This window comes from Gemmatimonadaceae bacterium (assembly GCA_035606695.1).
In the GTDB taxonomy this organism is placed as follows: Bacteria; Gemmatimonadota; Gemmatimonadetes; order Gemmatimonadales; family Gemmatimonadaceae; genus JAQBQB01.
The window spans coordinates 1-225,458 of the sequence record DATNEW010000019.1 but is presented as its reverse complement, the minus strand read 5'-3'; the positions used below and the strand labels follow the sequence as shown (position 1 = coordinate 225,458).

208 protein-coding genes and 5 tRNA genes are annotated in these 225,458 nt (G+C 65.3%); 25 read left to right on the top strand and 188 right to left on the bottom strand.

Translation table 11 applies throughout. The features are described 5' to 3' along the window. The 14 genes from VN706_08355 to rplM form a co-directional block, all read right to left on the bottom strand. On the bottom strand, window positions 1–846 hold an 846-nt coding region (locus VN706_08355), incomplete at its 3' end, for a rod shape-determining protein (GenBank protein ID HXT15627.1). 28 nt (window positions 847–874) lie between these two features. After that, window positions 875–1,990: an alanine dehydrogenase gene (gene ald / locus VN706_08350; GenBank protein ID HXT15626.1), complete on the bottom strand. Its 1,116-nt coding sequence runs from the start codon at window positions 1,988–1,990 to the stop codon at window positions 875–877. A gap of 202 nt (window positions 1,991–2,192) precedes the next feature. Next, window positions 2,193–3,452 carry a pitrilysin family protein gene (locus tag VN706_08345; protein ID HXT15625.1) on the bottom strand — a complete coding sequence of 420 codons (1,260 nt, stop codon included), beginning with the start codon at window positions 3,450–3,452 and terminating at the stop codon, window positions 2,193–2,195. Between the two features lie 111 nt (window positions 3,453–3,563). Next, on the bottom strand, window positions 3,564–5,822 hold the full coding sequence (locus VN706_08340) for a polyribonucleotide nucleotidyltransferase (GenBank protein HXT15624.1): 2,259 nt from the start codon (window positions 5,820–5,822) through the stop codon (window positions 3,564–3,566). 120 nt (window positions 5,823–5,942) lie between these two features. Next, on the bottom strand, window positions 5,943–6,203 hold the full coding sequence (gene rpsO, locus VN706_08335; GenBank protein ID HXT15623.1) for a 30S ribosomal protein S15: 261 nt from the start codon (window positions 6,201–6,203) through the stop codon (window positions 5,943–5,945). Window positions 6,204–6,330: 127 nt separating this feature from the next. After that, window positions 6,331–7,767: an RIP metalloprotease RseP gene (rseP, locus tag VN706_08330; protein ID HXT15622.1), complete on the bottom strand. Its 1,437-nt coding sequence runs from the start codon at window positions 7,765–7,767 to the stop codon at window positions 6,331–6,333. Between the two features lie 15 nt (window positions 7,768–7,782). Next, window positions 7,783–8,910: a 1-deoxy-D-xylulose-5-phosphate reductoisomerase gene (gene dxr / locus VN706_08325; protein ID HXT15621.1), complete on the bottom strand. Its 1,128-nt coding sequence runs from the start codon at window positions 8,908–8,910 to the stop codon at window positions 7,783–7,785. A 20-nt stretch (window positions 8,911–8,930) separates the two neighbouring features. Then, window positions 8,931–9,851: a phosphatidate cytidylyltransferase gene (locus VN706_08320; GenBank protein HXT15620.1), complete on the bottom strand. Its 921-nt coding sequence runs from the start codon at window positions 9,849–9,851 to the stop codon at window positions 8,931–8,933. 73 nt (window positions 9,852–9,924) lie between these two features. After that, window positions 9,925–10,479: a ribosome recycling factor gene (frr, locus tag VN706_08315; protein HXT15619.1), complete on the bottom strand. Its 555-nt coding sequence runs from the start codon at window positions 10,477–10,479 to the stop codon at window positions 9,925–9,927. Next, window positions 10,476–11,189 carry a UMP kinase gene (pyrH, locus tag VN706_08310; protein HXT15618.1) on the bottom strand — a complete coding sequence of 238 codons (714 nt, stop codon included), beginning with the start codon at window positions 11,187–11,189 and terminating at the stop codon, window positions 10,476–10,478. The genes frr and pyrH overlap by 4 nt, the downstream gene beginning before the upstream one ends. A 107-nt stretch (window positions 11,190–11,296) precedes the next feature. After that, window positions 11,297–11,893: a translation elongation factor Ts gene (tsf, locus tag VN706_08305; GenBank protein HXT15617.1), complete on the bottom strand. Its 597-nt coding sequence runs from the start codon at window positions 11,891–11,893 to the stop codon at window positions 11,297–11,299. Between the two features lie 122 nt (window positions 11,894–12,015). Then, window positions 12,016–12,933 (bottom strand): 30S ribosomal protein S2, encoded by a 918-nt coding sequence (gene rpsB / locus VN706_08300; protein ID HXT15616.1) that lies wholly within the window; start codon window positions 12,931–12,933, stop codon window positions 12,016–12,018. A gap of 214 nt (window positions 12,934–13,147) precedes the next feature. After that, on the bottom strand, window positions 13,148–13,540 hold the full coding sequence (gene rpsI, locus VN706_08295) for a 30S ribosomal protein S9 (protein HXT15615.1): 393 nt from the start codon (window positions 13,538–13,540) through the stop codon (window positions 13,148–13,150). A gap of 3 nt (window positions 13,541–13,543) precedes the next feature. Next, window positions 13,544–13,990 carry a 50S ribosomal protein L13 gene (rplM, locus tag VN706_08290; protein ID HXT15614.1) on the bottom strand — a complete coding sequence of 149 codons (447 nt, stop codon included), beginning with the start codon at window positions 13,988–13,990 and terminating at the stop codon, window positions 13,544–13,546. A gap of 112 nt (window positions 13,991–14,102) precedes the next feature. Here rplM and VN706_08285 point away from each other — a divergent pair, with 112 nt between their 5' ends. Beyond that, window positions 14,103–15,548 (top strand): peptidylprolyl isomerase, encoded by a 1,446-nt coding sequence (locus VN706_08285; protein HXT15613.1) that lies wholly within the window; start codon window positions 14,103–14,105, stop codon window positions 15,546–15,548. On the opposite strand, the gene VN706_08280 is transcribed toward VN706_08285, so the two are convergent. The 9 genes from VN706_08280 to VN706_08240 form a co-directional block, all read right to left on the bottom strand. Continuing rightward, entirely contained in the window at window positions 15,523–16,416 is an 894-nt protein-coding gene (locus VN706_08280; protein HXT15612.1) for a hypothetical protein, read from the bottom strand. The two genes, VN706_08285 and VN706_08280, sit on opposite strands and share 26 nt — an antisense overlap. Before the next feature lie 21 nt (window positions 16,417–16,437). Further along, window positions 16,438–16,968 carry a biotin/lipoyl-containing protein gene (locus VN706_08275; GenBank protein HXT15611.1) on the bottom strand — a complete coding sequence of 177 codons (531 nt, stop codon included), beginning with the start codon at window positions 16,966–16,968 and terminating at the stop codon, window positions 16,438–16,440. Next, window positions 16,935–18,173, bottom strand: a complete 1,239-nt coding sequence (locus VN706_08270; protein ID HXT15610.1) for a TRAM domain-containing protein — start codon at window positions 18,171–18,173, stop codon at window positions 16,935–16,937. The genes VN706_08275 and VN706_08270 overlap by 34 nt, the downstream gene beginning before the upstream one ends. Then, the gene (locus VN706_08265) at window positions 18,170–19,699 is read right to left on the bottom strand and encodes an acetyl-CoA carboxylase biotin carboxylase subunit (GenBank protein HXT15609.1); all 1,530 of its coding nucleotides are present in this window, start codon (window positions 19,697–19,699) and stop codon (window positions 18,170–18,172) included. The genes VN706_08270 and VN706_08265 overlap by 4 nt, the downstream gene beginning before the upstream one ends. Window positions 19,700–19,776: 77 nt before the next feature. Next, window positions 19,777–21,321, bottom strand: coding sequence for an acyl-CoA carboxylase subunit beta (locus VN706_08260; protein HXT15608.1), 1,545 nt, complete (start codon window positions 21,319–21,321; stop codon window positions 19,777–19,779). 115 nt (window positions 21,322–21,436) lie between these two features. Beyond that, window positions 21,437–22,762: a RagB/SusD family nutrient uptake outer membrane protein gene (locus tag VN706_08255; GenBank protein ID HXT15607.1), complete on the bottom strand. Its 1,326-nt coding sequence runs from the start codon at window positions 22,760–22,762 to the stop codon at window positions 21,437–21,439. A gap of 18 nt (window positions 22,763–22,780) precedes the next feature. Then, window positions 22,781–25,837 (bottom strand): SusC/RagA family TonB-linked outer membrane protein, encoded by a 3,057-nt coding sequence (locus VN706_08250; protein ID HXT15606.1) that lies wholly within the window; start codon window positions 25,835–25,837, stop codon window positions 22,781–22,783. 144 nt (window positions 25,838–25,981) lie between these two features. Next, window positions 25,982–27,451, bottom strand: a complete 1,470-nt coding sequence (locus VN706_08245) for a hypothetical protein (GenBank protein ID HXT15605.1) — start codon at window positions 27,449–27,451, stop codon at window positions 25,982–25,984. Window positions 27,452–27,455: 4 nt separating this feature from the next. Further along, window positions 27,456–28,448, bottom strand: coding sequence for a hypothetical protein (locus VN706_08240; protein ID HXT15604.1), 993 nt, complete (start codon window positions 28,446–28,448; stop codon window positions 27,456–27,458). 119 nt (window positions 28,449–28,567) lie between these two features. Between VN706_08240 and VN706_08235 the strand changes: the two genes are divergently transcribed. Beyond that, complete coding sequence (locus VN706_08235; protein ID HXT15603.1) at window positions 28,568–29,488, top strand: hypothetical protein; 921 nt, start codon at window positions 28,568–28,570, stop codon at window positions 29,486–29,488. Between the two features lie 4 nt (window positions 29,489–29,492). Here VN706_08235 and VN706_08230 read toward each other — a convergent pair whose 3' ends face one another. The 12 genes from VN706_08230 to VN706_08175 all read right to left on the bottom strand — a co-directional run bounded on the left by VN706_08230 (window position 29,493) and on the right by VN706_08175 (window position 42,399). Continuing rightward, a complete protein-coding gene (locus tag VN706_08230) occupies window positions 29,493–30,161 on the bottom strand; it encodes a TetR/AcrR family transcriptional regulator (protein HXT15602.1) in 669 nt (222 codons plus the stop codon). An 8-nt stretch (window positions 30,162–30,169) separates the two neighbouring features. Beyond that, window positions 30,170–31,816: an FAD-dependent monooxygenase gene (locus VN706_08225; protein HXT15601.1), complete on the bottom strand. Its 1,647-nt coding sequence runs from the start codon at window positions 31,814–31,816 to the stop codon at window positions 30,170–30,172. Between the two features lie 133 nt (window positions 31,817–31,949). After that, entirely contained in the window at window positions 31,950–33,755 is a 1,806-nt protein-coding gene (locus tag VN706_08220; protein ID HXT15600.1) for a 30S ribosomal protein S1, read from the bottom strand. A 201-nt stretch (window positions 33,756–33,956) separates the two neighbouring features. After that, window positions 33,957–34,661 (bottom strand): (d)CMP kinase, encoded by a 705-nt coding sequence (gene cmk, locus VN706_08215; protein HXT15599.1) that lies wholly within the window; start codon window positions 34,659–34,661, stop codon window positions 33,957–33,959. After that, window positions 34,658–35,917, bottom strand: coding sequence for a 3-phosphoshikimate 1-carboxyvinyltransferase (gene aroA / locus VN706_08210; protein ID HXT15598.1), 1,260 nt, complete (start codon window positions 35,915–35,917; stop codon window positions 34,658–34,660). The genes cmk and aroA overlap by 4 nt, the downstream gene beginning before the upstream one ends. Continuing rightward, the gene (locus VN706_08205) at window positions 35,917–36,759 is read right to left on the bottom strand and encodes a 2,3,4,5-tetrahydropyridine-2,6-dicarboxylate N-succinyltransferase (protein ID HXT15597.1); all 843 of its coding nucleotides are present in this window, start codon (window positions 36,757–36,759) and stop codon (window positions 35,917–35,919) included. Before VN706_08205 ends, aroA begins: the two co-directional genes overlap by 1 nt. Continuing rightward, on the bottom strand, window positions 36,756–37,694 hold the full coding sequence (gene dapA / locus VN706_08200) for a 4-hydroxy-tetrahydrodipicolinate synthase (GenBank protein ID HXT15596.1): 939 nt from the start codon (window positions 37,692–37,694) through the stop codon (window positions 36,756–36,758). Before dapA ends, VN706_08205 begins: the two co-directional genes overlap by 4 nt. Beyond that, the gene (locus VN706_08195; GenBank protein ID HXT15595.1) at window positions 37,691–38,383 is read right to left on the bottom strand and encodes a dihydrodipicolinate reductase C-terminal domain-containing protein; all 693 of its coding nucleotides are present in this window, start codon (window positions 38,381–38,383) and stop codon (window positions 37,691–37,693) included. Before VN706_08195 ends, dapA begins: the two co-directional genes overlap by 4 nt. After that, window positions 38,380–39,741, bottom strand: a complete 1,362-nt coding sequence (lysC, locus tag VN706_08190) for a lysine-sensitive aspartokinase 3 (protein ID HXT15594.1) — start codon at window positions 39,739–39,741, stop codon at window positions 38,380–38,382. The genes VN706_08195 and lysC overlap by 4 nt, the downstream gene beginning before the upstream one ends. Then, window positions 39,738–40,853 carry an aspartate-semialdehyde dehydrogenase gene (asd, locus tag VN706_08185; GenBank protein ID HXT15593.1) on the bottom strand — a complete coding sequence of 372 codons (1,116 nt, stop codon included), beginning with the start codon at window positions 40,851–40,853 and terminating at the stop codon, window positions 39,738–39,740. Before asd ends, lysC begins: the two co-directional genes overlap by 4 nt. After that, window positions 40,850–41,845 carry a M20/M25/M40 family metallo-hydrolase gene (locus VN706_08180; GenBank protein HXT15592.1) on the bottom strand — a complete coding sequence of 332 codons (996 nt, stop codon included), beginning with the start codon at window positions 41,843–41,845 and terminating at the stop codon, window positions 40,850–40,852. The genes asd and VN706_08180 overlap by 4 nt, the downstream gene beginning before the upstream one ends. A gap of 77 nt (window positions 41,846–41,922) precedes the next feature. After that, on the bottom strand, window positions 41,923–42,399 hold the full coding sequence (locus VN706_08175) for a helix-turn-helix transcriptional regulator (protein HXT15591.1): 477 nt from the start codon (window positions 42,397–42,399) through the stop codon (window positions 41,923–41,925). A gap of 470 nt (window positions 42,400–42,869) precedes the next feature. On the opposite strand from VN706_08175, the gene VN706_08170 reads away from it, so the two are divergent. From VN706_08170 to VN706_08160, 3 genes are all read left to right on the top strand, one after another. Beyond that, entirely contained in the window at window positions 42,870–43,640 is a 771-nt protein-coding gene (locus VN706_08170; protein ID HXT15590.1) for a Rad52/Rad22 family DNA repair protein, read from the top strand. Between the two features lie 356 nt (window positions 43,641–43,996). After that, window positions 43,997–44,893 carry a hypothetical protein gene (locus VN706_08165; GenBank protein HXT15589.1) on the top strand — a complete coding sequence of 299 codons (897 nt, stop codon included), beginning with the start codon at window positions 43,997–43,999 and terminating at the stop codon, window positions 44,891–44,893. Between the two features lie 158 nt (window positions 44,894–45,051). Continuing rightward, entirely contained in the window at window positions 45,052–45,357 is a 306-nt protein-coding gene (locus VN706_08160; protein HXT15588.1) for a hypothetical protein, read from the top strand. Between the two features lie 50 nt (window positions 45,358–45,407). Here the strand turns inward: VN706_08160 and VN706_08155 are convergent, their stop codons facing one another. From VN706_08155 to VN706_08135, 5 genes are all read right to left on the bottom strand, one after another. After that, the gene (locus tag VN706_08155; protein ID HXT15587.1) at window positions 45,408–47,129 is read right to left on the bottom strand and encodes a methyl-accepting chemotaxis protein; all 1,722 of its coding nucleotides are present in this window, start codon (window positions 47,127–47,129) and stop codon (window positions 45,408–45,410) included. Then, window positions 47,126–48,283 (bottom strand): ABC transporter substrate-binding protein, encoded by a 1,158-nt coding sequence (locus VN706_08150; protein ID HXT15586.1) that lies wholly within the window; start codon window positions 48,281–48,283, stop codon window positions 47,126–47,128. The genes VN706_08155 and VN706_08150 overlap by 4 nt, the downstream gene beginning before the upstream one ends. Before the next feature lie 175 nt (window positions 48,284–48,458). After that, window positions 48,459–48,542, bottom strand: a tRNA-Leu gene (locus tag VN706_08145). A gap of 111 nt (window positions 48,543–48,653) precedes the next feature. After that, window positions 48,654–48,726 (bottom strand) — tRNA-Gly (locus tag VN706_08140). A gap of 70 nt (window positions 48,727–48,796) precedes the next feature. Continuing rightward, the gene (locus tag VN706_08135; protein HXT15585.1) at window positions 48,797–50,572 is read right to left on the bottom strand and encodes a hypothetical protein; all 1,776 of its coding nucleotides are present in this window, start codon (window positions 50,570–50,572) and stop codon (window positions 48,797–48,799) included. A gap of 70 nt (window positions 50,573–50,642) precedes the next feature. Here VN706_08135 and VN706_08130 point away from each other — a divergent pair, with 70 nt between their 5' ends. Continuing rightward, on the top strand, window positions 50,643–52,289 hold the full coding sequence (locus VN706_08130) for a hypothetical protein (GenBank protein ID HXT15584.1): 1,647 nt from the start codon (window positions 50,643–50,645) through the stop codon (window positions 52,287–52,289). 25 nt (window positions 52,290–52,314) lie between these two features. Here the strand turns inward: VN706_08130 and recN are convergent, their stop codons facing one another. From recN to VN706_08050, 16 genes are all read right to left on the bottom strand, one after another. Beyond that, the gene (gene recN / locus VN706_08125; GenBank protein ID HXT15583.1) at window positions 52,315–54,018 is read right to left on the bottom strand and encodes a DNA repair protein RecN; all 1,704 of its coding nucleotides are present in this window, start codon (window positions 54,016–54,018) and stop codon (window positions 52,315–52,317) included. 99 nt (window positions 54,019–54,117) lie between these two features. Next, the gene (locus VN706_08120; protein ID HXT15582.1) at window positions 54,118–54,987 is read right to left on the bottom strand and encodes an NAD(+)/NADH kinase; all 870 of its coding nucleotides are present in this window, start codon (window positions 54,985–54,987) and stop codon (window positions 54,118–54,120) included. After that, on the bottom strand, window positions 54,984–56,867 hold the full coding sequence (gene dxs / locus VN706_08115) for a 1-deoxy-D-xylulose-5-phosphate synthase (GenBank protein HXT15581.1): 1,884 nt from the start codon (window positions 56,865–56,867) through the stop codon (window positions 54,984–54,986). Before dxs ends, VN706_08120 begins: the two co-directional genes overlap by 4 nt. Before the next feature lie 48 nt (window positions 56,868–56,915). Further along, window positions 56,916–57,818: a farnesyl diphosphate synthase gene (locus VN706_08110; GenBank protein ID HXT15580.1), complete on the bottom strand. Its 903-nt coding sequence runs from the start codon at window positions 57,816–57,818 to the stop codon at window positions 56,916–56,918. 7 nt (window positions 57,819–57,825) lie between these two features. After that, window positions 57,826–58,035: an exodeoxyribonuclease VII small subunit gene (xseB, locus tag VN706_08105; GenBank protein HXT15579.1), complete on the bottom strand. Its 210-nt coding sequence runs from the start codon at window positions 58,033–58,035 to the stop codon at window positions 57,826–57,828. Next, entirely contained in the window at window positions 58,032–59,309 is a 1,278-nt protein-coding gene (xseA, locus tag VN706_08100; protein ID HXT15578.1) for an exodeoxyribonuclease VII large subunit, read from the bottom strand. The genes xseB and xseA overlap by 4 nt, the downstream gene beginning before the upstream one ends. After that, on the bottom strand, window positions 59,306–60,241 hold the full coding sequence (locus VN706_08095) for a tetrahydrofolate dehydrogenase/cyclohydrolase catalytic domain-containing protein (GenBank protein ID HXT15577.1): 936 nt from the start codon (window positions 60,239–60,241) through the stop codon (window positions 59,306–59,308). Before VN706_08095 ends, xseA begins: the two co-directional genes overlap by 4 nt. Before the next feature lie 95 nt (window positions 60,242–60,336). Further along, window positions 60,337–61,923, bottom strand: coding sequence for a ribonuclease Y (gene rny, locus VN706_08090; GenBank protein ID HXT15576.1), 1,587 nt, complete (start codon window positions 61,921–61,923; stop codon window positions 60,337–60,339). Window positions 61,924–62,126: 203 nt separating this feature from the next. Beyond that, window positions 62,127–62,438 (bottom strand): cell division protein ZapA, encoded by a 312-nt coding sequence (locus VN706_08085; protein HXT15575.1) that lies wholly within the window; start codon window positions 62,436–62,438, stop codon window positions 62,127–62,129. Then, window positions 62,435–62,689: a hypothetical protein gene (locus tag VN706_08080; protein HXT15574.1), complete on the bottom strand. Its 255-nt coding sequence runs from the start codon at window positions 62,687–62,689 to the stop codon at window positions 62,435–62,437. Before VN706_08080 ends, VN706_08085 begins: the two co-directional genes overlap by 4 nt. 49 nt (window positions 62,690–62,738) lie before the next feature. Next, window positions 62,739–65,186 carry a phenylalanine--tRNA ligase subunit beta gene (gene pheT, locus VN706_08075; GenBank protein HXT15573.1) on the bottom strand — a complete coding sequence of 816 codons (2,448 nt, stop codon included), beginning with the start codon at window positions 65,184–65,186 and terminating at the stop codon, window positions 62,739–62,741. After that, window positions 65,183–66,247, bottom strand: coding sequence for a phenylalanine--tRNA ligase subunit alpha (locus VN706_08070; protein HXT15572.1), 1,065 nt, complete (start codon window positions 66,245–66,247; stop codon window positions 65,183–65,185). Before VN706_08070 ends, pheT begins: the two co-directional genes overlap by 4 nt. Before the next feature lie 332 nt (window positions 66,248–66,579). Then, window positions 66,580–66,942, bottom strand: a complete 363-nt coding sequence (rplT, locus tag VN706_08065) for a 50S ribosomal protein L20 (protein HXT15571.1) — start codon at window positions 66,940–66,942, stop codon at window positions 66,580–66,582. Between the two features lie 12 nt (window positions 66,943–66,954). After that, a complete protein-coding gene (gene rpmI / locus VN706_08060) occupies window positions 66,955–67,152 on the bottom strand; it encodes a 50S ribosomal protein L35 (protein HXT15570.1) in 198 nt (65 codons plus the stop codon). Between the two features lie 55 nt (window positions 67,153–67,207). Beyond that, window positions 67,208–67,702 (bottom strand): translation initiation factor IF-3, encoded by a 495-nt coding sequence (gene infC / locus VN706_08055; protein HXT15569.1) that lies wholly within the window; start codon window positions 67,700–67,702, stop codon window positions 67,208–67,210. A gap of 298 nt (window positions 67,703–68,000) precedes the next feature. Continuing rightward, window positions 68,001–69,155, bottom strand: coding sequence for a class I SAM-dependent methyltransferase (locus tag VN706_08050; GenBank protein HXT15568.1), 1,155 nt, complete (start codon window positions 69,153–69,155; stop codon window positions 68,001–68,003). A gap of 4 nt (window positions 69,156–69,159) precedes the next feature. On the opposite strand from VN706_08050, the gene VN706_08045 reads away from it, so the two are divergent. Beyond that, window positions 69,160–69,879, top strand: a complete 720-nt coding sequence (locus VN706_08045; protein HXT15567.1) for a hypothetical protein — start codon at window positions 69,160–69,162, stop codon at window positions 69,877–69,879. Between the two features lie 3 nt (window positions 69,880–69,882). Here VN706_08045 and VN706_08040 read toward each other — a convergent pair whose 3' ends face one another. The 3 genes from VN706_08040 to VN706_08030 form a co-directional block, all read right to left on the bottom strand. After that, window positions 69,883–70,773, bottom strand: coding sequence for an MBL fold metallo-hydrolase (locus tag VN706_08040; protein ID HXT15566.1), 891 nt, complete (start codon window positions 70,771–70,773; stop codon window positions 69,883–69,885). A gap of 36 nt (window positions 70,774–70,809) precedes the next feature. Beyond that, window positions 70,810–71,769, bottom strand: coding sequence for a 3'-5' exonuclease (locus VN706_08035; protein ID HXT15565.1), 960 nt, complete (start codon window positions 71,767–71,769; stop codon window positions 70,810–70,812). A 118-nt stretch (window positions 71,770–71,887) separates the two neighbouring features. After that, window positions 71,888–73,141, bottom strand: coding sequence for an arginine deiminase family protein (locus tag VN706_08030; protein HXT15564.1), 1,254 nt, complete (start codon window positions 73,139–73,141; stop codon window positions 71,888–71,890). Between the two features lie 79 nt (window positions 73,142–73,220). Here VN706_08030 and VN706_08025 point away from each other — a divergent pair, with 79 nt between their 5' ends. Further along, on the top strand, window positions 73,221–73,844 hold the full coding sequence (locus VN706_08025; protein ID HXT15563.1) for a redox-sensing transcriptional repressor Rex: 624 nt from the start codon (window positions 73,221–73,223) through the stop codon (window positions 73,842–73,844). A gap of 4 nt (window positions 73,845–73,848) precedes the next feature. Here VN706_08025 and VN706_08020 read toward each other — a convergent pair whose 3' ends face one another. Beyond that, window positions 73,849–76,254: an ADOP family duplicated permease gene (locus VN706_08020; protein ID HXT15562.1), complete on the bottom strand. Its 2,406-nt coding sequence runs from the start codon at window positions 76,252–76,254 to the stop codon at window positions 73,849–73,851. A 202-nt stretch (window positions 76,255–76,456) separates the two neighbouring features. On the opposite strand from VN706_08020, the gene VN706_08015 reads away from it, so the two are divergent. From VN706_08015 to VN706_07985, 7 genes are all read left to right on the top strand, one after another. Further along, window positions 76,457–77,992, top strand: coding sequence for a radical SAM protein (locus VN706_08015; protein ID HXT15561.1), 1,536 nt, complete (start codon window positions 76,457–76,459; stop codon window positions 77,990–77,992). Between the two features lie 318 nt (window positions 77,993–78,310). Then, the gene (locus VN706_08010) at window positions 78,311–79,675 is read left to right on the top strand and encodes a hypothetical protein (protein ID HXT15560.1); all 1,365 of its coding nucleotides are present in this window, start codon (window positions 78,311–78,313) and stop codon (window positions 79,673–79,675) included. 25 nt (window positions 79,676–79,700) lie between these two features. Continuing rightward, entirely contained in the window at window positions 79,701–80,999 is a 1,299-nt protein-coding gene (locus VN706_08005; GenBank protein HXT15559.1) for a hypothetical protein, read from the top strand. Next, the gene (locus VN706_08000) at window positions 80,990–81,802 is read left to right on the top strand and encodes a DUF6065 family protein (protein ID HXT15558.1); all 813 of its coding nucleotides are present in this window, start codon (window positions 80,990–80,992) and stop codon (window positions 81,800–81,802) included. Before VN706_08005 ends, VN706_08000 begins: the two co-directional genes overlap by 10 nt. Further along, window positions 81,799–82,197: a hypothetical protein gene (locus tag VN706_07995; protein ID HXT15557.1), complete on the top strand. Its 399-nt coding sequence runs from the start codon at window positions 81,799–81,801 to the stop codon at window positions 82,195–82,197. The genes VN706_08000 and VN706_07995 overlap by 4 nt, the downstream gene beginning before the upstream one ends. 241 nt (window positions 82,198–82,438) lie before the next feature. Continuing rightward, a complete protein-coding gene (locus VN706_07990) occupies window positions 82,439–83,359 on the top strand; it encodes a hypothetical protein (protein HXT15556.1) in 921 nt (306 codons plus the stop codon). 77 nt (window positions 83,360–83,436) lie between these two features. Continuing rightward, a complete protein-coding gene (locus VN706_07985) occupies window positions 83,437–85,731 on the top strand; it encodes a ShlB/FhaC/HecB family hemolysin secretion/activation protein (protein HXT15555.1) in 2,295 nt (764 codons plus the stop codon). Window positions 85,732–85,744: 13 nt separating this feature from the next. On the opposite strand, the gene rsmA is transcribed toward VN706_07985, so the two are convergent. From rsmA to VN706_07850, 27 genes are all read right to left on the bottom strand, one after another. Beyond that, on the bottom strand, window positions 85,745–86,566 hold the full coding sequence (rsmA, locus tag VN706_07980; GenBank protein ID HXT15554.1) for a 16S rRNA (adenine(1518)-N(6)/adenine(1519)-N(6))-dimethyltransferase RsmA: 822 nt from the start codon (window positions 86,564–86,566) through the stop codon (window positions 85,745–85,747). Between the two features lie 19 nt (window positions 86,567–86,585). After that, window positions 86,586–88,190, bottom strand: coding sequence for a GAF domain-containing SpoIIE family protein phosphatase (locus tag VN706_07975; protein ID HXT15553.1), 1,605 nt, complete (start codon window positions 88,188–88,190; stop codon window positions 86,586–86,588). Continuing rightward, window positions 88,187–88,645 carry an ATP-binding protein gene (locus VN706_07970; GenBank protein ID HXT15552.1) on the bottom strand — a complete coding sequence of 153 codons (459 nt, stop codon included), beginning with the start codon at window positions 88,643–88,645 and terminating at the stop codon, window positions 88,187–88,189. The genes VN706_07975 and VN706_07970 overlap by 4 nt, the downstream gene beginning before the upstream one ends. A 123-nt stretch (window positions 88,646–88,768) precedes the next feature. Beyond that, the gene (locus VN706_07965; GenBank protein ID HXT15551.1) at window positions 88,769–89,101 is read right to left on the bottom strand and encodes an STAS domain-containing protein; all 333 of its coding nucleotides are present in this window, start codon (window positions 89,099–89,101) and stop codon (window positions 88,769–88,771) included. Window positions 89,102–89,134: 33 nt separating this feature from the next. Beyond that, a complete protein-coding gene (gene pta, locus VN706_07960) occupies window positions 89,135–90,172 on the bottom strand; it encodes a phosphate acetyltransferase (protein HXT15550.1) in 1,038 nt (345 codons plus the stop codon). Continuing rightward, complete coding sequence (gene coaD / locus VN706_07955; GenBank protein HXT15549.1) at window positions 90,169–90,651, bottom strand: pantetheine-phosphate adenylyltransferase; 483 nt, start codon at window positions 90,649–90,651, stop codon at window positions 90,169–90,171. The genes pta and coaD overlap by 4 nt, the downstream gene beginning before the upstream one ends. 32 nt (window positions 90,652–90,683) lie before the next feature. Further along, window positions 90,684–91,199, bottom strand: a complete 516-nt coding sequence (gene rsmD / locus VN706_07950; GenBank protein ID HXT15548.1) for a 16S rRNA (guanine(966)-N(2))-methyltransferase RsmD — start codon at window positions 91,197–91,199, stop codon at window positions 90,684–90,686. Between the two features lie 15 nt (window positions 91,200–91,214). Further along, entirely contained in the window at window positions 91,215–92,936 is a 1,722-nt protein-coding gene (gene recJ, locus VN706_07945; GenBank protein ID HXT15547.1) for a single-stranded-DNA-specific exonuclease RecJ, read from the bottom strand. A gap of 38 nt (window positions 92,937–92,974) precedes the next feature. Further along, the gene (locus VN706_07940) at window positions 92,975–93,679 is read right to left on the bottom strand and encodes a hypothetical protein (protein HXT15546.1); all 705 of its coding nucleotides are present in this window, start codon (window positions 93,677–93,679) and stop codon (window positions 92,975–92,977) included. A 48-nt stretch (window positions 93,680–93,727) separates the two neighbouring features. Then, window positions 93,728–95,542: a DNA primase gene (gene dnaG, locus VN706_07935; GenBank protein ID HXT15545.1), complete on the bottom strand. Its 1,815-nt coding sequence runs from the start codon at window positions 95,540–95,542 to the stop codon at window positions 93,728–93,730. Next, window positions 95,539–97,932, bottom strand: coding sequence for an endonuclease MutS2 (locus VN706_07930; GenBank protein HXT15544.1), 2,394 nt, complete (start codon window positions 97,930–97,932; stop codon window positions 95,539–95,541). The genes dnaG and VN706_07930 overlap by 4 nt, the downstream gene beginning before the upstream one ends. A gap of 161 nt (window positions 97,933–98,093) precedes the next feature. Further along, entirely contained in the window at window positions 98,094–98,534 is a 441-nt protein-coding gene (locus VN706_07925) for a GatB/YqeY domain-containing protein (GenBank protein ID HXT15543.1), read from the bottom strand. A gap of 12 nt (window positions 98,535–98,546) precedes the next feature. Beyond that, window positions 98,547–98,735, bottom strand: coding sequence for a 30S ribosomal protein S21 (rpsU, locus tag VN706_07920; protein HXT15542.1), 189 nt, complete (start codon window positions 98,733–98,735; stop codon window positions 98,547–98,549). Between the two features lie 109 nt (window positions 98,736–98,844). Continuing rightward, on the bottom strand, window positions 98,845–99,186 hold the full coding sequence (locus VN706_07915; protein ID HXT15541.1) for a histidine triad nucleotide-binding protein: 342 nt from the start codon (window positions 99,184–99,186) through the stop codon (window positions 98,845–98,847). 3 nt (window positions 99,187–99,189) lie between these two features. After that, complete coding sequence (locus VN706_07910) at window positions 99,190–99,954, bottom strand: RsmE family RNA methyltransferase (protein HXT15540.1); 765 nt, start codon at window positions 99,952–99,954, stop codon at window positions 99,190–99,192. Continuing rightward, entirely contained in the window at window positions 99,927–100,760 is an 834-nt protein-coding gene (locus VN706_07905; GenBank protein ID HXT15539.1) for a 50S ribosomal protein L11 methyltransferase, read from the bottom strand. The genes VN706_07910 and VN706_07905 overlap by 28 nt, the downstream gene beginning before the upstream one ends. Continuing rightward, window positions 100,757–101,902 (bottom strand): molecular chaperone DnaJ, encoded by a 1,146-nt coding sequence (gene dnaJ, locus VN706_07900; GenBank protein HXT15538.1) that lies wholly within the window; start codon window positions 101,900–101,902, stop codon window positions 100,757–100,759. Before dnaJ ends, VN706_07905 begins: the two co-directional genes overlap by 4 nt. A 6-nt stretch (window positions 101,903–101,908) precedes the next feature. Beyond that, window positions 101,909–102,961 (bottom strand): heat-inducible transcriptional repressor HrcA, encoded by a 1,053-nt coding sequence (gene hrcA / locus VN706_07895; protein ID HXT15537.1) that lies wholly within the window; start codon window positions 102,959–102,961, stop codon window positions 101,909–101,911. Between the two features lie 10 nt (window positions 102,962–102,971). Further along, complete coding sequence (gene hemW / locus VN706_07890) at window positions 102,972–104,093, bottom strand: radical SAM family heme chaperone HemW (GenBank protein ID HXT15536.1); 1,122 nt, start codon at window positions 104,091–104,093, stop codon at window positions 102,972–102,974. A gap of 38 nt (window positions 104,094–104,131) precedes the next feature. Further along, window positions 104,132–104,980, bottom strand: coding sequence for a DNA-processing protein DprA (gene dprA / locus VN706_07885; protein ID HXT15535.1), 849 nt, complete (start codon window positions 104,978–104,980; stop codon window positions 104,132–104,134). Further along, complete coding sequence (obgE, locus tag VN706_07880; protein ID HXT15534.1) at window positions 104,946–105,965, bottom strand: GTPase ObgE; 1,020 nt, start codon at window positions 105,963–105,965, stop codon at window positions 104,946–104,948. The genes dprA and obgE overlap by 35 nt, the downstream gene beginning before the upstream one ends. Before the next feature lie 4 nt (window positions 105,966–105,969). Next, window positions 105,970–106,605, bottom strand: coding sequence for a carboxymuconolactone decarboxylase family protein (locus VN706_07875; GenBank protein HXT15533.1), 636 nt, complete (start codon window positions 106,603–106,605; stop codon window positions 105,970–105,972). A gap of 43 nt (window positions 106,606–106,648) precedes the next feature. After that, window positions 106,649–107,638: an asparaginase gene (locus tag VN706_07870; protein ID HXT15532.1), complete on the bottom strand. Its 990-nt coding sequence runs from the start codon at window positions 107,636–107,638 to the stop codon at window positions 106,649–106,651. A gap of 62 nt (window positions 107,639–107,700) precedes the next feature. After that, window positions 107,701–108,567, bottom strand: a complete 867-nt coding sequence (locus VN706_07865; GenBank protein HXT15531.1) for a DMT family transporter — start codon at window positions 108,565–108,567, stop codon at window positions 107,701–107,703. A gap of 126 nt (window positions 108,568–108,693) precedes the next feature. Further along, complete coding sequence (locus tag VN706_07860; GenBank protein HXT15530.1) at window positions 108,694–109,680, bottom strand: MlaD family protein; 987 nt, start codon at window positions 109,678–109,680, stop codon at window positions 108,694–108,696. Window positions 109,681–109,750: 70 nt separating this feature from the next. After that, window positions 109,751–110,665, bottom strand: coding sequence for an ATP-binding cassette domain-containing protein (locus VN706_07855; GenBank protein ID HXT15529.1), 915 nt, complete (start codon window positions 110,663–110,665; stop codon window positions 109,751–109,753). Then, entirely contained in the window at window positions 110,658–111,473 is an 816-nt protein-coding gene (locus VN706_07850; GenBank protein ID HXT15528.1) for an ABC transporter permease, read from the bottom strand. Before VN706_07850 ends, VN706_07855 begins: the two co-directional genes overlap by 8 nt. A gap of 118 nt (window positions 111,474–111,591) precedes the next feature. On the opposite strand from VN706_07850, the gene rfaE1 reads away from it, so the two are divergent. From rfaE1 to VN706_07835, 3 genes are all read left to right on the top strand, one after another. Further along, window positions 111,592–112,584: a D-glycero-beta-D-manno-heptose-7-phosphate kinase gene (gene rfaE1, locus VN706_07845; GenBank protein ID HXT15527.1), complete on the top strand. Its 993-nt coding sequence runs from the start codon at window positions 111,592–111,594 to the stop codon at window positions 112,582–112,584. 47 nt (window positions 112,585–112,631) lie between these two features. Further along, window positions 112,632–112,705 (top strand) — tRNA-Ile (locus VN706_07840). 19 nt (window positions 112,706–112,724) lie between these two features. Further along, a tRNA-Val gene (locus VN706_07835) sits at window positions 112,725–112,798 on the top strand. A gap of 199 nt (window positions 112,799–112,997) precedes the next feature. Here the strand turns inward: VN706_07835 and hflX are convergent. From hflX to VN706_07800, 7 genes are all read right to left on the bottom strand, one after another. Next, window positions 112,998–114,278 carry a GTPase HflX gene (hflX, locus tag VN706_07830; GenBank protein ID HXT15526.1) on the bottom strand — a complete coding sequence of 427 codons (1,281 nt, stop codon included), beginning with the start codon at window positions 114,276–114,278 and terminating at the stop codon, window positions 112,998–113,000. Between the two features lie 56 nt (window positions 114,279–114,334). After that, window positions 114,335–114,811 carry an LEA type 2 family protein gene (locus tag VN706_07825; GenBank protein HXT15525.1) on the bottom strand — a complete coding sequence of 159 codons (477 nt, stop codon included), beginning with the start codon at window positions 114,809–114,811 and terminating at the stop codon, window positions 114,335–114,337. A gap of 61 nt (window positions 114,812–114,872) precedes the next feature. Further along, window positions 114,873–115,379, bottom strand: a complete 507-nt coding sequence (locus VN706_07820) for a hypothetical protein (protein HXT15524.1) — start codon at window positions 115,377–115,379, stop codon at window positions 114,873–114,875. Beyond that, complete coding sequence (locus VN706_07815) at window positions 115,367–116,227, bottom strand: AAA family ATPase (protein HXT15523.1); 861 nt, start codon at window positions 116,225–116,227, stop codon at window positions 115,367–115,369. The genes VN706_07820 and VN706_07815 overlap by 13 nt, the downstream gene beginning before the upstream one ends. Window positions 116,228–116,473: 246 nt before the next feature. Next, window positions 116,474–117,196, bottom strand: a complete 723-nt coding sequence (locus VN706_07810) for a ZIP family metal transporter (GenBank protein HXT15522.1) — start codon at window positions 117,194–117,196, stop codon at window positions 116,474–116,476. After that, a complete protein-coding gene (locus tag VN706_07805) occupies window positions 117,193–117,738 on the bottom strand; it encodes a hypothetical protein (protein HXT15521.1) in 546 nt (181 codons plus the stop codon). Before VN706_07805 ends, VN706_07810 begins: the two co-directional genes overlap by 4 nt. Continuing rightward, complete coding sequence (locus tag VN706_07800; GenBank protein HXT15520.1) at window positions 117,738–119,054, bottom strand: CCA tRNA nucleotidyltransferase; 1,317 nt, start codon at window positions 119,052–119,054, stop codon at window positions 117,738–117,740. The genes VN706_07805 and VN706_07800 overlap by 1 nt, the downstream gene beginning before the upstream one ends. A 153-nt stretch (window positions 119,055–119,207) precedes the next feature. Between VN706_07800 and VN706_07795 the strand changes: the two genes are divergently transcribed. After that, window positions 119,208–119,630 carry a hypothetical protein gene (locus VN706_07795; GenBank protein ID HXT15519.1) on the top strand — a complete coding sequence of 141 codons (423 nt, stop codon included), beginning with the start codon at window positions 119,208–119,210 and terminating at the stop codon, window positions 119,628–119,630. Here VN706_07795 and VN706_07790 read toward each other — a convergent pair. From VN706_07790 to VN706_07705, 18 genes are all read right to left on the bottom strand, one after another. After that, window positions 119,627–120,598, bottom strand: a complete 972-nt coding sequence (locus VN706_07790) for an asparaginase (protein HXT15518.1) — start codon at window positions 120,596–120,598, stop codon at window positions 119,627–119,629. The genes VN706_07795 and VN706_07790 overlap by 4 nt on opposite strands. After that, window positions 120,595–121,353 carry an SDR family oxidoreductase gene (locus VN706_07785; GenBank protein HXT15517.1) on the bottom strand — a complete coding sequence of 253 codons (759 nt, stop codon included), beginning with the start codon at window positions 121,351–121,353 and terminating at the stop codon, window positions 120,595–120,597. The genes VN706_07790 and VN706_07785 overlap by 4 nt, the downstream gene beginning before the upstream one ends. Next, the gene (locus VN706_07780) at window positions 121,350–121,922 is read right to left on the bottom strand and encodes an SIS domain-containing protein (protein ID HXT15516.1); all 573 of its coding nucleotides are present in this window, start codon (window positions 121,920–121,922) and stop codon (window positions 121,350–121,352) included. The genes VN706_07785 and VN706_07780 overlap by 4 nt, the downstream gene beginning before the upstream one ends. Before the next feature lie 13 nt (window positions 121,923–121,935). Further along, window positions 121,936–122,688, bottom strand: coding sequence for a CpsB/CapC family capsule biosynthesis tyrosine phosphatase (locus VN706_07775; GenBank protein HXT15515.1), 753 nt, complete (start codon window positions 122,686–122,688; stop codon window positions 121,936–121,938). After that, window positions 122,685–122,999, bottom strand: a complete 315-nt coding sequence (locus VN706_07770; protein ID HXT15514.1) for a hypothetical protein — start codon at window positions 122,997–122,999, stop codon at window positions 122,685–122,687. Before VN706_07770 ends, VN706_07775 begins: the two co-directional genes overlap by 4 nt. Beyond that, entirely contained in the window at window positions 122,996–125,710 is a 2,715-nt protein-coding gene (gene alaS / locus VN706_07765) for an alanine--tRNA ligase (GenBank protein HXT15513.1), read from the bottom strand. The genes VN706_07770 and alaS overlap by 4 nt, the downstream gene beginning before the upstream one ends. A 154-nt stretch (window positions 125,711–125,864) precedes the next feature. After that, the gene (locus VN706_07760; protein HXT15512.1) at window positions 125,865–126,374 is read right to left on the bottom strand and encodes a regulatory protein RecX; all 510 of its coding nucleotides are present in this window, start codon (window positions 126,372–126,374) and stop codon (window positions 125,865–125,867) included. Between the two features lie 306 nt (window positions 126,375–126,680). After that, window positions 126,681–127,727, bottom strand: a complete 1,047-nt coding sequence (gene recA, locus VN706_07755) for a recombinase RecA (GenBank protein ID HXT15511.1) — start codon at window positions 127,725–127,727, stop codon at window positions 126,681–126,683. A 111-nt stretch (window positions 127,728–127,838) separates the two neighbouring features. Further along, window positions 127,839–128,213: a YraN family protein gene (locus VN706_07750; GenBank protein HXT15510.1), complete on the bottom strand. Its 375-nt coding sequence runs from the start codon at window positions 128,211–128,213 to the stop codon at window positions 127,839–127,841. Window positions 128,214–128,566: 353 nt separating this feature from the next. Continuing rightward, the gene (locus VN706_07745) at window positions 128,567–129,352 is read right to left on the bottom strand and encodes a hypothetical protein (protein HXT15509.1); all 786 of its coding nucleotides are present in this window, start codon (window positions 129,350–129,352) and stop codon (window positions 128,567–128,569) included. Next, on the bottom strand, window positions 129,345–131,822 hold the full coding sequence (locus VN706_07740; GenBank protein HXT15508.1) for a DNA translocase FtsK 4TM domain-containing protein: 2,478 nt from the start codon (window positions 131,820–131,822) through the stop codon (window positions 129,345–129,347). The genes VN706_07745 and VN706_07740 overlap by 8 nt, the downstream gene beginning before the upstream one ends. Window positions 131,823–131,951: 129 nt before the next feature. Further along, entirely contained in the window at window positions 131,952–132,698 is a 747-nt protein-coding gene (locus tag VN706_07735) for a 2-phosphosulfolactate phosphatase (protein HXT15507.1), read from the bottom strand. Next, window positions 132,699–134,054 carry an acetyl-CoA carboxylase biotin carboxylase subunit gene (gene accC, locus VN706_07730; GenBank protein ID HXT15506.1) on the bottom strand — a complete coding sequence of 452 codons (1,356 nt, stop codon included), beginning with the start codon at window positions 134,052–134,054 and terminating at the stop codon, window positions 132,699–132,701. It lies immediately after the preceding gene. 153 nt (window positions 134,055–134,207) lie between these two features. Then, window positions 134,208–135,389 (bottom strand): type IV pilus twitching motility protein PilT, encoded by a 1,182-nt coding sequence (locus VN706_07725; GenBank protein ID HXT15505.1) that lies wholly within the window; start codon window positions 135,387–135,389, stop codon window positions 134,208–134,210. Next, the gene (gene accB / locus VN706_07720; GenBank protein ID HXT15504.1) at window positions 135,382–135,885 is read right to left on the bottom strand and encodes an acetyl-CoA carboxylase biotin carboxyl carrier protein; all 504 of its coding nucleotides are present in this window, start codon (window positions 135,883–135,885) and stop codon (window positions 135,382–135,384) included. The genes VN706_07725 and accB overlap by 8 nt, the downstream gene beginning before the upstream one ends. Window positions 135,886–135,931: 46 nt before the next feature. Continuing rightward, window positions 135,932–137,029, bottom strand: coding sequence for an aminopeptidase P family protein (locus tag VN706_07715; protein ID HXT15503.1), 1,098 nt, complete (start codon window positions 137,027–137,029; stop codon window positions 135,932–135,934). Continuing rightward, on the bottom strand, window positions 137,022–137,462 hold the full coding sequence (gene aroQ, locus VN706_07710) for a type II 3-dehydroquinate dehydratase (protein ID HXT15502.1): 441 nt from the start codon (window positions 137,460–137,462) through the stop codon (window positions 137,022–137,024). The genes VN706_07715 and aroQ overlap by 8 nt, the downstream gene beginning before the upstream one ends. Window positions 137,463–137,480: 18 nt before the next feature. Further along, window positions 137,481–139,640, bottom strand: coding sequence for a tetratricopeptide repeat protein (locus VN706_07705; GenBank protein ID HXT15501.1), 2,160 nt, complete (start codon window positions 139,638–139,640; stop codon window positions 137,481–137,483). A 196-nt stretch (window positions 139,641–139,836) separates the two neighbouring features. Here VN706_07705 and VN706_07700 point away from each other — a divergent pair, with 196 nt between their 5' ends. Continuing rightward, window positions 139,837–141,669, top strand: a complete 1,833-nt coding sequence (locus VN706_07700; GenBank protein HXT15500.1) for a peptidyl-prolyl cis-trans isomerase — start codon at window positions 139,837–139,839, stop codon at window positions 141,667–141,669. Window positions 141,670–141,980: 311 nt separating this feature from the next. Here the strand turns inward: VN706_07700 and VN706_07695 are convergent, their stop codons facing one another. From VN706_07695 to uvrB, 27 genes are all read right to left on the bottom strand, one after another. After that, entirely contained in the window at window positions 141,981–142,262 is a 282-nt protein-coding gene (locus VN706_07695) for a twin-arginine translocase TatA/TatE family subunit (GenBank protein HXT15499.1), read from the bottom strand. Window positions 142,263–142,270: 8 nt separating this feature from the next. Beyond that, the gene (locus VN706_07690) at window positions 142,271–142,519 is read right to left on the bottom strand and encodes a DUF4321 domain-containing protein (GenBank protein HXT15498.1); all 249 of its coding nucleotides are present in this window, start codon (window positions 142,517–142,519) and stop codon (window positions 142,271–142,273) included. A 32-nt stretch (window positions 142,520–142,551) separates the two neighbouring features. Continuing rightward, entirely contained in the window at window positions 142,552–143,568 is a 1,017-nt protein-coding gene (locus VN706_07685) for a polyprenyl synthetase family protein (GenBank protein HXT15497.1), read from the bottom strand. Then, window positions 143,565–146,207, bottom strand: a complete 2,643-nt coding sequence (locus VN706_07680; GenBank protein ID HXT15496.1) for a tetratricopeptide repeat protein — start codon at window positions 146,205–146,207, stop codon at window positions 143,565–143,567. The genes VN706_07685 and VN706_07680 overlap by 4 nt, the downstream gene beginning before the upstream one ends. 63 nt (window positions 146,208–146,270) lie before the next feature. Continuing rightward, window positions 146,271–147,554 carry an imidazolonepropionase gene (gene hutI / locus VN706_07675; protein ID HXT15495.1) on the bottom strand — a complete coding sequence of 428 codons (1,284 nt, stop codon included), beginning with the start codon at window positions 147,552–147,554 and terminating at the stop codon, window positions 146,271–146,273. Then, entirely contained in the window at window positions 147,551–148,522 is a 972-nt protein-coding gene (locus VN706_07670) for a radical SAM protein (protein HXT15494.1), read from the bottom strand. Before VN706_07670 ends, hutI begins: the two co-directional genes overlap by 4 nt. Window positions 148,523–148,659: 137 nt before the next feature. Further along, a complete protein-coding gene (gene hutU / locus VN706_07665; protein ID HXT15493.1) occupies window positions 148,660–150,348 on the bottom strand; it encodes a urocanate hydratase in 1,689 nt (562 codons plus the stop codon). 16 nt (window positions 150,349–150,364) lie between these two features. Further along, on the bottom strand, window positions 150,365–151,879 hold the full coding sequence (gene hutH / locus VN706_07660) for a histidine ammonia-lyase (protein ID HXT15492.1): 1,515 nt from the start codon (window positions 151,877–151,879) through the stop codon (window positions 150,365–150,367). A gap of 260 nt (window positions 151,880–152,139) precedes the next feature. Continuing rightward, window positions 152,140–153,249 (bottom strand): hypothetical protein, encoded by a 1,110-nt coding sequence (locus VN706_07655; GenBank protein ID HXT15491.1) that lies wholly within the window; start codon window positions 153,247–153,249, stop codon window positions 152,140–152,142. A 167-nt stretch (window positions 153,250–153,416) separates the two neighbouring features. Continuing rightward, complete coding sequence (locus tag VN706_07650; GenBank protein ID HXT15490.1) at window positions 153,417–156,446, bottom strand: putative LPS assembly protein LptD; 3,030 nt, start codon at window positions 156,444–156,446, stop codon at window positions 153,417–153,419. Then, window positions 156,443–157,264: a twin-arginine translocase subunit TatC gene (tatC, locus tag VN706_07645; protein HXT15489.1), complete on the bottom strand. Its 822-nt coding sequence runs from the start codon at window positions 157,262–157,264 to the stop codon at window positions 156,443–156,445. The genes VN706_07650 and tatC overlap by 4 nt, the downstream gene beginning before the upstream one ends. A gap of 12 nt (window positions 157,265–157,276) precedes the next feature. Beyond that, complete coding sequence (locus VN706_07640) at window positions 157,277–158,101, bottom strand: tetratricopeptide repeat protein (GenBank protein ID HXT15488.1); 825 nt, start codon at window positions 158,099–158,101, stop codon at window positions 157,277–157,279. Further along, on the bottom strand, window positions 158,098–158,718 hold the full coding sequence (gene pal / locus VN706_07635; protein HXT15487.1) for a peptidoglycan-associated lipoprotein Pal: 621 nt from the start codon (window positions 158,716–158,718) through the stop codon (window positions 158,098–158,100). The genes VN706_07640 and pal overlap by 4 nt, the downstream gene beginning before the upstream one ends. Window positions 158,719–158,820: 102 nt before the next feature. After that, on the bottom strand, window positions 158,821–160,134 hold the full coding sequence (locus VN706_07630; GenBank protein HXT15486.1) for a hypothetical protein: 1,314 nt from the start codon (window positions 160,132–160,134) through the stop codon (window positions 158,821–158,823). Further along, window positions 160,131–160,820 (bottom strand): TonB C-terminal domain-containing protein, encoded by a 690-nt coding sequence (locus VN706_07625; protein HXT15485.1) that lies wholly within the window; start codon window positions 160,818–160,820, stop codon window positions 160,131–160,133. The genes VN706_07630 and VN706_07625 overlap by 4 nt, the downstream gene beginning before the upstream one ends. Before the next feature lie 5 nt (window positions 160,821–160,825). Next, window positions 160,826–161,242 carry a biopolymer transporter ExbD gene (locus VN706_07620; protein ID HXT15484.1) on the bottom strand — a complete coding sequence of 139 codons (417 nt, stop codon included), beginning with the start codon at window positions 161,240–161,242 and terminating at the stop codon, window positions 160,826–160,828. Window position 161,243: 1 nt separating this feature from the next. Then, window positions 161,244–162,008 carry a MotA/TolQ/ExbB proton channel family protein gene (locus VN706_07615; protein ID HXT15483.1) on the bottom strand — a complete coding sequence of 255 codons (765 nt, stop codon included), beginning with the start codon at window positions 162,006–162,008 and terminating at the stop codon, window positions 161,244–161,246. Between the two features lie 28 nt (window positions 162,009–162,036). Next, window positions 162,037–163,017, bottom strand: a complete 981-nt coding sequence (locus tag VN706_07610) for an NAD-dependent epimerase/dehydratase family protein (protein ID HXT15482.1) — start codon at window positions 163,015–163,017, stop codon at window positions 162,037–162,039. After that, window positions 163,014–164,327 (bottom strand): glutamyl-tRNA reductase, encoded by a 1,314-nt coding sequence (gene hemA, locus VN706_07605; protein HXT15481.1) that lies wholly within the window; start codon window positions 164,325–164,327, stop codon window positions 163,014–163,016. Before hemA ends, VN706_07610 begins: the two co-directional genes overlap by 4 nt. Then, a complete protein-coding gene (locus VN706_07600) occupies window positions 164,318–164,914 on the bottom strand; it encodes a bifunctional precorrin-2 dehydrogenase/sirohydrochlorin ferrochelatase (protein ID HXT15480.1) in 597 nt (198 codons plus the stop codon). Before VN706_07600 ends, hemA begins: the two co-directional genes overlap by 10 nt. Then, a complete protein-coding gene (gene ccsA, locus VN706_07595; protein ID HXT15479.1) occupies window positions 164,911–165,717 on the bottom strand; it encodes a cytochrome c biogenesis protein CcsA in 807 nt (268 codons plus the stop codon). Before ccsA ends, VN706_07600 begins: the two co-directional genes overlap by 4 nt. A gap of 34 nt (window positions 165,718–165,751) precedes the next feature. Next, window positions 165,752–166,894: a LysM peptidoglycan-binding domain-containing protein gene (locus VN706_07590; GenBank protein ID HXT15478.1), complete on the bottom strand. Its 1,143-nt coding sequence runs from the start codon at window positions 166,892–166,894 to the stop codon at window positions 165,752–165,754. A gap of 157 nt (window positions 166,895–167,051) precedes the next feature. Further along, window positions 167,052–167,555, bottom strand: coding sequence for a single-stranded DNA-binding protein (gene ssb, locus VN706_07585; GenBank protein HXT15477.1), 504 nt, complete (start codon window positions 167,553–167,555; stop codon window positions 167,052–167,054). Between the two features lie 128 nt (window positions 167,556–167,683). Further along, window positions 167,684–168,166: a ribosomal protein S18-alanine N-acetyltransferase gene (gene rimI, locus VN706_07580; protein HXT15476.1), complete on the bottom strand. Its 483-nt coding sequence runs from the start codon at window positions 168,164–168,166 to the stop codon at window positions 167,684–167,686. Then, entirely contained in the window at window positions 168,127–168,801 is a 675-nt protein-coding gene (gene tsaB, locus VN706_07575; protein ID HXT15475.1) for a tRNA (adenosine(37)-N6)-threonylcarbamoyltransferase complex dimerization subunit type 1 TsaB, read from the bottom strand. The genes rimI and tsaB overlap by 40 nt, the downstream gene beginning before the upstream one ends. Window positions 168,802–169,000: 199 nt before the next feature. Further along, on the bottom strand, window positions 169,001–169,462 hold the full coding sequence (gene tsaE / locus VN706_07570) for a tRNA (adenosine(37)-N6)-threonylcarbamoyltransferase complex ATPase subunit type 1 TsaE (protein ID HXT15474.1): 462 nt from the start codon (window positions 169,460–169,462) through the stop codon (window positions 169,001–169,003). After that, window positions 169,463–171,505, bottom strand: coding sequence for an excinuclease ABC subunit UvrB (gene uvrB / locus VN706_07565; GenBank protein HXT15473.1), 2,043 nt, complete (start codon window positions 171,503–171,505; stop codon window positions 169,463–169,465). A gap of 180 nt (window positions 171,506–171,685) precedes the next feature. On the opposite strand from uvrB, the gene VN706_07560 reads away from it, so the two are divergent. Genes VN706_07560 through VN706_07550 form a run of 3 tightly spaced genes read left to right on the top strand, consistent with a single transcriptional unit; the run spans window position 171,686 to window position 176,693 of the window. Continuing rightward, on the top strand, window positions 171,686–173,713 hold the full coding sequence (locus tag VN706_07560; GenBank protein HXT15472.1) for a glycosyltransferase family 87 protein: 2,028 nt from the start codon (window positions 171,686–171,688) through the stop codon (window positions 173,711–173,713). Window positions 173,714–173,772: 59 nt separating this feature from the next. Next, window positions 173,773–174,951, top strand: a complete 1,179-nt coding sequence (locus VN706_07555) for a glycosyltransferase family 9 protein (GenBank protein ID HXT15471.1) — start codon at window positions 173,773–173,775, stop codon at window positions 174,949–174,951. Window positions 174,952–174,962: 11 nt separating this feature from the next. Then, a complete protein-coding gene (locus tag VN706_07550; protein ID HXT15470.1) occupies window positions 174,963–176,693 on the top strand; it encodes a hypothetical protein in 1,731 nt (576 codons plus the stop codon). Here VN706_07550 and VN706_07545 read toward each other — a convergent pair. The 26 genes from VN706_07545 to VN706_07420 all read right to left on the bottom strand — a co-directional run bounded on the left by VN706_07545 (window position 176,620) and on the right by VN706_07420 (window position 206,555). Next, window positions 176,620–177,435: a methyltransferase domain-containing protein gene (locus tag VN706_07545; GenBank protein HXT15469.1), complete on the bottom strand. Its 816-nt coding sequence runs from the start codon at window positions 177,433–177,435 to the stop codon at window positions 176,620–176,622. The two genes, VN706_07550 and VN706_07545, sit on opposite strands and share 74 nt — an antisense overlap. A gap of 8 nt (window positions 177,436–177,443) precedes the next feature. After that, the gene (locus tag VN706_07540; protein HXT15468.1) at window positions 177,444–179,615 is read right to left on the bottom strand and encodes a bifunctional (p)ppGpp synthetase/guanosine-3',5'-bis(diphosphate) 3'-pyrophosphohydrolase; all 2,172 of its coding nucleotides are present in this window, start codon (window positions 179,613–179,615) and stop codon (window positions 177,444–177,446) included. Window positions 179,616–179,697: 82 nt separating this feature from the next. After that, entirely contained in the window at window positions 179,698–181,449 is a 1,752-nt protein-coding gene (locus tag VN706_07535; GenBank protein HXT15467.1) for a thiamine pyrophosphate-binding protein, read from the bottom strand. Beyond that, window positions 181,446–183,245, bottom strand: coding sequence for an NAD(P)/FAD-dependent oxidoreductase (locus tag VN706_07530; GenBank protein ID HXT15466.1), 1,800 nt, complete (start codon window positions 183,243–183,245; stop codon window positions 181,446–181,448). The genes VN706_07535 and VN706_07530 overlap by 4 nt, the downstream gene beginning before the upstream one ends. A 108-nt stretch (window positions 183,246–183,353) precedes the next feature. Continuing rightward, window positions 183,354–184,061, bottom strand: a complete 708-nt coding sequence (radC, locus tag VN706_07525) for a DNA repair protein RadC (protein ID HXT15465.1) — start codon at window positions 184,059–184,061, stop codon at window positions 183,354–183,356. A 190-nt stretch (window positions 184,062–184,251) separates the two neighbouring features. After that, the gene (gene secA, locus VN706_07520) at window positions 184,252–187,539 is read right to left on the bottom strand and encodes a preprotein translocase subunit SecA (GenBank protein ID HXT15464.1); all 3,288 of its coding nucleotides are present in this window, start codon (window positions 187,537–187,539) and stop codon (window positions 184,252–184,254) included. Between the two features lie 72 nt (window positions 187,540–187,611). Continuing rightward, window positions 187,612–188,190 (bottom strand): nicotinate-nucleotide adenylyltransferase, encoded by a 579-nt coding sequence (gene nadD / locus VN706_07515; GenBank protein HXT15463.1) that lies wholly within the window; start codon window positions 188,188–188,190, stop codon window positions 187,612–187,614. 3 nt (window positions 188,191–188,193) lie between these two features. Continuing rightward, entirely contained in the window at window positions 188,194–189,015 is an 822-nt protein-coding gene (gene bamD, locus VN706_07510) for an outer membrane protein assembly factor BamD (GenBank protein ID HXT15462.1), read from the bottom strand. Between the two features lie 83 nt (window positions 189,016–189,098). Further along, the gene (locus VN706_07505; protein ID HXT15461.1) at window positions 189,099–190,031 is read right to left on the bottom strand and encodes a UDP-glucuronic acid decarboxylase family protein; all 933 of its coding nucleotides are present in this window, start codon (window positions 190,029–190,031) and stop codon (window positions 189,099–189,101) included. A 6-nt stretch (window positions 190,032–190,037) separates the two neighbouring features. Then, window positions 190,038–191,348, bottom strand: a complete 1,311-nt coding sequence (locus VN706_07500; protein HXT15460.1) for a UDP-glucose/GDP-mannose dehydrogenase family protein — start codon at window positions 191,346–191,348, stop codon at window positions 190,038–190,040. A 27-nt stretch (window positions 191,349–191,375) separates the two neighbouring features. Continuing rightward, window positions 191,376–192,740 (bottom strand): nucleotide sugar dehydrogenase, encoded by a 1,365-nt coding sequence (locus tag VN706_07495; protein ID HXT15459.1) that lies wholly within the window; start codon window positions 192,738–192,740, stop codon window positions 191,376–191,378. Beyond that, entirely contained in the window at window positions 192,730–193,842 is a 1,113-nt protein-coding gene (locus VN706_07490) for a DegT/DnrJ/EryC1/StrS family aminotransferase (GenBank protein HXT15458.1), read from the bottom strand. The genes VN706_07495 and VN706_07490 overlap by 11 nt, the downstream gene beginning before the upstream one ends. Before the next feature lie 416 nt (window positions 193,843–194,258). Further along, window positions 194,259–195,329, bottom strand: a complete 1,071-nt coding sequence (locus VN706_07485; GenBank protein HXT15457.1) for a Gfo/Idh/MocA family oxidoreductase — start codon at window positions 195,327–195,329, stop codon at window positions 194,259–194,261. Next, entirely contained in the window at window positions 195,326–195,931 is a 606-nt protein-coding gene (locus VN706_07480) for a DapH/DapD/GlmU-related protein (GenBank protein ID HXT15456.1), read from the bottom strand. Before VN706_07480 ends, VN706_07485 begins: the two co-directional genes overlap by 4 nt. Continuing rightward, a complete protein-coding gene (gene carB / locus VN706_07475) occupies window positions 195,928–199,191 on the bottom strand; it encodes a carbamoyl-phosphate synthase large subunit (GenBank protein HXT15455.1) in 3,264 nt (1,087 codons plus the stop codon). The genes VN706_07480 and carB overlap by 4 nt, the downstream gene beginning before the upstream one ends. Then, a complete protein-coding gene (locus VN706_07470) occupies window positions 199,175–200,134 on the bottom strand; it encodes a GDP-mannose 4,6-dehydratase (protein ID HXT15454.1) in 960 nt (319 codons plus the stop codon). The genes carB and VN706_07470 overlap by 17 nt, the downstream gene beginning before the upstream one ends. A gap of 12 nt (window positions 200,135–200,146) precedes the next feature. Beyond that, window positions 200,147–201,112: a GDP-mannose 4,6-dehydratase gene (gmd, locus tag VN706_07465; GenBank protein ID HXT15453.1), complete on the bottom strand. Its 966-nt coding sequence runs from the start codon at window positions 201,110–201,112 to the stop codon at window positions 200,147–200,149. A 279-nt stretch (window positions 201,113–201,391) separates the two neighbouring features. Next, on the bottom strand, window positions 201,392–201,610 hold the full coding sequence (gene rpmB, locus VN706_07460; GenBank protein HXT15452.1) for a 50S ribosomal protein L28: 219 nt from the start codon (window positions 201,608–201,610) through the stop codon (window positions 201,392–201,394). Between the two features lie 8 nt (window positions 201,611–201,618). Further along, window positions 201,619–201,975, bottom strand: coding sequence for a 50S ribosomal protein L17 (gene rplQ, locus VN706_07455; GenBank protein ID HXT15451.1), 357 nt, complete (start codon window positions 201,973–201,975; stop codon window positions 201,619–201,621). Between the two features lie 5 nt (window positions 201,976–201,980). Next, a complete protein-coding gene (locus VN706_07450; GenBank protein HXT15450.1) occupies window positions 201,981–203,054 on the bottom strand; it encodes a DNA-directed RNA polymerase subunit alpha in 1,074 nt (357 codons plus the stop codon). A gap of 221 nt (window positions 203,055–203,275) precedes the next feature. Next, window positions 203,276–203,911: a 30S ribosomal protein S4 gene (rpsD, locus tag VN706_07445; protein HXT15449.1), complete on the bottom strand. Its 636-nt coding sequence runs from the start codon at window positions 203,909–203,911 to the stop codon at window positions 203,276–203,278. Window positions 203,912–203,914: 3 nt separating this feature from the next. Next, window positions 203,915–204,292 carry a 30S ribosomal protein S11 gene (gene rpsK / locus VN706_07440; protein ID HXT15448.1) on the bottom strand — a complete coding sequence of 126 codons (378 nt, stop codon included), beginning with the start codon at window positions 204,290–204,292 and terminating at the stop codon, window positions 203,915–203,917. 108 nt (window positions 204,293–204,400) lie between these two features. Beyond that, window positions 204,401–204,778, bottom strand: coding sequence for a 30S ribosomal protein S13 (rpsM, locus tag VN706_07435; GenBank protein HXT15447.1), 378 nt, complete (start codon window positions 204,776–204,778; stop codon window positions 204,401–204,403). Between the two features lie 6 nt (window positions 204,779–204,784). Next, window positions 204,785–204,901, bottom strand: coding sequence for a 50S ribosomal protein L36 (rpmJ, locus tag VN706_07430; protein HXT15446.1), 117 nt, complete (start codon window positions 204,899–204,901; stop codon window positions 204,785–204,787). A 399-nt stretch (window positions 204,902–205,300) separates the two neighbouring features. Next, the gene (locus VN706_07425; GenBank protein ID HXT15445.1) at window positions 205,301–205,816 is read right to left on the bottom strand and encodes a PIN domain-containing protein; all 516 of its coding nucleotides are present in this window, start codon (window positions 205,814–205,816) and stop codon (window positions 205,301–205,303) included. Then, complete coding sequence (locus VN706_07420) at window positions 205,806–206,555, bottom strand: hypothetical protein (protein HXT15444.1); 750 nt, start codon at window positions 206,553–206,555, stop codon at window positions 205,806–205,808. The genes VN706_07425 and VN706_07420 overlap by 11 nt, the downstream gene beginning before the upstream one ends. A 105-nt stretch (window positions 206,556–206,660) precedes the next feature. On the opposite strand from VN706_07420, the gene VN706_07415 reads away from it, so the two are divergent. Continuing rightward, the gene (locus VN706_07415; GenBank protein ID HXT15443.1) at window positions 206,661–207,515 is read left to right on the top strand and encodes an IS1 family transposase; all 855 of its coding nucleotides are present in this window, start codon (window positions 206,661–206,663) and stop codon (window positions 207,513–207,515) included. 340 nt (window positions 207,516–207,855) lie between these two features. Here the strand turns inward: VN706_07415 and VN706_07410 are convergent, their stop codons facing one another. From VN706_07410 to smpB, 5 genes are all read right to left on the bottom strand, one after another. After that, window positions 207,856–208,227 carry a hypothetical protein gene (locus tag VN706_07410; protein ID HXT15442.1) on the bottom strand — a complete coding sequence of 124 codons (372 nt, stop codon included), beginning with the start codon at window positions 208,225–208,227 and terminating at the stop codon, window positions 207,856–207,858. Window positions 208,228–208,371: 144 nt separating this feature from the next. Next, window positions 208,372–209,127: an orotidine-5'-phosphate decarboxylase gene (pyrF, locus tag VN706_07405; protein ID HXT15441.1), complete on the bottom strand. Its 756-nt coding sequence runs from the start codon at window positions 209,125–209,127 to the stop codon at window positions 208,372–208,374. Beyond that, on the bottom strand, window positions 209,115–210,068 hold the full coding sequence (locus tag VN706_07400) for a dihydroorotate dehydrogenase (GenBank protein HXT15440.1): 954 nt from the start codon (window positions 210,066–210,068) through the stop codon (window positions 209,115–209,117). Before VN706_07400 ends, pyrF begins: the two co-directional genes overlap by 13 nt. After that, on the bottom strand, window positions 210,065–211,429 hold the full coding sequence (locus tag VN706_07395; protein ID HXT15439.1) for an N-acetylmuramoyl-L-alanine amidase: 1,365 nt from the start codon (window positions 211,427–211,429) through the stop codon (window positions 210,065–210,067). The genes VN706_07400 and VN706_07395 overlap by 4 nt, the downstream gene beginning before the upstream one ends. An 8-nt stretch (window positions 211,430–211,437) precedes the next feature. Next, window positions 211,438–211,881 carry an SsrA-binding protein SmpB gene (smpB, locus tag VN706_07390; GenBank protein ID HXT15438.1) on the bottom strand — a complete coding sequence of 148 codons (444 nt, stop codon included), beginning with the start codon at window positions 211,879–211,881 and terminating at the stop codon, window positions 211,438–211,440. Between the two features lie 172 nt (window positions 211,882–212,053). Here smpB and VN706_07385 point away from each other — a divergent pair. Beyond that, window positions 212,054–212,137: transfer RNA gene (locus VN706_07385), tRNA-Leu, on the top strand. A gap of 41 nt (window positions 212,138–212,178) precedes the next feature. Here the strand turns inward: VN706_07385 and VN706_07380 are convergent. The 18 genes from VN706_07380 to VN706_07295 all read right to left on the bottom strand — a co-directional run. Beyond that, a complete protein-coding gene (locus tag VN706_07380; protein ID HXT15437.1) occupies window positions 212,179–212,739 on the bottom strand; it encodes a hypothetical protein in 561 nt (186 codons plus the stop codon). A gap of 3 nt (window positions 212,740–212,742) precedes the next feature. Continuing rightward, window positions 212,743–213,207 (bottom strand): Rrf2 family transcriptional regulator, encoded by a 465-nt coding sequence (locus VN706_07375; protein HXT15436.1) that lies wholly within the window; start codon window positions 213,205–213,207, stop codon window positions 212,743–212,745. Window positions 213,208–213,253: 46 nt separating this feature from the next. Then, window positions 213,254–214,678, bottom strand: coding sequence for an aspartate ammonia-lyase (locus VN706_07370; GenBank protein ID HXT15435.1), 1,425 nt, complete (start codon window positions 214,676–214,678; stop codon window positions 213,254–213,256). Between the two features lie 45 nt (window positions 214,679–214,723). Continuing rightward, the gene (locus VN706_07365) at window positions 214,724–215,194 is read right to left on the bottom strand and encodes a DUF4149 domain-containing protein (GenBank protein HXT15434.1); all 471 of its coding nucleotides are present in this window, start codon (window positions 215,192–215,194) and stop codon (window positions 214,724–214,726) included. 16 nt (window positions 215,195–215,210) lie between these two features. Beyond that, window positions 215,211–215,861, bottom strand: coding sequence for an MBL fold metallo-hydrolase (locus VN706_07360; GenBank protein HXT15433.1), 651 nt, complete (start codon window positions 215,859–215,861; stop codon window positions 215,211–215,213). Then, window positions 215,858–216,847 (bottom strand): thioredoxin-disulfide reductase, encoded by a 990-nt coding sequence (trxB, locus tag VN706_07355; GenBank protein HXT15432.1) that lies wholly within the window; start codon window positions 216,845–216,847, stop codon window positions 215,858–215,860. The genes VN706_07360 and trxB overlap by 4 nt, the downstream gene beginning before the upstream one ends. A gap of 39 nt (window positions 216,848–216,886) precedes the next feature. Then, a complete protein-coding gene (locus tag VN706_07350; GenBank protein HXT15431.1) occupies window positions 216,887–217,654 on the bottom strand; it encodes a hypothetical protein in 768 nt (255 codons plus the stop codon). Next, window positions 217,641–218,372, bottom strand: a complete 732-nt coding sequence (locus VN706_07345) for an SDR family oxidoreductase (GenBank protein ID HXT15430.1) — start codon at window positions 218,370–218,372, stop codon at window positions 217,641–217,643. The genes VN706_07350 and VN706_07345 overlap by 14 nt, the downstream gene beginning before the upstream one ends. A 209-nt stretch (window positions 218,373–218,581) precedes the next feature. Continuing rightward, window positions 218,582–219,457 (bottom strand): PHP domain-containing protein, encoded by an 876-nt coding sequence (locus VN706_07340; protein ID HXT15429.1) that lies wholly within the window; start codon window positions 219,455–219,457, stop codon window positions 218,582–218,584. Continuing rightward, a complete protein-coding gene (locus tag VN706_07335; GenBank protein HXT15428.1) occupies window positions 219,454–219,717 on the bottom strand; it encodes a hypothetical protein in 264 nt (87 codons plus the stop codon). Before VN706_07335 ends, VN706_07340 begins: the two co-directional genes overlap by 4 nt. Next, complete coding sequence (locus VN706_07330) at window positions 219,718–219,978, bottom strand: hypothetical protein (GenBank protein HXT15427.1); 261 nt, start codon at window positions 219,976–219,978, stop codon at window positions 219,718–219,720. Between the two features lie 2 nt (window positions 219,979–219,980). Next, entirely contained in the window at window positions 219,981–221,345 is a 1,365-nt protein-coding gene (sucB, locus tag VN706_07325; GenBank protein HXT15426.1) for a 2-oxoglutarate dehydrogenase, E2 component, dihydrolipoamide succinyltransferase, read from the bottom strand. 4 nt (window positions 221,346–221,349) lie between these two features. After that, window positions 221,350–221,652 carry a hypothetical protein gene (locus VN706_07320; GenBank protein HXT15425.1) on the bottom strand — a complete coding sequence of 101 codons (303 nt, stop codon included), beginning with the start codon at window positions 221,650–221,652 and terminating at the stop codon, window positions 221,350–221,352. Beyond that, window positions 221,652–222,629 carry an alpha-ketoacid dehydrogenase subunit beta gene (locus VN706_07315; protein ID HXT15424.1) on the bottom strand — a complete coding sequence of 326 codons (978 nt, stop codon included), beginning with the start codon at window positions 222,627–222,629 and terminating at the stop codon, window positions 221,652–221,654. Before VN706_07315 ends, VN706_07320 begins: the two co-directional genes overlap by 1 nt. Before the next feature lie 99 nt (window positions 222,630–222,728). Continuing rightward, on the bottom strand, window positions 222,729–223,853 hold the full coding sequence (locus VN706_07310; protein ID HXT15423.1) for a thiamine pyrophosphate-dependent dehydrogenase E1 component subunit alpha: 1,125 nt from the start codon (window positions 223,851–223,853) through the stop codon (window positions 222,729–222,731). Window positions 223,854–223,923: 70 nt separating this feature from the next. Further along, complete coding sequence (locus VN706_07305) at window positions 223,924–224,193, bottom strand: hypothetical protein (protein ID HXT15422.1); 270 nt, start codon at window positions 224,191–224,193, stop codon at window positions 223,924–223,926. Between the two features lie 50 nt (window positions 224,194–224,243). Continuing rightward, window positions 224,244–224,702 carry a hypothetical protein gene (locus VN706_07300; protein ID HXT15421.1) on the bottom strand — a complete coding sequence of 153 codons (459 nt, stop codon included), beginning with the start codon at window positions 224,700–224,702 and terminating at the stop codon, window positions 224,244–224,246. Window positions 224,703–224,761: 59 nt separating this feature from the next. Next, on the bottom strand, window positions 224,762–225,458 hold a 697-nt coding region (locus VN706_07295), incomplete at its 5' end, for an inositol-3-phosphate synthase (protein ID HXT15420.1).

Here is a 225,458-nt window from a genome sequence, read left to right as displayed (position 1 = left end):
CGGCGGCGTGATCTCGAGCGCGCGCCGCACCGCGTCGACGATCTGCTGGATCGGCTCCTGGATCGCTTCGCGGATCTCGCTCGAATGGACGCGCACGGTCTTCGGGATGCCGGAGACGAGGTCACGTCCCTTGACTTCCATCTCGCGCTCCTCGCCAACCGGTGCCGCACTTCCAATCTGGATCTTGATCTGCTCCGCCGTCGGCTCGCCGATCAGCAGATTGTAGTTCTTGCGCATGAATTGCACGATCGACATGTCGAGCTCGTCGCCGCCGGTGCGAATGGACGTGTCGCTCACGATGCCCGACAGCGCGATGACGGCGATCTCCGTCGTGCCGCCGCCGATGTCGATCACCATGTTGCCGGTCGGCGTCTCGACCGGCAGCCCGACGCCGATCGCCGCGGCCATCGGCTCCGCCACCATGAACACTTCCTTCGCGCCCGCGCCCAGGGCCGAGTCGCGCACCGCGCGCTTTTCTACTTCTGTAATACCAGAAGGCACACAGACGATGACGCGCGGCTTCACCTTGAAGACGTGATTCTCGATGATGAGCGTCAGGAAGTAACGCAGCATCTTCTCGGTCACGTCGAAGTCGGCGATGACGCCGTCCTTCATCGGGCGCACGGCGATGACACCATCCGGCGTGCGGCCCAGCATGCGCTTGGCCTCGAGTCCCACGCCCTTGATCTTCTTGGTTTCGCGGTCGATGGCGACCACCGACGGCTCGTTGAGCACGATGCCCTCACCCTTGACGTAAATCAGGGTGTTGGCCGTGCCCAGGTCGACGCCGATGGCGTTTGCCGGGAAAAGCGATCCGGATTTTGAGAGGAACGAAGGCCAGCGCATTCAGTACAAGATATTGGGGCTTCAGCAGTTAGGCAATGAACTGTCGCGGATCTTCATAAGTCAGGCCAAAGGCCTCGGCAACCCCCGGATACGTCACACGACCTTCGGTCATGTTCAGTCCCTTGAGCAGCGCCGGATTGTCGCGAAGCGCCTGCTTCCAGCCCTTGTTGGCCAGTTGGAGCGCATACGGGAGCGTCGCGTTGGTCAGCGCCAGCGTCGACGTCCGGGGCACCCCGCCCGGCATGTTGGCTACGCCGTAATGGATGATCCCATCGACGACGTAGGTCGGATTCTCATGCGTCGTCGCATGAATGGTCTCAACGCATCCACCCTGGTCGATCGCCACGTCCACGATCACCGCCCCGGGCTGCATGAGCTTGAGATCTTCCTTGCGGACGAGTTTCGGCGCCTTGGCGCCCGGAATTAACACCGCGCCCACGACGAGGTCCGCCGTCTCGATCTGCTCGAGCACGTTGTGGCGGTTCGAGTGGATCATCACGCAGTTGGCCGGCATGACGTCCGAGAGGTAGCGCAGGCGCTCGAGGGAGAGATCGAGAATCGTGACCTTGGCACCGAGGCCGGCCGCCATCTTCGCCGCGTTGATGCCCACGATGCCGCCGCCCAGGATGACGACCTTGGCGGGGGCGACACCCGGCACACCACCCAGCAGCACGCCGCGCCCCCCGTACAGCTTCTCGAGATACTTGGCGCCTTCCTGCACGGCCATGCGGCCGGCCACCTCGGACATCGGCGTCAAGAGCGGCAATTCGCGCGTCGGCAGCTCGACGGTCTCGTAGGCCACGCAGGTCGCGCCGCTCTTCATGTGCGCGCGCGTCAGCTTCTCGTCGGCCGCGAAATGGAAATAGGTGAACACGAGCTGACCGTGCCGCATGTGCGGCCATTCCTTCTCGATCGGCTCCTTCACCTTCATGATCATGTCGCTGTCCTTCCACACGGTCGCGGCATCGGGAGCGATCTTGGCGCCCACGCCCGTGTACGCTTCGTCGGGAAAGCCGCTGCCGACGCCCGCGCCGGTCTCGACGAGCACCGCGTGTCCCGCCGCCACGAGCGCTTCAGCGCCGGCCGGCACGAGCGCGATGCGGTTCTCGTTCGTCTTGATTTCCTTGGGTACGCCGATCTTCATATTAGTATCTTTGAATTGTTGTCATTCAAATCAACGTGTCATCCCGAGCGGAGGCGCGGAGCGCCGGAGTCGAGGGATCCCCCTCTCAGCGGAGCGCTGTCTATGGCTCCTCCGTCGGGACCGGGGTCCCTCGACTCGCTCCGCTCGCTCGGGATGACGTGCTCCACACCCCGTTCCGCGTCGGAAACTAATTAGCCCCTGCTCAATCCGCGCCTTTCGGACCCAGGCTCAACACCGTCATCCGATCGGGCTCGAAAAACTCGGCGGCCGATCGCGCGACGTCCTCGTCCGAAATGCCGTCGATCAGCGCCAGCAACTCGTCCAGCGTGCGATACGGTTCGCCGTACAACTCCACCGACGCCGCGCGATACATGCGCGACGAGACGCTCTCGAGCGACAGCGTGATCTGTCCCTTGAGCTGCTGGCGGCCCATCGCAATCTCATCCGCCGGCAACCCCTGCTCGGTCACGGAGCGCAGCTCGTGGCGAATGGCGTCGAGTGCCGCGCTCGCCGTATCCGGCGCCGTCGCCACGTACACGCCGTGCATGCCGGTATCGGCGTGAAACGACTGATACGTGTACACCGAGTAGGCCAGCCCGAGCTCTTCGCGCACACGTTGAAACAGCCGCGAGCTCATGCCGCCGCCCAACAGCATGCTCAGAAGCAGCATCGGAAACCGGCGAGGATCGCCGTGCGCGATCGCCTGCGACCCCGCTACGATGTGCGTCTGCGCTCCCTCGCGCGTCACGTGTCGCACGCTCGGCGGCTGGGCCGTCGCCACAGGTGATACGAGCCGAGTCGCGTCGCCTGACGCGACGTCGGCCCAGCCGGCTCTCGCGAGAACGTCGATCAAACGCTCGTGCTCCACGTTCCCGGACGCCGCGACGATCAGCTGGCCGGGATGATAGGCGCGCCGGTGCAGCGCGCGCAGATCGCGCACGCCGAGCGCACTCACCGTCTCGCGTGTGCCGAGGATGGAGTAGCCGTACGGGTGATCGCCCCAGAGGAGCTCGTTGTGCAGCTCGAAAACGAGATCGTCCGGTGTATCCTCGACCATGCCGATCTCTTCGAGGATTACCTTGCGTTCGAGCGCCAGGTCCGTGTCGCGTAGTGTCGGCCGGAAGACGATGTCGCCGATCACGTCCGCCGCGTCGAACAGGTGCTCATCGAGGACGCGGCCCTGATAGACGGTGTGCTCGCGCGAGGTATACGCGTCGAGCGAACCGCCGAGCGCCTCGAGCGAGAGCGCGATCTGGTGCGCGGTGCGGCGCTCGGTGCCCTTGAACACCATGTGCTCGAGCAGATGCGACACACCCATCTTCGCGCGCGTCTCGTGCAGCGACGCGGCGCGTACCCATGCACCAAACGAAACCGACCGTACTCCCGGCATGTGCTCGGAGAGAACGGTCAGTCCGTTGGGCAGAACAGTGCGTTGAAGATCCGTACGGGAGAAGATTGTCATTCCGAGCGCAGCGAGGAATCTGGCATCATGGTCGAGTGGCCGGCCACTCCGAAGGGAAGGCAGATTCCTCGCCTGCGGCTCGGAATGACGAGCGGTATCGCACGGCGCGAGCTAGTCGCGGCGCGAACGCTCCCCGCCGCCGCGACCGCCACGGCCACCGCGCGAACCGCCGCGACCGCCGCCTTCGCTTCGCTCGCGACGCGGACGGTCACCGCCTTCACCACCTTCGCCGCCCTCACCGCCGCTCCGCTCACGCGGCTCGGGCTCGGGCATGCCCTCGGGCCTCGGCACGAGGGCTTTCATAGAAAGGCGCAGACGGCCGCGCTCGTCCCTGTCGATCAGCTTGACCTTCACGCGATCGCCCTTCTTCACGACGTCTTCGGTCTTCTCGGTGCGCTCGTGGCGCATCTCGGAGATGTGGACCAACCCTTCGGTGCCCGGCATGATCTCGACGAACGCGCCGAACGGCGTCGTCGTCTTCACCATGCCTTCGTACGTCTCGCCAACGACCGGCTCGGCGGTGAGTGCGGCGACCATCTGCCGCGCGCGCTCCATCGACTCGCCGCCAACCGCGGCGATCGTGACCAGGCCCGTATCGTCGACGGTGAGCTCCGCGCCCGTTTCGTCTTGAATGCCGCGAATCGTCTTGCCCTTGGGACCGATGAGATCGCCGATCTTCTCGGGACTGATGTTCATCGTCACGATGCGCGGCGCCCACGGCGACAGATCGCCGCGCTTCTCGGGCAGCGCCTTGTCCATCTCGCCGAGGATGTGCAGGCGGCCTTCCTTCGCCTGCGCGAGCGCTTCCTTCATGATCTTGAGGTCGAGCCCCTCGATCTTGATGTCCATCTGAATGGAGGTGATGCCCGTGCGCGTGCCGGCGACCTTGAAGTCCATGTCGCCCAAGTGATCCTCGGTTCCGAGAATGTCGGTGAGGATCGCGTACTTGCTGCCTTCCTTGATCAAGCCCATCGCCACGCCGGCGACCGCCGCGTGAATCGGCACGCCCGCATCGAAGCACGCGAGCGACGCGCCGCAGACCGACGCCATGGACGACGATCCGTTCGACTCGAGAATGTCGGACACGATGCGAATCGTGTACGGGAATTCCTCGAACGCCGGCAACACGCCCTGAATTGCGCGCTCGGCGAGATTGCCGTGGCCGATCTCGCGGCGCGAGGTGCCGCGCATCGGCCGCACTTCGCCGGTGGAGAACGGCGGGAAGTTGTAGTGCAGCATGAACGACTTCGTCGATTCCTTCGGCTCGTTCACACTTTCATAACGCTGCACGTCGTTGGCAGTGCCGAGTGTGGCAGTGACCAGCGCCTGCGTCTGTCCGCGCGTGAACAACGCGGAACCGTGCGCGCGGGGAATCAGGCCGGTGTCGATCGTGATCGGACGCACTTCGTTCGACTTGCGGCCGTCGACGCGGAAGCCGGTGTCGAGCACCTGCGAGCGAAGCTGCGTGTACTCGACGTCGCCGAGCAGCGTCTTGATGTCCTTGCTGTTGTCGGGGAAGTCGGTCATCAGCCCTTCGGCGATTTCCTTCTTCACCTTCTCGACCGCTTCGATGCGCGTGTGCTTGTCCTTCTGATTGAGCGCATCCTTGATCTTGCCGTTCGCGAGGTCGTTGACCTTGGCGCTGAGCGTCTTGTCGATCTCGGCCTTTTTCCACTCCATCTTCTTCGGGCGATCGCTGCCCATCTGCTTGAGCAGTTCTTCCTGCGCGGCGATGAGCTCGCGAATGCCCTTCTGTCCGACGGTGAGCGCCTCGACCACGTCTTCTTCCGAGACTTCGAGCGCACCGCCTTCGACCATGTTGATGAAGTCCGTGCCGCCGGCGACGACGATTTCCATGTCGCTGTACGCGAGCTGCTGGAACGTCGGGTTCAGGACCCACTTGTCCTGAATGCGGCCGACGCGCGTGGCGGCGACGGGCGTGGTGAACGGAATCTTCGACGCGTTCAGCGCGAACGACGCGGCGACGAGGGCGAGCACGTCGGCGGCGTTTTCCTGATCGGCGGAGATGACGTAGATGAAGACCTGGACTTCGTTCTTGAAGCCTTCAGGGAAGAGCGGCCGGATGGACCGATCGATAATGCGCGCCGAGAGAATTTCGGCATCGCTGGGGCGTCCTTCGCGCTTGATGTAGCCGCCGGGAATCTTTCCCGCGGCGTAGGTCTTCTCGCGATACTCGACGAGAAGCGGGAAGAAGTCGAGGGGGCTCTGGGTGTCGCTGACGGTAACGGCGGCGAGCACCATGGTATCGCCAAACTGGACGAGCGCGGAGCCGGCGGCCTGCTTGGCCATGCGGCCGGTCTCGATGACGAGCTTACGTCCGGCAAAGGTCTTTTCGACGCGTTGCATCATTGCTCAAAAGCCTGGAAAAAGGCGTGGGACAGCGCGTGACTGCCTGGAAATGTTGTTCGGGGAGATACAAAACGCGCGGGCCGCAATAGGTGCGCCCGCGCGATCGTTCATGCCGTCGATTTAGTACCGGAGGCCCAGTTCCTGGACGATCTTGCGGTAACCGTCGACATCGGTCCGCTTGAGGTAGTTCAGGAGGCGACGGCGTCTTCCGACCATTTTGAGGAGACCACGACGGCTGTGGTGGTCCTTCTGGTGGGCGCGGAAATGGTCGTTCAGATAATTGATGCGGTCGGTGAGAATCGCGACCTGGACGCGGGTCGAGCCGGCGTCGGTTTCGTGCGTGCGGTACTTCGTGACGGTGGGTGCTTTGTCGAAAGCCATGGATCGATGACTGAATGAACGCCGCCACGTTGGCGGCCTGCTGTAGTTAGCGGGTAGCTATGAATGGTAAACAGGGCCTAAGCCGAAGTAAAGCGGGAGCTTGCGGCTCGGCCACAAGCCGAGCCGGTCAGGCTCCGAAGAGGTGTCCGATCCACCCGAACATCTTCGCGAACCCGGCGCGGGTGTCGTTGTACATCACGATCACGAACAACAAGGCAATGGCGAACAGTCCAAACCGCAGGATGTACTCCCGCGTGCGCATGCTGAACGGACTGCCCTTCGCCGATTCCAACACGTTGATCAGAATCTGGCCGCCGTCGAGAATCGGAATCGGAAGGAGATTGAGCACGGCGACGTTGATGCTGAGCAGCGCGATCAGCCGGAACAACACGTCGAAGCCGCTCTGCGCCGCGCTGACCGCCGCGCGCGTGATCGCGATCGGCCCGCCGAGCTGTTTCACGGACTGCTGACCCGTCCCGATCTGGTGGAGCACGCGGAACACCGCGCCCGCATCGGCAAGCGTCACGCGCCAGCCGTAGCCGATCGAAGCAAAAAACGAGACGTCCTCGTGCACGACAGGGTTCCGCGCCGCCGCGCCGATCTTGCCGACCGTGTGCACCGCGCCCGTCTCCGGATCGGGCTCCTCGACCGCTTTCGGCGTGATCGTGAGCGAATCGCGCGCACCGCCGCGCATGAACACGAAGCTCAGCGGCTTGCCCGCCGACGGGCTGACCTCATCCACCATGTCGGTCCACACGCGTACCGAATGGCCGTTGACGCTCACGATCGAATCGCCACGCTGCAATCCCGCGTGCGACGCGGGATCGCCCGGCACGATCGAATCGATCACCGGCGCGAGGAAGTACAATACCGCGTCGGCGATGGTTTCCGGCGTGGCCCCGCGCGCCGCATCGAGCCCGATGCGCATGCTGCTGCGCTGCGTCGTGAATTCCACGACGTCGCCGCTCTCCAGGATGTGCCGCTCGACGTCGTTCCAGCTCGCGACGGGCGAGCCGTTCACGGACTTGATCGTGTCGCCGGTCTGGAGCTGCGCAAGGAGCGGCGCGCCCGGAACGGCTTTGACGCTCCCCACAACTGTTGAGGGGACCACGTCCCGGCCCTGGCGCGCGACCAGCGCCGTGGCGACGACGATCGCGAGCAGCGCGTTCATCACGACGCCCGCGAGCATGATGATGATCCGCCCCCACAGCGGTTTGCTCTCGAACCAGCGATTCTCGGGAACGGGCTTGGGACCGAACGGCACCATCGCGTTCGGATCGAAGTCGGGATCGGTCTCCTTCTTGGCGCCCTGCTCTTCGTTGCCGCCCTCGAGGAACGCCGTCTCCGCGTCGTGGCGCGACGCCATGCGCACGTAGCCGCCGAGGGGCAGCCACGCGAGGATGTATTCCGTCTCGCCGCGCCGAAACTTGAAAATCGACGGCCCGAAGCCGATCGAGAATCGCGGCGCGTAGACGCCCAGCGCCTTGGCGGCGAGGAAATGGCCGAACTCGTGAACGAAGATCACGAGCCCGAAGACGAGAATCGGAGCGAGCCACGCTAGCATGCGATTTGAGCGGTTTTAGCTGGCGAATCGTTCATGAACGTTCCGGCGCGCCGCGGCGTCCGCCGCGAGAACGGCCTCACGGCTGTCGGCGGGCAAACCTGCCAATGCATCGAGCGCGCCCGCGATGGCCGTGCCAATCTCTCCAAAGCGAATGCGCCCGTCGAGAAACAGCGCCACCGCGGCTTCGTTGGCCGCATTGAACACAGCCGGCGCCGCACCGCCACGCCGGCCGGCGGCCACGCCCAGCGCGAACGCGGGAAACTGCTCGGCTCGCACGGACTCGAAGGTCAGCGGCGAACACTTCACCGGGTCGAATACCGGTACACCGGCGTCGGCGACGCGATCCGGATGCGTCAGCGCATACAGCACGGGCAGCTCCATACTTGGCACGCCCAGCTGGGCGAGCACGCTGCCATCCACAAATTCGACGAACGAATGCACGATACTCTGCGGGTGCACCACCACCTCGATGCGATCGTACGGCAGCCCGAAGAGATAGTGCGCCTCGATGACCTCGAGTGCCTTGTTCGCGAGCGTCGCACTGTCCACCGTAATCTTTCGGCCCATCTGCCACGTCGGGTGCCGCAGCGCGTCCTCGAGCGTCGCACGCTCGAGCTGCTCCGGCGTCCACTGCCGAAAGGGACCGCCGGACGCGGTGATGATCACGCGCCGCACATCGACGTCTGGGCGGCCCGTGATGCACTGCAGAATTGCGCTATGCTCGCTGTCGACGGGAATGAGCTCGCCCCTGCCCTGCGCGCAGGCGGCGGTCACGAGCGAACCGGCCATCACGAGTGTTTCCTTGTTCGCGAGCGCGACGCGCTTGCCGCACGCGAGTGCCGCGAGCGTCGCATCGAGACCCGCCGCGCCGACGACGGCGTTCAGGACGATGTCGACGTCGTCGCGTTGCGCGGCTTCGACGAGGCACTCCGGGCCGACGCGCCAACCCGCGTGCGGAGTGACGCCGTTCTTGACGATGCCCACGTATTGCGGATCGAAGCGCGCCGCCTGGTCGCCCAGCAATTCCGCGTTGTTGTACGCGGTCAACGCGGCGACGCGAAACCGGTCGCTTTGCCGCTCGAGCACGCGCAGCGCGGTCGTGCCGATCGACCCCGTCGACCCGAGAATCGCGACTCCGCGCATCACAGAATTCTTATCGCCGCTCACGACGGCGCCCACGTGAGCAGCCACCCGAGCACGACGTACGACACGGGAAGCACGAAAAGCAGACTGTCGACGCGATCGAGCACGCCGCCGTGGCCCGGAATGATGTTCGACGCGTCCTTCACGCCCGCTTCACGCTTGATGAGAGATTCAGCAAGATCGCCGATCTGCGCCGCGATGCTCACGAGCGCACCGAACGCGATGATCCCCACCGGCGGCCACTTGAATCCGAGGTGCGCCGCCGGCCGGAGCGGCCAGGCGGTCCATGCCCACGCGACGATCACGCTCGCCACGAGCCCGCCGAGCGCCCCTTCGACCGTCTTGCCGGGACTCACCGCCGGGATGAGCTTGTGCCGTCCGAACGTGCGCCCGAACGCATATGCGCCGATGTCCGACGCCCACGTGACGAGTAGCGGCAGCAACAGCAGCAAGCCACCGGACGGCACGTCGAACGAGCGAGCGCCGATGCGCATCGCCGCGGGCGCGAACGCGTAGTCCTGATACCGGATGGCGTACGCGTAGCTCAGCGCGCCGCCGGTGTACGCAATGCCGAACGCGGTCACGGCAACGCCGCCGAGCGGTTTGCCTTGCACGCCGCGCATCCAGATCGCGAGGCCGAGCAGCATGAGCATCGCAAGCATGGCGACCGAGGCAACGCCGATCGTCGCGTCCGGGTTGTAGAGATGCAAATAGCGAGCATGCACGACGAGCGGCACGATGCCGGCGACGGCGACGCCGACGTCGTCGAGTGGCGCGAGTCCGCCCGCGCGCGCGATGCGGAAGAACTCCCACGCCGCAAGCGCCGACGCCACCGCGAGCAGCGCGGCAAGCGGCCACCCGCCGAAGAGCACGATGGCGATGGCGACCGGAGCGGCGACGATGCCGAAGAGAATGCGCTTGGTTAGCTCACCGCTCGCCAATTTATCGTTCCTCGCTTCGGCGCCGCGCGCCTACGCTCGGACTGCGCATGGTAAACTTCGTTGAATGCGCATATTAAACTTCCATAATCTCGGCTTCTTTCGCCTTGATCAGCTCGTCGATTTTGTGAATGAAGTCGTCGTGGACTTTCTGCAGCTCCTTCTCGGCGTGCTTGACGTCGTCTTCGGAGACGCCGCTCAGTTTCTTGAGGCCTTCGCGTCCCTGCGTGCGCGCGTGACGGATCGCGACTCGGCCGTCTTCGGCGTACTTGTGCACGACTTTCACCAGGTCCTTGCGGCGCTGCTCGTTCATCTGCGGCAGCGGCACGCGAATGATCGCGCCCTGCGCCGACGGCTCGAGACCGAGCCCCGCCTCGCGAATGGCCTTCTCGATCACCTTGATCTGGCCTTTGTCGAAGGGCGTCACGATGAGCACGCGCGGTTCGGGCGCGTTGACGGTCGCCACCTGATTGAGCTGCATGAGCTGGCCGTACGCCTCGACACGCACGGTGTCGAGCATGTTGGGCGACGCCTTGCCCGAGCGCACGGACGAGAACTCGTGCTTGACGTGGGCGATGTCCTTGTCCATCGCCGTGCGGGCATCCTTGAGAATTTGTTGAATTGAGCTCATCGAACGAGGGTGCCGACGCGCTCGCCGCGAATCGCCGCGACGATGGCGCCAGGACGGTGGATGTTGAGAACGATCAGCGGCAGCGCGTTCTCGCGGCAGAGCGTGATCGCGGTCTGATCGATCACCTTGAGCTCCTCCATGATCACGTCGCGAAAGCTGATCTCGTCGTACAACTTGGCGTTCGGTTCGCGCTTGGGATCGGCCGAGTAGACGCCCTCGACGCTGGTCGCCTTGATGATCACGTTCGCCTTGATCTGAATGGCGCGCAATACCGCGGCGGTGTCCGTCGAGAAGTACGGATTGCCGGTGCCGGCGGCAAAGATGGTCACGCGCCCCTTCTCGAGATGACGGATCGCTCGGCGACGGATGTATGGCTCCGCAATCTCTTCCATGCGAATGGCCGTCATCACGCGCGTGTCGATGCCTTTTCGCTCGAGCACGTCCTGAACGGCCATCGCATTGATGACCGTGCCGAGCATGCCCATGTAGTCGGCGGCGACGCGGTCCATGCCGGTCTTGGAGAGGAGCGACCCGCGCACGATGTTGCCGCCGCCGATCACCATGCCGAGCAGCGCGCCGGTCTCCTTAACAGAAACGACTTCGTCGGCGAGTCGATTCACCGTGTCGAAGTCGTATCCGAAGCCTTTGTCGCCGGCAAGTGCTTCGCCGGACAGCTTCAGCAGAACGCGCGGGTATTTGAGAGAGGTCATGCGGGTTGTCATTCCGAGGAGCGAAGCGACGAGGAATCTAACATCCCGGTCGAGTGGCTTGCCCCTCTAACATGACGCAAGATCCCTCGCTTCGCTCGGGATGACGACTAGGCCTCGCCCAACTGATACCGCACAAACCGCCGAACCTGCACGTTCTCGCCGGTCTTCGCGGACGTCTCCTTCACGAGATCGCCGATCGTCTTCTTGGGCTCGCGCACCCACGCCTGATGCATGAGCGCGACGTCCTTGTAGAACGCCTGCACCTTGCCCTCGACGATCTTGTCGATCATGTGCTCCGGCTTGCCTTCGGCCTTCACCTGCTCGATGAAGATGCGGCGCTCCGACTCGACCTTCTCGGCCGGCACCTGATCCTTGTCGACGGCGAGCGGCGCCGCCGCGGCCACGTGCTCCGCGATCCACTTGCCGAGCTGTTGGAAATCGTCCGTGCGCGCGACGAAATCGGTCTCGCAATTCAGCTCGACGAGTACGGCGATCTTGCCGTTGTGGTGGATGTAGTTGGCGATCATGCCTTCTTTGACCTGCCGACCGGCGCGCTTTTCGGCCTTCGCCGCTCCAGAGGTGCGGAGTAGCTCGACGGCCTTGTCGACGTTTCCGCCCGTCTCTTCCAGCGCCTTCTTGCAATCCATCATGCCGGCGCCCGTGCGCTCACGCAGGGCGGCGACGTCCTTTGCCGTGATAGCCATTTTGATTTCCTTGAGTTGTCATTCCGAGCGAGCGCAGCGAGCGAGGAATCTTCTTTCCCGTCGGATTGGCTGGTCACTCTACCGTGACGCCAGATCCCTCGCTGCGCTCGGGATGACGGTTGTTACTCGGCAGCGCCTTCGTCCGCCGGTGCCTCACCGCCCTCAGCCCCACCCTCTTCACCTGGTCCCTTGAGGCGCGCGGCAATCGCTTCGGGCTTGGCGCGACGGCGGCGCGGGCGACGGCGGCGCTTCTTGTCTTCTTCACCGGCCGGTTCAGCGCCGCGGTCGGAGCTGTAGGTGTAGCTCTCGCCCTCTTCCTCTTCGACGCGCGCCGGCGCTTCGCGGCGCGCTTCGACGACGGCATCGGCGATCGACTTGGTGATCAGCTCGACCGAGCGGATGGCGTCGTCGTTGCCGGCGATCGGCACCGTGATGAGATCCGGATCCGCGTTCGTGTCGACGATCGCGACGATCGGAATGCCGAGCTTGTTCGCCTCGCTGACGCCGATGCGCTCCTTCTTGGAGTCGACGACGAACATCAAGCCGGGCAGACGGCCCATGTTGCGGATGCCGTTCAGATACTTCGAGAGCTTCTCGCGCTCGCGCCGGAGCATGAGCTGCTCCTTCTTCGTGTAGTTCTCGAAGTCGCCGCCCTCTTCACCGCCCGCCTCGAGCTCCTTCATGCGGCGGACCTGCTTCTTCACCGTCTGATAGTTGGTGAGCAGGCCGCCCAGCCAACGTTCGGTGATGAACAGCGCGCCCGCCCGCTCGGCCTCGGCGCGGACGATGCCCGCGAGCTGCGGCTTCGTGCAGACGAAGAGCACGTTCTCGCCGCGCAGGACGACGTCGCGCGCCAGCTTCTGCGCGAGCTCGATCTGCCGCAGCGTCTTCTGCAGATCGATGATGTGGATGCCGTTCCGCTCCGCGAAAATGAAGCGGCGCATCTTGGGATTCCAGCGACGGGTCTGATGCCCGAAGTGGACGCCGGCGGCGAGAAGCGCCTCGAGCGTCGGCGTGTTGGTCTGCTGCTGATCAGCCATGGATGGTACGAACCTCGGTTTGGTTGTGACGTCGGAGTCTCGTCATCGCATTGCTCCACCGTCGAAACGGCACCGAAGCAACACTCGGAGATCCTGTGAGATGACCTGCGGAACGACCGTCATTCCGAGCCGACGGCGAGGAATCTGGCATCTCGATAGAGGGATGTCCCTCTGACCCCGACGGCAGATCCCTCGCTTCGCTCGGGATGACGCACTAACGCTTGCTGAACTGGAACCGCTTGCGGGCCTTCGGACGGCCCGGCTTCTTGCGCTCGACCGCGCGCGCATCGCGCGTCAGGAGCCCGAGCGAACGCAGCTTGGGCCGGTGACCCTCATCGATCTTCACGAGCGCGCGCGCGACCGCCAAACGCAGCGCACCGGCCTGGCCGGTGTTGCCGCCGCCGTCGACGTTCGCCTTGACGTCATAGCGGCCGAGTGTATCGGTCGCCACGAACGCCTGCTGGATGGACGTGACGTGCGAGGGACGCGGGAAATAGTCGCCCAGCGTGCGGCCGTTCACGTCCCACTTGCCCGATCCCGGCTTGAGGAAAACCCGGCACACCGCTTCCTTGCGGCGGCCGATCGCGTGGATGTTCTGCTCGGCCATGGATTACTTCTCGCTCTTGTTGAAGGTCAACGTGGTCGGCTGCTGCGCGACGTGCGGATGATCGGCATTCGCGTACACGCGAAGCTTGCGGCGCAGGACCTGGCGCCCGAGCGCCGTCTTCGGCAACATGCCGTAGACGGCCTTTTCGATCACCCGTTCGGGGTGCTTCGCGATCATCGTCGAGAGCGGCGTGAACCGCTCGTGACCCATGTAACCGGTGTGGCGGAAGTATTCCTTCTGCTCGCCCTTGCGGCCGGTGACCTTGACCTTCGACGCATTGATGACGATGACGTTGTCACCGGTATCCATGTGCGGCGTGAAGATCGGCTTGTGCTTGCCGCGAATGATGCGCGCGACTTCGGTCGCCAAGCGACCGAGGATCATGTCCTCGGCGTCGACGATGTACCAACGCTGCTCGATGTCCGAGGGCGTGGCGGAGAACGTTTTCATCGGGAGAAACGAACGAAAGTGGGTCCCACGCCTCACCGGTGCGGCACGCAACCCGGGTCTCGGCAGCCATTGAAGGCATTTTTTGACAGACTCTCAAAATAGATAAAGACTTATGCGGTGTCAACTTACGGGTTTCATCCTCCTCGCCGCATCCGCCCTTCCTGCACAAACAAAGGCGGACTCGGCGCTCGTCGCACGGCTCCTTACGGCGGAGGATCGGCGCGATTCGGCCGCGGCCGCCTTCCGGGAGGGCTTGGCGAGCCCGAATCCGCAGGTCCGGCTCATCGCCGCGCGTGGTTGGGCTCGCGTCAAGGATTCAGCATTCGCGAAGCGCGATTCGCTTCCCGCTCCGAGCGCTGCGCCGGCCTACTTGGATCCGGACTGGCGCCTCCGTTTCCGCGCCCTGGCAAGAAAGCCTCTCGATTGTTCGCTGCTGCGCGCCGGTCCGGGCGACGACGACCCGCATGTCGTGCTCCGAGCGATCGATCTCATGTCAGCGGAGTGCAGCAACGCGACGGTGCTCACCGAGTTGACGCGTTTGGTCAGCGCGCCAAGCCGGACGTCCGCACGCAAGCGCGGCCACGCGTCCTGGCAGTTGCCCGCGCATTCGCTGGTCACGCTCGCGCGACTATCGCCCGGAACGAGCCGAACGCCCCTATCACGCCTTGCGAAGTCGAGCATTCCGTGGGTGCGGGTGTACGCGGCCCGCGCCGCGCGGGAGTTGGACGACACGACGACACTTCGCGCGCTCGCCGCCGACCCGGACGACAATGTCAAGGAGGCCGCCGTCGACGGATTGGCGAAAGTCGCGGGTCATTCCGCCGACGACACGTATCTTCGCGCGCTCGACGCGAGGGGATATCAGGCCATCCGCGCCGCCGCGGTAGCGCTCGAGGGAACGCCGCGCAGTGAGGACGTGATCAGAGCGGGACAACGCGTCCTCGCGCGGTTGCGCGCTGATTCGAGCGAAACCTCCCGCGACGCCCGTGTCGCGGTCGCCGACCGGCTACGAGAAGCCGGCGTCGCGAATGTGTCCGCCGAGTTGCTGAAGGCTCCGGCGCCTGTGCCGCTCGCCCCCGAGGCGGCAGCGCTCGCGTTCGGAAAGCAGGTCGTGCTTCGCGTCACGCTCGCCGACTCGAGCGGCGGTGGACACTTCGACGTTCGCCTGCGTGGCGACGTGGCGCCTATTACCACGGCGCGCGTCCTTCAGCTCGTCCGATCAGGATTCTATAACAATCGCGCCTGGTTTCGTGTCGAGCCGGATTTCGTGATCGAAGGCGGTGGCCCGGGCAACAACGAGTATGTCGGCTACCCGCGGTTCTTCCGCGACGAGCTGTCCGCGCTCCCACAAGTACGTGGCACCGTCGGCATGAGCACGCGCGGCCACGATACCGGCGACGCACAATGGTTCGTCAACTTGCGCGACAACCTGCGCCTGACGCGCGACTACACGAGCTTCGGCGAAGTGATCGACGGCATCGACGTCGTCGACGGCATTCTCGAGGGCGACGTGATCGCGCGGATCGAGGTCGTCAGTTCTTCGGCACCGCGACGATAGCCAGCCACCTATGATCGGGACTCACGGCGAGCCGCGTGATCGCCGTCAGTCCCGGCGCGGCAAGATCCGCGATCTCGCGCCAGTCGCCGCCGCCAGCGCGACGCGTCAGGAGCTTCGTCCCATCGCCGGCGATGACTGCGTCGCGCGCGACCCACGCGATGTCCTGCGACTTCCCGGGCAGCGTCATCAAGTCTCTGGACGCGCGGCTCGGCCAGCTCATCGCGCGGAGCGTCGAACCCGAATCGCCAGTTTGCACGAACGAGAATTCGCCGTGGCCCATCGGCGCCAGCGATCGGCCAATGTCGCGAGCGAGCGTGTCCGCGTGGCCGTCATGCACGGTCGACATCACGAGCGCGTTGGGCGACTGCCGCGAGCCGAGGACGAACGAGACGACGTGGTCCGCATCGATCCACGCGTGATAGCCGACGGGCTTGAGTGTTTTCAAAACAAGGCGCGGGTCGCTGCCGTTCATCGCGAAGCTCCACAGCCGCTGCGTCGAATCGTGCTCGACGCGAATGACGGAGAATCGTTTGCCGCCGGGCATCACGGTAGGCGAGTATTCGCTCTCCGGTGTCGTGGTGATGCGTGAAATCGCTTTCGACTTCAGGTCGTAGCGATAGATGTCGGCCTGTCCGTCGTCGTGAATCGACGTGAACAGGATGGCGCGTCCGTCCGGCGTGAACGACGGCTGATTGTCATAGCCGGCGCGATGCGTGATGTTGACGGGCGCGCCGACGGTGATCGTTCCACTCGTGATGGTGAGCGGCGCAAGAAAAATGTCAGTGGCGGGCGGCGCGGCTTGCGCGCGTGCGGAGCGAGATGTGACTCCGACGCACAGGGCGACGGCAACCAACGTGGCTCGACGCATCGATTCTCCAGGTGAGTTCCGCTATTCGAGCTCGATGAGCAGCGCGCCTTTCTCCACCGCCGCCCCCGGCGTCGCCAACACCGACTTCACGCGGCCCGCCGCCGTCGCGCGCAGCTCGTTCTCCATCTTCATCGCTTCCATCACGACCATACCTTGTCCCGCCTGCACCTGATCGCCGACCGTGACGTTCACGCGCACGATCAATCCCGGCATCGGCGCTTTCAGCGGCGCCGGACCAACCGGACCCGCGCTCGCGCCCGACAACTCGCGGATGGCACGCGTGCGTTCGTCGATCGCCTCGACCTCGAACCGATAGCCGTCGAGCCACAGCGTATACTCCCCGCGCGACCCGCCCGGGCGTACGACGACGCGATGCACGTCGTTGCCGATCGTCACCATGCGCACCGGGGTGCCGTCGCCATCGGCGACCGTCGCGGCGACGTCTTCACCGTTCGTGTGAACACCTTCGCTGTCGATGACGACTTCGTGTTCTTCCCCATTCACCCGAACGAAATACTTCATGCGGCCGCCGTTGCGGGAACGAGCTCGCACACCGTTTCGACGTGCGCGGTTTGTGGAAACATGTCGAACGCGCGGAGCGATTCGATGCGGTAGCGCGGCATGCGGGTGAGATCTCGCGCCAGCGTCGCGGGATCGCAACTCACGTAGATCAGCGCGCGCGGCGGCGTGTCGAGCGATTCCATGACGTGCGCTACCGTTTCGTGCACGCCGGTCCGCGGTGGATTGATCAACACGACGTCGGCGGGGAGCACCCGTGCGATGACGTCTTCGACCCGTGCCGCGATCGCCTCCGAGCCTTCGGGCAAGAGCGCCGCGCACCGCGCGACTGCGTCCCGATCGAGCTCGATCGCCGTGACGTGCGCGCCGTCGGCGGCGAGTGGAATCGCCGTCGCGCCAGCGCCGGCATACGCGTCGACCACGCGGGATGGCCGATGATGGCGCGCGCGTTCGAGCACGTACTCGTGCAGGCGTGCGCCGACGGCCGCGTTCACCTGCGCAAAGGACGCCTCGCCGAACGTTCGGCCACGTTCGGCGACCAGCATCCGTGCCCGATGCGCCGGCCGCCACCACACCGACGTCGCCAGCGGCACGGCATCAAAGAACTCTGATCGCGCGGGCCACGCGTTGGCGCCTTCCATGACGACGGACGCGCCATCCTCGAGCAACTGCACGGCGGCGCGCAGCTCGTCGCCCGGCGGAAAGTGCTGGCGCGCTTCCATGATCTGTCGCCACACGCGCAACACGCGCTCGTCGGTGATCGGGCAGTCGGCCAGCTGAAAGATGCCCACCGGATCGTCGTATCGATGCAAACCGATCACCCAGTCGCCGGCGCGGCGGGCGCGGCGAATGGCCAGCGTGAGCTTTCGGCGGTAGCGCCATTGAATGGGGCTGCCTTCGACGCTCGGGAGATCGACCGAGCGCTTTCCGATCCGCGTCAGCGAATCACGGATGATCACCTGCTTCGCGCGAACCTGCGCGTCGTAATTCAAGTGCTGTAACTGACACCCACCGCACTTGTCCATGCGATAGTGGTAGCACAGCGGATCCACACGATCGGGCGACGGGGTGAGGATCGTCTCGATCGTTCCACGCGCGAATCGCTTCCGCTCGTCTATGGCAACGCGCACGACGTCGCCCGGTGCGCCGCGCGGCACGAACACCACGACGCCGTTCGCGCGCGCGATGCCGTCGCCGCCCGCCGCAATGCTCTCGATCGACACGTCGGCGGAATTCACCGCAGCGATTCCAGGCGGGCGATGCGCGTCCATGCATCCGCCGTCGCACCCGGCGTCGCGCTTGCATTCGGCGCCGCCGCGCCATGGACCGGGCGCCGCGCCACATGACGATCGCGATCGGCGATCAGCGCCGCGACGAGCGCCGCGGTCTTCGCGGTGTCCGCCGGCGGCTTCGCATTGACGAGCGACTCGAGCCGCCGCTCCAACCACTGAATCTCGATCGCACCCGCGCGAAACTCCGCGTCTTCCATCACGCGCAAATGGAAATCGCGCGACGATTCCACGCCTTCGATCGTGAGCTCCAGGAGCGCGCGATGCATTCGGTCGATCGCCGCCTCGCGCGTCGGCGCGTGCACGATCAGCTTGGCGAGCATCGGATCGTAGTAGAGACCGACGTCGCTGCCGACTTCGATACCGCCGTCCCAGCGCACCCCGGGTCCCGCCGGCAGGTGCAGATACGAGATGCGCCCCGTCGACGGCACGAATCCGTTCGCGGGATCCTCGCTCGTGATGCGGCACTCGATGGCCCAGCCGCGCGGCACGATCTCGTCCTGCGAGAACGGCAGCCGCTCGCCGGCGGCGATGCGAATTTGCCACTGCACCAGATCGAGGCCGGTCACCAGTTCCGTGACCGGATGTTCGACCTGGAGCCGCGTGTTCATCTCCAGGAAATAGAAATTGCCGTCGCGATCGAGCAGGAACTCGCACGTGCCGGCGTTGACGTAGCCCGCGGACTTCGCGGCGCGCACCGCGGTCTCTCCCATGCGCCGCCGCAGTTCGGGACTCACCGCCACACTCGGCGCCTCTTCGATCATCTTCTGATGCCGCCGTTGCACGGAGCATTCACGCTCGTTGAGCGAGAGCATGGTGCCGTGCTGATCGCCCAACACCTGGATCTCGACATGCCGCGGGCCGACGATGTACTTCTCGACGTAGACCGCGTCATCGCCGAAGGCATTCTTCGCTTCGCGCCGAGCGGTGTCGAGCGCATTCGCCATTTCTGATGGCTCGCGCACGACGCGCATGCCCTTGCCGCCACCGCCCGCGGCCGCTTTTAGTAACACTGGGTAACTAACTCGCTCGGCGATCTGCTTTGCTTCGTCGGCGTCGCGAAGCGCTTCCGTCGTGCCGGGAACCACGGGCACGTTGGCGGCGATGGCGAGCTGCCGCGCGGCGGTCTTGCTGCCCATGGCGGCAATCGCTTCCGGCGGCGGCCCGATGAACACCAGCCCCGCGTCGCGCACCGCGCGCGAGAACCACTCGCGCTCCGACAGAAAGCCGTATCCGGGATGAATCGCCTCGGCGCCGACGCGCTGCGCCGCCTCGATGATGCGGTCGCCCTTGAGATAACTCTCGCCCGGCGGCGAGGCGCCGATGTGCACCGCCTCGTCGGCCTCGCGCACGTGAGGCGCGCGCGCGTCGGCGTCGCTGTACACGGCGACGGACGTGATGCCCATCTCGCGGCACGCGCGAATGACGCGCAGCGCGATCTCGCCGCGGTTGGCGATGAGGATTTTCTTAAACATGCGATGGGCGGTGGGCGATGGGCGCCGGGCGGCCGTGGGGTTTGAGCGCCCATCGCTCAACCGCCATCGCCCATCGCTCAGAGCGGAATATTCCCATGCTTTTTCGGCGGGTTGCGATCGCGCTTCGCCTTGAGCGTGTCGAGCGCGTCGATCAACCGCGGGCGCGTGTCGCGCGGATCGATGATGTCGTCCAGGTAGCCGCGTCCCGCCGCGATGTACGGATTCGCAAACTTCGACGTGTACTCGGCCACCCGCTCGTCCGTCGCCTTTTGCGGATCGTCGCTGTCGTTGATCTCCTTGCGGAACAGAATCTCGACCGCGCCCTTCGGCCCCATGACCGCGATCTCCGCCGTCGGCCACGCGACGTTGTAGTCGCCGCGAATGTGCTTCGACGACATGACGTCGTACGCGCCGCCGTACGCCTTGCGCGTGATCACCGTGAGCTTGGGCACCGTGGCTTCGCAGTACGCGAACAGCAGCTTGGCGCCGTGCTTGATGATGCCGCCGTGCTCCTGCGTCACGCCCGGAAGAAATCCCGGCACGTCCTCGAACGTCACGATCGGAATGTTGAACGCATCGCAGAAGCGAATGAATCGCGCCGCCTTGAGCGATGCATTGATGTCCAACACGCCCGCCAGCACCGCCGGCTGATTCGCGACGATCCCCACACTATGCCCGCCGAGGTGCGCGAAACCGCAGATGATGTTCTGTGCGTACTCCCGCTGTACTTCATAAAACTCACCGTCGTCCACGACACGCCGGATGACCTCGTGCATGTCGTACGGCTTGTTCGGATTCTCGGGGACCGCGGTGAGCAGCGATTCATCGCGCCGGTCGCGCGGATCCGTACCGCGGCCGCGCGGCGGATCGTCGACGTTGTTTTGCGGGATGTACCGGAACAGCTCGCGAATCGCCGCGATCGTCGCCGGCTCGGAATCATGAATGAAGTGCGCGACACCCGACGTGCCCGCGTGCGTCTCGGCGCCGCCGAGCGCTTCCATCGTCACGTCTTCGTGCGTCACCGTCTTCACGACGTTCGGACCCGTAACGAACATGTACGACGTGCCGCGCGCCATGTAAATGAAGTCCGTGATCGCCGGCGAATAGACGGCGCCGCCCGCGCATGGACCGAGAATCGCGGAGATCTGCGGCACCACACCAGACGCGAGCGTGTTGCGCAGAAAGATGTCCGCGTACCCGCCGAGGGACACCACGCCTTCCTGAATGCGCGCGCCGCCCGAGTCGTTGAGCCCGATCACCGGAGCGCCGTTGCGCACCGCCAGGTCCATCACCTTGCAGATCTTCTCGGCAAAGGATTCCGATAGCGATCCGCCGAACACCGTGAAATCCTGCGAAAAAACGTACACGAGCCGCCCGTCGATGCGGCCGTAGCCCGTGACGACGCCGTCGCCGTAGTACTTCTCGTTCTCGAGACCGAAATCCGAGGAGCGATGCACCACGAATCGGTCGAACTCCACGAAGCTGCCGTCGTCCAGCAACAGGTCCAGGCGTTCACGCGCCGAGAGTTTTCCTTTCGCATGCTGCGCCTTGACGCGCTTCTCGCCGCCGCCCTGCTCCGACTCGGCGATCCGGCGCTCGAGCAGCTCGAGCTGTTCTCGCATGGTCATGATCGTGGAAGCTATCGGACACGGTGCGCCGCGCAAAGAGAACGAACGAGAAACGGGCGAGCCATTTCGGCTCGCCCGCTCTCTTCGTTCGTCCATCGTCACGCAACGATCAGCTCTTGAAGTTCGGATTGTTGAACGTTTCCACGTCCGGCAACGGGACACAGGTGAGGTTGCTGTAGGTCTGCCCCTTGCGATTCACCCCTGATGTGAACGGCAGGTTGTAGCGCAGCATGTCGCCGTAGCGCTGGCCTTCACTGAAGAGCTGGCGCCGCCGTTCCTCGAGCACGAGATCGGTGTACGCCTGGCCCGTCGGCACCGCACCAGCCAGCGCGGGCACCTTGTTCGCGGCACGCACGCGATTGATCGCGTCGAAGCCCGCCTGCCCGCCGACTGCTTCGGCGTAAATGAGCTGTGCTTCGTTCCACGACGCGATTGGGATCGGTGAGCCGCCCGCGGTGAATTTCTGCTGCTGGAATTGCGGCGTCACACCGTCGTTGCCGAGACCCGCACTCTTCGTGACCACGCGCGGGTCGGCGACGTTGCCGCTGACGCCGTTCACCGTCATGTTGCGATACGCATCGGCCACTGAGAGGAACGCATTCCGAATCGTCAGGTTGAAGATACGATTCGTGCGCGCCGGCGCGCCGCCTTCGGTGAATTCGGCATTGCGAACGAAGCCGGTCGGCACCGCGTTCGCATCAGCCGCCGCCTCGGGCAAGTGCTTCAGGTCGAGACGCGCGCGCGCTCTGCCAACGAGCGCCATGTTCAGCACGCTCGCGGCCGTCGTCGTACTGTCCGTGACCTTCGCCGCGAGCGCGATCGCATCGGTAAATCGACTTTCCGCGAGCGCGAAGACCTGCTCGCGGGTCATCGCCGGGCCGTCGTCGATCGTCATCTGGCACATGCCTTCGCCGAGCAGCAAGTCGGCGTAGCCGGCATACGCGCGCATTTCTTCCATCAGCAGTGTGCGCGACACGACGTCCGCATCGGTCAGTTTCTCCAGGCGGTTGAACGCGTCGTCCAACTGGAAGCGCGCTTGCTGCAACGGCGTATAGAAGCCCATCGCCGTAGTGTTCAGACCAAAGTTGCATGACCCGGGTGCGGCCTTGATCTCGACGATGCCACGCCACTCCCACGGATGGTTGTCGACAAACCCGTTCGAGGACAGGTATTCGCCGGCCAGCATCGCCGTGCTGGCGTCGTATTGCTCGACGCCGCATTGCAATGTTTGAATGGCGGCATTGGTGAGCGGACGAATGAGCGTCGGATCGGACAGCGCTTCGACGGGCACACTGGCCGGATTGTCCACGGAGAGCAAACTGTTACAGGCGCCGAGGCCGGCGAACGCCAGCCCGGCAATGACGCGAGTGACCGCACGAGCGGAATTTCGCGTCCGAGTGAAAAGCGTCGATCGACGCATGATTCGCGATGACATGTCTCTCGATCTCCTCACTCAGTAGGTAAGACGGAAAGTGGCGACGAAGCTGGCGGTCGGCGGCAGAACCGTCTGGAACCCGTTCGACAAGGCGCCCACGGCGCGCGTTTCCGGGTCCCACACGTGCTGGTTCGCGATGTCGACGTAGATCTCGTTGTCGCGCGACGTGTTCCAGCCTTGCTGCGCGGTCCACAGCATCGAGACGTTGCGCGCGGCGAGCGTGACCGTGCCGGCCGACGCGCCGAACCGCTGCAACAGCTGCGGGCGCAGCGTGTACGACGCCGAGAGTTCGCGGAGCTTGAGGAAGCCCGCGCGGTAGGTGCTCGGACCGTCCGCTTCGATCGCGCGGTAGGTCTGGAGCAACGGATCGTTGTGAAGAATCACGGCCTTCTGCGAACCCTGGTTCGCCAGCGCGCGAATCTCGGTGTCTTCCTGCCAGTTGCCGCCGTTGCCGTCGGCGCGCGCGTAGAAGCGCAGGTTCTGCCACAGTGTGACCGACGTATTCAATCCCGCCTGCCACGTCGGCTGCGAGTGACCCCAGAAGACGCGCGGCGCGGGCGTGCCGGTGAAGCTGCCGATCGGGCACGGCTTGTCCGGTCCACCCTGCTCCAGGCCGGACGCGCCAGTGCCCCCGTCGCAGATCGCCGACAACACGTTGCCCTTCGCATCGAGCACGGCCGAGCGCACCTTGTACATGAACAGATCCGCGATGCCGTAGCCGACGCGATTCTGCCCCTGCCCACCACCGCCGACGGTCAGGAACTGCTGCCCGCCCATGTCCTGAATGAGGTTGCCGTTGTTGGCGAGCTGCGTGCCGATGTCCCAACCGACGCGGCGTCCCCTGAGGATCTGATACGAAGCGGCGAGCTCGTTGCCCCACGCCTTCACTCGGCCGATGTTCACGACCTGATTGCCGGGGAAACCAGTCGACGGCGGCAACGGCACGTTGACGATCGCGTCGGTCACCTGACGCGAGAAGTGCGTGTACGACACGTTCGCACGCCCGCTAAGGCCCGTCGCCTCGAAGCCCGTCTCGAGCTCCATGCTGCGTTCCGGTTTGAGCTGCGGATTACCGAACGACTGCGGAACGAGACCCGGCTGGTTCGTGAAGCCCGTGCTCGACGTGTAGAGCTGTTGCGCGTCGAAGGTTCCGGGCTGCGTGCCCGCGGCGCCGTACGCGGTGCGGAATCGCAGATCGCTGACGATGTTGCTCAAGCGCGAGAGCTTCTCTTTCCAGAACGGCTCTTCGCTGATGACCCACGAGCCGCTGACCTTCGGATAGTACGCCGCCTTATATGACTTTCCGAAGGCGCTGTTGTCGTCGCCACGGAGCGCCGCGGTCAGGAACAGGCGATTCTGCCACCCGAGCTCCTGCTGCGCATACAGGCCAACGGTCGCGTTCGCGGTGTACGCTTCCGCCGCGTTCTTCGTCGTCGTACCGGAGACCGTGGTGATCGGCGACGCCGGGAACGTCGTTCCACTCGCCGTGATGTCGTTGACCTCCGAGCGATAGTGCTGGAAGCCGAACGACGTCGTGAAGTCGAACATGCGGAGCGCGTACTTCAGATTGCCCGTATAGTCGAGCGTGAGCACGTTGCGCGCCTGGCGATCCACGCTTTTTTCGCCGAGCCCATTCGAGCCGTAGAAATTGACGTTCTCCGGCGTCTCGCGCGGATACAGCGTCCAGTTGTTCTCCGAGTTCACGTCGTAGCCGGCCACGAACCGCTGGGTGAACCAGCTCACCGGCTCGTAGTTCGCGGTGATGCTGGTGGTCGTGCGATCCGCGTCGGCGTGATCCTCAACGTCGTCCCACAGCGAGCGCGGCGCGAAGCCAAACCCGCCCGTCGAAGGAATGAGACTCGGACGCCCCCATACGAGATTGCTGAACGGGTCCGGATTGATCTCGCCCGGCTGCGCCAGACGAATGCGATCGCGAATGTAGCCCAGGCTTCCCTGCAGCCGCAGCTTGCTGTTCGGCTCGACGTCGATGTTCGCGCGCGTCGAGATCTTCCGGTCCCAGTTCCACGAGACGACGCCGACGTCGTTGTCGTAGTTGGACGACAGGTAGTATCGCGTGGCGTCCGTGCCGCCGTGCAGGTTCAGCGCGTACCCTTGATTCCGGCCATTGTTGAAGATGGGACCCTTGCCGGAATCCAGCTGCATCTTGTACAGGTTGATGCTGATGAGATTCCCGCTCTTGTCGGTTCCGTAAAGCAGTCCGGCGCGGCCTTCGGGATTCGCCAACCAGTTCGTGCCTTGGCGCATGTTGAAATCCCAGTGCGATTCACCGGTCTTGCCGCGCTTCGTGATGATCTGGACGACGCCGTTCGACGCTTCGGTACCGTAGAGCGTCGCCGCCGCGGGACCCTTGATGATCTCGATGGACTCGATGTCGTCCGGGTTGATGTCGTTCAAACGACTTGCGCCGGCGCCGCCGCGCTGCGACGGCCCCTGTGCTGGATTGGCATCCATGCGCACGCCATCGATGTACACGATCGGGTCGGTGCCGAGGGAGAGGCTGCCCACCGCGCGGATGCGAATCTGCGCGCCGGTACCAACCTGGCCCGTGGACGGCAGCATGATGACGCCCGGCGTGCGCGCGCCGATCAGCTGATCGACCGTTCGCGGGGCCGCCGTCGCCAGGACGGAATCCGCGTTGATGCTCTCGATCACGTTGCCCACCGCTCGGCGTTCGACCGCGCCGCCCGTGCCCGTGACGACGACTTCATCGAGTTGCGTGGTCCGCGTCGAGAGCGCGAAGTCGAACGTCGCGGTCTGCGATGCGGTGAGCGTGACGCCGCGCTCCTTCGGCGCGTAGCCGAGTGCGCGCACGCGCAACGTCACGGTGCCCGCGGGGGCGCCGGTGATGGTGTATCGTCCATTCGCGGCCGTCCGTGCGCCGCGTCCACCACCGCCAGGCGCCGCGATGAACACTTCGGCGCCCGAGAGCGGAGTTTGTGTGAGGGAGTCGGTGATTTGGCCGGTAACGGTGGCCGTGGGTGCTTGCGCGGCGAGGACGCCGGCAGCGAATAGCGGAACGATCGACAGCAACAAACTTCGCCTGGCGTCTCGCATCGTCGTGCCTCAAGGTGGGGAGGGTCCGAACGCGACGGCTTCGTCGACGGCCGCATATTGTATCCAGGAACAGGAAGCGGCAAGATGGCCGGAACCATCCAGACAAGACGCTTTCGGCCCCATCGGACCGATGCGAACGGTTCATCAGACGATGTAGCGCCGCTTGATGCGCGGATCCTGGCCGGACATCGGGCTGGCGCCCGGACGGAATAGCCGGACCGTCGGCCGACATTCCGCCGGCACCATCTTGATGGATTCCCGGAAATCCTGATTCACCGCCGCAAGCTCGCGCCACACCGTTCGGCCAACGGCGTCGGCGCAAATGCCATCGAGATCCCGCGTCAGCTCGACGTATAACTCGAGTCGCTTGTTCGCCCTGGCATCCTCGTACGGATGCAGCGCGAACGCCCCGAGCGACGCCGCCAGTTCCGGCACGCACAGCAGCGCGTGCTGCACGTGTTCGGGAGTCACCTTGCAGCCGTAGAAGGCGACGGAGCTGTCCTGCCGTCCCCAGTGGAACAGCAACGGAAGATCGACCGTCGGCGCCGCCGCCAACCTCACGCCGTGCGCGCGAAGCACCGCTTGCACCTGCGACATCGGCCGCACGACGCCGCGATCGTGGATGTTGTAGCGAATGCGCGGCGAGACGTTCTCGAGCCGGTTGATGGTCACGAGCAGGCTACGGTCATCGGTGCTCTCGAACAGACTGTTCAGCGGATCGTATTGAAAGATCATCGGCAGCGACTCGCTGCCGTACAGATCGCGGCCCAGGCTTTCGTCCTCCGCGATCGCCTGCCGCAGCGCGATGCTGAACTCCGTTTCGACCGCGAGATTGATCTCGAGGTCCGACGCGCCGAAGCTCGAGATCGTTTTGCGAAAGCAGCGATTGAGCGCGGCACGCAACGGCTCCGACATGCCTTCGCCGCCGACGACCGCGCACACGTCGTACCGCGACCAGTCGATCGTCGCGGTGTCGATGAGATTCTTGAGAAACGGAGGATACCCGGCAATGACGTATCGGTAGGAAGGCCCGAGCAGCTCGAGCGACGCGATGACCTTGCCGACGTCCGGCCCGATCGACTTGAGGAGGCAGCGGTCGACGAGCGACATGGACACGTTCATCCCGGTCGCCCACGGCCCGAGCGCGAAGCAGTTGAGCAGCACGAAGCTTTCGTTGCCGAACGTCGAGCGCGCGGAATACTGAATGAGGCGGCGCGCCGTGCGGCGCTCGCGCCGGCCGCGCACCCAGTTCGTTGCCGCGCCCGTCGAGCCCGACGATTCATCGATGACCGCGCCGCGCGCCGGCAAGCGTCCGCCCTGGCAGAGCTGCTCGATCGGCCAGCGCGCGATGTAGTTCGCCTTGTCCATCGGCGGAATGTCCTCGAAGCCGCGGACGTGCTCCGCTCCCTGCTCGCGCAGGAAGTGGCGATACGCCGGCACGCGTCGCCGCGCATTGTAGAACGCAGCGGCCGCGCGGCGCCGCGCGAGGCGTTCGCGACGGTCGCCCATCAGCGCCGGAATGAACAGCAGGCGGTACGCGCTCCAACACGAGAGAGCGGCGTCGCCGGCGACGCGCATCGCGCGGCCCAGCAACGGGTCGATGAGTCTATTCATATAGTTATTCTGATATGACAATATTGTGAATGCGCGGCGCGCGCGGTGGTTCCGCGCCTCGGCCGAACCGGAACACCAGCCAGCAGTCCCCCACCCCGAAGCGCGCCGCGATCTCGCGGGCGTAGCGCGGATTGGTGAGCATCGAGCCCATGGGATGCATGTACACGCCACGCGCCGCCATCGTGAGCCAGAGCTCGAGCAGCATCTCGCCGGCCGAAACCAACTCGCGCCACCGGCCGAACCGGCCACACAGGAGGCCGACGTGCCGGGTACCGCGCTGCGTGCGCACATAGCTCCACCGCGCGAGCTGACGAATACCGGGTGCGCCCACGACGCGCGGCGCGTCGAACGCGGCGCGCATCGTCCACGCGGTCTGATTCATCGGCGTCTCCCACAACCCGTCCCCGTGCGCCGGCGTCTCGCCCGCGCGATACCACGGACGAATCTCCTCGCGCTCGGCGTCCAGCCGCAGGTTGTCGATGATCGCGTCGGCGTTGAGCCGCAACACCGATCGCACGGTGATGTCGTCCGAGTACGAGACGAAGCGATGGTCCCGCCGCGACGCGACGTCGGTGAATGCCAGGATAGACTCAGCCTCGACGACCTGGCCGTCGTACGGTATCCGTGACGTGCGCCGTGCATCGAGCAGGCGCGCCTGCTCGACGGCCTGCACTGCGCCGCGAATCGTCGCTTCGCCGACACGCACCTCGGGACCCGCGTACTCGAGGCGCGACGGATCGATCAGCGGATCCGCCGTCACGCACACCTCGACCCCGAAGTGCAGACCGGCGCGCACGAGCGTCGCGGCAAAGATACCGAACGCGCTCGCGACGTAGAGGTTGCCATGGTCTTCGCGCGGCAGCAGACGGTCGGTCAGCAGCACGATGTCCGCGCGATGGTCGTTACGCGGCCGGATGCGATACGGCTGCGCGTTGTGCGGCGACGGCGCGAGTCGCGCCAGCGAACCGAGCTCGGCCCACGTCACGGACCGACGCATATCGGTTTCGAGTATAGAAATAGTCATCTCGTGCCCCGCGTTCAGCGTTGCCCGACTCTATCCCTCCTGGGCGGATCGTCCGATACGTCACGTGACGTAGCTTTCCTATCTTGTGTCTCATGCAGTCTTCGAAGTCATTGTTGCTGCTCGGCTTGGCCGTAGCGCTCGTCAGTTGCGCCGACGCGTCCTCGGGGCCGCGGGTCGATACAGCCGCCCCGGCGGTTGGCGGTCCGCCCGATCATCTCGTTCTCGTCGTCACCGGTACGGCGCGCGCGATGGCTGCCGAGACCGTGAAGTACGCCGGGACCGAGCATGATTTCGCGCTCTTGCCCGGGGACACGCTGTACATCCATCAGCAAATGCTCGATGTGAACGGCAGGCCCGCCGACTCGACCGGGCATCACACGAGTTGGGGATCGTTCGCCGTTGCCGGCGGCGTCACGTTCGATTCGGCCTCAGGCCGGCTCGTCGTGACGGGGCGTGGCGGCGCGGGCTTCGAGGGCATGGTAGACAAGGGATGGCTCTATTCGCCGATCTACTACATGTCCTCGCTGCCGCCCTACACGTTCGCGCTCGGCCGGTTGGACACGGCGTACGACATTCGAGCCGACGACGATCCTGCGCTCGAGAAGGGGCCGCATCACTACTACGTCGCCCATTTGGAAGCGAGAGACACCGCCGGTCCGGTAACGACCGTCTCGGTCAACGACGGAAGGGCCTACCGGCCGATCACGATCGATGGCTTGCTCCAATTCTGCGAAGTTGGTCGCGTTCCGGAATGCTATCCACTGCAGCAGTTCAGCGGCGGTATCGCCGAGCACACGACGATCGATACGAGTGGCCACTTCTCCTTCACGGCGTCATTTCACAACATCTGCACCGGAAGAAACGGCGGAACGCCGGACTGCAGCGAAGTCAGGTTCACCGCGACGGCGATGAATCTTGACACGATACGTGGTACGATCTCGGACGGGATGATCAACCTTGGCGACTTCGATCGCGGGCCGACAGGCACGTTCACCGCGATCGGCCGCCGGTAGCTCATCAACCGGGTCTCAATCCGCGCGCCAACACGCCGGCGAGGGTATCGATCTCCCGCTCGTCATCCCACACCGCGTCCGGTGCGAGGAACACTCGGCTCACGACATAACCGACGATCACCGAGCCCATGATCCGCGCCACCGTGAGCGGCGGCATCGCCCGAATCTGCTTCCGTGCCTGAAACCGTTCGATGGCCGAGAGCGCGAGCGGAAATACCTGCGCGAAAACGATGCGCTCGAAGTGTTCTCGCAGCTCCGGATGAAACGGAATCTCCTGCACCAACAGCTTGAGCAATGCCGGATGTGCCTGCGCGAAGTCGAGCCGGTCGCGCGCGAAGGCGATTACGAAATCCTCGAACGTGGCGTAGTCGGCGCTCAGCACCCGCTCCACGCTGCGGCGGAGCATGGGCGTCAGCGCGCGCATCATGAGCGGCGCCACGGCGCCGATCAGCAACTTCTTCTTCGTCGGGTAATACTTGAAGATCGTCCCTTCGGCGACGCCGGCTCGCTTGGCGATGTCGCTCGTGGCGGTGCCGTTGAATCCCTGCATCGCGAAGGCCTCGATCGCCGCGGCCGCAATCCGCCGCTGCGAGGGCGACATCGTGTCGTCATCGGCGAACCACTCCGGATCCGCCGTGAACGTGGGCGCGGGTTTCACTCGTTTGCGGGGCATGCCGGTTATTATGAAACTAGAAAGCGGCGAGCGAGGTCGGTCCGAAGATCGGACCAATCTTCGAGGCTGCCGCGAAAGCCGATGTAGCCGTCGGGGCGCACGAGGTACAAGGCGCCGTTCGCCGCGCCGTATCGGTCGTGTGCGGCGCCGTCCGAGTCGAGCCGTGCACCGTCGCGCGAGCCGGTCGTCGCTCGCGTGAGGCGAATCATCTTCACGAGCTGTTTCATATTCTCGGGCAATGCGCCATCGCCCGGCGCGGCGTTGGCCGTCGTTGAATTCCCCTCGAACACGACCAGCACGTGTCGTGGCTCGCGAAACTCGTCGAACAGTCGAACCGGTTGTCCGTTCGCGGACGAGAGGTGAACGTCGGGCGCGCGGTCGCCGGCATGCGGTGCGTGAGCCCCGAGGCTCGCCGCGTGCGACCCTTCAACCGACAAGCGGCTCTCTCGATATTTGATCTGGAGCTGCGAGACGAAGCGCGCCAGCGTCTTGCCGATGACCGGCGCGCTGAGCGCGCGCGCCGCCAACGTCGGCGCGATGCGGCGCACCGTCCGCGCGAACCATCCTCGCCCGGCAACGAAGCCAAACGCCTTGTCCGTTCCATTCAACAGCAGCTCGCCGATGTGTCGGCGTTCTTCGTCGTATGTCTCGAGCAGCCACGCCGGCGCCTCGCCGCGCGCGACGAGCGCCAACTTCCACGCGAGATTGTAGGCGTCCTGAATACCCGTGTTCATTCCCTGCGCACCGACCGGACTGTGAATGTGCGCGGCGTCGCCGCCAACGAACACGCGACCGCGGCTGTACGACGTGACGCCGCGACGATGCAGGCGATACCGCGTGAGCCAGTGCGAGCGGAGAATTTTCGGCGGCGCGCTCCCCGAGCCCGAGCCGCAACCGTGCGGCGTCATGTACTCGAGCCGCGAACGGAATTCTTCCATGCTCAGCGTTCTGTCTTCAGTTGGCCGCACGCTCGGAACGATCATGATCGTTCGAAAGTGTCGATCGCCCGGCAGCGGAAAGGCGAGTAGAAATCCTTCCGGCCGGGGACAGAGACTGACGCTGTCGTGCGAGAGTTTCCACTCGATGTCGACGTCCCCGATCAATCCGTCGTCGGCGTACGTCAAGCCGGGAAACGTCAGTCCGCTCAGCTCGCGCACCGTGCTGTGCGCGCCATCGGCGCCAACGACCCACTCGGCATCGACCGTTTCGTTTGCACCGTCCGCATGGCGAAGTGTCGCGCGGACGGCGTCAGCGCTCTGACTCAGCCCTACGAGCTGAACGCCGCGTTCGATCGTGATCCCGAGGCGCGTACACAATTCGGTGAGAATGCGCTCGGTCTGATCCTGCGGCAGCGAAAGCAGCTTGTCGTACGGTGAATCGAGCCAACCGGGCTCCGCGAATGTCAGCGTGGCGTGTGTGCCCGACGGTTTGTAGAGCTCGACCGAGTCCACCGGCGTGCCGGCGCCGATCGCTTCCTGCGCGATGCCGAGGTTGTCGAATGCCTCGAGCGTGCGGGGCTGAACGACTGCGGCGCGCGAGCGATCGGCCGGCGGTTCGCTGGCGCGATCGATGAGCCGAACGGCGACGCCGAAACGGGCGATGGATGCGGCGGCCATCAAGCCCGTGGGTCCGGCTCCAACGATGAGAATCGTCATGGTGCCTGGTAGTGAGTGAGTACTCACTCACGCTAGCCGGAACGGCTCGTCTCGACAACCCCCAACCCGTAACGCAAAACGCCCTCGACATGGTGTCGAGGGCGTCTCACATCCTGCGGCGCAGTGCCCCGGCCTACTCTTCCGGAATCGCCGAGAGATCGACCGGCGGATAGCCCATGTCGTGTTCGGACTCCATCGGGATGATCTTCGACGGCGTCTCGGGACGCGGCGGCTGCTCCTCGGGAATGTTCGTCACCGACAGCACGATCCGGCGATGAATCGGATCGACTTCCATGACGCGCATGTCGAGGCGCATCGTCTCGTACACGATGTCCGCCGGACTGTTCACCGGCTTGCCGGTGAGATTGAGCTGCGACAGCGGAACGAAGCCTTCGATGTCGTTGCCGATGTCGACGACCACGCCCTTGTCCATCAGGCGCACGACCGCGCCCGTGAGCTCGGTGCCGACCGGGTACGTCTCGCCGATACGGAGCCACGGATCTTCCTCGGCCTGCTTGAGCCCGAGCGAGATGCGCTTGTTTTCAGAATCGATATTCAAGATCACGACATCGACCGCATCGCCCTTCTTCACCACTTCCGACGGATGCTGGACGCGCTTGGTCCAGCTCATGTCGGAGATGTGAATCAGACCGTCGATGCCCGGCTCGATCTCGACGAACGCGCCGAACGACGTGAGGTTCCGAACCTTGCCGTTGATGCGCGTGCCCACCGGGTACTTGAGCGGCAGCACCATCCATGGATCCTGCTCCGTCTGCTTCATGCCGAGCGAGATCTTCTCTTCGTTCGGATCGACCTTGAGCACCACGGCCTCGATCGTCTCGCCGATGCTCACCAGCTTGGACGGATGACGCACGTTGCGCGTCCAGCTCATCTCGCTGATGTGCACCAGGCCTTCGATGCCCGGCTCGAGCTCGATAAAGGCGCCGTAGTTCGTGATCGACACCACCTTGCCCGTGACGCGCGTGCCGACCGGATACTTGTCGGCGACGTCCTTCCACGGGTAGCTCTGGAGCTGCTTGAGACCGAGCGAGATGCGCTCGCGCGTCCAATCGATGTCGAGCACCTTGACCTCGAGCTCCGCGCCGATCGACACGAGCTCCGACGGGTGCGAGATGCGGCCCCACGACATGTCGGTGATGTGGAGCAGGCCGTCGACGCCGCCGAGATCGATGAAGGCACCGAAGTCGGTGATGTTCTTGACGACGCCCTTCCGCACCTGATCCTTCTCGAGCTCCTTCATCAGCTTTTCACGCTTGCCGGCGCGCTCGTTCTCGAGGATCACGCGGCGCGAGACGACGATGTTGCGGCGGCGCTTGTTCAGCTTGATGATCTTGAACTCGAACTTCTGGCCGAGCAGCTCGTCGATGTTCGGGACGCGGCGGAGCGCGATCTGCGATCCCGGCAGGAACGCGTCGACGCCCATCAGGTCCACCACCACACCGCCCTTGATCTTCTTGACCAGGGTGCCTTCCACCGGCTGATCGTTCTCGTACGCGAGGCGGATCTTCTCCCACACGCGCATGAAGTCGGCTTTCTTCTTCGACAGAACGACGGAGCCTTCCTGGTCCTCGAGGTGCTCGAGCAGGACTTCGACTTCGTCACCCGGCTTGAGATCCGGATGGTCCTTGAACTCTTCGAGGGGAACCGAGCCTTCCGATTTGAAGCCGATGTCGAGGACGACCATGTTGTCGCGGATCTCGAGCACCTTGCTCTTCACGATCTCGCCCTCTTCGATCGAAGCGAGCGTACCGTTGTAGAGCTCCATCATTTTCTCATACGCTTCGGATTCGTACTCATCCTCGTCGTAGAGCTCGGGGCGGCGGTTGGCAAGCGGACGAAGCTGAGCTTTCTGCGCATCGCGCTTTTCGCGCTCAGAGACGGCCGTGCCGGTTGCGGTGGGGGATTCGAGCGTTGGCATGCTGGTAGTGTGATCTCCCGATCGGTTCGCGGGTGTTTAGGCTCGCCGCGGCGAGGTTTGTGTTTTGTCATCCCGAGCGAAGCGAGGGATCTTTCGTCCGGACAGAGATGCCCCTCTATGCTGACGCCAGATTCCTCGGACTGCGCCCTCGGAATGACACAATTCGCGAGCCTTCAAAGATAGGCTCGAAAATGCTAGGCGTCAACCGCCCGAAGTGCCTTTGGCACGGTGATTTACGGCGTCCGCAGCCGCTCTCGCCAACGCCACGATCCGCTCCACCTGGTCTTCCTGCGTCAAATACGTCGTGTCGATCAACACGGCGTCGGCAGCCTGAACCGTTTGGGTCGCGTCCTTCGCATCGCGCTTGACGATCAGCTCCGTCTCGGCCGCGATCTCCTCGTCGACCGGATGACGGCCCAGACGCTGGATCAGCCGGCGGCGCGCTCGCTCCCACGGATCGGCGACCAGAAACACCTTGAGGTCGGCGGCGGGAAACACCACGGTGCCGATGTCGCGCCCGTCCACGACGACGTTTCGCGACTGTCCCGCCCGCCGCACCTGCGCGTTCACCCAGTCGCGAACGGCGGCCATCGTCGCCACGCGCGACACGTGACGCGTGACCTCGGTTCCGCGAAGTAGGTCGTCCGAGGGCTGCTCGTCGATCAAGGGAACGAACGCGGCGTCCTTTGGCACGAAGCTGATGCGCGACACCTCGCGCAACACGGCGTCGTCCGTCCACGTCTCGGCATTTGCCTGCCGCTCCAGCTGCACCGCGGTCGCCGCGCGATACAACGACCCCGAATCAACGTGAAAGAATCCAAGCCGGCGCGCGACCCACTGCGCCGTCGAGGACTTGCCGGATGCGGCCGGACCGTCGATCGCGATGACGATCGTTCGGTCGCTCATGCGCGCCGCACGCGGTCGAGATCCGCCCAGAAATTCGGATACGACACGGCGACGCATTCGCGGTCGTCGACGTCGATCGCGTTCTCGCCCACGGCGCCAAGGATGCCAAACGCCATCGCCAGGCGATGGTCGGCGTGCGTGACCACGCGTCCGCGCAATGGCCGGCGCGATCCGCGAATCAACATCCCATCCTCGAGCTCCTCGACATCAGCGCCGAGGGCGCGAAGGTTCGTCACGACCGCCGTGATGCGATCGCTCTCCTTCACGCGCAATTCATTCGCGCCGGTGATGGTGGTCTCGCCAACGGCGCGCGTCGCCAGGCAGGCCAGTAACGGCAGTTCGTCGATCATCGCCGGCACATCCCGCGCTTCGATCGTCGTCGCGTGCCACGTATTCGGCGAGACGATGAGATCCCCGACGACATCTCCGCCCTCCTCGCGGCGGTTCTCTTCGCGAACCGACGCGCCCATCGCGGACAAGCGGCGCAGGAATCCGATGCGCGTTTCGTTCACACACACGCGTTCGAGTCGAAGCTCACCGCCGTCCGATGCCGCCGCCAACCCGGCGAAGAACGCGGCCGACGACGGATCGCCGGGGACATCGGTATCGAGAGCGTGAAGTCGGCCGACGGGGTCGATCGAGACGCCGTCCGGTCTGACGCTCACCGATGCGCCGCGCGCCGCGAGCATGCGTTCCGTGTGATCGCGAGTCTTCACCGGCTCGTTCACGGCCGCCGGCACACCGCCGACGAGCGCCGCGAGCAGAATCGCGCTCTTGATCTGCGCGCTCGCGACCTCGCTCGTCCAGTTGATTCCGTGCACCGAGCCGCCGCGAATGATCATCGGCAGGCCGCCGTGCGCGGGCAGCGTGACGGTTGCTCCCATTTCCGTCAGCGGGCGTGCGACGCGGCGCATCGGACGCCGGCTCAAGCTCCCGTCGCCGACGAACGTCGCTTCCACGGCGGACGCGGCGACGACGCCGGCCATCAACCGCGTCGTCGTGCCGCTATTGCCACAATCGAGATCGCGAGTCGGCGCGCGGAGGCCGCGGAGGCCGACGCCACGTATGACCACATCCGGCGACAGCTCCGGAATGTCGACGCCGAGCGCGCGCAGCACGCCCGCGGTGGAGTGTACGTCCGCCGATTCCAGAATGTGCGTGACGCGCGAGTCACCGTCGCCCAGCGCGCCAAAGATCAACGCGCGGTGGGAGATGGATTTGTCGCCGGGAACGCGGAGCGATCCGTGGACTTCCATCAGCGAAGCCACCCTTCCAGCGCGGTCGCGAGATCGGTTTTCTCGTCGCGATACTTCACGATCACCGGCGCCTGGAGCGACAGCTGCTGTTCGGCGCCCCATCCCGCCTTGATGGCGCGCGCGCCCGGTACGACGACTGCGGCTTCAGGGATCTCTAATGGCCGCTCGGCGGTGGCCTTATACACGCGTTCGTTCACCAGATCGAAGACCGGCGTGCCGCGCGTGAGGACCACGCCGGCGGCGAGGACGGCGCGCGCACGAACGATCGTGCCCTCGTAGACGCCGCAGTTGCCCCCGACGAGCACGTCGTCCTCGATCACCACGGGCGCGGCGTTCACCGGCTCGAGCACACCGCCGATCTGCGCGGCGGCACTCACGTGGACGCGACGGCCGATCTGCGCGCACGATCCGATGAGCGCGTGCGAGTCGACCATGGTGCCGGAGTCGACGTACGCACCGACGTTGATGTACATCGGCGGCATGCACACGACTGACGGAGCGACGTACGCGCCACGCCGAACGGACGAGCCGCCCGGTACGACACGAACATTCTGCGCGACCGTCCAACGCCGAATCGGGTACGTATCCTTGTCGACGAACGAAAGCGCGCGCCCCTCCGACTCCACCAGCTGCCCGACGCGAAAGCCCAGGAGAATGCCGCGCTTCACCCACGGAACGGCCTTCCAGGACCCATCGGCTCCGCGCTCCGCGGCCCGCAGTTCTCCGGCTTCGAGCGCGGTGAGTAAACTCTCAACAGTCGTTCGCGCTTCCGGTGAGACCACTTCACCCGCCGGCGTGGCGGCGTATTGATCGATTCGCTCCTCGAGACCACCGTTACTCACGACAACGCTCCTGCGCCGCGAAGTGCGTTGCGGACCGCGTCGTTGTTCGATTCGAGCATCGGCACCAACGGGAGGCGCAGCACGTTCTTCGCTTTCCCCATCATCGCGAGCGCGGCCTTGAGCGGCACGGGATTCGATTCGACGAACGCCGCGCGCATCCACGGCAGCAGCTTGAGGTGCAGCGCGCGCGCCGACTGGATGTCATTCGCGAACATGTATTCACACAGCTGTGCCATCGGGCCCGGGATCGCATTCGACACCACGGAGACGATGCCGTCGCCGCCGAGTGCCATGACAGGGAGCGTCATCTCGTCGTCGCCCGACAGAACGCTGAAGTGGGCGAGATCGCCCTTCGCCGCGCGCTCTTCGCGCCCGCGAATGATGTCGGTGATCTGGGGCAGGCTCCCAGACGCTTCCTTCACCGCGGCAATACCGGGAATCTTCGCCATCTCGAGCGTCGTCTTTGCTTCGATGTTGCTCCCCGTGCGACCAGGCACGTTGTAGATCACGATCGGCAAATCCACCGCGTCGGCGATCGCCCGAAAATGCGCGACGATGCCGCGCTGTGGCGGCTTGTTGTACATCGGCGAGGTGTGGAGCAGATGCGTCGCTCCGAGATCGCGCATGGCCTTCGAGAGGGCGATCGCCTTCCGTGTGTCGTTGCTGCCCGCGCCGGCCACGATCGGGACACGGCCTTTCGCCTGCTCGATCGTGATTTGAACGACACGCGCGTGCTCGTCGAGCGTCATCGTCGCCGCTTCGCCGGTGCTCCCGCACGGCACGAGGAAGTGAATACCTTCGTCGATCTGCCAATCAACGAACGCGCGCAGTGCACCCTCGTCGAGTGAGCCGTCCGTGTTGAAGGGCGTGGCGAGGGCGGTGCCGCAGCCCTTGAGGCGCTGGGCGTTGGGCGCTGGGCGATGGGCGTCGGTCATTTCGGACTCGAGAGAACGTCTTTCATGGTGAACACGCCGCGGCGGCCGATCAGCCAACGCGCGGCAACGAGCGCCCCTTCGGCAAACACGCGCCGGTCGCGGGCAATGTGCTCGAGGTGAATCTGCTCGAACGGGGCATCGAAGATGAACTCGTGTGTGCCCGGCACCGAACCGGTACGCACGCTCGTGATCGGAATCGGCTTGCCCCACGCCGCCGAGGTACTCTGCGCGAGCGTGTGGGCAGTGCCGGACGGTGCGTCCTTCTTCGCCGAGTGATGCGTCTCCACGAGATGCGCCTCGAACCCCGGCACCTTCGCCAACAGTGCTGCCGCCGTGGTCGCGATCTGCTCGAAAATGTTCACACCCAGCGAGAAGTTCGTCGCGGTGAGCAGCGCGCCGCCGCTCACATTCACATCGTGCTTCACGTCATCGAAGAGGTTGTACCAGCCTGTCGTGCCGACGACGACCGGGCATCCTGCCGCGACGATCGCGCGAATGTTCTTCGGCGCCGCGTCGGGTACGGTGAATTCCACCGCGACGTCGGCACCACCGAGCATGTCGCGCGTGATCCCGTCCTTCACATGAGGTTCATCGAGTCGAGCGACGACCTCCCAACCGCGCGCCGGCGCCAGCTCGGCGATTGCGCGGCCCATCTTGCCCATGCCGACGATGGCGATGTGCCGCGTCATGACGCGGCGCTCTCAAAGAAGGCGGCGTGCAGCCTTTGCATCGCGGGCTTCACCTGATCGTCGTCGACGACCATCGTCAGATTGATGCCCGTGGCGCTGAGCGAGAGCATGTGCACGTGCGTGCCGCCGAGCGCGCCCAGCGCGCGCGCCATCGCCTCGCCGCCTTCGGCGATCGCGCCGCCCACCACCGCGACGATGCCGCGGCTTCGCTCCACCGAGACGTCGCCCAGCGCGCGCAGATCGGTCACGATCGCCTCGAGCGCCGACGGATCGTCCACGGTGAGCGACACGGACACCTCGGACGTGGCGACGACGTCCACCGACGTGCGGTGACGTTCAAAGATCTCAAATACCAATCTGAGAAAGCCTTCCGCGAGCAGCATGCGCGGCGAGCCGATCTTGAGCAGCGAGATCTTGTTCTTCCCGGCGATCGCGCTGACGGACCGCTTCGGCGCGTCGAAGGTGATCTTCGTCCCCTTTCCTTCGGGACGGCGCGAGTTGAGCACGTACACCGGAATGCCGAGCCGCACCGCGGGCGCGATCGTGTTCGGATGCAGCACCTTCGCGCCGAACGACGCCAGCTCCGACGCCTCGTCGAACGCGATCTGCTCGATCAACCGCGCGTTCGGCACGACCCGCGGATCGGCGGTCAACATGCCGTCGACGTCCGTCCAGATCTCGATCGCCTCGGCCTGCACCGCCGCGCCGAAGAGCGACGCGCTATAGTCACTGCCGCCGCGGCCAAGCGTCGTCGTAATGCCCGTGCCCTTCGCCGAGCCGATGAAGCCGCCCATCACCGGCACTTTGCCATCGCGCACGAGTGGGATCACGCTGGCGCGGCACGCTTCGGCGATCGCCTCCGCCTGCGGTTCGGCGCGGCTGAACTGGCTGTCCGTGATCATCACTTCGCACGAGTCGACGTGCACCGCCGGAACGCCTTGCTTCTGGAACGACGCGGCACAGATGATCGACGACATTTTTTCGCCATACGACGAGATGGCGTCCATGCTGCGCGGCGTGAGATCGCCCAGCGTCGCGAGCGCTTCGGCGAGATGCGCGAGCTCGTCGATCATCGCGCTCACCTCGGCGCAGACGTCCGTCGCGGCGTCGCCGGTTCCGAGGAGCAATTCCGTCTGCTGCAGATGCCGCTCGCGCAATCCTTCGACGGCGCGGAGCGCGCCGATGAGGTGCCCCTTTGCTGCCTGTTCGGCGAGCGCGATCAATGCGTTCGTGACGCCGGCGAGCGCCGACACGACCACGATCGCACCCTGGTCGGCGCGACTCTGCACGATACGTCCGGTTCGCGCGATCGCTTCGGCATCGCCGACCGACGTGCCGCCGAACTTGAGAACGATCACGAGGAGTTGGCTTGGCCGAGGAGGCCGCAGTTCGCCATCAGTTCGGCGTTGAGCACCGAGGCGCCCGCCGCGCCGCGCACGACGTTGTGGCCCATCGCCACGAGCTTGACGTCGAAGATCGGATCGGGACGTACGCGGCCAACGACGACGGTCATGCCATTGCCCGTGTCGACCTGACGGCGCGGCTGCGGTCTGTCCGGTTGATCGGTCACGACAAGCGGGCGCTCGGGCGACGTCGGGAGATCGCGAGCCGCTTCAGCGCCGCGCCAGTCGCGAATCGCGCGCTCGACTTCGCTTGCATCGGCCTTCGTCTCGAGCTCGATCGACATGCATATGGTGTGTCCATGTTCGACCGGCACCCGGTTCGCATGCGCGCTCACCGAAAAGTCCGCGCTGTCGATGTGATCGCCGGCGTTTGCCCCGAGAAACTTGCGCACTTCGGCTTCGATCTTCGGCTCTTCGTCGCCGATGTATGGAATGACGTTGCCCATGATGTCGAGCGACGCCACGCCGGGATATCCAGCCCCGGAGATCGCCTGCATCGTCACCACCATGAGTTTCCTAATACCAAAACGCTGATGAATGGGCGCCAGCGGGAGCGACGTAACGATCGCCGAGCAGTTGCCGTTGGCGACGATCGCGCCGGTCCAGCCGCGACCCTTGCGCTGCGCGTGCAGCACGTCGAGATGCGACGGATTCACCTCCGCGATCACCAGCGGCACGTCGGGCTCCATGCGATAGTTCTTCGCATTCGTGAGCACCGTCTTGCCGGCGCGCGCGAACGCCGGTTCGGCATCCTGAGCCGCCGAGGAGTCCAGCGCCGAAAAGACGATGTCCGCCGTGATCTTCGAGGGATCGCACGGGAGCACGGTCATGTCCGCGACGCTCGGCGGCAATTCGTCGGCGCCGATCCATCGCGCCGCGTCCGCATAGCGCCTCCCCGCCGAGCGCTCCGACGCGGCGACTTCGACGAGCTCGAACCACGGATGCTTGACGAGCAGGCGGATGAACGCCTGACCGACCGCGCCGGTGGCGCCGAGCACCGCGACTCGGTGCCGGCGTCCCTTTTCCCCGGCGTGGGGAACGCGTTCCCTCGTCTCGCGCTCGGTCATGATGCCAGCAAGCTCCGCACGATCTTCTCGTACGCACCCACCGCGCCGCGCAACTCATTTACGTCGATGAACTCGTTCGGCGTGTGCGCGACGTGAATCGATCCCGGCCCGAACAGGAGCGGCGTTCCCCACCGGCCGAGCAGCGGAATGTCCGACGTGTATGCGACCGGCGCGACCTCGAACCCGTCGATCGTATGAAAGTGCTGCGCCGGAATGTGCGAGCCGAATTCGAGCTCGGCTTTTCCCTTCGCCCATTTCTCGATCTGCTTCTTGAGCGGCGCAACGTCGGTGACCAATCGAAACATCATCTCAGCCTCGGCCGCGGCGGGAACGATGTTCGCCTCCGTTCCCGCGCGGAGCGTGCCGACGTTGACCGTGGTGGCGCCGAGTACGTCGTCGCTCGGAAGATCGAGCGTCTCGAGTGTCGGCAGCAGCGCGAGCATCGGCTTGATCGCTGATTCACCGAGGTGTGCGTACGCGGAATGCGCGGCGCGGCCGGTGGTGCGCACGATGACGCGGAGCGATCCCTTCGCTCCGCTCGCGAGCTTGCTTTCGGTCGGTTCGCCGTTGACGAGGAATTTGCTCGTCGGCTTGAGACGATTCGCGGCGCGCGCACCGTCGGAGCCTTTCTCTTCCCCGACGACAAACAGGAGATCGACGCGCTGTTCGCCGGCCTTCGCCAGGTTGTCGGCGGCAACGAGCATGGCGGCGGCGATGCCCTTCGCATCGCATGCGCCGCGACCGTAGAGGCGATCGCCGTCGAGTCGCGGCGCCACGTACGGCGGCACCGTGTCGAGGTGCGTCGAGAACGTGACGCCGCCTCCGTTTCGCTTGGCCCACACGTTCGCGCGCCCGCGCGACACTTCCTGCAGATGGACGTCCCATCCACGGGCGATCAACCATTTCGAGACGAAATCCACCGCGCCGGACTCCGCGCCCGTGGAGGAATCAATCGTCAGCAGTTCGGCGGCGAGCGCCACGACATCGGTCATAACCGCAAAGCTAGCCGATTCATGGTCGGGCTCACAGGTTCGCGGGCGGCAGCGCTCACCGCTCGCGAAGCCGGCCGTCACAGTTCTCCGTTGAGCACCTGGCGCCGGAGGTCGAAATAGCGCGGATCGAGCGCGCAGCCATCGGCGAGCGCGCAGTCCTCGACCGCATCCAAAAAGCGCCGCTTCAATGCTCGGCCGCGATCGCCGGTGGGCATCGACGCGAGCGTTTGCGAAATGGCGTCCGCATGCGCGGCGTAGGATTGGAAATCGGTCGGGCCGGCGAGCGCGCCGGCCGATATCGAATGAGTCCGCGCGGTCGGCTCGAGCTCGAGCGTGCTCACGTCGAGGACGTCGGCGAGCCGCGCGCGCAGCGCGACGGTCAGGTGCGATTTACCGGTCATCACGCGCCACAGCTGCTGACGCGACGTGCCCGCGAAGCGAGCGAGGTACTGCTTGGACAGCCCGCGATCGATGCGAAGCATCTCGATCCGCTTGCCGAGCTCGGTGAACTCGGGGATTCCGGCGGCGGGTGAATCGGCGTGCTTCCATTCCATTGACCGACCCTGTAACGTTTGCTACATTGAGATACCGAACAGACCCCGAATCAATCAGCGGTTCTACAACCAAAGCCTAGGAGTCGGCGTGGGCAAAGTCAAGAAATCCGGGGCTGTTAGGAAGGCGAAGAAGCGGACGGCGGCGAAGGCGAAAACGCGCCGATCTGGGGTAACAAACGTTACACGAGGGCGGAAGGCTGCACCGCCGAAACCGGAGGTGAGCGTCCGGATTCGAGAGCTCGATCCCGTTCAGAAATGCGGTCCCGGAACCTCGGTCGGGCGGCTGTTTCGGGTCGATGAATCGAACGGCGGCGTGGTGACGGCGCATCTCGTCTTCTTCGACCGGCACGGGTGGTACTGCGAGCATGGTCGCGACTGCCCCGCTGTGAAACACGCAAGAATGCACGTTCGATGATGGCGCACGACAAATCCCAAGCACGTGGACCGACTAACAACGGAAGGATGAGAGCATGATCGCACGACATGAGACGACCGTGGAGAAAAACGACATCTGGGCACAACTGTCGGCGCCGCTGCCCGCGGGCGTGATTTCGTGGCGGCAGGATGGAAGGCCGGTCCAGCGCGACGGAAGGTACTTCGCGCGATTCGTGGCGTACGTCGACGCCAACACCGTGCGCGAGCGCCTCGACGGCGTCGTACCCGGTGAATGGGACTTGACGCTCGAACTGCTTCCGACGCTCGCGTCGGATGACCACGACGAGCCGACCTGTTCGTTCAAGGCGCGGCTGCAAATCCTTGGCGTCATTCGCGAGGACGTGGGCACCGGGCGCGACTACAAGCAGGCGGCGACGGATGCATTCAAGCGGTCCGCCGTCCGCTTCGGGATCGCGCATGAGCTCTACGCGTACGAGCAGAACTGGGTGCAGGTCGACGGCGATGGGAGGTATGCGAAGCCGCTCGAGGATCCGGCGGACGCATATGGGAGGAGAGTCCAGCGCGCCACTGTGAGCGTCGTGCGGGCCGACGAGTCTGCGAAGGTGACGGAGCTCGACGTGGAGCCGGCGACCGGACCACTCGCCAGCGACGAGCCGAGCTGCCCGAAGTGTGGCGGACGGATGTGGGACAACCGGCTGTCGAAGCGGAATCCGAAGGCGCCGGACTTCAAGTGCCGTTCGAGATCGTGCGACGGAGTCGTGTGGCCCGCACGAAGTGGTTCGAAGCCGGACGTGGCGGACGTGCCCAGAGATGAGAATGCTGGACTTGAAGAGCTACCGTTTTAAGCCGTTGACCACGGAAAATTTCTGACGTCCACGGAGAGGCACGGAAACGGCGTGACTGGTTTTCAGTAACAAGTCAAAGAACAAGAGCCCTTTTTTGAACGACTTCGGGATGCAAGTGTCCGCATCTCGAAGTCGTTTCCCTTTGTTACACAATACTCATAAACGCCGTCTCCGCGCCCGTCCATGACCGTCCGAAGTTCGTCCGTGGTCCCTGTGGTCCCTGCGGTCCGGCGGCGCCCGCTTCACTCCGCGCCGTGCTCGTCCGCCGTCTGCCGTGCTGATGGAACGGAAATTTCCTATACAACGTGACCGTGGTCACGTCGCCATCAACGCTGCACCGCAGGAGACTGGGTTAAATGTCGAAGAAGATCAGTTCGTCGTGCTGGGTAACCGGACTCGCGGTCGCGATCGCTGTGAGCGGCGCGCAGGCAGCCTGGGCCCAAGCCGGAACGCCGAAGACCAAGCCGGACACGGTCGCGAAAAGTTCGCGCACGAAACCGGCGACGTCGGCGGAACGCATCAAGATCTCGAAGGAGGCGCCGGGCGAAGTTGCACCGCCCGATACGGTGACGCCGCCACCTCCGCCACCGCCGGTGGTCGAGGCAGCACCGCCGCCGCCACCGCCTCCACCGCCGCCGCCGGCTCCGCTTCGCGTCGTGCGTCCGCTGGGATTGTTCGCCGGACTCGGTGGGGGACTCGCCTTCGGAGGTGTGGGCGATCAGAGCAACGAAGTGAAGCTTGGCATCGATTGCATTCCAGGCACGAATGGCGATCCCGCGTTCGATCGCAATCATGTCGGCTACAACATCGCGGTACCGTTCGGCATTCAGCGTCCGGGTGCCGCGTTGGGTTTCCGCGGTGACGTCGGATACTCGAGCTTCCAGAGCAGCGGAAGCTGGCTCGCCACCGACGGAACGACCGGCTTCTATCGTACGCGTCCGCAGATCTGGACCGTCGATGCGGACGCGCGGTTGAAAGTCGCGCAGCTCACGCCGCGGCTCGCGCCGTACGTGATCGGCGGGTTGTCATGGGGTCACTATCGCACGCTGATCGATCCGACCGGCAGCACCCCGATCGATTCGCAGGATCAGAGTTGGCACAACGCATGGGGCTGGAACGCGGGCGCGGGTCTCGAATACATGCTCGGCCGCACGGGATTGTTCGTCGAATCGCGCTACTTCCATCTCAACGGCGCGAGCGGTTTCAACAGCGTGAGTCACGTTCCTCTGATCGTCGGGTTGACGTGGTACTGATTGCCTGACGCGTGACGCTTTAGAGAATTCATAGAGGCGCGAACACTCAAATGTTCGCGCCTCTTTCGTTGAATCCTGGCCTTAGGTCCACCTCTTGCTTTTTTACTGGTGGAGATCACCCGGTCACTCCGCATCACTCCCGCAGCGACGCAGTCCAGATGTCATACAGACGGTTCACGGATTCGGAAGGAAGCTCATGGGAGGCGTGGGAAGTTCATCCCGCCACCGTCGAGCGGCGACTGAACTCCGAGCGTCGCGTTCGCTCGCGCGAGACCTTCGATCGGCGCCGCACTCGCGAATTTCGGCTCGTCATTCCGCGCGAGCTGAGCGGCGGCTGGCTCGCGCTGCAGGGACACAGCCGCAAGATCCGGCTGACGCCGATTCCCGACGGTTGGGTGCATCTCTCCGACGACGAGCTCGCGGCGCTCGTCGAGCGCGAAGCCGGCGCTCGTCGCGCATCGTAGCGCGTCAGAGCGCGTCAGAGCGCGTCAGAGCGCGCTGTAACGCCCTTCGGCTAGACCTCGAACGCCGAGACGAGCTCGCGCAGACGCGCCGCGTTCGTCAACAGATTCTCCGCCGTCTCAGCGACTTGATGTGTGGTCGCCGCGGTCTCCTCGGCACCCGCTGCCGCTTCCTGACTCGCCGCCGCCTGGCTCTGCGCCTGATCCGCAACCGCGGTCATGTGACGCTCCAGCTCCTCGACCGACGCGTGATTCGCCACCGCCGCCGAGTCGAGCGCACGCGCCAACTCTTCGATGCCCGATACGGAATCCCGAATTCGGCCGAGCGCATCGGTCGCCGTGCGCGAAATACCGTCGACGTTGCCGAGTCCGCGCACGCCTTCGTCGAACGCGGTGACGGCGGCGCCGACCTCGTGGCGCATCGTGTCGACGATACCGCGCACTTCGGTGGCCGACGTCGCGCTGCGCGTAGCCAGCTCGCGTACTTCGTTCGCGACCACAGCGAAGCCGCGGCCATGCTCGCCGGCGCGCGCCGCTTCGATAGCCGCGTTGAGCGAAAGCAGGTTCGTCATGTCGGCGACGTCCTGAATCGCCGCGACGAATTGTTCGACGGCCTTCGACACATCTTCCAGACGCGACACGCCGGCCGCGGACGCTTCGATGATCTGCCGCGCGCGCTGCAGCATCTGCAAGGCGTCACCGATGTCCTTCTGCGCGCGGGCCGCGGTGTCCTGAATGTCGACGCCGATCTCCGCCGAGCGTTCCGCGGTTGAGCTCAGGTGCGTCGCGGATTTGCCGACGCGATCGAGCAGCGAGCGCGATGAACCGAGCGCTCCGATCTGCATGCTCGCGGCGCCGGCGATCTCGCCGACGACGTCGCTGATCTGCGTCGTCGCGCGCGCGGCTTCCTCGGACGCCGTGGTCAATTCGGTCGCCGAGCCGGCGACGCTGGTCGCCTGCGCTTGAATCTCGCGCAGGAGCGTCGCGAGACGCGTCGACGTCTCGAAGAATGCGTCGGCAAGCGTGCGATACTCGGCATCCAGATGGCCGTCCATCTCGTCGATGCGCAGATCGCCCGCGCCCATGCGGCGCGCGGTCGCCGTGAGGCGAGCGAGCGGGTGGGCAACGGCACGCCACGTCCACATGCCAAAGAGCAGCGCCACGAGCGCCCCGATCACCGACAAGCCGGCGAGCAACAACTGCTGCGTGGCGGCGGAGCGATCGATCGAGTGCATGCGATCGGCCGCGGCGGATGATTCGTCCCGCTTCACCGCCTCGGATTGCTCGAACAACGTATCGAGCAGCGCGGACGAGAAGCGCGCCTGGCGAAGTGCTTCGTCGGGACGAGCGACATCTTCCGCGGCGTGCGCCAGCGCCAATCGCACCGCGATGCGCGACTGAATGTCGCCGATGCGCTCGAGGCGGCCGCGATTCGCTTCGCTCAGCGACGAGCCGCTGATCAGCAGCCGGCGCACGGAATCAGCGACGGTGGCGAGACTGTCGATGCGGCGCTGGTTCTGCGCGTCGCGTCCGAGCAGGTCGGTCTGCGCCAGCACGACGTAGTCGCGCGTCGCGTCGTTGGTCGTGGTGAGATGACGCTGCAGATCGACGACCGCTTGCATCTCGGCCTTCATGCCGGTATGCGTGCGGCGAAGCATGACGAGACTGAGCGTCGTGGCGAGCACCAGCAGGACGATCGTGGCGCCGAAGCCGATCAAGAGGCGGAGACGAATCGTCCAACCGCCGAGATGCGCACGGAACGGAATGGCGGTCATGGCGTCACCGTGGCGACGAGCGCCGTCTTCTCGATCGGATTCCGCCCGGCGTCGAACCGAATCTCGCCGCTGGCGCCGGCGTAGGCCGGCTGTCCGTTCCCGACGGATGCGATCCAATCGCGAATCGCGCGACGATCGGCACCGCGAGCCTGCGCCGCGCGACCGATCAGCATGGCGGCGTCGTAGCTCAGGGCAGCCCAGTGATCCGGCTTTTCCCGATATGACTTCTCGAATGCGCTCACGAACTGCGACGCACGCGGCGACGCCGCGCGATCGGGAAGAAAGAGCGAGAGGTATCGCAGGCCGCCGAAATCGCGACCGGCCGCGCCATCGGCGACGACTTCGGCCGGCGTCGGTCCGTTGGTGCTGACGCCGATCGGGTGCACGCCCGCGGCGTGAACGGCATGCATCACCGTGAGCACGTCCGAGGTATTCGCGTAGATCATCACGCCGTCCGGCTTGTTGCGCGCGAGACGCTGCGCATACACGTCGAATTCAGCGATGGCTTCGACGAACGGATCGCGCTCGACGAGCGTGTCGCGCGAATCGTCGACCGCTTTGGCGAAGGTACGCAGGAATTCGCGCCCCGCGACGTCGTTGCGATAGACGAGCGCAATGCGATGCAGATGCAGCGAATCGGTGATGTAGTGCGCGAGCGTGCTTGCTTGCTGGCTCACGACCGGGCAGACGCGGAAGACCCACGGGCTGGCGCGCGTGACGTCACCGGCGGCGGCGGTCGGCGAAACGGCAACGATGGCGTTGCGGCCGCCGTGCTCGCGATCGTCGTAGACGCTGGCGGCACTGATGGTGGCATCGCTCTCGGTGTGGCCGACGACACCGATGACCGACGGATCGTCGCGGAAGGCGGCGGCGACTTGCACGTTCGTGCTGGCATTCGCGGGCGCTTGACGCATCGCGAGGATCGGCGAACCAGACGGACGATTCGCGTTGAGCTCATCCAGCGCTTGCTGGACGCCCTTGAAGACGTTCTTGTATCGCTCAGGAGATTGCAGTCCGACGGCGACCCCAACGTACGCGGTGTCGCGTGACGCGCCGAAGCCTGCCGCCGAGGCTCGGCTGCAATTTGTTATTCCGACGAACAAAATGGACCCGCCCAAAAGGCCGGCGAGCCGAAGTCGGTGCGTGGGATACATGATGGCTGAGAGTGAGCGGACGGCCCTGCGAGGTGAGTATCGGCCTATATAGGACCGATCGTGAGGCGGACCGTTCTGATGACGCGCGCCGACGGCGTCGAGAAACATCCACTGCGCGAGCCTGGCGGGTGCCGGCGGCGTGCCGGCGGCACGCCAGCGAGTGTCGACAACGGAGTGCCAGGGGCGGGACTCGAACCCGCACGGCCTTGCGGCCAAGGGATTTTAAGTCCCTCGCGTCTACCGATTTCGCCACCCCGGCATGCACGTCACACGCACACAAATGAAACGGGACCTGGTAGTTCGAGACGTCGAACTCGTGGCTGAATCGCTTCGAGTGTCGAGCTCGGAATCCCAAGTCCCGGACGTTCAGAGCGGGAAACGGGACTCGAACCCGCGACCCCAACCTTGGCAAGGTTGTGCTCTACCAACTGAGCTATTCCCGCGCGGGGCGAAATATATCAGCGCGATGGGCGCTGGGGGATGGGGGATGGGGGATGGGCGCTGGGCGAACAGCTATGGGCGTTCGCCCAGCGCGTTGATACTGTACCAGACAGACCACGCCAGAAGACCGGAGAGTGCCGCATCGCCGCCGTTCGCTACTGCCCTGCCCTCGGCGTCAACTGTCTCGGCGGCGGTGCCGCCGTCGAGGGGGGCGCGGCGCAGCCACTGCAACACGTCGCTCGCGTCGGGACCGACCAACCGCGCGCATTGCTGCACGAGCGACTGCGGCGCAACGTCGATCGCCTTCACGGTGCGACGATACGTCGAATCGTGGCGCGGTACGGCTTCGTACATCGGCAGCCAATAGACCGACGCGGCGGGATCGTCGAAGACTGACGTCGAACCCGCGAGGTCGATGGCCGAGGCGAAGCTCGAGCGGCCCGCGGCTTCGACGACGAAGTGGCGTTGCAACGCGGCGCGAACGGCGTCGGGATCCTGAAGGCCGCGCGCCGTTTCTTCATCGAGGGTGCGGCGGAGGACGTCGAGCGCCTGCGCCGCGGCGGCATTCGCGTGCAGCGTGAACGGATGCGCCGCCGGCACGCCCGACGGACTGACTTCGGTGGAATACAGCGGTACGCGTTTGTCCTTGCGCGCGTCGAGATCTTCGGCCGTCAAATACAGCGTGTCCGCCAGCGCGGGCTCGTCCACGACGCGATCGTCGCCGGTGTCGCGAATGTAGCGGTCGACCGCCAACGGATAGCTTGCCACGCCTTCCAGCGAGAAGCCTGGTTCGAACAGCGTGCCGTCGAGATAATGCACGCCGCGACCTGGCGCATAGCCGTGCAGCTCGCACATGCGCAGCAACAGCTCGCGCGCGAGCGGCGGGTCGGCGAGTTGCACCGCGGGTATCGTCCACATGAGGGCGTCCCAATCGCGGACGGTGACGCCGTGGCCGTTGCCGGGCGCGCGCGTTCGAACGAGATAATACTGCGCATCGTCGAGTGCGCGTCCCACGGCGTAAAAGTATGCGAATAAAAGATTGCGATTGATCAGCCGGTCGATCGCTTCGTGGCCGGTGCTCTGCTCCAGACTCTGGAGCGCGTCGCGCGTGGAGGACAGCAGCTCGCGCCATCCGCGCCGCTGCAGGACTCCCGCCGTCGCCTCGGCGCCGTCGCGCTCGGGACCGACCGCGAGATAGAACGCGAGTTGCTCACGCCCGGCGGCGCCGATCGTGAGCGTGCGGCGCATCGTGTAGGAATTGCCGTCGACCACGGTCGCCGCGTCGCCGTCCGCGGCGAGCGCGAGCGCCGCGAGGCCGGGCAGCGACGCGCCTTCGAGCAGCACCGCGCCGGACAGGCCCTGGCTCACCGTGTTCGCATCTTCGAACGCGCGCGGCGTGCGGACGCGCAACTGTCGGTGTCCGAGCGTGCCGGCGAGCGTCACGGTCACCGTCACATCTTCGGCACGACGATTCTCGAGCGAGAGCGCGTACACCGCACCCGAGACGTCGGCATCGCGGCCGTACGGCGCGAAGATCGTCCCGCGAATCAGCAAGTCGCCGATCGTGCAGGTGAACGTGGGGATCCATCCCAAGGCGCGCTCCCACGCGATCGGAACATCCGAGAGCTCGTGGCGTACTCCGCCAATGTCGAGGGTGGGCCGCAACAGCGCGGGGCCGGTGCCGCGCATGAACTCGGGCGATCCCGCGAATTCGATGGCCGAGCGCGCGGCACGGTGCAGCATGCCGACGGCGTGAATCGATGCGTCGGCGGGGTGAATGCACGGCAGGGCAAGCCAGTGGTTGCCGGTGATCTGCCATGGGACGGTGGGCGGCGGGAGCTGCGTCACGGGCTATGTATATTCTGATGGCGAGTCGTGGAATGATAACGTGAGACGGCCGTCCCACATACACCACACAGTGCACGGAGCGAAACTGCATTTGCCGGTTCGACACAGCATTCGTTCGCGCGCCCTCGGCGCCGCGCTCGTCGTCTTTTCATTCCACCGCGCCGCCGCACAAGCCACGACCAGTCTCGAGACCGACGCGACGGTCCTGAATCGACACGGGTTCGACGTCCGCCTGTTGACCAGCTGGACGCGCTTCGACGAGTTTCTCGGCAATGGAGGCAAGCGCAACATTGGGTCGAGCTTCGTCGTCGATTCGTTGACGGGCGATCTCATTCCCGGCTTGCCGCTCAATGGTCTCGTGGCGGCGGCGACGAACAATCCGAACCTGCGCGTCACGGCCGGTGCCACCACCGGCGGCGCGAATGCGCGCATCGTGACCGCCCCGCTGATGCTCGAATACGGCCTGTCGCGGCGGCTCACGATCGGCGTCGTCGTGCCGTTGGTCGAAACGCGGACGACGGTGCTCGTCGGGTTGAATCAGAAACCTGGCGCGGCGAACGTCGGGCTGAATCCGGCCATCCTGACGTCGAGCTGGACCCAGAACGCGGCGCTCATCAAGAGCCTGCAAGACGCGGCATCGGGGCTCCAGAATCAGTTGAAATCGTGTCAGAGCAATTCGTCGGGGCCAGGCTGCACGACGATCCTCTCGCAGCAGTCCGCCGTGCAGACGTTGATCGCGTCGACGCAGTCGTTCGCGAGCGCGACGGGATTGATTTACGGCACGGGCGAGTCGGCTCCAGGAACCACCTTCGTTCCCATTGGCGGCAGCGACATTCAGAAGGCGATCGACGCGCGGCTCGCCGCGCTCGTCGCGTCGTATCAGGTTTTCAACGGTCCGGTGCCGACCGGGAAGTTCGCCACAGCCGAGATCCCGGCCAACAACGCGCTCAACGCGGTGTTGCAGGGGGCCGGCTACGACACGCTGCAGTCGCCCAGTCGGTCGTCGATCGGGGACATCTCTGTCGGGGCGAGCTATCAGCTCAGCAACTCATTTCCCGACACCGCGGTCGCGCCGGGCTTTCATGAGCGTATCGCGGTGAACGTGACAGGACGCTTCGGGACGGGCGAGCCGGCGGATCGCGATCGGTTGTTCGACAACGCGACTGGCTACGGACAGCCGGGCCTCATCCTCGGTGGCGCGACGGATTTTGCGTGGGGCGATCGTTGGGCGTTCAGCGCGCTCGGTTCGTACACGATGCAATTCGGCAGCGTGAACGTGTCGCGCGTGCCGAACACGGCGTATGCGGCACTACCGCTCACCGCGGCGCTTGGGGGAACCTACACCGCCGGGAATGTGCTGTCGTTGACGGCGATTCCACGGTTTCGGCTGGGCGGTTACGTATCGCTGAATGGCTATTACGCGTTCACGCGTGTCGGCGCCGATCAGTACACCGCACCCAACGTGGGTCCGCCGCCCCCGGGCTCGGCGACGCAAAGCGTCCTGATCCCCGTTGCAACGCCGCCGTTCGGCAACGATGCCGCGACGTTGCAACAAGTTGGAATAGGATTCTCATATTCCACATCGCAAACACTGCGCGGGCCGGGGCGGATTCCGTTCGAGGCGAACTTTCGGCATCTCGAGACGTTGAGCGTGTCGGGCGGGCCGGCCCCGAAAACGTTTCAGGATCAGGTGGGGTTGAGGGTGTTCGTGCGATAAGCTTGTGTCATCCTTCGCGCTTTCGCTACCGCTTCCGCGTCCGGCGCGGCCCCTCGACCGTCGCCGACGTCGTCGCCGCCTCGAGCAACTCCTTCGCATGCGCGCGACTCACATCCCGCTCCGGGTCGCCGCCGAGCATGCGTGCGATCTCCGTCACTCGCTCATCGCCGGCGAGGACCGTCACGTCCGCCGCCGTCACTCCGCCCCGCGCGCCCTTGCTCACCAGAATGTGATGATGCCCGCGCGCCGCGATCTGCGGCAGATGCGTAATCGCGAAGACCTGATGATAGCTCGCCACGCGCCGCATGGTCTCGCCGACCTGCAACCCCACGCGCCCACCGATCCCGGCATCGACTTCGTCGAACACGAGCGTCGGCACGCGATCGAGCCGCGCGAGAATCGTCTTGAGCGCGAGCATCACACGCGAGAGCTCGCCGCCGGACGCCACCCGAGACAGCGGGCGCGGCTCGTGACCGACGTTGAGCGCGACACAGAACTCCACGTCTTCGGAACCTGACGCACCGATCTCCTTCAACGGGCGAAGCGCGACGGTCACGTGACCGTCCGGCATTCCGAGATCGGGCAGCACCTCGTCGACTGCGCGCGCCATGCGCTCGGCGCCGGAACGTCGCATCGCCGTGAGCGTTTCAGCGCGCTCGATCAACGCCGCGCGCGCTTCGCGCTCGCGCGACTCGAGCTGCCGAATGTCCAAGCCCGCCGAGTCGACGAGATCGAGCTCGCGCTTTGCCTCCTCGCCGGTGCGAATCACGTCGGCGAGCGAGCCGCCATGCTTCTTCGTCAGCCTGAACAACAGATCGCGTCGCCGCCGCACGTCCTCGAGGCGCGACGGATCGAGATCGACCGCGCCTTCGTACTCCTCGAGCTCGCGCGCCAACGCCTCGATCGCGTAGTACGCCGTGTCGAATTGCTCCTGCAAGCGGTTCAGCGTGGGATCGATGCGCTGAATGGACGACAGATGCTTGCCGATGGCGGCCAGCTTCTGAAGCACGGTGTCCTCTTCCCCGTCGAGCCCACCGGCGATCCCGGTCGCAAGCGCGCGCAACTCCTCCGCGTTTTCGAGCCGGCGCGCTTCCTCCTCGAGGCGTACGTCTTCACCGTCGGTGAGCTTCGCGTCGCCGATTTCCTGGACGACGTGCCGCAGGTAATCGGCGCGCCGCTCGGCCTCGGCTCTGCGTCTGGTGAGATCCGCGATATCGCGGACGATGCCCGAGAGCTGATCGTGCGCCGCTTTCACTGACGCGGACTGCTCCGCGGCACCGGAGAATGCATCGAGAATGCGGCGCTGCGCGTCCGGGTCGAGCAGCGTCTGCGCTTCGTGTTGGCCGTGGAGATTCACCAGCAATCGGCCCACTTCGGCGAGCAGGCCCGCGTTCACCGTCGTGCCGTTGATCCAGGCGCGCGCGCGGCCCGTCGTGACTTCACGCTTGAGCACCACCGTGGACTCTTCGACGTCGATGCCGCGGTCGTCGAGCAAGGTGCGAATCTCGGGTCGATCGGCGACGTCGAACACGCCCTCGACCGTGGCGCGCTCGGCGCCGGTGCGAATGACGTCCGCGCTCGCGCGTTCACCGAGGAGCAATCCCAGCGCGCCGACGATGATCGACTTGCCCGCGCCCGTTTCACCGGACAGCACGTTGAACCCGCGCGCCAGCGGCAGCGTCAGCGACTCGATGATCGCGAAGTTCTTGATGCGGAGCTCAGTCAGCACGACAGGGGTCCTTCGCTCGTTTCACTCGCTCAGGATGACGTTGAAGCGTGTCACTCGCTCAGGATGACATTGAAGCGTGTCGCTCGCTCAGGATGACAATCATGCGGTTTTGTCCCTGTCGGCGAGACCGCCCCAGCCGAGCTTCTGACGGAGCGTCGTGAAGAAATCAGTTCCGGGAAAGCGGATGATCGACACGCCTTGAGCGGCGCGTTTGACGCAGAGCGTTTCACCGGACGCAAAGCTGCTACCGACCTGGCCATCGACCGTAATCAAAAGCTCCTCGGTCGCATCATCCGCTTTCAGCGTAACCTCGACGTCGGCCGGAAGAATGACAGGTCGAATGGCGAGTGTATGCGGCGATACGGGCGTGACCACGATCGTTTCGACCGTCGGAAAGACGACGGGTCCGCCCGCGGAAAGGCTGTAGGCTGTCGACCCCGTCGGTGTCGACAGCACGACGCCGTCGGCCCCGTACGCGGCAATCGGCTCGCCATTCGCGGCGACACGCACCGTTACGACGCGCGCGAACCCGCCCTTGTGGAGCACGACATCGTTCAGCGCGATCCACTCCTCGCGGCCGACGCCATTCGTGTCGAGCACGCGGGCCTGCAGCGCCATGCGCGACTCGGCCAGATAGTCGCCGCGCGCGAAACGCATCAACGCATTCGACAGCTGGTCGGCATTGCAGCAGGTGAGAAACCCCAGCCGCCCCAGATTGATGCCGAGTATTGGTACGCGGTGCGGTGCAATGATGCGGGCGCCGCGGAGGAGCGTTCCGTCGCCGCCCAGCGTGAGCAGCGCGTCGAGCGACGAGGGATCGTCGAGGAGGTTTCCGTTGCCCGCGAGCTCGTACAGCTCTTCCTCGTAGAAAAGCTCGAGCTTGAGCGCGGGAGCAAGCTCTCCCAGCGTCCGCAGCACCGCCGGAAAACCGGAATAGCCCTGGTGCCCGACGACGCCGAGCCGGGTCACCCCGCCATCGCCTCGGTTTCGAGCAGCGCGCGCACTCGCGTCGCGATGCCGTTCGCGTCGATACCGCATTGCGCGAGCTGACGCGCACGCGGCGCCGCGTGAATGATACGATCCGGCACGCCGAGCACCGCCACACGCACGGTCGAATCGTAGCGCGCGATGACGGCCGACATGAACGCGCCGAACCCGTTCACCACGGTGCCTTCTTCGACGACGAGTACGTGTTTGTGATCCGCGAGCACCGCGGCGAGCGTGACTTCGTCGTATGGCTTGAGGTAGCGACAGTTCACGACCGTCACGTTCAACCCATCCGCCGCGAGCGACTCGGCCGCGGCGAGTGATTGATTGACCATCGTGCCGACGGCGAGAATGGCGACGTCGCGTCCGTGACGAAGCACGTCCCAGGTGGCGAACGGCACCGGTTCGACGGTCGCCATCGCTGGCGCCTTGTCGGGCGCGGCGTCACGGGGATAGCGAATCGAGAAGGGACCGTCGGTGTGCAGCACGGCGCTCCGCATCAGCCCCAGCAACTCGGCGCCATCCTTCGGGGCGGTCACCGTCATCCCGGGCACGGCGAGCATGTACGCGATGTCGTACAGTCCCATGTGCGTCTCGCCATCTTCGCCGACGAGACCCGCGCGATCCATGCAGAAGATCACGGGCAGCGATTGAATCGCCACATCGTGAATGATGTTGTCGTACGCGCGCTGCAGGAACGTACTGTAGATCGCGACGACGGGTCGCACGCCCTGCGTTGCCATGCCGGCCGCGAACGTGACCGCGTGACCTTCGGCGATCCCGACGTCGAAGAATCGGTTCGGAAACGCCTTCGCGAAGATGTCGGTGCTCGTTCCACTCGGCATCGCCGCGGTGATCGCAACGAGTCCAGGCACTTCGCGCGCAAGCTCGGCCAAACCGGCGCCGAATACTTTCTGATACGACACCGCCGTCGACGGCTTGCGCTGTACGCCCGTCGCCGGATCGTGGCCCGGCGGCAAGGCGTGCCATTTCTCGCCGCTGATCTCGCCGGCCGGAAATCCCTTTCCCTTCTGCGTGATGACGTGCACGAGGCGCGGGCCCTTCATCTCACGCACGGCCGTCAGCGTCTCGATCATGCCGTTGATGTCATGGCCGTCGATCGGTCCGAAGTAGCGGAAGCCGAGCTCCTCGAACAACACGCCCGGCGTGATGAACGCCTTCACGCTCTCTTCCCACTTTCGTACGATTGTACCGACGGGTCCCGGCGCATTGTCGATGATGTCGCCGATCGCGCTGCGCACGCGGTTGTACAGCGAGTTGCGCTGAATCGACGTGAGATACTTGGACATGGCGCCCACGTTCGGCGCGATCGACATCTCGTTGTCGTTCAGCACGACGACGATGTTGCGGTCCGAGTGGCCGGCGTTGTTCAAACCTTCATACGCGAGGCCCGAGGTGAGCGACCCGTCGCCAATCACCGCGACGACCTTGAAATCGTCACCCTTTACGTCGCGTCCGGCGGCGATGCCCAAGGCGGCCGAGATGGACGTCGCGGCATGGCCGGCGCCGAAGGCGTCGTAATCGCTTTCAGTTCGCTTCAGGAAACCCGAAACGCCGTTTTCCTGGCGGAGCGTTTCCATGTCATCGTTGCGGCCAGTCAACACCTTGTGTGGATAGCCCTGGTGACCGACGTCCCACACCAATTGATCGCGCGGCGTGTCGAAGACGTAGTGCAGCGCCACCGTCAGCTCGACGACGCCAAGTCCCGCGCCGATGTGGCCACCGGTGCGGGAGCACACGTCGATCAGACGGGCGCGAACGTCGGCGGCGAGCTGCGTCAGCTCGTCGCTGGAAAAGCCGCGGATGTCTGAAGGGGATTTGACTCGGTCGAGGAGGCTCACAAGACTCGTCTGCGGTGGGGAGGATGGATTAGGAAAGGTAGCGAACGGTCAGGACTCTCGCTCGATGACGAACCGCGCCAGCGCATCCAGTTCCGTGGACAGGAGTCCCGCCGCACGCAATGCGCCGCAGCCGTCGTCCACGAGGGCGGCGGCGCGCGCGGTCGCACCCTCGATGCCGAGCACCGCGGGATACGTCCCTTTCTTCAAGTCGAGGTCGCGCCCTGCCGGCTTCCCCAATCGGTCCGTGGTCGCGGTGACGTCAAGCACGTCATCCGCGATCTGAAACGCGAGCCCGATCGATTCGCCGAAATGCGCGAGTGCCTGCTGCTGCTCCACGCCGGCGTTTGCGGCCAGCCCGCCGAGCAGTACCGAGACGCGAATCAGCGCGCCGGTCTTGGCGCGGTGAATGCGCTCGAGATCGTCGACGCCGAGCGCGCGTCCTTCGCCCTCGAGATCGAGGAGCTGACCGGCGATCATCCCGCCCGCGCCCGACGCGCGCATCAATTCGGCCACGACTTCGGCGCACCGCGTCCGGTCGAGTCCCAACTCGCGCGACGCGAGGAACGCGGCCTGCGCCGCTACCGGCACCATCGCGACGCCCGCCGCCGCCGCCGCGCGCACACCGTAGACACGATGCACCGTCGCTCGTCCGCGCCGCATGTCGTCGTCGTCCATGCACGGCAAGTCATCGTGAATGAGCGAATACGCATGTACGATCTCTAATGCCGCGGCGAGCGCGCTCGCGTCACCCGCGCCGCCGGCCGTGCGGTACGCCGCCAGGAACAAGAGCGCGCGCAGCCGCTTGCCGCCGCCCAGCACACTGTACCGGATGGCCTCGCCGATCTCGGCACCGACGGTCGCGCGCGCCCGCTCCCACGCGCGCTCGAGCGCCGCCTCGATCGCGGCGCGATCCGCACGCCACGTCGCGGACGACGCCCGCGCCGCGTGCACGGCGTCGCTACTCGCGGTCGATGACGTCGAAACTCCCGTCGGCTCGCTCGACGAGTCGCTGCACTCTGGCTTCCGCCGCCGCCAGCTCATCGGCCGCGGCGCGCAGATTCTGAATGCCTTCCTCGAACAGGGTGAGCGCTCGCGCGAGATCGACACCCTCGCCTTCGAGCTCGCCGGCGATCTCCTCGAGGCGCGCGAGGCGCTGCTCGAACGTCATGGAGTCGACCGCCGCGGCGTTCCGGTGACGCGCGCGGGTACCACGCCGTCACGCACGATCAGCTCGAACGGCATGTCGGGACGAAATGCCTCGGCCGAGACGAGCGTCGCGCCATCATCGCCGCGCGCGACGGAGTAGCCACGCGCCAACGTCGAAAGTGGACTCAGCGCGTTGAGACGCCCGGCCACGGACTGCAACGCGGTGCGCCGCACGGCGAGTTGGCCGGACGCCGCACCGGCGAGATCGCGTCCGAGGTGGCGAGCGGCGTCGGCACGGTCGCGCACAACGGCGCGGGTCGCTCCCGACATGCGCAATGAGAGTTTTCTCAATTCCGCCTGCAACTCTCCGCGCGAGAACGTCGCCGCCTCGGCGGCCGCGGACGGCGTCGGTGCGCGATGGTCCGCGACCAGGTCGCAAATCGAGAAGTCGACTTCGTGGCCCACGGCGGAGATCGTCGGCACGTGGCAAGCCGCCACGGCGCGCGCGACCCGTTCGTCGTTGAACGCCCAGAGATCTTCGCGCGAACCACCACCACGTCCCACGATCACGAGCTCGGCGCCGCCCCAGCGATTCACCTGGTCGAGCGCGAAGCACAGTTCCTCGGGGGCCGTATCGCCCTGCACCGCCGCGGGCACGACGACCAGACGAACGTCCGCCGCGCGACGTCGCATGACCGCGACGATGTCATGCAGCGCTGCGCCGTCCGGGCTGGTGACGACTGCCACCACTTTCGGAAAACGCGGCAAGGCGCGCTTGCGCTCGGGTGCCAGCAGACCATCGGCTTGGAGACGTGCGCGTGTGATCTCGAGCGCCTTCCGGCGAAGTCCGTCGCCTTCGGCCTCGATGCGCGTGACCGTGAATTGCATCTCGCCGCGGGCGGCGTACACTGTGAGGCGGCCGAACGCGGCGACCTGCATGCCGTCGTCCGGCGCGGCGGGAATGCCGCGTTGATCGCGCTTCCAAACGACCGAACGAATCTGCGCGCTCGCATCGCGCAAGCAGAAATACCAATGTCCGTTGCGATGCGACTTGAAGTCCGAGATCTCGCCGCGCACCCAGAGAGGAATGAATGCGCCTTCGATCACGTCCTTCGCGGTCTGCGTGAGCGTGCCGACCGCGATCGCGGTGCGCGGCGTCTCGCCCGGATAGCCGTCGACGAATTCGGATGCCGGCGGCTCTTCAGGCACGTACGCCCCTTCCGGCGCCGCGTCGGACATCACGAAGAGATCGAGCGCGCCGGGATCGTCACGGCGCGGAACACGACGGCCCGTCATGAACGTCCCTGGCCGATCTGTTCGGCGGCGCGCACGGTGTTCGCCATCAACATCGCGATCGTCATCTTGCCGACGCCCCCCGGCACCGGCGTGATGAGCGACGCGACCTCGCGCACGGAGTCGAAATCGACGTCACCGACCAGACGCGTCCCGCTCTTCTTCGTCGCGTCCGCGATGCGATTCATCCCGACGTCGATCACCACCGCGCCCGGCTTCACCATGTCGGCCGTGATCATCTGCGCGCGGCCGACCGCGGCGATGAGAATGTCCGCGCCGCGCGTGACCGACGCGAGATCGCGCGTGCGACTGTGGCACATCGTCACCGTCGCGTCGATGCCGGCCTGAATCATCAATCCCGCCATCGGCTTGCCGACGATGTTGCTGCGGCCCACGACGACGCAGTGCGCGCCCGCGGTCTTCACGTCGTGCGCCCGCAGCATGTAGACGACACCGGCCGGCGTGCACGGCGCAAAGCCGTCCGTCTCGCCGATCCACAGCTTGCCGACGTTCACGGGATGAAAACCGTCGACGTCCTTGTCCGGACGAATGCGGCGCACGATGACGTCCGCGTCAATGTGCTTCGGCAGCGGCATCTGTACGAGAATGCCATGCACCGCGGGATCGGCGTTCAGGCGGTCGACGATCTCGAGCAGCTCGCCCTGCGTGATCGACGCGGGGCGGCGAATGGTCTCGCCCTTCATCCCGAGCTCGATGCACGTCCGCTCCTTGGAGCCGACGTAGACGGCGCTCGCCGCATCGTCGCCGACGAGCACGACGCTCAGCCCGGCTGTGATCCCGCGCGCCTTCAATGCCGCAACCTTCTCCGCGACTTCGCTCTGCACACGCGCGGCAAGCGCCGCGCCGTCGATCACCCGTGTGTCATCCTGAGCGCCAAAGGCGCGAAGGACCCCTTTCTCAGCGGAGCGCTGCATACGACTCCTCCGCCGGGACGGAGGTCCCTCGACTCCCCTTCCCCTTCGCTTCACTCAGGGTCAGCGTCAGGGTCGCTCGGGATGACACGCTCAACTCACCGCGCAAAATCCACCGCCCTCGTCTCTCGAATCAACACGACCTTGATCTGTCCGGGATACTGCAACTCCGCCTCGATGCGCCGCGCGATCTCTTCCGACATCGTCGTCATGCGCACGTCGTCCACGTCGTCAGGCATGACGATCACGCGCACTTCGCGCCCCGCCTGAATCGCGAACACTTTCTCCACGCCCTTGTAGCTCGACGCGATCTTCTCGAGTCCCTCGAGCCGCTTCACGTACGTCTCGAACGCTTCGCGCCGTGCGCCCGGGCGCGATCCCGAGATCGCGTCGGCCGCCTGCACCAGCACCGACACTTCGCTTTCGTGCGGCACGTCGTCGTGGTGCGCCGCGATGCAATTCACGACCAGCGGGTTCTCGCCGTACTTCGTCGCGACTTCGACGCCGAGTTGGACGTGGGTGCCCTCGTGCTCGTGCGTCAGCACCTTGCCGACGTCATGCAGCAGCGCGCCGCGGCGCGCCATGTTCACGTCGAGGCCCAGTTCCGTCGCCATGATTGCAGCGAGCCACGCCACTTCCTTCGAGTGCTGCAGGATGTTCTGCCCGTAACTCGTGCGCCACCGCATGCGCCCGACCAGCTTGACCAACTCGGGATGCAGCCCGTGCACACCTGCGTCGTACGCGGCCTGCTCGCCGGTCTCGATGATCTGTGTCTCGATTTCCTTGCGCGACTTGTTGACGACTTCCTCGATGCGCCCCGGGTGAATGCGGCCGTCCGAGACGAGCTTCTCGAGCGCCAGGCGCGCCGTTTCGCGGCGCACCGGGTCGAAGCAGGAGACGACGACCGTGTCGGGCGTATCGTCGATGATGACGTCGACGCCGGTCGCGAGCTCGAAGGCGCGAATGTTTCGCCCTTCGCGGCCGATGATGCGGCCCTTCATTTCGTCGTTCGGGAGCGAGACCGCCGACACGGTCGATTCGGCGGTGTGCTCCGCCGCGATGCGCTGAATGGCGAGCGCCACGATCTTCTTCGCCTCGCGCTCGGCATTTCGCTTCGCGCTCTCGCGGATTTCGCGAATGCGATTCGCCGCGTCAGCCTGCGCCTCTTCCTCCATGCGCCGAATGAGCTCGGCCTTGGCTTCCTGCGCCGACATGCCGGCCATTTGCTCCAGACGGCGGCGCTCTTCGCCGACCAGTTTCTCGAGCTCCTGTTCGCGTTCAGTGACTTGCTTTTCGCGGCGCCCAAATTCGCTCGCGCGGCGTCCAAGCTCCTTGTCGCGCTGCTCGATCAGCTCGTATTTGCGGTCGAGTACGGTCTCGCGTTCCGACAAGCGGCGCTCTTCGCGCTCCACTTCTTCGCGGCGCCCGCGCACCTCGGACTCGAAGTTTTCGCGAAGCCTGATGAGCTCTTCCTTGCCGGAGACAAGCGCGCTCTTCCGAAGGTTCTCCGCCTCTCGCTCGGCGTCGCTCAGAATGCGCTTGGACGTCTCTTCGGCGGTCGACTTCGCGGCGGCCTGGCGGTCTCGCTCGCTCTTCGTGCCCGCGCTACGTCCCCAAAAGAAAAATGCCGGCGCGGCAACGACTACCAAAACGCCAAGCGCGGCAATGATCGCGTACAGATTCATATGGAATCTATGCTCCACCGCGGTGCAGAGACCGCAGGACAGGGAGAACCACCGCCTTCCCGTGCGCGACTCTTGTTTGCGGTCCGACGACACTCCGGCGAAGGGAGCGGCGTGGGCAGCGCTAACTATAAAGCGCGCTTGTACCTAGGTCAGCTTGGCTACCGGCGCTAAGCTACGCGGCCGTTGGTGAAAAGGCAAACGGCTCAGCCAACTTCCGCCTCGACCGTGCGCTTGGACGGGGGCAGCAATGGCCGGATGTAGTCGCTCAGGCTCCGCACCGAGTCGTTCGTTGCGTCGAGTCCAGCCCTGGCCGCGAACAATTCGGCTGTCACCTGAAGCGCGGCAAGCACCACGGCTCGATTCGATTCAACCACGGTACCGCTCGACAACACCTTGCGAATCGCCTGATCGAGGTACTTCGCCACCGCCTGCGCGTGTTCCGGCGGGGCCTCGCTGCGGATCGCGTATTCCTCGTTCAAAATCGTCACCCGTACGGTGTGCTTCTTCGCGCTCATGAGGGACCTCCGCCGGCTTGAGCCTGCTGCCGCAGGAATTTGACGCGGTCGAGCATCTGCTTCGCCCGCACGCTCGCCGCCTCGAGCCGGGTTTGCAGACGCTCGTTCTCCTGCTCGAGTTGCGCGCAGCGGCTCACGAGATCGAGGTTGGCGGCGCCGCCGCCATCCAGTCCCTCGACTTCCTTGATGCGCGCTTCAGCGACGAGCGCGCGCCGCCGAAAACCCGCCAGCTCGTCCGCCAGATGGCGCACGAGCACTTCGAGTTCTTGAATCGCGCGATCGCTCGTTGTACTAGCGGTACTAGGTGTTTGACCGTGGTCTGACATTGAGCTCGTCGGCGAGGGCCTTGAGAATGTCCGAACGGCGAGCCTCGATCTCTCGCTCCCGTAGAGTGCGCTCGGCGTGCCTGAACGTCAACCTCCACGCGAGGCTGCGATACCCAGGTTCAACTCCCTGGCCAACATAGCGGTCGAAGAGTTCAGCCTTTTCGAGCAGACGTCCCGACGCGCGGCGCAGCACATCCTCGACCTGCTCCGCGCTGATCGAATCGGGCACCAGCAATGCCAGATCGAACTCCGCCGAAGGCGTCGTCGGAACCGGAACGTACTGGGTGACGACTGGCGCCGGCCTCACGAACGGACGATGCGCCGACTCGCCCCGCGGCGCGACATCGGCCGAATCGATCACACCGAGCGACAACTCGATACCGAACGCCGGCGCCGCCCATACCGGTGCGTCGAGCGCCACGCGTCTCACCGTGCCGACCACGCGATCGCCCGCGACGATGTCCCACAGCGCATCGGACGAATTGGGTTCGCGCAACGCGACGCTCGCTGATGGATACGCCGATGCGGCGACCATCTGCCCCAACGCCTTCGCATCCCATTCGCCGTATTTGACCCACGAGTCAAATTCGACGGATTTCGGATCAGTGAAATGAGCCGGCTGGCGCCGACCCATCACGAGCACGCCGACCCGAAGGTCCTCCGCCGGCAACGCGCCAGCGCGCGGCGTGAAGACCGAGCCGATTTCGAAGATCCGGACGTCGCCGTGCATGCGCGCCAGGTTGTACTCGGCGCGGCGCGCGAGCGTATCGAGCACCTCGCGCCGCAGATACCCTTCGTTCTCGGCCAACGGGTTCTCGACGCGCACGAAGCCTTCGCCGCCCGCGACGAACGGCATGGGCCGCACCTCGAGCATGCCGGCTCCGACGAGCGCCTCGCGTACGCGGCGCGACAGAATCCAGTGCGCGTCGTCGCCCACGGCACCGGGCCGAAATGGGCGAATCTCCGTCGGGAAAGAATCGTAGCCGCGCAGGCGGGCGACTTCTTCGATGAGATCGACCTCTCCGGTGACGTCGCCACGCCACGTCGGAACCTTGACGCCGAGGTCGTCGCCGATGCGATCGACCTCGAAGCCGACCGACGAAAGTAAGCGCGCGATCTCTTCCGTCCCGAGCGTTTCGCCGAGCAGTCTGGCGACGCGCCGTGTGCGGAGGGTAACGCTTCGTGGCGGCGGCGGCTCGTATGCGAGATCGACCGGCGCGCTGTCGATGCGCCCGCCCGCGAGCAACGCGATGAGCTGCGCGACGCGCTCCAGCGCGCGCGGCGCGATCTCGAGATCGACGCCGCGCTCGAAGCGATAGCTCGCGTCCGTTGAGAGGCCAAGCGCGCGACGTGCGTCGCGAATGCGCGTGGGATTGAAGTTCGCGACCTCGAGAAAGACGTCGGTCGTCGCGTCGGTGACTTCGCTGTCGCGGCCGCCCATCACGCCAGCCACGGCGTGCGGTCGTTCGCCGTCGGCGATCACGATCATGTGGTCCTTCAGCTCGCGCTCGACACCGTCGAGGGTCGTGATCTTCTCGCCGGCCTTGGCGCGGCGCACGATGATCTTCGACTGTCCGAGCCTGGCGAGATCGAACGCGTGCGTCGGCTGCCCGAGCTCGTGCAGCACGTAGTTGCTGGCGTCCACGATGTTGTTGATCGAGCGCGATCCGACCGACTCGAGGCGTTGCACGAGCCAGTCCGGGCTCGGGCCGACTTTCACACCGCGAATCACCACGCCCATGAAGCGCCGGACGAGCTCCGGCTCGGCCACGGTGACAGTTACGGGTCCGGATGTCCCGGAGAACCCGCTTCCGGTCGACGCGGGGATGCCGGTCGCGAGGCCCTCGATCGCCGGCAGCGCGAATGGCTGACGGGTGATCGCCGCAATCTCACGCGCGACACCCAGGTGGGAGAGCAGGTCCGGCCGGTTTGCGCCGACGTCGATGACGATTCTCATATCGCCGACGGGAACGGCCGCGAGGAACGGCGTGCCCGGCGGCACGTCGATGCTCAGTTCCATGATGCCGCTATGGTCGCTGCCGAGCTTGAGCTCGTCGGGCGAGCAGAGCATGCCGTCGGATGTCGCGCCGCGGATCTTGCGCTTCTGAATCTTGAGACCGGTGGGGATCGTGACGCCGGTCTTCGCGAAGGGATAGAGCTTCCCCGCCGTGACGTTTGCCGCGCCGCAGACCACGTCGAGGAGCGTGCCGGTGCCGGCATCGACCTTGGTCACGTGCAGGTGATCGGAGTCGGGATGGGGCGCTTCCTCGACGACGCGCGCGACGACGATGGGCGCGAGATCCTCGCGGAGCGCCGCCAGCTCGTCGACCGTGGCGACGTGCGCGGTGATCAGCTCGCGCAGCTCCGGCGCGGTCTCGTGGAACGGCACGAAGGCCTTCAGCCACTCGAAGGACAGGTTCATTTATCGCTCGATGCGTCGGCTGCGCGGCTGCCGGCGGCGGCGATCTGCTCCAGGAATCTCACGTCGGAATCGTAGAGGATTCTGATATCAGGAATCTTGTATCGGCTGATCGCGATGCGCGCCGGCCCCATGCCGAACGCCCAGCCGGTGTACTTCTCGCTGTCGACGCCGGCCGCGTCGAGCACCGAGGGATGTACCATGCCGGAGCCGAGGATTTCGATCCACCCCGTGCCCTTGCACGCCGCGCACCCGACGCCGCCGCAGATGCCGCACTGCACGTCCATCTCGGCCGAGGGCTCGGTGAACGGGAAGTAGGACGGGCGGAAGCGAGTGCGCGACGCGCCGAAGAAGCGCTGCGCGAAGACGTTGAGCGTGGCCTTGAGGTCGACGAAGCTGATGCCTTCGTCGACGCAGAGCCCTTCGATCTGCTCGAACGCCGGCGCATGCGAGGCGTCGAATGGATCCTTGCGATAGACCTTGCCGGGAATGAGCACGCGAATGGGCGGCGCGTATTTCTGGAGCGTCCGCACCTGCACCGGCGAGGTGTGGGTGCGGAGCAGGCCTTCGCCTGCGAGGTACATGGTGTCGTGCGCGTCGAGGGCCGGATGGTTCGGCGGAAAGTTGAGCGCGCCGAAGTTGTACCATTCCGTCTCGGCCTCGGGGCCTTGAGCAATCGTGAAACCCAATTCTCTAAATATGCTCTCGATCTCTTCGATGACGAGCGTGACCGGGTGCTTGGCTCCCTTCCATTGGTGGCGGGCGGGGAGCGACCGGTCTTCGCCGGGCGCGCCTCCGCTGGCGCGCGGCACGGCGGTCTTGCGGTCGGCGAGGAGCGCCTCGAGGCGCATGCGCACTTCGTTGAAGCGTTTGCCGGCGGCGGGCTTGTCTTCCTTCGAGATGCCGCGCAGGCCCTCCTGCAGCGCTTTGACGCGCCCCTGGCGGTCGCCGAGGAAGGCGATGCGCGCCTCCTCGAGGGCGTCGGCGCCGGCCGCGCCGGCCAGCGCGGCGGTGCCTTCGCGCTCGATGGTGTCGGCTTCCTCGAGATAGTCCTGAAGATTCACGGCGTTAGTGGGCAGGTGATGAGCGGCGAGGGACAGCTAATGAAACCACGAGTGGAAAGAGCGAGTGGAAAGAGCGAGTGGAAAGAGCGAGTGGAAAAGGCGAGTGGTGAGGGCGAGTGGAAAAGGCGAGTGGAACGGGCGAATGAAGCCCGCGCTGTGCCGGCGCCGTTTCCGTTCGCTCTTTCCGTTCGGTCTTTCCGTTCGGTCTTTCCGTTCGCTCTGTCCATCCGCTCTGTCCATCCGCTCTGTCCATTCGCAGTTCCGCATAAAAAAACACGGCGGCAGTACGACACTCAATGTCGCGCTGCCGCCGGGGGGTGTGAAGCGAGACCTTACGCTGCGTTCAACGCGGAGCGCGCCTTGTCGACGAGAGCCGTAAACGCGGCGGGATCGTGGACCGCGAGATCGGCGAGGATCTTTCGGTTCACTTCGATGCCGGCCAGCTTGAGGCCGTTCATGAACGAGTTGTAATTCATGTCGTTCTGATGCGCACCCGCGTTGATGCGGGTGATCCACAGACGGCGGAAATCGCGCTTCTTGTTCTTGCGATCGCGGTACGCGTACTTCCAGCCGCGCTCCACGGTCTCCTTCGCGGGACGCCAGAGCTTCGAGCGGGCGCCAAAGGCGCCGCGCGCGGCCTTCATGATCTGCTTCTTCCGCTTCAGGCGCGGGACGTTGCTTACGGCACGAGGCATGGGACTCTCTCCTTAGGCCAGAATCAGGCGCTTGACGCGCTTGGTGTCACCGGTCGTCGCGACGATGCCGGCCTGGCGGAGGCGGCGCTTCCGCTTCGACGTCTTCTTGGTCAGGATGTGGCTCTTGAACGCCTTGTAGCGGCGGACCTTGCCCGTCCCGGTCTTCTTGAAGCGCTTCGTGGCGCCCTTGTGGGTTTTCATTTTCGGCATCAGAACTTCCTCATAAAAGCAGATCCCGTGCTGACGCTCGGGATGACGCTCCGCGTCACTTCGGCGCGAGAATCATGGTAATGGACTTTCCTTCCAATCTTCCCGAGCTCTCGATTTTGCCGACGTCCGTGAGGGCCTGCGCCACGCGGTCGAGCACGGCCTGTCCGAGCTCGGGGTGCGCGACTTGGCGCCCACGGAACATCATCGTCACTTTCACTTTGTTCTTCTCTTCCAGGAACCGGCGCGCGTGCCGCGTCTTGGTGTCGAAGTCGTGATCGTCGATCCCAGGGCGATACTTCACTTCCTTGAGCTCGATCACGTGCTGTTTCTTCTTCGCCACCCGCGCCTGCTTCGCCATCTCGAACTTGTACTTCCCGTAATCCATGATGCGGACCACGGGAGGGCGAGCCGTCGCGGCGACTTCAACCAGGTCCAGTCCCAGCTCTTCCGCCATGCGTAACGCGGCATCGACCTCGAGGATGCCGAGTTGTGATCCATCGGCCCCGATCACGCGGACCGGACTGATGCGGATCTGGCGGTTGACCCGCACACGCTTTGTGGTGTCCTGAATACCGAGTCTCCAGAGAGAAGAGAAAAACAAAAACGCGGACCTGAGAGCCGGCGATGCCGGGCTACAGAGTCCGCGAAGACAAACGCCGCCGTCGTGTGCACACGCGGGGCGCTTTTTTCTGGACTCCGGTAGCACACCTCGCGCGAGGCGAGGGCCACAGGGTGGGACCAGCGACGGTCCACTTTCCGAGTTGTGAGGGCTAAAGCTAAAAGAAATCGGGAGTTAGGTCAAGTCGTGGGAAGTAAGTAGTTGACGCACAGCCGACCATTGTCCGACGTCACGTGCACACCATCGCCCACGGCTGGTCCGCCACCCTCGTCAACACCACCGTCGCCTGCCGCGTCCCGCTCAGCTTGAGCCGCCGCTGGATGGCATCCACATCAACGGCTGAACCCCGCTTCCGAATATCCACAGTCCCGACATCCAGCGACCGCAGCGATTCCTTGAGGCGGTTCAAGCTCCACGGGATCGACGCCTCGACCTTCATCGACCGGCCGAATGGCGTCTCCATCGAATGATCCGCCGAGAGAAACGCCACCTGCTCGTCGATCTTCCACGCATCGACCCGCGCGCCGAGTGTCTCGACGAGCCCCGCCCGCGTCACGGCGGGATCGGGATCGAGCAAGAATGCGCCCGGCGGCTTCACGGCAATCGCCCCCGCGTCTTCCTCGACGAGTGTGTGCACAGCGTCGCCGAGTAGCGTTGCGCGCCGCCGATGGGTCGCGATGTCCGGCGACCACAAGACCGACGCCTTGAGCTCACGACGCTCCGAGACGAATTCCAGTTCCCAACCCTCAGGCACGACGTCCACCGGGAGCGCCGGCGACGCTTTGATGCCGAGCGCTACACCGCGCGAGGCGAGCGCGAAGCACCACTCGAGCGGCGGCTCGCTCTCGCCGGCGCGCATGCGACCCTCTGACGAACGGCGTGCGGGGTCGATGAATGCGGCCGTCACGTCGCCGTAGTTCAGCTCGCGCACGTCCGCACACACCGCGTCCACATTCGGCGCCACACCATTCACCTCGGCATTCAGGACGCCGAGCCGCGAATGAATCGGATCGAAGTCCGCGGCGGTTACGCGACGATCCCGCGCGAGGCCGACCAGATCGCCGCCGATGCCGCTGCATAAATCCATCATGCGATCGAACGACGCGAAGCGCCGCGCGTGATGGTCTGCCATTCGTTCACTCGATGCCTGCTCGAGACCGGGTGCCGTGAAATACATGCGATCGGCGTGCGTGAACTTGTCCCGCGCACGGCGGCGCAACTTGATCTGCGTCACTGCCGCGGACACGAGCTCCGCCGGATACTTTGCACGCAGCCGCGAGATCACGCTCAACTCGGTTTTCGCATCGAGCGCTTCCGGCGCTAAATCGGCGAGCAGTGCTTGACCGCTCGGCGAAAGCAGCGCATCGATCCAGGTATCCGACATGGCGATGAAACCTACAGCGCTCTTGGTCCTGGCTTCCGCGGCGACGTTCGCGGCATGCAACCGCGAGCAACGCGCGGCCGCTGACTCGACGTCGCGGCAACCTGTCGCGCGGCCGAGCGGGTTACCGCCCGCCTCCGTCGCCAACACGCCGCCCGACTCCGCGCACGAAATGATCGTGGATTCGAGCGTCACGTCGCCTGAGATCCGGCGCGTCGCGGGCATTCCACAGCTGGTGCTGCCTCTATCGTTCGCAACCGCGTTGCGTGCGGCTCAGCCGGACTTCGCGCCATTGCATCGCCGTGACTTCGAGCGCGACGCACTCAACTCGGCCAACGATACGAGCGCCGCGAGCGCAGCGTTCGGTACCGTCGGCGATTTCGACGGAGACGGCCGCGCGGACGTCGCGCTCATCGGTGCTCGCAACCGCAAATCGCTGATACTCGCGCTGCTGAACGAGGCGCGGGGCGTACGGGTCGTCGTGGTCGATTCGGGCGGCATGATCCCCGGCGCGGACACGCTGCACTGGAACATCACCGTGCTTCAAGTGCACCGGCCTGAACGCGTCACGATTTCGGATTACGACGATACGCCGGGTAAACAACCGGCACCCGACGCGTACTTCGACCTCAAACACGACGGGATCGACGAGGAGTACTACGGAAAAGCCTCGACGCTCTGGTGGTGGGACGGTCACCGCTTCCGCGGAATTCTCACCAGCGACTAGCGGTCAAGCGCGCACGCCGTACGCCTTTCCATCGTTCGCGATCTTCGACCACGACGTCTTCGCATCGTGTTCGAAGACGACGAGCCAATCTTCATCCACCGCGCGCGCCAGAATGCGGCGCTTGGTCTCGAGCGTCACCATCGGCTCGACGTCATATCCCATGATCCACGGCAGCGGGAGATGCGCCGCCGTCGGAACGAGATCGGCGATGTAGAATGCCCGCTCGCCGTCGGACTCGATGAGCAATCCCTGATGATGCGGCGTATGTCCCGGCGTCTTCACCGAGTGAATGCCCGCGATGATCTCCCGGTCGCCGTCGATGAGCTCGAGCTGGCCGCTCACTCGCACCGCATCCCAGTTGTGTGGGAAGTAGCTCGCCGCGGTACGCTCGTTGGTGTGCGTTGCCCACTCGAGCTCCCCGCGCTGCACGACATAGCGCGCCTTCGGAAAGCTCGGCGCGATCGAACCGTCTTCGCGCTTCACGGTGTTGCCGCCCGCGTGATCGAAATGCAAATGGCTGCTGATCACCATCGCCACGTCGGACGGCGCGAACCCAAGCTGGGCGAGTCCGTCCTCGAGCGCCGTGGGCCCCTGCCTTCCTCGATTCTCGATGCCGTAGATGTCGTAGAACTTTCCATTTTCCTTATTGCCGGCGCCCGTGTCAATCAACACGGGGCCGATATCATGCTCGATCAAGAGGCAGCGCATGCCGAGCTGAATGCGATTGCGCTCGTCGGCGGGAATGCGACGTTCCCACAGCGACTTCGGCACGACGCCGAACATCGCTCCCCCGTCGAGCTTCTGGCCGCCGGCCTGAATGGCGTGCACGCGCCAGCGTCCGAGCTGGCGGCTTTCGATGAGCGGATCTGGTTTCACGGTCTCATACGGTGTCATGCGGTGTTATGCGGTGTCATGCAGTGTCATGCATTGTTATGCGATGGCGTCGTCGCGCGCCGGCTGCGGCAATGCGGGTGGCCGGCGCGAGCGCTTGGCGCTCGCCGTACGTGTGGTCATCAGCCGCTCGAGATCATCGAGCGATGCGCAGCCGCGATCGTGCGCGGCGTCGAGCAAGCGAAGGAGAATGTGCGCGGTCGCGAGCGCGTCGCCGCCGGCACGATGTCGCGCCGAGTTGTCGATGCCGTAATAAGACGCGAGCGAATCGAGATTTCGGCGGCGGAGCTGCGGCACCAGTCGTCGCGCGAGCCGGACCGTGCACAGCGTGCGTCCCTCGAGCGGCCGGCGCGTCACGCGCTGGATCTCCGCGGAAATGAATCGCCAGTCGAAACCCGCGTTGTGGGCGACAAAGACGTTCCCTTCGAGGACGCCGAGGAGCTGATCGCACACGTCGGCGAAGCGAGGGGCGTCTTTCACCATCTCCCGCGTGATGTTCGTGATGGCCATGATCGCCGGCGGAATCGATCGCTCGGGATTGACGAGCGTGTCGAAGACCGTCGTGGCGACGCCATTCTGTACGTGGACGACGGCGACTTCGGTGACGCGATCGCCGGCGAAGGCGCGCGTGCCGGTGGTCTCGACGTCCACGACGACGAAGGGTTCGGTGGAGAGCGGCTTGTCATCCCGAGGGAGCGGCGCGACCGACGGATCTTGCATCATGATAGAGGGACGTCCCTCTACCGTGAGGTTAGATCCCTCGCTGGCGCTCGGGATGACGGTCTCGCGCAACATCCAGCGGCCGTCCGCACCGCGCGAAAACCTCGTATGCCCCGCGAAGAGCGCCGCCGCCATATGCTCGGCCACGCCGGCCGGCGCACCCGGCAGCTGGCAGACGTACGAGATCAAGGTCGAGGGATCGGCCGGCCCTGCCGAGAGAAAATCCGCGGCGCGGTCGGTCAGCGAGGTATTAGCGTTTCCTAAAGTTAATCCAGACATTCTCTTGACATGCTTCCTCGCTGCGGCGCGACGCACCTTCGCTCGGAATTCCGCGTTTCTTGTGTTGTGATTGTTCCTCGCTGCGGCGCTGCGCACCTTCGCTCGGAATTCCGCGTTTCTAAGTCCATGCGTCGTCACGACGTACCGGCAATGTCATGCACCGCGGGCCGCCGCCGGCGCGAACCAGCTCCGCGCCCTCGAACGTAATGACGGCCCGGTCGCCCTCGGCGATACGATCCTCGCCCGTCAGAAACGACGTGCCGCTCACGACGCGAAAGCCGAAGCGCTCGAGCTCGCGCAACGTGCCTTCGTTGCGCTGGTATGACAAGATCACGCCGGGTTTCATCGCGACAAAGTTACATCCCGACGCCCATTGTTCGCGCTCCTGAATCGTGCGCACGCCGCCGCCGCAGAACACGGGCTCGATCGGCATGTCGCACTTGGCGAGCGCATCAAAAATGTTTGCACATTCGTGAATCGTCGTATCGCCTTTGTGATAATGCAGCACGGCGAGACGCTCGGGTCCGATGAAATGCGGCGGGAATACGACGCAAAGCTCGCGATCGATCTGCGTGAAGATCATGTCCAGGTGGATCGCCGTGTTCTCCTGCGGCATCACGACGACGATGACATCGCGCACCCCGGTCTGCTCGAAGAAGAGGCACGCGAGCTGGTCGATCGCCGCCGGCGTCGAGCGCTGGCTGAAGCCGATCACGACGAGATCGGGTCGCAGCGGGTGCACGTCGCCACCCTCGACCGTGTAATTCACCCGCCGCTCAGACGCGCCGTCATAGAGGATACCGCCGTTCGTCAGCTCCGGATGATGCGCGAACAGCGCCTTCATGATGATCGCTTCGGTCCAACGGATGGCGTAGCGCATGGAACCGATCAGCACCCGATCGCCCGCGACCATGCAACTGTCGCGCGTGAAGAACAGGTTCGGTACGGGAGGCAGCACGTATCCCGGCTCGTTCAACGCCTTCGCGATCGGACCCGGCGGCTCGTCGCGGCCTTCGACCAGCATGCGCACCAGCGCCTGCGCGTCGAGCTCGCTGATGTCGCGCGCCAGCGGCTCGAACGGCACGATGTCCATCGTCTCGCGAATCAAGAGCTCGCGCGCATCGGCGTTGGCGAGAATGTCGGCCAGGAGCGTCCGCACTTCGTACACCGTGGTGAAGCGCTCGAGGATCGCAATGAACCGGCGATGCTCCCGCTGGGCCGCCTCGGCGTCGATGATGTCGTCGTACAGATAATCCGCGCGATTGCCCGGCGTCACGGCGAGCAGCTCTGAGCCGGGCGAGTGCACGATTACGCCCCGTAACCGGCCGATTTCCGACGTGACGTGCGCGTGCTGGGTATGCTGGGCGGGCATTCGGCCAAAGCTAACCGCTGGTATCTGGTAAGGGGCTCTTTTAACTTGTGAATGAATTCACAAGCCCTTCTTGTCATCCGTGAAACGCATTGCAGACTCCACCGTCCGGCGCCTCTCGGCGTACCTCCGTTTTCTAGAGGACTTCGAGCAGCGTGGACTGTCGACCATTTCCAGTGAAGAGCTGGCGAAGCGTGGCGGGACCACGTCCGCGCAGGTCCGAAAGGATCTGTCGTTTTTCGGCTCGTTCGGAAAACGAGGGCTCGGCTACTCAGTGCCCGAGCTCGCCGGGCGGCTGCGCGAGATCCTGGGGCTGGGCAAGGAGTGGCGCGTCGTGATCGTGGGCGCGGGAAAGATCGGCGCGGCGCTCGTGCAGTACCGCGGCTTCCGCCAGCGCGGCTTCAACATTCTCGCGGCGTACGACAACAATCCCGAGAAGGTCGGGCGAAAGCTCGAAGGCATTCCCGTTCGCGACATCGATCAGCTCGAGCGCGACATTCCGCGCGAGCATCCCGACATCGTCGTGCTCACGGTCCCCGGCGATCAGGCGCAGCGCGTCGTCGATCGCGTGGTCAAGCTGGGCGTGAAGGCGATCCTCAACTTCGCGCCGACGCAGCTGCAGGCGCCGGCGGACGTCGCGGTCAAGACCGTCAACATGGCGATGGAGCTCGAGGGCTTGTCCTTCGCTCTCACGAACAGGGATTGATTCGCTAACTACGTCGCAGCGTCAACAATGGATCGACGCGTGCCGCGCTTCGGGCTGGGAGCACGCAGGCGACGATGGCGACGAGCGACAACAGTGCGGCGCTGCTGAGCAACACCCACGGGTCGGCTGGGGACACACCAAAGACCGCTCGCCGAAGCGCCGGCGCGAGAAGCAGCGTTCCGATCGCGCCCGCAACGACGCCGACCGCGATGACGCCCGCCGAATCGCGGACGTTCAACCAGATGAGATCGAGTGGACGCGCGCCGATCGCCGCGCGGATCGCAAGCTCGGGCAAACGCTCCTTCGCGCCTTCAGCCGACATACCATAGACTCCGACGATGGCGAGAATGGCCGCGACGGCCGCCAACGCGACGATGAGCGCTCCGGTTAGCTTGGGCACCCACGCCGAGCGCTCCACGACGTCCGACAATCGAACGGGCGCGGTCATTGGCATATTCGCATCCAGGCGACGCACGAGCTGTTTGACGGACGTTCGCATGAGCAGCGGATCGCCCCGAGTACGAATCACGAGCTCGAACGACGAGACAGCGCGCTGCGCGAACGGCTGATATAAGGTTGGCGTGCCGGGTTCGGCGAGCGTCCACTGTCTGACCATGGCAACGACGCCGACGACAGCTGCCCAATTTGTGGAATCGTCGCCGGCTCCGATATGCAGGCGTCGCCCGAGGGCTGACCCCGTCGGCCACAACAGCTTCGCGAGCTTCTGGTCGATGATCACAACTCTCGGATGGCCCGCATCGTCGCCGGTCTCGAACGCACGACCGGAGACGAGCGGAATGTCGAGCGCCGCGAAGTATTCGGGCGTGATCACGCGCTGATCGACGACGCGCGCGCGCGCGGTTGGCTGCTGCGCCTCTCCCGCAACCGTGACGCTCGCGCTGTTTCCGCTCAGCGGCAGGAAGTTCACGACGGCCGCGCGATCCACGCCGGCCATTTCGTGCGCGTTCGTCAGAAGCCGATCGACGAATGCGCCGCGCGCCGCGGGATCGGCGGGCGCCCCTGCGGGGAACGCGAGCTGAGTCGTCAGCACGCCGTCCGGTTCGAACCCCGGCGAGGTCGCGATGATGTTCCGGTAGCTCTTCATGAGTAAGATGCCAAGCGTTAGCAAAATGACCGAGAGCCCGAGCTGCGCCATCGTCAACGCGCGTCGCATGCGGCGCGTGGCGCGCGTCATTGTAGTTCCGGCGCCGCCCTGACGAAGGGCGTCCGCCGGTTCGGTGGCCGACAGCTGCGACGACGGGAGCATTCCGCTCATGATGCCGGCGATGGCCGCGACGAACAGCGTCCAGATTTCGATGCGGACGTCCATGTGCAGCGGCATCCACGCGGGGAGCTCGATCGGAATGGCGTCGCGAATCTCGCGGAGCGCGAGCTGCGAAAGCGCCACCGCGATCAACGCGCCGACGAGCGACAGCCCAAGACTTTCGACGATGATGAGGCGCGCGATACGCTGGCGTGATGCGCCAAGCGCCAGACGGACCGCGAACTCGGACCGCCGCGTTGCGCCGTACGCCAGGAGCAGTGCGGCGACATTGATCGCGGCGAGCAGTGTCACGAGCGCGGCAATCGTTTGTACGAGAAGTAGAATCGGCTTGACGCCTTGGCCGACGATTGCTTGACGGAATGGCATCACCGCGCCGTCCCACCCTTGGTCGGCGGCCGTGTGCGCGGCGGCGAGCGTCTTGACGATCGCCGTGACTTCGGCATTCGCGCTCGATAGAGTGGCGCGCGCCGCGAGGCGTCCGATCACGCGGACGTCGCGTTGGCTTCGCGAGGCGTGCGCCGCGTCGCGCTCGAGCGGCACCCAGAACTGCGCGACCTCGGGAAATCGCACACTCGGCGGCATGATGGCGATGACGCGGTGTTGCCGGCCATCGACATCCACGGCGGCGCCGATGATGTCGGCGCGTCCCCCGAACTGTGTTTGCCACAAGACATAACTGAGCACGAGCGTGGAACCGCTGGGTGATGCGACATCCCACGCCGCGGTGGATCCGACGATGGGCTGAACGCCGAGCGTGTGCCAGAGATTCGGTGAGACACGTTCGCCTTCAATTCGTTTGGGATCCCCACCGCCGAAGCTGAGCGTGGCGGTTTGATACGCCGCCAGGTCGGTGAGCGAGCGAACGCGATCATGTAAATCCTTATAATCGGGATACGAGAGTCCGGCGCGCACGCCAGGCTGCGCATGTTTCGCCGAGAAGATGGCAACGAGCTCGGATGGCGCGTGATATGGAAATGGTCGATACAACGTTTCGTCCACAAAACCTGCGACGGTGGTCGTTCCGGTAATTCCCAACGCGAACGAAACGAGTATAGTGAGGGCAACGATCGGATGGCGGCCGAGATGGCGAAGCGACGTCCGCGTTTCCAAGAAGAGCGATGCCATGCGGTGTGTCCTCGCGGGAAGGAAATTGGCTTCGCGCTAGCGTAATGCCGAATCGCGTGATTGACAACAGGAAAGATTGTTGTAGTATCGCGAACGCTCTAATGAGCAAATTGGTATACCGCATGGCGGCGACGCTCGCTCGAGCGTCGTCGAATGGTCACCCTGTTGTTTGGCCCGGAACCGGCTTTTGCCGAGGCACTCAATGTCCTCAGGGCTGCTCGAGTCGTCGCCACTGGATGCAGGTGTATCCGCGCATGGGAGCGAATTGATTCAGCTCCGGCGCGCGCCCACGGAAGAATGGATCGCGTCGCGATTCAACGCGCGTGCGTCGGATGAAGAGGGACGACTGATCGTCTGGAACACGATGTCGGGTGCGATCAGTGTGTTTCCGCCACAGCAGCGACCCATCGCCGAACGTTTGCTCAGCCGCGTGGGGTTCAAGGGCGAGCTATCGCCGTTCGGCGACTATCTGCGTGAGCGGGGATTCATCGTCGAGCGCAGCGTCGACGAATCGAAACGATTTCAACTGGTGTTCGGGCAGCAGCACTATCGCATGGACACGCTGGAGTTGATCCTCATGGCGTCGGAGGATTGCAACTTCCGATGTGTATACTGTTATGAGGATTTCGCGCGCGGAACGATGTTGCCGTCGGTGCGCGAGGGCATCAAGCGGTACGTGGAGAAGCGGCTGCCGGACTTGAATCAACTCTCGATCTCGTGGTTCGGCGGTGAGCCGTTGTACGGGTTCGAAGCGATCGAGGATCTCGGACCGTACTTCGCCGACGCGGTGCGGCGGTACGGGCTGCACTATCGCTCGCACATGACGACGAACGGGTATTTGCTGACGCCCGAGCGCGCGTCGAAGCTGTTCGAGTGGGACATTCGGCATTTCCAGATCACGCTCGACGGACTGCCGGAGCATCACAACCACAGCCGCGTCGCGCGCGACGGTTCCGGGACGTTCGAGCAGATCTTCGAGAATCTCGTCGCGCTGCATCGGCGGCCGGACGAGTTCCGAATCATTCTGCGCACGAATTTCGACGCGAACAACAGCAAATCGTTGGACCAGTACATCGATCTGATCGCGACGACGTTCGCGTCGGACGAACGGTTCGAGATCGCGTTGCACGCCGTCGGCAAGTGGGGTGGTCCGAACGACGAGGCGCTCAACGTCTGCGGCACCGAAGAGATGCGCCACGTTCAAGTGAACATCCGCCGATCGGCGCGGGAACAGGGGCTGAATCTCGGTCACGGATTGCGCGATGAAAACCGGCCCGGTCGAAAAGTCTGTTACGCCGCGCGGCCGTTCAACTTCCTGATTGGCGCCGACGGCAAGTTGATGAAGTGCACGGTGGCGTTGGACAAGCAACCGAACAACATCGTCGGACGCGTGACGCCCGAAGGTGAATTCATTCTCAATGTCGACAATCTCGCCATGTGGGTGGACCCGGCATGGCAGCATGACAAGGTCTGCTCGAGCTGTTACCTCGTGCCGGTGTGTCAGGGGCTCGCGTGTCCGATGATCCGGATCAACGATGGGCGGCGGCCGTGTCCGTCGACCAAATCGGCGCTCAAGTCCGAATTGCTGGAGACGCTCGAGCTGACGTTGCCGACGGCTCGCGCCGTGGCGGTGCCGCACGCGGCGCCGCACGCGCTGCCGCGATCGGCAGACGAGCGCGCGCCATCGAGTGCCGACTCGCCAGAGCCGACGGCAGCGGCGCTTGGAGTGGCCGGTTAAGCTCGCCCCGTCTCGGGGATGAGGCGTGGCGGCGACTGCCGCCGCTACGGTGGCGATGTCCCACATTGTTCCGGAGGGTGTATGACGGAGAAACTCGCATCGCAACCCGAGGTCCTCGAGGAGTTCTCAATTCTCGAGCTCGAAGAGCGCCTGGAATTCGCAATGTGCTGCGATTACCAGTGCGGACCGAACACCAACTGCGATGGCACGTGCCCACCGCCCGTCAAGACCGGGGGCGGCGACTGACCGAGCAGTCGGCCGACAGCAGGTTCGCCTTCCGGCGGACCTGCTGTCTTGCGCCACTGAGACGATGCACCCATGAGCCCCGCGCAGCCGCTATCGCTGAACCCGAGCATGCGTGTCGAGCCATTCGACAGCGCGTCGCTCGAGCCAATGGTGTTGTGTGAAGTGCCCGCGGCCGACCGCCGCACCTCGCGCTTCGCCGTACCGCGCACGATCTGGGAATTCGCCTCGACGTTCGACGGCCGAACGAGCACCGCCGACCTCGTGTCGTCATACTGTGCAACACATCCGTCGCACACGAGCGAGCGTCTCGAGCGCCTCGTCGACGGCTTTCTCGTTGCGCGCGGAGTGCTCGTCGGCGATCGCCCGGTCCAGACCAAGCGGGCAACGCGCTCCTCCTACCTCGGCCTTCGCGTCGCGCTCATTCCGTCATCGGTCGTGAACGTGATCGGCCGCGGACTCGGCGTGCTGTTCCGCCGTGAAGCCGTCCTCCCGGCACTCGTTGCCACGATCGCCGTGCAGGCGTGGTTCTTCTTCGGCGTCCGGCCACACGCGACGCTCTCCAGCAAGCCGCTGACCGGCGGTGACGCCCTGATCGTGATGGGCCTCGTCAGTTTCGGTTCTCTCATTCATGAACTGGGACACGCCACGGCAGGCGTTCGCTACGGTTGCCGAAAGATCACGATTGGCTGGGGTGTGTACTGGTATTTCATGGTGCTGTACACCGACCTCTCCGAAGCGTGGCGTCTCACACGACGCCAGCGCGTGGTCCTCGACGTCGCCGGCGTGTATTTCCAACTTCTCTATCTCTGCGCCATCACGGTGTGGTATCACGAGACGGGATGGCGGTTGTTGCTCTACTGCATCTTGCTGAGCGATCTGGCCATCGCCAGTTACGTGAGCCCGTTCTTTCGACTCGACGGGTACTGGCTGGTGAGCGACTCCCTCGGCATCGCCAACCTGCGGCAACAGGCGGGGGCGCTCATGGCGCGCGCGGTCGTGATGATCCGCCGGCCGGATCGCCGCGGGGATGCGGCCATTGGACTCGGGCTGGATCGCCGCGCGACGATCGCACTCACGGCCTATGCCGTCGCCAGCGTCGGCTTCTTCGCGTGGATGTGGTTTGCGGTGCTGAGCCGGTTCGGTGCAACGCTGTTCGCGACGTATCCCGAAACGCTCGGCCGATTGTGGCTCGCCGTCGCACATCGGGCCGGCGCGCTCCACATCTTCCTGGCGGTGGTCGATCTCACATGGCGCAGCATGGCCGTCGTTGGCATCTGTCTGTTCTTCTATCGAGGCGGACGAGCCCTCTTGGTTGGAGCGCGACGCGTCGTCGCCGGCCTTCGTGCTCCGCGCACTGACGAGCGTCCGATCGAGCATGAACGTATCGCACTGGGCTCCGACCATACGGACACGATCACCGCGTCGCTCAGTTCGTGACCTCTCGCGGGGGACAAGACAGCAGATGATGCCCGTCGCCACGCACAAGGAAATCACCGTCGCCGCGCTCGCAGAGGTGCTCGCGAACGCGGATGCCGCCGAGCAGGACGCATACTCCGCGGTGTCGATGGCGAGCGAGCCCGTGTTGGAAGGGCTCGGCCTGAGTCTATTCGAGACCGCGTTCCTCGCTGTATATCGCGACCGGGTGCCGCGGCAGGCTATTCACCTTCGCGCCGTCCAGGCGATGCGCCGGTGGCTCATGACGGGGTGGCAGTGGCGCGCCGACGCCGGTCGCATGCGTCGCGCCGCGGCCGCCGGCGAGCCGCCACGCCTCATGTATCGCGACTGGGATCGCGATCGACTCGAGCGCTTGCTTGCGCCGGGCCGCGGCCTGGTCCTGTGCAGCTTTCACTTTGGAGCATACCGGCATCTCTCATCGGACTTGGCTCAACTTGGTTTTCCGATCACGACGGCGATGGATCGCGCCGGCGCGGCAACCGGGTTCGCCAGCGTCCACGAGAACGACGCATTGCGCCTGGTGACGCCGCTGGACCTGGAGCAACCAGGTGCGCCGCGGCGCATGAAGGCCGCGCTGGAGCGAAACGAAATCCTCCTGCTGTTCGTGGACGGAGCACTCGGGCGGGTCGACGGAACCGGTCGCGGGTCGATCGATGTCGAATTGTTCGGGTGCCCCATTCGCGTGCGCACGGGAGCCGTTCGCCTGGCGGCGATGTGCGATGCCCCGCTTGCCGTTGTCATTCCGTCCGTGCCCAATGAAGGCGATGTGCCGACGGGACCAGGCGAGGGCACGCCGGCACCGACGCCGGAGGTGGTTCCCATGACTGGCCGCGGCGAAGCGTTCGTCGCGGAGAGCATGCGCGTGATCCTTCGTGCGCTCGAGCGCGAGATCGAACGGTACCCGAGCCAGTGGGAAGGCGCGCGTCAGTTCAACCGTCTGCGACTGCCGATGGAAGTGACGGCGCCTCTCGACGCCGCTGCCGCACAGGCCTGGATCACCGGCCAGCTCGACGCGAACGGCGCGCTGCTCGCCGATCGACGGTGCGTCGTTCAGACGAGCGTTGCGTCGGGCGTGGTGTGGACCGACGTCAGGACGATGTCCACGATTTCATTGCCGACACATCGCGGCCGACTCGCGCGCGCGCTCATGACGACCGGTGTCGATGCCGAATGGATCGACCGGCAGCCGGCGGACGAGCGCGCGGCGCTCACGGAGACGCTCGCGGCATTGGCCGCCCGCAGTCTTCTGACCGCGAATGAACGAACTGAAGCCCCCGAGCTCGTGGGAGAGCACGCATGCGACTGACTGCATATCGGATTACAAAAAGGGCGCTTGAGATGCGGCCGGCGAGTGTCCGCCGCCAGTGGATGGACGAAAGCGCCAATCGGTTCGCGTATCGCTGCCTGCCGCTGACGGTCGCGAATTCATATGGATGGGAGTTGCTCAGCGGATGCACGTTCGAGGCGGTCTGGACGGGAGGGCGCGCGCGGGAGTCGACGCAGATCGTCGGCATCGACGCCGATCCGGATGCGATCGTGTCGAATCACTTTGGTGAAGGCATTCTGACGTTCCATCCCGGATTCCTGTTTCGAACGGAAGAGGAGTACGACCTCCATGTGAGTGGGCCGGCGAACTGCTGCAAGGACGGCGTGTCACCGTTGACGGGAATCGTCGAGACCAACTGGCTCCCGTTCACGTTCACGATGAACTGGATCTTCACGCGTGTCGGCGTCCCGATACGCTTCGAACGCGGCGAGCCAATCTGTCAGATTTTCCCAATTCCGAAGGGTCTCGTCGAGCGTGTCGAGCCGGAGATTCAGGACATCTCCGACGATCGAGCGCTGATGGAGCGCTTTCACACGTGGGCGAACAGCCGGGAACACTTCAACGAGCGATTGCGCGAGCGCGACTCGCAGGAACACGCCGAAGGCTGGCAGCGATTCTACAATCGCGGCACGACGTCGACTGGTGACGACATCAGTCTTGGGCATCGTACGAGACTCAGTGTCAGACCATTCGTCGATCGCACGGTTGTCGTCCCCGCGGAACTGCCGCCGACGGCGGTTCTCGAGCGAGACGCCGCGGCGAAAACCCCGGTCGAAGCATGAGCCACGAGTCGAATCGTGCCGAGAGCGTACCGGCGCTCGACGACGACGCGGTGTGTCTCGCGTCGCCAACCGTGCTCGTCGATTCAATCGAGCGAAACGCCGCGTCCCTGTACGTCCCGGCGACGGGACTCGCGCTCAAGGTCTCACGGCCGGCATTCGAGTTGTGGCTTCGGTTCCGGCGGCCGACGCGCATCGGAGATGTGCTGCCGGAAGACGCGGGCAGGCGAAACGGCGCGCGGACGTGCATTGCGTCTTTCATGAACAAGGGCCTGCTCGTGCCGCATTCAGCGGTGCTGCGCGACTGGTCCGAGGCGCGCGCGAAAGCGGACGCTCCGGCAATGCGACCGAGCCGCTGGCCCGCACCGAAAAAGGGGGAGGAGCATGCTGGCCACTGACACGGCGCCGCTTTCGCTCGACGTGAGCGGTGCGAGAACACACAAGGCATCCGTTGCGTCCACGCTCCTGCTTCCCGCCGCGAGGATCGCGCGAGAACCGCTTCATGTCTGGGCGCAGCGACTGGCGCGCACTTTACGCGAATGCGACAAGTCGCGAATGTCCGCGCGGGAGTACGCGCGTGCAATCGCGTCCGCCGCGAACATGGTCTCACTGATTTCGATATCTCGCGGGGCGGCGGACGTGTCTCGCCGACTGTGCGAGCTCGAGGCCGAATGGCTAATTCGCTTTGGCGACGTCCACGGCGACAGCGCGATCCGCTCGCTCGCGATTCAACCGTGGGTGAACATCGGCCGACTCGATGCGCTCGAGGGAAACTGGGCGGGCGCGCTGTCGCGCTACGCCGGTTTGTCGTCGACGTCCCCGTGCTCCGCCCTCGTCGTCCTCGGACATTCCATCGAGATCGACGACGCCGTGACAGCCGACGCGCCAGTCACGCTGCGGCAGATGGCGAACAACATCTACGTGCTCGATTCACTGCAGGCGCTGTTACGAAATCATCAAGCCGGCGAAATGTTGGAATTCGTCGAGCGCCTTTCGCCGACCTGCGGGCGAGAGTTCCAGCCGTTTCTACGCGAGGCGGCGATCGTCGCGCACGCCGAACTCGGTCGCGCCGACGAGGCGGTCCACCTGGCGAGATCGGCTGCCGCCACAGTGAGTGGATGGCCGATGCTCGTGTTTCGCCTGCGACTCGCCGAAACCCTGGCAGTCGGTGACAACATGTCGTCGAGCCGTGCCGTGCTCACGCCAATCGCCAGCGTCGTTCCGCGTGTTTCGCTCGAAGCCGTGAGAGATCTGTCAAACCTCCGAATTCTCCAGCGAGCTGCCACAGTGGCCGCCGTGCTGTGCTGGCCGGAGGCGGCTTCCGCGCTTGCCCGTGTCGTGTTCGACGGTGCATCGACGGCGGGAGACGAGCCGCTGTGCATCGAAAGCGCTCGGCTGCTCTCGACCGTCGACTCGACGGACGTCGCGCGCTGGACGGAGACGCGGCAACGCCTTGAAGAGGAGACGATGTATCGGCAATATCGATCGGGCGATGTCGTTGCGGCTTCGGACGCCGTGCTCGAGGCGGAAGCGCTCGTTGCGGAGATTTGCAGTTCGTGAAGCCGGCCGCGCACTGAAACCCGGGCCGCCGTCGGATCGTATCGGAACGATGGGCCGTCTTTCGTCGAGGGATTACCGTGCTTGTCCTTCTCGGCATCGCGCTGGTGTTTCAAGGCTCGCCAGGGCCGCCGGTTCAGCAGGGCGAGCCGACGAAGCTGACCGCGGATATCCTCGAGTCAGCATTCACTGATCCGACCGCGCGGAGCATTCTGGTTCGCGCTCGCCGGGCGCGCATGACGGAGGATTCCACGCTGACCGCGTACGACGCAATGTCGTATCAGCGCATCTCGGCGGGACTCGGATTCAGAAGCATTGGTCGCGATAGACTGCTCTTTCGCCACGAGAGCGCGGCTCGCGTTCGCTGGCAGCAAGGCATTGGCGCATGGATCGACGCCACGGCATCGAGAACGGTCATTCCGCTGACTGCATTGCACGGCGACGGCAAGGTTCACAGCCGAATGAGCGACCCGGACCTGTACGCATCGATCCCGTACTTTCCAGGCAACGAGCCGCTCTGGATCGGGGGTGGTATCGCACGCTCCACGATCGACAGGCGAGGGTTGATTCATCCTCTCGCCGAAGGCGCAGAGGCGTATTACACCTATGCGACGGGCGACTCGATCACGCTCGAGCTGCCGAACGTCGCGACGATCCGGCTCGTCGAGCTCGAGATTCGGCCGCGCGAGCCGAAGTGGAATCTCGCGACGGGTTCATTGTGGTTGGACGCGAGCTCGGGGCAACTGGTGCGCGCCGCGTATCGGCTTGCGGCCCCGATCGACCTATGGGTCGCGGCGCGCGACGCCGACTCCACTTCGATGGACGACTTCCCCGGATGGGTGAGATCGATGATCACACCCATGAAGGCCGAGGTGGCGGCTGTCGTGATCGAATACGGGCTGCACGACGGGCGCTTCTGGCTTCCCAGGTTGCGGATCGCAGAAGGCAGCGCGCACGTCGGATTCATGCGCGTACCGTTCAAGTTGGAAGAGCGTTTCACGTATTCCAGCGTGAATGGCGCGGACAGCTTGCCGTCGATCGCGGCGGAACCGGCGCGCCCTCACATTCGCGATCTCGTCAACCCCGAGGAACGCGCGAAATGGCGCGACTCGGTTCGGCGCGGTCTTCGAACGCGGGATTATCATCGCGCGTGCGACACGTCCGACACACGCGTGGTGACCTCGTCGCTGTACGATGCGCGACTGGTCACGGCCATGCGAATTCCGTGTGACCTTTCCAAGCTCGAGAATTCGCCGGATCTGCCCGCGTCGATCTACGATGCGAACGAGAAATTGTTCGGCGCGGACGAGCTCGAGGCCTTGAAGGGAGAGGCGCTGGCACTCAGCGCTCAGGGGCCGTTGTTGTTGGGACGTCCCGGCGCCCGGCTTCCACGCGCCGTTTTTGCGTACGGCCCATCGCTGATGCGATACAACCGCATCGAGGGTCTGTCGCTCGGTGGATCGGTCGAACAGGATTTCGGCGGGGGATACGCGGGCACCGCACTTGCGCGAATCGGTTCGGCCGACCGTGAGCCGAACTTCGAGCTTGCCGCGGCACGCTCGAATGTCGAAGAGACGATCGGCGCCCGCGTCTACAATCGTCTCGTCTCCGCGAATGATTGGGGACACCCGCTCAGCTTCAGCAGCTCGGTATCGGCGCTGCTGTTCGCACGCGACGAAGGTTTCTACTATCGCGCAACGGGAATCGAAGTCTCGGGTGACCGAGCCGCCGAGTTTGGAGGAGGCACGCGCGTGGAGTGGCGCGCCTTCTCCGAGCAGCAACGCACGGCTGCGGCGCACACGTCGTTCGCCTTCAGCGGAGGTGCGTTTCCCGCGAATGTCCTCGCGCGGCGCGGATGGTACTCCGGTGTCGGCATCGACGTCGCGAACCAGCACGGTCTCGATCCCGCCGCTTTTCGGTTGTTCACAGATCTCAGAATGGAAGCAGCCGCGGGCCAATCGACGTATGGCCGAGGTGCGGTCGATCTCACCGGTTCGAAGGGCGTCGGACCCATCGCGGGGTCGCTCACCATATCGGGCGGCAGCTCGGTCGGCAGCCTCCCGCCGCAGCGGAACTGGTTCCTGGGCGGATTACAAACGGTTCGCGGCCAAAGCCCCGACACGACACAAGCCGGTGACGCGTACTGGCTCACGCGCTTCGAGATCGGCCAGAACACCGTTGGCGTGCGGCCGACCGTCTTCGGCGATCTTGGGTGGGTCGGTGACCGAACGAAGATCCTGCAGAAGGTGCGGCCGATGAGCGGCGTTGGCGCGGGGCTGTCGTTCGCCGACGGTTTGCTGCGTCTCGACGTGGCGCGCGGCATTTATCCGCGAAAGCAGTTCCGCGTTGACGTGTCGCTCGAAGCCATGTTCTGACCGTAATCCGCGTTCAGACCGCACGCGGCAGTTGCAGCATGACGCTGGCAAATTGCTCGGGCGTGAGCGTCTCGGGTCGCGCCTGCGCAGGAACACCCGCCGTGCTCAGCACTTCCTCGGCGGTTTCCGCCGAGACGTTGGCGATTTCGCGGAGCACGCGCCGCATTTGCTTGCGGCGCATGCCAAACGCATCCTGCACGAACCGCCTGAACGCCGCTTCATGCTCGGCGCTCACCGCCGGGGCCTCGCGCGGATCGATGCGCACCACGGCGCTCTCCACTTTCGGCGGCGGAAGGAACGAGCCTGACGCCACGCGAAACAGCAATCGCGGCCGAGCGAAGCCTTGCACGTTCACCGAGAGCGCGCCGTACTCGTGTGATCCGGGAGCCGCCACGATGCGATCCGCCACCTCGCGTTGAACGAGATACACGGCGCGCTCGGGTCGCGGCGCTTGGAGCGCGTGAAAGAGGATCGGCGTCGTGATGTAGTACGGTACGTTGCCCACCACGACGAACGGGCCACCCGCTGCTTTCGCGAGATTCACGGTGAGCACGTCCGCTTCGATCACCCTCACATTCGGCGACGCTGAATATCGCTCGCGCAGGTTTGCCGCGAGCATGCGATCGTACTCGATGAGCACCAACTCGCGCGCGTGAGGCGCGAGCAGCGCCGACATACTTCCCCGCCCCGGCCCGATCTCGACGACGGTCTCGCTGCCGGTCAGTTCCAGCGCATCGACGATGCGCCGCAGGATGCGCGGATCGTTGAGAAAATGTTGACCGAGATTCTTTCGAATCGGCGGCGGCCGTCGTCCGCGCTCGCCCGGCTCTGTCACGAGGAGGAAAGCCCGACGGTCAGGTGCGCACGAGAACGATCGTCAGATCATCTCGCACGGGTGCGCCGCGCGTGTGCACGTCGAGTGACGCCATGACGCGATCCACGATCTCGCGAGGCGTGTAATCACGATATTGGCGAATCAGGTCCAACACTTTCTCTTCGCCAAGGCGTTCGCCGGCGGCGTTGCGCGCGTCGCTGATGCCGTCGGTGAACAGCACGAGCAAGTCGCGCTTCGATTGCCACTTTCGCTCGCCCGTCACCGGCAGGCGCTCGTCCATGCCGATCGGCGGATCGCTCGCGGCGAGGCGCTCGAAGTCCTTTCCGTCGGCGAGCAGGAACGCATGTGGATGCCCCGTGTTCGCGTACCGCAGCAATTGATTCTGCGGATCGACGACGGCGTAGAAGCCGGAGATGAACATCTCGGTGAGCGTGAGCTCGTCGCGCAGCGTCGTCATGAGCTGATGCAGCATCTCGCCGGGATCGCTCGTCGTCTGGGAGTGAATCGCGGCGGCGCTCATGGCGAGCGCCATGATCAGCGCCGCCTGGTAGCCGTGGCCCGAGACGTCCCCGATCATGATGCCCGTCTGCCCGCTCTTCAACCGGAAGAGATTGTAGAAGTCGCCGCCGACGCTCTCCGCGGGAACGACGCGCGCCGCGACCGTCGCCTGCGGCGCAACGATCGCGTCGTCGGGCAGGAGCTTCATCTGCAGATCGTGCGCGAGCTGCATCTCGTGCGCGAGCCGCTGTTGATCGACCGACGCCCGCACGAGCCGCGCGTTCTGAATCGCCGTGCCGATCTGCGTGGCGATCGCGGCGATGAGCTTCTGATCGCCAGCGGTGAACGGCTGTCCGCTGCGCCGATCCGACAAGTTGACGACGCCCAGGGGTTCGGCTCCGCGCGGCGCCGGCGCGGTCCACATGATCGGGACCGAAAGCATGGAGCCGCGCCGATAGGCCGCCTCCTCCGCGCACGCCTCGTCGTCATCTTCCGCGACTTGCAGGTGCTGCGCTCGAAACGCCTTCGCGCTCACGCTGCACGAATCATCCACCTTGATCGGCGGAATCTCGCTCAACGGAACGCCGCGGGCGGCAACGGCACGCAACGTGTTCGTCGGGCGATCGTGCACGAGAACCGTGGCGCGCCGCGCGCCGACGGTCTCCGAGACCTCCTGCAGAATCACATTCGCGGCTTCGTCGAGCGACACCGTGCGGCCGAGTATTTCGCTGATCGTGTAGAGGAGGTTGATCTCTTCGTAGCGTTCGGCCAGCTCGTTCGCCGCGTGCTCGACCTCGAGCGCCGATTGCAGATACTGCGTCACGACCGGCAGCAGAAAACTCATATAGCTCGGCAATTCGATGTCGGGCGCGGGGCACGGGCCGAGCGAGAGCCATGCGCGTCGAGGACCGGCGACGGCGGCGATGAGCACCTCGCCGCGCGTCGCGGCCACGAGCTGCGCGCCCTCGGCGACCGACGGAAACCGCGTCGGCGTCGGTGGATTCGGCGTCGCGGCCTCGAGCCTCGGCACGCCGGCTGGGGCGTCGGACCCTGATTGCATCCACACGCCGGCCTCGCAATGCGTGGCGTCGTGGAATGCGGCAAGGACCCGCGCGAGCTCGGTCATGTTCGGCGCAGTGTCATCCGAACGATGCTGCCGGAACCGACGGGCGCGTCGACGCGCTCCACGCGGTCCATCAGCTTGCGCATCAAAAAGAGACCGCGTCCGTCCTCACGCTCGATGTTGTCGGGGGTCGTGGGATCCTTGTCGAGCAGGCCGAAGTCGAACCCCGAGCCTTCGTCCTCCACTTCGACGACGAGCTGCGTGGTGTCGACCTCGGCGCGGACGTGGACGTGCTTGGCGGGATCGTCGCCGTTGCCGCGAAGAATGGCGTTCGACAGGGCTTCGGTGAGCGCGACCGGCACGTTGAGCATGAGCTGGCGCTGCGCGAACGCCATGACCTGGCATTCGCGGCGCACGAGCTCCACCACTTTCTCGATGAAGCGGACGTCGCTGGGGATGTCGACCTCGACGACGCGCACGTCGTCGGGCGGCGTTCCGTGATCTACAGTCGCGGGCATGCGGGAAGAATAATGACCAATGCGATTCGTGGCTCGCGAATCGTTCCTGAAGAACGACTCGCGAGCCACGACGTCATGCGGCGACGGGAGTGCAGGTGCGTCGCGCGGGTGATCTTTGAGTGCTCAGAAGCTTTGCAGCGCACGCTCGCGCGTATCGGCGATCTGGAACAGCGTATCGAGCTTGGTCAGCTCGAACAGGGTCTTGAGGTCGTCGTTGAGGTTGGCGAGCCGCAGCTCACCGCCCTGTTCGCGGATCTTCTTGGAGAGCGAGACGAGCACACCGAGTCCCGAGCTGTCGATGTAGCCGGTCTGCGAGAAGTCGATGAGAAATTTCTTCTCGCCACGCTCCAATTCATCGAGAACCTTTTGCTTCAGTTCCTGCCGGTTCCCCACGATGAGTTGGCCCTCCACATCCACGACGACGATCTCGCCCTCCTTCTTGATCGAGAAGCTCATGTCGTACTCTCCAAGTAGTTCCTCAAGTCGTTCTCAGCGGGACTCGTTCCGCGCCACCGCCGCGCTCGGGCCCTCGACGATCGTCGACGCCTGAAGCGCGGTAATGGCAGCCACATTGATAATGTCGTCCATCACGGCACCGCGCGAGAGATCGTTGCACGGCCGCCCTAATCCCTGCACGATCGGCCCGATCGCACTCGCACCACCCAACCGCTGCACCAGCTTGTACGCGATGTTTCCGGCATCCAGCGACGGGAACACGAGCACGTTTGCCCGTCCCGCGACAGAGCCGCCCGGAGCTTTCCGAGCGGCCACGACACTGGCGAGCGCTGCATCTCCTTGCAATTCTCCGTCCACAGCGAGGTGAGGCGCACGCTCCCGGACCTCCGCCACTGCCTGGCGGACCATGTCGACCGACTCACCCTCCGCGCTGCCGCGCGTGCTGAACGATAGAAAGGCCACCAACGGCTCGTCGCCGACGATCCGTCGCCGGTCCGCGGCTGCGGCCATGGCGATGTCCGCGAGCTGCGTGGCCGTGGGATACCGGACGACGCCGCAGTCGGTGAATGTCAGCACCTCTGCCCGATCGCCTCGAAACGGCGCAACGACCATGTAGAAGGAGCTGGATACCGTTCGAATGCCCGGGGCGAGACCAACCATCCACAGTGCGGCGCGCAAGACGTCGCCGGTGGTATGCACCGCGCCCGCGACGCATCCGTCGACCTGCCCTTCGGCAACGAGCGCGTCGGCGAAGAACAGCGGTGTGTGGAGAAGCCTGCCTGCCTCCTCTTTTGTGAGGCCTTTGCCGCGGCGTGCCGAAAGCAGTCGATCGGCCGCGGTTGCGGTGAAGGGATCGCTTGCCGGATCGCGAACATCGACACCGAGTGCGCGGACGGCCGCGTGTGATTCAGGCGCCGCGGGATCGAGAATCACCACCGGCTCGACGATCCGCCGCCGCGACAGTTCCGCCACCGCGGCCCGAGTTCGCTCGTCAGCCGATTCCGGAAACGCAATCCGGCGCCGCGTCGCCGCCGCGCGCGCCTGGATGGCGTCGATGAAGTTCGCGCTCACCGCGCGGTGGACTTCGCCTGCAGCGCTCGCGCGACCGCGGGATGCACCAGACTGCTCACATCGCCACCGAAGCGTGCGACCTCGCGCACCATGCTCGCGCTGATGTACGTCGTGTCCAATGACGGTACCATGAACACCGTCTCGAGCCGCGGCGACAGGTGGCGGTTCATGAGCGCCATCTGATACTCGTATTCGAAATCGCTCACGGCGCGCAGTCCACGAATGATCAGATTGGCGCCGCGCTCGCGCGCATAGTCGACCAACAGTCCGCCGAAGCTCGACACTTCGACGCGCTCGTCATCGCCCATGGCTTCGCGAATGAGGCCGACGCGCTCCTCGATCGTGAACAACGGCTGCTTCGAGGAATTCGTCGCGACGGCGACGATGAGCCGGTCTACGAACTCGAGACTCCGGCGCATGAGATCTTCATGGCCGCGGGTGATGGGATCGAAGCTGCCGGCGTAGATGGCGACGCGCATTGCGGTGGGCGTTGGGCGGTGGGGTTGGGCGGTCAGGCTCGAAAGAAAGTAATCACCGTTCCACCATACTTGCGCCGCTCGCCGTCACCGGGCAAATGCTCGTTCACGCGGTGCTCCACACCGAAGATGTCGGCGAACGGTACCGCGAGCCACCGCTCCGCGAGCTGCGTCGCGAGACCGAGGTCGTACGGCGGATCAGCGAACGCCACGTCGTACGCGCGCGCGGCGAGCTTCTCGACGAAGGCCAGCGCATCGCCCCGATGAACGACCGCCTCGGGGCCGGCTCCCAGCGCTTGCGCATTGGCGCGAACGGCGGCGATGCTCTTCGGTGAGACGTCGACGAAGTCGACAACCTCGGCGCCCCGCGACAAGGCCTCGAGCCCGAGCGCGCCCGAGCCCGCGAACAAATCGAGCACGCGCGCCCCGGCGAGCCAGGGGTTCACGATGCTCATCCACGCTTCCCGCACGCGGTCGCCCGTCGGGCGCACGCGATCGTCCGACGGCGCGTCGATGCGCCGGCCACGCCACTTTCCCGCGACGATCCGCATGTGGCGCTCCGAGTCTCAGGAGCGAAAATCGGCGAGGCGAGCCTGCACGCGCGACTCGCCCTGATACTCGTCGCGCTCGAGACGATACGCGACGTCGATTGACAGTCCGACGTCGAGCTCCTTCGCGCGCGGCGCCATCCCCCACCCGAGCGCGACGAGCTCACGGCCATCGGCATGCAGGAGCACCTTGAGTCCGTCCTTGCCGACGACGCGCGGCGGTGCAGCGACCGTCACGCCGCGCGACACGAGCAGCGGCGACGGATTGCCCATGCCGCACGGTTCGATGTGCCGCAGCAACGACTCCAGCTCATCGGTCGCGTCGCCGAACGGCATCTCGAGATCGACGCGCAGTTCCGGCACGAGATCCTCTTCCGTGAGGCGCGAGCTCGCCACGTCGTTGAACCGCTTCGCGAAATCCGCAACCCGATCGGCCGCGATCGTCACGCCCGCCGCCGATCGGTGCCCGCCGAATCGCACGAACAGATCGCGACACTCCGACAGCCCGGCGTGCAGATCGAACGCGCTGATCGATCGGCCGGAGCCCTTGCCTTCCGCACCCTCGAGCGCGATGAGCACCGCCGGCCGGCCAAACTCTTCGACGATGCGCGACGCGACAATCCCGATCACCCCGGCATGCCACCCTTGCTCGGCCAAGACGATGCCGAACGTGGACGAGAGATCGAGCTCCTGCACCAGCGAGCACGCGCGATCGAGCGTCGCCCGATCGATCTCCTGCCGGCGCGCGTTGAGCTCCTCGAGCTCGCGCGCGATGGGATTCGCTTCGTGATCCGAGCTCGCGAGCATGAGGTGCACGCCGCGCAGCGCGCTGCCCAGACGGCCCGCCGCATTTAGTCGCGGAGCGAGAATAAATCCGACACGTCCCGCCGTCAGCGACTTCCCTTCCAATCCCGCGGCGCGAATCATGGCGCGAATGCCGGGGCGCTGCGGATCGTTGAGGAGCTTCAGACCATAGCGCACGAACACGCGATTTTCGCCGCGCAGCGGCGCCACGTCGGCGATCGTCGCGAGCGCGACCAGATCGAGCATCGCGTACACCGCGTTTTCATTTCCACCTACCGCGCGTGTCAGCGCGAGCGCGAGCTTGAACGCCACGCCCACCGCGGCCAGATCCTTGTCCGGCGAGGGACATCCCGGCCGCTTGGGGTTGAGCACCGCGAACGCCGGCGGTAACGGGCCGCCCGGCAAATGGTGATCCGTCACGATCACATCGATGCCCGACGCCTGCAGCTCGGCGATCGGCGCATGCGCGCTCGTGCCGCAGTCGCACGTCACGACGAGCTTCGCGCCACACTCGCGCGCCGCACGCACCCCCGCACTCGTGAGGTCGTAGCCGTCTTCCAGCCGCCGCGGAATGAACGGCACCGCATTGCCGCCGAGTGTCGTGAGCGTGCGCACCATCAACGTGGTGGAGCAGATGCCGTCCACGTCGTAGTCGCCGTGCACGAGAATCGTCTCGTTTTCGCGCAGCGCGCGCACCAGGCGCTCGCACGCGCGATCGAGATCCATCAGGCAGCGCGGGTCGTGCAGCTGGTCGAGCCGCGGACGCAGATACGCCTTCGCGTCGTCCGGCGCGCCGTAGCCACGAGCCGCAAGCAGCCGGCAGATCGGCGCAGGCAGCTTGAGCTCGTCCTGCAACCGCGCGACGACTGTGGCGTCGGGTTCTTCGGGGAGCAACCAGCGCGCGCGAGGACGGGCGCGAACCGCGGAGAGAGTCACGCGCGAAAGCTATCGGCCGTCAACAGCACCAACAACCATCATTCCGTTGCGTACAACATCACTCCGCATTCCTCACACACTTCGGTGCGCGAGCTGCCCGTCATCGCGGCGCGGCGCTGCAGCGGAATGACGGTGTCACAGTTTCCGCACGACTGTCCGTTGAGCGGATACACCGCATGGACGCGCTTGCGCGAACGAATCCGCTCGTACTGTGACAACAAGCTGCGCGGGACCTTCTCGACTTTACCCTGTCGCACGCGGCGCGCGGCGGTGAGCTGATTCTCGATCTCCTCCTGCTCGGTCGAGAGCGTCGCCTGCGCCTGGGCCTGCGCGCGTTCCAGCTCGTCCGCCTGCTGCTGTCGTTCGTCGACGATGCGGTGGGCTTCCTGCAATCGCTGCCCGATCGAGGCTAGCTCGCGCTCGTCTTCGTCGATCATGCGCTTCGCCTGCTCGAGCTGGGCGGTCGCGGCGGTCGCTTCGCGCATCGACGTGATGTTGTTCAGCGCCTGCTGATGCTTCTCGTGCAGCGCCTTGTGCTGCGCCACGCGCGTCGCGACGTCGGCGCGCCGCTTCTCTTCCGAATCCGCCGTCTGCTTGGCCTGTTGCAGTCCGGCCAGCGCCTTGTCGCGCTCCTTCGCCAGTGCATCGAGGCGAGGTCGCAACGCGGCCAGCTTCGTCTCGAGATCGTGAATGGTGAGATCGTCTTCCTGGACGGCCAGCAGTGCGACGACGTCTGAATGCACGTGAAAATCTCCGGGCTGAGCGAAAACGGTATCTACTAATCTACGAGATTATTGACGACTGCGAGTGAAGCCCTTCCAGCGCGGCTTGCCCAGCGCGTGCATCTCGGCGGCGAGACGCTGCTTCTCGGCGATCAGCGCATCCTTTTCCGCTTCCGGCGCCAGGGGCAGCAGTCGGTCGAGCTCGGACAACCGCGCGTCGATCTCCCGCGCGAGCAGCGAGTTGATACTATCGCCGATGACGCCCTCGGCGAGGTCGATTCCGCCATGCTCGTCCATCAACTCCTGCAACACCTCGGTCGCGTCGTCGTCGAGCCCCGCGGCGATCTCGTCGACCCCTTTGTCCGGATCGTCCGTCGTCAGCTCCTTGAAGATCGCCTGATATGCCGAATCGGCAAACGCGTCCGCGCCGATTCGTTCGGCCGCGGTCTCCACGAACCGCCGCTGATGCAGCAGCATTCGCACCAGCTCACGCTCGGCGCGAACGGCAACGGCCCTATGATCGACACGGCGGTCCTGGCGACGGACGGAGACCTCGGTCCCTTCGTCGGGCGGCGGTCCGCCGGTTTCGATCGGCGTTCGCCGTTCCCGCGGCGCGGTCGCGAGCTCGCGCACCAGCGCCTCGCGAGCGATGCCCGCGACTTCGGACGTCCGGGCGATGTACAGGTCGCGCAGCAGTTGATCGCTCGTGATGCGAATGGTCGGCAGCAGCTTGTCCAGCGCGGCGCGCTTCCGCCGGAGATCAGCGAACCAACCGCCGCGCTCGAGGAGTTGGATCTTCCGGTCGAAGACGTCGACGGATGCGGCGGCGGCTTTCTCGAATCCCTCGGCGCCGGACTTCGCGACGTACGTGTCGGGGTCCTCGCCTTCGGGCAGCGTGATGACCCGCGCATTCACGCCCGCCGCCAATAGCACATCGCCCGAGCGAAACGTCGCTTTCAGTCCGGCCTGATCGCTGTCGTACAGCAGGAAGACATTCGTCGTGTATTTCCGCACGAGCGCCGCTTGTTGTTCCGTCAGTGCGGTGCCGAGCGGCGCCACCGCCTCGGTGATGCCCGCGAGCATGAGGCGAATCGCGTCGAAGTACCCTTCGACGATGATCAGCCGATCTGCCTTCCGAATCGCCTGTTTCGCCCAGTTCAGACCATACAACAAGTTGCGTTTGGCGAAGACGTCCGACTCGGCCGAGTTGAGATACTTGGGCTCGCCCTCGCCGAGCACGCGGCCGCCGAATCCCACCACGTGACTCTGGATGTCGTAAATGGGGAACATGAGCCGATCGCGAAAGCGCGCGCGCGGCTCGGGGCGATCTTCGCTTGCCCTGAGCACACCGGCGGCGATCTGTCGGTCGTCGTCAAAGCCCAACGCGGCGAGCGCCTCACGCATCGCGTTTGGGTCGCGCGGCGCATAGCCGAGTCCGAATCGATCGGCCTCGTCGCGCGAGAGTCCGCGCGACGCGAGATAGTCGCGCGCGTGCTTCGCCGCAGGCGATTCCCAGAGCTGTGTCCGAAAGAAATCCGCCGCCGACGCGTTGACTTCCCAGAGCGGCTCGCGCCGGTCGCGTTCTTCGGTACGACGCGCGACCTCGTGCACCTCGACGCCGGACCGCGCGCCGACCCATTTCACCGATTCGACGAAGTCGAGCCCGAGATGCTTCTGCACGAACGTGAACACGTCGCCCGACTCGCCGCACTTGAAGCAGTGGTATCCGCGATCGGTCACGGCGAAGTTGGGATTCTTTCCGTGATGAAACGGACACGGTCCGCGAAAGCTGGTGCCGACGCGCTTGAGCTTCACGAATTCGCCGATGATCGAGACGATGTCCGACTCGTCACGAACGCGATCGACGACGTCGTCAGGAATCACGCGAACATCGCGAGCGTGACGCCCGCGCCGCCTTCGTTCCACGCGCCGAGCCGGAACTCGCGCACTCGCGTGTCCTTGCGCAACATTTCGGCGACGCGATCGCGCAACACACCGGTTCCCTTGCCGTGAATGATTCGGAGGCTCTTGAGATCCGCGCTCACCGCGGCATCGAGCGCCTGAAGCACAACCCCTTCTGCTTCGTCAGGCCGCAGCCCGCGCAAGTCGATCTCGGTGGGAACGTGCACCTCGGGAATGTCGCCTGTCCAGACGTTCACCAGCTCTTGAGGCGACTGGTCGCTGCGCGTGAGCGATTTCCGCGGCACGGTGAGCTTGATCGCACCCATCGCCACGATGGCGTCGTCATCGCGCAGCTCGAGCACGCGACCAATTTTTCCATCGAGAGTGCCGACTTCGACGGTGTCGCCGATAGAGACGGGCGTTGGGCGTTGGGCGATGGGCGCTTGCTGTCGGCGAGCGACGTTCGCTTCCTCGCGCTCGAGACGGTCGAGCTGAGCGCTTTGCTGCGCAGCCAGTTCTTCGGCGCGGCGGCGTGCCTCGCGACCGGCTTCTTCCACCGCCTCGGCGCTCGCCGCCTTGAGCGACTTGATCGTCTTGTCGATCTCGGCGCGCGCGTCGAGCAGATAACGTCGCGCGTCCTGGCGCGCGGACTTTTCGGCGACGCGTTCGCGCTCGCGCACGGTGCGTTCGCGCTTCGATACCTCGGCAATGCGTGTGCGCGCATCGTCGAGAATCTTCGCCGTCTCCGACTCGCGACGCTTCAACTCTTCGTCGCGCTTCTCCAATTGCTCGATGAGCGCCGCCACGTCACGTTCGTGCTGGGGCAATCGTTCTTCGGCGCGCGTGACGACCTGGGCGGGCAGGTTCAACCGCCGCGCGATCGAAATGCCGTACGATCGCCCTGGAATGCCTTTGATCAATCGATACGTCGGCGCGAGCGCCACGGCGTCGAACTGGAGTGACGCGTTCACGACGCCGTCGACTCGGCCGGCGAGCTCCTTGAGTGTTCCCAAATGCGTCGTGGCGACCGTCATCGTCCCGCGCGACGTCAGGTCCTCGAGAATCGCCCAGCCGAGCGCCGCTCCTTCGACGGGATCCGTACCGGACCCCAGCTCGTCGATCAGCACCAGAGAGTCGGCGGTCGCGAGGCGAAGAATCTCCGCGAGATTCTTGAGATGCGCGCTGAACGTCGAGAGGCTCGCTTCGATCGACTGTTCGTCGCCGACGTCCGCGAAGGCATTGTCGAACATCGGAATGCGACTCTCGGGGCCGACGGGAGCTGGAATGCCCGACTGCGCGAGCGCCGAGATGAGGCCGAGCGCTTTGAGCAGCACCGTCTTGCCACCGGTGTTCGGGCCGGAGACGAGCAGCGTTCGCTCGCCCGGCGACATCGCCAGATCGAACGGGACGACGTCCGCGCCCTGCGCGAGCAAGAGCGGATGCCGCCCATTATGAATCTCGAAACCCTCGCTCGCGCGCACGAGCGTCGCCGGCGCGCAGGCGTAGGTGTGACCAAACCGCGCGCGCGCGAAGAGCGAATCGAGCTCCACGAGCGCATCGAGCGCCGCGATGATCTCGGTGCGCCGCGGACGCAACTCGTCGGTGAGCGCGCGCAGGATACGCTCGACTTCCTCGAACTCGTCCGCCTCGAGCTCGCGCATGCGATTGCCGAACTGCACCGCGGCCGGTGGCTCGACGAACAGCGTACCGCCCGACGCCGAGGTGTCGTGCACGATGCCGCCGACGACCGTGTGCCCGCCGCGGCGCACGGGAATGACGAATCGCCCGTTGCGCATGGTGACGGACATGTCCGCGACGCGATGGTGTGGCTCGAGCCGCGACATCTCACGCTCGAGAATGCGAACGAGCTCGCCTTGCATGGAGCGCAGCTCGTTGCGAATGCGCCGCAGCGCAGGCGACGCGTCGTCCTTGACGGTTCCGTCCTCCTGCACAGTCCGTTCGATGCGCTCCTCGAGCGTCGGGAATGCAACGAGCGCGTCGATGAGCGGCGCGAGCACCGCGCGCACGATCGCCGCGCGCCTGGCATCGCGCAGGGCAAGCTGGGTGCGCCGGGAGGAACGCAGCAGCGTAGCGCCGGCGATCAGCTCCTGCCCGGTCCACATGCTGCCTTCGACGCGCAAGCGGCCGAGCGGTCCGCTCAGATCAGGGGTTGGGTCGGGATGCCATGGCTCGTCGCCCTGAATGGCGGAGCGCATCGCGGCGACGCGCGCGTGTTCGCGATCGAGCCAGTCGCGGTCGACGCTCGGCGACAATTCGCGTACGCGCGCGGCACCCGGGTCCGACGTCGCAAACCCGGCGACGACATCGAGGACCTTGGGCAGCTCGAGGATGGAGAGGGCGTGCGCGTTCATCACTGTAAAGCTGTCATCCTGAGCGCGAAGCGCGAAGGGACCTCCGTTCGCTGCGGCCAATCTGTCATCCTGAACGAAGCGAAGGACCCCTGTCGCTACGGAGCGCTCTCCGCGACGCACAGGAGTCCTTCGGTCGCTATGCTCCCTCAGGATGACAGGGCTTACTGCTTCGCCAGCTCCTCGCGGACGATCGCGTTGATCGTTCCGCCTTCCGCGCGGCCCTTGAACTGGCCCATCACTTTGCCCATGACGGCACCTACGTTCGTGGCGCCGCCCTTGATGGCGGCGACGACCGCGGCGCGAATCTCGTCGGCGCTCACTTCAGCCGGGAGATACTTGCCGAGCGCCTCGACTTCCGTGCGCTCGGTGGCCGCGAGATCGGCCCGGCCACCCTTGTCGTACATCTCGATCGATTCGCGACGCTTCTTGATGCCTTTGCGCAGCACGTCGACGACGTCGTCGTCGGCGAGCGGGCGCTTCAGCTCGATCTCGCGATTGCGCACGTCGGCGATGATCGTGCCCAGGAGCAACACCTGACCCTTCTGCTGCGCTTTACGCGCGGTGTTCAGGTCGGACTGCAGCTGGTCGAGCAGTGGAGCCATTGCCGTTACAGCCTAGCCGTGACGGCTGCGACGATTCTTCCGGATGGCGGCATTCATTTTCCGCTTCCGGCGCTCGCTCGGCTTTTCATAGTGGCGGTGCTTGCGGAGATCGGACAGGATCCCAGCCTTCTCGCACTTCTTCTTGAACCGCTTGAGCGCGCGCTCAAAGTTCTCATCGTCGTGGATGATGACTTCCGACAAACTCGATTCCCCCCTTCGTGGCGTTGGTCGACGCCTGTTAAGTATGGATAGCCGTGTAACTTACCTGGCGAAGGCGACGGTTGTCAACGGGCGTATGGGCGTATGGGCGTTACCCGGGCGGCCAACCCATGTCCCGGCCGCCCAAAAGGTGCAGATGGATGTGGAACACCGTCTGGCCGGCCGCTCCATTGGTGTTGATCACGGTCCGGTAGCCCGACTCGGCGATCCCTTCCGCCCTGGCGATCTCGGCCGCAATGAGCGACAGACGGCCGATCATCGCCGCGTCCTTCGCGTCGTTGAGCGACGCGACATGCTCGCGCGGCACCACCAGCACGTGCACCGGCGCCTGCGGGTTGATGTCGCGAAACGCGATGCAGTCCGCATCCTCCCGAACGAGCTTCGCGGGGATCTCGTGGCGTACGATGCGGCAGAAGAGACAGTCGTCGGCCATTCGTTAGTCCTCTCTAACTATTTGGTCCTTCAAACCATTAGCCGAGGCTAACGATTTTGCGCGCAGGCAGGCGACGGCGGCGATGCCCGCCGTCTCGAACCGCAGCGTCGTCGCCGCGAGCGCCGTCGGCCGCCACCCGTTGTTGCGCAAGCCGGCCAGCTCCTCGGGCGTGAACCCACCCTCCGGGCCGAACGCGACCGTCATCGCCAACAGCGCACCCAGTCCGGCGATACCGCCGCCGTTCACGTCGAGTACCAGCGGCAACGCATCGGACGGCAGATCGATCGCATTGGGCTCGGTGTCGTCGAGCAGTTTCGGCAGCCATGCCCCGCCCGACTGCTCGAGCGCCGAGATCATGCGAGCGCGCAACTTGGCGCGAAACGCATCGCCCTCGCCGCGTGGAGACACGCTCATCGATCGAGTCCACCGCACGGCCTGCCAGCTCGAAAGCCCAAGCTCCGTCGTCTTCTCGGCCAGCCACAACATGCGCTCGCGATCGGCGATGGGGACGCGGAGATGGATGGAGCGCGGCGGGGACACTGCCTCCGTTCGCGCGATCGTCGCTATGCAGCTCGATTTCGCGATCGTATCGAGCGTGGCGTCGGCGAGCGTGCCGGCGCCGTTCGTGAGGCGAACGGGATCACCTGGCTGCAATCGCTTGACGCGCGCGTGATGCGCGACGCTGTCCGGCAGCTCGACGGTCGTGCCTTCGTCGAGCGCGCCGTCCGCGTAGAAGGTCGCTACCGGCGCGCGATCATCGCGCTCCACCAGGCGTCCTCGGAATCCTCGTCGACGATGCGCCAACCGCCGTCCCCGAGCACGCGCTGCATCTCCTCACGTTCCGCCAGGAGAATGCCGCTCAGAATGGCGTGACCGTCATCACGGAGCGCCAGCGAGATCACCGGCAGGAGCTCGGTGAGCACCGACGAGATGATGTTCGCGAGCACGAGATCCACCGGCGCGACGAGTGGAAGCAATGTCGCGGCATTGCCCTCGATCACGCGCACGCGATCGCGCACGCCGTTGCGCTCCACATTTTCTTCCGCATTGCCGATCGCGTCCGGATCGATCTCGATCGCGGCCGCGTGCGCCGCACCAAGTTTGACCGCGGCGATCGCCAGCACCGCGCTGCCCGCTCCGAGATCGGCGACGTGCTCGCCGCCGCGTATGAGCTTTTGCATCAGGCGAATGACGCCGCGCGTCGTGGCGTGCTCGCCGGTCCCGAACGCCATCGCGGGTTCGATCACGATGGTGCGCGCCAAGTCGCGCCCGTCGGCAAGCCACGGCGGCACCACTGTGAGCGCGCCGAGCTCCTGCGCGCGAATGCTCTTCTTCCACTGCTCGGACCAATCCACGTCGGGCAGCGGCTCGGTGTCGACGCGGACGTCGTCGCTCACCGCGAGCGCGGCGCAAGCGAGGCCGTTGGCCGTTTCCTGGTCGGGTACGTGCGTGATGAGCGCGTCACCCAGCTCTTGAATGCCTTGCGCGCCCGCATGGAACAACGCCGCCATCACATCGTCGCGACGCGCGCCGGGAGCAACGCGAACGGTTACCCACCCGGCATCGCCGGTCACGCGCCGAGGGCTTCTTTCATCTTCGCCCAGAAGCCCTTGCCGCGGCCGTCGACCGGCACGCCGGGCTGCAGTTCGTTGAGTCGCGCGAGAAGGTGTTTTTCTTCGTCCGTGATGCGATCGGGCGTCCAGAGCTGCACGCGAACGTGCAGGTCGCCGGTGCCGTTCGCGTTCACTCGCGGCAATCCGCGCCCGCGCAAGTGGAACACGTGACCGCTTTGCGTGCCGGCGGGTACGGTAAGCATCGTGTGTCCCGCGACGGTGGGCGCGCTGAGCTCCGCGCCCAGCACCAGCTGCGGGTACGTCACGAGCATCTCGGTATAGAGATCCTCGCCGTCGCGCTCGAAGCGCGGATCGTCCGCCACCTCGAACAACACGTGAATGTCGCCGCGCGGACCGCCGCGCGTGCCCGCGTTGCCCACGCCGCGCAGCGTCATGTACTGGCCCGTCGCGACGCCCGCCGGAATCTGCACCGTGACCTCGCGGTCGACGCGCATGCGTCCCTCGCCGCGACACTTCTTGCACGGCGTCTGCACGATGCGCCCTTCGCCACGGCACGTTGGACACGGCGCCACGGTTACGAACTGCCCGAAGAACGAGCGTTGCGCTCGGCGTACTTCGCCGTGGCCGGCGCACGTGCGACAAACCTCGGACTTGGATCCCGGCTCGGCGCCCGTTCCCTCGCACTTGTCGCAGGGATCGAGAAGTTTAATGACGATTTTCTTATCGGCGCCGGTCGCCACTTCGGCGAGCGTCAATGGAATCGTGACTTTGACGTCCGGGCCGGAGCGCGGACCGTTCCCGCCGCCGCCACCGGCCTGCCGGCCGAACAGGTCGTCCAGGCCACCGAAGCCGCCGAAGTCGCGCATGAAAATGCCGAGCGCTTCGGAGAGATCCACGTGGTGGAACCCACCCGCGCCGCCGCCGCGCAATCCCGCCTCTCCGTAACGATCGTACGCGGCGCGCTTCTGTGGATCGCGCAGCACGTCGTACGCCTCGGTGATTTCCTTGAACCGCTCTTCGGCTTCCTTCGCGCCGTTGTTCCGGTCCGGATGGTACTTCATCGCGAGCCTGCGATAGGCCTTCTTGACGTCGTCGTCGGACGCGCCGCGCTCGACCTCGAGTACCGCGTAATAGTCGGCCATGCGTCCTTACTCCAGCAGATCGCTGAGCAATCGCGAGGTATGACTCACGAGTGCGATGACTTTTTCGTAGGGCATACGCGTCGGCCCGATCACGCCAATCACGCCGGCGAGCGAACCCACATGATACTCGGCCGTGACGACCGTGAAGTCCTCGAGGCGCGGATCGTCGTGCTCGGCGCCGATGGTGATCGAGATGCCGGGCGCCTGGCCGCGCTTGCGAATCGCTTCGCCAAGTTCCTGCGGGGTCTCAGTCAACGCGAGCAGACGGCGCATGCGATCGGCTCCGGCGAACTCCGGCTGCTCGGCGAGCACGGAGGCGGCGCCGAGCACGACGTGTTGCGGTTCGGCCAGTGGCATTGCCGCGTCGAACAACTGTCCGCCTTCCTGAACGAAGATGTTGAGCAGCTCCGCCGAGCTTGCGTCGCCACCGGCGTCGCGCAGACGCGAGCCGAGCGACGAGCGAATCTCGCCGAGCGTGAGGCCGGCCAGGCGCTCGTTGAGCACCGCGGTGACGGCGCTGAGCGCACTGTCGGCGATCTCGCCCGAGACTTCGACGAACACGGTGCGCACCACGCCGCCCTCGAGCGACAGCACCATGAGCAATCGCTCGGTGCTCACGCGCACGAGCTCCAGGCGGCGAAGGACGGAACGATCGAGCCGTGGTCCAAGCGCGACGCCAAGTTCGTGCGTGAGCACGCCGAGTGTTTGCGCGGCGCGGCGCAGAATGATTTCGATGGGCGAGCCGCCGTTGCCGCCGGTAAGCTGCTCTGTGATTCGATCTGTTTCGGACGGGCGAATCGGCGGAAGGCCCAGAAGCGAGTCGACATAGGCGCGATACGCCTTGTTCGTGGGAACGCGCCCGGCGGAGGTATGGGGATGGAAGAGGAATCCTTTCTCTTCCAGATCACTCATCGTGTTGCGGATGGTCGCGGGCGACACCCCGAGCCCGAAGCGCCGCGACAACGTCCGCGACCCGGCGGGCTCGGCGGTTTCGACGTAGCTGCGTATTACCGCTTCAAGTACGCGGCGCTCTCGTCGGCTGAGCTCCTCGGATTCCATAACTTCAAAGCTAGTAACGACTTCGGACGTGTGTCAAGTCGGCAGCGAGGCTGTCGAGACGAAGCCAACCCAGGGGTGTGAGCACGATGCGCTCGCCATCCACGATGCGCGCCCATCCCGCGTCGATCCACGGCCTCACGTGCGCGAGTTCCGGGCCCGAAACGTTCAGGCCGGACGTGGTCCTTAGGCCAAGATACACCGACTCCGCCACGCGATTGGCCTCGGTGAGCTGCTCCGATTCCTCGAGCGGGTCCTGGCGGTCGTTCAGACGGTGCACCCAATCCGCGTACGCGCGCGTGTTCCAGCGACGCCTGCCGCCGTCGAATTCATGCGCCGACGGTCCGAGGCCCGCATACGGGCTGCCAGTCCAATACGCGGCGTTGTGTCGCGCGTGACGGCCGGGCAGACCGAAATTAGAGACTTCATAATGCTCGAATCCCGCCGCGGCGAGCGCGTCATGCGCGAACAGGAATTCGGATTCATATCGTTCTTCGGGAGATTCCACGACGTCGCCGCGGCTATGCCAGCGCCCGAGCGGCGTATGCGATTCGATGGTGAGGCCATAGAGGGACAGGTGCGACGGCTCGAGCGCGAGCGCATGTTCGATGTCGCGCTCCCACGAACGTTCCGTGCGTTCGGGGAGCGCAAAGATCAAGTCGAGCGAGAGGTCATCGATGCCGGCCGCGCGCGCGGCGTCCACCGCGCGATCGATCGCGGCCGCGTCGTGGGTGCGGTGCATCCACGACAAGGCGCTGTCGTCGAACGACTGTGAGCCGATGCTGAGCCGGTTGATGCCGGCGCCGCGCCACAGCGCGACCGTCTCGCGATCGATATCGTCCGGATTCGCCTCGAGCGTCACCTCGGCGGCCGGTGCGAGATCGATGCGGCCGCGGAGCAGCTCGAGCATGCGCGCGACACCAGCGCCGCCCAGACGAGAGGGAGTGCCGCCGCCGAAGTAGAGGGAGTCCACGATCCACGGCCCCGCATCGTGGTAGCGGAGATCGAGCTCCGCCTTCAGCGCGGTCAGATACTCGTCGACGGGCACGTTGCGGCGGACCGCAATCGCGAAGTCGCAGTACGAACAGCGGCGGGCGCAAAACGGTACGTGAACGTAGGCGTGTCGAGGGGGCACCTTTCTAATATGGCGGGGCGCCGACACCGCCCGCCCCTCTACCGGCGGCGAATCTCACCCGTCAACGCACACTCGACGACTCCGCGCAGCTCCAGCCCCGTGATCGCGCTCAGACACTCCGCCACCGGCAGCGCCGAGCGTGCACACAGCTCGTCCAATGATGCGGCGCCGGCCGCGAGTGCATCCCACACCTGACGTTCGGTCGCGCTGTCGACGTCGATCGTGCCCCGCTTTTGTGGCGACAACCCCGCGAGCGTGAGCGCGTCATCGATCGATGCAATGACCTGCGCGCCTTCGCGCAGGTAATGATTCGACCCTGCGCTCTGTGGTGAATCGATCGGTCCCGGCACCACCGCAACCGTGCGGCCCAGCGCCTCGGCAAAGTCCGCGGTCTTGAGCGCGCCGCTCTTGAACGGCGCTTCGACCACGATCGTCAGGCGCGCGAGCGCGGCGATCAACCGATTCCGTTTCACGAAATGGTGCTTCATCGACGGCGCGCCCGGCGGCATCTCCGAGAGGAGCAGTCCTCGCTCCGCGATTTCCTGATACAGTCCGCGGTGCGCGCGCGGATATGCCACGTCGACGCCGTTACCAAGGACGGCAACGGTGCGGCCGCCGGCTTCGAGCGCGGCGCGGTGAGCCGCGCCGTCGATGCCCAGAGCCATCCCGCTCACGACGCATGCACCACCGCGCACGAGCGCCGCTACCAGATCGTGTGTGACGCGCAGGCCGTAGCTCGTGGCCCGGCGCGTCCCGACGACCGCGACGACCGGATCGCGCAGTGTCGCGAGATCGCCGATCGCCCAGACCAGCTGCGGAGCGTCTTCGAGCTCGCGCAGACGTTCGGGATACTCAGGGGAGTGGCGCGGGATCGTCGCGACGGACACTGGCTTTCTTCATGTCGAGAAGGCGTGACCACCACGCGGCGAGCAGCGGCTCGAGTCCGGTCCGGCCCGCGGCGCTGATGGCGTAGATGCCGAACGCGTCGGGCGCTTCGATCGGGGGTGGTTCATCGTCGCCCAGGAGGTCCATCTTCGTGAAGACCACGCAGTGCGGCTTCTGCGCGAGCTCCTCGGAGTACGACTCGATCTCTCGACGCAGCTGATCGTATTCGACCTGCCAATCCATGGCGTCCACGGGGATGAGAAACGCCAGCAATCGTGTGCGTTCGATGTGCCGCAGGAATTGCAGCCCCAGTCCGCGCCCTTCGTGCGCGCCTTCGATGATGCCCGGAATGTCGGCGACGACGAACGTGCGATTGTCCGAAAGCTGGACGACGCCAAGGTTGGGGCTGAGCGTGGTGAACGGGTAGTCGCCGATCTTCGGCCGCGCGGCGGAGATCACCGAGAGGAGCGTCGACTTGCCGGCGTTCGGCTGTCCGACGAGACCGACGTCGGCGATGAGCTTGAGCTCCATCTCGAGCGTGCGCGTTTCGCCGTCTTCGCCGGGCTGGTATTCGCGCGGCGACTGATGCGTCGCCGTGACGAAGAACGAATTGCCCTTTCCGCCGCGGCCACCCTTCGCGACCACGATGCGCTGGCCGTCGTCGAGCACCTCTCCAATCAATTCGGATGTTTGGAGATCTCTAATGATCGTTCCGATCGGCACCGGCAGCACCACGTCGATGCCCGAGCGGCCCGTCTTGTTGTTGCCCGATCCATGGTCGCCGGCGGGCGCCGTCCACGTGTCGCGGTACGTGTAGTCGAGCAGCGTCGACAAATTGCTGTCGCCGACGACGATGACGTCGCCGCCGCGGCCACCCTCGCCGCCGTCCGGGCCACCCATGGGCACGAACTTCTCGCGGCGAAACGAGACGATGCCCGAGCCCCCGTCGCCCGCCTTGACGTTGACCACTACACGATCGATGAACATGCGCTCATTTGCCTCGGACGCGCGCCCACAACAGTTGCACTGCGCGGGCGTGCTCGGATCCCAAAAGGTCGGCGAGTGCCACGATGGCGTCGTCGATGATTTCTGGCTGCACGCCGACGTTGAGGGCGCCGTGCAAATGTGAATGCAGCTGCCGGTCCTGATGCGCGGCGGCGCACGCCGCCACGATGCAGAGCTCGCGCCGCGGTAAGTCGAGCCCGGGGCGCGACAATACTTTGCCGTAGCCTTCGGTGATCATCCACTCATCCAGCCGTGGATGCAGGTGTCGAATGTTCTGGCGCAGCCGGTCGTACATCGCGCCGTACACGGCGTGACAGGTCGCTTCACCGTCGCGTTGCCATGCATCGGCATCGATCGACTCGCCGGCAGACGTCTCGGGCTCAGGATTCCATTTCCGCCATTCCCGCATGGCGTTGAGCGCGCGCGGAAAACCGGCGAACAAATACGTTTGCAAGAGCAGCTCTTCGACGTGCACGCGCGGAACCACGCCGGCGGCACGAGCAAGGGCATCGCGAATCTGATCATCGGGTCCCGCCGTGACGATGGCCGATAGTCGAACGAGCGCGCGAGTCGCGTCGTCGAACACGCGCAACGTTTCACCCGGCGAAGAATTCCGCGTCATCGTATCCCGGCGCGGCGGATCGAAAGAGCTCAGAGGGTGTGGCTCACGAGGCGAGGCGCACTTCGCCGACGACTTCGCCGCGCGTGTTGCGCAGCGGCCGGCGGAGAAACTCCTCGAGCCGCGGCGGCAGGGTGTTCGGCAGAACGTCGAAGAGCTGCAGGATGCGCAACACCGCGGGAAACTGCGCCCGTTGCGCGCCGTCGTCGACTTTCACGGCGAAGCCGATCCCCAGATCGGGCACGGCCACCGAATGCACTCCCTCAGCGCCGATCTTCGCCACCACTCGGCCCTCACTCTCCTCGATCAGCACCGTGTCGAATCGATCCGTGCCGCCGATGAGGAACGGACGCGTGCTGATGGCGTGCACCACGCGCGTCGGAACCTCTTCCTGGGCGCGCACCGCGCGCGCCAGACGCGACCAAGCGCGCGCCATGTGCTCGAGTGGGAGCGCGAAGGCGACGACACCGCAGCCGTCGACGGCTTGACCGACGTCGGACTCGGGCAAGCCGGACCACGCGGCAACCGCCTGAAGACAGCAGCGCTGCACCGGATGATCGCGGCGCTCGTAACCATAGGTATGCCAGCCCGCGGTTTGCGCGCGCGCCAACATTGCGGCGTGCTTCCCGGAGCAGTTGTTGTGCAGGCGCGTGAGGCGCGCGCCGGATTCGCGCAGCAACTTGATGCCGCGCGAGGAAAGCGGGTCGTGCGGCCCGCAGGCGAGATCGCCTTCTTCGAGACCGATGTCGTTCAGCATCTCTTGCGCGAGGGCCACGTGCTCAGGTTCACCGCCGTGCGACGCGCAGGCGAGCGCGAGTTGGTCGTCGCCCCAACGAAGCTCGTCGAAACCGCCGGCCTCGATGAGCGGCATGATTTGAAACGGCTTGGCGCATGAGCGCCACGAGCTCACGATTGACGTGTCGTGCGCCGAGGCGATGAGGCGGTCCCCGTCGCCGACGACCGCGGCATGAACGCGATGCCGCGACTCGATCTGTGAGCCGCGTGTGGCGACAACGTCGACTTCAAGGCTTCTCATGTGGTGGTGCCTGTCCCGCGCTGCACGAGGAAGTCGTCGACGGCAGTGACGACTTTCGTAAACTAATCGGACAGTTGCCGCTGTTGGGTAGCCCCCAGCGAAGCGGTCACGGGCGTCGCGCGCGCCGCGGTGAAGATGCCCGCGAAGATCAATGCGCCGCCGATGAGCGTCGCCATGCCGGGGAGCTCGCGAATGCCCGGCAAGATCGCGGCGAGGATGGTTGCACCCACCGGTTCACCGAGCAGTGTGAGATTCACGACATAGGCGGGCATGAACTTGAGCGCCCAGTTGAATCCCGTATGGCCAAGCAGCATTGGGCCGATCGCGAGCGCGGCGAAAATGGACAGCTCGCGCGGCGGCTGCGAGATGACCGGCGCCCGCGCGACGAGCGCGAACACGATCAACATCACGAACGCGGCACCGTACACCAGACCGACGTAGGGCCAGAGGTCGAGCGTCGCGCGCAGCCGCCGGCCCGCGACGAAGTAGCATGCACCGCTCACCGCGCCGACGAGCGCGAGGACGTCGCCGACAAGCGCGCGACGATCAGCTGGCGCGAGCGACGATCCGAATGCGGGTGACGCGACGACCGCCGCGCCGATCATCCCGATAGCGATGCCCGTCCACTGCATGCGCGTCGGTGGTTCGCGGAGCAGCGTGACCGAGAGAATCGCGACGATCACCGGTTGCATGTTCACCAGCACGACCGACGCCGCGACCGTCGTCATGCTCACGGACGCATTCCACGACCAGAAATGCACGGCGAGCATCGTCCCCGCGCCGAGTGCGATCGCCAGGCTCCTGGTGTCGAGCCGGCGCCACTGCCGCCAGGATCCGGTGGCGGAGAGCGCGATGGCGATGATGACGAGCGAGAATCCGATTCGCCAGATCGCGATGGCGAGCGGATGCGCGTGTGACAACCGAACCAGTGGCCCGCCGAACGAGATGCCGGCGAGCGCGAGAACGAGGACGAAGCGTCGGATGCGGAATTCCGAACGGAGGTGCGAAGCCGAGCCGAGGAACGATGAACGAGGGACTCACCCTCTACACATTACTCATTTCCGGCACAACACGCAGATCGCGCCGCGCATGTACTTCTGCGGATTTTTCCGCACGTCGTCCAGGATCGCCTGCACGTCCGTCGTCAGCTTGTTGACGCGGTCGTACAACGTCTGATCGGTGAGCAGCTTCCCGATGTTGCCATTGGGATCGGCGATCATCTTCGACAACGAGTCGCCGGCGCGCGCCATGTTCACGAGATGCACATAAATCGAATCGTCGCGCAGCAGATGGCCCACCGTTCCGTTCTTGTCATTGAGCGCAATCACGAGCGAGTCGGCCGACGTGATCACCGACACGAAGCGGTTGTAGAGCGTCGGATCGTCGAGCAGCTTCGCGAACGTGCCGTTCGGATTCTCGAATCGGTTCAGCATGCTGTTCGCCCGGCCCATCGTGCCCAGGAACTGGTCGTACAGCGCGCGATTGGTCATGAGCTGGCCGATCGTTCCCTTTCCTTGCACGATGCCGCCCGTGATCTCCCGCAGATCGTGCGTGAGGTCGACCATGTCGCTGACGGCGCCGGCCGCCTGCGTGAGCACCGCTTCGTAGTCGAGCGACGGCGCGACCGGAATCGTATCGCCGGGCTTGAGCGCACTGTAGCGCGGCGTGCCCGTGGAGATGTCGATGACCTTGTCGCCGAGCAAGCCGAGGGTCCGCACCTTGGCCTTCGAATCGGCGCGCACCTGCGGCTCGAGCGCCTGGTCGATGGCCATCGTCACTTTCAGGTTGCGCGTCGTGTCGTTGTCGACGGGCAGGAACGTGATCGACTTGATCGTGCCGGCGAACTGTCCGGCGACGAAGACCGTGCCGCCGGTACGCAATCCGTTGGCGTTCGGCAAATACGCAACGAGCTCGTACCGCTTCGCGAACAGATTCGCGGCTTGCCCGAGCTTGTAGATCGCGACCGTGAGCACAGCGAGGGCGACGAGAATGACGGCGCCCACCTTGAGCTGATCCCACGTGATGAACGAGGAGCGTTTCACGAGATCTTCCCCCGGGCATTCCGACCGGAGGTGCGAAGCGCCGAAGGGAGGAGCGATGAATAGTTCATGCCTAGGATCCGCCCAGGAAGTCTTGAATGTATCGATCCTCGCTCGCCGTCATCTCCTCCGGCGTTCCGAAGAACGTAATGTGCCGGTCATGCAACAGCGCGACCTTGCTCGCCATGCGGAATACGGAGCGGATATCGTGCGAGACGACGATGCTCGTGACGCCCAGCTCGCGCTGTAACTTCAGGATGAGGCGGGTGATCGTGCCGGTGGTCAGCGGGTCCAGGCCGGACGTCGGCTCGTCGTACAACATGATTTCGGGATTGTTCGCCATCCCGCGCGCGATGCCGACGCGTTTGCGCATTCCCCCTGATAACTCGGACGGGAATTGCTCCATGACGCGATCGGCGTCGAGATCGACGAACTCGAGCTTCTCGCGCACGCGCGCCTCGATCTCATCGTCGCTCAATTTTGTGTGCTCGCGCAACGGGTAGGCGACGTTCTCGAACACCGACATCGAGTCGAAGAGCGCCGCGCCCTGAAACACCATGCCCATCTTTTGGCGTCGCTCGAGGGCTTCCTCGAACGTGAGTGGCGTGATATCGTCGCCGTCGATGAGCACTCGGCCCTTATCGGGGACGAGCAGGCGGAGAATCAACTTGAGCGCGGTCGATTTACCCGTGCCCGATTCGCCGACGATGCAAATCGTGTCACCCTCGCACGCGGCGAGCGAGACGTCCTCGAGCACCGGAACGTCGAAGGCGAGCGAGACGTGATCCAGTTCGACAATCGCGCGATCTGACTTCTGTGACTTCGCGGCGCGGTCATTCGCCCCTGTAGGGTCGTTGCGCTCCTCGCGCTCCTCGCGTTCTTCCCGCTCCTCACGCTCGTCAGTCTCGAGCTCGGTGCGAATTGCCTTCCGAACCGCGGAGGGCCGATCGCCGGACTGACGCCGGTCCGAGTCGCGCCGCTCAGCCATACGACAGCACCGACAGCAGGATCTGCGTGATGAAATAGTCGACGATGAGAATGAGAATGCTCGTCGTCACGACCGTGCGTGTGGTGCTGTGGCCAACGCCTTCCGTACCGCCGGTGGTGCCGAGCCCGAAGTAGCATGCGGTGATGGCGATCAGCCCGCCGAAGACGAACGGCTTGGACAAGCCCTGCACGAAATCGTTGGGGATGTAGCGGAGCGTGAAGCCGTCGTTCGCGATCTGATCCCACACCGTGCGCCAGTACTGAGTGGTCGGCAACCCGATCACGAACGAAGCGATGATGTTGCCGCCGATGATGCCGACGAAGTCGTTGATGATCGTGAGCACGGGCAGCATGATGAGCGCCGCCAGCACGCGCGGCGTGACGAGCTTCTTGATCGGATCGGTGCCAAGCGTGTTGAGCGCGTCGATCTGCTCGGTCACCCGCATGGAGCCGAGTTGCGCGGCGATGCCCGAGCCGACGCGCCCGGCGACCATGAGGCCGGCCAACACGGGACCCAGCTCGCGGATCATCGACGCGGAGACGAGATTGCCGATGTACATCGTCGCGCCGAATGTCTTGAGCTGTACAGAGGACTGAAGGGCCAACACCATGCCGGTGAAGAGGCCCGTCAGCAGGACGATGCCCAGCGACTTGACGCCGATCTCGTCCATCTGCTGAATGGTGTCCTGCCCGTAGAACGGGCGCGCGAAGATGAAGCGCAGGGACTTGCCGGCGAGGACGAAGTACTCCTGAAGGGTCAGGACTTTCGACTTCGCGGCGTCATTCAGCCGTGTGAGGAATGCGGGCAAAGGGGTGGGGGTGGTTCGGTCGGGGGTCGAGCGACGGTCGAGTCCGTAGGGGGCAAGCCCTGTGCCGGAGACAACCATTCGGTTGACCTCGGATCGCGGGCCGCTAGGTTGTGCCGCCATGCCCCGTTCCCTCTCCCGCGACCGGCTCACCGCGCTTCTGACCGCGGCCGCGGAACGCCGGGTCGCCGTCGTCGGCGACGTGATGCTCGACGTGTACCTCCGTGGCGACGTCGAGCGGATCTCGCCCGAAGCGCCGGTGCCGGTGGTCCGCGTCCGCGACCGCCGATACGCGCTGGGCGGCGCCGGCAACGTGGCGCAGAACGTTCGGGCGGTCGGTTCCGAGTGCGACCTCGTCGCCGCGATCGGCGACGACGCCGGCGGCAGGCAACTCTGCACCATGCTCGGGGAGGTTGCCGCGAGCACGTCGTCGCTCGTCACGGTGGATCGACCGACCACCACGAAAACGCGCATCGTCGCGCGGTCGCAGCAGGTGGTGCGCGTGGACGAGGAGGAGGACACGGATCTCGATGGCGACGAGGTCGAGCGGCTGCTCGACGCGGTTCGACGAGCTGTGGCGTCGTCCGATGCGCTGGTGCTCGAGGACTACAACAAGGGCGTGCTCGTGCCACGCGTCATCGAGGCGTCGATGCAGGCTGCGCGAGAAAAACGCATTCCGATCGTCGTCGATCCCAAGTACCGAAATTTTTTTCTCTATCGCGGCGCGACCATCTTCAAGCCCAACCGCCGCGAGCTCGAAGCCGCACTCGGCGCCGACGTTGATCTGGAACATCCCGAGGCCCTGCCGGCGACGTTCAGTCGGTTGGGCGTCGAGCACCTGCTGCTCACCCTGGGCGAGCGCGGCATGGCGCTCATTTCGGCGGGTGGTCAGATCAAGAATGTGCCGACCGTCGCGCGCGAGGTGTATGACGTGGTCGGCGCCGGCGATACGGTGACGGCGTATCTGGCGCTCATGCTCGCCGCCGGCGGCTCGGCGACGGAAGCGGCGATCATCGCGAACTTCGCGGCCGGGGTGGAAGTCGGAAAGCTCGGCGCCGCGACGGTGTCGCCCGAAGAGGTGCTCGACGCGTACGACGCGTTCATGGCGAGCTGAATGGTCGTGCGCTACACTTCACGCCGTTCGCCGTTTGCTGCCGGTTCGGTCCCGTAGCTTAGTTGGTTAAAGCAGCGAACTCATAATTCGACGATCGCAGGTTCAAGTCCTGCCGGGACCACGTTAGATTTTCAGACCTCGGGAGCGTAGCTCAGCTGGTTAGAGCGCTGCTTTCACACAGCAGAGGTCCACGGTTCGAGTCCGTGCGTTCCCATTTGCACTTGTGTCATCCTGAGCGAAGCGAAGGACCCCTGTCTCAGCGGAGCGCGTTCTAGTGCTCCTCCGTCGGGACGGGGGTCCCTCGACTTCGGCGCTACGCGCCTTCGCTCGGGATGACAATGACAAGAGGCGGAGCGCTACGCGCCTTCGCTCGGGATGACAATGACAAGAGGCGGAGCGCTACGCGCCTTCGCTCAGGATGACACCTCGGCCCCGGCTCGACGCAGGCGGCCAGCCAACGCGTCGTCGACCCGCGCCTCGACCAGCAGCCGATCGCCGTCCATCCGCTGATCCAGGACTTCGCCGTCCCGGTGAATCTCGGCCAACATCTTTCCGTCCGCCGGCGACATGCGAATGGTCGTTAGCGGGCGCCGCGCGCGGATCGACGTCGCGAGTGCGCGACGCAGGGGATCGAGCCCGCCCTCCGTCACCGTCGACACGAACACCGACTTCGGCACGAGTGTGCCGATCCGCTCCTGCAGCGCCAAAAGATCGTCATGCTGCAGCAGATCGATCTTGTTGAACACGAGTAGTTTTTGCGTGCTGTTCACCTCGAGCTCGTCGAGCACCTGATCGACGACCACGCGCTGCTCCTCCCACGTCGCCGAGCTCGCGTCGATGACGTGCAGCAGCAAGTCGGCTTCGCGCGTTTCCTCGAGCGTCGCTCGGAACGACGCGACGAGATCGTGCGGCAGCTTCCGAATGAAGCCGACCGTGTCCGTGACCAGCACGTGGGCGCGATCGCCGAGATCGACGTCGCGCGTCAATGGATCGAGTGTCGCGAACAGCCGGTCCTCGACGAACACGTCCTGTCCGGAGAGCGCGCGGAGAATCGACGACTTGCCCGCGTTGGTGTACCCGACGAGCGAGGCCTTGAATTCGTTCTGCCGCGACTGGCGTTGAATCGCGCGGCCGCGCTGCACGTCGGCGAGCCGCTCGCGCAGAATCTTGATGCGATGGTTGATCAGGCGGCGGTCCGTCTCGAGCTGGGTTTCACCGGGTCCGCGCATGCCGATGCCACCGCGGAATTTCTCGAGGTGGGTCCACATGCGCGTGAGGCGCGGCAGCATGTACTCGAGCTGCGCGAGCTCCACTTGCATCTTCGCCTCCGCGGTCCGCGCCCGCGTCGCGAAGATGTCCAGAATCAGCTCGGCGCGATCCATCACGCGCTTGCCGAGCGCATCTTCGATGTTCTTGCCCTGGCTGGGGCTCAACTCGTCGTCGAAGATGACGAGCGTCGCCTGCAGTTCGTTCACACGCTCGCGGAGCTCGTCGAGCTTGCCCGAGCCGAGATAGGTGCGCGGATCGGGGCGGTCGATCTGCTGCGTCAACTCGCCGACGACGACGGCGCCCGCGGTGTCGGCCAGCTCCTCGAGCTCGCGCAGATGTTCGCCGACGGCGCGGCGCGCGCCCGGACGTTTGAGCGGCGCGCCGACCAGCAACGCCTTCTCGACCGGCGGCGTGACAGCTATCAAATCGCGGCTTATGTGAGAATCCTCATGGTGTCATTCCGAACGAGCGTCGCGACCGATTACCGCGCCACGCCGGTCGCGGTAAAACGACCCGTCGTCGAATACGGCACCGTGAAGTTACCCAGCCCCGACCCGACCGTCACGTCGCCGAGCACGTGATAATTCACCGCGCCCGTGTTCAACAGCGCGCGTCCCGCCGCGCCGATGCCCGCGTACGTGAAGTTCACCGGAATCGTGACGATCGTCGAATCCTTGCTCTGCACCGTCGCGCGCGTATCGAGCGCTCCGTTCGCGACGGTCACGCTGTCGCCCGCGAGATTCACGCGGTAGTTCAAATGCGTGGCATCGAGCCGGAAGCCGTTGGGATTATACACCGAGAGCTGCACGTCCAGGGAACCGCCGGTGAGTCCCAGACCGCGCACCGCCACGCTGTGCAAATTGACGATCGGATTCTGAAATGCCGCGCGGCCGAGCGCCGAACAGCCGCCGACGAGCGCCAACGCCGAGCCTGCCACGAACAACGCAATTTTTCTCATTGCCTCCTCCTCCCTCCCAGAGTTCCCCAGTACCGTCTCGTAGCTGCCACCAGCCGTGCATTCACTCCGTTTGCCCGCTCGCTTTTCGCTTCAACTCTTCCCACCACGCCAGCCGCTTCGCGATCTCCTTCTCGAACCCGAACGTGCCCGGCTCGTAAAAGCGCGAACCCTGGAGCCGCGCGGGCAAATACTCTTGCGGGATGTATGCCTCGGGCACGTCGTGCGCGTACTGATACCCCTCATGATAGCCCAGTTCCTTCATCAGCTTCGTCGGCGCGTTCCGGATGTGCAGCGGCACCGCCTCGGCCGGGAATTTCTGCGCCGCGTCGAGCGCCGCGTGTAAAGCCGTCTTCGCGCTGTTCGACTTGGGCGCCGTCGCCAGATACACGATCATCTCGGCCAGCGGCAGAAATCCCTCCGGCGGTCCGAGCATGTGATACGCCTCACGCGCCGCCACGGCGAGCTTGAGCGCCTCGGGATCGGCAAGGCCGATGTCCTCCGCGGCCATCGCCAACGCGCGGCGAAACATGATCATCGGGTCCGCGCCGCCCTCGATCATCCGCGCCATCCAGTACAGCGCGGCCTGTGGAGGCTTTTATGAAACGCGCTGAGCATGTTGTACGTCTCTTCGCCGCCCTTGTCGTAGCGCGCGAAGCGAAGCTGCAGTGCGTCGCGCGCCACTTCGACGGTGACGCGCCCGTTGCGTCCGACGTGCTCCGCCGCCGCTTCGAGAATCGTCAGCGCGCGCCGCGCGTCGCCGTCCGCTTCGGTCGAGAGTAGTTCGAGCGCGTCGGTGTCGACCTCGAGGTTCCAGTCGCCCAACCCACGCTCGCTGTCGCCGAGCGCGCGGTTGATGAGCGCGCGAACGTCGTCGGCCGTCAGCGGCTGCAATACGAACACGCGCACCCGCGACAGCAATGCGCCGTTGATCTCGAACGAGGGATTGTCCGTCGTCGCGCCGATCAACGTGATCGTCCCCGCTTCGACGTGCGGCAGAAACGCGTCCTGCTGCGCCTTGTTGAAGCGATGAATCTCGTCGGCAAAGAGAATGGTGCCGCGCCCGAGACGCCGCCGTCCTTCCGCTTCAGCGACGATCTCGCGCACGCGCGGCACACCTTCCGTCACCGCCGAAAACGGCACGAACTCGCGATCGGTATACTGTGCGATGACCCGCGCGATCGTCGTCTTGCCGGTACCCGGCGGGCCCCAGAAAATCATCGAGCCGACCGTTCCCTTCTCGATCGCGTCGCGCAACGGTTTGCCCGGCGCCAGGAGATGCCGCTGGCCGACGATTTCGTCGAGCGCGCGCGGCCGCATGCGTGCCGCGAGCGGCTGGGGCATCGTCGGCTCGAACAACGAACCGGTGCCGTGCGGTCCCCCGAACTCTTCGTCTACGCGCTTGCGTCTCTCGGCCATGAAGAAAAGCTAGCGAGAAACGTCGTTGTCATCCTGAGCATAGCGCAGCGTCGCGAAAGACCCCTTTCTCAGCGGAGCGCCGCGTATGCCTACTCCGCCGGGACGGGGGTCCCTCGACTGCGGCGCTTCGCGCCTCCGCTCGGGATGACACTCATTGCCAGGCGCTTCGCGCCTCCGCTCGGGATGAGACTCATGCCAGGCGCGGCGCGTCTTCGCTCGCGGTGACAATGCACGCTTGCTCTACAACTAGACCGCCGCGAAGCTCCGCGCGGCGAAATAGAGGCCGCACCCCGCCACGAAGCTCAACGGAATGCGAAGGCCAGGCCGATCCTGAAACTCCGGCACCAGGTTCGACGCGCCAACGTACAGGGTGACGCCGGCCGAGATCGCGAGCCCGTACCGCTGCAAGAACGACAATTGATTCGTGATCAGCACGCCCGCGATCGTCGACAGCCCGAGCATCGCGGCCGCGATCAGCGCCTTGCGACGTCCCGCACCCGCCGCCATGAAAAGGCTCGAGATCGCGAGCCCTTCGGGAAACTTGTGCAGCAGCACGGCGACGAACACCAATGCGCCCAGTCCGTTGCTGACCATCAATCCGCTCGCGACCGCGACGCCGTCGACAAACGTGTGCATCAACAATCCAACGAGCGCCGACACGCTCACCAATTCCGAGACGTGATGCGTCTCTTCACCAAAGTGGAAATGCCGGCCGATCGTATGCTGCGTCAAATGCACCAGCACGTACGCCGCGAGCACGATGACCGGCGCGATCGCTCCCGCGACGCGAATCGAATCCGGAAAGAGATCGACGAGCGAGACCGAGATCAAAAAGCCGCCGGCGAACGACAACATCGCGTCGAGCGCGCGCAGACTCCACGTGGCGCGCGACGTGACCGCGATCGCTCCCACGATGTTCGCCCCAGCGGCCGCCACGCCGTACAGTAGCGCTCCGCTCGATCGCGTCACGCCGGTTGCAATCCCAACCGTTCGGCCGCCGCGGTGACGGCGTTCACGAGATCGGGCGCCGCCGGGAAATGCTGGCGGTTGGTCTTCCAGCTCTTGCGCACGACCTTCGCCTGCTCCTCCAATCCTTTGCCCTCGAGCAGATACAGCCAGCGATCGGTGCGGGCGTAGATGAAGAGCTCGAGATAGGGATCGAGCGTCAGCTGATCGTCCGGCGTGTACACCGACAACTCGGCGCCGCCGTAGCGGGCGAGCAGAATCTTCAATCGTGCAATTCCTTCCCGCACGTCCGGCAGTGCGACGGCCTCGCCCTTCCACGAGCGACCGCTGCGCAAGTCGTCGATCACCACGTCCACAGCCGGCGGCAAGTGCTCGGTCAGTGTGTAGAACAGGTCCACGACTCGTTCCGCGTTGGCGACGACTTGCGCCGTGTATAAATCCTCTTCATGGCGAAAGGTGAATCCGTCGGCGTTCACGCGAAATCGCCGCCAGATCGAGGCCTCGGGTTGTCGCCCGCGAAAGAACATGTCGCTCCCGTGTGACATTACGGCGCGCGGCGATCGCCGCTGCCGGCTTGCTCGTGCAGCCGCTTCGCTTCTTGCAACAGCCAGTCCGCCGTGTTCCGCGCCGGATCGTCGATGACGACGTCGAGCAGCGCCTGGAGAATCTTACCGAGGGCCGGGCCCGGCTGGATGCCCACACCGCGCAAATCATCGCCGTCGATCGCCAGTGATCCAATGTCGACGGGCTGATCGAATGCGGCGCGCAACATCCGCCGGTACAACGACCCGACGGCCGCCTGACCCGGCGCGCCACCGCCTTCCGCACACCATGCCGCCGACGCGAGCCTCATAAACGCGCCAAGGTGCAGGCGTCCGACTCGCGCCACCGACCGTCGCACCTCGGCGTCGCTCGGCGGTGCGGCGCGGCTGAGCAGATCGCGCAGATCGCCGCCAAAGCTTCGCCACCGATCGACAAGCGCTTCGACGGCGTGGATTTCGTGCTTCGAGCTGCGAAGGTTGGTCATCACCTTCGCGGCCTCGCGGCCGGAGAGCTCTGACAGGAGCGCCGCGAATCGGATCGCGCGCCTCGCGGGCCGTCGCGGAACGCCGGGCATCGCCGCGTAGTCCGCGATTCGCAGCGTTTGTTCGGAGACGTCAGCCAACTGAGGCACGAGTGTGCGAAAGGCCCCGGTTTCGCGCCAGTGCAGCAACGCCGTGCTCGGGCGGCGCACCTGCTCCATCGTCTTGTCGAGCTCCTGCTTCACGCGTTCGGCGGACAGGCGTCCGAGATGCGGCGCGCTCGCTTCGATCGCGACGAGCGTCGCCGGGTCCAGCGCGAAGTCGAAGCGCGCCGCGAAGCGAATCGCGCGCAACGCTCGCAGGCGATCCTCGCGCATGCGCGCGTCCGGATCGCCGACGGCACGCACGAGTCGCCGGGCAAGATCGGCGCGGCCGCCGAACGGATCGCGCAGCTCGTCGCGCTTGGGTGAATACGCGATGGCGTTGATCGTGAAATCGCGGCGCGCGAGGTCGTCCTCGAGCGAGACACCGAATTCCACCTCGGCATGACGGCCGTCGGTGCGCACGTCGCGGCGAAACGTCGTTACCTCGTGCATCGTGTTGGCGCGGTCGAGCACACCCACCGTGCCGAAGGCAATGCCGACCGGAATCGTGCGCTTGTGACCGAAGAGCTGACGCACCTGATCGGGTGTCGCCGACGTCGCGAGATCCCAATCGAGATCGGGATGGCCGAGGAGCGCATCGCGAATTGCGCCGCCGACGCACCACGCCTCGAAACCAGCATTCTCCAATCGCTCGGCGATCTCGAGCACAGCCGGCGGTGGCGACAAGCGAGGCATGTTGGCGGATGAATTCGGTTGAGCGATCTGATGCGTGCGGGACATCAATCTAGCGCACCAAAGATGGCTAGCCACTACAACTTGGATGTTCCAATAGCGATATTGCGAAAGCGGCGCTCGTGCGTCATAGACCTGTAAATATCAGGAGCTTATTTGACCGAGCTGGAGCAACTTCTGGAAGCATCCCAGGCCGCCGAGAAGTTCAAGAAGGCGGTGCTGAGTTACTGCGTCACGGGCGATGCCGAGCTCATCCGGATTGACGGATTTGCTCCGCCGGTGAAGGTTCGCCGACTCATCGCGCACATGCTCGAAGTCGAGCCCCATCTGCCCGTGGAACGCATCGCGGTGCACGGACGCTCAGGCTGCTCCGACTTCGTCGGCACCGTGCAGGTGCACACTTCGACCGGCACCCGCGTGTTCGAGTTCGCGTGGGACTGCCGCTGGCGTGCCGAGCAGGAAGGCTGGACGGATTGCTTCGGCTTTCCCGACCAGATCCGCGCCGCCCGCGAGTACGACTGGCGCTGCTTCGAGGTCTGGCAGCCCGTCGGCGCCGAGACGGCCTCGAACGTCAATTAATACTTCTCTAATAATTCACGAATCTGTGAAACGCTGAGCCCGGCGCCCAGCGCGAGCATCACGTCGATGCGCGCCTGTTGCGGCCGCCGCGAGCCGGCGAAGATGGCGCCGCGTTCGGCCAAACGCCGGCCGCCGCCAGGATAGCCGTAGGTGCAGCCGACCCGTCCCCGCAAGGCGCGAGACGTGACGACGACCGGCTTGTCCTCCGCCACCCACCGGTCGATGCCGTCGACCATCGCGGGGGGAACGTTTCCGCGACCCATCGCCGCGATGACGACTCCCTTCCCCGCGTCGCGCGATGCATCGAGCAGACGCGAGTCGGCGCCGGCGAATGCATAAACGACGTCCACGGGCGTCGCCGGCGCGGCCGGCGTCAATACGGGAACCGGCGCGGGCAGCGCACGGCGAAAGATCACCGAACCGTCGTCGATGACGCCCAACGGTCCAAGTCCCGGGCTGTCGAACGCGTCGAGCATGTGCGTGTGCACCTTCGTGACGTCGATCGCCGCGTAGATGCGATCCGACATCACGACGACGACGCCCACGCCGCGCGAATACTCGTCGGCCGCCACCCGCACGGCAGCGCCGAGGTTGGCGGGACCGTCCCACCCGAGATCGCTCGACGTACGCATGGCGCCCGTGAACACAACGGGCTTTTCGCTCTCGACCGATCGCGCGACGAGATAGGCCGATTCCTCGAGCGTGTCGGTGCCGTGCGTGACGACGACACCATCCACGCCAGGTCGCGCGAGCTGCTCCGCGATGCGCTGCCTCAACGCCCACATGCGCTCGACCGTCATGTGCGGTCCGGGAAACGCGCCCCAGTCGTCGACCTCGAGGTCGGCGATGTCGGCCAAACCAGGAACGAGCGCCACGAGATCGGGGCCGCGCAGCGCGGGCACCGCGCCCCCCACGCCGGCGTCGTGACGCATGGAGATCGTGCCGCCGGTAAAAAGAAGAACGATCATCCGCAGAGCACGCTGCCGCCGTTCACATTGACGATCTCGCCGGTCATGTGGCGCGCGAGATCGGAGCACAGGAATACGATCGGTCCGGCGATGTCGCGCGGCGCGGCGATGCGTCCAATCGGAATGCCCGCCGCAATGCGATCGCGTCCGCCGTTCGAGAACGGCTGCTCGCACATCTCGGTGTCTACCCATCCGGGCGCGACGCTGTTCACCGTGATGCCGCGCTTGCCCAGCTCGGGCGCGAGTGATTTCACGAACGAGATCATCGCCCCCTTCGACGCGGCGTAGTCGGCGTGAAAGGCTTCGCCGCGCTGGCCGGCGGTGCTCGATACCAGCACGATCCGACCATTATCCTGCATTCGACGAATGGCGGCGCGTGTCGTATAGAAGACCGAATCGACGTTTTCGGCCATCGTGCGGCGCCACTGCACGTCCGTCATGTCGGTCAACGCCACGTCATCGCACGGCCAGATGCCGGCGCTGCCGACGAAGAAGTCCAGGCCGCCCAGCGCCGCCGCCGATCTCTCGACGAGCTCTTCGGCCCCGTGCATCGTCGAGATGTCCGACGCGTGCGCGAACGCCGTCACGCCATGGTCCTTCCGCAGTGAGGCGACAAGTCGATCCGCATCCTGCGCGCGGCTGCGATAGCCGATCGCGACGTGCGCGCCGTATTCCGCGAACAGTTGCGCCGCCGCCGCGCCGATGCCGCGCGAGCCACCGGTGATCAAGGCGCGCTTTCCCTTCAATCCGATCATAGACTGCGCTCCACGTAGTCGCAGATGAGATGCTCGATGCACAGATGCAGTTCCTGCGCGCGGTCGGTGCGATCGGTCGGAATGATGACGCTGTGATCGCTCAGCGCGCGCAATGCGCCGCCGTCTCTCGCGCTGAACGATAAAACCCCGACGCCTCGCGCCCGCGCCGCCTCGGCCGCGCGCAGCACGTTGGGCGAGTTGCCACTCGTCGAGTGGATGATCAGCAGATCACCCGTCCGGGCGAGCGCCTCGACCTGCCGCGAAAAAATGTGGTCGAAGCCGAGATCGTTGCCCGCCGCGGTGAGCAGCGAAGTATCGGTCGTCAGCGCCACCGCCGGATATGCGCGGCGATTGCGCTGATAGCGTACGACATATTCGGTCGCCATGTGCTGGGCGTCGGCCGCGCTGCCGCCGTTGCCGCAGAAGAAGAGCGTGCCGCCCCGCTCCACCGTGTCGCGCACCATGCCGAGCGCGCGCTCGAGGTCGGGGCCGAGCTCTTCGGCGGCGCGGGTCGCCAATGCGGCGAGCTCGCGCAGACCTTGATTGAAGTGTAATTGAATATCTGACATATCAGTTCTATAATTAGTGCCCGAAGACCAGCTCGCGAAGCCGTTCCATGACGCCCTTGCGGCACTCGATGGACGGCACGGGAAGCGGGTCGTCATTCGCGAGAAGACGGTGCGCGTTGTCGCGCGTGAGCAGCGCGGCCGCCTCAGCCGGCGCCACTTCGTCGAGCCACTGCCTGGCCGCGGCGAGACTCCGATGGTCCACGTGGGTATCGCTCGCGAAGCAGTCGACGAGACCGTCCGCCAGCAACTCCTCGCTCAATTTGCTCATGCGCCGCGAGCCGAGGATGGCCGTGACGTCCATCTGAATGCGGGCGCCGGCGCTTCGCCACGCGGCGACGTGCGCGCGCGTGCAGCCCCAATACCGCTCCGGGTGCGCCACGACCGGAACGACGCCCGCATCGCGCAATCGCTCGAGCTCGTCCGCGGCGTTCGGCGGGATGCCGCCGCGCGCGAACTCCACGAGGCGCGCCGTCGAACCGTCGAGTCCGAGCCTCGGATCGCGAAGGTCGGCGCCAGGCACGTCGAGCATGATCTCCCAGCCCATCGCCAATCGCGGCACGGCGGGCGCCGCCGCCGCAAGATCGGAGAGAATCTCTCTGAATCGATCGTGCGGCGCCGCGTGCGCGCGCGACGCATCGAGATGCGGCGTGCACACGACCAGCTCCACGCCCTCGGCGCCGAAGCGCTGGAGCACCGGCACCGAGGCGGCGATCGACGGCGAACCGTCATCGACGCCCGGTAAGAGGTGCGTGTGGATGTCGATCATCCGTTCGTGACGGCAGCCAGGCGGCGCGCCGCATCTCGCGCGCGCGCATCCAGTGTCGCTGGATCGTCCGCCGCGGCCTCGAACGCATAGGTGACGAGCGCATCCACGGTCAGCAGATCGAGCGCCGAGTCACGTCCCATCGACGGCCGCGCGAGCAAATCGCGCAGCAACGCCTCGGCCGCGTCGATGCATGCATCCGTCACCTCGGCACGCGGCGCCGAAAGCCGTGCGCCAAGCGCGGCTTCGATCGAAGCCGACAGCCGCTCGGGCGGCGCCGGTGTTCGCTCGCGCAGCCAGGCGGAAACGGTCACGCGCCCAATGCGCTCCGCACCAGATCCGGCGCGCGCGCGAACGCGTCGTCGAAGCGCGACGCGTCGGGAATGCCGGCTTGCGCCATGTGCGGCTTCCCGCCGCCACGTCCGCCGGCGGCCGCCGCGATGTCCTTGATCAGCGCATCGGCGCGCACGCCGCGGTCGCGCAGATCGTCGGTCACGACGACGAGCAGCGTGTTCTTTCCGTCCTCGAAGCTGGCGGCGAGCACGCCGACGCCCGATCCCAATTTCTCACGCACCGCGTCGCCGAGTGATTGAAGTTCTTTAACGTCGCCGGCGCGCACGACGCTCGTAACGAGCTGCGTGCCGTTGCCGCCGATCGCCGTCGCGCTCTTGAGCACACTCTGAAGCTGGTCGCCGCCGCCGCGCATCGCCTCGTCGAGCCGCCGCTCGAGCGCGCGCCGCTCCTCGAGCAACCCGGCCACGCGCTTCTCCACGCCGTCGAGCGGCGTCTTGAGCAGTTCGGCGAGACGATGCAGCCGCTGCTCTTCCCCGCGCAGAAGCTGGTACGCGCCGCCGGCCGTCACCGCTTCGATGCGCCGCACACCCGCCGCCACGCCCGTCTCCGCGACGATCTTGAAGATCCCGATCTCCGCCGTGTTGCGGACGTGCGTGCCGCCGCAAAGCTCCATCGAGAATTCGGGAATCGTCACGACACGCACGACGTCGCCATACTTCTCGCCGAACAGCGCCATGGCGCCGAGCGCGCGCGCGTCGTTGAACGCCATCTCGCGGTAGGTGACCGGCGCGGCCCGCCAGATCTCGCGATTGACGATCCCCTCGATCTCGACCAGCCGTTCGGGGTTGACAGGACCGTGATGAGTAAAGTCGAATCGCAGGCGATCGGGCGCGACGAGCGAGCCCGCCTGGTGCACGGCTTCGCCCAGCACCTGGCGCAGCGCGGCGTGCAGCAGGTGCGTCGCCGTGTGATTGCGCTCGGTATCGCGCCGGCGCAGCGACGGGACGCGCGCCGACGCATGGCCGAACTGAAACGTGCCCGTCATCGTGCCGATCGCGGCCGGACGTCCGTCGATCTTGCGTACGTCGTCGACTTCGACGCGCCATCCCTGACCAATGATCTCGCCCTTGTCCGAGATCTGGCCGCCCGATTCCGCATAGAACGGCGACTCGCGCAGCAGCACGGCGACACGCCCATCGGTCAAATGCTTGATCGCGGTGACTTGCGTCTCGATGTCCACCACGTCGTAGCCGACGAACGAGGCGTGCGGCGCCGCGTCCGGCGCCGGCGTCTCCCACCCCGCGAGATCGGCGAGATCGTCCGCGACCACGCCGATGCGCCGCGACCGCCGGTCCTCCTGCGAGCGTTTGCGCTGTGCGTCGAGCGCCGCCTCGAAGCCCGGCACGTCGACGACGTAACCACGCTCACGGGCCATCAACTCGGTGAGGTCGATCGGAAAACCGTACGTGTCGTAGAGCCGGAACGCGTCCTCGCCGTCGATGGTGCCGCGAATCTCGCTGCCCCCGTCCGCCGTCAGCAGCGGCGCGAGCTGCTCGAATCGCGTGAGACCGCCTTCGATCGTATCGAGGAAGCTCTGCTCTTCGATTCGCGTCGTGTTGACGATGTGCTGCGCGCGTTGGCGCAGCTCGGGATACGCATCGCCCATCGCGTCGATCACCGTTTTCACGACCTCGACCAGCGTCGGTTCCTTGCGGCCGAGCAGCCACGCATGGCGCACGGCGCGGCGGAGGATGCGTCGCAGGACGTACCCGCGTCCCTCGTTCGACGGAAAGACACCGTCGGCGAGCAGGAACGCGACCGACCGCGCGTGATCGGCGAGCACGCGATACGACGCCGGCTCGACCGCCTGCGCGTACGGCGTTCCGACGGTCTTCGCGACAGCGTCGAGCATCGGCGCGAAGAGGTCGGTGTGATACACCGACATGCTCCCCTGCGTGATGGCAGACATGCGCTCCAGACCCGCGCCCGTGTCGACCGACGGCCTCGGCAGCGGAACCAGCGTGCCGTCCGGCTGCTTGTCGAATTGCATGAACACGAGATTCCAGAACTCGACGAACCGATCCTTGTCCGACCCTTCGATGAACGCCTCGAGCGAAAACTCCTGGGCGTTCAGATCGGTCCACTCGCCGGTCGCATCATCCGGAAAGCGCCAATCCTTCACGACCTTGGCCATGTCGACGAAGATCTCCGAGCACGGGCCGCACGGTCCGGTGTCGGCCATCTGCCAGAAATTGTCCTTGTCGCCAAGGCTGTAGATGCGCGAATCGGGCAGCCCGGCAATTTCGCGCCACAGGGCGCGCGCTTCATCGTCCGAATGGTGGACGCTGACGCGCAGCAGCGACTTGTCGAGCTTCAGTTCCTCGGTGACGAACTGCCACGCGAACGTGATCGCGTCGCGCTTGAAGTAGTCGCCGAAGGAGAAGTTGCCGAGCATCTCGAAGAAGGTGCAGTGCCGGGCGGTGTGGCCGACCTGCTCGAGATCGTTGTGCTTGCCGCCCGCGCGCACACATTTCTGCGAGGTTGTCGCTCGGCGCTTTCCCTCGGGCGGGTCTTCCATGCCCAGGAAGACCTTCTTGAACTGGACCATGCCGGCGTTCGTGAACAGCAGCGTCGGATCGTCTCCCGGCACGAGCGACGAGCTCGGACGGATGACGTGTCCGTTGCGTTCGAAGTAGTTGAGAAAGCGCGAGCGGATCTCGGAGGCGAGCATACTCGAATATAGCCCCAGCGGGCGAGTTATTCCGCCCCGGGCGGGGGCGCCAACGGTGCAGAACGAGAAGATCTGACAAAATCTGACAAGATCTGTTTGCTCCGCGAAGCCATCTGATTCTCGCGCGCGAAGCGACTGTCCTTGTCAGATTCTGTCAGATCGTGTCGTGGTGCTCGTGTTCAACCGCGGCCGTCTCGTCTGTCAGCCGCGCAAGCACCCGCTGAATGTCGTCGCTGTCATAGCCGCGTCGAGCAAGAAATGCGTACAGCCGCCGCCGCCGCGTCGCCTCGTCCACCTTCGTGAGCATGCGCAACTTCTTGCGCGCGACCTTTTCAATCGACGCATCCTCATCGATGGCCTCGTCCTCGAATACCTGCGCGACCGCCTCGTCGGAGACGTCGCGCGCGACACCGCGCTTCGCGAGCTCCTGCTGAATACGCCGCCGCGAGAGTCCGGCGCCGAGCGCTTTGGAACGCGTGAGCTGTCGCGCGAAGTTGGCGTCGTCGAGCAGTCCCGATGCGCGCAATCGTTCGATCGCGGCGTCGACGTCCGCCGCCGGCTCACCTTTTCGAATGAGCAGACGCCTTAGCTCGGCAACGCCGCGGGCGCGGGCTTCGAGCATGTCGAGCGCACGATCGTATGTCGAGCGGGAAGGTTTTGTCATCGGTGTTGCCGGCGTTGCGGGTCGATGGTGTAACCACCGGGCGAAGCCCGGCTCCGCCACCGCGCCTGTGGCGCGGTCGCACCATCGCGAGGCGGTCGTCGCGGCCAAACCATCGGCGCAGAGCGCCGGCCTGACCTCACTCCGCCTCTGTAACGAAAGCGATGCCAAAAGAAAGACCGGGGAGCCGCAGACTTGTTCCGTAGGGAGTTTCCGGGTCCCAACGTCGCAAGCCTACTTCTCCCCGGCCCATTTCTCTGCCGGTGTATCGCTGTTCGATCGCTCGACCGCGTTCGTGCCGTTCCTGCCTTACTCGTCGATCGCCTCGATGTCGCCGCCAATCACCTCGCGCGGTCCGACGCCCAGGAGCGCCTTCACCTTCTCTTCGACTTCGGACATGAGCGCCGGCGTATCCTTGAGATACAACTTCGCGTTCTCCCGGCCCTGTCCAATCTTCTGACCGTTGTAGCTGTACCACGCGCCGGACTTGTCGATGATCCCCGCCTCCGACGCGATGTCCAACACCAGACTCGCGTGGCTGATCCCCTCCGCGTACATGATGTCGAACTCGGCCTGCTTGAACGGCGCGGCCACCTTGTTCTTCACCACCTTCACGCGGACGTGCGAACCCACCACGTCCTCCTTGTCCTTCACCGGGCCGATGCGGCGAATGTCGAGCCGCACCGACGCGTAAAACTTCAAGGCCTTGCCACCGGTCGTCGTTTCGGGATTGCCGAACATGACGCCGATCTTCTCACGCAACTGATTGATGAACACGACCGACGTCTTCGACCGGGCGATGGAGCCCGTCAGCTTGCGCAGCGCCTGACTCATGAGGCGCGCCTGCAACCCGACGTGCGAATCACCCATGTCGCCTTCGATTTCGGCCTTCGGCACCAGAGCCGCGACCGAGTCGATGACGACGACATCCACCGCTCCCGAACGCACCAGGATCTCGCAGATCTCGAGCGCCTGCTCGCCGGTGTCCGGCTGGGAGATCAACATCGCTTCAACGTCGACACCCAGCTTTCTTGCATACTCCGTATCGAGCGCATGCTCCGCGTCGATGTACGCCGCAACCCCACCGTTCCGTTGAGCGTTCGCGACGACGTGCAAGCACAGCGTCGTCTTGCCGCTCGATTCCGGCCCGTAGATCTCGGTGATGCGACCCCGCGGGATTCCTCCCACGCCGATCGCCGCGTCGAGATTGATCGCTCCGGTCGAAATTGCCTCGACGCGCACCTTGTTGTCCGCGCCCAGACGCATGATCGAACCTTTGCCGCAGCTCTTTTCGATCTGCGCGATGGCGAGGTTCAACGCCTTTTTCTTGTCGTCCTGCAAGGTCGACACAGCCATTATCTCACATCCTCTCGGTTAGTTGTAGTCCGCTCTGGCCGTGCAGCGTAATCGTACCGGGAAAGCGGTCGCTTCGATACCCGAATAAAATACGAAACCCCCGTCTCTTATTCAAGCCGAAATTGGAAGTGAAAATGCGTTCGGGACGTGTCGAATACGCACGCGTTCGCCTTCGACCAGCACCCCGACCACGTCGAAGCGGTAGACCTCGCTCGGGCGCCCGTGGCGGTCGATCCAGACCGACGCCGACCGGACCAATTCACGCTGCTTGGTCCAGTTGACGGCCTCGACCGGATCCCCGAACGAGTTGCCCTTGCGCGCCTTCACCTCGACGAACGCCACCGTCCCTTCCCGTTCGACCACGAGATCGATGTCGCGGTGGCCGTTCCGGAACCGGCGCTGTACCACGCGCCAGCCCTGACGCCGAAGCCACCGCTCCGCGATCCGCTCGCCCAGCTCTCCGAATTGCTGCCTGGCCGCTGACATGGGGCGAATCTCGCGTGGCGATCGTCGAACGCATCACCGAAGCAGCGCACCGCGAACCAAATCATTGCGCGTCGGTGGGCACGGCGGAAACAACCAGGGCGCACGCGGACGAACGCGGACACGGCACGGGCTCACGCGGACGACACCAGAAACGGCGTAACGGCGGAAGTCGCAGCACAACCAGTGCAGAAAAAAAAAGCCGCAAGAGAGACGCACTCTTGCAGCCCCACGACGCTCCACTGCTCTGATTTTTTGGTGTTGTGGTGTGGTCGTGTCGTAGTTCCTGGTGTTGTCCGCGTGAGCCCGCGAAGTGCCAGCGTCAGTCCGCGTGCGCCCTGTTGGTTTTCCGCCGTTCAGCGCCCAATCCGACTCAGCGCCGACACGAACTGCGCCCCGCCCATCGCCGGCACGTCGAGCGCGCTCCGCACCACGATCGGGTCGCGCTTGGTGACCCAGTACAGCCCGCGCGTCGCGTCGGCCGCACGCACGGACACCACCCAGCAATCGAACTGGCCCGCCGGCACGCGCACGCGATCCTCGCCAATCACCGCCATCCGCGTCGGCAACACCATCGTCGAGCCGAGCGTCACGAAGAGCGTACTGGCGGAATCCTCCCACGCCGGCTGAAGCGGAACGAGTCGCAGGATCGTCTCCAGCTGCGCCGCACTGACGATCGTACCGCGCGGAATTCCCGTCACGAGCGAATGGCGACCCGGAGGCCCACTCGTACCGCCATACGCGCTGTCACCGCGAAACTCGACCAGCAATCGCGCGGCGCCGATGACCGAGCTCCAATGCAACGGGCGCAGCGTCGTCGTGTCGGTGAACAGCGAGTCCGTCGAGACGCCGCCCGCGTCCAGCGTGCGCGTTTCGGCGAGCACCCACACTGAACTCCCCGCATACGTGCCGAGGGCCACCGAGACGGCGCGCGTGCCGATGTGGGTGGTGCTGACGTCGCGCTCGAGCGTGTTGTCGTAGACGAACTGCCCGGCACGAAGGGCGCTCGCGTTCACCGGCGTATTCTGCGCGCGCAGCAAATGCGTCGCACCGCCGAACGCGAGCGACGCGATCAACGCGCCGGTAACCGCAAGCGATTCACGCAGCGTACGGACGTTACCCGCGTAACCCACGTTACGCACGCAGCCCACAGATGCGATCCACCTCATCAAGCCCGACGAGCACGTCGCGCGGCTTGGGACCGTCCGGCGGCCCGAGCACGCCCGCCGCATGCAGCTGATCGATGATGCGCGCCGCGCGCCCATAGCCGACCTTGAGGCGCCGCTGCAGCAGCGACGTCGACCCCTGCTGGTTCTGCACGACGACTTCAGCCGCTTCGCGGAACAGCTTGTCGCGATCGCTCGCGTCGGCCGCGCCCTCGCCATCGGCACTGCCTGCCTCGAGCGCTTCCTTCGCGCGCACCTGGTCGAGAATGTCCGGCTCGACCTCGAGCGGCTCCTCGAGCACGAGGCCCTGCGCGGCGAGCGCCGCCCGCTTGGCATCGCGCACGCCCTGATACCACGCCATCAGGTGCTCGGTGTCTTCGCTCGAGAGATACGCGCCCTGCAACCGCGACGGTTCGGACTTGCCCGGTGGAATGAACAACATGTCGCCGTTGCCAAGCAGCATTTCCGCGCCCGCGCCGTCGATGATCGTGCGGCTGTCGACTTGCGACGCCACGCGGAACGCAATGCGACTCGGGAAGTTCGCCTTGATCAAGCCCGTGATGACGTTCACGCTCGGCCGCTGCGTCGCGAGAATGAGATGAATCCCGATCGCACGCGCCTTCTGCGCGAGCATCGCGATCGGCGTCTCGACTTCGCCCTGCACCGTCATCATGAGGTCCGCCATCTCGTCGATGATGACGACGATGTACGGCAAAATGCTGCCCTTGTACGTCGTGTCCTCGAACGCGACGTCGGCGCGCTTCGGCATCTTGAGCGCCGTGCCTTCCCCGTCGGCATGGGCCTGCACGCGCTTGTTGAATTCCTGAATGTTCCGGCAGCCGTTCGCGGCGAGCAACTCGTAGCGCTCCTGCATTTCCATCACGGCCCACTTGAGCACCGACGCCGCGTCGCGGTTGTCGGTGATCACCTTGTGGCGCAGGTGCGGCAGCGTGTTGTACACCGAGAGCTCGACCATCTTCGGGTCGACCATCAGCAAGCGCAGCGTGCGCGGCGTGTGGCGGTAGACGAGGCTCGTGATGATGGTGTTGACGCACACCGACTTGCCGGAGCCCGTGGCGCCGGCAATGAGCAGGTGCGGCATCTTCGCCAGGTCGGCGACGACGGGCTTCCCCTCGAGGTCTTTGCCGAGCGCGATGGGCAGCGCCGCGCGGGCGCCGGCGAAGTCGCGCGCTTCGATTAATTCACGAAATGCTACTATTTCAGAAATTGGATTAGGAACTTCTACACCCACCGCGCCCCGCCCCGGGATCGGCGCCACGATGCGAATCGACGCGGCGCGCATGGCGAGCGCCAGATCGTTCGACAGGTTGGCGAACTGCCGCACCTTCACCCCCGGCGCCGGCTCGACCTCGAACTGCGACACTACCGGCCCCGTCGTGCGGCCGACGAGCTCTCCATCCACGCGGAACGTCCGCAGCGCATCCATGAGCTTGACGCCCATCGCGTCGAGCTCGCGGTTCGATGCGTCCTTGTTCTTGGGCGGCACTTCGCTCAGGAGCTCGGGCGACGGCAGCGCGTCGCCCGACAGATCGAAGTGCTCGGTCGCATCGATCGCCGCTTTGATCTCCGCATCGTGCTCCGCGCTCGCCTCGGCCTTGCTCAACTTTCTCTTCCGCTTTCGATCGACGCCGCGTGATTCGGTGGCCGGATCGTCGAGCATCGCGACCGCGCCGTCGGCCATGTGTGACATGCCTGACATGAGCGACGGATCGATGGCGGGCATTTCCTCGGGCGACGGCTCGAGCATCATCGCCAACGTGTCGCCGGCTGAGGCAGCGGCCGCCCCGTCGTCCGCCTTCGGTTCGCGCTTCCGCCGCTTCTTCGGCGCCGCGTCCGCATCTTCGTCCGCGAGCTCGGGCACGCCTGCGACGACGGCCGCCGCCTTCCGATGTCCGATCAATGCGCGCACGGGATTCCACGCCAGCGTCGCCGCCATCAGCACCGAGGTCGCAAGCGCCACGACCACCCAGGCGCCAAAAATTCCGAACCAGCTGGTCCACCAGCCGGCGATCAACTCACCCCACAGACCCGCCGCGAGACTCGGCAGTCCGGGCGTCGGCGCGGGGGTCGCGAGTGCCACGGCGATCGGCAGGACCGTGGCCATTCCCGCGAAGAAGATCATCCACGAGCGATCGGTTTCGGATTCGAGGCGGCCGAACAACCGAAGCGCGCGCACCGCGGGCGCGAGCGGAACCAGCACCGCCGCGGGCCATCCGAAGAACGTCACGAGCGGTTGCGCCAACCAGGTTCCAACGACTCCGACGCTCGCCTCGACACTCACGCCCGAGTGAAGCTCCGCGAGCGCGAGCACACCGAACGCGCCCGCGAGAAAAACCGCGAACAGCAGCAGCCCGCTGCCAAGGATCTCGCGCTTGAGGGCCGCGATGCGCTGATCCTTTGCGTTGGGAAGTTGAATCGACGTCATGTGGTTCGGGATCCTGGGCCGTTCGGTCGAAATCGTGTCAGACACCGGCGCTCAACGGATGACGCGCCAGCGTCGCGAACGTTTTTTTCAACGCGCGGCGAGCATCAAATCAGTTTTGTGATGGGCGGACTAGCGTTCTCGTTCGGGCCCGACCTTCGTGATCTGCCGATCCTGATACACCGGAATGACCGGGTACGAATCGACCGTCGCGCACGCCACCAGGTCGTCCGCAAAGCCGGCCTTCTGCAACGCTTGTCCATGCTCGGACGCCTCGAAGAGCTTGTCCACGTGCTCGCCGTATTTGCGATCGATGAGCGCGCAGGCCTGCGCCGCATCGTTGAGCTCCACGTTGGTGAGCCGCTTCGACACGTTGTAGACGTAGCGGCCGGCGCAGCCCGCGTCCTCGAGCGCGAACTGGCGCTCGCGGCCCGCGCACACCACGGTGATGTCCGTGCCGCCGCGCAACGCGGCACGCAGCATGGTCAGCACCACGGTGTAGTTGACGTAGGAGCCGATGACGACGTCGCGCGCGCCAGCCGTGTTCACGATGGCGGGCGTGCCGTTGGTGGTCGTCATCAGCACCGTCTTCCCTTCCACGGCCTCGCGCGTGAACTCGAGCGGCGAGTTGCCCAAGTCGAAGCCGGGGATCGCGAGCATCTTGCGTTCGCCGGCGAGCTTGACGTCGCGGCGCTCGAACGCCTTCGCGCGCGTGACCGCTTCTTCCGACGTCTCGAAGGGGATGACCGCGCGCGCGCCGTTCGTCAGCGCGGCGGCAATCGAGGTCGACGCGCGCAACACGTCGATCACGACGACGACGCGTCCGGTGACGTCGGCCGGCGCCACGGTCTGTCCGCCGAAGAACACGTCGACGCGCACTTACACGGGTTCCTTCATCAGCTCCGTCTCGCGCTCCAGGAACTTCGTGTCCACGTCGCCCGCCATGAAGCGCGGGTTCTGCATCACACGAGCGAGAAACGGAATGGTCGTCGTCACACCTTCGATGATAAACCCATCGAGCGCCACGTGCATGCGCGCGATCGCTTCCGCACGGTCGCGTCCCTGGCAGATCAGCTTGGCGAGCAGCGAGTCGTAGAACGGCGGGACGGTGTAACCGTCGTACACGTGCGTATCGAGGCGCACGCCGGGACCGCCCGGCGGATGAAACGCCAGAATCTTTCCCGGCGACGGTTGAAAGTTTCTCGCGGGATCTTCGGCGTTGACGCGCACTTCGATGACGTGGCCGCGGAGCGGCGGCAGCTCGGTGATGCTCAGCTTTTCGCCGGCAGCGACGCGAATCTGCTCCTTCACGAGATCGACGCCGGTGAGCATCTCGGTGACGGGATGCTCGACCTGGATGCGCGTGTTCATCTCCATGAAGAAGTACGAGCCGTCTTCATCGAGCAGCATCTCGATCGTGCCGGCGCCGACGTAGTCGATCGCCTTCGCGCCGGCGACCGCGTCGCGGCCCATGCGCGCGCGCAGATCGGGCGTCATCGCGGGACTGGGGCTTTCCTCGATCAGCTTCTGGTGGCGGCGCTGCACCGAGCAGTCGCGTTCACCGAGATGGATCACGGTGCCATACTTGTCGCCCATGATCTGGAACTCGATGTGCCGAGGGCGCGCCAGGTATTTCTCGACGTAGACATCGCCGTTGCCGAACGCGCTGAGCGCTTCCGACCGCGCGAGCTGAAACGCCCGCGCGAAGTCGTCGGGATCCTTGGCGACGCGCATGCCCTTGCCGCCGCCGCCCGCCGCCGCCTTGATGATGACGGGAAACCCGATCTTTTTCGCAAACTCCAATGCTTCGTCGACGTCCTCGACGCCGCCCGGCGTGCCAGGCACGACGGGCACGCCGACGGCCATCATCGCCTTGCGCGCGGCGGCCTTGTCGCCCATCACCCGGATCTGATCCGCCGTCGGTCCGATGAACGTGATCTTCGACGCCGCGCAGATGTCCGCGAACTCGGCATTCTCGGCCAGAAATCCATAGCCGGGATGAATGGCATCCGCGCCGGTGATCTCGGCCGCGGCGATCAGCCGCGGAATGTTGAGGTACGATTCGCGCGCCGGGGCGGGACCGATGCACACGTCGTCGTCCGCGAACCGCACGTGCAGCGATTCGCGATCGGCCTCGGAGTAGACCGCCACCGTCTGCACGCCCAGCTCGCGGCATGCGCGAATGACGCGCAACGCGATCTCTCCGCGATTGGCTATTAGAACTTTATTAAACATGATATGTCGTGGTCATCCCGAGCGAAGGCGCGTAGCGCCGAAGTCGAGGGACCCCCGTCTCAGCGGTGCGCTGCTCCGCCGTCGGGCCGGGGGTCCCTCGACTCGCTCCGCTCGCTCGGGATGACACAGAACCCTGATTTGTACGATGTGTCCTCACCCGTTCGGATCCTCGAATCCCGCCCACGAGCTGTCGCTCGTGCCGGCCACGCCCTGAACGCGCAGCGCGAACTCCGCGGGGCTCGTGGCGTAGAAGACGGCGCTCTCGTACGAGACGATGCCGCGCGAGTAGTGTTGCATGAGCGACTGATCGAAGCTCTGCATTCCGTATTGCACCGCGCCCTCTTTGATGAGATCCGGAATGTTCAGCATCTTTTCCATGTCGCGAATGTTGTCGCGGACCGCCGCCGTGTTGATCAGCACTTCCGCCGCCGGAATGCGCCCGTGCTTGTCGGCACGCGGCACCAGGCGCAGCGAGACGACCGCCTGTAGCGCGCTCGCCAGCGAGAATCGCACCTCGGCCTGTTGGTGCGGCGGATAGAACGACAGCACGCGGTTGATCGTCTGCGTGGCGTCCATGGTGTGGAGCGTCGAGAACACGAGGTGGCCCGTGTCGGCCGCCTTGAGCGCCGTATCCAGCGTTTCGAGATCTCGAATTTCGCCGATGAGGATGACGTCCGGATCCTGACGCAGCACGCGCCGGAGCGCCTGGCCGAAGTTGGCGGTATCCGTGCCGACTTCGCGCTGGTTGATGTGGCAGTTGATGTCGCGGTGCAGGAACTCGATCGGATCCTCGATCGTGATCACGTTCGCGCGGCGATTCTCGTTGATGTGCTGGATCATCGCCGCCAGCGCCGTCGACTTGCCGGAGCCCGTGACCCCCGTGACCAGCACGAGGCCGCGCGGCTTCATCGCGATCTCCTCGAGCACCGTGGGGAGATTCAGCTCGGCCAGCGTGCGCGCCTGATACGGAATGGCACGCATGGCATAGCAGAGCGATCCTCGCTGCTGATAGACGTTCACGCGGAAGCGGCCAATGCCCGGCACGCCGATCGCGAAATCGCACTCCTTTTCGTCCGCGAACTGTTTCACCTGCCGCGGCGTCATCAGCTGCTCTGCCAGTCCCTTCAGATCTTCCGGACGCAGCGGCGGCTGCTCGAGCGGCTCGAGCTCACCGTCCACGCGAATCGTCGGCGGACGCCCGACTTTGAGGTGCAAGTCGGATCCGTTGCGGCGGATCATCTCCTGCAGCACCATCTTGAAGTTGATGCCGCCGGCCGGCGCGGTGCCTGGTGGCGCGGCGCCCGAATCGCCGGCGGTGGGCGCCGGATTAGCCATGCGGATCGATCTTGAACAGCACCTGGCCGTATTCCACCGGCTGCGCGTCTTGCGCGAGCACTTCCTTCACCACGCCGGCGTACTCCGACTCGATCTCGTTCATGATCTTCATCGCCTCGATGATGCAGACGATCTGCCCCTTCGCCACGCGATCGCCCACGGAGACGTATGCCTTCGCGCCAGGCTCGGGCGACTTGTAGAACGTGCCGACCATCGGCGATTTGACGTCGAGTCCCGCGCTCTTCGCCGCTTCACCGGACGTCGCGGGCACGTCGCTCTCGCTGACGGCGGCGAGGCCCTGGGCGGGCGACAGGCGCGGCGCCGCCGGCAGCATGGCCGGCATCGGGATCGGTGCGGCGACCTGCACCGCGCCGCGCTGATTCGGACTCTTGGAGATGCGAATCTTCATCCCCTTGTCCGACGTAATCTCGATCGAGTCGACGGTCGATTCGTCGATCATCTCGATCAGCTTCTTCACGTAGCGTAAGTCGATCATAGGCCTCGAATGAGTCGCGCCGAACGACGCGATGCCAGCGCACCCGTCACCCGAGCTCGATGAGCTCGCGCGTGAATCTCGTGAGGATCGTCGGGCCGCCGGGGCCGAGGAACACGTCGTCCTCGATGCGAACACCGCCCCAGCCGGGCCGATAGATCCCCGGCTCGATTGTCACCACTGCGCCTTCGGCCAACGCGCCTTCGGCCGTCCGTGCCAGCCGCGGCGCTTCGTGCACTTCCAATCCCAGTCCATGTCCCAGGCTGTGGCCGAACAGATCGCCATAGCCGCGCTGCTCAATGTAGTCGCGCGCGATGGCATCGGCATCCCGGCCGGTCATCCCGGCGTGAACCCGGTGCGCGGCCGCTTCGTTCGCGGTGCGCACGACGTCATACACCTCGCGCTGCTCGTCGTCGGCCTTGCCCACCACGAACGTCCGCGTCACGTCGGCACAGTAGCCCTTGGTCTCCGCGCCGAAATCCAACAGCAGAAAATCGCCTCGCTCGAGCGCGCGTGCGGACGACCGCGCATGCGGAAGCGCCGAGCGTGGACCGGAGGCGACGATGGATGGAAATGGAAATCCTTCGCTGCCTTCGTCGCGCAACGCCTTCTCGAGCGCGCCCGCGACCTCGAGCTCCGACATGCCCGCTTTCACCTGCGGCATCGTTCGTTCGAGCGCGCGAGTCGCGATGCCATTCGCCGCTTCGATCAACGCCAGCTCGCCGGCATCCTTTCGTTCGCGCAACGTCTCGACGAGATCGACTGTCGGCCGCCACTGCCATCGCGCCCCGGCCTCGAGCAACCGTTGAAAATCGCGATGCAACAAGTGGCTCGACTCGAAGCCGGCCACCTCGAGGTTCCACTGCTGCGACAGCTGCGACAGCTCGCGCCACAGCCCCGTCCACAGGCTTTGCGCCTCGATGCTGATCCGCGCGAGACCGCCAACTTCCTCGGCGATCTGCGTCTGGTATCTGAAATCCGTGATGAGCACGACGTCGCGCGGCGTGACGAACAACAGCGCGCTCGAGCCGGAGAATCCGGTGAGATAGCGAATGTTCGCGAGGCTCGTGACGAGCAACCCGTCGACATGCGCGGCCGTCAGCCCGTCGGCGAGCGCCGACAGGCGGCGCGTGCGCGCTTCAGGCACGAGCGGACAGCGTACGAGCCAGCCCGCGCAGCGCGAGCTCGTAACCGTAGGTGCCCAGTCCCACCACCGTCCCAACCGCGGCCGACGCCAGCATCGAGTGCCGGCGTTCGGCCTCGCGCGCGTAGACATTCGTGATGTGCACTTCGACGAACGGCACCGCGATGGCCGAGAGCGCGTCGCGAATGGCGAGGCTCGAGTGGGTGTACGCGCCCGCGTTGACGACGATGCCGTCGACCTTGCCGCGCCACGAATGGATCGTGTCGATCATGTCGCCCTCGCCATTATGCTGGGCGAACTCGAGGTCGGCGCCAAGCTCTTTCGCGACGCCGCGCAACGACTTCTCGATGTCGGCGAGCGACTCGCGTCCGTAGAGCGACGGCTCGCGTGTTCCGAGCAGGTTCAGATTCGGCCCGTTGAGAACGGCGATCTTCACGTTGTTCTCACGTTGTCTTCACGTTTTTTTCAGGCCGTTGAGCCACGCGTTGAATTGCGCGATGTCGTCGGTCGCTTCAGCGGCGCCGCCTGGAGGCGTATCCGTTCCGCCAGGCGACGATTCTCCCTCTTCGGCCGAAAAGAATTGATCGAATGAAAACCCATCACCGGTTCCACCACTCTCGGCCGGTGGCGCGCCGCCGCCCTTGAACACGTGATCGAGCGAGAGCTCGTTCGATGCGCGATGCGCGGGCATGCCCTGCAGCGGTTCCGTGCCGGGGCCTTCGGGTGCGAATGCTTCGGCGAGGGTATTCGCGGCCGCGGCATCGGGAGCCGCTGCGTCGGCGCCGCCGAAGAACACGTCGAGTGAATCACTGACGGTCTGCACGCTCGACGGAGTCGGGCGTCTTGGCGCGACGGGCTCGGGCGAATCCTCCGCCGCGGGCTCATCAGAGAACTCGAAAGTCGGCGCGGGCGCGTACGACCGCGGCTCGTCGGCGACGGATTCAGCAACCTCGGGCGCGGCGGCGTTTCGGGTCACGAGACCGAGCAGGAAATCGCGAATGGTCGGACCGCCGTATGTATGAGCGGTGGCGACCGGCTCGATCTCGAACATGGGCTCAGGTTCCGTTTCCCCTTCCGGTTGCGGCGCCGCTTCCTCGACCGGCGACGTGCCGAACACACGCTGCTCGACGGCGTCGAGCTTGGTCTGCAGGTCGGTGTCGTCCGGGCGCATCTCGACGAGCTTGCGGTAAATGTCGAGCGCCGAGTCGAGGTGGCCCTGTTGGAGATAGAGCTCCGCCATCGTCTCCGTGACGAACGCGGGCTGCTCGGCGGAGACGTCGACGTGCGCATCGTCGTCCACGACAGACGGTTCGGCCGGCGCGTGGGCGAACGATTCGGCAAACGACTCGGCGAACGACTCCTCGGGCCGATCGGCCGGCGGTTCAGCCGGGGGTTCGGCCGGCGCGCGCTCGGTGATCGGCGGCGTTTCGTAGAACGGCTCCATCTCGATCGGCTGCGGCTCGACGTCGGCCGAGGATGCGATCACGCCCGGCTCGAATGTCTCGAGTCCGTCGAGCGCGTCTGTGTCGCTCGCGGTCGTCGTGGGCGGCAAGCCGTCGTCCGGTAACCCGATGTTGAGATCCGACGCCAACTCGATCTCGGGCGCCGTTTGCGGCTCGAGATCGAGCTTCGACTCGGCAGCCGCTGCCGCCATTTCCGCCATTCCTGGCTTTGCCGCAATCGCGAACGGATCGATCTCGAACGGCTCGTCGAGCGCGGGCGGTGCGGGCGGCTGTTCCTGGACCTCGGTTACGTCCGCCGTGACATTCGCCTCGGGGAAATCAAACGTCTCGGCCGGCTCGGCCGCCGGCTGGTCGATTTGGTCGATTTGGCCTGGTTCGTCGGCTTCGTCGACTCGCGCAACCGGCTTCGATGCGCGCAACGAGCTCAGAGGCACACCACCGAGGTCGAAGCTGTCGAGGTCGAGCAGGTCCTCTTCCTTGGGCGCGTGCTGCGAGCGGGAGCTTTGCTCGATGGTCGGCGGCAGAGGCGGCGGCGCAGCCGGTGTCGACGGCAGCGGTGGCAGCGGTGGCGGCTCGACCTGCGAAGCGTTCGCCGGCTCGAGGCTGGTGTCGGTTGCCTTCTCCACTTCGAGTCCGGCAGCAGTCGCCGCAGGTGCCGCGATTGCCGAGTTGCTCAGCGGTGTCGGCGCTGTGTGATCGACGGCCGGTGCTTGCCTCGACGGCGTCGGCACGAACGGCGGCGGCGTCTCGGACGCGAGGAGCGACATCATGATCTGCGCGATCTCTTCATTGCGCGGATCCGCTTCGAGCACGCGCTGGTACCAGATGCGTGCGGTGTTCGCGTCGCCGGCCTGCCGGGCGATGTCGCCGAGGTGGCGGAGGGCGATGAGGTTTTCGGGGTCGAGCGACAGTGCCGTCTCGAACACGGTACGCGCTTCGTCGAGGCGATTGAGCTCGTAGAGCGCCTGCCCATACACGATGTGCCCGCTCATGTGGCCGGGCTGCTGGGGGAGGTACTCCTGGCAGATGAAGATCGCCTGCTCGAGGTCACCGGCCTTGCGATACTCGTTGGCCAGTGGGGCGAAGTAACGCCGCGGATTCTCGTCGAATTTTTTGCGAAGTTCGTCGATACGGGCGGAACTTGCGGCCATTGAAGCCCTCGATTCGGACAAGCGGCGTGAGGGCCGAAGCCCGGTGCCGGACGAATGCGGATAATACACAGACCCGACGAGGCGCGTCAATCAGAAGTCACACCATCACTTGATTTTAGGTCGTGTCGCGTTCTAACTTTACGAGCTTATCGCGTTCGAGTTTTTCCTCCCCTTTTGCGCTGCGGAATCGTTCCCCATGCTGCAACAGATGCGGAGCCTGGCGAAGTACGTCTGGGTGATCGTTGCCCTGTTCTTCGTCGGCGGCTTCCTTCTCTACGAGACGTCGGGCCTGATGGGCCGGACCCCGGTGACGACCACCACGGCCGTCGCGGTCGTGAACGGCAAAGAGATCATGTACCGCGACTACATGGCGCGCGTACAGAACCAGATTCAGTCCGAGCAGCAGCAGGCGCAGGGCCGCTCGCTGTCGCAGGACGACAACCGCCGGATCGAGAACAGTGTTTTCGATCAAATGGTGTCCGAGGTCCTGCTGAACGACGAATACCGTCGTCGAGGCATCGTCGTCACGGACGATGAAGTGCGCGAATTTGCGCGCTATGCACCGCCGCCCTGGATCACCAACGAGCCGTCGCTCCAGACGGACGGCAAGTTCGATCCGAGCAAATACGGCCGACTGCTCGCCAGCCCACAGGCGCGTCAGAGCGGGTTGCTCTTGCAGCTCGAGTCGTACTATCGCTCCGAGATTCCGCGCGAGAAGCTGTTCGACCAGGTGTCGTCGGGCGTCTACGTCACGAACGCCGAGCTGTGGCGCGCCTGGCGCGACCAGCACGACAGCGCGCAGGTGAGCTTCGTCGCGTTCACGCCGGTCCCCGATCCGAACGCCGCGAAATCGGTCTCGGACGACGACGCGCGCGCGTACTTCGACAAGCACAAGGACCAGTTTCAGGGCCCGGCTCACGCGAACCTGTCGGTCGTGATGATTCCGCGCGCGCTCACGGCGGCCGATACGGCGGCCGCGAAGGCGCGCGCCGAGTCGGTGCGTGAGGAAATTGTGAAGGGAGCGAAGTTCGAGGACGTCGCCAAGCGCGAATCATCGGACAGCGCGTCGGGCCGCAATGGCGGCGATCTCGGCAAGGGCGGCAAGGGTCGCTTCGTACCCGAGTTCGAGAAGGCCGCGTATGCGTTACCGGTTGGCGAAGTGTCGCAGCCGGTGCTGACGCCCTTCGGATTCCACCTCATTCGCGTGGACTCGAAGAAGGGCGACACGTTGTCGCTTCGCCACATTCTGATTCCGATTCAGCCGAGCGATTCGGAGACGGCGCGCGTCGACCGAGACGCCGATTCCCTGTCGCGCCGAGCGGCGCAGAGCGAGCAGGGCGCGAAGCTCGACAGCGCGGCGAAGATGCTGCATTTGCAGATCTTCAAGGTGCAGGCGTTCGAGAACGAGCCGGCCATGTCCGAAGGCCGGCAGATTCCGAGTGTGAGCGCGTGGGCGTTTGGTGGCGCGCACGCCGGCGAGACGAGCGACTTGTTCGATGACGAAAACGGCTACTACCTCGCCCGGCTCGACTCCATCCAGGGTGGTGGTGAGCCGACCTTCGACGCCGTGAAGGAACAGGTCAAGGCGAAGGTGGCGGCCGATCGCGCGATCGACAAGCTCATGCCCGACGCGCAGAAGCTTGCGGCGAGCGCGGCGAGCAGCACGCTCGAGGCGGCGGCACAGCAAGCGAGCAAGAAGGTCGAGCAGACGGCGATGTTCACGCGCGCCTCGATGGTGCCGGGCATCGGCCAGTTCAACGAGGCGATCGGTGCGGCGTTTGCGCTGCCGGCCGGCGCGGTGAGCCAGCCGGTCAAGACCAACAACGGCGTCTTCGTGGAGCGCGTGGACAAGCGCGTGCTCGCCGACAGTGCGGCGTGGGCGGCGCAGAAGGACACGCAGAAGCAGGCGCGCCTGCAGCAACTGCGCGAACAGAGCGTGCAGATGTTCCTGCAGGATCTGCGCAAGTCCGCGAAGATCGACGACAAGCGGAAGAGTATCAACGCGGCGTTGCGCAGGCAGCAGGCGTAGCGGCTCGTACCAAGCCAGAAAGGGCGACCCTCGTCGAGTGGGTCGCCCTTTTTGCATTCGGTCGAGAGGCTTCCGCGCGACTACACCGCACCCTCGTCATCCCGAGCCGGAGCGTAGCGAAAGCGAGGGATCTAACGTCCCGGTCGCGTGGCCGGCCAATCCGCCCGGACGCCGGATTCCTCGCTGCGCTCGGAATGACACGCGCTCAGGATGGCCTGGAGCGCCCGCTGCGTCCACGCGTCAAGCGCGCGCAAAAAAAAGGGCAGCCCCGATGGGCTGCCCCGTAGCGCGTGCGAGCGTCACCAAGCTGACTAGATCAACCGCTTCGGCTCCGGACGCACGGCTTCCTCGTCCTGACGGCGCGCAAAGTCGGGATCACCCGCCGACAAGCGATCGGTGCTCCGCGTATCGCGCATGGACTCGCGGATTGGCTCGCGAATCTCGCGGTCCGCGTCGTTGATGTTCTTCTTGAACTCGCGAATGCCCTTTCCGATCGAGGCCCCGATTTCCGGCACACGCTTGGCGCCGAACAGCACGAGCACGATGACCAAAATGACCATCAGCTCCATGAAACCAATGTTGCCGAAATTCATACCGTCTCCTAGAAGAGCGACCGAGCGATGAGGTACGCGATGAGCACGCCGACGATGCTCAAAAGGGACACGTCGAGCGCCACCGGCCCCAACGTGAACTTGATCAAAACTAAGTCAATGTCCAGCGGACCGAACGTTGGATTCACGCCCGCGGTCAGAAATTGTTTCGCGGCGCCGGCCGGAAACGCGAGCCGAGCCACTTGCTGTAATACGCCGCCCGCGATGAATCCGATGCCCAGCACTATCGCATGAAACACCGGGCGATGTTTGGATGATCCACGAGGTGCCATTAAGACCGTCGCTCCATGACGTACGCAATCGCGTCCGTCAGCGAAGACCGGACAGGGCTTTCAGGAAGGACGCGCAATGCCTGCTCCGCGTCATGCGCCAGCGCTTCACCCCGCTGGCGCGCGTACTCGATACCACCGGCCTCGTGGACGATGGCGACCACATCGGCCAGCACGCCGTCGTCCGGATTCTCCGTCGCGAACAGCGCCTCGATGCGCTTGCGACCAGCCGCCGAGACGCGCGGGAGCGCCGCGATCAGCGGCAGCGTGACTTTGTGCTCGCGGAGATCGAGGCCGCTCGGCTTTCCCGTCACCGACTGATCCTCGGTGTAGTCCAGAATGTCGTCGGCGATCTGGAACGCCATGCCGAGACGATCGCCGTAGCGCGCCAACGGCTCGCGGAACTCGGCGGCGCCGCACAACGCGCCGCTCTCGCAGGCGCACGCGATCAGCGACGCCGTCTTGGCGCGAATCAGATCGTAGTACTGCGCCTCGGTGAACTCGAGCGCGTCCACGGCGCCGAGCTGGCGCATTTCGCCGATCGTCAGCTCGTTGGCGACGTCCGTGACGATCTTGATGATCGCCAGATCGGCCATGCCGACGAGCGCTGTTAGCGCTCTTGAATATAAGAAGTCTCCCATGATCACGGAGACCTGATGGCTGAACAGCGCGTTGATCGTCGGCAGCCCGCGGCGCAGCACCGAATGATCGACCGAGTCGTCGTGCACCAGCGTCGCGAGGTGCATGAGCTCCACCACCGCGGCGAGCGTCTTCACCCGCGGCTCCGGCGTGCCCGTTGCCTGCGAGGCGAGCAACGCCAGCGTCGGGCGAAACATCTTGCCGCGCATCTGCAGCAGGTGGCCCGCCACGTCCTGGATCAGCGGCAGCTCGTGCGTCACGATGTGATGCATCTCGACGACGACGTCCTCCAACCCGGCGCGCACCGGCGCCTGGATGTCGCGCAGCGCGCTCGTGGCCGGCGTGCGCACGCGAACGACGGGGGGTACCAGGCCGCTCATCGCGCCGCCCGTTCGACTTCGTTCATGCGCTCGGCGATGTCCCTGAATTGAATGTCCAGCACGAATACCCGTTGATAGTACGTCAGCGCTTCGGCGGCATTCCCCTGCTCCTCCGCCGCACGCCCCAGAAGATACAACACGCCGACCAGTTGGTCTTCGCTCGCCTTCTCGTTCAACCCGCGGGACAGGATCGACGACGCCAGCCGCGGCTGCCCCTTTTCCAGAAAGCACTGCCCCAACGCTTCGTACGTGGGCAGCCTGTTGGTAGGACTGCCCAGCGCCTTCTGAAATTCCGCGATCGCTTCATCGAGCAGGCCCATCTCCTTGAAGGCGATCGCCAGATCGTAGTGACTCTGGTAATCCTCGGCGTCGACGTTCTCGGCGACACCCTGCTTGAACTTCCGCAGCATGTCCTGGAAGTCGGCGTCCTCGTCTCCCGTCGGCTCCTGCTCGGCGACGACCATCCGCGTATCCTTCGGCTGCTCGTCGTCGCGCAGCCAATCGCCCAGGTTGACGAAGCTGTTCGACGCGGCGGGCGCGGGTTCCTGCGGCGCCTGGACGCCGACGGATGGGCGGCGGGCACCAGGACCTGCCGCGCGCGGTTGTGGCTCCGGCTCGGGCTCCGGGCCCTGCAGCGCATCGAGCGCGGCGCGCGCGCGGAGCTCGTCAGGCGCCAGATCGAGCACCCGTTGATACACGGTCCGCGCCTTGTCGCCCTGCTCCGCGTCCACCAGCGAGCCGCCGAGCGAGAGATAGGCTTCGATCAGTCGCGGGCGGTCGTTCTTCCGGAACGCGTATTCGACGCGCTTCTGGTGATGGCGTACCGCGGCCGGCTCGAGCCGCGCGAGCTCTTCGGCGAGCGACATCGCCAACTCCAGGTCGCCGCCGCGCTCCGCACCGGACATCGCCGTTTCGAGTTCTTTAATACCGCCGTCGCGGTCGCCCGCCTCGAGCATCGCCTCGGCAAGCTCGCGGCGCAGCGACCAATTCTCCGGCTCGCCCTCGACGCTGGCGTGCAAAATCTCGACCGAGTGCATCGCGACCATCGTCGAGCGGCGGGCCACCGACGGCGTCGGCATCGGCTCGTCGTCGATCGTGAGGCTTTCGGTATTCAGATCGACCAGCTCTTCGAGCGGCTCGGCGGCCGATTCATCCGCCTCGTCGTCGATCAGGCCCAGATCGTCGGAGAGCGTGATCTCTTCGAGCGACGTCGTGGCGCGCGGCGTCGAGGCGGCCGGCGGCGTCGGAACGGTCGGCACGTCGACATCCATCAGCGGCAGACCATCGAGCGCGGCGTGGGCCGGCGTCGGCAGCGGCGGCGCGGGCGGCAGCGAGGTGGCCGGCGTGGTAAGCGCGGACACGTCGAACTCGATCGATGGCGTTTCGCGCGTCGGTTCGTCGTCGACGTCAGGAACGATGAATTGCAGTTCGCCGCCGATCGACTCCTCGCCGGTCTCGTCGATCCGCTCGATCGGCGCTTCGTCGCGTGAGGCGTGCGTCGGCGCCGACGAGCGATGGAGGGGCGGCGGCTCTTCGGCGCCCAGCGACGTCGGCTCGAAATCGAGCAGCGACGACGTCGGCGTGCTGCGAATGAGGTCCGCGTCGGCCAGGTACGTTTGCTCGAGTCCGAGCAGCGATTCCGACGGCGTCTTGTCGATCGCGAGCGCGTTCGCGCGTTCCTCGTCACCAATTCGCGTGATGCCGCTGAGCGGCGCGTCCATCGGGTGCGCGGGCGTGCCTTGAATCGCGATGTCGGCGCGCGTGATCGGCGCTTCCATCGGCTCGTCGACGAGCGACGGTTCGTCGAGCGACGGCTGTGCGGCGACCGGCGTGATCGGAGCGGGCGGAGTCATCGGCGCGACCGGCGGCGCCGATCGCGCCGGCGTTGGCGCTCGTGGCGGCGGCGCCGGCTCCGACTGCACGGGGATCGCGCCACTCGTCCGCGCGCGGGGCGCATCGTCCAGGTCCAGGAAAATCAGATCCTGCGACTTGGTCGCGCGCCGGCTCCCGCCGTCGGATTTGATCTCCACGGTGGGATCGAGCGCGCGAATGCGATCGGCCGTCGAGGCAGCGTCGTCGCCCCGCCCCTCGGACTGGTAGCGTGCATGGAGAATTTGCAGCTGGTCGATCGCTTCGTCCTTCCGCTCCGCCTTCGTGAGCTGGTCGGCGAGCATGAGGCGAATCTCTTCCTGGTCCGGCGAGAGGTCCGCGAACTCCTTCAGCGCGCGGAACGCTTCGTCCGTTTTGCCGGCCTTCTGCATGCGGTCGGCGTACTCGAGGAAGTTGACCTTCGCCTCGCCCTTGAAGCCTTTTTGCGCGCTGATCTTGCCGAGCTTGTAGTAGACGCTCGCGCGACCCGGGGACTGGCGGAGGATCTTGTTACACAGGGCGATGGCGTTGTTGAAAAAGCCGGTGTCGGCATAACGGTCGACCGCTTTCTCGTAGTAGTCGACCGCGTCGGCCACGTTTCCCTGGCGCAGCATGAGATCGCCGACGCGGTTGAACAGCGCCACGTCGAGCTCGTCGGCATACTCATCGAATGAATCGAGCAGCTTGACGTAAAGCGCCAGCGCCTTGTCGATCTGCTTCTTTTGCTCGAACTCGGCAGCCTGCTTTTTCAGCTGTGCGACTTTGGACATCAGCGCCTGCAGGGGCTCCGCACGGCCCAAAAACGGCCGCGGAAGACCGAGGAAAGTGGAGGCTTAAGTTACCTCTAAGTCACTAGAGTGACAAGGTTTGCCCCCCACGAACGTGGCCGTGCAGCGGTTGTCCCCGTACCAGTACGGCAACTCGCGAACGTCCCGAATGTCGAACACCGCGAGGTCGGCCCGAAAGCCGGGCGCGAGCTGTCCGACCTCCTCCGCCAGGGCGAGGGCCGCCGCACCGTTTACGGTGGCGGCGACGACCGCTTCCGCGGCGCTCAAGTGCAGCTGGCTTACCCCAAGCGTAAGGACGAGCGGCAGGCTTGGGGTCGGCGACGTACCCGGATTGAAGTCAGTCGCGAGGCCGACCGGCACGCCGGCGTCGATGAATCGCCGTGCGGGCGCGTGCTTCGTCTTGCCCAGGAAAAGCATGGTGCCCGGAAGCAGCGTGGCCACCGTGTTCGACCCCGCGAGCGCGGCGATGCCGCCGTCCGAAACCGCCGCCAGGTGATCGGCCGACGTCGCGTTGAGCGAAGCGGCGAGCTCCGCGCCGCCGGACGACGTGAGCTCGTCCGCGTGCAGCTTGAGCAAGAGACCCGCATCCCGCGCCGCACGAAGAATGACACGGCTCTCATCGACGGTGTAAACGCCGGTCTCGCAAAACACGTCGGCGAAGCGCGCCAGACGCTGCGCGGCGACGGCGGGAATCATCTCGTGCACGAGCAGATCGACGTACGCGGCGCGTTTGGCGCTCGACTCGCGATGTTCGAGCGGGATTTCATGTGCGCCGAGGAACGTCGGGACGACGCGCATGGGCAGCGCCGCGGCGAGACGTGCGATCACTCGCAGCGTCTTGAGCTCGTCGTCGAGGCTCAAGCCGTAGCCCGACTTCACTTCCACCGTCGTGGTGCCGAAGGACGCCAAACGCCGCAGTCGCGGCAGCGCGAGCTCGAACAGCGCGTCTTCGCTGCGCGTGCGCAGATCGCGCACCGACGAATGAATGCCGCCGCCGCGCCGCGCGATCTCCATGTAGTCGAGCCCGGCCGCGCGCAGCTCCTGTTCGTCGTATCGCGCGCGGCCGAAGATGCCGTGCGTGTGTGAGTCGACGAGGCCGGGCGTGATGACGCCCTGGCGGCAGTCGTATTCATTCGCGCGGGGAAACCGCGAACGCAAACTCTGGAGCGGTTCGACCGCGGTAATACGGTCGCCGGTCACCGCGACGGCGACGCCGGTCTGCACGACCGCGTCGTTCATTTCCGCGCCGCGCCGCGCGCGGGCCGGTCCGGCGCACGTCACCACTTGCGACGCGTTGACGAACAGCGTCGCGGGCGCGGTGTCGCTCATGCCAGCATGTCCTTCGCGCGCGACAAGCGCAGCGGCGCTTCGGCCTCGCCACGACAGGCGTAGAAGCACGCGTTGCAGTCGATCGGCTTGTAGCGTTTGAAGTCGCGCCAGTGAAAGTCCGTCGGAAAATCGGGACAGCGTTTCACGTTGCCGAGCGGGTCGATGTGGACGGTGCGCATGCCCGACCGGCACGGGGCGCGAAGCTCGCCGCGCAGGTAGCGCGGGATCTGCTCCAGGTAATGCTCGGAGTTGGAGACGGCGTGCCGCGTCTTGCGCTTGAACGCGAGCACGTCGGCGATGACTCGCTCGACGTCGCGCAGCTGCGCGCCGGCGATCAGGTGGTCGCGGTTCCCGTTCTTCGAGTCGGTGTAGACGCTGAGGTTCACGCCGTAGCCGAGCGCCGCGGCCCGGCGGATGATCGGCATGATCTGATCGACGTTGTCGTTCTTGATCACCGTGTTGAACCGCACGTTGTCGACACCGGCGTCGCGCATGTCGGACACCGCCGCGAAGATGCGGTTCACGAGGCCGGGAATGCCGCGCGCGCGGTCGTGCCGCTCGTCGAGATAGTCGAGCGAGATGCTGAGCTGGTGGACGCCGGCCGCCTGCAGCGCGCGTGCGCGATCGGCCGTCAGCATCGCGCCGTGCGTGAGCAGGGTGATGTACGTGAGTGGGATCGCGCGCGAGACCGCGCCGACCAGGTCCTCGAGGTCGCGGCGGAGCGTCGGCTCACCGCCGGTGAACGTCACGATCATCGGGTTGAAGAATCGCGCCGCCTCGGCGAAGCTCTCGAGCTCCTGCGTCTTTGCCGACGCGTCAGTCTTCCAGTAGTCGCAAAAGCCGCAGCGTGCGTTGCAGCGCTGCGTGACCTCGAAGCTGACGAGCATGGGCATGCGGCGCGCCTTCAGCCACGCGTACTTGCCGACGAAGAGCGGAACGTGCCAGGGGCGAAAGGCGTTGGAGAGCATATTATGAGGCCGTCATCCTGAGCGAGCGCCAGCGAGTCGAAGGATCCCCGTCCCGACGGCGGAGCCCTCCGCAATGAAGGGGGTCCCTCATGCGCCCAGAGGGCACCCGGCTCCGCTCGCTCGGGATGACTGAGCCGTCATCCCCTCATCGGCAGCTGAATCCCCTGCTCTTCCGCCGTCCGAATGGCGATGTCGTAGCCCGCCTCCGCATGCCGCGCGACGCCGATGCCCGGGTCATTCGTGAGCACGCGCTCGAGACGCACGCGCATTTCGGGCGTGCCGTCGGCGACGATGACCTGGCCCGCGTGGAGCGAGTTCCCGATGCCCACGCCGCCGCCGTGATGGAACGAGACCCACGAGGCACCGCTCGCCGTGTTCAGGAGCGCGTTGAGAATCGGCCAGTCGGCGATCGCATCGCTGCCATCCTTCATCGCTTCGGTTTCGCGGAACGGCGAGGCAACGCTGCCGGTGTCCAGATGATCGCGGCCGATGACGATCGGTGCGCTTAATTCTCCTTTTGCTACTAAATCATTCAACGCGACGCCGAACTTCGCGCGCTCGCCCTGCCCCAGCCAGCAGATGCGCGCCGGCAATCCCTGAAAGTGAATGCGTTCGCGCGCCATCTCGATCCAGCGCCGCAAGTGCGCGTCGTGCGGGAAGAGCTCGAGCACGAGCTCGTCGGTGCGATCGAGATCTTTCTTGTCCCCGGACAATGCCACCCACCGAAACGGACCCTTCCCCGCGCAAAACAGCGGCCGCACGTACTCGGGCACGAAGCCCGGAATGTTGAAGGCGTTCGCCACGCCGTTGTCGAGCGCCACCGTGCGAATGTTGTTGCCGTAGTCGAACGCGATCGCGCCGCGCGCCTGCATGGCGAGCATCGCCTTCACGTGCTCGACGATCGAGGCATTCGCGCGGCGAACGTACTCGTTGGGATCGCCGCGCCGGAGCGCCGCCGCGTCGTCGAGCGACATGCCGGCCGGCACATATCCATTCAACGTATCGTGCGCGCTCGTCTGGTCGGTCAGAACATCCGGCGTGACGCCGCGACGTACCAGCTCCGGCAGGATCTCCGCCGCATTGCCGGCGAGCCCCACCGACAGCCGGCGCTTCGCGTCGGTCGCCTCGCGAATCCACCCAAGCGCTTCGTCGAGATTCGACGTCTTGCGATCGCAGTAGCCGGTCTCGATGCGCTTGTCGATGCGCGCCTCGTCGACTTCGATCCCCAGGATCGCGGCGTCGTTCATCGTCGCGGCCAGCGGCTGCGCGCCGCCCATGCCGCCCAGGCCGGCGGTGAGCACGAAGCGGCCGGCGAGCGTGCCGTTGAAGTGCGTGTCGGCCACGGCGCCAAACGTCTCGTACGTGCCCTGCACGATTCCCTGCGAGCCGATGTAGATCCACGAGCCCGCGGTCATCTGGCCGTACATGATCAGGCCGGCTCGTTCGAGTTCTCTAAAGTAGTCCCAGTTCGCCCAGCGACCCACGAGGTTGCTGTTGGCGATGAGCACGCGCGGCGACCAGGCGTGGGTGCGAAACACGCCGACCGGCTTGCCGCTTTGAATGAGCAGCGTCTCGTCGTGCTCGAGCTTGCGCAGCGCCGCGACGATGGCGTCGAACGCCTCCCAGTTGCGCGCCGCCTTTCCCGTTCCGCCATACACCACGAGATCCTGCGGCCGCTCGGCCACCTCGGGATCGAGGTTGTTCATCAGCATGCGCAGCGCGGCCTCCTGCTGCCAGCCTTTGCAGGAGAGCGCCGAGCCGCGCGGCGCGCGAACCGTGCGGGGCGCGTGGTCGGTCGTCGGGTCGGGTCGGGTCAATACGGACATGTTGATTCGCGAATGCTCATTCAATATTTGGAAACAGCGCATCGCCCTGAATCAGTTCGGCGAGACGCTCGATGTCCGGCGCCAGCACGCGGTCGCGGTCGAGCGGCGGCACCGCGGCGCGCACGGCCGCGTGCGCGCGTGCCACGCCGCGCCCCGGCTTGAGCGGCGCCCGATAATCGATTCCCTGCGCGCCGCACATCAACTCGATCGCCAGCACGTACCGTACGTTCTTGACGATGCGCCTGAGCTTCCACGCGGCCGCCATCGCCATCGGCACCACATCTTCCTTGCTGCCGTCCGTCGGAATGGTGTCCACGCTCGCCGGATGCGACAGCACCTTGCACTCGCTCGCCAGCGACGCCGCGGTCACCTGCGCCATCATGAACCCGGAGTTGACGCCGGCGTCGCGCGTCAGGAATGGCGGCAGCCCTTGATTCAAATCCGGATGCACCAGCCGATCGATCCGCCGCTCGGCGATCGTCGCGAGGTTCGTGAGCGCGATCGCCATGAAGTCGAGCGCCATCGCCACCGACTGCCCGTGGAAATTGCCGCCGCTCAACAGATCGCCGCTCTCGAACACGAGCGGATTGTCGGTGGCCGCATTCAGCTCGCGCCCAATGACCGATGCGGCGAAATCCAACGCGTCGAGCACCGGGCCGTGCACCTGCGGCATGCAGCGGAGCGCGTACGCATCCTGCACGCGTGGATCGTTCTCGCGATGCGATTCGCGAATCTCGCTGTCCGCCAACAGCTCGCGCAGATACGCCGCCGACGCCGCCTGGCCGAGCTGTCCGCGCACGTCGTGGATGCGCGGGTCGAACGCGACCGGGGTGCCGAGCAGCGCTTCGAGCGACATGGCGCCGGCAATGTGCGCGGTGCGCCAGAGCCGGTGCGCATCGACGAGCGCCAGCGACGCAATCGCCGTATGCGCCTGCGTGCCGTTGATGAGCGTCAGTCCTTCCTTCGTCGCCAGCGTCATCGGCTCCAGATTCACCGCGCGCAGCATGTCGGCGGCGGGCCCGCATTCATCGCCGCGATGGAGCGTTCCTTCCCCGATCACGGACAGCGCGAGATGCGCGAGCGGCGCGAGATCGCCGCTCGCACCGACGCTGCCCTGCTCGGGAATCGGCGGGTGCAGCCCCGCGTTGAGCATCTCGAGCAACAGCTCCGCGAGCTCGATGCGCGCGCCCGAGTAGCCCTTGGAAATGACGTTCGCGCGGAGAAGCATCATCGCGCGCACTTCGCGCTCGGGAAGCAGATCGCCGACGCCCGCCGCGTGACTGCGCACGAGATTCACTTGCAGCTCGGCCAACCGCTCCGGCGGGATGGCGACTTCGGACAACTTGCCGAAGCCGGTCGTCACGCCATACGCGACAGCGCGTTTGCTGACGAGCAGCTCGACGATGCCGCGCGTCAGTCGCGCGCGCTGTCGTGACTGCGGCGCCAACGAGACGCGTGCACGGTCGCGCGCGACGGCGGCGACCTGCTCGATCGTGAGAGAGTTGCCGTCGATGACGACTTCGGGAGGCATGCAGCAAGATATCCATGCGAGTCATCCCGAGCGACCCTGGGCGACCAGTTGTCATCCCGAGCGAGCGAAGCGACCAGTTGTCATCCCGAGCGAGCGAAGCGACCAGTTGTCATCCCGAGCGAGCGAAGCGAGTCGAGGGACCCCCGTCCCGGCGGAGAAGCTGTACGCAGCGCTCCGCTGAGACCGGGGTCCCTCGACTCCGGCGCTACGCGCCTCCGCTCGGGATGACAACGCTCACAAACCATCCAACATGGTTCGACTCACGGCGCCCGATTCAGCTCCGCGTTTCCGACGGCACTCTGATACGACCAGTCGAACACCACGTGATCCGCCGCCACATAGGCCACGCGCACCGCGGCAAAGTGTACGCCGTCGGTCTTTTGCGTGCGAAACACGTACGCGTATCCAGGCAGCGCCTGGATGCCGGTGGGCGCGAACCCCGCCGAAGGTGCACGGTCGATCGACGTGAGGTCGGTGACCGGGGTCGTCGAGTACAGCATCATTGTGACCGCGCTACGGCCCGGTGCGAACCACAGCGAACCGTCCGCCTGACGCTCGACGGTGAAATCGAGATCGGTGCGTGCGGCCGAGCTCACCGTACCGACTCGCTTCGTGGTCTCATCCAGGAACAGGAAGCCGGCACTGTCCGCGCGCGCCGAATGCGCGTACACGACGACATTGCGGGCGTCGAAGCGCGGCGTGTCGAGATGCGCATCGCTCCACTGACTCTCGTGCCCGTCGTGTGTGATGGCGCTGACGACGAAGCATTCCGAGACGCCGTTCGCGAGATTGCCGGCGAGGAACCCGTCGGACACGGTCGAACCTTCGAGCACCCAGTTGGCCGTGCACACGCCGCGCGTGCCGTCGTATGGCGTCGAGTACACGCGATAGTGATCGAACGTCGCGCGCGAGGCATCGACCGCGTTGCTGCTCCACGCGAGTTGCACCGCGCCGTTGAGCGAGATCGACGTCAATCCCTGCGGTGCTGGGAGTCGCGACTGGAGATCGATCGAGATCGTCTCCGAATGCGCCAGCTCGTCGCCGTTGTCGTCGCGCGTGGCGACGTAGTATTGCGCCTCGGGCAGGCCGGCATCGTGGAACGACGGCGACGTCGTCGTTGCACGAAGCTGCCAATCCCCTCCGCCCAAACGCCCGTACACATTGAACGAATTGGCGCGGCCGCTGGTCGGGACTTCCCAGGTGAGCAGCACGCCGAGTGGCGTCGTGGGATCGCCGCTCGGAATCAGCTGATACGTCAGATTGGTGGGCGCGTCGGGATCGACGTCGGGACCCGTGAGCTCATCGCACGCGACGAGTGGAAGAATCACCGCGAGCGAGATCACCGAGAAGATCGAACGAGACAGTGTCATTGCGCAGTCCGGGTGGGTTACGGCACGCCAGAATGCATTCGGCACACCCTCAGACCGCTCGACGTAACTGTTTGTGAATACGCAGGTTGAAAAAACGCGCGGGGCCAGGCCGTCCTGACACGAGGACACTCCCCTGCCCACTTGCTGCGACGGTGCGCACGAGGTGCCTAAGGCACCGTCGAGCGAACGGTGGCGCGGTTGTAGTCGAACTTGATGTCCGGATCGGCCTTGAGCGCGATCGTGAAGTTGAACGCGAAGTTGCCGTTCGGCGACTGCGTAAAGGCGAAGATCGCGCGCCAATCGTGCAACTCACGCTGCAGTTGGACGATGTGGCTGGCGAACTCGTGGCGCTCGAGATCGTACGTGGTCGTCCACTGCGCCGACCACTTCGGCGTGAGATTGAAGCTGGTGTTCGCGTTGAGCGACGTGGTCGGCGGAATGCGATACAACGCGCCACCCGCCGTCGCCGACGTCACCGGCACGTCCGTGGTCGGCTGCGCGCGCAGGTTGTTGAGACACGCGTCGAGCAGGAACGGATCGTTGCCGACGGTTGCCGCGCAACGCGCTCGCGGATCGAAGTCGATGATGTTACTGCCGACGCCGCCCGACGGCGGCCGTGGACTCGAGCGCGTGAACGTCAGCGAGGCGCGCCAGCCTTGCGACGGCGGCACGATGAACCGGTCGCCGCCGCGCGAGCTGCCCGCGACGGGCTGCGCGGCCAGCGCCTGCGCCATGGCGTCGTCCGGCCGCGGCCGAACCTGATCGGTGCCCGTCGTCGGCGCTTTTTGCGGCGCGGGCACGGCCTTGCCGAACAGCCGGGTGAACACCGCGAACGGGTTCTGGTCGCGGCTGATGTTGAAGGAGGCGCTGACATTCGTCAGATACGGGCCGAACTTCGCCGTGTCGCTCAACGTGCTGCCCTGAAAGAGCGAGTAATTGCTGTTGAAGTCGAAGCCGGGCAGAAGATCGGAGCTCAACGAATAGCCCCAGTTGTCGCTCGTGAATCCGGTGAGCAGACTGCGATTGCCTTCCTGGACCGCGTGCTGATGGCGAACGAAGTCGTACGAGATCGGCGTGAAGTTGATGCTCAACAACTTCACGTTCTTCGGTGCGTTCGAGGCCTGCGTGCTGTCCTCGTCGTCCCGGCGAATCTTCGCTTCGAACGTCTGGTTGAGCCCCAGCGTCACGGCGCTCTGCTTCAGGTCGCCGAGGTAGCCTTTCCGGGTGCGGCCCGTCGCGATGAGGTAATCGTCCGACACGTTCGATGACGGCGCCCACGAGTAGCTGAGCGTCGGTTGAATCGCGTGGCGCAGGCGCGAGAACGGGCCGACGCCGGGCAGAAACGCATAGAGCGTCGGCGAGGCGCTCACACCCAGGCTGATGCGCTTGGACTTGAGCAGACTGCCGCCCTGAAAGACATACTTCCCGCCGGTGCGCTCCGACGCCACCATCAGCGGCCCCGGATCGATGTTCTGCAGGCTGAAGCTCGGCGTCAGATTGAAGCGGTTCTGGCCGAGCGACGGCAATTGAAACTCGGGCACCCAGTCGAAGTCGCTGCGATACGTCGCGGCGTACACACGCTGATCGGTGACCGCTCCGCTCTCGACGTCGTAGATCGTGAACTGCTGCGGGAAGTTGTTCCGCTGCTGATTCAATCGAAACGAGTTTCGAAAGTCCCAGCCGAAGATCTGCACGGGCGTATCGAAGCTCATCGTCGCGTTCGCGGAATTGCGGCCGTTGAACTTGGAGCTGTCCAGGCGCGGCGTCGTGATGCCGTTGATCGTCACGTCGCGCGTGAAGTACGTGAACGCGCCGAGTCCCGGCTGATCCATGCCGAGCACGTCGTTGCGCGAGAAGCTGAAGCTCGGCGTCCAGCTGAACTTGTCGCCGATCGCCACGGGCGACGTCGTGAGGCTGACCGACGGAATGCCCTGATCGACCTGCGTGCGTCCCGGATATTGTTTGCGCGTCGCGCCGATCGTCAGCGAGGCGGGGCCGATCTTCGATTGATAGTTCGCCTGCGACGCGATGGTCGCGAGCGCCGAATATGGATTGAACGTGTTCTGCCGCTGCAGCGTCGTGCTGGTGACGTAGTTGAAGTTCGTGTTCAGGTGGTTGTTGCGGCCGAAGTCTTCCTGGTGATTCCACGAGACGGCGAGGTTGGTCGAGGCGTCGCGCTGGCGCGTGTATCCAAGGCCGATGCGCCCGGCCAGAAATCGGTCGAGCCATTTGTAATCCCAGTCGGCGTTGTAGCGCACCCACCCCGGATCGCCCGGCACGCCGCCCGCGGCGGTGCGCCAGTCGAACCACGCGGACATGTCCGCGTAATCACTCAACGCCCAGTAGTAGCCGATGTGCTCGACGTTGCGGCGGTACGAGGACGAGCTGCGAATGATGTCGCCGACGCCGAACTGCGGCGTGAGAATGCCGCTGTGCCGCCCCGGCCGTTCATCGCTGAAGATGAACGGAAACCACATCACCGGAATGTCCTTGATGTAGAGAATCGCCGGGCGCGCGACCATGGTGTTGCCGCCCGTGCGCTTGGCTTCGTGATACCGAAACTGATAATCGGGAATCGAGTCATCGCAGCTCGTCATCCGGCCGCCGCCGATGTACGCGACGGAATTCTTGGCGCCCGTGGTGTCGAGATCGATGCGCGCGCGATCGAAGCTCACGTACCAGATCTCGCCGTTGTTCACGGGGAGACTGGCGTTCGTGATGAGCAGCGAGCGCGCGGCCAGATTGTACTTCCCATAGCCGTGGCCGCGCACTTCCGACTGGCCGCTGCTCGACGGCGGCGTGAGCACGTAGTGCCCGCCCGTGATCACCTGCCGATCCGCCTGCGTGTAGTAGATGCCGCTGTCGCTGACGACGCGATTGGAGTCGCGCTCGACGGCGGCGGGGCGTTTCGGCGCCGCGAGCAGATCGAGCGACTTGCGATCGGCATCGAAGTACGCCGTGTCGGCGGCGTACCGCGTCGTGGTATAGCCCTTCTTCTGCAACAGCCGCAGCGTCACCGAATCCGGTGGCGGAAACACCGGGCGTTTGGCCGTCGAGTCCTTAGTCGTGTCGCGCGGCTGCTGCCGGACGGCCGTCGCATTTCGCGGCCGTCCGGGAATGATCTGCGCTTGACTCGTGCTGACGGGGAGCACCGCGAGCACCGTGAACAGCGCGGCGCTCAGCCACTTCAGGATCACGTCAGACCCCTCGGGCGGCCGACGTCATCGTCATCGTGGTCATCGTCGCGATCGTTCGAGACCAGCGCGAGACGGCGCCGCTTGCGGCGATAGATCACCGTGGCGGCGAGCACGCTCAATTCATAGAGCGCATAGAGCGGAACGGAGAGCGCGATGGTCGTCCACACCATGTCGCCCGGCGTCAGGAACGCCCCGGCGATCACGATGAGCACGATCGCGTGGCGACGATACTTCGTCAAAAATTGCGGCGTCACGATGTTGAGCGCGGCCAACGCCAGCACGACGATCGGCAGCTCGAAGCTGATCCCGAACGTCAACACCATCGCGAATATGAAATCGAAATAATCCTCGGCCGTGATGAGCGGCACGAGCGAGGGCCCGGCGAAACCGAACAGCCACGGCAACGCCAGCGGCACGACGACGAAATACGCGAGCGCCGCGCCGGCGATGAACAGCAACACGCCCGAGAACAGCACGACCAGGCCGACACGTTTCTCGTGCGCGTGCAGCGCCGGCGCCAGGAAGGCCCACGTCTGGTAGATGATGACCGGCGACGCGAACACGAGGCCGATCGTTATCCCCGCGTTCATGATGACGGTGAAGCCTTCGCTCGGATGCGTGTACACGAGCTTGTGCTCGGGAATGAGCGGTAGCACCGGGCGCGCGAGAAGCCCGACCGCGTCGAACGTATACGACAGCCAGAAGCCGACGCCGATGCACACGAGCAGCGCCGCCAGGCAATAAATGATGCGCCAGCGCAGTTCCTCGAGGTGATCGAGGAACGGCATCTCTCCGGCATTCGACCGCGGTATCGCCATTCCCACGCTGCGTTAGCCTCGATTCTTCAGCAGTTCTCTGGCCAGCTCGTACTCGTCGGAATTCGGAAAATCACGCATGACTCGATTCAGGAACGGCCGCGCTTCCGACTTCTTGTTCGCATCCCACAGCTGCCTGCCATGCCGATACAACGCCGTCGCCGCTTCGGGCGCCTTGGGATACCGGGTGTAGATGATCTGGTTTACCGAATCCGCCGCCGCCTTGTTCCCGTCGGCCACGAACGATTCGCCGATCTTCAACATAGCGCGCGGCGCGAGCTGATCGTCGGGATACGAAGCAACCAACTGCTCGAACCCGCGCCGGGCGCTCGCATACGCCCCCTCGCCCAGTTGCTGGTTCGCGGTCGTATAGAGCGTCGCGGGCCCGGGTCCGCGGTTCATCGCCGAGTCGCGGCCGAGGGTCGCGCCGGAGCTCGGCGACACGGGCGTCGGCGCCGAACTGTTCGCCGCCTGATCGGCCAGCGCCTCGAGACGCGCGCGCTGCTCCTGCAGGTTGCGCGTCGTCTGGCCGAGCAATGTCTGCACGGACACCATCTGCTGGTTCAGCGCGTCGAAGTTGCCGCTCGCGGTCGCCTGAAACGAGGCAAGGCGCGCCGCGGTGGATCGCAGCGAGTCGATCATCATGTCGATTTTCCGCGACAGATTCGCGATCTCGGCCCGCTGCGACGTGGACGTGCGGAGATGCAGCGTGTCCCCGGTCGCGAGCTGCGCGCGCGTGGCGATCATCTCGTCTTGCAACAACCGAATGTCGCTCTTGGAGGCCAGGCAGCCGGCCGCCACGAGCAGGGCAACCGGCGCGACCGAGGTGAGTTTCCTCATGGCTTGCGCAGCGTTTGGCCACCCGAGGTGATCTCGAATTCCGCGCGGCGATTCTGCGCCCATGCGGACTCATCCGATCCCTGCGCGATGGGACGCTCCTCTCCGTAGCTGATGGTTTCGATGCGCGAATCCGCGACACCGTGATCGATGAGATATCGCTTGGCCGCGGCGGCGCGCCGCTGCCCCAGCGCCAGGTTGTACTCGTCCGATCCTCGTTCGTCGGTGTGGCCGGCGATGCGAATCATCACGCCCGGGTTGGCCTGCAGGATCGGCACCTTGGCATCGAGAATCGCGCGATCCTCGGGCCGCAGGTCGGACTGATCGTAATCGAAGTGCACCATCGCGGTCAGCGCCGAGCGGAGGCTGCCCGCGGAATTCGCGGCGTCGCGTGCGGCGGCTTCGGCGGCGGCGATCGAGTCGGCCCGGCGGCGCGCGGCATCAGCGGCGGCGCGGCGTGCCGCGTCTTCCTGAGCCAGGCGCGCGCTGTCGGCGTTCGGACCCGACATCGAGGCCTGGGTTGGCGTCGGCGCGGGTGCGGCCTTGTGGTGACAGGCGTCGAGGATGGTCACGGACAACAGTGCCAGCGTCAGCCCCGCGATCCGGTGCGTGCGCATCATGATCAGTCTCCCGTGTGGCGAGATAAGACAGCGAATCGATAGATGAGAAAGAGAGTTAAAGGTTCTTGAATACCAAGGTGCTTATAACGGCGCCGCGGTGGGTCACGGCGACGCGAGGTGCGGCGACCAGGCGGCCAACCGCGAACCGGGCGACTTGGTGAGCTGGCGCAACCGCTGCGATTCGGTGTCGAGCACCCAGAGCTGCCGCACGCCGGTCCGGTCCGACGTGAAGACCAGGTGGCGCGAATCCGGCGCCCACGCCGGCTGCTCGTTCGCACCGTCGCTCGTCAGCTGCTTCGGGGTGCTCCCCGTCGTCTTGATGATGCGCAACTGAAATCGGCCGTTCATCAGTTCCTGATACGCGATCAACCGGCCGTCCGGCGACCAGTCCGGATCGGAGCGGTACGCCTTGGTGCTGAAATCGTAGTTGGTGAGGATGTCGTTGTTCGTGCCGTCAGCGTCCGTAATATACAACTCCGGATGGCCGCCGCCGTTGTTCACGTACGCCACGCGACGCCCATCCGGACTCGGCGCGGGGCTCGAGCTCTCGAAGCCGCGGCTCACCGTCATGCGCCGCGGATCGCCGCCGCTCACCGGAATCGAATAGAGATCCGTTCCGTTCTCGCCGGCGCGTCCAAAGACGATCGTGTTGCCGTCCGGCATGAACTCGGGCGTGATGTAGCTCACGTTGCGGGTGGGACCGATGAGGGATCTCGAACGCCCCGTCGCGAGATCGATCAGGTAGATTCTCGACGACGCACCGTAGGTCGCATACGCCAGCATGTTCGCTTGCGGATTCCACGCCGGGCTCGCGCCGTTCTCCTCCGTCGGCACCGTGATCTCCGACGCACCGTCGCTGTCGACGATGCGAATCGCCGACCCGCGCATGTACGCAATGCGCGTCGCCGCGATGCCCGGCTGTCCGGCCATCCACCGTTCGATCTCGTCCGAGGCGCGGTGCACACCCATGCGCCAGTCGCGACTCAAACCCGACGAAACGAGCGGGAACTCGCCGACGTTCACCACCGCGCCCTTCGAGACGTCGTGCAGCGAGACGTGCAAGCCGCCGCCGACCATCGTGATCTGCACCACCGCGATGGTTCCGATGCGGCTGAACAGCGGATAATTGAGCCCGAGGCCGTTCGCGCCGCGCAACGCGCCGGGATCGGTGGTGTCGATCGGCACGATCGTGAACCGGTCGCTGTAGTCCAGATCGCGTTGAACGATCGTGCGCACCGAATCGCCGAACGCACCCGCGACGGGCAGGACCGCGACGGCAAGCTTGTCGTGCAGCGGATCGTATGTTGCGCCAATGAAGATGCCCCGGCCGCCCGTCGTATCCTGCGCGACGAGGCGCGGTGAAACCGAAATGATCAAGGCAGCGGCGCCGGCCGCCACGCGTCCGTAACGAATCATCGATAGCTCGAAGGAGAGAACCGGAACGTCACCGGCAGAATGTCTTCACGAAACCCCGGCGGCAGCGCGCCGAATTCATGCGCGTTCGCCGCCGCCTCGACGGCGCCAAGGGCCCGTTGATCGAACGAGTAATTCCTCGAAGAGGTCACGATTCGAATCGACTCGGGATCCACCGATCCGTCGCGCTTGATGACGAAGCGGACCTCCGCGACCAGGTTCGAGCTCAAATTCCCAAAGCGCATGATCACGCGCCGCGCGATGTTGTCGATGTACCAGGGATAGTCGAACTCGATCCCCGGCGCGACGAGGTTGGCTACGTCCGAACCTTTGCCGCCGGTCGCTCCGCCTCCCGCCGTCGCCGGCGTCTGCGTGGGCTTGGCCGTTGGGCCGAGATCCGGCGCGCGTTTCGGCGGCGTCTTCGAAACCGGCTTGGGCTTCGGGACGGCCGGCTTGGGTTTCACCGGCTCCGGCTTCGCCACCGAAGGCGTTGGCGCGGGCTTCGGAGGTGCCTCGGGCTGAACCGCACCGATGGCGCGCTCGCCGGCCGGCGCCGCGATCAACTGCACCATGTACGGCGGAGGTCCCGCCGACGGCCGCGACACGTGCGCGAACAGGAACACCGCCACTAACCCGCCGTGCAGCACAACCGACACGGCGAAGCCCGAAGCAAGGCGCGGGGACGCCACCGCGCTCACTTCGGAATGTTCTCCGGCTCGGTCACGAGCCCGACGTTGGTCACACCATTCGCATTCATGATCGCCATGAGCTGCACCACCGTCCCATAGGGGACGCCCTGGTCTGCTCTGAGATACACGCCATTTCGCGTTCGGTTCTTCGAGATCGTCTTGAAGAGCACGCGAAAATCGCGCAGCGTCATCGACTCGTTGTCCACGGAGATCTGCCCGGCCTTGTTGACGGTGATGTTCATCCCGTCCTTCGACTCGAGCGGCTTGGCCTGCGCTTCCGGTAACTGAATGTCGACGCCGCCCTGCATCAGCGGCGCGGTGATCATGAAGATCACGAGCAAGAGCAGCATCACGTCGATCAGGCTGACGACGTTCACATCCGCATTCAGCTCGTAGCGGTGACGACGGCCGCGGCGCGCCATGTCAGATGCGCCCCTCGCGCACGAGCAGCGCGATCACCGCCGTATTGAAGCTCTCCATTCGCCCGTCGAAACGGTTCAACCGGCTCGCAAAGATGTTGTAACCGAACGTCGCGGGAATCGCGACGCTCAACGCGGCCGCCGTCGCAATCAGGGCCTCGCCGACGCCCGGCGCAACGGCACTAAGATTTCCGGACCCCTTCGACGCGATCCCGAGGAACGCGTCGATGACGCCGAGGACCGTGCCGAGCAAGCCGATGAGTGGGCTCACCGATCCGATCGTTGCCAGCCATGGCAAAAAACGCCCAATGCGATCGCGTTCATCCGATGCTTCGCTGTCGAGCAGCAGGTGCAACGTCTCGACCTGCGAGCCGCTCAGCGTCTGTGCGACAGGCATTTCCGCCGTCGTCGGCGTCGCGCGTTCGCGCGCCTGCTGATTCACCACGCGCGCATCGGCGACGAAGTGCATCGCGCGCATGAACAACTTCGGCAGCGCGCTTGGCTTCGATCGCTTGGCCAGCGCGCCGACGTCGTCGATGCGCGGCGTCCGCTCGAAGTCGCGCCAGAATTTCTCCGCCGAGCCCGACGCCTTGGCGAGACTGCGCCATACGCCGAACATGATCGCCCAGCTCAGCAGCGACAGCAGCGCAAGTATCGCAAGCACGACCTGCGTCACCGTCGTGGCGCCGAGAATGAGATCGATCGGACTTGCAGGCACGGCGCCGCGCGTGGCCTGCAGCAGGGGAAACAGTTGTGAAATGACGTTCACGTTCGATGGAGTTCAGAGTTGAGCGGAGTCAGGAAGCTCCGGCCGGCGTCTTCTCACCTGACTGACGAGCCGCGAACCAGGTAAACGTCTCGGCCAACCCCTGGTCGAGCGACATCCGCGGCTCCCAGCCGAGCGTCTCTCTCGCCTTGTCGATGTGCAGCGACGAATCCTGCTGCTCGCCCGGACGCCGCGGCGCGAAGTCGATCGACGGTGCCTTGTTCGTCGCGCGGAAGAGCGCCGAGGCGAGATCCAGCACCGACGTGGCGACACCAGTGCCGATGTTGAACGCGCGCGCGTCGACAGCGCCGACCTCGGGGAGCGACGCTTTGGCGGCCGCAACGACCGCATCCGCGACGTCCCCGACGTAGACGTAGTCGCGCGTCTGGGTGCCGTCGCCGAACACGGTCAGTGCTTCGTCGGCGAGCATGCGCCCGCAGAAGATCGCGACGACACCGGCTTCGCCGTGCGGATCCTGGCGCGGACCATATACGTTCGCGAACCGCAGACTCAGCGTGTCGAGGCCATGAATCCGGCCGTAGTAGCCCAGATAGTATTCGGCCGCGAGCTTCGACGCGGCGTACGGCGAGTCCGGATTTTTTTGTGTCGTCTCGCTGTTCGGCGGCGTGGCGAGATCGCCGTAGATCGCGCCGCCCGTCGACGCGAAGATGAACCGCGGGCGATGCCCCGAGCGGCGCACGGCCTCGAGCAGATTCACGGTGCCCAGCACGTTGACGCCGGCATCGAACAGCGGATCGGCCACGCTGCGCCGCACATCCATCTGCGCCGCGAGGTGGACGAGTACGTCGAAGCGGCCGCGATCGATCAGCTCCGCCGCGGTCTCCGATCGAATGTCGACGACGTGGAGACGTGCCCGCGCATCGACGTTCTCGCGCTTGCCGCTCGACAGGTCGTCGATGATCTCGACCGCCCAGCCGGCCTCGAGAAAGCGGTCGCACACGTGCGACCCGATGAAGCCGGCGCCGCCGGTGACGAGCACCCGGCCGCTCACGAGGCGGCGCTCCGCTGTCCGCTGGACGCGGAGTCGGGCGCGGAGTCGGGCGCGGCCGGCGGCGTCTGCTCGAGGCCGAACAGGTAGCGCACGGTGTCGACGACGCCCAATCCGCGCCCGTTCGCCGCCGCCGCACGCAGCCGCACACTGGGTTCGTGTAAGAATTTGTTCATTAACGTTCTGGAAAGTTCTTCGACGACCGCGCGTTGTTCGGGCGGCAGCGAGTCGAGCTTGCGCAGCGCGTCCGCGAGCTCGCGGCGGCGCAACTCCTCCATGCGGTCGCGCATGGCGCGCAACACCGGCACCGCCGAGAGACCGGCGAGCCAGTCCCAGTATTTCCCGACCTCCCCCGCGATGAGCTCTTCGGCGGTCGGGAGCTCGCCGCGCCGCCGCTGGAGATTGGCCGAGACCACGGCCTGCAGATCGTCGAGATTGTACAGGAAGACGTTGCTCAACTCGCCCACCGCCGGCTCGACGTCGCGCGGCAGCGCGATGTCGAGCACGCACAGCGGCCGTTGCCCGCGGGCGTCGAGCGCCGGACGAATGTGATCGACGGATACCACCGCATGCGGCGCCGCGGTCGAACAGACGAGTACATCGACGTCGCGCAGCGCGGCCCAGCATTCGTCGTAGTGCATCGCCGCCGCGCCGTGCCGCGCCGCAACTTCCACGGCTTTCTCGTACGTGCGGTTCGCGACGATCGCGGTGCGAACGCCCTGATCCCGCAGGCACTCGAGCGCGAGCTCGGCCATCTCGCCGGCGCCAAGGACCATGGCGCGCTTGTTCGCGAGCGATCCGAAGATCTGCTTCGCGATCTGCACCGCGGCCGAACTTACCGACGCCGCGCCGCGGCCGACGGACGTCTCGTTGCGAACGCGGCCGGCGACCAAGAGAGAAGTCTGAAACAAGCGATTGAGCACAGGCCCGGAGTGCGCGCGACAAAGCTCCCACGCGTCGCGCACCTGGCCGTGGATCTGCGCTTCGCCCAGGACCATCGAATCGAGACCGCTGGCGACGCGGAAGAGGTGCGCCACCGCTTCACGATCGCGGCGCACATAGCCGAACCCCGATGCTTCCGCACCCAGCCGCTGCGACAGCTCGGCCCATAGCGCGGGCACCGCATCGCGATCATCCTCGACGACGTACAGCTCGGTGCGATTGCACGTCGACACGACCACCGCTTCCTGCAGCCCGGTGCTCTCGCACAGCGCGGCGAGCGCGTCTCCGATTTCGCTCGGTTGATAGGCGATGCGCTCGCGAATGTCGAGCGCCGCGCCGCGATGATTGATACCCACGACCGTCAGCGCCATCGCGCCACCCGTTCGGCGTACCGGCCTGATTCGACTTGCTCGTGGAAATCCGCCGCGGTCAGCGCTTCGGCGGCCTCGTGCCACCGTTCGCGACGGCCGCTGTCGAGGAGCGTGCGGCGCAACGTCGCGAGATCGGCGACCGCGGTCGCGTAGCGCTCGTCGATGAGGCGAGCGATGGCATCGCGAATGCGGCGGGCGGCGGTCGGAACGCCGCCGGCGCTCACGGCGATCACGACGTCGCCCGAGCGATGCACCGCCGGTGTGCTACAGGTGCCCAGGTCCGGTGCGTCCGCCACGTTGACGAGAATGCCGCGCGCGCGGGCCTCGTCGGCGATCCGTGCGTTCAGCGCGGCGTCGTCCGTGGCGGCGACGATCAGCGTCGCATCGTCGATATCAGAATGCTCATATGATTTCTCTAATGCACCCGGGACCGCGCTCCGCAGGTCGGCCGCCACCGACCGCGCGACGACTCGCACCTGCGCGCCAGCGTCGAGCAGCGCGCGCGCCTTGCGCGCCGCCACGGGACCACCGCCGACTACCAGGGCGCGAATCGCCGTCCCGTCGAGCATCAGCGGATAGACGCTCACAGGAACTGCCCTGCCGCCGGTCCGGCGACGCGGAACACCACGTAGAGCAACAGCACCGCGACGAACGACATGCTGGAGTATTTCGCCGCGCGCTGCGCCTGCCATCCAGCGGTCATCCTTCCCATGGCAAGAAACGTCACCGCCACCCACGCGCCGCCGCCCCACAGGAGCTGCGGCAGATTCATCTCGTGATACGCCACCGAGTAGGAACCCGCGAGGATGACGCCAAGTGTCAGCCCCAGCCAGCCGGCAATCGCCGCGAGATGGTTCACGCGGTCGAGTGTCGCGAGCGGCGGGAAGAATCGAAACAGCGTTCCGAAGCGCCGAGACTTGAGCTCGTGCCGCTGCACGAGATACATCGTGCCCGCGGCGGCCGCGGTCGCGAACGCCGCGATGCCGACGAAGCTCAACGCGATGTGCGCGAACAACCACACGCCGCGCATGCCTTCGGCCGACCGCCCCGGCGTGAGGCCGATCGTGTTGGCGCAGATCGTCGAGATCGCGGCCAGCGGCGCGGCGACGACCGTCAGGCTGACGTCGCGCGCGAGCGCCTCGACGATGAGCAGCGTGAACGCCAGCACGAGTCCCGCAAACGAGAGCGATGGGCCCAAACCGGTGAGTGGAACCGCGTCGGCCTGCCGCGCGAAGGCGAGCAGAGCCGCGACATGCGCCGCCACGCCGAGCCCCAGCGCCGCCAGGACTCCGCGAAGCGGCGCCTTCACCGGACGCGCGAACGGCACCGCGGCCAGAGCCGCGGCGCCGAGGTAGCAGGAGATGGCGATGAAATGGGCGATCGCAATCATGGCGGATCGCCCAAATCTACTGTGAAATCGCGGCTTACGGGATCTTCGCCGCCACGCGAACGGTGGTTCCTTCCTCGATCTTCGGCTGGTCCTGGTCGAGCAGGATCGCGCTCGCGCCGTACGGCGTCACGCGAAGGATCTGGGCGCGCGCGATGTGCTGCTCGGGAATCGCCAGGTCGCGGCCGTCGGCCGGCCCTTGGCGCGGCGCGATCAGATCGATCTGATCGCCCGTACGCACGTTCGGCTGGCGAATGTCGAACAGGACGTAGCTCTGCACGCTGGCCAGCACGGGCGAGCCGTAGACCCAGCGAACCCGGCCCATTTTCCCGTTCGCCACCGCGCGCGGTTTTTCGAACCCGATCGCCGCGGCGCTGTCGAGCGCGATGAGCTGCTGCCCTTCCAACATTTCGTTGAAGAGCTTCACCACGCGACCAATCGCCGCTTCGCCATTTCGCGCCGAGCGAGTGATCTCGATGATACCCGTTGGGATGATGACTTGTCCCAAGTCTTCGAGCAGCGGACCAAAGGAGTACGTGAGATAACGCTCATGCTCCGGCGCGACGGCACCAGCGGGCGGCGCCACGAGCACTTGATCGTAGAGGTTCAAGCGCGAATGATCCGCCGACGCGATGCCCGGCAGATCGGCCGATCCCATCACGGTGCCCGAGCCGCGCGGGCCGCCCCGACGATCGACCCACGGCGCGGCGATGTACTCGCCCGAGCGAACCGTCGGCACGGGCGCCGGTGGGTGTTCGATGGGCGTGGTGTCGGGCGCCGGAACAGCGGCGACGATCTGCGGCGGCGGCGCCGGCGTTGGACGTGCCGGAACAGGCGTGGGTGCTGGAGCGGCCGGCGGTTCAACGGGCCTGACCGCGACAACCTTAGGTGCTTCGCCCGGAAGCTTCAGGACTTCGCCGGGATAGATCCAATGCGGGTCCTCGATCTGATCGGTGTTGAGCCGGTAGATGTCGGGCCACAGGAATGGGTCGCCGAGATAGAGCTTGGCGATGTCCCAGAGTGTGTCGCCTCGTTTGACGGTGTGTGTCGCGGGACGTGCCGGCGAAGGAGCCGTCGGCTGTTGCGCGACGAGCGCGGGAGCGTAGACCGTGACGGCCGATGCGGCGATGGCCAGCGCGAGTGACGCGAGTGAGCGGTAGCGGATGGACCGCACAGACATGGGGAGAACTCCGGACGGGATCTTCATTGAGAAATTGACGATCTCGTCGGTAATTCGGTAATCGCCAGTCGCAACCGGATTTACACAAACGAAATGACGATGGTGTGACTCGCGTCACAACCACCGTCATTTCCATCGAACAATCGATTGGCCGACGTCAGAACGGCAAATCGTCGTCTTCGTCGTTCAGCGCCCCGGGAAAGTCCTCGAAATCATCCGAGCCCGCCGCGGCCTTCGCCTTCGTTGCACCGGCGGGTGCGGCACTGCGTCGCGGCGCACTCTCGCCGCCGAAGTCACCACCCGCGCGACCACCGCCCGCGCCGCCGAGCATGATGAGCTCGCGCACGTTGATCTCGGTGGAGTAGCGCGTCTGGCCGTCCTTGTCCTGCCATTGGCGATACTCGATCCGGCCTTCGACGTACAGCTTGTCACCCTTCTTCACGTACTTCTCGACGACGTCGGCGAGCGTGGAGCCCTTCGTGTTCCACACCACGCAGCGATGCCATTCCGTCTTTTCCTGCTTCTGTCCCGACGCATCGTTCCACGAACGGCTCGTGGCGAGCGAGAACGTCGCGACACGGTTTCCACCGGTCGTCGAACGCACCTCGGGATCGTTCCCGAGGTTTCCGATCAACGTGACTTTGTTCAAGCTACGGCTCACTGATTCCTCCTGGCGAGAGAGTTCACTGCCTCGCCGCTGACGGTATGATCCAGTCCGTGTTGCCGCGCAATCAATTCATTGCCTGGCAACGTGTTGTGTTGCACGACTCATCCAATGCGTAAGGCTGCTCAAGACAACGCTCGCCGTAGCACGATGGCATCCTCGACCGGGCGGCGATAATAGCCGCGCCGTCGTCCCACCTCCTCGAATCCGCGCGACGCATACAGCCTGCGCGCGCGCTCGTTGGAGTCCCGCACCTCCAGGAACACCGCGGCAACGTGCCGGCGTTCCGCTTCCTCGAGCGCCGCATCGAGCAACGCGCGCCCGATCCCACTGCCCCACCCGTCCGGCGCGACGGCGACGTTCGCGATCTCGCCTTCGTCGGCCACGAACCACGCCACAACATAACCCACGACTCCTACCCCGTCACGCCGAGCGCACGCGAAGTAGACCGCGTTGTGCTCCAGCGCCTCGCGAAACGATTGCGCCGACCACGGATCGCTGAACGCGGCGCGCTCGATCGCCACGACCGACGGAATGTCGTCGTGCCCCGCGGCGCCAATCGTGACCGTCATTCCGTCGGCAGCGGCCGCCCGTGCGTCGATTCCCATTTCACCTGCGCCTCGGCCAATCGTCCATACGCCGGTTCCCAGGTTGCAACGTCGACAGGACCGGTTGCGTCGAGCCATGCGCCCAACCGCGCGACGGCACGCGCCTTGGGATGCGCGACGATCGCATCGGGCAAATCAGGCAGCGAGCTCGGACTCACGACACGCGCGTCGAATTCGTGGGCGATCCCTGAAACGTCATCGGCTGCAACGAGTCGTGCGCGTTCGAGCTCGATGACGTCGCTCGCCGCGCTGACGTGATACAACCCCACATAAAACTCGCCGCGCAACGCGTCGACTGCCACGAGATATCTCCCGACGTCGAGACTCGCGCCGCCGACAGTGAGCGCCATCGACGGCACGGAGAACAGCGGCTTCGAGGCGCCGGTCGCCAACCCCTTCGCAATCCCGCCGGCGATCCGCAGACTCGTGAAGCTGCCCGGGCCCGCCCCGCAGACGATGCGATCGACATCGGCGATCGACTGGCCGGCGCGCTCGAGCACGAGCGCGACGGCGGGCATCAAGCGCTCGTGTGCGGCATCCTTCATCGCGACGCTTTCCTCGGCGACGAGACGCGTGTCGTCGAGAAGGGCGACGTCGCCGGCGTAGGTCGAGGCGTCGAGGGCGAGGGTTAGCATTGCCGCCACTTGTCATCCCGAGCGGAGGCGCGCGGCGCGTCACCCCTGTTGTCATCCCGAGCGACCCTGAGCGCAGCGAAGGGGAGTCGAGGGACCCCCTTCTCAGCGGAGCGCTGCATATTGCTCCTCCGTCGGGACGGGGGTCGCTCGACTCCGGCGCTGCGCCCCTCCGCTCGGGATGACCACTGTCGCGGTGCAGTCAGACATGCCCCCCCGCATACAACAGCCGCCGCTGTGGATCCTCCGGCAAATGCTGCAAACTGATCGGCACGTGCACGTGCGGAATCTGCTCCGCCGCCCGCTCCGGCCATTCGATCAACACCAGCGCAGGACTGCCGACAACCTCATCCCACCCGATGTTCGTGAGCTCGGCCGGCGACTTCAGGCGATAGAGATCGAGATGGTAGACAGTCGACCGTGACGACGCATACCGATGCACCAACGCATACGTTGGACTGGTCACCTCTTCGGTAACGCCGTACCCGCGACAGATCGCCTGCGCGAGCGTCGTCTTGCCGGTGCCCAGGTCGCCGGTGATCGTGACGACGAGCGGCGCCGACGCCGCGCGACCGAAACGTTCGCCCCACGCAATCAGCTCGGCCTCCGTGCACGCCAACCGTCCGTGCCCCGCCAGCGGCGGAATGATGGAATCGTGCAACATTTATCGACCGCGTCCGCCGGCGGCGGCCTTCGACTTCGCTCCGCCCGCTGAATCCTTGCGGGCACGAACCTCGAACAGCTGATCGCGCAGCTGCGCCGCGAGCTCGAAGTCCATCGCCGCCGCGGCTTCGCGCATCTGCTCCTCGAGCATCTTCTCGAGCGACGCCATCTCCATGACCGCGTACCCGCGCGCCGGTTCGGCAACTTTTCGACCTTCTTTCTCGGCGCGAGCGTCGGCCACCCGGGTGATGAATCGCACCTGATCGACGCTCTTGTTGACGCTCACGGGCGTGATGTTGTTCGCTTCGTTGAAGGCTCGCTGCGTCTCGCGGCGCCGGGCTGTCTCCTCGATGCAACGTTGCATCGATCCGGTCATCCGATCCGCGTAGAAGATCGCGCGGCCGCTCACGTGGCGGGCCGCGCGGCCCACGGTCTGAATGAGCGAGCGATCGCTGCGCAGGAAGCCCTCTTGATCGGCATCGAGAATGGCGACCAGCGACACTTCGGGCAGGTCGAGACCTTCGCGCAGCAGGTTGATGCCGACGAGCACGTCGAATTCACCGAGCCGGAGGCCCCGCACGATCTCCATGCGCTCGATGGCGTCGATGTCGGAGTGCATGTAGCGCACGCGGACCCCGACCTGCTGGAGATAGTCCGTGAGGTCCTCGGCCATGCGCTTGGTGAGCGTCGTGACGAGCACCCGCTCGCCTTTGCGTTCTCTAATTCTAATTTCGTTCAGCAGATCGTCGACCTGGCCGCGGACGGGGCGAATCTCGATCTCGGGATCGACGAGGCCCGTCGGCCGGATGATCTGCTCGACGACGACGCCCTCGGAGAGCCGCAACTCCAACTCGGCGGGAGTCGCTGAAACGAAAACCGCCTTCGGCGTCAGCGCCAAAAATTCATCGAACATCAACGGACGATTGTCCAGCGCGCTGGGCAGCCGGAACCCGTATTCGACGAGCGTCAGCTTGCGCGCGCGATCGCCATTGAACATTCCGCCGATCTGCGGCAGCGTCACGTGCGACTCGTCGACCACGACGAGGAAGTCTTCCGGGAAATAGTCGAACAGGCACGCCGGGCGTTCGCCGGCCGAACGTCCGGAGAGATGGCGCGAGTAGTTCTCGATGCCCGCACAGGTGCCGATCTCGAGCATCATCTCGATGTCGAAGTTCGTGCGCGACTCCAGGCGCTGCGCCTCGAGCAACTTTCCCGCATTGCGCAGCTCCGCCAGTCGTTCCTCGAGCTCGACGCGAATGATCTTCACCGCGCGCTCGAGCGTCGGCCGCTGGGTGACGAAGTGCTTCGCGGGATACACCGCCGCGCGCTCGAGCGTCGCGATCGTTTCGCCCGTGAGCACGTTGATCTTGGAGATGCGCTCGATCTCGTTGCCCCACATCTCGACGCGAACGCCCTGCTCCTCGTATGCCGGAAAGATCTCGACCGTGTCGCCGCGCACGCGGAACGTGCCGCGCTCGAATGCGACGTCGTTGCGGTTGTACTGGATCTTCACCAGCGCGCGCAGAATGTCGTCGCGCTCGATCGTCTGCCCCTTGAGGAGCGTGACCATCTGCTCCCTATAGGAAACCGGGTCGCCCAAGCCATAAATTGCCGACACGGTGGCGACGATGATGACGTCATCGCGCTCCATGAGGCTGGACGTCGCGCGCAGCCGTAGCCGATCGATGTCCTCGTTGATCGACGCATCTTTCTCGATGTACGTGTCGGTCGTGGGGACGTACGCTTCGGGTTGATAGTAGTCGTAGTACGAGATGAAGTACTCGACCGCGTTGTGCGGGAAGAAGCTCTTGATTTCGCCGTAGAGCTGCGCCGCGAGCGTCTTGTTGTGCGACAGGACGAGCGTCGGCTTCCCGTGTGCCTTGATGACGTTGGCCATCGTCATCGTCTTGCCCGAGCCGGTGACGCCGAGCAGGGTTTGGAATCGGTCGCCGCGTTCGAGGCCGGCCGACAGCTCGGCGATCGCCTTGGGCTGGTCGCCGGCGGGTTGGAAAGGCGCTTGGAGATCGAATTCGGCGCGCGGCATAGACGTGTGAATGCAGAAGCCCGAGCGGAGGCGCGAAGCGCTGAAGCGAGGGACGATCAGGTAATAATATAACACCGTCTCGGGTTTTATTCGGGTCCTTTTTTCCCGGAGTATCCGCTGGGCAACGAACTGGAAACGGCGCTGGAGACCCACGCAACGCAGGCCGGCGAGCGTCGTTGGGTGGGTGTGACGGTGTGGGCGGTCGCGAGTGCGCTGTTCACGATCGCGCTGTTCGCCGTGGCGTTCTACACCGCGATGGACTTCCGCGGTGTTCCGATCGACGGCCCCTTCCAGTTGTACAACGCGATGCGCCGCATCCAGGCCGGATTTCGGCCCGGCATCGACTTCCAGTTCTTTCACGGGCTCGGCTCGGCGTACCTCTACTATCCGTTCTATCGCCTGTTTGGCGGCGGGCTCGAAGGCTCCGAGCTCGCGCGCGAGCTTGGAGCGGCGCTCGCATACCCGATCGTCTATCTCGCCGCGTTCCGCATTCTCACGGGGAACTGGCGGACGGCTTGGTGCCTCACGGCGCTCGCGCTCGCGGTGTCGTTCATCTCCGGGTTCTCGGCTTCGTTTTTCGCGCTCGCATTCGCCGTCAACGGAATGCTCGGCATTCGCTCGGCGCTGCCCACGCTGCTGCCCGCGTCTCTGTTGCTGGCGCGCACAAGGACGCAGCGGGCGCTCGTGGCCGGAGTCACGATCGGGCTGGCGCTGTTCATCAGCACCGAGCAAGGCCTGGCGGCGATCCTGTCATACGGAATCGTGAGCGCCGTCGCGATTGCCCGCCGCCGCGACTGGCGCGCGCAGCTCGGTGAATCCGCCGCGACGATCGGCCTGTCTGTGCTCATTTTGATCATATGCCTCGTCGCCGTCGCGGGCTTCGGGGGCATGCGCGGGGCGCTGCGTTACAACTTCTCGACCGTGCCCGCCGACCAGTACTGGTTCTTCGGTGCACCGCCGAATGTGTTCCTGAGCTCATGGCGCACGGCGTTCTCGATGGTCGTTCGCGTGTGGCACATTGGGCTCGCGCTGCTGCTCGGCGTCGCCCTGACAATTTTTTATCTCACTCGACTCTGGCGCTCGCCGAGCGGCGCCGCCGACCAGCGGCGTTTTTCGTTCGCGCTGCTCGCGGTGTACGGGCTGGTGTCTTGTGCGTCGCTGCTCGGCGTGTTCGTGCAGGTGTACGTGCAGCCCTGCTGGCGCGCCATTCTCATTTTGCTCTCGATCGAGCTGTACGAGCGCACGAGGTCCGCCGACGAGCGGCAGTCGCGCCGGCCCTGGCTTGGCGTGCCGAGGCCCGTCGCGATCGTGACCGCGGCGGCCACAATCTGGAGCATCGCCATGTCGCCGCTGCTCCAGGTGTCGCTGGCCAGCTCGTTCCCAAGTATCATCACAGAATATCTATTTGGAAACGCTCATTTTCGAGCCGAGGCGGAATGGCCGAACGATTTGAAGGAGGGCCAGCGCATCATCGACGGTCATCGCGGCCCACGCGGCGAGACGCCGATGCTGTGGTCGACGTACGCCGGGTGGCTCGAGGCGCAAAACGGCATCTTCAACCCGTCGACCGACTACATCATCCACGCGCTCGGCACCGAGGGGCGCGCGCGATACGTCTCGCAGTTTCGCACGCTGCGCCCGCCATTGGCGCAGACGGTGCTGCCGACGTATGCGCAATACGAGCCGTGGCTCGAGAACAATGACTGGCCGTTTTACGACGAGCTGCTGCGATCGTACGTCGTCGCGGGAAAGACGTCGTGGTCGTTATTCTGGTCGCGCCGCGCGGCGCCGGGGCCCGAGCCGCACGCGTTTGCCGAGATGAACGTCCCGGCGGGGATGGCGGGCGTCGCGCTGCCGCCCATACCGCCCGAGTATGTCGCTCCGGTGATGCTGCTCGAGGTCGACATCGACTACGACACGAAGAATCCGCTCCACTGGATTCCCGTCGTCGGCCAGAGTCCGCGGTATCTCGTGGGAATTCAGGGCGCGGTGAGTTGGCTGCCGATCTCCCTCAACCCATTCGTGCATCACATCCGCTTCCCGCTCGTGATGCGTCAGGGGCAGCAGCCGCGGCTGTTCTTCGAAACGATGGGCCTGCTTCCAGGCGCAAACTACGTCCCGACGAGGTTGCGAGTATCGGCACGCGCGGTCGATTCCACAAATACGCTGTGGCTCAATAATCTCGTCGAGCGGCTCGAGAAGCGGTAAGGCTGTCAGTCCCGCGTCGCTCGGAATGACGAACGGCGGCAGGAACGCGTCTATCTCGTATGCGCGTGCAGACGCAGCGGACGGTCGACAACTACGTGGGGCGGCTGGGCATTGCCCTGCTGCGTCCGACGGCCATGCTGCTCGGCGTCGTGTTGCGCCGCGACCACCAGCTTCGCGTCGGCAAGGAAGTCGTGTGGATGAAGATGCTGGGCGGCGGCAGCCTGCTACTGGCGATGCCCGCGCTGCTTGGCTTTCGCCGAACTCATCCGAACACGCGCATGGTGCTGATCACGACGCCGAGCGTGAAGCCGTTCGCCGAATTGACGGGCGTGTTCGACGAGTATCGCATTGTGAACAATCGCGGTGTCCTCCGGATGCTGTGGACCGCAACGGTCGCGCTGTTCCGGACGATGCGTGCCGATTGCATCATCGATCTCGAGGTGCACAGCCGTCTGACCACCGTGTTCACGACGCTCACCATGGCGCGGAACCGCGTGAGCTTCTGGCTCGAGGACATCTTCTGGCGGAAGGGACTCGCGTCGCACCTGATCTTCTTCAATCGCTCGTCGGGAAGTTTCCACTTCTATGATCGCATCGCCGATCTGTTCGGCGTTCCGGTGGCGAGCCACGCGGAATGCCGCGATTCGTTGCTGAACGCGATCGGGCTGGGTGAAATGCCCGCGCGCGCGAGCGATCGCGTCGCGATCGGGTTTGCCTGCTCGGAGCTCGGGCGAGAGCGAATGCTCACGCCGGCTGAATGGGCGAAAGCATTTCGCGAGCATGTGCGTGCCGAGCATCAGAGATTCGTGTTGCTCGGCGGACCGTCGGATCGCGCCGACGGCGAGGCAATCGTCGCCGAGCTGAGACGAGTTTTTCCGCAGCTCGACATCGTAAATCGCTGCGGCGAGCTGTCGCTGCGCGATTCGGTGCGCGAGCTGCTCGCGTGCGGCGAATTCTGGGGCATCGATTCGAGTCTCCTTCATATCGGACGGATCGCAAGCCTTCGCTCGATCTCCTACTGGGGGCCGACCGATCCGGCGACGCGCCTGCGCAACGACTGGGTCGTGGACGAGACGACGCATTATCAGAAGATCGCGTGCTCGCCGTGCGTGCACACGAGTGAAGAGCCGCCGTGCGGCGGCGACAATCGGTGCATCAAGGGATTGTTCGAGCCCGGGGTCACGGCGCCGGATTGGACGCCGATCGCGTATCCCAAGCGGCGCACCAAGGTTTCGTGACTCCCAGCAACATGAAATCATTCGGCTCTTGGTTGTGGCGCAACTTGGGTTTCGTGTGCGTCGCGCTGGTGCTCGTGTATTGCGTCGTCCACGCGTTCGATCCGCCGCGGTTGAACTGGGGCGACTCGGGCTCCGATTACAACGTGATGACGGCGGGGCGCAACTTTCAGAAATACGGATTTCTGAAATTGCGGTTGACGCCGCACCTGCTCGATCCGGCGTTGATGTCGGCGGCCGATCCGTCGAAGATCTACACGCACTACCCGCAACTGCCCGACTTGATGAACGGCGTCGAGCGCGTGGTGTTCGGCTTCTCGAGTCTCGTGCAGTTCCGGTTCGTGGCGCTTGCCTTCTCATTCGCGGCGTTGTTTTTCGTGTACGCGCTCATTCGCCACTACTGGACGCGCCAGGTCGCGCAGATCGCGCTCGGCTTGTGGGTGGTGAATCCGATGTGGATCCAACACGCCGACTACCTGCATCACGCACCATACGGCGCGTTCTTCGGGTTCGGCAGCGTGTACTTCCTGATGCGCTACCTGAGTGATGCGCCCAAGCGGAGATTCTTCGCGGCGTCGGGCGTGTTCTTGTTCTTCGCATTCTTCGCGTCGTACGACTTCTGGTTCTTCGCGCCGTTGTTGCTGGCGCTCGTCACGGTGAAGGAGCTTGGCGGCGTCTCGCTCAGCGCCGTGAAGGTGCTCGCGAGCCTCGCCGCATTCGCCGTCGTCGCGATGGCGTGCAAGTTCGCGACGAACGCCTGGGTCCTCGGCGGTTGGGGTCCGTTCCTCGCTGATCTGCGGTTCCAGGCGCTCGAGCGGTCGAAGAATCCGAGCATGCACATCGACATCGCGCGGGGGATTTTGCCGACGTTGTACGGCCGCGTGGATCGCGAGTTTTCGCTGCTGCTCTTCCCGGTCGCCGCGTTCTGGGCGTTTGCACCGATGATTCGGAAGCGTTGGGGCGAGCAAGTGCCGGCCTTGCGAGCGAAGATCCCGAATCCGTTGTGGCTGATGCTCGCCGCGCTCCCCTTCCTCACGCTGTTTGCCGAGTTGTGGATCTCACAGTATTACCCGACACTGCTCGCGCTCCCGTTCTACGCCGTCGCGTGCGCGGCGGTCATCGTGATCGTTCTGCGGCTCGAGCATCGCTGGTCCAGATGGATCGCGAGCGCGCTTCTCGCGGCGCTGTTCGCCAATTCGCTAATTGAAGACCTGACGTTCAAGAAGGCGTATTTCGACGATCACGAGATCGCGACGCTCAAGGCCCAGCTCGATTCGGTGTCGGAGCCCGGTCAGTACATTCTGACCAACCACTTGTTCGACTTCTTTTATTCGTACTATTTTAGCCACCCCACCGTCGACTTGATCCTCAATGCGCCGCCGCGCATGAAGCCGGCGCTCGAGTACTACTCCGATCCCAGCCGGCCCCGCGTAGCGCCGCCCAGCGGCGCGATCTTCGTGCAGCACAAGCATCTCGCCGACGAGCTGTTCGACAAGAGCTTCTACTACCTGCTCGCGCACAACGGCTACTGGCAGGCGTGGGCGGATCCGGAGAAGTATCGCGGCGCCATCGATGCGTTCATCACGACGCAGGACTCGCTGTTGGCCGCCACGGTGGCCGATGTCGGCGGGCAGAAGCTCTACGAGGACAGCGCCTACGTGTTGTGGCGGATCAAGGCGCCGCGCGGCGCAGCACCAAGCCCATCTCGCCAAAGTTCAGCGGAAATGCCACGCGCGCTCCGCTGAGCGCGCGCGCCAGCGATTTCCCGACCCCGAGCTTGTGCAGTCCGTGCGCGAGCACCATTTCGGGCGAGGCGTATTTGAGCGGGAAGAATTCCGAGGCCCACGTCCAGCCGTGGCGGCCGAGGAACTCGATGGCGCCGGCCCGCGACCAGACGAACTCGTGATCCGGCAGCTTGTGCGGCCAGAGTCGGCCGAGCATGCGGCGAGACAGGGAGTCGCCGCGTGGAAGAACCATGAGGATTGTCGCATCAGGCGCCGAGTGCGCGTTCATCCATTCGACGAATGGAGTCGGATTCGGAATGTGCTCGAAGCTGTCCTGAAACAGCCAGAGATCGACGGGGCGTGATGGCGTCGGCAGCGGATCGACGAGAAGCAGTTCGGCACGCACGCCGGTCGCGCGGACACGGTCAATCGCCGTCTGATTGACCTCGAGGCCGATGACGTGCGCGGCACGCCCGGCGAGGAACGGCAGACATGTGCCGCCGCCGAAGCCGACCTCGCAGACGCTGAGTCCGTCGAGTTGAATGCGTGTCTTGTCGAGCCAATGGCGAAGCGTCTTGACCTTGAGTGCGCCGACACGAGGGTCGAAGTGGCCGCGGTGTTCAGGGTACGATTCGTCGTAAACGACGCGCGAGGCAAGCGAGTCCAGGTCCCAGTACGAGCCGCAGACGCCGCATTCGGCGCGCCAGGCCGATCGACGAATCGTGTTTCGCGGGTGCTCGCAGAGCAGATCGGGAATCGCCATCGCGCGGCTCACGCGTCCGCCGTCAACCGCTCCCGCCGCGCCACATCCGTAATCCCCTTCACCCGCCGCGTCGCGCGCATGATCTTCTCGAGATGCACGAGATTCTCGACCTCGACGAGAATCGACCCCGACGTCCGCCCATCGACGCTCTTGAGATCCATGCTCTTGATGTCGGTGCCGGTCGAGCTCACCGCGGCCGCGACGTCGGCATAGAGTCCGCGCCGGTCGTTTCCCTCGAGCGCCAACCGCACGAGGAACCGCTCACCTTGCGCCTCTTGCCAATCGATCTCGAGCCGGCGCTCCGGCTCGTGCGCAAGCAATAACAAGTTTGGACAATCCGCGCGATGAATCGACACGCCGCGCCCGCGCGTGACGTATCCAACCACGGGATCGCCCGGCACCGGCTGGCAACACTGCGCGTAGCGCACCATCAAGCCGTCGACGCCCTGAATGCGCACGCCCTTCGACGTACGTGTGACGCGATCGACGAAGCGCTCGAAGACGTTCTGCTTCGCCGGCTCCGTGTCCACGGCGTCCGGGTAGATGTGCTTGAGCGCGAGCGTGATGTTGACGTCGCCCTGCCCGATCGACGCGAGCAGATGCGTGCCGTCCATCAGGCTCAATTCCTTCGCGGCGCGATCCAGCTCGTCGTCGTCGAGCTTGCTCAAGCGACGGCGCTTGATCTCACGATCCAGAATTTCCTGACCGAGCTTCTCGGCCGACGACTGCGCCTCACGCTTCAAGACCTGGCGGATCTTGTGGCGCGCGCGGCCCGTGCGAACGTGCGCCAGCCAGTCGCGCGTCGGTTTCGCCGTCTGCGAGGTGATGACCTCGACCGTCTCCGAGTTGCGCAGGGGGCGTGACAGCGGGGCGATGCGGCCGTTGATACGCGCGCCCGCGCAGTGAAGCCCGATTTCCGTGTGCACCGCGAACGCGAAGTCGATCGGTGTCGCGCCCTTCGGCAACTGAATGACGTCGCCCGTGGGCGTGAAGACGAAGATCTCGTCCTGATACAGGTCGAGTTTCAAGAACTCTAAAAACTCGTCCGGCGTCTTCGCGTCCATCTGGAGCTCGAGCACCTGCCGGAACCACGACAGATGGCGATCGAGCTCGTCGGACTTCACATCTTCCTTATAGCGCCAGTGCGCCGCGATGCCGTAGTCCGCGGTGCGGTGCATGTCGCGCGTGCGGATTTGCACTTCGTACAGCTGCTTGCCCGGCCCGAACACCGTCGTGTGCAGTGACTGATAGCCGTTCGACTTGGGCTGCGCGATATAGTCCTTGATGCGCTCCTGCACCGGCGTCCAGCCGTCGTGAATGATGCCCAGCGCGTGATAGCAATCGGGCACGGTGTCGACCATCACGCGAATGGCGAGCAGGTCGTAGATCTCCTCGTACGGCTTCTCGCGCTGCTTCATCTTCTTGTAGATCGACCACAGGTGCTTGGGGCGCCCGCTCACGTCCACGGCGCGAATGCCCGCCTTGCCCAGCCGCTCGATGAGCGGGTCGGCCATCTGCTTGATCAGCGCCTCGCGCTCGGCGCGCTTCTGCGACACCTTCTTGGCGAGAGCTTTATATTCTTCTGATTCAAGATGTTTAAAAGCGAGATCCTCGAGCTCCCAACGCAGCTTCGCCATACCGAAGCGGTGCGCCAGCGGCGCGTAGAGGTCGCGCGTCTCTTGCGCGATCCGCTTTCGCTTCTCGGGCGGCAGATAGTCGAGCGTCCGCATGTTGTGCAGCCGGTCGGCGAGCTTGACGATGATCACCCGCGCGTCCTTCGCGATCGACAAGAGGAGCTTCCGGTAGCTCTCGACCTGCCGCTCCTGCGTCGACCCGCCGCTCGGCAGCTTCGCGATCTTCGTCAGCCCGTCGACGATCTCGGCGATCTGCTTGCCGAATTCCTCCTCGACGTCGCGCAGGGTGACGTCGGTGTCCTCGATGACGTCGTGCAGAATGCCCGCCGCGACGGTCACCGTATCCAGCTGCAGCTCGGCCAGGATCTTCGCGACCTCGACCGAGTGCGTGATGTACGGATCGCCCGAGTTGCGGACCTGGCCGCGATGCGCGATCTCGCTGAACCGGTAGGCGCGCACGAGCATCTCACGGTCGAGCTTCTCGTGTAGCGGAAGCTCGTCCTCGCGCCAACCTGGAATCAGCTCGCGGTCCGCCGCGGCCGTCACGACGTGTTCCCGCGTTTTCTGCCCACGAGTCCCATTCCTAATGATACCGCTCGGCACAACGTCCGGTCCACCACGGCGTCAATCAGAAGATGTTGGCGGGCGGCCAGTTGGGATGCAGCGTCTCATCCTCTCCGGGCGCACGCAAGCCAGGCTTCACCGCGGCGGGCGTATCCGTCGCCGGCAGCGTCACGTGCACGAGGAACAGCTCGGCCGGCTTCTCATCGATCTCCTTTAGCACGGCGCGCAACTCCTCGACGTTCTTCGCCGTCCTGCCCTGTCCGCCGAAGACGTCGGCCAACCGTTCGTACGCCCACGGGTGCATGTGATTGTACGAATAAATGTCGTTGAGCAACGGCGGCTGGTACTTCGTGACCGGTGCCCGAAACGGATTCGGGTTCACTAACCGCTGTTCGATACCATAAATACCATTATCGAGCACGAATACCACGGTATTCTGACCCAGGGCACGCATGGCCGACACGCCCTGACAGGTCTCCTGAAACGCGCCGTCGCCGACGAACACGAGCGTTCGCTCGTTCGGCTTGGCGCATTTCACGCCCACCGCCGCGCCAACCGAATACCCAATCGATAGCCAGGCCGCTTCGGCGACGAATCCGTCCTGCGCCGCGATGCGCAGATTTTGCGCGCCGATGAGCGGAAAGCCGGCATCGCACACGACGACGTGCTCGGGGCGAAGCCACGAGTCGATCTGCGCGAAGAATGAATCGTACGTCAGCCCGGTGGGCGTCTTCGCCGCCAGCGCGCGAAGCATCGGCAACGCCTTTGGCTGGTACGCGGTGATCTTCGTCTTCGGGGCGGTCAGCGCTTCACGAAACGCGCGAATGAAATCGCGCAGCGGCACGCTCGGATAATATCGCGGCCCCACGACGACACCGCGCTGCGCCGCGAGCGCCACCTTGTCACCGTGGATGTTCTGATTGTTGACGTCCTTACCGGTGGTCCAGGCACCGAGTCCGATCAGACATCCCGCTCCGCCGGCCAGCTTCTTCATCTCATCCGGCGAGTTTGGGGCGAAGACTCCGAGGAAGCGGGGATGATTCTCCTTGAGCACGGACTTGCCGAGCAGCGAGGTCGTATAGTGAAGCTCCGTGGCGTCGAGGAGCTCGAGCAGCTCCTGTTGCAGACGCATGCGCTGAATCTCGACCCCAACCCACAAGAGCGGCGTACCGTGTGCCGCGATCATTGCAAGCGTGGCCTTCACCGCGGCGTCGACGTTCGACTTCGTGACCGTCACGGTCTTCGTCGCCAGCGGACCCGCGGGCGCCGCACACTCGGCCCGCCACACATCTTCGAGTACCTCGAGGTAGACCGGCGTGTGCTGGGCGATGCAGGCGGTGAGCATCGCGTCGATCTGCGCCGGCGCCGCCAGCGCGTTGACGATGCGCACCGACTCGACCGTGATACGCCGAAAAACGTCGAGGTTGCTGTACGGGTCCGTCGTCATGTGCGAATACAACAAGCCCGCGTTGCGCTCGTTCTGCAGCTGCTTGGTCGTCGGCGCGCCGTTGATGACGACGACGGGAACGCCTTCGACCATCGATCCCGCGACCGCGTTCAGGACACTGAACGCACCGACACCGTACGTTACGGCCACGCATGCCAGCCCACGCAGTCGGCCGTACCCGTCGGCAGCGTAGCCGGCAACCATTTCGTTCGACATGCCCGTGATGGCGATAGGCGATTTTTTGTCTTCGAGAATCGTGTCGAGAAACGGCGCGGTGTAGTTGCCCGCAACCGTGAACACGCGATCGAGACCGAGCTCCTCGAGCCGTCGCTTGAGGTAGGCCGCCACGGTGATCGACGCGGCCGTCATGCCTGTGCTCCGGCGGCCACGCGCTCGTGAACTTCGATCGCCGCGCGAATGCCGGACTCGATCGCGCCCTCGATCCACGCATGTTTGAGCGACGTGTGCTCCCCGGCGAAGTGCACGTTGCCTTCGGGCGTCGGGATGTGTGGATGCAGCGCGATCAATTGACCGGGCGTGAACACCGCGGCTTCGCCGTAGGCGTAGTAATCCTCCATCCAGCTCTGCGTGCGGCCGACGCCGGTGAAGAATCGGCGGATACCGCCGCCATACATGTCGACGAGCCCGTCCAACGCGGCTGCGTATCGATCCTCGGCCGGAATCGAGTCCCAGCGATTCGCCTCGTCGGCCCACGTGTAGCTCGCGAGCACGACGCCGCCGCGGCTGTCTCCTGTCGGATGGCTTGGGAAGTAGATGAATCGGTTCGGCGCGTCGGTGATCGATCCGCCGCCGATCGAGCCATGGCCGCGATACTCGTCGGGGAGAAACCGGTGCCACTCCTCCTCCGACCATTCCCAGAACCGCTCGCTGAACTCGAGCAGGACTTTCGTCGCCGAATCGTAATGCAGCTCGATGATCGCGCGCCGCTTCTCGTAGCTGAACATCGGTGACGTCGAAACGAAGCGCAGCGCCGAGAACGGAACCGTCACGATCATGTGATCGGCCGTGAGCTCGCGTTCGAAGCGCGTGCGATTCCGGCGCGCGACGCCGCGTTTGACGACCGGTTCGTTCACGGAGCGCGCGTAGACGCCGGGTTTGCCGCGATGCACCGCCTTCGCGCACGGCTCGCTTTTCTCGCCGTGGTCGCCGTTCGCCCATTGAATCTCGACGACGCGCGCGTCCATCACGAGCTCGCGTTCCAGCTCGGCGACGAACGCCTCTGGCAGCTGCCAGTTGCCGCCCCGCAACTCGATGTAGCTGGCGCTCGAGCTGATGTAGAACGTGTCGACGAAGCTGTGCAGGAACGAGAGCGCCAATCGCGACGTGAGATTCTGCAGCGTGCCGAGGTAGGCGATCAGACTTTGCTGATCGATCGGGGAGATGCCCTGCCCCGTGAAATAGGCCCGCAGATAATCCAGCATGCTGGATCCGTCGAAGCGCTCGATGATCTTCCGCCAACCGGCGATCTGCTGCTCGAGTTGCTTGTCCGGCGGCAACGTCTTGTCGACCGTGATCCACGAGTTCGGCTCGGCCAGCGCTTCCGCGAGAATGGCGTTTGCCGTCATCTCGGCGTAGCGCTCCGGCACGCGGAAGCCGAGTGTGCGTTCGCCCGGCGTCAGCTTGCCGTTGTTGTACGCGGCGCGCCGGACGCGGAGGCCGTTGACGCGAATCCAGGCCGCGAACGTCTGCTTGCCGTCCGGCGACACGTCCACGTTGTAGAACGGCTGCTTCAATTTGCCGAGGCCGAGCTGGTCGATCAGCGCGTTCACGAGCGGGTGCGTCGTCGGAATGCGCATGGCACCCGCCTCGGCGTAGAGGGCGGGATCGCTGAATGCGGGACCGTCCTCGGGCGTTGTGTGGAACGTCTTCACGCGTCCGCCGACGCGCGAGTCGTTGGCCTCGAGGATGGTGACGTTGCAGCCGGCGCGCTTGAGCAGCCAGCCGGCCACGAGCCCGGCGATGCCGGCGCCGACGACGATGACGTCACGCCGGAGCGCGGCCGCTCGTTTATTGGATTTTTCTAATTTCGGCAGACCGTCGCGCAGGACGTCGGCGTACTGCTTCGTCAGGTCCCGGCCCTCGGCGTCCACCATGAGGACTTCGCGGGCCAGGCGGTCGAGTATCGCGTCGAGATCGGTTGTCACGTGCGCTCCGAGTGCGGATCAGTCGGACTGTTAGGAAGCGCACATCGGCGTGCGGGACCCGCGACAACCTACGATGCGCTCGATCGGAGCGCCACAAATATCAGGCGCTCATAGCAGCCCTGCTTCCGCAAAACTGGTATATCGGCCGCGGCCTATGATCACATGATCGTGCACGGGAATGTCGAGCAGTCGGCCGGCCGCCACGAGCTGCTCGGTGACGGCCCGATCGTCCACGGATGGGGCCGGATCGCCACTCGGATGGTTGTGCACCAGAATCACCGCCGCCGCGCGCTCGGCGATCGCCTCACGGAACACTTCGCGGGGATGCACCAATGAGGAATTCAGAATCCCCCGCGTCACGGTGATGTCGCGTTCCAGGCGATGCTGCGCATCCAGCACCGCCACATGAAATTCCTCAACCGGCAGATCCTCCATCCGCGGCGCGAAGTACTCGACGACGTCGCGCGGCGAGCGAATCGGCGAACCATCCTGCCGGCTCTCGAGCGCCATCCGCCGCCCGAGCTCGAGCGACGCGTGAATGGTGACCGCGCGCGCCATGCCGATGCCTTGTAGATGCGTGAGCGCGGCGACGGGCTGCCGCGCGATCCATCGCAGCGCACCGCCGGCCTCTGCAAGCACCGCTTGCCCGATCTGCACAGACGATTGTCCAGAGCCGCCAGACCCCAACAGAATCGCGAGCAGTTCGGCACTACTGAGCGCCGAGGCCCCAAGGTCGACCAGCCGCTCTCTCGGCCGCTCGCTCCGGGGCAGCTCTCGAATGGTCAGTGCTTTCGACGGCAATTCCGGCAACGACATGCTTCTCTCCTCGCGAATGGAGCAAGGTAGGGCGGCGCCGCTCACGAGCCCGCACCCTTTTGTTGCGCCTTGAATCACGTCGTTTTGTCGTTGTGGTTGCGCCCGTCGGCCGTTGCAGCGGTATCTGTAAATGACGAGGGCCGCTACGACTAGGCAGCGGCCCTCGATCCACCCCAATTCCGGCGCGACGTTACACTTTCGCCCCATGACACTTCTTGAACTTTTTCCCCGATCCACAGGGACACGGATCGTTGCGTCCGACGTTCGACCAATCTCCACTCGGCAGCCCGCCGCCGTTGTCGCCGAACGTCCGCGGACGCCCCGCACCAACGATCGTCGGATCCTTGCGCGCCGCAACGGGCTTGGACGCCGGCGTCTCGGCCGGACCGATGTCCACCGCGGCGTCGGTTCCCGTCGGCTCGATTGATTCGTCCGCCGCGATATCCTCGAGAATGCCGAGCGCGTTGTAGCGCTTCGTCGGCTTCTGCTGAACCGGCGGCGCCGGTGCGGGTGGCTGCTCGAACACCAACTGCACCTTGAGGAACCGCTCGGTGAACGTGTTGTAGATGTCGTTCATCAGATCCACGAACATCTTGTACGCTTCCTGCTTGTACTCGATGAGCGGATCCTGCTGGCCCCACGACCGGTAGTGAATCGCGTTGCGCAACTGGTCGAGATCGTAGAGGTGATCCTTCCACTTCTCGTCCAGCACGTTGAGCATGACGAGCGACAAGAGACGGTCGCCGTATGGCTGGCCCAGCTCGTCCTTCACGTCGTCGAGGCTCTTGAGCTTGGCCCAGAACGCTTTCGTCGCCGCGTCGACGGCAACGCGCTGCGCCGTCGGAATCTCCGTCGGCCGCAGATCTTCCTTCTCGTACTCGGGAACCTGCAACAGATAGTGCATCAGCAGGTCTTGCCGCAGCAGATCGAAATCCCACTGCGAGGCCTCCTCGAACTCCGCGAGGCTCGTCTCGATGCGGTAGTTCATGGCCTTCTCGATCATCTTGATCGATTCGCCCTTGAGCTCTTCGCCACCCTCGAGCGCGAACGACCGCAGCGAGTAAATCACTTCGCGCTGCTGATTCATCACGTCGTCGTAGTCGAGCAGGCGCTTACGGGCCTGGAAGTTCTGCATCTCGACGCGCTTCTGTGCTCCCTCGATCGACCGCGTGATGAGCGAGTGCGTGAGCATCTCGCCTTCCTGCGCGCCGAGCCGGTCCATCAGCGACGCGATACGCTCGGAGCCGAACAGGCGCATCAGATCGTCTTCGAGCGACAGGAAGAATTGCGACGCGCCCGGATCGCCTTGACGGCCCGACCGGCCGCGCAACTGTCGATCGATGCGACGCGACTCGTGGCGCTCGGAGCCGATGATGTGCAGGCCGCCGATCTCCATGATGTTCACGTCCTTCCCGTCCGGATCCTTCACCTTGCTCGGCTTCGGATCCTTGACGCCTTCCCCGAGTTTGATGTCGGTGCCGCGCCCGGCCATGTTCGTCGCGATCGTGATCGCACCGTGCTGGCCCGCGCCCGCCACGATCTCGGCTTCACGCTGGTGATACTTCGCGTTGAGCACGTTGTGCTGGAGCCCAGCGCGCGAGAACAGCTTCGACAGCGTCTCCGACGCCTCGACGCTCGTCGTGCCGACGAGGACCGGATATCCCAGCTCGTTGAGGCGGCGCGTCTCTTCGACGATCGCGTTGTACTTCTCGCGCCGCGTCTTGTACACGAGATCCTGCCGATCCTCACGAATGATCGGCCGGTTCGTGGGAATGACCGCGACCTCGATTTTATAGATCTCGAAAAACTCGCTCTCTTCCGTTTCCGCCGTGCCGGTCATGCCGGCCAGCTTCTCGTACATGCGGAAGTAGTTCTGGATGGTGATCGTGGCCATGGTTTGCGTTTCGCCCTTCACGCGAACGCCTTCCTTCGCCTCGACCGCCTGGTGCAACCCTTCGGACCAGCGACGGCCCGGCATGGTGCGGCCCGTGAACTCGTCGACGATCAGCACCTCGCCGTCCTGCACGACGTAGTTCACGTCCTTCTCGTACAGCCCGTGCGCCCGCAACAGCTGGTGCACGATGTTGAGCCGTTCCGCCTTCGCCGCGTAGTCGGCTTCGATCTGGCGGCGCTCCTCGAGCTTCTGCTCGCCCGTCAGGTCATGATCGTGATCGATGCGATGCACTTCCTGCGACAGGTCGGGCAGGATGAATGCTTCGTGGTCGTTCGGCGACATGAACTCGACGCCCTGGTCGGTCAGGTGCACCGCATGGCCCTTCTCGTCGAGCACGAAGAGCAGGTCCTCCTCGATGTCGCGAAAGACCTGCTTGCTCGCGGGCAATCGGCGGTCGGCGATGTGCTCGAGCTCCTGCTTCTGCACCATCTGCTTGTTGCCGGTTTCCTGCAGCACCTTCATCAAGCGGCGATTCTTCGGATCGCCCAGCTGCGCCTTGTACAGCGCGAGCGCCGCCGCGCGCAGGTCGCCTTTCTCGAGCTCGCGCTCGGCGCGGGCGACGAGCTGATTGACGAGCTCCGTCTGCCGCCGCACCACGCGCGCGACGGCGGCGTTATGCTCGAAGTACATCGCATCATTCTCGTTCCCGACGGGACCCGAGATGATGAGCGGCGTCCGCGCTTCGTCGATGAGCACCGAGTCCACTTCGTCGACGATGGCGTAGTGGTGCGCGCGCTGCACGCGCTGGTCGAGCGACACGACCATGTTGTCGCGCAGATAGTCGAAGCCGAACTCGTTGTTGGTGCCGTACGTGATGTCGGCGAAATACGCGTTGCGCCGTTCCATCGTGCCCGGCTCGGTGTCGTCGAGACATCCGACCGTGAGGCCCAGGTAGTTGTACAGGTGCCCCATCCACTGCGAGTCGCGGCGGGCGAGGTACGAGTTCACCGTCACGAGGTGCGCGCCCTTGCCCGGCAGCGCGTTCAGGTACAGCGGCAGCGTCGCGACAAGTGTCTTGCCTTCGCCCGTCGCCATTTCCGCGATCTTGCCCAGGTGCAGTTGAATGCCGCCCATGAGCTGCACGTCGTAGTGCACCATGTCCCACGCGAGCTCGCGGCCGGTCACCATCACCTGCGTGCCCATCAGACGACGCGCGCCTTCACGCACCGTCGCGAATGCTTCCGGCAGAATTTCGTCGAGCACTTCGGCGATCGTCTCGCGCAGCTCGTTCTCGACGCCCCCGCGGCCGTCCGCCCCGCTCAGCTCATTGTCGATCCGATCGCGCTCCTCGGGATCGACCGCCGTGCGCTTCTGCTCCCGCAACGAGCTGACCCGCGCCTCGAGCTCTCCGGTGCGCTCACGAAGGATCTCGCGAAACTTGGCCGTCTGCGCGCGAAGCTCTTCGTCGGACACGCTCTGCAGCCGCGCGTATTCCGCGTTGATCTCGTCCACGATCGGCTGAATTTTCTTGCGCTCACGTTCATGGCGTGTACCCATGACGGCGCTGATGACTCTCTTTAGCATGCGAACCCTCTATGTCGTGGCTCCTCGCTTCGGCGCGACGCACGCGTCGCACCTGCGCTCGGAATGCCGCATTCAAGCTTGATAGAGCCGCTCGGCCGCGATGAGCTCGGCCACGGCGTCCGGTACGAATCCTCGAATCGACTTGCCCTGCCGGACCCGGTCACGAATCTCGGTGGACGAGATATCGATGCGCCGGGTGGCCAGCACCTTCGTTGCCGCCGGCAACGACGACAGTTCGGGGTCGTCGCCGCCAGCCCGTTGCAGCACTACAAGCGTCGCCAATTCAGCGATTCGCCGGGGATCGCGCCACTTCGCGAAGCTGGCCGCCGCATCGGCCCCGATCAGCAAAAAGAACGCTGCCGAGGGCCAGCGGGCCGCCAAGGTCGTCAAAGTGTCAACCGTGTAAGATAAACCGCCCCGTTCGATTTCCATGGAATCGACCGCGAACCGCGAATCGTCGCCGACGAGCGACCGGACCATGCGAAGACGCTGCTCCGCCGTAGCGGAAGCCTGTCCCACCTTGAATGGTTGAACGGCGGTGGGCATCCAGATCAGCCGATCGAGACCGAGGGATTCAAACGCATCCCCGGCCGCGAGCAGATGTCCGTTGTGTGGGGGATCGAAGCTGCCCCCAAGGAGGCCGATCCGCACGGATCAGTTCGTCGTCGGCGGCTTGGTCGCTGGAGGCGCGCGCGGCGGCGCCGGGGTCGAGTCGGGCTTCGCGGCGACAGCCGTCGGAAGCCCGCGGCAGACATCGGCAACCTGTTTGTCGCTGGGGTAGCGCTGCTTGAGCTCCGTACACAGGTCGGTCGCGTCGTCCTTGTAGCCGATCGCCTTGTACGACTGAACGAGCTTGGTGCCCGCATCACGCGCCTTCGGCGCGTTGGGATGCTTGGCCAGGACGTCCTTGAAATACAGGTTCGCCGAGTCCCAGGCCTTGCGACGGAAATAGTAGATGCCCGAGTCGTAGTCCTTCTCGGCGAACATCTCGTCGAGCTCGCCCAGCTCCTTCTGCGCCTGCGGCAAGAGCGGCGAGTTCGGATAGAGCCCGATCAGCGTGTTGTAGGAGGTGACGGCGATGTCGCCGTACTGCGGGTCGAGCTCCGGACGGCGCCAGAGCTTTTTATAGGACCGCGCCGACTCGAGCGCGGCGTCGTCCGCCAGGCTATCGTCGGGGAACGTCTCCGTGAGCCGGCTGAAGCTCTGCGCGGCGAGCAGGTGCTCGCCCATGCGATCGTGCGCCTCGGCCAGATACCAGTACGACCGCGGCAGCAGCGTGTCGCGCGGCGGCAGGTCGGTGGTGAGCTTCTCGAAGCCCGCTACGGCATTGTCCCAGTGCTTCCGCTGAAATTCCTTGAGCGAGGCCGTGTAGAGGGACTCGTTCGTCGTGAGGTTCTTCAGCTGGAATTCCGGGTGGCACGCCGCGAGGCCCCAGAACATCAGGAACGCGACGAGTCTCCAGGAGTTACGGTGCATATCTGGGTTGGTACCCGTGACAGGGGCTGCGGTTCGAAGTCGAACGCGTGGTCGAGCTGGGAAAGATAAACAGCTCGGGCGGCTCAGCCGAGACGCTTCCGGAAGTATTCGATCGTGCGCGCCACACCGTCCCGGACGTTGACGGCCGGCTCCCACCCCAGCAGTTGCCGAGCCCGGGCGATGTCCGGCTTCCGCACCTTGGGATCGTCCTCCGGGAGTTCGCGAAACACGATCTTCGAGCGCGATCCCGTGAGCTCCAGGACGATCTCGGCAAGCTCTTTCACGGTGTACTCGTCGGGGTTGCCGATGTTGGTCGGTCCCGAGTCGCCGCCCATGAACAGGCGGTAGAGCCCTTCGACCTCGTCGTCCACGTAGCAGAAGCTGCGCGTCTGGCTGCCGTCGCCAAAGATCGTGATCGGCTCTCCGGCCAGCGCCTGCACGATGAAATTGGAGACGACGCGGCCGTCGTTGGGCCGCATCCGCGGTCCGTAGGTGTTGAAGATCCGGACGATCCGCGTATCCACGCCATGCGATCGATGATACGCCATCGTCACCGCCTCGGCGAAGCGCTTGGCTTCGTCGTACACCCCGCGCGGACCGACGGGATTCACGTTTCCCCAATAGTCCTCGCGCTGCGGATGCACCAACGGATCGCCGTACACTTCCGACGTGGACGCCAGGAAGAAGCGCGCCCCTTTCGCTTTCGCGATCCCCAGCGCGTTGATCGTCCCGAGCGAGCCCACCTTCAGCGTTTGAATGGGCAGCTCGAGATAATCCACCGGGCTCGCCGGCGACGCGAAGTGCAGAACGCCCTCGAGCTCGCCCGCGATGAACGTCGGGTCGGAGATGTTGTGGCGAACGAAGCGATACCGCTCGTTCCCCGTCAGGTGGGCGATGTTCTCGGGACTGCCGGTGATGAAATTGTCCAGCCCGACGACCTCGTGGCCCTCGCGCAGAAACCGATCCGCGAGGTGCGACCCGAGAAAGCCGGCGGCGCCGGTGATGAGAACTCTCATTATAGATTACTTAACAACCCGGCGGCCGATCGAATGATACGTGAAGCCCAGGTCCGCCATCTTGTGCAGCGGATACAGGTTGCGGCCGTCGACGATCACCGGACGCCTGAGCGCCGAGCGAATGCGCGCGAAGTCGGGATGCCGGTACTCGTTCCAATCGGTGAGCACGGCCAGCGCGTCGGCATCCGTCAGCGCGTCGTATGCCGTGTCGGCGTAGTCGATGCGATCGCCCAGCCGCCGCCGCGCTTCGTCCATGGCCGCCGGATCGTGTGCCGTGACCTTGGCGCCCGCCGCGAGCAGATCCTCGATCAACGTCAGCGCCGGCGCCTCGCGCATGTCGTCGGTGTTCGGCTTGAACGCCAGTCCCCACACCGCCACGCGCACGCCCGTGAGATCGGCGCCGAGCGCGGCACGAAGCTTCGCGAACATGCGATGCTTCTGATTCTCGTTGACCTCTTCCACCGCCTCGAGAATACGGAGACAGGTCGACTGCTCGCGTGCCGTGCGCGCGAGCGCCTTCACATCCTTGGGAAAGCACGAGCCGCCGTATCCAGGGCCCGGAAAGAGAAACGCCGGGCCGATGCGATCGTCCGACCCAATGCCCTTCCGCACGAGATCCACGTTCGCGCCGCAGGCCTCGCAGAGCATCGCGATCTCGTTCATGAACGAGATCCGCGTCGCCAGCATCGCATTCGCCGCGTACTTGGTCATCTCCGCCGACGCGATGTCCATGAAGATCACCGGCTTTCCGGTGCGCACGAACGGCGCATAGAGCTCCGCCATCACGCTTCGCGCATGATCCGTCTCGGCGCCGAGCACGACGCGATCCGGCTTCATGAAGTCGTCGATCGCCGCGCCTTCCTTCAGGAACTCGGGATTGCTCACGACGTGAAACGGAAAGCGGGCGTGCTTCGCGACGGCGGCCGCGACTTTCGTGGCGGTGCCGACCGGCACGGTGGATTTGGTCACCACCACCAGCTCGCGTTTCATGTGCTGGCCGATCTGTTCGGCCACCGCGAGCACGTGGCGAAGGTCCGCCGAGCCGTCTTCGTCGGGCGGCGTGCCGACGGCGATGAACACGACTTCGCTCTGCGCGATCGCGCCGGCGACGTCGGTCGTGAATTCGAGACGTCCGGCGTCCTGGTTTCGCTCGACGAGGCGGTCGAGTCCCGGCTCGTAGATCGGAATGACGTTCTGTTTGAGGCCGTCGATCTTCGCCGCGTCGACGTCCGCGCCGACGACCTGGTTGCCCGTTTCCGCCAGGCACGCGCCGACCACCAGGCCGACGTATCCCGTTCCAACGACGCTGAGATTCACGATGCGCGTTTCGTCATGAGCGTTCTATCACGACGGCACGGGCGCCTGCCCGGCCGACAGCGTGACGACGCGCGCTCGGGTTTTGACCAGGCCCGCCGTGATGTTCCGGCTGTCGACGATGAGCGGGGCGTGGTCCATGACCAGCTGATAGTCGACGCCACGATGGTCCGTGACGATCACCACGGCATCGCACGCATCGAGGCGGGCGGCGGTGAGATCGACGCCTTCGCGCGTATGGCCGTCTTCACGAATGCAGCGAATGAACGGGTCATGGAACGTCACGGCGCCGCCCTGCTCCTCGAGCAGGCGAATGACGTCGAGCGCCGGACTTTCGCGCACGTCATCGATGTCGCGCTTGTAGGCCACACCGAGCACGAGCACCTTGCTGCCGTTGATCGGCTTCCGATCCTGATTCAGCGCGTGCGCCACTTTCTCGACGACGAACGCCGGCATGTGGCTGTTGATCTCGCTCGCGAGGTCGATGAAGCGCGTCTTGTAATTCAGCGTCCGCATCTTCCACGCGAGATAGTGCGGATCGAGCGGAATGCAGTGGCCGCCGATGCCGGGGCCCGGCGTGAATTTCATGAACCCGAACGGCTTGGTCGCGGCGGCGTCGATCACTTCCCACACGTCGACACCGAGCTTGTCGCAGACGATCGCCATCTCGTTCACCAAACCGATATTCACGGATCGGAATGTGTTCTCGAGCAGCTTCGTCAGCTCGGCGGCTTCGGGCGACGAGACCGGCACGACCTGGTCGATGCAGCTGCCGTACAGCGCCGTGGCGAGCTCCGTGCAATTCGGCGTCACGCCGCCGACGACTTTCGGTGTGTTCTTCGTGTGGTATACGGGATTGCCGGGATCGACGCGCTCGGGGCTGAACGCCACGAACACGTCTTTGCCCACGGTGAATCCGCGATTCGTGAGCGCGGGCAGCAGCACTTCGCGTGTCGTGCCCGGATACGTCGTACTCTCGAGGATGACGAGCATCCCCGCGTGCACTTGCCGCGTCGTCGCGTCGGCGGCGGCGATCACGTAGCTCATGTCCGGATCACGCGTCTTGCCGAGCGGCGTCGGGACCGCGATCGAGATCGCATCGGTCTCGGACAGGCGCGTCTCATCGCTCGTCGCCTCGAACTTGCCGCCGCGCACGAGCGCCGCCACTTCGGACGCCGGCACGTCCTGAATGTGCGAATCGCCGGCGTTCAGGAGATCGACGACGCGCTGGCTCACGTCGTAGCCGATCACGTGAAAGCCGGCTTTCGCGAATTCCACCGCCAAGGGCAAGCCGACGTAGCCCAGACCGATCACACCGAGCACGGCGGACCGGTCGTGGAAACGGTCGAGGAGAACCTGCTTGGAGGACGTGGCGGCCGATGACTTAGCGGCCATAAAAGGCCCGCACTCCCGAGACGACTTCGTCGAGCTGCGACTCCGTCAGCTCGGGATAAATCGGCAGCGACAGCACCTCGTTCGCCGCGCGCTCGGACTCGGGCAGCTGACCGCGCTTGTACCCCAGGTACTCGAAGCACGGCTGCAAGTGCAGCGGCAGCGGATAGTAGATCGACGTGCCGATGCCGCGCTCCTTCAGAAAACTCTGAAGATCGTCGCGCCGCTCGACCCGAATGGTGTATTGGTTGAAGATCGACTCGTTCGAGCGATCGATGTACGGCGTCGTCACGTCGGCCAGATCGGCGAACGCCTTGTCGTAGAAGGCCGCGTTCTTGCGGCGCCCGGCGCTCCAGCCCGCGAGATGCGGCAGCTTCGCGCTCAGCACCACGGCCTGCAGCGCATCGAGACGGCTGTTGAATCCGACTTCGTCGTGGAAGTACTGCTTCGCGCCGCCGTGCATGCGCAGCCGCTTGAGCCGCGTGGCCAACGCTTCGTGCTGCGTGACCATCATGCCGCCGTCGCCATAGCCGCCGAGGTTCTTCGAGGGGAAGAAGCTGAACGTGCCGATGGTCGCGACCTCGCCCGCCATGCGCCATTCGCCATCGATCGAGCGCTTGGCGCCGATCGTCTGCGCGGCGTCCTCGATGAGCGGAACACCCGGCATCGCCTTCGCGACGTCCTCGATGGGCGCCATCTGACCGAACAAGTCCACCGGCATGACCGCCTTCGTCTTCGGCGTGCGCGCCGCGGCCGCGGCTTCGGGCAGGATGTTGAACGTCCTGGGATCGATGTCCACGAATACCGGGCGCGCGCCGGCATTGTGGATGGTGCCCGCCGTCGCGAAGAACGTGAACGGCGTCGTGACGACTTCGTCGCCGGGACCGACGTCGAGCGCCTTCAAGGCGAGGAGCAGTGCGTCGGTGCCGCTCGCGCACCCCACCGCGAATTTCGTGTGCGACAACTCGGCGACTTCGCGCTCGAGCTGCTCGACCGGTGCGCCGAGAATGAAGAGTTGCGAATCGACGAGCGCGGTGAGCTTGGGAAGGACTTCATCGCGGATCGTGGCGTGCTGGGCACGCAGATCCAGCAGAGGTACGGGCATGGGTCGGAGCCAATCTAGAGGGTGCACCGGCGTCCTCGGACCGCCGGCGTCGAAGCGATGCGATTGAGCCTGTAAAGTTCGTAGCGGCAACACCCTACGTCAATGAACAATTCTTCGCGACGCGGTAGGGCGGAACGGCGCAACAGCAGTGGCCGCGGACTTACGCGGACACTGCACGGGCACGGCGCGGACGGGAGAGGGCATGCGGCATCCACACAGTCGCTCCCAACGAGCCGAGATTTTTTTGCGAACGGCGCCGGGAAGCCACGTGAAGCGTCTCGAGGTTGTCCCTAAGGAAATTCAGGGCTCGTTGGGAGCGGTGACGTAAGTGCCGTATCCTCTTTCGCGTCCGTGCCGTGCCCGTGCCGTGCCCGTGCCGTGCCCGCGTCCATCCGCGGCAAATGCTGTTGCGCCCTTCACACCTTCAACGGAATCGGCACTTCCCGCCCCACCTTCGCCGACTCGTAAATCCCCAGGATGAGCTCCAACGACTTCCGCCCGGCGCGCCCATCCGTCTCGGGTTTGGCCTGGCCGCGAAGCACGTTCAACACGTTGCGATAGTACCCCTCGTGCCCGAAGCCGTACACGTTCGGCGGATTCGTGTTCGCTGTCTCGACGAGCTTGTCGTCGTCATCATAGTCGGCGAACAGCCAGTGCTCGACACGATTCACCGCGGTGCCGCCGATCTTCACCGACCCCTTCTCGCCGAGCAGCGTGATCGACCCCTCGAGATTGCGCGGGTAGGTGAGCACGTTGACTTCGATCACGCCCAGCGCGCCCGAGCGAAATTTGAGAATTCCAATACCAGAATCCTCAGCCTCGATGCGCCGCGCCTGCGTGGCGGTTTTCGCGAGCACGCTCTCGACCGGCCCGACCAGCCACTGAATGAGATCGACGTAGTGCGACGCCTGATCCATGAACGCGCCGCCGTCGAACTCCCACGTCCCGCGCCACGGCTCGGCGTCGTAGTATTCCTGCGGCCGCTGCCAGCGCACCGTGACGTTCGCCATGTAGATCCGCCCGAACCGATTCTTGTCCACCGCGCGCTTGAGCAGCTGCACCGGCGGATTGAGACGGTTCTGCTTGACGACGAAGAGATGCACGCCCGCGGCGTCGCACGCCTGCACGAGCGCATCCGCCTGCGCCAGCGTGAGCGACATCGGCTTTTCGGTGAGCACATGCTTGCCCGACTTCGCCACCGTCACGCCTTGCGCCGAGTGCAGACCCGATGGCGTGCAGATCGATACGATGTCCAGCTCGGCGCCCGCCAGCATATCGTCGAGCGACTTGAACGACGCGACGCCCTGCTCTTCGCCCGCCGTGCGCGCACGATCGGCATCAATGTCGGCCACCGCGGCGAGATTCAGCCCGTCGACCTTTCGCAGCGCGTCGAAGTGATTCTTGCTGATGCGGCCGCACCCCACCAAGCCAACACGAAACGACCGGTCTGTTGGCGCGCTCTGCCCCGAGCCAGTCGAGGGGCTCATGCCGTCTCCTTGCGGGATTGATTGGCGGGGGCGATGCCCTCCCCGCTGCGCTGATAGGCGGTGCCGCACGCGGCACACGTGCCGACCCCCGATCCGTTCAAGCGCTCGCCACATTGACACATCCAGCCAATGCGCCGCGCCGGCACGCCGGCCATGAGCGCATACGGCAAGACGTCCTTCGTGATCACCGCGCCCGCGCCGACGAACGCGAAGTCGCCGAGCGTCACGCCGCAGACGATCGTTGCGTTCGCGCCGATCGACGCCCCGCGCTTTACCAGCGTCCGCCGATATTCGTTCTTGCGCGACACATGGCTGCGCGGGTTGATGACGTTCGTGAACACCATCGACGGGCCGCAAAACACGTCGTCCTCGAGCTCCACGCCCTCGTAGATCGACACGTTATTCTGAATCTTGCAATTGTGGCCCATGCGCGTGCCGTTCATCATGACGACGTTCTGGCCAAGACTGCAGCGCTCGCCGATCACGGCGCCCGGCATGACGTGGCAGAAGTGCCAAATTTTTGTCCCCTCGCCGATCTGCGCCCCGTCGTCAACGTACGCGGATTCGTGCACGAACACGTCGGCTCCTCTTCCCGCGCTCATGCGTGCACCTGCCCGGCCGCCGCCGCGCGCGCCTCGGCGAGCTCCGCTTGCCACTCCTGCAACGACTTCACGCGCGGCGCACGCGACTTGAGCGAGAGAATCGCATCGCTCGCCGCGCTCGCCGCCGACATCGTCGTGGTATACGACACGCGATTCACGATCGCCGCCTGCCGCAGCAGATAGTCATCGAGCTGCGCGTGCTTGCCCATCGGTGTATTGATCAGCAGCTGAATGTCGCGATTGACGATCATGTCGAGGCAGTTCGGCCGGCCTTCGTGGACCTTGAGCACGCGCCGCGCGGGAATGCCGCGCGCGCGCAGATACGCCGCCGTGCCCGCGGTAGCCCACACCTCGAAGCCCATCTCGTGAAAGCGGCGCGCGATCGGCGTCACCGTCGGCTTGTCCGAATCCACGACGGTAATCAGCACCGCGCCCTCGAGCGGCAGCCCGTTCGACGCGGCAAGCTGCGACTTGGCGAATGCCGAGCCGAAGGAATCGGAGATCCCCATGCACTCGCCCGTCGATCGCATCTCCGGGCCGAGCACCGGGTCGGTGCCCGCAAACTTGTTGAACGGAAACACCGCTTCCTTCACCGACACGTACGGCGGCACGATCTCCTCGATGAAGCCAATGTCGTCCAGCGATTCGCCGACCATGGTGCGCGCAGCGAGCGACGCCAGTGGAACGCCGATCGCCTTCGACACGAACGGGATCGTGCGGCTGGCGCGCGGATTCACCTCGAGCACGTAGACGACGCCGTCCTTGATCGCGTACTGCACGTTGATCAACCCGATCACGCCCAGCGCGCGCGCGAGCGAGATGGTCTGCTCGCGCATGGTCTGCATGTCGCTCTCGCCGATCAGATACGGCGGGAGCACGCACGCCGAGTCGCCCGAGTGAATGCCTGCGTCCTCGATGTGCTGCATGATGCCGCCGATGACGACACGGTGCCCATCCGAAATCGCGTCGACGTCACACTCGAAGGCATCCTCGAGGAAGCGGTCGATCAACACCGGGCGATCCTCCGAGACGCGCGCTGCCGTCGCGAAATACTGTTGCAGCGACTCGGCGTCGTAGACGATCTGCATCGCACGTCCGCCAAGCACATATGAGGGCCGCACGAGCACGGGATAACCGATCCGCTCCGCCGCTTCCAGCGCTTCGTCGAGACTCGTCGCCGTACCGTTCGCGGGCTGCGTCAGCCCGAGCTCGCGCGCGATCTTGTCGAAGCGGCGGCGGTCCTCGGCGATGTCGATCGATTCGGGCGAGGTGCCGAGGATCTTCACGCCGGCGGCCTCGAGCTGGCGCGTCAGCTTGAGCGGCGTCTGGCCGCCGAGCTGCACCACGACGCCTTCGGGCTGCTCGCGTTCAACGATCTCCAATACATCCTCGAACGTCAGGGGCTCGAAGTACAGCTTGTCGGACGTATCAAAATCCGTCGATACGGTTTCCGGATTCGAGTTGATCATGATCGTCTCGAATCCGCGCTCGCGGAGCGCCATCACGGCGCGCACGCAGCAATAGTCGAACTCCACGCCCTGCCCAATGCGATTGGGTCCGCTGCCGAGGATGACGACCGAGCGGCAGTCCGTGCGCGGGGCTTCACTCTCCTCGTCGTAGCTGCCGTAGAGATACGGCGTCGCCGACGGAAACTCGCCGGCGCACGTATCGACCATCTTGTATGACGGCCGCACGTTGAGCGACCATCGGCGCTCGCGCACGACGGCTTCGGTCTCGTCGCGCAATACCGCCAGCTGGCGATCCGAGAAGCCGAGTCGTTTCATGTGGCGCAGATCCGTCTCGTCCACGTCGTCCAGCGTCGCGTACCAACGTTCGGCCTCGACCAGCTCGACCATCTGGTTCAGGAACCACGGATCGATCGCTGTCAGCTCGTGCACGTCGGCGGCCGAGAGCCCGCGCTCGAGCGCGCGCTTCACCTGGAAGATGCGTTCGGGCGTCGGCTGGCGTAGCGCACCGCGCAACGACTCGAGCGATTCATCGGGCAAGCGGTCGTCGATCGGACGAGCGGACGTCGTCCAGCCCGATCTCCCCGTCTCGAGCGCGCGCATGCCCTTTTGAAACGCTTCCTTGAACGTGCGGCCGATCGCCATTGCCTCGCCGACCGACTTCATCTGCGTCGTGAGATACGGGCTCGCGCTTGGAAATTTCTCGAACGCGAAGCGAGGCACCTTCACGACCACGTAGTCGAGCACCGGCTCGAACGACGCCGGCGTCGTCTTCGTGATGTCGTTCGCGATCTCGTCGAGGCGATACCCGACCGCGAGCTTCGCGCCGATGCGCGCGATTGGAAACCCCGTCGCCTTGGAGGCGAGCGCCGATGACCGCGACACCCGCGGATTCATCTCGATGACCAGCATCTCGCCGTCGCGCGGGTTGACGGCGAACTGGATGTTGCAGCCGCCGGCGTCGACGCCGACCTCGCGAATGATCGCCACCGCGGCGTCGCGCATCACCTGATATTCGCGATCGGTGAGCGTCATCGCCGGCGCGACCGTGATGGAATCGCCCGTGTGTACACCCATGGGATCGATGTTCTCGATCGAGCACACGATCACGACGTTATCCTCGTGATCGCGCATCACCTCGAGCTCGAACTCCTTCCAGCCGATCACGCTGCGCTCGACGAGCACCTGGTGCGTCGGCGACAGATCGAGCCCGCTGCGCACGATGCGCTCGAACTCTTCGCGATTGTACGCGATGCCACCGCCCGTGCCGCCAAGGGTGAACGACGGCCGAATGATCGCGGGGTAGCCCGTGCGTTCGACGATCGCTTCCGCTTCGTCGAAGCTCTCGGCGATTCCGCCTTCGGCGACGGCGAGACCGATGCGTTCCATCGCCTCGCCGAAGAGACGACGATCTTCAGCCAGCGAGATCGCGCGCGCGTTCGCGCCGATCAATTCGACGCCGTACTTGTCCAGCGCCCCAGATTCGGACAGCGCCATCGCGACGTTCAGCGCCGTCTGGCCGCCCATCGTCGGGAGAATCGCGTCCGGCTTCTCGCGCTCCAGGATCAGCTCGACGAACTCCGGCGTCACCGGCTCGATGTACGTCCGATCCGCGAACTCCGGATCGGTCATGATCGTCGCCGGGTTCGAGTTGATCAGAATGACTTCGTATCCCTCTTCCTTGAGGGCCTTCGTCGCCTGCGTGCCGGAGTAGTCGAACTCGGCCGCCTGTCCGATGATGATCGGACCGGAGCCGATGACGAGAATGCGATGAATGTCAGTCCGTCGAGGCATGCAACAGATCGTCGATGATGTCGGCGTGCGTCTTGGTCGGCGACCAGCCCGTATGCTCGTGCAGCTTGGCGGGTGAACCGATGAGAACCGGAATGTCGGAGGCGCGCGTCAGCGAGGGATCCGTCGAAATCTCCGCGGCCACGTTGGCGCGCTGCAAGACATCCTCGGCGAGCTGCCGCACGCTCACCCCGCGTCCGCTCGCCACGTTGTACACCTCGCCGGGCTGACCGCGCTCGACCAACGAAAGATAGGCGGTCACGACGTCGTCGACATGCAGATAGTCGCGCACCACGTCATTGCCGAGCACGAGGCGCGGCTCGGCGCCCGCCGCGAGTCGTTTGACGCGGCCAACGAGCGACGGCAGCAGATACTGCGTGCCGTGGCCAACGCCCGAGTGGTTGAAGCTGCGCGTCGCGATCACGCGCAGTCCGACCGACGTGTGGAATTGCAGCGCCGCAACCTCCTGCGCTGCCTTGGACGCCGCGTAGATCGTCGTCGGCCGCTGCACGGCTCGCTCGTCGAGCGGCATATCGGCCGGCTCATGACAGCCGTACTGCATGCCCGACCCAACGATGATCACGAGGGGATCGACGGCACCGGCTGATTTCTGCCGGCGCACGGCCGACAGCAGACGCACGGCACCGAGGGCATTGACGTCATACGTCGTCGTCGGCGAGCGCTCGGCGTCGGGGGGAAAGCTCACGCCCGCCAGATGCACGATCACGTCGGGTCGGCTGCGCTGCACGACGAGCTCGACGTCCTCGGTATCGCGCATATCGGCGGGCAGCCAGCGGACCTCACGCCGCTCCTGGCGGGACAGGATGTCGGGTCCGCGTATCGCGGCGCCGAGTCCCGTCAAATCCACGGCATCGCCGCGCGCGAGTAGTCCGCGCGCGAGCCACTGTCCGACGAATCCGCCGCCGCCCGTGATCAGCGCTCGCATGAGGCTCGCATCTCAGGCGCGCGCCCGGTGCCGCTCCACATCGGCGTCGACCATCATGCGCACGAGCTGCTCGAAGTCGACGCGCGGCCGCCAGTCCAGCTGCCGCATCGCCTTCGACGGATTGGCGACGAGGAGATCGACTTCGGCGGGCCGATAGAACTTCGCGTCCTGCTTGATGTGCTCGCGGTAGTCGAGGCCGACGTACGAAAACGCCGTCTTGCACAGGTCGAGGACAGAGCAGGTGTGGCCCGTGCCGATCACGTAGTCGTCGGGTTCGTCCTGCTGCAGCATGCGCCACATCGCTTCGACGTAATCGCCGGCGAAACCCCAGTCGCGCCGCGAATCGAGATTGCCGAGGGTGACGTCCTTCGCGAGCCCCAGCTTGATGCGCGCCACGGCATCGGTGACCTTGCGCGTCACGAACTCGAGTCCGCGTCGCGGACTCTCGTGATTGAAGAGGATTCCGGAGACGGCGTAGAGGCCGAAGCTCTCGCGATAATTCACGGTGATCCAGTGGCCGTACACCTTGGCGACGCCGTAGGGGCTGCGCGGATAGAACGGCGTCGTCTCGCTTTGCGGCGACTCGACCACTTTGCCGAACATCTCGCTCGAGCTGGCCTGGTAAAAGCGCGCCTTGGGCGCGGCCTTTTTCATCGCCTCGAGCATGCGGGTGACGCCGAGCGCGGTGAATTCGCCGGTGAGCACGGGCTGCGTCCACGACGCGGCGACGAAGCTTTGCGCCGCGAGGTTGTAGATCTCGTCCGGCTTCACGTCGCCGACGGCGTCGGTCAGTGAAGTTTGATCGAGGAGGTCGGCCGAGACCAGCTCGACGCGGTCGACGAGATGTGCGATGCGCTCGTACGGCGTCGTCGAGCTGCGGCGCACGGCGCCGACGACGCGGTAGCCCTTCTCGAGCAGGAATTCGGCCAGGTACGAGCCGTCCTGGCCGGTGATGCCAGTGATGAGCGCGGTGGGCATGGTCCGGAAAACTAACTCAAAAGCAAGAGCGAATGGAAAGAGCGAATGGTGACGGCGAATGGAAAGAGCGGGTGGAAACGGCGAACGGAAAGAGCGAATGGAAACGGCGAATGGAAACGGCGATTTCCGCGACGAACGGTGATTTGCGCGCGGAAGACGCTGGAGTCGATCCGCGATGCCGTCGCGGCGAACGCCCGTTGTGAACGCTCGACGAAGAAGGCACCAAACAAAAAAGGGGAGCCCCGATGGGCTCCCCTCTCAATCAGCCGAGCAGCGTAGTTATACGACCGCCGCTCCACGCGGTGCCCGCTTGACCTTGCCTGCATTCATGCATCGCGTGCACACCTTCACCTTCTCGATCTTTCCGTCGACGAGGGTGCGCATCACCTGCAGATTGGGCTTCCAGGTGCGGCGCGTCTTGTTGTTCGCATGCGACACGTTGTTGCCGAACGCGACGCCCTTGCCGCACGCGTAGCAGACGTTTCTCTGAATGGCCATAAGAACCTCTATTCTCCCACCAGCTCGATGCGCGCCATCTCGGCGCCGTCACCCTTGCGGTGGCCGGTCTTGAGAATGCGCGTGTATCCACCCTTGCGAGCCGCGAACTTGGGTCCGAGCTCCTGGAACAGCTTGTCGGCCGTCTCACGCTTGTGCACGTGACGCACGGCAAGCCGGCGAGCGTGCAGCGTGCCGGAGCGCGCCTTCGTGATCAGCTTCTCGACGAACGGACGCAGTTCCTTCGCCTTGGCTTCGGTGGTCTCGATCGCGCCGTGCTCGATGAGCGACGACGCGAGATTCCGCATGAGCGCGAGCTTTTGCTCGCTGGTCCGGCGAAGCTGGCGCCCCGCTTTACGATGACGCATTGCTCTTACTCCTCCATGTCGTCGGGCGCCGCGGCGGCGGCCCGGCTTGGCGGCGTACCGTAATCCAGCACGCGAACGCTGCCGTCGCCGGTCTCTTCGAACCGCATCCCGAAATTCAGATTTTCGCGCTCGAGGAGGTCCGCGATCTCCTGAAGCGATTTCTTGCCGAAGTTCTTGACCTGCAAAATCTGGCTCTCGGTCTGGCGCACCAGATCGCCGAGCGTTCTGATATTCGAATTCTTTAACGAGTTGACGGAGCGAACCGACAGCTCGAGGTCGTCGATCGGCGTCCGCAGGAGCGAGCCGAGGCGCGCGCCGTCGCCGGCACCGTTGTCCGCCAGCTGGCCGATCGGCGCCGACGAATGCGAGCCGAAATCGGCGAAGTACTGGAAGTGCGTCTGCGCGAGCGCGGCCGCGTAGCTCACCGCTTCTTCCGGCGAGATCGTGCCGTTGGTCTCGACCGTGAGCACCAGGCGATCGTAGTCCGTGCGCTGGCCGACGCGCGTCTCGGCGACGGTAAAGTTGGCGCGGCGGACCGGATTGTAGATCGAGTCGATGCGCACGAGATCGACGGGCAGGCCCCGGTCGATCGGATGCTGGTCCGACTCGACGTAGCCGCGGCCCTTGTTCACGTACAGGTCGACGTTGAGATCGCGGTCGTCCTGCAGCGTGAAGAGATGATGGTCGGGGTTGACGATGCGCACGCCGCCGGAGCTCGAGATGTCGGCCGCGGTGACCGCGCCGGCCTCGGACTTCTGGATGTGCAGCACCACGTCCTCGACGTCGTCGGGGAGCGTGAGCGTCAGCGTCTTGAGGTTGCCGATGATCTGGTGCACGTCTTCGACGACACCAGGAATGGTCTGGTGCTCGTGCACCACGCCGTCAATGCGGAACGCCCACACCGCCGCGCCGCGAAGCGACGACAGCAGCATGCGCCGCATCGAGTTGCCGAGCGTGTGGCCGAAGCCGCGCTCGAGGGGCTGCAGCCGGAATTCGGCGACGTTGGGGTTGTCTTCGTGCTTGGTCGCTTCGACCAGCTGCGGGCGGACGAGTCCGCGGAGATCGATCGTGTTGGCCATGATTGGGGAGATCCTTGAATGGTCTTGCCGAGAACGAATCGGCATCGCCTTGCCCCGCCCCTCATGCGCGGCAAGCTCGAACGGAGATGAGGGCTCCGACCTGAATCGTCGTCCTCGCGACCGAGCGAAGCGAGGGAGTCGAGGATCTGCTCGTGATAACGGCGTTCACAAGAGCAGGTCCTCGACTCGCCGCGACGCGGCTCGCGAGGATGACGGGCGTGCTACTTCGAATACAACTCCACCACCAACTGCTCCTGCGCCGCGATCGGAATGTTCGGACGGCTGGGACGCTCGAGCATCCGGCCACTGAACGTGTCGCGATCGACGGCGAGCCACGACAGCGGCGCGCCGCGCGACGACTGATCCATCGCGGCGAGGATCGGCTGCACCTCGCGCGACTTCTGGCGAATGCGCACTTCCTCGCCCGGCGCCACCATATAGCTCGGGATGTCGACCGTCTTGGTGTTGATCTCGACGTGGCGGTGGCGAATGAGCTGGCGCGCGGCCTTGCGACTCGGCGCGAAACCCATGCGGTAGATCATGTTGTCCAGACGGCTCTCGAGCGCGGCCAAGAGATTGTGGCCCGTGATCCCCGGCATCGGACGCACCTTCTGGAAGGTGTTCCGGAACTGCTGCTCCGAGATGCCGTAGATGCGCTTGATCTTCTGCTTCTCACGCAGCTGCTTCGAGTATTCGGACGACTTGCGGCGGCGCGCGGTGTTCTGGCCGTGCTGGCCCGGAGCGTACGGACGACGCTCGACGGGGCACTTCTCCGTGAAGCACTTGGTGCCCTTCAGGAAAAGCTTCGTTCCTTCGCGCCGGCACTGCTTGCAGCTCGGCCCGGTGTAGCGACCCATGGATCAAACTCTCCGACGCTTGGGGGGACGGCAGCCGTTGTGCGGGATCGGCGTCACGTCCTTGATCGACTTGACCTGGAGGCCAGCCGTTGCCAAGGCTTGAATCGCCGACTCACGGCCCGAACCCGGGCCCTGCACCTTCACGTGGACGCGCTTCACACCGGCCGACAACGCTTCACGCGCGGCCTGCTCGGCGGCAACGGTCGCCGCGAACGGCGTCGACTTCTTGGAGCCCTTGAACCCGGCCTTGCCGGAGGAGCCCCAGGACACCGCGTTGCCGTGCGAGTCCGTGATGGTGATCGTCGTGTTGTTGAAGGTAGCGCTGATGTGCGCCACACCTTCCGCTTCCACGACCCGCTTTGCCTTCTTCCCAGTCGCCATGATTCGTTAGTTGTGTGTCTGTCATCCTCGCGAGCGAAGCGAGACGAGGATCTGCTAAGTACCGCTTGTTACTGCTTGTTACTGCTTGTTACTGCTTGTTACTGCTTGCTACTTCGTCACTTTCTTCTTGCCGGCGATCGCCCGACGCGGCCCCTTCTTCGTGCGCGCGTTGGTGTGCGTCCGCTGGCCGCGGACTGGCAGGCCGCGACGGTGGCGAATGCCCCGATACGACCCGATGTCCATCAACCGCTTGATGTTCATCGCCACTTCGGTCCTGAGCGCGCCTTCGACCTTGTGATCGCGCTCGATGACGCCGCGGATCTTGTTCACGTCCGCGTCGGTCAGATCGCGAATGCGCAGATTGGCGTCGATGCCCGCCTTCTCGATGATTTCCTGGGCGGCATGACGGCCAATGCCGTAGATGTAGGTCAGACCGATCTCGACCTTCTTGTCTCTCGGGAGATCGACGCCAGCAATACGAGCCATATTCGATTAACCCTGACGCTGCTTGTGCTTGGGGTTGCGCTTGCAGATGATGCGAGTCACGCCGTTGCGCTTCACAACTTTGCAATGCTCACAGATCGGCTTGACGCTCGTGCGGACTTTCACAGGCGCTCCGGACGGAACCAAGAAAGAAAAACGAGAAAACCGGTTGAGACAGCTAATCCGACCCGAAAAATTCCGGGCCAGACCCTAAGAGTAACTAGGCTGGTAAGTTGAAGCAAGGGGACGGGTTAAGCAGGCACTGGTACAGTTTGAAAGTAGCCAGTTCTTGGTCATGAAACCTCGGTTCGGTATTTTGCATCCATGCCAAAGCGCCCGAAGCGACCGGCCGACATGATGCAGCTCGCCAGGCTCGTCGGTGGAATCGCGACGAAAGAAGCCGAGAAGCCGGAAGACGCTGAGCCGGGACCGACCCAGGTTCGGGCCTCAAAAGGCGGCATTGCTCGCGCAAAGACGCTCAGCCGAAAGGAGCGGGTCAGCATCGCGAAGAAGGGCGCGAAAGCGTCAGCTCGAAAGCGTTCCCGGTAGCTCTATTTGCCCCTTCTTATCGGCCTTCTTCGCTTCCGCTTTTAGACGCTCAGCACCCGGCTCTTGAATTACGAGTACTGGGTCGCCCCCGAGCTTCTTGCTCTTCGCAAGCAAGCCGCCATCAAAGGTCTCTAGATAATTGGCGTTCGCCACCAACGCGGTGGCGACATGTACGGCGTCTTTCGGCAGTATGTCATGTTCCCAGAACACGTCTTGAGCGGCTTCGGCGATGACCCGATCCACTTCGGCGACGATGAAACAGCTTCGATTGAAGAACTTTCGTAGCAGCTCGCGCGATTCCTTCGGAAAGGGCCGCTTGTCGCCTTTCTTGTGGAGCACTTCCGCGATGGTCCAGGCCGATATGACTATCTCGCAATTCCCGACTTCCGCGTCGAGCAAAATGGGCTCGCACTTATCGGCACGGTTAGCCTGGTTCAACAGGTAGCCGAAACAGCAGCAGGAATCCCAATAGCGACGAATCTTATTCGCCATTGGCGATCCTGTAGCCGCTGAGGATGCCACGGACTTGGCTGTGCGTCGGAAGTTGATCGTCAGGTGGCATTACGTCGAGGCTCCGAACGTCGATCCGGATTGCGGTCCCGTCCTGACGGGACCACATCAGCCCTCGAACGACGACGCGCTTCTTGAACGCACTGAGCGCCTTATCGACCAAGTCGTTAGGGATCTCACAGCGAATGCGCCGACCGCGTAAACGGTCCACGACGGAGATTTCAATCCTTCCGTAGTCGTTCACACCGACCAGCGTACCGTCAATACTGGCTATGCTGCGGAGATCGCCGCGAATGATAGTGGCGACGTTTTCGGCGACCTTTTCGCTGGGCTTCACTACAATCTGGCCGAATCGTGCCACTGCCTTACCGCTGTCATATTCCGACAGAATTCGCGTCAGCGTTCGGCTTGTCTTGAGCGCGGCATCCGAAAAATGAGCGGGTCGCTTATTCGAGGATGCCAGAGCCTTCGTGCCCTGACCGGCGATTCGGATTGCAGCTTCGATGTCTGCCATCGCGACATGCTCACCTTGTATGTGAGCTGTCGCCGCAGCGTAGGCACTCCCGGCGCGAAGATCCTCAATGACCCACCGAACTTGATTGGCTGCGATGCCCATCTCGACCATGACCTGCTCGACGAGACGCATTTGCGCAAGAAAGCCTTCGGCGAAATCGGGCGCCGAGACATCCCTGCGATCCAGGTCAAGAACGATCTTCGCCATGGCCACAGTATACATGCTCAGAGGAGAACAAACCAGAGAAAGAAGTACTTGACAACGTAAAGTTAAGCAAGCATATTAGTTCAGTTTCAATTCACGAACCGAACCATGAACCGCCTGTCGACCGAAAAGCGCGTGCAAATCCTCTACGCCCTCTGTGAGGGCGCGTCGATCAATGCGACGGCACGGCAGACGGGTGCGAGCAAGGTCACGATCTTGAAGCTGCTCGCTGAGGTCGGAACGGCGGTTCTCGCTTACCAGCAGCGCGTGCTGGTGAACCTGCCATGCAAGCGCATCGAAGCGGACGAGATTTGGTCATTCGTCGGCGCGCGCGAGAAGAATGTCCCGCTCGATGAGAAGGGACGCGGGCGCGGCGATTGTTGGACGTGGACGGGGATCTGCGCCGACACGAAGCTCATTCCGTGCTGGCACGTCGGCACTCGCGATGCCGACGCTGCGCACTTGTTCATGGAGGAGCTGGCGTCGCGTCTCGCGAACCGCGTGCAGCTCTCGACGGACGGCCACAACGCCTATCTGACGGCGGTGGAGAATGCGTTCGGCTGGAACGGCGTGGACTACGCGATGCTGGTCAAATTGTACGGCGCAACCGGCGATACGCACGGCAGCGGCAAGTACGCGCCCGTCGCCCTCACGTCGCTAGAAAAAAAGCCGATCATGGGCCAGCCGGACGAGGCGCTGATCTCGACCAGTTACGCCGAGTCGCACAACACGCGCATGCGGACCAACATCCGCCGGCTGACGCGCCTCACGAACGGCCACAGCAAGAAGATCGAGAACCACGTGCATGCGATGTCGCTGTGGTTCATGTACTACAATTTCTGTCGTCCGCATATGACGCTGACGAAGAACAACGGCGGGATAAAGCAAACGCCCGCGATGGCAGCGGGCGTGAGCGATCATGTTTGGAATCTCGGCGAAGTGGTCGCCTTACTTGCGTCGTGAGCCGACGCTCGGAATAGTCGGAGCGATTGTCACGCTCGACGTAGCAGTCGTTTCCGCAATTCGCGAAAGCGATGGCGGCGGGGGCGGCGGGGGCGATTGGATGTGTTTTATAACACTTTGAACAATCCGCGCACCGTCCGGCCCCGCACCATGCCCGAGAGCTCGTAGGAAATCAAAGGCAAGAAGCGCGGGGCCACTAAACTCGAACTGGACGCCCACAAACTGACACTCATTCAGCAGCGTCGGCGCGGTTGCTGAGTAGACGAGAGTCGTGCCTTCAAATCGACATCTGATGAACTCCATGCCGTCGATCAGCTGCTTGCCCGCACCGAAGACACTCTCAACTACTCGCATTTGACGCTCCCGTATCACGCGGCGCCACATCAGGAGTCGCCTTAGTTCCTGAGTCATCGGCGGTCGCCGTCAGCGTCTCGGTCGGTCTGAACGTCCGCTGCATCAACGCCTGACGACTCACCGCGCCGTATTCCTTCAATTCGGGCGCGAGAATCGTTGCAACGGATTTCGCGTCCGTTCGCACATCCAGTAACAAATCTAGCGTCGCCGCGTTCACCTTGTTCGCTTCCTTGCGCGCATCGTTCGCTTGCCAGATGGCATAGAACGCGAGCACGAGCGACACGATGCTTAGCGCGAGACCGAAGACGGTCAGGAGACCTGACGCGCTCGACGGGCAGACAAGAGTGGGCTGTTGCATCGGGCGAAACTACTCCACCCGGCCTGGTCATTCAAACTGTACCAGTGCCGGTTAAGCATCCGAGCGTCTGCACAGCGTCTACCCGCCGTCTGCCCGCCGTCTACCCGCCGTCTACCCGCCGTCTGCCCGCCGTCTGCCCGCCGTCTACCGACCCGAAGCAAGCTCTCGCACCACCTCGTCCATCGCCCGCCGCCGGTCGCTCGCGGCCGTCACCATCCGGCCAACCACGACGTACCGCGCGCCCGCCGCGCCCGCCTCGGCCGGTGTGACCACACGCGCCTGATCCTGCACCGCTCCACCGGCCGGACGAACGCCCGGTACCAGCACAGCCAGGGCGACGCCATGCCGCTCGCGCACTCGCGACGCCTCTCGGCCGCTACAGACGACGCCGTGCACCCCGGCTTCCTTGGCCAAGTCCGCCAGCCGCAGCACCTCGTCGCTCACGTCCAGCACGGCCGCGTCCCTACCCCAGGCCCGCGCCACGTCGCCCGCTGTGAGCGACGTCAACACGGTCACGGCGAGTACGCCGCACGCATCGCCAGACGCGTCTCGCGCGGCCTCCGCCGCCGCTCGCAACATCGTCACGCCGCCAACCCCATGCACCGTCACGAGCCGAGCACCCATGTGCGCGGCGTTGCGAACGCCGCCGGCGACCGTGTTTGGAATATCGTGAAACTTGAGGTCCAGAAACACGTCGCAGCCGCGCGCGCGCAGCTCGCGGAGAATGGCGGGCCCCGCCGCCGTGAACAGCTCGTTGCCAACCTTGTAAAAGCGGCACCGCTCGCCGAGGTAGTCGACGAGCTCGATGGCGTCTTCCGCCGTCGAGACGTCGAGCGCGACAATCGGAGTCGTCGTCGTTGCGTTGCTCAGTGTGCTCGGCGCGTTGGTCAGTGCGGCCATTCCAGTGTTCCACTCAGCGATTGCAGATGGGTGACGCCGTGTCGCGCGCACCACTGCTCGAGGTCGCGCACGATTCGCTCGGGCGCCCGCGGGTCGCGAAGTGCTGCAGTTCCGATACCTACGAGTGACGCGCCGGCGAGAATGTATTGCACCGCATCGGTCGCGCTCGCTACCCCTCCAATGCCGAGCATCGGAAGCGCGACCGCCTGGCGGACTTTCCACGTCGCGAGGACACCGACCGGGAGAATCGCCGGCCCGCTGACGCCACCCGAACCGAAACCCAGCACCGGACGGCGACGCTCCACATCAATCAGCAAGCCGGGAATTGTGTTCACCACGCTGATCGCGTCGGCGCCGGCATCCGCCGCGATGCGCGCCGCGTCACCGATGTTCGACAGTGTCGGCGAGAGCTTCACGAACAGCGGCCGTCGTGTTTCGCGGCGAGCACGCTCGATGACGAGCCGCAACGAGGCGGGATCGGCGCCGAACTCCATGCCGCCCGCCTTCGTGTTTGGGCAGCTGACATTGAGCTCGTACGCTTCGACGGCGTCGTGCATGGCGGGCATGGACAGCGCCTCTTCGAGCCCCGCGACCACGGCCGGATACTCGTCGATCTCAAAGCCCACGACATTCACGATCTTTCGCGTGCCCGCGAGGTGCGTCGCCAGCCAGGGCACGTGCTCGCGGCGGACGGCGTCGAGTCCGGGGTTCGCCAGTCCGACGGCGTTCATCATTCCGCCGTCGAATTCGGCGACGCGCGGCGCGGCGTTTCCGTCGCGCGGCGCGAGCGAGACGGCCTTCGTGACGAGGCCGCCCACCGCCTCCAGGTGCATGACGCCCGACAGCTCCTCGCCGTAGCCCGCGGTCCCGGCGGCGAGGACGATAGGATTCTTGAATTCAAGATTGCTAACGACCGTCCGGAGGGCGGCCGGCGCCGTCACCGCCGCGGCTCCGGGCGCGAGGCGGCCGGCGCGGCGCGTGTGCCGTGGAGCCGGCTCTCGAATCGCTCGAGATACTCCGTCGCCGCGTCGGCGATCGCCGCCGCCAGCGCGTTCTGCTTGTCGGGATCGGTGAGATACTGCGCTTCCTTCGGATTGGTGCCGAAGCCGATCTCGACGAGCACCGCGGGCATGTACGCGGTCACGAGCACGCGAAACCCCGCCTGCTTCACGCCGCGGCTCGGGCCCGGATGCATTCTGCCCAGGCGCTGCTGAATGAGATCCGCGAGCTCGCTCGACTCGCGCAGATGCTCGTTCTGCTGCATGTCGCTGAAGATGAAGCTCAGCGGATCGTCCTTGTCGACGTGGTCCGTCATCGTCTCGAAGCGCGCGGCGTCATTTTCCATGTGCTCCACGCGGCGCGCGTCCTCCGTACGTGCCTCGGAGAGGAAATACGTCTCGAAGCCGCGCGAGCCGCCCGGATCCTTCCAATTCGGATTCGCCGCGTTGACGTGAATCGAGATGAAGAGATCGCCTTGCGCCTTGTTCGCGATGCGCCCCCGGTCGTCGAGCGCGATCAGCGTATCGGTCGTGCGCGTGTACACCACGTCGAGCCCGCGCGACTCGAGCTGCGCGCCCAGGTCCTTCGCCACCGCGAGTGTGATGTTCTTCTCGTAGATCTTCGGTCCGCCGCCGATCGGCCCCGTCATGCCGTTGTCGATGCCGCCGTGCCCCGCATCCACGATCACGCGACGCCGGCCGGTCTTCGCGCTGATCGGCGGCAGCGGTCCGCCGGCGCGCGCGTTGGCGCGCGCAACCTCGTTGACCTCACCGCCCTGCTGCTGCACGGATGTGGTTCGCCGTGACGACGAACCGGACGCACCCTCCGACGACGCACGAATCACCGGCCGGTCGGCCATGGACATCAGAATCAGCTGCGCGCTGTCGGCGTCCCAGCGATTGTTCGGCAACACGGTGGGAAAGACGTCGGACACGAGCTGCAGTGGAACGAGCAGGTCACCGTTGCGCATGATCGGCGCGGTGGCGAGTTGGCGCACGGCGTCGTTCGCGTGAATGACGGTCGATCCCGTCTCGAGCTGAAAGCGCGCGCCCCACGCTTCGACCGTATACCAATTTCCTGAATCGCGCTGCACCTTGATCGGGATCATCTGATCGAGCGCGCGCAGGCGAATCATCGGGCCGTTCGCGGTGCTCACCGTGGGAATGCGTACGACCTGATCGCCGCTCCGCACGACGAGCTGGCGCGGCGCGGATTGCGCCTGGGCGGGTTGCGCTTGGACGGCGGCCGCGATCTGAACGGCCGCGACCGCGACGACAGCGGCCCGCGTCGTTCGCTTCATCATCCGCTTCATCATCGGACACGCACCGACCGCGCGATCTCGCGCGCGGCATCTCGCTCGCGCTCGGTATCCCGCTTGTCGTGCAGCTTTTTGCCCTTGCCGAGCGCCAGCGCCACCTTCGCCACTCCGTTCTTGAAATAGAGCTCGAGCGGGATCAGGGTGAGTCCCTGGCGCTCGACGGCCCCAATCAAACGACGGATTTCCTTGCGGTGGAGCAACAGCTTTCGGGTACGTTCGGGTTCGTGGTTGGTGTATCCGCCCCGTTCGTACGCAGAAATGTGCAGGTTGAGGAGGTAGGCCTCCCCGTCCTTGATGATCCCGTAGGCGTCGCTGATGTTGGCGCGGCCGTCTCGGAGCGACTTCACTTCGGTGCCTTTCAGGACCAGGCCGGCCTCGTAGGTGTCGAGGATTTCGTAGTCGAATCGCGCACGCTTGTTTCGCGCGATGGACTGTATTTCGGCCTTGGTGCCGGGGTTGGGCTCGGCCTGCTTCCGACGGGTGTTCTGGCCCGAAGTCTGGGCGGCGGGCTTCTTTGACACAATGTGGCAACTTAGGCGAGCCATCTCCGCGCAGCAACACACGATACGTTGACGGCCCCGCGCGTCTCGACTACCTTTTTTTGCTACTGCCGAAGTGGTGGAACTGGTAGACGCGCTGGCTTCAGGAGCCAGTGGGCGCAAGCTCGTGGGGGTTCGAGTCCCCCCTTCGGCATTTGGGCCGGCAACCGGACAGCTTACTCCCGGTTTCCGGCCCTACTGCTTTCCACCAGCCATCGCGCTGGGCGGCACATTCTCCGGCAGCGCGGCGGTTCCGAACGCCGCGCGAAGCGCCTCGTTCGCTTCGGTGAGATACGTGCCGAGCAGCTCGCCCGCGCGGACGATGTTGTCGTCCTGGAGCTTGAACGCACCGCCCGCGAACGCGAACAGCGTCTGCCCCATGCGAATGGGCGTCGGGGCGCCAGCGCGCGCGGCCAGGCCATCGCGATACGCGCTCAAGCGAGCGTTGAACTGGCGTTCCACGGTCTCGAGCATGCCCGCGGCGATGTTGCGGTCGCGAGCGAGCGCTTCTGAGATCTCGCGCGCCACGATCGACGCGGTGCGGTCGTCGAGCGCGTCGCGCTGCGCCGCAACGAGGCCGAGCGCGCGGCGCGCATAGCGCAGCTCCCAACGCGCGTGATCGACGTCGCCGCGCGTCGCCGTCTGCGTGAGCCACTGCACATCGTCTTCCGCGGGCTCGCGGAACAGCGCCGCGACGAAGGTCGCGGCCTTTCGCTGAAGCTCGCGCTGCGCGCGCCAGCTAGCGAAGAACGGCATCGCTCAGTGCTGCAGCACCGGCAACGTCCGCAAGCCGACGCGCGTGCGCACCTCGCTTTCCTCGACGAGCAAGTCGGACAGATGCACGCCTTCGAGCACGTCGTCGATCTTTTGCTGCAGCAGCATCCACACGGGGCGAATGCTGCAATTGTGCGACGACGAGCACCGCTCTTCGCCGACCGGGTGCGACACGCAATGGAGGTCGAAGGTCGTCGTCTCCGAGGCCTCGATCACGTCGCGGATGGAGATGGCCGTCGCCTCGCGGGCCAGCGCGTATCCGCCGCGCGCGCCGCGCGTGCTTCGCACGAGTCCCGCGCGCCTCAGACGCAGCAGGATCTGTTCGACGTAGTCACCGGGCAGCCGCTCGACCTCGGCGATCTCGCGGCCGGTGATCGGACCGTCCGCGGCGCGGCGGGCGAGATGGAGAGCACAGATGACGCCGTACTCGGCGAGCGTGGTGATGCGCACGTCTCAAATCTATCCTGTCATTCCGAGCGAAGCGAGAAATCTGCCGTCAGCCCGCCGCGACAGCTCCGTGCTTCCCTCCCGGCACGCCGATTTCCGTCATCTTCTTCAGATCGAGCACGTCGTCGACCTCGGCGTCCGGCAGAATCTTGTCGCGCTTGACCATGTCGCGGATCAGCACGCCCTCCTGCACCGACTTCTTGCTGATCTCCGCCGCCTTGGCGTAGCCGATTTGCGGCGCGAGCGCGGTCGCGAGCGCGGCAGACCGTTCGACCCAATACTCGCACATCTCGCGATTGGCTTCGATGCCCTTCACGCATTTGTCGGCGAACACCGTCGCGGCGTTCGAGATGATGCGCATCTCGAGCAGCACGTTGTGCGCGATGACGGGCATCATCACGTTGAGCTCGAGTTGTCCATGCTCGGCGGCCATCGACACGGTGGTGTCGCACCCGACGACCTGGAAGCACACCTGATTCACCATCTCGGGAATCGAGGGGTTCACCTTGCCCGGCATGATCGACGAGCCGGGCTGCACGGCGGGAAGCTTGATCTCGTCGATGCCCGTGCGCGGGCCCATGACCATCAGGCGCAGGTCGCTCGCGATCTTGCTGAGATCGAGGGCGAGCACGCGAATCTGCGAGCTGAACGCCGCCACGTCGCCCATGCTCTGCATGAGTTGAATGCGATCCTGCCCGATGCGCAGGTCGAGTCCGGTGATCTGCTTGAGATACTTGTTCATCAGCGCGGGATATTCTTTCTCGACCGTCACGCCGGTGCCCACGGCGCTGCCGCCGATCCCCAGGTCGCGGAGATAGTCCGCGGCTTCGTTGATGCGCTTCACACCGCGCGCGAGCGTGCCTGCGTACGCAGTGAATTCCTGCCCGAGGCGAATGGGCATGGCATCCTGGAGATGCGTGCGGCCCGCCTTCACGATGTCGTTGAACTCGACGCCCTTGTCGGCGAACGCGCCGATGAGATTCTCGAGCGCCGCGTTGAGCGTCGCGAGCTGAGCGAGGCACGACAGGCGGATGTTCGTGGGGATCGTGTCGTTCGTCGACTGCGCCATGTTGACGTGGTCGTTCGGATGCACCGGCGTGTACGAGCCGCGCTGGCCGCCGAGGAGTTCGTTGGCGCGATTGGCGAGGACCTCGTTCGCGTTCATGTTGTGCGAGGTGCCGGCGCCGGCCTGATAGGGATCGACGATGAAGGCGTCGCGATACTTCCCGGCGAGGACCTCGTCGGCGGCCTGTACGATGGCGTCGGCGAGTTTGGGGTCCAGGCGCCCGGTTTCCTTGTGTGTCAGCGCCGCCGCCTTCTTGATCCACACTTGCGAGATGATGAACGGCTCGAGCGGCGTGAGGCCGCTGATCGAGAAGTTCTGGCGGGCGCGCTGGGTCTGGACGCCGTAGAGTGCGTCGGTCGGGACCTCGAGGTAGCCCAGCGGATCTTTTTCGCGGCGGGTGTCAGGCATATGCGTCAGGAGTCGGTGTGTGATTATTGGGTCGTCAGCATCTAATTATTCTTTCGTCATAACACGCGCGATCGCGACCCCGGCCACGGCCGCGGCCACCATCGCCAGTCCGAGCCAGGCGACGCTCTCGCCATGCAAGCGGCCGAACGCGATGCGCCGTGGATCATCGGCCGACAGCGCGTCCACCGGGCCGCCGATCGCCTGCCGTACCGCCTCGATGCGCGGGGCCACGAACACCTGCGCCGCCGCGCACGCCAGCACCATGATGCCCATCGCCGACTCGGCCCACCGCCACTCGCGATGCACGCGCCATTCGAGTCCGAGCGCGACGAGACCGATGACGATGCCCGAATAGAACACCGCCGGCAGCACGCGGCCCACCACCGCGCCGGCCAGCGTGCGGCTTGGCAGAACGGCGAACAGCGCGGGCGCGACGACCGCGCTCACGATCGTGCCCGCGCCCAACCAGAGCGCCAGCAGCGCAATCGCGATTATGGACGTCGTTACCGCGCGCATGTCGATTCTCTGATGCTCATCGCGGCACGATACCCGCGAGTCCCGTCACCCACGGATTCGTGGCGCGCTCGCGGCCGATCGTCGTGTGCGGCCCGTGACCGGGAAACACCACCGTTTCGTCGTCGAGCTCGCAGATCCGAACGAGCGAATCGGCCATCTGGTCCGGGTCGGACAACAACAGGTCGGTGCGGCCAACCGATCCGGCGAACAGCAGATCGCCGCCCAGGACGATGCGGTCATTGCGAAACACGACGTGGCCGGGCGCGTGGCCGGGCGTGTGCATGACATGAAATTGCGCGTCGCCGAGCGTGAGGATGTCGCCATCGGCGAGCTCGAAGTCGGGCGGGTCGGGCTGCTCGAAGGGCAGTTCGTACACCGCGGCTTGTGTCGCGCCGCGGTCGAACACCGGTCGGTCCGCCGGGTGCATGTACACCGGCACCGGGTACGCGCGCCGCACGCCGGCAAGTCCGCCGATGTGATCGATGTGTGCGTGCGTGAGCCAGATCGCGTCGAGCGTCGCGCCGGATTCGCGCACCATCGCGATCAAACGATCGGGCTCGTCGCCGGGATCGATCAGCACCGCGCGATTCGATTCTTCGTCGATCACGAGATACGAGTTTTCCTCGAACGGGCCGACGGTCAGCAGCGTGATCTTCATACCGATCATACCGCGTAGCCTCCGCTTCCGACGAGCGGCTCGTCACCATCGCCGTCCGCCAACGCCTTCAAATATTTCTCCGCCGCGATCGCCGCCGTCGTCGCGTCGCCGACCGCCGTCGTCACCTGGCGCGTGAGCTGCGACCGCACGTCGCCCGCCGCGAACAGGCCGCGAATGCTCGTGTGCATGTTGGCATCGGTGCGCAGGTAGCCCATCTCGTCGTGGTCGACGTGCCCCTCGATGATGCCGGTGTTCGGCCGGAATCCGATGAAGACGAACATGCCCTGCGCGGGGAGATCGCGCCGGGCATCGGTCTCCACGTCGCGCAGCTTCAGGTTCTTCACGAGTCCCTGCGCGTCGCCCTCGACTTCGTCGACGACGGTGTTCCAGATGACTTCGATCTTGGGATTCGCGAAGAGCCGCTGCTGGAGAATCTTCGACGCGCGCAACGACTCGCGGCGATGTATGAGATACACCTTGCTCGCGTAGCGCGTCAGAAAGTCCGCCTCTTCCGTCGCCGCATCGCCGCCGCCGACCACGGCGATTTCCTGATTGCGAAAAAAGGCGCCGTCGCAGATCGCGCAGTACGACACGCCCTTTCCCGCGTACTCCAATTCGCCGGGAATGCCGAGCTTGATCGGCGTACCGCCGGCCGTGACGATCACCGCGGGCGACACGTACACGTCGCCGTTGTCGCAGCGCGTCTCGAACGTGCCGTCCTGTCGCTTCTGCACGCACTCCACGATGACACCGTTCCGGAACTCGGCGCCGAACTTGGCGGCGTGATCGGAAAATTTCTGCGCCAGCTCGTGTCCGAGAATGTGCTCGAAGCCCGGATAATCCTCGATGACTTCGGTGTTGAGCAGCTCGCCGCCCGGAAACCCGCGCTCGAGCACGACGGCCTTGAGCATCGAGCGTCCGGCGTACATCCCGGCGCACATGCCCGCCGGTCCCGCACCGACGATGACGACATCGAAGTTGTAGGTCGTTCCCATGCCCGGAAAATCTAGTGAGCAAGAAAGGTCAATGCCCCGTCATCCCGGCCGAGCGCCGATGACCAGCCGTGTCAGCGCGCCGTGGCAGTGGGAGACGGTGCCGATGATGACGTCGGCACTTCCCATCTCGCCCGCGGCCGCGATGCGTCCGTCGGCCGCGAGCACTTCGGCCGTGTCGAACATGCCGACGCCGTATGCGCGGTGGCGGCAGAACAACGTCGCGATCTCGACGTGTCCGCCGGCGTCCTGCATTTCGCGGGCGTGATCGGCCAGGCGCGCGGGCAGACTCCATGTTCGCTCGTCGCGCGTGTGCGGACAGGTGCGCGGCTCGACGCAGTTGATGGGGCACATCCACGTCGCGAAGCTCACGTAGTGTGTGCCATCGGTGCCGGCGCGTTCCCACGGCACGCTCGGCACGCGATCGAAGGGCTGCGTCGTTACGGCATCGCCAAATCGTCTGCGCGCGCGTTCCACGAGCCATTCGCCCATGAGATGCGGCATGAGCGGCGAAGGCACGATCGCGTCGCGCGCGAAATCAGACGGATGCTCCGCGGCGTTGGTGAGATACTGATCGAAGAATGCTCGCCACTCGCGTACGACGAGCACACTTGAAATCGCGCACGACGCCAGCGACCCGGCCACCGCGCACGCGTCGTCGCGATCGACGACGAGAATCTGCTCGGCGGTCAGCGCTCCGGCGCGCGCCGCTCGATCGAGCTGCCGCACGTAATAACTGCCGTAACAACCGCCGCCGACGATGACGATCGTGCCGTACGCTTGCGGGTCGCGGCCGTCACTTTCGGACATGGCGGCCGCCGTCCACGAGAATCGTCTCGCCGGTGAGATAATCCGAGTCGAGGATGAACAGCACCGTGCGCGTGACGTCGGACGGATCGCCATGGCGCTTGAGCGGCGTGGTCTCGCGCAGATGCTCGGTCTGCACCGGATCGAAGTTGGGCGGTAGCAGCACGGTGCCCGGCGCCACCGCGGCAACGCGGACCTCGGGCGCGAGCACCTTCGCGAGCGCGCGCGTCATGTAGACGATGCCTGCCTTCGAGATGCCGTGGGGCAGATACCCCGGCCACGTTTCGAACGCCGCGAGGTCCGCGATGTTGACGACGGCGCCGCGCGCCGCGCGCAAATGCGGCGCCGCTGCCTGCGCGAGAAAGAACGGCGCGCGCAGATTGAGCGTCATCACCTCGTCCCAGTGTTCGGGGGTGATCTCGCCGAACGGCATGCGCAGCATGACGGCCGCGGAGTTCACGAGCACGTCGAGCGAGCCGAACGTCTCGACCACGGTCGCGATCAACTCGGCCGCCGATTCGGCACGCGTAAGATCGGCGGCAACGACGTCCGCCTCGCCGCCCGCGGCCTCGATCTGCTTCACGGTTTCGCGCGCGCCGTCCGCCGTGGAGTTGTAGTGCACGGCCACGCGCATGCCGCGCCCACCGAGGGCCACCGCGATCGCGCGGCCAACGCGGTGTCCGGAGCCCGTCACTAGTGCGGTACGGCCGTTCAGGTCCACGGAGAGCCTCTCAAAGACAAGAACTCATAAAAAAAATATCACGGACTGTGAGCGGCGACGTGCACGGATCGGCACGGAGTCGGCGTTGACAGCAGTTGACTGCAGTTACTCGAAACGCCGTCTCCGTGCCGATCAGTGGCCGTCGCCTTCCGCAGTCCGTGGTAATGCTGTTTTCTTGCGTGGTCCGATGTCGTCCGCCGTCGAGTGATCTAGGCGGCACGCGGCGGCCGAGCCCGAACCCGCCCGTCTTGCCGCCCCAACCACTCCTCCGGCACCCGCATCATCCCGAGCGTCCGTGGTCCATCGGTCGCTCCGTGCCAGTCAGATCCCCCGCTCGGAACCAGTGAAAAATGCTCGACCAGCGCGCTCAGGCGCGCAATGTCCTCCGACGAATGGCTCGGGTGCCGCACTTCGACGCCGTCGATCCCCTCTTGCACGAACTGCTCGACGCGCGCACGCGTTCCACCCGATGCGGGGTGCGCGAGGATCGCGAGGCCGCCGGCGTTGTGAATGAGCCCGATCGCGTCCGCCACCGCCAACCGATCCTTGCCGACGTAGGCGGCCTTTCCGTTGCCAAGGTAACGCTCGAACGCGTCGCGAAAATCGACGGCCCAACCTTCGGCGATCATCGCGCGCGCGACATGCGGCCGGCCGATCGCGCCGCCCGCCGCTTGGTCCAGCACCGCCGTGAACTCGATGCGCACGCCGAGCTCGTTGAGCCGCTCGACGATGCGCTGCGCGCGCGTGCGGCGCATCTCGCGGAGCGCGACGAGCCGCGATTCCAGCTCGCGCGTGTCCGAGAGATGCAGCCCGAGAATGTGCGTCTCGACGTCGCCTTCCACCGCGCTCAGCTCGATGCCGGGAACGACGCGCACGCCAAGCTCGGTGCCGGTCGCCATCGCTTCGGGCAGTCCATCGAGTGTATCATGATCGGTCAGTGCGATCGCGATGAGACCGACGCGCTTCGCTTCGCGCACGACGTCGGCGGGCGCGCGCGACCCATCCGACGCCGTGGAATGCATGTGCAGATCGACGAAGCCGCTCGGCGCGGCTCCGCCACCAGCCCCCGGGTACGGAGCGGTCACGTGTAGTCGGCTTCCGGCGACGTGTCGCTGGGCTGAGAGCTGCCGAACAAGCGCTGCAGGTCGGCGTCCGAAAGTTCGAGGAGCGCGCGTTCCCGCGAGCGCGTGCCGACCGGCGAGTAGCGCGTCACGCGAACGACGCGGTCGGCGCCCGTGCCGGCAATGAACATCAAGCCGAATTCATCGTGCTCGTTTTGCGTCACGCGGCCGGAGGGAAAGACCCGCCAGGTCTTGCCGCCGGCGGAGATGGTGCGAGCAGGCATCTATCGAAGCTCCACTTCTTTGTATACGCGATTGGGGTCGAGCACCGGCTCCGGCGCCTCGGCGTGCGCGCGGGCCAGCGTCGCGGCGTCCGCGGCTTCAAAGAACTCTAAAAACGCGCCCGGCAGGCTCGCTTCCTCGAACGCCCAGAACCGGCAGTCCTTCGAGGCGTAGTAGTCACGCTTTCGCTTGAGCCGCTCGTGAAACTTGTCCCGGTCCGGCGGGGTGACGAGAGTCCGCTGAATCGTGAGGGCGCGCGGCATGGTCAGAGCACGTTTTCGGGGAATGTCTCGAGGCCCTTCTTCACGAATGACATGAACTTGTCGGCATCCGCACCGTCGACGATGCGGTGATCGAACGACAGCGACAGGTACGCGCAGGTGCGAATGGCGATCGTGTCTTCGCCGTCGGCACCGGTGATGACTTTCGGCCGCTTCTCGATCGTGCCGAGGCACAGAATGGCGACTTGCGGCTGATTGATGATCGGCGTGCCCATCAGCGAGCCGAACACGCCGGGATTTGTGATGGTGAACGTCCCGTCTTGCACCTCGCGCGGATCGAGACGCTTGCTGCGCGCGCGATTCGCGAGGTCGTTGAGCGAGCGCGTGAGCCCCGTCAACGAGAGGTTGTCGGCGCCCTTGATGACGGGCACGATCAGACCCCAGTCGAGCGCGACGGCGATGCCGACGTTGATCTGCTTGCGATAGATGACCTCGTTCCCGCGCACCGCCGCGTTGAGCACGGGGAACGCACGCAACCCATCCGTCACCGCTTTGATGATGAACGGCAAATACGTCAGCTTCTCGCCGGTCTGCTTCTCGAACTCCGCGCGATGCTTGGCGCGAATGCGCGCGATGCGCGTGAAGTCGACCTCGAAGAACGAGTTCACGTGCGCCGAGGTGTGCTTGGAGACCACCATGTGCTCGGCGATGATGGCGCGCATCTTCGACATCGGCTGCACGTCGTCGCCGGGCCATGGCTCGGGCAGCGGACCCGCGTGCACGGGCTGGGCGCCGGGCGCTGGGCGCTGGGCGGGAGGCGCTTTCGCGCCGGACTCGATGAATTGAAGAATGTCTTTCTTCGTGACGCGTCCGGCGATGCCGCTGCCCTGCATCCCGTTGATCTCGATACCGTGCTCCGCGGCAATGCGCCGTACGAGCGGCGACGACTTGGTGCGAAGGCGGTCTTCGAGTGAGTTGCCGTTTGTCGCGGCTGACGCCGCAGGGTGTGGCGCGGCTGGCGCCGCAGGGTGTGGCGCGGCTGGCGCCGCAGGGGGTGGCGCCGCTGGCGCGGCGGGGGATGGCGCGGTTGGCGCCGCAGGGGACGACGCAACGGCGGCGGCAGGGGCCGGAGTGGGGGCGGCCGCCGCAGCCGACACACCAGCAGCAACATCGGTTTCGAGACGTGCGACCACGGTCGATACCGGAACCGTCTGGCCTTCGGTCACGAGGATTTCCGCCAGCACACCGGTCGACGGCGCCGGAATCTCCGCGTCGACCTTGTCGGTCGAGATCTCGAAGATGGGCTCATCGCGCTTCACCTGATCGCCGACTTTTTTCAACCACTTCGACAGCGTGCCTTCAGCGATCGACTCGCCCATCTGAGGCATGACGACGTCTACACGTGCCACTGCGCTACCCTCGGGAATTAGCAGCGCGCGCCCTGCCGCGCCGGAAGAACCAGATCGAAACAATCGGAACGACGATCGTTCCAATGATCATGCCGAACACCATATACGCATACCAATTGCACGGCGCGCCCGTCTCCGCATCGCTTCGACAGCGCGCCAACGCACCGACGATCTTGGCGATCAACACGGCGATCATGCCGCCGCCCGCAAACCCGACGAACGTCGAAAAACAGCCGACTCCAAGATACTCCCATCGGGTCGTCTTCGGGACTTGCGGCGTCGAGTCCGGCGCCTCGGGGTTCGCCATCAATACGCTGCCAGCGCGCGCGCCGCCGTGACGATGTCCGCGGTCTGGGGCAGCACGTAATCCTCGAGCGCGGGCGCGTATGGCAGCGGGACGTCGTGCGCCGTCACGCGCAGCACGGGCGCATCGAGCCAGGCGAACGACGTTTCGTTGATGCGCGCCGTGATCTCGCCGGCCAGGCCTCCGGTTCGCGTGTCCTCGTGCACGATGAGCGCGCGATTCGTCTTGCGCACCGTCGCCTGAATCGCGTCGTCGTCGAGCGGCGACAGCGTGCGCAGATCGAGAATCTCGACGGAAAGCCCATCCTGCTTCTCGAGCTGCTCCGCGGCCTCGAGCGCCTTCCATACCGTGGCGGCGTACGTGATGATCGACAGATCCTTCCCTTCACGCGCAATGCGCGCCTTGCCGATCGGCACGACGTGATCGCCCGCGGGCATCTCCGCCTTCACCCGGCGATAGAGATATTTGTGCTCGAAGAACAGCACGCAATCGTCGTCGCGGATCGCCGCCTTCATCAAGCCCTTCGCGTCCTCGGCCGTCGAGGGATACACGACCTTGAGCCCCGGCGTATGGACGAATCCCGCTTCGGGATTCTGCGAATGAAACGGCCCGCCGCGAACGTATCCTCCGCTCGGCCCCCGCACGACCATCGGACACGGCAGGAACGCGCGATACCGCGCCGTCGCGACGTAGTTCGTGAGCATGTCGTACGCGTTCGCGATGAAGTCGATGAACTGCATCTCGACCACGGGACGCATGCCCATGTGCGCCGCACCGGCCGCCGCGCCGACGATCCCGATCTCGGAAATCGGCGAGTCGATGACGCGCTGCTCGCCGTATTTGTCGAGCAACCCGTCGGTCACCTTGAACGCGCCGCCGTAGCGGCCAATGTCTTCGCCGATGCAGAAGACGTCGGCGTCGCGATCCATCTCCTCGAAGAGGGCCTCACGGATGGCCTCGAGGTAGGTGATTTCAGGCATGCTTCGTCATTCCGAGCGTAGCGAGGAATCTCGCGTCACGATCGAGGGACGACAGATGCCCCGTCGCTTCGCTCCTCGGGATGACACGCGGGGGGACCATCAATGCTCCTTCTCCGGCGTGTGCTTGAACACGCCCCACCCTTCGGGCCGCTCGTGCTCGTCCACCGCGCTCGCCACGCCTTCACGAAACCAGAGCGGCTCTGCGGCCGGCGGATCGGCGTACACGCCTTGCAGCGCATCGAGCGCTTCGGGCATTCCCGACCGCTCGGCGGCGTCAGTCGCGTCATCGACCTCGCGCCGGACGCGATCGTCCACGGCCTCGATCTCGCTATTAGAGAACTCGAATTCGTCGCGCAGGCGCGCGGCGTAGCGCGTGATCGGATCGTTCTCACGCTCCCAGCGATCGATCTCACCCGGCGGTACATACGACTGATTGTCGTGCTCCGCGTGGCCCTTGCGGCGATACGTCATGAGCTCGACCAGCGTCACGCCTTCGCCGCGCCGCGCGCGATCCACCGCCCGCTTCGTCGCCTGGTACACCGCCAGCACGTCGTTGCCGTCCGCCTGGTCGCCCGCGACGCCATAGCCGATCGCCTTGTCGACGAATTGCTTCGCCGCCGTTTGCTTCGACGTCGGCGTGGAATACGCGTAGCCGTTGTTCTCGACGATGACGACCAGCGGACAGCGCTGCACCGCCGCGAAGTTGATGCCTTCGTGAAACGCGCCCGTCGACGTCGCCCCGTCGCCGACATACACGAGCCCGACGCGATCCTCGCCGCGCATCTTGAAGCTGAGCGTCACGCCGGCCATCACCGGCACCATGTCGCCGAGCGGCGAGATCTGGCCGATGAATCCGCGCTCGGTGTCGCCAAAGTGGATGTTCAGCTCGCGCCCGCGCGTCGGCGAATCGGCCTTGGCCATGTATTGCTTCAGAATTTCGAGCGGCGTGGCGCCCTTCACGAGCATCGAGCCCAGGTTGCGAATGAGCGGCGACAGAATGTCGCGCCGCTCGAGCGCGTACGCACTGCCGACCGCGTCCGCTTCCTGTCCCAGCGACCGAAAGAGTCCGCCGACGACTTTCGTCTGCCGATACAGGGCGACCAGCCGCTCCTCGAGCGTGCGCGTCAGGCGCATCCAGTAGTACAGCTCGAGCAGCGATGGGCGATGGGCGATGGGCGTTGGTCGGGATTTCGCCTTGGCGACGCTGTTGTTGGCGCGGGGCATATGTGGCAAAAACTAGTCGGCGCGGCGCTCAGAGCGTACTACGCCCAGCGCCCATCGCCCAACGCCCAGCTCAGTAATTCGCCGTCAACTCGTGCGCCGGATCCGCATGGCGATGCAGCGTCACGAAAAACCGCTTCACATTCCGATCGAGACGGCTCTCGCCCATCTGATCGGTGTTCACCTCGACGAACGTATAGTGGCCGCCCTCCGCTTTCACCGACAGCTTCAGCGCGCCGAGGGCGCCGGAATACGTGCGCGTCTTGGGCGCCGTCGTGTTCTGCGTCAGACCGATGCCCGGAAAGAACGAGTCCGCCTCGGCCAGGACGTCCGCGAGGGACATGTGACTGCGAAAGAAATGGCGCATCGAAGTGCTCGAGGTGTTCGAGAGTCTTAGGGTGTGGCCGAGGCTCGTTCGGCGAGAACGTCCTGCATCCATTCGGTCTTCTCGAGCGTGTGCAGCGAATCGCGGCGAAAGCGCACCGCCACCGCCCACGTGCCCGAGACAACGAAATTTAGCTTCGCATGATACACGCCGACCTCCGGGCCATAGGCCAGGCCGTCGTACGTGTGTGAATGCGGGCCATTCGGCGCGTCGGGCTCGATGGGCTTGCTCGAGTAGAGCTGCCCCTCGCCGTTCTCGATCGGCTGCCTCGTCTTGCGGTCGAGAATGGTGATCGAGTAGTGCACGTCGTCGCGCGCGTGTGGAGGCGCCTGGTCGGGTTGAATCGTGAAATCGTAGTCCAGCGTGTACTGGTGCAGCGCCGGCGGCTTGTAGGGACCGCTGTTGCATGATGAGACCGCGGACGCAATGAGCGCGACACTGAGAAGCATCGCGCTCATCGTGGGCATGCTTCCTCGCTTCGGCGCTCCGCACCTACGCTCGGAATTCTGCATTGAAGATCCCCCTCTCAGGACTGATAGTACTCCAGCCCCAGATGGGTGATCTGCTCTTCACCCATCAGATGCCGAAGCGTGTTCTTGAGCTTCGTCTGCTGGATGAAAAGATCGTGTTCCGGCTGCAATCCGGGAGCGGCCATCGGCGACTTGTAATAGAAGCTTAACCATTCCTGAATGCCCTTCATCCCCGCGCGATGCGCGAAGTCCGAGAAGAGCGCCAGGTCCAGCACGATGGGCGCGGCGAGGATCGAATCGCGGCAGAGGAAGTTGACCTTGATCTGCATCGGGTAGCCCATCCACCCCACGATGTCGATGTTGTCCCAGCCTTCCTTGTTGTCGCCGCGCGGCGGGTAGTAGTTGATGCGCACGACGTGCGAGAAATCCTTGTACAGATCGGGATACGCTTCCGGCTGAAGGATCGTGTGCAGCACCGACAGCTTCGACTCCTCCTTCGTCTTGAACGACGCCGGGTCGTCGAGCACTTCGCCGTCACGGTTGCCGAGAATGTTGGTGGAATACCATCCCTCGATACCGAGCAATCGCGCCTTGAGACCCGGGGCGATCATGGTCTTCATCAGCGTCTGACCGGTCTTGAGGTCCTTGCCGGCCAGCGGCGACCCGGTCTTCTGTGCGAGTTCCAGCAGCGCCGGGACGTCGGCACTCAGGTTGGGCGCGGCATTGGCGTACGGGAGCCCTTCGCGGATCGCG

Excerpts from the sequence above, each read along its gene's own strand:
- VN706_08230 (HXT15602.1), bottom strand. The coding sequence starts at position 30,161 with ATGCCCCGCAAACGAGTGAAACCCGCGCCCACGTTCACGGCGGATCCG.
- VN706_07450 (HXT15450.1), bottom strand. The coding sequence starts at position 203,054 with ATGGCCAACACGATCGATCTCCGCGGACTCGTCCGCCCGCAGCTGGTC.
- cmk (HXT15599.1), bottom strand. The coding sequence starts at position 34,661 with ATGAGCGACCGAACGATCGTCATCGCGATCGACGGTCCGGCCGCATCC.
- rpsK (HXT15448.1), bottom strand. The coding sequence starts at position 204,292 with ATGGCGACTGGGAAGAAGGCAAAGCGGGTCGTGGAAGCGGAAGGTGTG.
- VN706_08245 (HXT15605.1), bottom strand. The coding sequence starts at position 27,451 with ATGAATAGACTCATCGACCCGTTGCTGGGCCGCGCGATGCGCGTCGCC.
- VN706_08255 (HXT15607.1), bottom strand. The coding sequence starts at position 22,762 with ATGTCATCGCGAATCATGCGTCGATCGACGCTTTTCACTCGGACGCGA.
- VN706_07555 (HXT15471.1), top strand. The coding sequence starts at position 173,773 with ATGCGCGTGCAGACGCAGCGGACGGTCGACAACTACGTGGGGCGGCTG.
- pyrF (HXT15441.1), bottom strand. The coding sequence starts at position 209,127 with ATGGCCGCACTGACCAACGCGCCGAGCACACTGAGCAACGCAACGACG.
- VN706_07425 (HXT15445.1), bottom strand. The coding sequence starts at position 205,816 with ATGGCGAATAAGATTCGTCGCTATTGGGATTCCTGCTGCTGTTTCGGC.
- hemA (HXT15481.1), bottom strand. The coding sequence starts at position 164,327 with ATGGCGCTGACGGTCGTGGGTATCAATCATCGCGGCGCGGCGCTCGAC.
- tsaB (HXT15475.1), bottom strand. The coding sequence starts at position 168,801 with ATGCTAACCCTCGCCCTCGACGCCTCGACCTACGCCGGCGACGTCGCC.
- VN706_07655 (HXT15491.1), bottom strand. The coding sequence starts at position 153,249 with ATGACACTGTCTCGTTCGATCTTCTCGGTGATCTCGCTCGCGGTGATT.
- secA (HXT15464.1), bottom strand. The coding sequence starts at position 187,539 with ATGCTAAAGAGAGTCATCAGCGCCGTCATGGGTACACGCCATGAACGT.
- tsaE (HXT15474.1), bottom strand. The coding sequence starts at position 169,462 with ATGTTGCACGATTCCATCATTCCGCCGCTGGCGGGGCACGGACGGTTG.
- VN706_08175 (HXT15591.1), bottom strand. The coding sequence starts at position 42,399 with ATGGAATGGAAGCACGCCGATTCACCCGCCGCCGGAATCCCCGAGTTC.
- VN706_07620 (HXT15484.1), bottom strand. The coding sequence starts at position 161,242 with ATGGCGCGCCGCGGCCGTCGTCACCGCTACGAGCTGAATGCGGATGTG.
- rpsM (HXT15447.1), bottom strand. The coding sequence starts at position 204,778 with ATGGCTCGTATTGCTGGCGTCGATCTCCCGAGAGACAAGAAGGTCGAG.
- VN706_08160 (HXT15588.1), top strand. The coding sequence starts at position 45,052 with ATGTCATACAGACGGTTCACGGATTCGGAAGGAAGCTCATGGGAGGCG.
- VN706_08235 (HXT15603.1), top strand. The coding sequence starts at position 28,568 with ATGCAGTCTTCGAAGTCATTGTTGCTGCTCGGCTTGGCCGTAGCGCTC.
- trxB (HXT15432.1), bottom strand. The coding sequence starts at position 216,847 with ATGGGAACGACCTACAACTTCGATGTCGTCATCGTCGGTGCGGGACCG.
- VN706_08265 (HXT15609.1), bottom strand. The coding sequence starts at position 19,699 with ATGTTTAAGAAAATCCTCATCGCCAACCGCGGCGAGATCGCGCTGCGC.
- coaD (HXT15549.1), bottom strand. The coding sequence starts at position 90,651 with ATGCGCGTCGCCATCTACGCCGGCAGCTTCGATCCCATCACCCGCGGC.
- VN706_08195 (HXT15595.1), bottom strand. The coding sequence starts at position 38,383 with ATGACGCGGCACATCGCCATCGTCGGCATGGGCAAGATGGGCCGCGCA.
- rplQ (HXT15451.1), bottom strand. The coding sequence starts at position 201,975 with ATGCGTCATCGTAAAGCGGGGCGCCAGCTTCGCCGGACCAGCGAGCAA.
- VN706_08005 (HXT15559.1), top strand. The coding sequence starts at position 79,701 with ATGATGCCCGTCGCCACGCACAAGGAAATCACCGTCGCCGCGCTCGCA.
- accC (HXT15506.1), bottom strand. The coding sequence starts at position 134,054 with ATGTTTAATAAAGTTCTAATAGCCAATCGCGGAGAGATCGCGTTGCGC.
- VN706_07695 (HXT15499.1), bottom strand. The coding sequence starts at position 142,262 with ATGAATTTCGGCAACATTGGTTTCATGGAGCTGATGGTCATTTTGGTC.
- VN706_07415 (HXT15443.1), top strand. The coding sequence starts at position 206,661 with ATGAACCGCCTGTCGACCGAAAAGCGCGTGCAAATCCTCTACGCCCTC.
- VN706_07925 (HXT15543.1), bottom strand. The coding sequence starts at position 98,534 with ATGGCTCCACTGCTCGACCAGCTGCAGTCCGACCTGAACACCGCGCGT.
- pal (HXT15487.1), bottom strand. The coding sequence starts at position 158,718 with ATGATGCGCACGCACCGGATCGCGGGGCTGACGCTGGCACTGTTGTCC.
- uvrB (HXT15473.1), bottom strand. The coding sequence starts at position 171,505 with ATGCCGCGCGCCGAATTCGATCTCCAAGCGCCTTTCCAACCCGCCGGC.
- dapA (HXT15596.1), bottom strand. The coding sequence starts at position 37,694 with ATGACCGACGCCCATCGCCCAGCGCCCAACGCCCAGCGCCTCAAGGGC.
- VN706_07700 (HXT15500.1), top strand. The coding sequence starts at position 139,837 with ATGCTGCAACAGATGCGGAGCCTGGCGAAGTACGTCTGGGTGATCGTT.
- VN706_07300 (HXT15421.1), bottom strand. The coding sequence starts at position 224,702 with ATGCCCACGATGAGCGCGATGCTTCTCAGTGTCGCGCTCATTGCGTCC.
- tatC (HXT15489.1), bottom strand. The coding sequence starts at position 157,264 with ATGGCGATACCGCGGTCGAATGCCGGAGAGATGCCGTTCCTCGATCAC.
- asd (HXT15593.1), bottom strand. The coding sequence starts at position 40,853 with ATGACCGAGCGCGAGACGAGGGAACGCGTTCCCCACGCCGGGGAAAAG.
- VN706_07705 (HXT15501.1), bottom strand. The coding sequence starts at position 139,640 with ATGGCCGCAAGTTCCGCCCGTATCGACGAACTTCGCAAAAAATTCGAC.
- VN706_07490 (HXT15458.1), bottom strand. The coding sequence starts at position 193,842 with ATGCCCGTACCTCTGCTGGATCTGCGTGCCCAGCACGCCACGATCCGC.
- VN706_08020 (HXT15562.1), bottom strand. The coding sequence starts at position 76,254 with ATGGCATCGCTCTTCTTGGAAACGCGGACGTCGCTTCGCCATCTCGGC.
- VN706_08030 (HXT15564.1), bottom strand. The coding sequence starts at position 73,141 with ATGCCCGCCCAGCATACCCAGCACGCGCACGTCACGTCGGAAATCGGC.
- VN706_07380 (HXT15437.1), bottom strand. The coding sequence starts at position 212,739 with ATGCCGTTCTTCGCTAGCTGGCGCGCGCAGCGCGAGCTTCAGCGAAAG.
- accB (HXT15504.1), bottom strand. The coding sequence starts at position 135,885 with ATGATCGACTTACGCTACGTGAAGAAGCTGATCGAGATGATCGACGAA.
- VN706_07875 (HXT15533.1), bottom strand. The coding sequence starts at position 106,605 with ATGACGCGGAATTCTTCGCCGGGTGAAACGTTGCGCGTGTTCGACGAC.
- rpsI (HXT15615.1), bottom strand. The coding sequence starts at position 13,540 with ATGGCCGAGCAGAACATCCACGCGATCGGCCGCCGCAAGGAAGCGGTG.
- VN706_07815 (HXT15523.1), bottom strand. The coding sequence starts at position 116,227 with ATGGCCGAGAGACGCAAGCGCGTAGACGAAGAGTTCGGGGGACCGCAC.
- VN706_07825 (HXT15525.1), bottom strand. The coding sequence starts at position 114,811 with ATGAGAAAAATTGCGTTGTTCGTGGCAGGCTCGGCGTTGGCGCTCGTC.
- aroA (HXT15598.1), bottom strand. The coding sequence starts at position 35,917 with ATGGAAGTCCACGGATCGCTCCGCGTTCCCGGCGACAAATCCATCTCC.
- VN706_07685 (HXT15497.1), bottom strand. The coding sequence starts at position 143,568 with ATGAGCGGCCTGGTACCCCCCGTCGTTCGCGTGCGCACGCCGGCCACG.
- VN706_07360 (HXT15433.1), bottom strand. The coding sequence starts at position 215,861 with ATGATCGGTATGAAGATCACGCTGCTGACCGTCGGCCCGTTCGAGGAA.
- gmd (HXT15453.1), bottom strand. The coding sequence starts at position 201,112 with ATGCCCACCGCGCTCATCACTGGCATCACCGGCCAGGACGGCTCGTAC.
- hutI (HXT15495.1), bottom strand. The coding sequence starts at position 147,554 with ATGAGCGACACCGCGCCCGCGACGCTGTTCGTCAACGCGTCGCAAGTG.
- VN706_07495 (HXT15459.1), bottom strand. The coding sequence starts at position 192,740 with ATGGCCGCTAAGTCATCGGCCGCCACGTCCTCCAAGCAGGTTCTCCTC.
- VN706_08015 (HXT15561.1), top strand. The coding sequence starts at position 76,457 with ATGTCCTCAGGGCTGCTCGAGTCGTCGCCACTGGATGCAGGTGTATCC.
- VN706_07785 (HXT15517.1), bottom strand. The coding sequence starts at position 121,353 with ATGATCGGATTGAAGGGAAAGCGCGCCTTGATCACCGGTGGCTCGCGC.
- VN706_08285 (HXT15613.1), top strand. The coding sequence starts at position 14,103 with ATGCGGTGTCAACTTACGGGTTTCATCCTCCTCGCCGCATCCGCCCTT.
- VN706_07970 (HXT15552.1), bottom strand. The coding sequence starts at position 88,645 with ATGCCCGCGACTGTAGATCACGGAACGCCGCCCGACGACGTGCGCGTC.
- VN706_08165 (HXT15589.1), top strand. The coding sequence starts at position 43,997 with ATGTCGAAGAAGATCAGTTCGTCGTGCTGGGTAACCGGACTCGCGGTC.
- VN706_07725 (HXT15505.1), bottom strand. The coding sequence starts at position 135,389 with ATGGCTAATCCGGCGCCCACCGCCGGCGATTCGGGCGCCGCGCCACCA.
- VN706_07370 (HXT15435.1), bottom strand. The coding sequence starts at position 214,678 with ATGCCTGACACCCGCCGCGAAAAAGATCCGCTGGGCTACCTCGAGGTC.
- rseP (HXT15622.1), bottom strand. The coding sequence starts at position 7,767 with ATGCTAGCGTGGCTCGCTCCGATTCTCGTCTTCGGGCTCGTGATCTTC.
- bamD (HXT15462.1), bottom strand. The coding sequence starts at position 189,015 with ATGCACCGTAACTCCTGGAGACTCGTCGCGTTCCTGATGTTCTGGGGC.
- VN706_07780 (HXT15516.1), bottom strand. The coding sequence starts at position 121,922 with ATGTCAGATATTCAATTACACTTCAATCAAGGTCTGCGCGAGCTCGCC.
- VN706_08050 (HXT15568.1), bottom strand. The coding sequence starts at position 69,155 with ATGTCGGATACCTGGATCGATGCGCTGCTTTCGCCGAGCGGTCAAGCA.
- ald (HXT15626.1), bottom strand. The coding sequence starts at position 1,990 with ATGAAGATCGGCGTACCCAAGGAAATCAAGACGAACGAGAACCGCATC.
- VN706_07820 (HXT15524.1), bottom strand. The coding sequence starts at position 115,379 with ATGGCGCGGATGATCGAGGGCGGCGCGGACCCGATGATCATGTTTCGC.
- pheT (HXT15573.1), bottom strand. The coding sequence starts at position 65,186 with ATGAACCTGTCCTTCGAGTGGCTGAAGGCCTTCGTGCCGTTCCACGAG.
- dxr (HXT15621.1), bottom strand. The coding sequence starts at position 8,910 with ATGCGCGGAGTCGCGATTCTCGGGTCGACGGGGTCGATCGGCACGACC.
- hutH (HXT15492.1), bottom strand. The coding sequence starts at position 151,879 with ATGCCTCCCGAAGTCGTCATCGACGGCAACTCTCTCACGATCGAGCAG.
- VN706_07760 (HXT15512.1), bottom strand. The coding sequence starts at position 126,374 with ATGACAAAACCTTCCCGCTCGACATACGATCGTGCGCTCGACATGCTC.
- VN706_07315 (HXT15424.1), bottom strand. The coding sequence starts at position 222,629 with ATGCCTGAAATCACCTACCTCGAGGCCATCCGTGAGGCCCTCTTCGAG.
- rpsD (HXT15449.1), bottom strand. The coding sequence starts at position 203,911 with ATGGGTCGCTACACCGGGCCGAGCTGCAAGCAGTGCCGGCGCGAAGGA.
- VN706_08085 (HXT15575.1), bottom strand. The coding sequence starts at position 62,438 with ATGAGCGCGAAGAAGCACACCGTACGGGTGACGATTTTGAACGAGGAA.
- rimI (HXT15476.1), bottom strand. The coding sequence starts at position 168,166 with ATGGGAATCGACGCACGGGCGGCCGCTGCCGACGGAATGACGGTCACG.
- dnaJ (HXT15538.1), bottom strand. The coding sequence starts at position 101,902 with ATGGCCGACTATTACGCGGTACTCGAGGTCGAGCGCGGCGCGTCCGAC.
- rfaE1 (HXT15527.1), top strand. The coding sequence starts at position 111,592 with ATGCCCCGTTCCCTCTCCCGCGACCGGCTCACCGCGCTTCTGACCGCG.
- VN706_08155 (HXT15587.1), bottom strand. The coding sequence starts at position 47,129 with ATGACCGCCATTCCGTTCCGTGCGCATCTCGGCGGTTGGACGATTCGT.
- VN706_08170 (HXT15590.1), top strand. The coding sequence starts at position 42,870 with ATGATCGCACGACATGAGACGACCGTGGAGAAAAACGACATCTGGGCA.
- hutU (HXT15493.1), bottom strand. The coding sequence starts at position 150,348 with ATGTCCGTATTGACCCGACCCGACCCGACGACCGACCACGCGCCCCGC.
- VN706_07350 (HXT15431.1), bottom strand. The coding sequence starts at position 217,654 with ATGTCCGAAAGTGACGGCCGCGACCCGCAAGCGTACGGCACGATCGTC.
- VN706_07320 (HXT15425.1), bottom strand. The coding sequence starts at position 221,652 with ATGGCGAACCCCGAGGCGCCGGACTCGACGCCGCAAGTCCCGAAGACG.
- VN706_07915 (HXT15541.1), bottom strand. The coding sequence starts at position 99,186 with ATGGCCGACGACTGTCTCTTCTGCCGCATCGTACGCCACGAGATCCCC.
- rpmI (HXT15570.1), bottom strand. The coding sequence starts at position 67,152 with ATGCCGAAAATGAAAACCCACAAGGGCGCCACGAAGCGCTTCAAGAAG.
- VN706_07335 (HXT15428.1), bottom strand. The coding sequence starts at position 219,717 with ATGCCTGCTCGCACCATCTCCGCCGGCGGCAAGACCTGGCGGGTCTTT.
- VN706_07995 (HXT15557.1), top strand. The coding sequence starts at position 81,799 with ATGAGCCACGAGTCGAATCGTGCCGAGAGCGTACCGGCGCTCGACGAC.
- pyrH (HXT15618.1), bottom strand. The coding sequence starts at position 11,189 with ATGACCTCTCTCAAATACCCGCGCGTTCTGCTGAAGCTGTCCGGCGAA.
- tsf (HXT15617.1), bottom strand. The coding sequence starts at position 11,893 with ATGGCTATCACGGCAAAGGACGTCGCCGCCCTGCGTGAGCGCACGGGC.
- VN706_08345 (HXT15625.1), bottom strand. The coding sequence starts at position 3,452 with ATGACAATCTTCTCCCGTACGGATCTTCAACGCACTGTTCTGCCCAAC.
- VN706_07310 (HXT15423.1), bottom strand. The coding sequence starts at position 223,853 with ATGCCCCGCGCCAACAACAGCGTCGCCAAGGCGAAATCCCGACCAACG.
- rplT (HXT15571.1), bottom strand. The coding sequence starts at position 66,942 with ATGCCTCGTGCCGTAAGCAACGTCCCGCGCCTGAAGCGGAAGAAGCAG.
- VN706_07630 (HXT15486.1), bottom strand. The coding sequence starts at position 160,134 with ATGATTCGTTACGGACGCGTGGCGGCCGGCGCCGCTGCCTTGATCATT.
- VN706_07395 (HXT15439.1), bottom strand. The coding sequence starts at position 211,429 with ATGATGAAGCGAACGACGCGGGCCGCTGTCGTCGCGGTCGCGGCCGTT.
- VN706_07330 (HXT15427.1), bottom strand. The coding sequence starts at position 219,978 with ATGCCGCGCGCCCTCACGATTCAGCGGACTCTCGTCACCCCGCCGGAC.
- ccsA (HXT15479.1), bottom strand. The coding sequence starts at position 165,717 with ATGATTGCGATCGCCCATTTCATCGCCATCTCCTGCTACCTCGGCGCC.
- VN706_08260 (HXT15608.1), bottom strand. The coding sequence starts at position 21,321 with ATGCGAGAACAGCTCGAGCTGCTCGAGCGCCGGATCGCCGAGTCGGAG.
- xseB (HXT15579.1), bottom strand. The coding sequence starts at position 58,035 with ATGACGTTCGAGCAGCGCCTCGCGCGCCTCGAGGAGATCGCCGGCGAG.
- VN706_07640 (HXT15488.1), bottom strand. The coding sequence starts at position 158,101 with ATGAGGAAACTCACCTCGGTCGCGCCGGTTGCCCTGCTCGTGGCGGCC.
- rsmD (HXT15548.1), bottom strand. The coding sequence starts at position 91,199 with ATGCGGATCGTCGCGGGAAAGTGGCGTGGCCGGCGCATCGACGCGCCG.
- VN706_07750 (HXT15510.1), bottom strand. The coding sequence starts at position 128,213 with ATGTCAGCGGCCAGGCAGCAATTCGGAGAGCTGGGCGAGCGGATCGCG.
- rplM (HXT15614.1), bottom strand. The coding sequence starts at position 13,990 with ATGAAAACGTTCTCCGCCACGCCCTCGGACATCGAGCAGCGTTGGTAC.
- VN706_07855 (HXT15529.1), bottom strand. The coding sequence starts at position 110,665 with ATGGCTGAGCGGCGCGACTCGGACCGGCGTCAGTCCGGCGATCGGCCC.
- xseA (HXT15578.1), bottom strand. The coding sequence starts at position 59,309 with ATGACGGGCCGTCGTGTTCCGCGCCGTGACGATCCCGGCGCGCTCGAT.
- VN706_07965 (HXT15551.1), bottom strand. The coding sequence starts at position 89,101 with ATGAGCTTCTCGATCAAGAAGGAGGGCGAGATCGTCGTCGTGGATGTG.
- VN706_07930 (HXT15544.1), bottom strand. The coding sequence starts at position 97,932 with ATGAACGCGCACGCCCTCTCCATCCTCGAGCTGCCCAAGGTCCTCGAT.
- VN706_07420 (HXT15444.1), bottom strand. The coding sequence starts at position 206,555 with ATGGCGAAGATCGTTCTTGACCTGGATCGCAGGGATGTCTCGGCGCCC.
- VN706_07680 (HXT15496.1), bottom strand. The coding sequence starts at position 146,207 with ATGTCCAAAGTCGCACAGCTGAAAAAGCAGGCTGCCGAGTTCGAGCAA.
- VN706_08000 (HXT15558.1), top strand. The coding sequence starts at position 80,990 with ATGCGACTGACTGCATATCGGATTACAAAAAGGGCGCTTGAGATGCGG.
- VN706_07545 (HXT15469.1), bottom strand. The coding sequence starts at position 177,435 with ATGGCGATTCCCGATCTGCTCTGCGAGCACCCGCGAAACACGATTCGT.
- VN706_08280 (HXT15612.1), bottom strand. The coding sequence starts at position 16,416 with ATGCGTCGAGCCACGTTGGTTGCCGTCGCCCTGTGCGTCGGAGTCACA.
- radC (HXT15465.1), bottom strand. The coding sequence starts at position 184,061 with ATGTCGTTGCCGGAATTGCCGTCGAAAGCACTGACCATTCGAGAGCTG.
- VN706_07740 (HXT15508.1), bottom strand. The coding sequence starts at position 131,822 with ATGACGTCGATTCAACTTCCCAACGCAAAGGATCAGCGCATCGCGGCC.
- VN706_07670 (HXT15494.1), bottom strand. The coding sequence starts at position 148,522 with ATGCTCTCCAACGCCTTTCGCCCCTGGCACGTTCCGCTCTTCGTCGGC.
- VN706_08095 (HXT15577.1), bottom strand. The coding sequence starts at position 60,241 with ATGCAGCGCTCCGCTGAGAAAGGGGTCCTTCGCGCCTTTGGCGCTCAG.
- VN706_08220 (HXT15600.1), bottom strand. The coding sequence starts at position 33,755 with ATGCCAACGCTCGAATCCCCCACCGCAACCGGCACGGCCGTCTCTGAG.
- VN706_07975 (HXT15553.1), bottom strand. The coding sequence starts at position 88,190 with ATGACCGAGCTCGCGCGGGTCCTTGCCGCATTCCACGACGCCACGCAT.
- VN706_08150 (HXT15586.1), bottom strand. The coding sequence starts at position 48,283 with ATGTATCCCACGCACCGACTTCGGCTCGCCGGCCTTTTGGGCGGGTCC.
- VN706_08340 (HXT15624.1), bottom strand. The coding sequence starts at position 5,822 with ATGATGCAACGCGTCGAAAAGACCTTTGCCGGACGTAAGCTCGTCATC.
- VN706_07505 (HXT15461.1), bottom strand. The coding sequence starts at position 190,031 with ATGAGAGTTCTCATCACCGGCGCCGCCGGCTTTCTCGGGTCGCACCTC.
- VN706_07775 (HXT15515.1), bottom strand. The coding sequence starts at position 122,688 with ATGATCGACATCCACACGCACCTCTTACCGGGCGTCGATGACGGTTCG.
- VN706_07365 (HXT15434.1), bottom strand. The coding sequence starts at position 215,194 with ATGCGCGCGGTAACGACGTCCATAATCGCGATTGCGCTGCTGGCGCTC.
- VN706_07410 (HXT15442.1), bottom strand. The coding sequence starts at position 208,227 with ATGCAACAGCCCACTCTTGTCTGCCCGTCGAGCGCGTCAGGTCTCCTG.
- VN706_08240 (HXT15604.1), bottom strand. The coding sequence starts at position 28,448 with ATGCGTCGGTCCGTGACGTGGGCCGAGCTCGGTTCGCTGGCGCGACTC.
- rpmB (HXT15452.1), bottom strand. The coding sequence starts at position 201,610 with ATGGCCATTCAGAGAAACGTCTGCTACGCGTGCGGCAAGGGCGTCGCG.
- recA (HXT15511.1), bottom strand. The coding sequence starts at position 127,727 with ATGGCTGTGTCGACCTTGCAGGACGACAAGAAAAAGGCGTTGAACCTC.
- rpsO (HXT15623.1), bottom strand. The coding sequence starts at position 6,203 with ATGGCTTTCGACAAAGCACCCACCGTCACGAAGTACCGCACGCACGAA.
- VN706_08010 (HXT15560.1), top strand. The coding sequence starts at position 78,311 with ATGAGCCCCGCGCAGCCGCTATCGCTGAACCCGAGCATGCGTGTCGAG.
- VN706_08035 (HXT15565.1), bottom strand. The coding sequence starts at position 71,769 with ATGTCTGGATTAACTTTAGGAAACGCTAATACCTCGCTGACCGACCGC.
- frr (HXT15619.1), bottom strand. The coding sequence starts at position 10,479 with ATGAGCTCAATTCAACAAATTCTCAAGGATGCCCGCACGGCGATGGAC.
- VN706_07470 (HXT15454.1), bottom strand. The coding sequence starts at position 200,134 with ATGCGAGCGCTGATCACGGGCGGCGGCGGATTCGTCGGACAGTGGCTC.
- VN706_08225 (HXT15601.1), bottom strand. The coding sequence starts at position 31,816 with ATGACGATTCTCATCGTTGGAGCCGGACCCACGGGCTTGATGGCCGCC.
- hrcA (HXT15537.1), bottom strand. The coding sequence starts at position 102,961 with ATGGAATCCGAGGAGCTCAGCCGACGAGAGCGCCGCGTACTTGAAGCG.
- carB (HXT15455.1), bottom strand. The coding sequence starts at position 199,191 with ATGCCTCGACGGACTGACATTCATCGCATTCTCGTCATCGGCTCCGGT.
- VN706_07480 (HXT15456.1), bottom strand. The coding sequence starts at position 195,931 with ATGAGCGCGGGAAGAGGAGCCGACGTGTTCGTGCACGAATCCGCGTAC.
- alaS (HXT15513.1), bottom strand. The coding sequence starts at position 125,710 with ATGCTCGCCTCCGAGATCCGCTCGCGCTTTCTCAACTACTTCGAACGC.
- VN706_08250 (HXT15606.1), bottom strand. The coding sequence starts at position 25,837 with ATGCGAGACGCCAGGCGAAGTTTGTTGCTGTCGATCGTTCCGCTATTC.
- VN706_07535 (HXT15467.1), bottom strand. The coding sequence starts at position 181,449 with ATGACGGCCGCGTCGATCACCGTGGCGGCCTACCTCAAGCGACGGCTC.
- VN706_08180 (HXT15592.1), bottom strand. The coding sequence starts at position 41,845 with ATGACCGATGTCGTGGCGCTCGCCGCCGAACTGCTGACGATTGATTCC.
- VN706_08045 (HXT15567.1), top strand. The coding sequence starts at position 69,160 with ATGAAACCTACAGCGCTCTTGGTCCTGGCTTCCGCGGCGACGTTCGCG.
- rny (HXT15576.1), bottom strand. The coding sequence starts at position 61,923 with ATGAATCTGTACGCGATCATTGCCGCGCTTGGCGTTTTGGTAGTCGTT.
- rpsB (HXT15616.1), bottom strand. The coding sequence starts at position 12,933 with ATGGCTGATCAGCAGCAGACCAACACGCCGACGCTCGAGGCGCTTCTC.
- VN706_07485 (HXT15457.1), bottom strand. The coding sequence starts at position 195,329 with ATGAGCCCCTCGACTGGCTCGGGGCAGAGCGCGCCAACAGACCGGTCG.
- VN706_07550 (HXT15470.1), top strand. The coding sequence starts at position 174,963 with ATGAAATCATTCGGCTCTTGGTTGTGGCGCAACTTGGGTTTCGTGTGC.
- VN706_07305 (HXT15422.1), bottom strand. The coding sequence starts at position 224,193 with ATGTCCCTCGCGGACGTCCTGGCCGAGGCGGACTCGTTCTTTCCGGGC.
- VN706_07790 (HXT15518.1), bottom strand. The coding sequence starts at position 120,598 with ATGATCGTTCTTCTTTTTACCGGCGGCACGATCTCCATGCGTCACGAC.
- VN706_07590 (HXT15478.1), bottom strand. The coding sequence starts at position 166,894 with ATGTCTGTGCGGTCCATCCGCTACCGCTCACTCGCGTCACTCGCGCTG.
- VN706_07870 (HXT15532.1), bottom strand. The coding sequence starts at position 107,638 with ATGAGAAGCCTTGAAGTCGACGTTGTCGCCACACGCGGCTCACAGATC.
- VN706_07805 (HXT15521.1), bottom strand. The coding sequence starts at position 117,738 with ATGTCACACGGGAGCGACATGTTCTTTCGCGGGCGACAACCCGAGGCC.
- VN706_08040 (HXT15566.1), bottom strand. The coding sequence starts at position 70,773 with ATGACACCGTATGAGACCGTGAAACCAGATCCGCTCATCGAAAGCCGC.
- VN706_07800 (HXT15520.1), bottom strand. The coding sequence starts at position 119,054 with ATGCCTCGCTTGTCGCCACCGCCGGCTGTGCTCGAGATCGCCGAGCGA.
- obgE (HXT15534.1), bottom strand. The coding sequence starts at position 105,965 with ATGTTCATCGATCGTGTAGTGGTCAACGTCAAGGCGGGCGACGGGGGC.